Genomic DNA, 230,686 nt, shown 5'->3' on the forward strand with positions numbered 1-230,686 from the left:
GGGGACGTGAGGCCGTCGGGCGGGTGCGGCCTGGTGGGGGTTGAGCGCGCAGTTCCCCGCGCCCCTGAGGGGTGGGGGCTTGAGGCCGCCGACCAGGTGCGGCCCGGTGGGGGCTGGCCGCGCCGTTCCCCGCGCCCCTAAAAACAGGCCGACGGCCAGCTGGCCCGCCCCTTAAGGGGCGCGGGGAACGGCGCGGGTCACCCCCACGCACCCGCAACCAAATCCCGACCGTACCCCCCACCCCCTCCAGGGGCGCGGGGAACTGCGCGGCCAACCCCCACCCACCCGCACGTACCAACTACGCCCCCCCACCCCCCCGAGCGGAAGCTCACCCGCACAGCAATCTCTCCGCCCGAACCGGATCGTTCGGAAAACGGAACGACGTCCGGTCCCACGACCCCGCCGCATTCCGCAGGAACCGCCCCACCGTCAACCGCCCCCGCACAGCCCCCTCCAGCTCAGCCAGCCCCCCGCACCGCAACGCCCGCCGCGCAGCGGCCACCTCGACGGCCGAGACGCCGACGGCCGAGACGCCGACAGGCGGGACGCCGACGGCCGAGGCCCCCGCGGGCGGCGGCACCCCCACCCCCCGGTCGGCCACCAGCCAAGCCGCCGGCAGATGCTTGTCGTGCCCCACCCGCCCCGCCACGGCCCGCTCGGAGTGCGCCGCCAGGGGATACGCGAGCCCGATCGGATCCAGCGCGGCCCCGTCCAGCGGAACGACCGAGCCGTTGAACCCCAGGACCACGTAACTGGCCGTCACCCCGCCGGAGGAGCCCCGAACCCACCCGTCCTTGCCCAGCACCACCGCAGGCACTCCGGAGCGCCCGGCCGCCGCCACCGCACGCGCGTACCGCAGATGGTGCGGCGCCCCCGCGAAGGTGTGCCGCACGGGATGCGGATCGGCGTTGTGCCGCACGTACACGCCCCGCTCGTCCGCGATCCCCGCCGCCCCGATCTGCCCGCCGTACGGCATCCGCAGCCAGCCCGCGCAGACCACCGCCCACAGGCCGACACCGACCGCCGCCAGCGTGCCCACCCGCGTCGCCGGGACGGCGAAGACGGGCAGCAGCATCAACAGCAGTCCGGGCAGCAGCATGCGCCCGTGCATGAAGTCGCCGCCGACCTTCACCACGTACAGCCAGCACAGCGCCCCGGCGACGACGGGCGCGAGCGCGGGTACGAGCCGCGTCATGCCGCCGGATCCGCCCGACCCGGCCGGCCCGCGGAACCCGCCGCCCGTGGACAGCACGGCCACCACCACGAACACCGCCGGTACCCACAGCAGATACGGCTGCGCGAAGTCCCCCAGATAGATCAGCCCCCGCCCCCACAGACTCTGCGAGGCCTCCTTCGTCACGGCGGGCAGCGGCACCAGATGCCCGTAGTACCCGGCCCGGAACACCTCGTACGCGACCGGCAGCGCCCCCGCCGCTCCCGCCCCCGCGAACACCCCCCGCCACGACGGCCGTACGAGCAGCCACTGCGCTCCCAGGAACACCACGGTCACCAGCCCCAGATCGGGCCGCACCAGTGGCCCGAGCCCGATGACGAGTGATGTGACCACCCACGCGGGCCTCGCCGTCAGCGCCAGCCACGCCCCCGCGATCCAGCACGTGGCGAGCCCCGTCTCCAGCCCCGAGGTCGCGAAGTCCCAGACGGGAGGCAGCCCGAGCAGGACGAGCGAACCCAGCGGCACGGCCACCCGCACCCCGCCGTACGTCCGCAGCGCCCCGATCCCCGCCAGCGCGAACCCGGCGGCGGTCAGCAGCAGCCCCCCGTACACCGCCGCCGTCGCCGGATCGACCCCCGCCGCCCCGGCCGCGACGAGCAGCCACTGCCACAGCGTGCCGGTCGACGACTCGACCCGCTCACCCGCGTTGAACACGGGCCCGTTCCCCGCGAGCACCTGCCGCACGGTCCGTACGTAGATGTAGGCGTCGTCGGACATCCACCGCCGCCGGAACCCCGCGTACGCGATCAGGAGCGCGGGCGCGGCCCACACCGCCATCCGCAGTCGGTTCGCCCACGCGGCAGCGGGTCCGGACCCGGGCGGCGGCGCGAGGGCGGACGACGAGGGCGGACGGCTCCTGCCGTGGAAGAAGTGCGAGGGGCGGGCGGGGGAGTGCGTCGACGTCATGATCCGTTCATCGGCCCCCGTCCGGCCGAGCTTGACGCGCCTGTTGAAAATCCCCTACGCATGAGTAAGTTTACTCTGAAGTAAGTAAGCGTCACCGCGACGAGTCAGCGACACCGCACCGCGAGCCGCCACCGGGAGCCGCCATGGGCGTACGCAGGGAACTGAAACAGGCGAAGAAGCGCACCGATCCGAGGGGCCGTGTCCAGGTCGACCTCACGATGGACGGGAGCGGTGCCGTCCGTGAGGCGCGCATGCCCGCCCTCGCACCGGCGACCACCACCGGCAGCATCGCCGACCTGCCCTTCACCAACGCGGCCGAGGCCCCCGACGCCGTGGTCCTGCGCCGCCGGGAACGCGGCACCTGGCGGCCGGTGACCGCCGCCGCCTTCGCCCGTGAAGTCACCGCCGTGGCCAAGGGGTTGATCGCGGCGGGCCTGGAACCGGGCGGCCGCGTCGCGGTGATGTCCCGTACGCGCTACGAGTGGACGCTGCTCGACTTCGCGATCTGGGCGGCGGGCGGCCTGTCCGTCCCCGTGTATCCCACCTCCTCGCCCCAGCAGATCGAGTGGATCGTCCGGGACTCCGCCGCCCGTCTCGTCGTCGTCGAGACACCGGAGAACGCGGCGGCGGTCACCACCGGCACGGCCGACCACCCGGCACCCCCGCGCATCTGGCAGCTCGACGCCGAAGCCGACGAGGCCGCCGAGGTCGACCGCGAGGGAACCGTTCGCGGTGGCGCCGTCGCCGAACTGACCGCCCTGGGACGCGACCTGTCCGACGAGGAGGTCACCAAGCGCCGCGCCGCCCTCGCCCCCGACACCGTCGCGACGATCTGCTACACCTCCGGCACCACCGGCCGGCCCAAGGGCTGCGTCCTCACCCACGCCAACCTGTACGCCGAGGCCGCCAACACCGTCGAACTCCTCCACCCCGTCTTCAAGGAGGTCACCGGCCAGCAGGCCTCGACCCTCCTCTTCCTGCCGCTCGCCCACATCCTGGGCCGCACCCTCCAGATCTCCTGTCTGATGGCACGGATCGAGCTGGGCCACTTCCCGAGCATCAAGCCCGACGAACTGCGCCCGGCGCTCCGCGAGTTCCGGCCCACGTTCCTGGTCGGCGTGCCCTATCTCTTCGAGAAGATCCACGGCACCGGCCGCGCCACCGCCGAACGCATCGGCCGCGGCGCCTCCTTCGACCGCGCCCACCGCATCGCCGTCCGCTTCGGCGAGCAGCACCTGGACAAGTTCCTCGGGCGGGGGAAGGGGCCCGGACCCGGTCTCTACGCGGCCTGGGCGCTGTACGACCTGCTGGTCTACCGCCGTATCCGCAAGGAGATCGGCGGCCGTACGCGCTATGCCATCAGCGGCGGCTCCCCGCTCGACCGCGAGCTCAGCCTCTTCTTCTACGCCGCCGGGATCCTCGTCTACGAGGGCTACGGGCTGACGGAGACCACCGCCGCCGCGACGATCGTGCCGCCCCTGCGGCCCCGCCCCGGCACGGTCGGGCTCCCCGTACCGGGTACGGCCGTGCGGATCGCCGACGACGGAGAGGTGCTCATCAAGGGCGGCATCGTCTTCGGCGCCTACTGGAACGACCCGGCCGCCACCGACGCCGTCCTGACCGACGAATGGTTCGCCACCGGCGACCTCGGCTCGCTCGACGAGGACGGCTACCTCACCATCACCGGCCGCAAGAAGGACATCCTCGTCACCTCGGGCGGCAAGAACGTCTCCCCGGCGGTTCTGGAGGACAGGCTGCGCAGCCGGCCCCCCGTCGGCCAGTGCGTGGTCGTCGGCGACAACCGCTCCTACGTCGCCGCCCTGATCACCCTGGACCGCGAGGACCTCACCCACTGGCTGTACGTCCGCGGGATGCCGGCCGACACCCCGCTGTCCGAGCTGGTCGGCGACCCGCGGCTGCGCGCCGACGTCCAGAAGGTCGTGGACCACGCGAACCAGGCCGTCTCCCGGGCCGAGTCGATCCGCGACTTCACCCTCGTGGAGGGCGAGTTCACCGAGGACAACGGCCTGCTCACCCCGTCCCTGAAGATCAAGCGCCACGCGGTGACGGAGGCGTACGCCCGGCACATCGACGCGCTCTACGACAACCCGTCGCACACACGGGGACAGCACGCAAGGGAAGGCGACGCACGGGAACAGCGGGCCACCCCGAGGGGTGACCCGCTGTTCGCGGAGCTGGGTGGAGCTGGGAAGGTCAGCTTCCGGCAGCGCCGTTGCCCGAGAGCACCGGGATGTTGTCCAGGATGTGCGACAGGGGCTCGTCGCCCTTCGCCTGGGTGGAGTTCTCGGTGCACTGCTGGTTCTGCGGGGCCGACAGGATCGGCACGTCCTGCAGGACGGTGACGGGCACCAGGCCGACGAGGGAGGCCAGGTTGGCCTTGACCGGCAGACCGACACACGGCTTGTTGAGCGAGCCCTGCACGAGGGAGAGCTGGGGGCTCATCTTGCCGTGCGTGGCCTGGTTGCCGTACTTCTGGACGGAACCGTTGCCGTTGGCGGTGGTGACGCCGTCGTCGTTGCCGATGGCCAGCGCCTGGGGCGCGGCGACGGCCGACAGACCGGCGACAGAGGCGGCAAGTGCCGCGGTCGCCATCAGCTTCTTCATTTTCGTTCCCTTTCGGAGAGTGGCCCCCGTAACGGAGCCGCATATTCATCAACAGTGCGGTGGACGGTGCGGTTGCGGGGTTTGCCCCGATTGGCCCACAGGCTTTCCTCGGGACCGGAGCTACGCGCCGCCGTTGACGTGGCAGGGGGAGCGGGCCGCCGGGAAGGCCGGCGGCCCACTGGGTGATACGGCAGATCAGCTGCCGGAGGCGCCGTTGCCCGAGAGCACCGGGATGTTGCTGAGGATGTGCGACAGGGGCTCGTCGCCCTTCGCCTGCGTGGAGTTCTCGGTGCACTGCTGGTTCTGCGGGGCCGACAGGATCGGCACGTCCTGGGCGACCGTGACCGGCACCAGGCCGACGAGCGAGGCCAGGTTGGCCTTGGCGGGCAGGCCGATGCAGGGCTTGTTGAGCGAGCCCTGGATGAGCGCCATCTGCGGGCTCATGTCGCCGTACGTCGCCTGGTTGCCGTAGATCTGCGCGGCGTGGTTGCCGTTGGCGGTGGTGACGCCGTTGTCGTTGCCGATCGCCATCGCCGAGGGGGCGGCGGCAGCCGTAACACCGGCGACGGAAGCGGCGACCGCCGCGGCAGCCATAACCTTCTTGATCACTTGCTGGTCCCTTCTGGAGTAACCCCGTCCACCGGAGCGACCTGGACAACTGCCCCCGGCCCGCATAGTTGCTCCGGTTCACTCCGATGGCCCATTTGGGAATGCCGTTTGTACTACGCATGCGCGCGGAGCTTTCCGTGAATTGCGGACCGCGGAACGGGCCAACCGGGTGACACCTCGAAACCAATCGACCCGCCTCCGGTTGATGCGGGAGCAGGAACATGCGTCTCTGCACATGAAAGGACCGGAGAAATGCTCAAGAAGGCAATGGCCACGGCGGCGGTCGCCGCTTCTGTCGTCGGGATCTCGGCGGCGGGTGCCCCGCAGGCGCTTGCCATCGGCAACGACAGCGGCGTCACCACCGCCAACGGCAACAACGCCGAGCAGGTGTACGGCAACGCCAAGGCCGAGGGCGACATGAGCCCCCAGGGTCAGCTCGTGCAGGGCTCGCTCAACAAGCTCTGCCTCGGGGTGCCCGTCAAGGCCAACCTGGCCTCGCTCGTGGGCGTCCTGGTGCCGGTCACCGTTCTTCAGGACGTGCCGGTCCTGTCGGCGCCGCAGAACCAGCAGTGCGCCGAGAACTCCACCCAGGCGAAGGGCGACGAGCCGATCTCGCACGTCCTGGACAACATCCCGGTGCTCTCGGGCAACGGGGCCTCGAACAGCTGATCCACCGTCACGAGGACTGCCCGGGTCGCCCCGCCGCTCTGCGCGGCGGGGCCGCCCTGGTTCTTCGGCACTATTTTCCGCTTTCCTTTTCTGTCTTTGTGAAGTGACGTTTCGCCACTCATTTCGCTCCGGGCGTTCGGGTGAAATACCGGAGAGTCGCACTTTCTGTAGTTTCTTCGTCCCCCGTCCCCTCGTTCAACAGCCCGCAGGTCATGGTGCGAGCCGTTCAGGCTGGGCTCGTCCGGTTTCGGCCGTCATTGGGCATGACCGCAGAGAAAGGGAAGTACGTGAAGCACAAGAAGAGTGCCGTCGTCATCGCCGGCGCGATCATGGCCATGGGCATGGCCGCCCCGGCCTTCGCCGACTCCGAGGCCGAGGGTGCGGCCGTCGGCTCGCCCGGCGTCCTCTCCGGCAACGTTCTCCAGGTGCCCGTGCACATTCCTGTCAACGTGTGCGGCAACTCGATCAACGTGATCGGCCTGCTGAACCCGGCGTTCGGCAACGAGTGCGTCAACGACTGACGTCGTAACGCACCAGCCGAACGGCTGAGTCACGCCGGCCTTGGACCGCATTCCGGTGCCAAGGCCGGCTTTTCCCACTTCTACCAGCAGAGAAGACAACGAAGTTGCGACAGACCCTGAGCAAGGGAATGGTCGCGGCCGCCGCCGCGACGAGCATCCTGTCCCTGTACGCCTCCCAGGCGTTCGCGGACTCGGACGGGCACGCCGTCGCGGCGGACTCGCCCGGAGTGCTGTCCGGCAACAACGTGCAGGCGCCGGTGGGCGTGCCCGTGAACGCGTGCGGCAACTCCGCGAACGCGGCCGCCGGCCTCAACCCGTCGTTCGGCAACTCCTGCGCCACCCCCACGGGCAAGCACCGCAAGCCGGACAGCCCCCGCCACGGAGCCCCGGCCGGCCACGGCTCGGACCACGGCCACGGCTCCCACCAGGGATACGGCTCGGACCACGGCGGCGGCTCCGGCCACCACGGATCGGGCCACCACGGCGGTGACCACCACGGCGGCGGTTCCGCCACGCACGGCGGTACGCACGACGCGCCCGGTGTCGGTACGGGCAACGTCGACGAGGCCCCGGTGCACGCTCCGGCGAACGCGTGCGGCGACACCGCGGACGCGGGCGGACTGCTGAACCCGGCGTTCGGCGACAGGTGCGGGCACGAAGGACCGGGGGGCTACGGCGACGACGACACCCCGCCGTCCGGGCCGCCGTCAGGACCCCCGTCCGGCCCGCCGCACACCACGCCTCCGCACACCACCCCGCCCACGACCACGCCCCCCGAGACCGGGCCGCCCGGGACGGTGCCGCCCACCACGGGACCCCCGTCGTCGGTCCCGCCCGGCACGGGCCCGGGTGCGCCGCATCCGTCCCCGCCCTCCTCGGGCCGGGGCCCCTGGCCGGAGCTGGCGGCCACCGGCGTCGACGGGATGCTCGCGGCCTCGGCCGCCGGCGCGGGTCTGCTGCTCGGCGGAGCGGTCCTGTACCGCCGCAACCGGGCCGCCGCCGCCCGTCGGTGACGACGCGCCGGATGCCGGACGCCACCCGCCCGGCATCCGGCATCCGGCACATTGCATCCGGCATCCGCGCGGTCAGCGCCCCGCGACCCCCAGCACCCCGCGCCGCTCCCGCGCGCCGGGCACGGGCAGGAGGGCCGGCCCCGTACGGAGCCGGCGCCGCACTCCCCGTACGAGGGTCCGGGCCGTGAACGAGGCGCCGTGCACGAACCGCATGGCCGGGCCGAAGCCGGCCGCCGTGACCAGGCCCGCCATGAAGAGCCCCGGCCAGGTCGACTCGAACTCCCGCCCCACATAGGGGGATCCGTCGGGGCACGCGCCCAGCCCGTCGTGCACGTCCGCCGTCAGGATCCCCAGGCGCTCGCGCGTCGGCTTGAAGCCCGTGGCGGCGATGACGTGTCCGGTGTCCAGTGACGTCAGCCCCCCGTCCGGGCCGAGCATGTCGAGGCGTACGCCGTCCGCCGACCCGTGGGCCGCCGCGATCTCGTGGCCCAGCAGCAGCTCGACGGACGGCTCGACCCGGTCGCGGATCCACCAGGCGCCCGCGGGGCCGAGGGCCGTGGTGGCGATCCGGGCGCGGGTGGGCTCGGGGAGGCGGCGGAACGCGCCGGGGCGTTCGGCGTAGAACCAGTTGCGCCAGCCGGGCCCCAGGCCGCTGTGCGGGGCGCGCGCCGACTGCCACCACGGGCGCTCCCAGGGCGGCGGGACGTCGTTCCAGGAGAGGCCGGGGGCCCGCGCCACCACCCTGACGCGGGTGCCCTGTTCGGCGAGCAGGGCCGCCGTCTCCAGCGCGGCCTGGCCGCCGCCGACCACGGTGACGTCCTTGCCCGTGAACCGGTCCAGATCGCTGTGGTGGCTGCTGTGCGACACGTGCTCGGGTGTCAGCCCGCGCAGGGTCGCCGGGACTTCGGTGAAGGGGAGCACACCGACCGCCAGCGCGACCGTCCGCGCGCGCACGCTCGCGCCGTCCTCGGTGACCGCCTCGAAACCGCCCGGGCAGGGGTGGATGTGCGCGATCGTGCGCTCGTCCACCTCCGGGACCGAGTGCCGCGCGAACCACAACCCGTACGCGGCGAACACCTCGACCGGGATGGGCGCCCCGTGCCGGGCCTCCATCCCCTGTTCCGCGCAGTACGCGGCCAGGCTCAGCCGGCCCCCGGGGTCCGAGAGGTTGGAGGCCCACGGTTCGGACTTGAGGAACATGCCGCGGGGCATGTGGTCGCGCCAGGAGGCCATGGGCCGGCCGAACACCCGCAGGCTCAGACCGGCCGCCGCGGCATGGGAGGCGATGGACAGGCCGTAGGGACCGGCTCCCACCACCAGCAGGTCGTACATCAGTGACTGCTCGCTTTCTCGTCGTCGGACAGGGGGTTCAGCGCAGGAGGAGGCGTCGTCGGTCGTACGTGCCGGCGGATCGCGCGTCTGCCCAGGTGCCGGGACCACAGCGTCCACAGGGCGGCGCCGGGCGCGAGGTCGTCCCGGGCGTGCCAGGCCAGTTCGGCCCCGCGGCGGAACGCGGCCGACAGCGGCGCGTAGTTCTCCACCACGAAGGTGCGGCCCGGCAGGGGGACGGGCGACGGCAGTGGACGGTGGGTCAGGTCCAGGTGGAGCGCCCGCACCACGTCGAGCCCCGCCCCGTCGGCGAACAGCCGGAACTGCGCGCCGGGCCGCGGATTGAAGTCGAGCAGGTGGTACGCGCCGGTCGAGCCGTCGCGGCGGAAGTCCAGGTCGAAGATGCCGCGGTAGCCGAGCCGCGCGACGAGCCGTTCGGACAGGGTGCGCACGGCCGGGTTCGGCGTCCAGCGGCCCACCGCGGTCAGCCCCGCGCCGCGCGGCCAGGCCAGCTGTTTGCGGCCCGCGCCGCCCCCGCGCACCGCCCCGGACCGGTCCACGTACCCGTGGAAGAACCAGTCCCGGTCCCGGTCGGGACCCGGTGGCAGGAATGCCTGGAGCAGCAGCCGGCTGCCCGCCTCCCCGGCCCGCAGGCACAGGGTCCGCGCCTCCTCGGCGGAGGTCAGGACCGTCGTGCTGCGCAGGTCGGAGCCGGCGGGCAGCAGCCAGGGGCGGCTCCACTTCGCCACCACCGGCAGCCCCAGCCGCGAGGCCGCGGAGGCCGCCTGCGCGGGACTGTCCGGGACCAGCGTCACCGGGTGCGGGATGCCCGCGGACTCGCACACGGCGGCGAGTTCCGCCTTGTCCGCGACCCGCTCGGCGAGACCCGCGGGAGCGAGCGGCAGCAGAAAGCGGGGGGACAGCTCGGCCCGCAGCCGGTCGACGGCCACGGCGCTCGCGTCATCCATCGGGATCAGTACGGCGGGCCGGCCCACCCGCGCCGCCACTCGGCGCAACGTCGCGGCGATCTCGGACGGCGGGGCCCCGGGGGCGGGCGGCGGATGCATCCGGCACACGAAACGGGAACCGCGCACCGGACTTCCGGTGGAATCCGCGACGAGGTGTACGTCGATACCGGCCCGGCCGAGCGAGCGTACGGCTCCCAGCGTGCCGTGGTGAAAGGGATTCCGGTCGGTGCGCAGCAGTACGGCCGGCACGCGGGTGTCGAAGGACGGCATGGTCTGTTTCCTTGGGATCGCTTCTGATTCATCGCTTCTGATTTCTCACCCGTGCGAGTGAGTGGGTATTTCTTCGGCGCCCAAGCTCGGTTGGCGCAATTCACATTCATATGACTGAGTGTCAGTGGACGGTGGAAATGAAGCGCGAGGAGTGGACATGGCCCCACTGCAAAGGACCCGAACCAGACGGCCGGCGTACGTCGCCGCCGTACTCACCGCCGGACTCTTCGCCTCGGCCGCCCTCGCGTCCGGGACGGGACACGCGGCGGCCGTGCGGGCGGGGGAGCCGCCCGCCCCGCCGCCGACCGCGCCCACCGGCGTCGTGGCACCGGTCGCCGCACCGGCCGCCCCCGCACCGACGACCCCGCCGCCCGCGCCGCCGAAGGACCCCGCGAACCCGGCCTTCGGCGCCTACCTGGACTACGGGCCCCGCGGGGTGGCCCGGATCGCCGAGCTGAGCCGCTGGCTGGGCGGGGCCGACCTGCGCGTGGCGCACACGTATCTGCCGGGCGACCGCTGGAGCAACATCGAGGGCCTGCCCGGCTTCCTCGACGCCTGGGCGCACTGGCGGCGGGAGGAGGCCGACCGGCTCTTCGTCCTCAACGTGCCCATGCTGGAGCGCAACGAGGAGGGCGTCTCCGACCGGGAGGTCCGCGGTCTGCTGCGGCGCGGCGCGGCCGGGGAGTTCGACCACCACTTCCGCAAGCTGGCCGAACGGCTCGTCGAGCTGGAGGTGCCCGACACCGTCATCGTGCTCGGCTGGGAAATGAACGGCATCACGTACACCCATCGCTGCGGGCCGGACCCGGAGGCCTGGAAGACGTACTGGGACAGGATCGTCACCGCCATGAGAGCGGTGCCGGGGCAGAAGTTCCGCTTCGACTTCACTCCGAACCGCGGCCGGGACGCCATTCCCTGGACCCAGTGCTATCCGGGCGACGAGACGGTCGACATCATCGGCATGGATTCGTACGACCAGCCGCGCGGACAGTCATTCGACGAGGCCGTTTCGGAGCCCTACGGGCTTCAGGCGCACGTCGACTTCGCGAAAGCGCACGGAAAGCCGATCTCCTATCCTGAATGGGGGCTGTTCCGAAACGGCGACAACGCGACCTACATGAAGCGGATGCTCGCCTGGCTGGACGAGCACAAGCCGCTGTACAACACGCTCACCGACTACTGCCCGCACGGTGTGTGGCAGTGCGACGACAACCCGGAGGCCTCGGAGATCTACCGGTCGGTGCTCTTCGGCCGCACCGATCCGACCCCGAAGCCCACGGACCCGGGGCCCAGGCCGACCGATCCGCCGAAGCCGACCGAACCGCCCAAGCCCACCGACCCGACGCCCGAGAAGCCGTCGAACTGTTCGCCGGTGGCCCTGGGCGACTGGGTGGAGTACTGGCTGGGCGGGAAGCTGTGCCTGCGCTTCGACTGGTGGTCGCGCAACCGCTGACCCGAAGGCGAAGCACGCGGAGACGGAGGCGGCGGGCCGGTCACGGCCTGCCGCCACCGCGTTCCCGCCAGCCGGCGAACCGGTCGAGCAGCTTCTTGCCCCGGCTGCGGGCGGCCACGTCACAGACGGCGGCGGACATCAGCGGCGACGTCCGCCGCCGGGCCAGCAGGAAACGCTGGTTGACGACGGGCTGCGGGCGCCAGTGGTGCTTGTAGGGCTCGTTGCCGCGCAGCAGGCTCAGCACCCGGCGCCCGCCCGCCGCACCGCCCGTTCCGGTGTGCTGGGCGCAGGCGTGCAGCAGCATCGTCGCCACGTCCGCCTTGCGCTCCCGCAACTGCGGATGCGCGCCGTACAGATAGCCGCCCGCCAGCCGGTCCGACAGGAGCGTCAGGTCGACCGCCACCACGGTCCCGTCCACCAGGAACTCGGTCACCACCGCGTCCCCGGCGCGGACCATCGGCCCCACCGAACGGATCAGGTGTTCGGCGAAGCGATCCTGCAGATGCTCGGTGGTCACCTTGCGGCCCTGCCACTGCAGCCGGTGCAGTTCCAGAAGCCTGCGCAGTGCCGTGTCGACCTCGTCGGGGCGTACGGCCCGCCGTTCGACGCCCAGTGTGGACAGTTTGCGCAGCTTGGCGCGGACCCGCTGCTGGGCCTTGGCCGTCGCGAGCCGTCCGATCAGGTCGTCCATCGGCACGGCGGGCAGCTCCAGGCAGAGCGAGTCCGGCACCTGCCGCCGGGGCCCGCGCCAGCTCGCGTACACCCGCTCCACCGCGCCGCCGGGCCGTACCTCACGGAAGTCGATCAGCGCGGTGCGCGCGGCGGTGGCCAGCCCGTCGGCCAGCGCGGCGGCGGCCCGGTCGGCGCGTTCGCCGTCCTCGATCAGTACGTCCCCGAAGTCGGAGATCGACCCGCCCAGCGGCACGAGGGCGGGCCACGGCTGCCGTACGAGCATCAGCGGGGCGGCGGCCACCAGGTCGCCGCCGTCGCGGACGAGGACGAGCCGGAGCCGGCCGGGCGTGCCGTACGAGAGCCACCACGAGTGCAGCCACGCGTGGCTCTGGAAGGGGGTCGCCGTGCCGCAGTGCCGGTACAGCCTCCCCCACTCCTCGGCCAGCCTCCCGAACTCCCGCTCGTCCGTGCACAGTTCCGTACGCAGTTCGGTCTGCGGCCGCTTGCGCAGCGCGGCGGCTCTCACAGCTGTCCGTGGACGTCGGCGGCGGTGGCCGGGCCCGGCACCGAGGCCGTGGGCGCGGCTCCCGGGGCGCGGCGCGGGCGGACCAGCAGCGCGAGTCCGCCGAGCAGCCCGCCGGCGCTCGCGCCGACGAGACCGGTCGTCGTCGCGGACGCCGAGGATGCCTCCGTGGGTTTGATCGCCCGCGAGAACTGCAGCAGCTCCACATGCGTGCTGTCCTCGGTGTCGTTCGCGTGCCGGGTCAGCGAGCGGGAGACGGCGTTGGCGATGTCCGCGGCGAGGTCGGGGCGCTCGGAGGTGGCGGTCACGGCGACCATCGGCGCGTCCGGCGAGGTCGCCGTCCGTACGCTCTCCCGCAGGGTCGACACCGGTACGCCCGCCCACACCTGGGCGTCCCCGAGCACCGCGAGCTGGGTGGCGACCCGCCCGTACGCCTGCGCGAAGCCGAGCGCCGCCGCCGGGTCCGACTGCTCGGTGGGGACGGCGATGACGTAACTCGTGGCGGTGTACTGCGGTGTCTTCAGGACGCCGTACGAGCCGCCGAGCACTCCGCCGACGAGGGCGCCCGCGGCGAGCAGGGACCACGGCGGCAGTGCCCTGGCCCGCGCGAGTGCCGTTCCCGGCCGCCCGGTGACACGGATGGGGTTGTCGGTCATGTGGAACTCACTCCCAGAGTTGCGGCCGTGTAGATGTCCATGAGCCGGTCGGCACTGCGGGCGATGCTGTAGTGGTGGGCGGCCTCCGGCGCGGAGCGCGGCCCGGGTCCCTGCGCACGCGCCTGCCGCACGGCCCGTACGAAGGAGTCGGCGCCGCCCTGCACCCGCCGGGCGAACGGCGCCGCGTCGCGCGGGAGGTCGTCGACGGCCGGACAGGAGACGTAGAGCACGGGCAGACCGGCCGCCAGGGCCTCCACGACGGCGAGCCCGAAGGCCTCCTCCGCGGACGGCGAGGCGAGGAGGTCCATGGCTCCGGTCAGCGACGGCAGGTCGAGGCCGTCCGCACCGTCGGTCGGTGCGGGCCCGTTCGGGCGTTCGCCGGTGAACAGCACCCGGTCGGTGACCCCCATGTGCTGCGCCGCCCGCCGCAGCACGTTCTCCTCCGGGCCCCCGCCGACCAGCAGCAGCCAGACGTCGTCCGGGAGTTCGGCCAGCGCCCGGACGAGCACCTCGAACCGCTTGCCGGCCGTCAGCCGTCCGACACCTCCGACGACGTACGCCCCCTGCGGCAGCCCCAGCCGCCGCCGGGTGCTCTCGCGGCGGGCCGCGTCGAAACGGAAGCGGTCCACGTCGATGCCGTTCGGTACGACCTCGATGCGCGGGCCCGGCACGCCCCAGCGGCGCAGCCGTTCGGCGACCGTGGGCGAGACCGCGACCGTCGAACGGCCGAGGCGCTCGCTGGCCAGATAGAGCGCCCGGACACCCGGGGTGAGGCGGCGGCCCTCCATCTGCGAGTCGCCGAGCGAGTGCTCGGTGGCCACGACGGCCCGCACCCCGGCGAGGCGCGCGGCGGTCCTGCCGTACACGCAGGCCCGGTAGAGGTGCGTGTGGACGAGGTCGTAACGGCCGCGGCGGATCAGCCGGGCCAGGCGCGGGAGCGCCGCCAGGTCACGGTTGCCCTGTATGCCGAGGTGGGTGACGCGCACACCGTCCGCGACGAGGCCCTCGGCGACCGCGCCCGGGTTGGTGAGGGTCACCACGTCGCACTCGACGGGCAGGTTGCGCACCAGCAGCCGCAGTTGCTGCTCGGCCCCGCCGACCCCGAGCCCGGTGATGACGTGCAGGGCCTTCACCGGGCCGCCTCGGTCACGGGGTCGGCCGCCAGGGGCACCGGGCGGCGGCGCAGCCGGGCCAGCCGGTACTTCAGCTGCAGCCGCCAGGAGGTGTCGTTCTCCCCGATGTGCACCCGGGGCAGGGCGAAGAGGCCGGTGAGCGGGCCGGGGTCGATCGCGCAGGCGTAGCCGTAACCGGCGGCCCGGACGGCGTCGGCGACCCGCTGGTCGACCGTCCCGTACGGGTAGCACAGGCCCTTGACCTCACGGCCCGTCAGCTCGGAGAGCAGGGCCCGGCTGCCGCCGAGCTCGGCGCCGAGCAGCGCGTCGTCGGCCAGGGTGAGGTCGACATGGGTGAGGCCGTGCGAGGCGATCTCCAGGCCCTCGGTGTCCGCGAGCCGGCGGATGCCGTCGGCGGTCAGGAGGGGTTTGCGGGGGCCGAGCGGGTCCCACTCGTTCGTGCCGCCGAGCCGGCCCGGCAGGACGAACACGGTGGCGCCGAAGCCGTGGCGCCGCAGGACGGGCAGGGCGTTGTCGGCGAAGTCCGCGTAGCCGTCGTCGAAGGTGAGGCCCACCAGGCCGCGGCCCTCGCCCCGGGCGCGGGCCGCGAGGAGGTCCGCCATGCCCACCCCGCGCAGGCCCCGGCGGCGCAGCCAGCCCAGCTGCCGGTCGAGGCGGTCGGGCGAGACCGTGATGCGGTACGGGTCGTCGGAGCAGTCGCCCACCGAGTGGTACATCGCCACCCACAGGGGTGCCGAGACCGGCCGGGTGCGGCTTCCGGTGCGGGGGGCGTCGGTCGCGCCGATCGGGTCGGTCGAGTCGGTCGGGACGGTCGGGTCAGCGGGAACGGGCATGCGGCAGCCTTCGGGTGACGGAGCGGAGGGCGGTTCGGAAGGCGGGTGCGACGGCCTGGACGCCGAGCAACCGGAGCAGCAGTACGTAGACGACGGTGACGGTCAGACCGCCGGTGAGCAGGGCGAGAGCGGGCGGCTCGAAACGGCTCGCGCACAGGGCGCCCGCCACGGCCGCGCACCCGGCCGCGCGCAGCGGCTTGCTGAGCTCGTGGACGACCCGGCGGGTGTGGATCGGCACGCTGCGCCGCTCGTTCATGCCGGACAGCAGCAGTGCCGCGGTGAGCGTGATGCCGACCGCGTTGGCCGCGGCGATCCCGGACACCCCCCAGGCGTCGACGGTCGCGGCGCCGATCCACGAGGTGGCGACGATGCCCGCGGTCATCGCGGCGAGCGGGTACCAGGTGGGGCGGCCCGCCGAGAAGTACGTCCGTACGAGCGCGCCCACGAGGGTGTGGCCGAGCAGCCCCACCGAGTAGACCCGCATGACGGTCGCCGTCGCCGCCGTGTCCTGGGCGGTGAACGCACCGCGCTGGAAGAGGAGTTCGATGATCTGCGGCGCGCACGCGAAGACCGCGGCGGCGCCCAGCAGGACTATGCACGCGGCGACCGAGACGTCGTGCTCGACGCGGTTGCGGGCCCGCTCGGTGTCGCCCTCGGCGAGCGCCTGCGCCAGTACCGGGAAGGTGACCGTGCACAGCATCAGCGAGAGGGTCATCGGGATCTGGGCCACCTTCTGCGCGTAGTTCAGGTGCGAGATGGCTCCGGAGGGGAGGTTGGAGGCGAGGTAGCGCTCGATGAGGACCTGGGACTGCCGGCAGAGGGCGAAGAGCAGGACCGGGGTGACGAGGGCGAGATTCACCGAGTGCGTCACCGACTGCTTCGGCGGCTGCTCCGCGAGCTGCTGTGCGGGTCGCTGCGCGAACTGCTGCGCGGGCTGTTCCGCTGCCGGCCCTTCGGTGTCCGACGCCTTCCGGGTCCCGGCCGCGGCTTCCGCCGGGGCCATCTCCGGGACCGCGGTGGCCGTCGCGGACCGGCGGCGGCCGAACAACTGCCGCACGAGGGACGGAGCCTGGGCCGCCACCATCAGGCAGCCGCCCAGCGCGACGCCGATGGCCGCAGAGCGCACGCCCCAGTGGCCGCCGAGGACGAACATCGCCGTGATGATGCCGGTGTTGTAGGCGACGTAGATGGCGGCCGGGGCCAGGAAACGGCGGTGGGCGCGCAGTGCCGCGCTGCAGTAGCCGGCGAGGCCGAAGCTCAGGACGCAGGTCGCTGTCAACCGCGTGCAGTCGACGGCGAGCGCGGGGTCGGGCAGTCCCGGCGCGAGCCCCGCGACCAGGTAGGGCGCCCCGGCGATCAGCAGTGCGGAGACCCCCACGAGGGCCAGCGCGATACGGGGCAGCGTGGAGGCGACGAGTGCGCGGACGGGGTCCCCGCCGCCGGTTCCGCGGGCCCGCCGGGCCACGGCCAGGCTGAACGCCGGGACCAGCACGAAGGCCATCCCGTCCTCGATCAGCAGCGTCGCCGCGACCTCCGGCACGGTCCACGCGACCAGGAAGGCGTCCGTCTCGGTCCCGGCCCCGAAGAGATGCGCGAGCGCCTGGTCCCGGCCCAGCCCGAGCAGCGCACCCGCGATGGACAGCACGGCGGTGACGAGCGTGGCCTTGGCGAGGAACCCGCGGGTGGGCGGGGGGACTTCGGCGGGGCGGTGCTTCTCGGCGTCGGCTTCGGTGGCGGCGGGGTGCGTGGTCTCGGCCGATGCCGCGCGGGCACCGGGCAGCAGGACCTCGTCCTCGGTCCCGACGGCCGCGCCGTGGTCCTGGGCGGAGGGGTCGCCGTCGGTGCCCGTCCGCCGGCGGCCCCGTCGTGCCGTCGTTCCCTCGTCCTCCGCCCGGGGAGGCGTCACCGTCATCGGTTCCCGGCCCCCTCGCGGGTGTCCCCGTGGGCGTTTGCGCCGGCGCCCTCGTCGGTCAGCGCCCACCACGCGGCGAAGCCGAGCACCAGTGCCGTCAGTACGGTCGAGGGGCCGCCGATGTCGGCGTACACGAAGTCGACCAGCTGCCAGACCAGCAGCCCGCAGGCGACGAGCGCGCAGTCGAGGCCGCTCCCGGAACGCCGGGCGCGCAAGAGCTTGCGAAGGCCGAGGACCAGCAGCGCCAGCCAGCTCCCGGCCAGTGCGAGCAGCCCCAGCAGGCCCTGCTCGCTGAGGATCAGCAGATACATGTTGTGCGGTGACAGCAGCGGCTGGCGCTGGAAACCGGCGCCCGCCCCGTCCGTGTCACTGCCCGACGACAGCGCGAGCGAGGCGTGCCCGTCGCGATGGTCGGGGAAGCCCTTCAGCCCCACCCCGGTCAGCGGCCGGCCGCTCCACATGTCGACGGCGGCCGTCCACATCGTGTACCGGTCGGTCACCGACTGGTCCGGCGCGTCCGCGACCTGCGTGATGCTGCTGATCCGCTCCTGGAGCATCGCGGAGCCCACACCGAGCCCGCCCACCAGGACCACCGCGGCGGCCGCCACCGCAGCGAACACCTGTACGGCCCGCCGCAGTCCGGCGAGTACGAGCTGCGCCGCGCACGTCACGGCCGTCGCGATCCACGCGCCCCGGCTGAACGACAGCGCGAGCGGCAGCAGCAGCGCCAGCGCGCACACCGCCGCCACGGTCCGCTGCCGCGCGGGCCCGGACCCGAGCGCCAGCCCGAGCGCGCACACCAGCCCGAACGCCACCACGGCCGCCATGCCCATGATGTCCGTGGCCCCGAACGTGCCCACCGCCCGGATCATCTCGCCCTGGTACGAGGCCCCGGTGCCGGTCACGAACTGGTGGACCCCGAGCCCTCCCTGCCACAGCGCGAGCCCGACGAGCGACCAGGCGACCAGGCGCGCGTCACGGCGGTCGCGCACCAGCAGCATCACCGCCGCCGGCACCAGCACGAAGATCTGCAGATAGCGCACGAGCCCCTCGGCCCCCACCCCGGCCGAGGCCGCGCCGGCCGTCGCGACCGCGACCCCGACGACGGGCAGCCCGAGCACGACGGCCGCGGTACGGGACAGGGGGCGCCGCCGGCCGCGTACGAGACGCAGTGCGCAGCAGACCACGACCAGCCCGGACACGGCGTCGGCCAGGGTGCCGCCGCCGTCCCCGGAGACCGGCAGCGCGAGCGTCACGATCAGCGTGATCACGGGCAGCACGGGAAGGAAGCGGCGGGGCGCCGCGGTCACGACGGCGACCAGCGGCGGGGCGGGCAGGACCTGGGTCACCGGTTCAGCTCCCCGTCGGACGCACGAGCGAGACCGCGGTGCGCGCCAGGATGCAGACGTCCTGCCAGAGCGACCAGTCGTCGATGTAGGCGTTGTCGAACCGGCAGCGGTCCTCGATCGAGGTGTCGCCGCGCAGCCCGTGGATCTGCGCGAGCCCGGTGATGCCGGTACGCATCCGGTGGCGGGCCGCGTAACCGGGGTAGGTCTGGCTGAACTGGCCGACGAAGAAAGGCCGTTCGGGGCGTGGTCCGACCAGGCTCATGTCGCCCCGGAGGACGTTCCACAGCTGGAGCAGCTCGTCGAGCGACGTCCGCCGCAGGAAGCGGCAGAACCAGACCATCTCGTGCTCGTTCGCCACGCTCCAGCGGGTCGCCGCCTCGTGCGCGTCGACCGGCCGGTGCGTACGGAACTTCAGCAGGGTGAACGGCCGCCCGTCCTTGCCGATGCGTTCCTGCCGGAACACCACACCGGGCCCGTCGACGGCCCGCAGCACGACCGCGCACAGCAGCAGCACCGGGCTGACCAGCAGGAGCAGGGCCCCCGAGACCAGCACGTCGAGCAGCCGCTTCCCGGCGCTCCCGTACCGGCGGCCCAGGGGCAGCCGGCGGCAGGCGAACCCGGCGAGCCGGTCGGCGCGCCCGTACGCCGACGTGTCCGGCCGCACCTCCCAGACGGCGCAGCCCGACTCGCCCAGCACCCGCAGCAGCGAGGCCTGTTCGGGCCACCCGGAGCCGCCCACGGCGAGCACGTCCTGCACGCCGTTCTGGATGAGGGCCCGCTGGACCTCCTCGCCGGTGGTCAGCACCGGCAGCCCCTCGCCGTCGCTCGACTCGTCGGCGACGACACCCACCGGCCGTACCCCGCACCCCGGATGACGCAGGAAGGCGGCGGCCACGCGCTGCGCGTCCACGGTGCGGCCGACCACCAGGGCCGCGCGCGGGCGCCGCAGGAGCGTCCGGCGCCGGTGCCCGTGCACGACGCCACGGCCCGCGCAGCTCACCAGGGACTGCACCGCGCAGCCGAGGACCAGGGCGCGGGCGTCCAGCGCGTGCTCCGGGGAGTACGCCGCCAGCAGGGCCGCGAGCGCGCACCAGCTCACCGCGATCCGGGCGCAGACGGCGGGCAGTTCGTCCAGCAAGGCCGGCACGGCGGGTGTGGACGCGGTGCGGTACAGCGACGCGTGCGCGTTCAGCCGGAGCACCGCGAGCACCAGCAGGGCGAGCGGAAGCGGATGCGGCCACGGCAGTGCCAGGGCACCGCCGGCCAGTGCCGCGCCGATGTCCACGGCGGGCAGGGGCAGCCGCGAGGGCCGCCGCACGTGCCGTACCCGGTGCACGGCCCGTACGCGGTGCACGAAGGGCCGTCTGCCGCTGGGGAACGCGAAGCCGCCGACGGCCTCGCGCGGCGGCATGACCGAGACGGGCGAGCCCGACGAGACGGGTGGGACGGTGGTGAATCCGTGGTCCGCCGCCCGCGGCCGGCCGCCGGGGGAGGGAACGGTACTTTCCGCAGTCACGTGTGGATGGACTCCCTGTACTCGGTGTGGTCCACGCCCGTGTCCCGCCCGGTCGGCCAGCCGCCGATCAGATCGCGGTACACGTCGGCGACGGCCGCGGCCGTGCGCCGCACGTCGTGCGTGGTCGTTACGTACCGGCGTCCCTGGTGACCGAGCGACTCGCGAAGCAGCGGGTCGAGCAGCAGCTCGGCGACGGCCCCGGCCAGCGCGTCGGGCCGCTCGGACGGCACCAGGCAGCGCGGCCCCTGGCCCGGCGGCAGGCTCTCGCGCGCCCCGTCCACATCGGTGATCACGACGGGCCGCCCACAGGCCATGGCCTCCAGCGGCGCCAGCGCCATGCCCTCCCACCGCGACGGCAGGACGACCAGATCGGCGGCCTGGTACCAGGGCGTGGCGTCGCTGACGGCCCCGGCGAACAGCACGGACGGGGGAGCCGCGGCTCGCAGCGCCCGCGCGTCGGGCCCGTCGCCGACCAGCACGAGCCGCGCGGCGGGCACCCGCCGGGTCACCTCGTGCCACGCCTCCAGCAGGACGTCCTGCCCCTTCTGCCGGCACAGCCGCCCGACACACACCACCAGGGGTGCCGCCGCGTCGACTCCTTCGAGCAGCGGAATCCCGGCCCGTACGGTCTCCACGGGCGCCGGGTGGAAGCCCCGGGTGTCGATGCCGTTCGGGATGACGCTCCACCGGCCCCTGATCCCCGACCGCTGCCCGGTGCGCCGCTCGGCCTCGCTGACGCACACCACCCGCGAGGCCCAACGGGCGCCCAGCCGCTCCCAGTTGAGGGCGAAGAGGCCGGTGGCCCCGCCGACCGCCTCGAAGGACCAGGCGTGCGGCTGGAACACGGTCGGCACCCGCCCGCGTACGGCGAGCCGGGCCGCGAGCCCGGCCTTGGCGCTGTGCGCGTGCACGACGTCGGGCCGCACCTCCCGTACGAGCCGGCGCAGACTCCGTACCTCCTGGGCGAGCCACGGTCCCGGCGAGCGGGTCGCGTGCCAGGTCCTCACGCCCGCGCCCAGGAGTTCGGCCGCCGTCGCGAGGCCGCCGTCCGGCGGACAGGCGACGGTGACGTCGGCGCCGGTGGCCAGCTGCGCCCGCACCAGGTCGGTGACCACGCGGCCCACCCCGCCGTCCACGGGCTGCGAGACGTGCAGGACCCGTGGCCTGGGTCCTGGGCCGGTCGGTGACAGTCGCATGCGGGCTTTCCTCGTTCATGGGCGGCACTCGCGGGGAGCGCGGGTGGGACTCGGTCGGGGTCGGGGTCGTGAGAAGAGGGGATGGGCATCAGCGCTTCGCGTCGACGGCGACGAACAGCGCGCCGGCCCAGGCCGCGTCCCGCCGCGACGCCAGCCGGAAGTCCAGCCGGTCGCCGCCGCGCCGCAGGCCCTCGCGGAGATCGAGGACGTCGGAGTCGTACCCGAGCGTGTTCGGATACGAAGGCGTCCGCGGGGAAGCCGCCCCGTCGTACTCGGCGATCGTCGAATTCAGTACGTCGTCCCGGGGGTTGGCGCTGTTGCCGAGGGCGACGGCCCTGCCCCGGCCGTCCGACACGGTGAGCGAGTCGCCGGTGCGCCCGCGGTCGCCGTTGTAGGCGACGAGCCCCACGCGGCCGGTGGCCCCCGTGGGGAACGGCAGGTCGCCCACCCGGAGCGCCTGGTCGTCATCCGGCCCCAGCGGGCCGAAGCCGTCCCAGATCGCCAGATGCCGCAGCGGCTCCGACTCCTTCTCGTACGCCACCATCAACGTCCAGCCGCCCCACGCGCCGGCCGCCGAGTGCCCCATCGCCACATTCACCTGCGCCACGGTGTACGCGCCCGCGCCGCTCGACCGCACCAGCCGCGTGACGTCCGCCGAAGCCTGGAAGGCGTCCGCGCCACGGGCCACCCGGTGCCCGACGAGGGTGTCCGCGAGTACTTCCTTGTACTGGCCGCCGGCCTCGGCGATCAGCACCCGTCCGTTGTCCTTGGGCGGCTTCTGCTCACCGACCCGCAGGTTGCCGCCCCAGTACAGCCGCGCGTACGAGACGCGGGCGCCCGACGGCAGCCGGACCTCGGCGCTGCTGGAGTTGTAGGTGTTCGGGTCCTTGTCGATGTCCGTGTAGAACATGTCGAAGCCGTCGTTCGCGACCGCCAGACCCGCGCGGGCGGCGGGGCACGACACCGTCGTCGGCGCGACGGGTGTGCGGCAGGTGATCGACGAGTTGGCGGCCCGGACGATCCCGCCGTGCCCGAGCGCGCGGTACCGCTGGGTGAAGGCCAGGCTCTGCGCCTCGGCGGCGGGCGGTGCGGCCGTGGCGTCCGGCGGGGCGGGAGCGGCCACCGCCGGTCCGCCCGGCACCCACAGCGAGGCGAGGGAAAAAGCACCCAGCATCCCACGGCGCAGCAGAAGACCCAGGGAATTGCGCATGACCGGCGTTGCCCTTTCGGGGGGAATTTCGGCGGCGGAGGTTCTGGCCCTCGCGGGCCTGCGAGACGGGGACATCGGCGGACGGGACGCGGCCGTCACACGGGTGCCGACATGACTCCCCGTCTGTTTCGAGTGATACGAGGTGATCCGGGGCGTTCTGTGACGATCCGAGGAAGAACGCAACTGTAGCCGCTATCCGTATTTATCGGTGAAACCTGCCAAGTGTGTCGGAATCGTGTGCATGCCTCGGAATAACCCCCTGGCTCGCTTCTGGTAACGGCTCGGAGCGTCACTCTTTTGGAGGCACAACCCGCGCCGGTGCCACGCGTTGATTCCAGAGCCGGGCATCCCGCCCGGTTGTTGTTTCAATCCCAAGGAGCACCTCTCCATGTCGCGTATCGCGAAGGGCCTGGTCTTTACCTCCGTTGCCGCCGCCGCCATGGCGGGCACCGCCGGCATCGCCGCCGCCGACAGTGACGCGCACGGCGCCGCCGCCAACTCCCCGGGTGTCCTGTCGGGCAACCTGGTGCAGGTCCCCGTCCACGTGCCGATCAACCTGTGCGGCAACACCGTGAACGTCATCGCGCTGCTGAACCCGGCGTTCGGCAACGAGTGCGCCAACGACTGACGTCGAAGCCCGGCCCCTGATCGGCCGCCCTCCCCCCGGGGAGGGCGGCCGATCCGCGTTGCCCCGAATGGGGGGAGGGGCGGCAAGTGCGTTCGACGGGGCCGGGCATGGCGGCTCATCAGGGACAACGGCCGGAGCGGTGGGTGCGGGCCGCCGCGGTGCGCGGGCGATCGGTTGCAGGCGGCGGTCACCGATTCCACGGTGGGCACAGGACCCGACGCACCATCGAAAGGACCCTCCATGCGTGCTCTGCCCGCGCGGCGTATCGCGACCTCCGCACTCTGCGCCACGTTCCTGCTGGGGATCGCCGGACCCGTCGCCGTGGCCGCCGACCACGACGCGACGCGCGACGCCCGCGCCACGGCGGCGGTCCTGGCGCCGGTGCCCGAGGCGGACGCCCTGCTGGCACAGGCCACCAGTCTGGGCGACGTCGCCGGAGTGCTGAAGCCGGTCACCGACCTGCTCACGACCGCGCTCAAGGCCGACGGCGGGAAGCTGCCCGCCGCCGACGCCACGAAGCTCGGCGACGCGGTGAAGGAGGCCATCGCCAAGGCCACCGCGTCGGCCCCGGCCGCTCCGCAGACCCCGCCGGCGAAGACACCGGCCGTGCCGCAGACACCGGCCGAGCCGAAGGCGCCGACTGTTCCGCAAACACCGGCCGAGCCGAAAAAGCCGGAGGTGAACTCGCCGGCCGATCCCGAGATCCCGGCCGCTCCGCCGGCGATCCTGCCGGCGCTTCCCGGTGCTCCCGCGCTGCCCGCGCCGGGCGTGGCCGGCCGGGTGGCCGCGCCCGACCTCAGGGCCGACGCGCTCAAGGCCCTGCAGAGCTCGGTCGACACCCTGGTCCAGGCGGCGGTCGCCGGTGACGCCACCGCTCTGGGCGCGGCCGCGAAGAAGACCGTGAGCGGCCTGGTGAACTTCGTCGCCGCGGTGGCGGTGGGCGGCGCCCTGCCCGCCCCGAACCTGCCGGGGCTGCCCAAGCCGCCCACGAACGTGGCCGCACAGTCGGGGAGCGGTGGCTGAGGCGAAGCAGCCACCGCCCCGGCCGTCGGGCCGGCCCGTCACCCGGGCCGGCCCGACGGCTGTTTCACCCTCTGTCTGCACAATCTTTCAGGGTTCTCATATGAGGGATCCCATTTGGTGATGAAACACAGCCTTCAATCGGGTGGGTTCCAGGACTTTTTCCGTGTTCGGGGTTTCCGCCCGGACGAGGGGTCGTTGGGCAGGAAGCAGTGCGAGAGCAGGCATGCACGGTGCCTGAACACTGAGAATTCCCCCTGGTGACGCGAGTCACCGATGAAAGGAACACGATGAAGTCCCTGAAGGCCGCCGCTGTCGTAGCCGGGTCCATGGTCATCGCCGGTGTGGCCGCGCCCGCCCTTGCCGCCGACCTCACGCCCCCCACGAGCCTCAACGGCGGTCTCGACTCGGCTCTCACCCAGCTCACCACCGAGCCGGTGGACGCCATGCCCCTGCAGTCGCAGTCGAGGGCGCTCGACACGGAGAACCAGGACTCCGCGCTCAGCACCCTCAGCGACGCGACGGACGCCCTGAACTCGGCGGGCGGGCCCACGGGTCTCCTGGGCGGTCTGCCCCTCCAGAAGTGACGCGGGGCCGAACGGGGCCGTAGGTGACGCGGGGCCGGTTGCGCATCAGCGCGGACCGGCCCTTCGCGTCGGATGAGCCCCACCCCGCCTCACCTCATCCCAGCCCCACCCATTCGCCGCGTTCCGGCTGTTCCTTTTATGTGTCGTCCGGGCTGTTTCTCTCTTCCCGGCCGTTCGACCCGTCCCTCGTTCGTGTGGAGACCTTCAAGGAAATCCCCCGGGCGGGTGAGAAAGGGAGCGGACGCATTCCGACACGTCGATACGGTTCCGCGGTGACCTCAATCTCCAGTGAAACGCGCCCTTTCCCCGCCGCGGACCTCGGCACCCTCGTCGTCATGGCGTGGAGCGGTGAACAGCCCGACGGCGACATGCCCTATCTCCTCGCCTACTCCCTCGGCGACGGCGCGAACGGCCCCGAAGGCTCCGCCGCCGCCGTCGAGCAGTTGCTGAAGGCCAACGGCCTGCCCCTCGGCGACGAGGTCGTCGACGCGACCCGGCAGCCGAGCTTCCCGGTCCGCCTCCTCGTCGAGTCGGGGCAGGCCGTGGTCAGCATGACCCAACTCAACGCCCAGTGCCCCGTACCGCCGGAGTGGCTCGCCGCGGTCGGCGAACGCGGCTACGCCTACTTCCTGTTCACCACCCGCCCGTGGCCCGAGGCCGAGCCGGGCAAGCCCGTCGAGCCGGAGGCCCTGGCCGCCTTCGCCGGTGACGCGGAGACCCTGAACAGTGCGGCGCACGCCCTCGTCCCGGCGCGCAGCCTGCGCGCCTGACCCCACGCACCGCAACCGACGGCGCGACCCGGGGCCGCCGGGGCCCCCGGGCCTCGGGAGGCTCGCGTCGGCGCCGCGGTGGGACTTATGGACGAGCTGAAGATTGCACCGACCGGGGGAATTTTGACCGGATCCCGTGCGCCGGGTCGTTACCCGTTTCGGACGCACCCTCCCGAATCCCGAAAGGCCCGTGCCTGAGATGAAGTCGACCACCCGAGGAACTCTTGCCGCCGTCGTCACCTGTGTGGCGGCCGCCGTCGCGACGCCCGCCGTCGCGGCCGACGGGGTTCCGGTCGCCGTGCCCCTGGAAGGTGTGGAGCACTCCCTGAACATGGAGATGCCCAGGATCAGCGGCACCGTGCCGCTGATCACGCCGGGCAGCCCCGACGGGCCGCGGTACGTCGAGGGCCGGCTGCTGCCGGAACGCGCCCTCCCACAGCTGCCGGTCACCAGCGACCTGCCCTCGCTCGACCTGCGTACGCCGCTGCCGCGTGTGCTCGGGGACACCTTCGACCACCTCGCCGCCAGCACGCCCACCTCCGGTCTGCGCGCCCTGACGCCCGGCGCCTCGCTGGACGCCCCGCTGACCGCGCCGCGTGCGGACATGCTCGGCCTCCCGGCCGCGAAGCTGCCCCAGGTGGCCGTGCTGACCCCGGTCCTGCAGGCGGCGCCGGGCGCGACCCTGGGCCTCGCACCGGGCCTGTAGGCACCGACAGCAAGGACAGGACGTATCCAAGGGGGCGGGGAATGCGGATGAGAGTGGGGAACGGCACGCGGCGTGACGTCCTGAGAGGGGTGCTCGCCGCGGCCGTGGCGGCTGCCGTGGCGCCGTTCGTCGCGGCGTCGAGACCGACGCGCGGGGAGCCGTACGCGCCGGGTGGCCCTGCCGGTGGGCCGTCCCGCGAACTGGCCGACTTCGAGGCGCGGTTCGCCGCCGGATTCGACGAGATGTACGGCGGATGCCGGATCCGCGGGTGCAGGGCCGAGGCGGCGGGCGGCGTACGTCCGGCCGGGAACGCGCGGACGGCTCCTGCCGGGGCCTGGCAGGTCACGGTGGACGACCGCCCGCTGCACCTCATGCGGCGGGCCGACGGCGGCTATCTGACGATGGTCGACCACTACCAGGCGTACCCGACACCGCTGGCCGCCGCCCGCGCCGTCGTGGACGAGCTGGGCGGCACCATGCGGCTGCGCGCGGCCGGCACGGGCGCGGAGCCGGGGGAGGGACACGGGCATGGCGTACACGCGTAAGAACGTGAGCGCGCTGACAGGTTCGGAGAAGCGCAGGCTCGTCGGCGCGTTCCTGGAGATCAAACGCACCGGCGAGTACGACGAATTCGTCCGTATGCACATCGACCACTATGTGTCGGACGGTGAGGACGGGCTGCGTGCGGCCCATATGACCCCCTCCTTCCTGCCCTGGCACCGGCGGTTCCTGCTGGACCTGGAGCGGGCGCTGCGCAAGGTGGACTCCGGGGTGTCCGTGCCGTACTGGGACTGGACGAAGGACCGCACCCCCGCCGCCTCGCTGTGGGGGGAGGACCTCCTCGGCGGCAACGGACGCCGGTCCGACCGTCAGGTGACGACCGGCCCGTTCGCGCGCCGGCACAAGAAGTGGGTCGTCAAGGAGTCGATGACCGACGGCGACTACCTCACGCGCGACTTCGGCAGGCCCCGCGATCCGCTGTCCCTGCCCACCGCGGGCGAGCTGGCGAGCGCCCTCGACGATCCCGTGTACGACACGAGCCCCTGGGACTCCACCTCCGGCCGCGGTTTCCGCAACAAGCTGGAGGGGTGGGGGACCGGGCGGGGCAACGACGCGTGGCGCAACCACAACCGCGTCCACCGCTGGGTCGGCGGGCACATGCTGGGCGGGGGCTCCGTCAACGACCCCGTCTTCTGGCTGCACCACTCCTTCGTGGACCTGCTCTGGACGCGCTGGCAGAAGCGCCATCAGGGTGCGCGGTATCTGCCCGAGTCGCCACCGCAACTCGGGGAGCGGGCGTACGGGCGGGTCGTCGCGCGGCACGAGGAGATGCCGCCGTGGGGCGTGACGCCGGACCAGCTGGAGGACCACAGCCGGATCTACCGGTACGTGTGAGGCGCTTGCGCGGGCGGTGAGACGCCCGGCGGGCGTGGGGTACGAGGAGGCCCCCGGCGGTTCGTACCGCCGGGGGCCTTCGCTTCGTTGGTGGGGCGACTCAGTGGCCGTAACCCTCGTGGGTGTCGTCGATGTTGGCGCACTGGTTGCCGAACGCCGGGTTCAGCAGGGCGATGACGTTCACGGTGTTGCCGCAGAGGTTGACCGGGATGTGGACCGGAACCTGGACGACGTTGCCCGACGCCACGCCGGGCGAGCCGACGGCCGAGCCCGCGGCGTCCGCGTCCGCCATGGCCAGACCGGCACCACTGAGCACAACGGCACCCGTGCCGAGAGCGACAACCGCTGCCTTCGCGATGCGAGACATCACGTTTCTCCTTCGAATCGGTGAGCGCGGACGCATGAACGCGACCGCACTGCACCTTCAACGCGAGGACTCACAGCGGGTAACGGCAGCCAACGTGACATCATTCGCCAAGATGTGTCATACCGGTCCATAGGTCATATGAGCTGACCGGTTGGGTGGGGTCCACGCGCGCGTGCCGCGGTGCGCGGGCGGGTGCCGTTCACGGGCGCGTGCAGTAACCCGTCGGGTCGGCGGCCGGCGGGCGGCACTGGAGCTTGTAGTCGTCCGCGTTCGTGCTCGCGTACCGGCCGACGCACTCGGTCGGCGTGGTCCTGCCGTGTTCCGCGCAGAAGGCCAGCGCGTCGCGGCCGTCGGTGAAGGGGCCCGGCGCGTAGACGACCCAGTAGCCCGGGCGGAGGGACGCGTAGTCGTCGCTGCGGAGGTAGACGGCGTCGGGGACGGACTTCCGTACGGCGGCCAGGCGCCGGTCCCGGGTGGCGGTTCCGGAGCCGACCGGTTCGGAGAACAGCTGCGCGATCCACCGGCCTCCGGAGGCCGGTGAGGAATCGGGGGCCGATGGCTCGGGAGTCGGCGTCGGCGTCGACGACCGCTTCGAGGACGGCGAGGGCGTGGAGTCCGACGAGGACGAGGTGCCGGCGGGGTTGCCGCCGTTCTTGGCGCCGTCCTTCTTGTCGTCGCCGCCCTGGTCGCCCAGGGTGAGCACCAGCGCGGCCGTGGCCGTCGCGAGGGCGACCACGACGACGGCGACGGTGGCGACGAGCGCCGCACGCCCTCCGCGCGCGGACGGGCGGTCGTCGTCTCCGACGCGCGTCGGCTCTTCACCCGGTGCGGCTGGTGTGGCTGCTGCGGCCGGTGCGGCCGGTGTTTCGGGGGTGGCTCCGGAGTGCGGGGGGCCGCCGGGGCCGGCCTGCGCGGACGGGACGCCCAGGACGTGCGTCGGGGTCGTCGTGGGGCCGGGCGGCAGCGGGGCGGTCGTCGTCGGCAGCGCCCAGTCCGGTGTCGTACCCGACTCGACCTGCGCCAGCATCGCGTCCAGCCGTGCCGCGTCGGGACGCGCCGCCGGATCCCGTACGAGCAGCATCTGGAGTACGGGGGCCAGCGGGCCGGAGCGCACCGGCGGGGGCACGGCCTCGTCGAGCACGGCGGCCAGGGTGGCCAGGGTCGTCCCGCGGCGCAGCGGACTGACGCCCTCGACGCACACGTACAGGACGAGCCCCAGGGACCAGAGGTCGGACGCCGGGTCGTCGTCGTTGCCGCGGATCCGCTCGGGGGCGATGTACTCGGGTGAGCCGATGAGTTCGCCGGTCGCCGTCAGGGCGGTGGAGCCCTGGAGCGCGGCGATGCCGAAGTCGGTGAGGACCGCGGAGCCGTCGGTGCGCAGCAGGATGTTGGCGGGTTTGACGTCCCGGTGCTGGACCCCGGCCGCGTCGGCGGCGCGCAGGGCGCCGAGCACCTGGCGGCCGAGCCGGGCGGCCTCCGTGGGCCGCAACGGGCCGTCGGCGAGCCGTTCCTGGAGCGAGACGCCCTCGACCAGTTCCATCACGAGCCAGGGGTGCGGGTCGTCGTCCACGATGTGGTGGATCATCACCACGTTCGGGTGGCTGACCCGGGCCAGCGCCCGCGCCTCCCGCAGCACCCGTTCGCGGACGGCTTCGGAGGCCGCCGCGTCATGCCGTACGGCTTTGAGGGCGACCTCCCGGTGCAGGACGCTGTCCCGCGCCCGCCACACCGTGCCCATACCCCCGCTGCCGAGCCGCGCGAGCAGCTCGAACCGACCGTCGATCATGTCCCCCGGTGCGTTCATGGCGGACAGATTAATGGGGTCCCGGAGCGGGAGAACGAGCCAGATGCGTCTTGGGGCCCTGACAGTCGTTGGTGCGTCCCCTAAAATTCCGACCACTGTGCGCCACAGTAGGGGGACATGGGGGGCTTTCGTGCTCGATGCGAAGCAGCATCAGGGCAAGTTCGGCGAAGACTACGTCCGTGTGCTGGCCTCCGCGGCAGGGCTGATCGTCGTGGAAGGCGATCTGGACGTGGACGGCGTCGATCTCGGGTTCCGCGCCACCGGCCGCTACGGGCGGACGATGTCACCCACGGTCGAGGCTCAGATCAAGACATGGTCGAAGCCGTCCGTGTCGTCCGGCCACCTGAACTTCCGCGGGCTCAACGAACGGCAGTTCAACAAGCTCGCCGGTCCCGACTTCACCGTGCCGCGGTTCCTGTTCGTCATCTGCGTCCCCGCCGACAACCAGGCGTACGCGGCCATGAGCACCGACGGCGTGATGCTCCGTCACCTCGGCTACTTCGTCTCGCTCCGCGCCGAGGAGCCGATCAAGGACCCCGACCGAGACCGAAGGCGTCCGGTCAGAGTTCCGACAGCGAACGTGCTCACCGCCGCCTCACTGCGCCGGCTCACCGAGACGCAGTCCGACTGGTAGGGGAAGCGATGACGATTCCGCTGAAGGTCGACGACATCGCCAGCTATCTGGCGGACACGGGCTGGGAGCGGGATCCGCAGGGCTGGCGCGGAGCGAGTGTGTGGCAACACCCGGGCGACTACGAGGTGCTGGTACCCGCTCGCGACGGGATGGGCGACAGCGACCGCCGATTACGGGAGATCCTGCACTGTCTGTGCGCGCTGGAGGACCGGCCGGCGGGCGACATCGCCCTGGAGATCGCCAGACCGCAGCTGGACAAGCAGTCCTTCCGCACGTTTCCCACCGGCCACGACCCCGGCTACACCTCGCTGCTCCTCGGCACGCAGACGGTACTGGGTGTCCGCAACGTCCTGACGGCGGTGGCGCGCACCGTCGTGCAGGGGCCGCACTTCGCCTTCCCTGGCCGGCAACCGGGCGTGGTGGGCGACCTCTTGCGCGCAGCCGAACTCGGCCCCTCCCGCGCCGGGAGCTACGTCGTCGAGATCCGGGTGGCCGCGGACGCGACGGCCCGCACCCCGAGCGGGGAGCAGGTCACCGGCCGGGCCGTGCTGGTCCAGATGCTTGAGGCGGTGAGCGTGGCCCAGGCAGCCGTGGCGGCGGACGCGCCCGCGGCCTTCGACGAGACCGTCACGGCCGGTGTCTCCGCGGATCTGTGCAAGGCGCTCAGTGAGCTCTCCGGCCACGACCGGAGCGAGCCCTTCGAGATCGGCTTCCGATGGGCGCGCTCGCGGCCACTCGATGTGCCGTCACACGTCGTCGCGTTCCCGGAGACCTCGGGATCGCTTCTGCACGCCGCGTACCTGCGGCTCCGCGACCTCAAAGCCACCGGTGCCGCGACGGTCTCCGGCGTGGTCGAGGGGCTGCATGACGACTCCTCCGGCAACGACCGGTGGCGGATCAAGGTCCGCGGTGAGTTGAGCACCGAGCACACCGAACTGGTCCGGCGGGCCGTCTGGGTGCGGCTCCCGGACCAGGCCTCGTACGACCGTGCGATCGCCGCGCATCGGGAACGGCGGGTGATCACCGTCATGGGCGAGTTGTCCAGCGTGACCGGCCGGGTGGAACTGGTGCCCAGGCGGGAGTTCGACATCTGACCGGATCTCGGCTCATCGAGGAGGGGTACTGTGCCGACGGAGTTGACTGTACGGGATCATGCATCGCTGTTCGCCCTGATGGTGGTCGCACGGCCGGTGACCAACCGTGAACTGCGCGAACTCGCCGGCCTGGAGATCACCGCGGCGGTGCGACGGCGAGTGAACCAGGACGCCGAGCGGATCGTGACCAGGAAGGCCGGTGCGGTCAACACGCACCAGCTCACGTCCGCCGGCCGGACCTGGTGCGAGTCCGCTCTGGTGGCCGGACGCCCGGACGGAGCGAAGTTTCCGGCCGGGGTGCTCTACGCGGTGCTGGACAACGTCGGACAGTACCTGGCCCGCTCCGGCACCAAGTTCGGCGAGTTCTTCCAGCCCGACGTCGAGGGCTGGATCCGCGCGGTCTACACGGAACTCACCGTCCGCCGGAAACCGGGCAGCTGGGTCAGACTGTCGGCGCTGCGCCCATGGCTCGGGGACCTGCCGCGAGGGGCCGTCGACGCCGAACTCGACCGGATGATCGCGCAGAACGACGTACAGCTGATGGGTGAGCTCAATCGGCGCACGCTCAGCGACGAGGACCGCAGGGCCGCCGTCGACATCGGCGGGGAACCCCGCCACCTGCTGCGGATCGGACCGGCGTGAACGGGGAACTCGCCGCCCTGGAGAAGCTGTACATCAGCACCGCGCTGGCCCAGGAGGAGATCTGGACACCGGTGACCTCCTACCACGTCGACGGCCTGCATCCCGAGGTGTTCCGGCGGCTGGGGAGGGCGATCGACGCCGTCGAGCGCGCGCACTCGCCGGTCGCGACCGTGGTGCGTGGCGAGACCGGTTCGGGCAAGACGCATCTGCTCGGCTGGACCCGCCACGAGATCCAGGAACGCGGCGGCTCCTTCTTCTACATCAGGCTCGTCTCCGGCCGGAACTTCTGGGAGAGCGTCGCCGGCGGTCTCGTCGACAGTCTCTACCGGAAGGACGAGGGCGACCGGGAACAACTGACCCGCCTGCTCGACGAGCTGTCGCGCCGGGCTCGCCTCGACACGGACACCCATACCGCCGTCACCGGCGGGAGCGAGTTGACGCGCGCCCATGTCGACGCGTTCGTCCGGGGGATCCGGACCATCGACCGACAGGTGGGCAACGAGGCCGCGGACACGGCCCGCGCGCTGGCGCTCATCGCCTCCACCGGCGATCCCGTGGAGATCGGCACGGCCTACTTCGCGCTCAACGACGACGACGGGGACAAGCGCGCCGCCTGGGGGATGGCGCCGGGCGGGCGACCGGCCCAACTCGTACTCCGCGATCTGACGCGTCTGTTCGCCCTGGTCGGACCGCTGGTGTTCGCCTTCGACCAGCTCGACACCCTGGTGTCCACCGCGCAGACGTCGTCGCTGACGTCGCCCGCTTCCGGCGAGGGCCGGGCCGCGAAGCGGCTGAGCAGCGAGATCGCCACCGGCCTGATGGAACTGCGGGAGGAAGCCCGCCGGACCCTGATGGTCGTGGCGTGCCACGAGGACACCTGGGAGCAGATCTCCCGGGAGGCGGTCCGGTCCGCCCTGGACCGGTTCGAGGTGCTGCCGACGCTCGGTGCGATTCCCGACGAGGCCACCGCCGCCGCCATCGTCAGCAGCCGCTTCCGGCCCTACTACGAGTCGGCGGGGTTCACCCCGCCGCGCCCCACCTGGCCGGTCACCCCGGCGGCGCTGGCCGAAGCCCCGCACCGTTACACCGCACGGCGGCTGCTCGTCCGGGTCCAGAAGCACATCGAGGCGTGTCTGCAGACCGGCACGGTGACCGAACTGATCTCCCTGGCGGACGCGGAGCCCACGGCAGTCGCACCGCCCGCACCGGCGAGGGCCCTCAATCTGAGCACCCTGACGGAGTCCTTCGGCAAGCTCCGTGCCGAGGCGGACGACCTCGGGCCGCTCGACCCCACGGCCGAGGACGAGTTGATGCCCGCTCTGCTGCGCGCGGGGCTGCGGAGTCTGGTCAGAGAGCTGGGTGCCGACGAGACGCGGTTCTCCATCGAGACCGACTTCGGCCGCAAGGCGGCGCTGCACGCCCGGTTGCGCTATGTCGTGGACGAGGCCAGCGAGAACGAATTCCACTGGTCCTTCCGGGCGATCGCCGCGAACAACGCCATCGCCGCCCAGAACCGGATCCGTAACGCGGCCGTGGAGGCCGGCCTGACGGCCGACCTGGCGAGCCGCCGGCTGGTCCTGCTGCGGAACATGCCGTACCCGACCGGCCCCAGGACCAAGGACATCAAGGACGACTTCGAGGCGCGGGGCGGGGTGTCGTTCCCGATCGGCGCCGCCGACCTCCGCACCCTGGCCGCCCTCCGGGCCATGCTCGACGACCGTATGCCAGGCCTGGACGAATGGCTGCGACAGGAGCGCCCCGCTTCCCGCATCGAGGTCTTCGCGCCGGTGCTGGGAGACTTACGGCAGCATCTCGGCATCGTCGGCGTCGCGACCACGGAAGTCGGCGCCGGGGTGGCGGGGGACGCGGCGGCCGTACCGGAGGATGCCGAGCCCGCCCGTACCGAACCCGCCCAACCCGGGCACGCCCAAACCGAGCCCGCCCGTACCGAGATCGTCGTCGGGACCACGGTCCGGGGCGGCCGTTCGTTCGCGGTACCCATGGAACGGCTCCGGATGCACACCGCGGTGGTGGGCGCGGCGGGATCGGGCAAGACGGTCCTGATCAAGCGACTTGTGGAGCAGTGCGCTCTGCGCGGCGTCTCGGCGATCGTGCTGGATCCGAACGACGACCTCGCACGGCTCGGCGACCCCTGGTCGCACCCGCCGCAGGGTTGGACGGACGGCCATGAGCGCGAGGCCCGGCGCTATTTCGCGGAGGTCGAAGTGGTGGTGTGGACACCGGGTCTGAACCGGGGACGTCCGATCTCCTTCCACCCGCTTCCCGACTTCGGTCCCGTCCTCGACGACGAGGACGACTTCCCCCGTCTGGTCAGGTCGACCGTGACCTCACTCGCGCCACACGCCGGTGTACGCGGCAGCAGTGCGCGCGCGACCCAGCAGCTGGGGGTCCTCAAACGTGCCCTCGAACGGTACGCGCGCGAAGGCGGCAAGACCCTGGCCGGCTTGGTCGAGCTGCTCGCGGAGGCCCCGACCGACATCGTGAACAGCAGGACCAGCCGCTTCGCGGTCCAGATGGCGGACACGCTGGAAGCCGCGATGGAGACCGACCCGCTGTTCGGGGAGTCCGGAGCCCCCGCCGATCCCGGCATGCTCCTGATCCCGTCACCGGGAAAGGCCGCCCGTGTCTCGTTGATCAGCTTCATCGGCCTGTCCGGCGACGGACCGGCCCAGTTCGTCAGCCGCCTCCAGGCGACCTTGTTCTCCTGGTTCAGGGCGCACCCGGTCGGCGACCGGGCGCTGGGCGGGCTGCTGGTGATGGACGAGGCGCAGAACTTCGTGCCCTCCGGCGCGTCGAACCCGAGTACGGACAGCACGGTCGAACTCATCCGCCAGATACGCAAGTACGGACTCGGGATAGTCCTCGCGTCACAGCTGCCCAAGGGGATCCACAACCAGGCGCTGGGCAACACCGTGAACCAGTTCATCGGCCGGCTCACCCAACCCGTCCACATCGAGGCGGCCAGGACCATGGCTCAGGCGCGGAACGCGGTCCTCGACAACCTCGCCGGTCTCAGGGCCGGCCAGTTCAACGCCGCAGGCGAGGGGACCGGATTCAGCAAGATCGAGGTGCCGATCTGTCTCAGTCACCACGATGTGCCGCTCAAGGAGGACGAGATCGTCGAGCGGGCCCGCCGGGGTACCTGAGCGGTCGGGAGGTGGTGAGCGCGTCCAGGCCCGTGCCGGGATCCTGGCGTGTCGCTCGATATGGGCTACCTGGCCTGCGAGAACGCAGTGCGTGGCGGTGCGCCCCCGGCAGGACTCGAACCTGCGGCCAAGCGCTTAGAAGGCGCCTGCTCTATCCACTGAGCTACGGGGGCCGGGTGTGGTGGCCTGTGGTGCTGGTGCCCGGGTATGGGCGGGGCTGTGACCTTGCCGGGGACAAGGATAGAGCTCCTGGGTCCCTGCGCTTCGCGCTTCCCCTCCGTGGCTCGATGTGGAGGTTCAGTGAAGCGGTCCTGATAATCGCAGGCAGGTACGAATCGTGCATCGCTTTTGGCGCCTCACGCCCCGGGTGTTGTGCACTCGTTATGCCTGCGCCCCAGTCGTCCCTTAGGCCCCGTGTGTCCAATCGGCGCGCAGACATGCCCATATGCTTTAGAAAGCCTGCAAAATTGGGCATTCTTCGCATGTGGTGACCTTGGACGTACGGCCCCAGCTGCTCGACGCACTCTCCGCCCTGCGCGACCGTGTCGCCGCCGCACGCTTCCCGCTGCCCCTGGCGGGGGCTCCACGCGCGCGTGCCAACCGCGACGAACTGCTCGCACAGCTCGACGACTATCTCGTGCCCCGGTTGAGAGAACCCGAAGCACCCCTGCTCGCCGTGATCGGAGGATCGACCGGGGCGGGCAAGTCGACGCTGGTCAACTCCCTTGTGGGGCGGCGGGTCAGCGAGGCCGGGGTGCTCCGGCCCACGACGCGTACTCCGGTGCTCGTGTGCCATCCCGAGGACCATCACTGGTTCAGCGGGATGCGCGTACTGCCCGACCTCACGCGCGTGTGGATGCCGCAACAGGACGTCGACGACGATCCGCTGCTGCCCGGCGAGGAGGACATGCGCGTCCTGCGCATCGAGACCGCCGACACCCTCCCCCGCGGGCTCGCGCTTCTCGACGCGCCCGACATCGACTCCCTGGTGGCCGGCAACCGGGTGCTCGCCGCCGAACTCATGTGCGCGGCCGACATCTGGGTGATGGTCACCACGGCGGCACGGTACGCCGACGCGGTGCCGTGGCATCTGCTGCGTACCGCCAAGGACCATGACGCCACCCTCGTCACCGTGCTCGACCGGGTGCCCCACCAGGTGGTGTCCGAGGTCTCGCGGCAGTTCGGCGCGCTCCTCGCCAAGGCGGGACTGGGCGACGTGCCCCGCTTCACCGTGCCCGAGCTGCCCGAGTCGGCCTGGGGCGGGGGACTGCTTCCGGCCACCGCCGTGGCACCCCTGCGCGCCTGGCTGGCCCAGCAGGCCCAGGACCCGGGCGCCCGGCACCAGGTCATGGCGCGCACCGCGTACGGGGCACTCGACTCGCTCAAGTCCCGGATGCCCGAGCTGGCCTCCGCCGCCGCGGCCCAGTACGCCGCCGCGCTGCGGCTCACCGCGGCCGTCGACGGGGCGTACGACAGCGAGTACACCCGTCTGCGGGGCCGGCTGCAGGCCGGGGCCGTCCTCGCCGGGGGCGCGCTCAAACGGTGGCGCAGCTACCCGCTGGACTCCAGCGCCGGTGAACTGCTGGACGCGCTCGTCGAGAGCCTGGCCGCCCTCCTGCTGTGCGCCGTCACCGCGGCCGACGAGCGCGTAGACGAGGCGTGGCGGCGCGAACCCGCCGCGGGCGCCCCGGGGCTGACGGACCGCGATCCGACGCTGGAGAGCGCCGAGCACCGCATCGGGATGGCGGTACGGCGCTGGCGCCGCGTCCTGGAGGAGTACGCCGAGGACGAGGTACGTGCCCTGGAGAAGAGCGTCGCGCCGGATCCCGAGGCTGTGGCCGCGCTGGTGGCCACCGCGCTCCTCGGCGGCCGGCGGGCGCGTTCCGCGGGCGAGGGGCTCGCCGAGCGGATCGGCGCGCACGGGGCGCTGCGGCTGCGCGACAAGGGCGGCCGGCTGCTCACCGACTACCTCGACAAGGCGCTGCACGACGAACGGGAGCGGCGGCTCGCCCCGCTCGACGCACTCGACGTACACCCCGAACCCCAGGCCGAACTCATCGCCGCGCTGTCGGTACTGCAGAAGGAGAGGTGACCGCGGTGACCGCCGTCACGGACCACACGGATCACGCCGACCAGCCGGGGGACGACGACGCCCGCAAGAAGGACCCCGGCGGGGAAATCGTGCGCAAGGAGAGGTCCGGCAGGGAAGCCGGGCACAAGGAGAAGGGTGATTCCGGGAGGGGAGCTCGGGAGGCCACGGAGGCGGGCTCCGGGGGCGGCACCGGCTCCGGCTCCGGAAGTGCGGACTCCGTGGGCTCCGCGGACGCCGTGGGCTCCGCGGACGCGCCGGGTGGCTGGGACGACGGGCTGATCGCGCGGCGCGTGTCCGCCACGGCCGAGGGCCAGGCCAGGCCCGTACAGGAGACCGTCATGGACAACAGGCCGCCCGCGGTGGCCCCTCTGGCGTACGACGGACCGCTGCGGTCCCGACTAGACGCGCTGCGCGAACTGGTGGGGCTCTCCAGGACGCGGCTGGACAGCCGGACCCTCGCCGAGGCGGGACAGGTCCTGGACGAGGCCGCGGCGCGGCGCAGGCTCTCCGGGCAGCACACCGTGGTCGCCATCGCGGGCGCCACCGGGAGCGGCAAGTCGCAGCTCTTCAACGCACTCGCCGGAGTGGCCATCTCGGAGACCGGGGTACGCAGGCCGACCACCGCCGCCCCCATCGCGTGCAGCTGGAGCGACGGCGCGGCCGGACTCATCGACCGGCTCGGCATCCCGGGGCGGCTGCGCCGCAGGCCGCTGCAGAGCGCCGAGGCGGAGGCACAGTTGCGCGGACTCGTCCTGGTGGACCTGCCCGACCACGACTCGGCGGCCGTCCAGCACCGGGAGCACGTCGACCGGATCCTCGCGCTCGTGGACGCGGTCATCTGGGTCGTCGACCCGGAGAAGTACGCCGACGCAGTACTTCATGAGCGCTATCTGCGGCCCATGGCAGGCCACGCGGAAGTCACCTTCGTGGTCCTCAACCAGGTCGACCGGCTGCCCCGGGACGCCGCCGACCAGGTCCTCGACGACCTGCGGCGGCTGCTCGACGAGGACGGGATCGCACTGGGCGAGTACGGCGAGCCGGGCGCGACCGTTCTCGCGCTGTCCGCGCTCACCGGGGACGGCATCGGGGAGCTGCGCGAGGTGCTCGGGCACTTCGTGGCCGAGCGGGGCGCCGCGGCCCGCCGGATCTCGGCCGACGTGGACGCGGCGGCGGTACGCCTGTGGCCCGTCTACGCCAACCGGCGGCAGGCCGGGCTCAGCGAGGAGGCACGCGACGAGTTCGCCGACCGGCTCGCCGACGCGGTCGGCGCCACGGCGGCGGGCGAGGCCGCCGAGCGCGCCTGGCGCCGCAACGCCAACCGCGCGTGCGGCACGCCGTGGCTGCGGCTGTGGCGCTGGTACCAGGACCGGCGCGAGCCCGCGACGGGACGGCTGTCCGTACGGGCCTACGACGACGAGGAGGCCACGGCGCGCCAGCGCGTCGAGCAGGCGGTGCGCACGGTGGCCGAGCAGGCGAGCGACGGGCTGCCCGCGCCCTGGGCGCAGGCGGTCCGTGAGGCGGCCGTACGGGGGTCGCAGGGGCTGTGCGAGGCCCTGGACGAACTGGCGGTACGGGCCGGGACACCGGTCGGCCGGCCACCGCGGCCGGGCTGGTGGCCGGCCGCCGTACTCGCGCAGGCGGCCATGACCGTCCTTCAGGTCGTGGGCGGGCTGTGGCTGCTGGCCCAGATCATCGGCCTCATGTCGCCGAACCTCGGGGTGCCCGTGCTGCTGATGGTCATCGGCATCGTGGGCGGCCCGGGTGTCGAGTGGGCCTGCAGACTCGCGGCGAACGGGCCCGCGCGGCGGTACGGCGCCGAGGCGGAACGCAGACTGCGGGAGGCTGCGTCGGGATGCGGGCGTGCCCGGGTTCTCGATCCGGTGGCGGGGGAGTTGCTGCGGTACCGGGAGGTACGGGAGCAGTTTCTGCGGGTTTCGGGGGTCACGGGAGGCACGGGCGTCACGGGCGTCACGGGCGTCACAGGGGTTACGGGGGTCGGCGCCTCGGCGGGGTGAGGTGGGAAGGCGGTGGGTGCGGGCGGAGGTGCTCGTTCGGGTGGCGGAGTTGTCCACAACCTGGGGGTGGCCCACAGCGCTCGGCGGGATCGGGCGGACGGAGGCAGTCTGAGGTCTCGGCGGACACGACGTGACGGACATGTCGCGACGGTCACGACGCGACGCGACGGACATGTCGCGTCCGCCGGAACAGACAGACGCAGCCGTACGGGACGAGCCCGTGCGCGTGGGCAGGGAGGGCTTCCGCGATGAACGAGACGATGGTGTGCGTGGTGGGGAACGTGGCGACACAGCCCGTGTTCCGGGAGACGGCGGCAGGCCCGTCGGCGAGGTTCCGGCTGGCGGTCACGCAGCGGTTCTGGGATCGCGAGAAGAGCGCCTGGCGTGACGGGCACACCAACTTCTTCACGGTGTGGGCCAACCGGGCGCTGGCGGCGAACGTGCAGGCGTCCGTGTCGCTGGGGGAGCCGCTGATGGTGCGGGGCAGGCTGAAGGTCCGCTCCGAACAGCGCGAAGGGCAGTCGTGGACGGGCGCGGACATCGAGGCCTCGGCGATCGGGCACGATCTGGCGCGCGGCACCGCGGCGTTCCGGCGGACGCTCAGGGGTGACGGGGCGTCGGATCAGGTGTCCGGCCAGTCGTCGGACGCGTCGGCCCGCCCGGAGCCGAGCTGGGAGACGGAGCCGGCTGATCCGGCCAATCCGGCCCATCCGGTCGATGGGTCTGAGCGGGCTGAGCGGGCTGCGGCGGCCGCTGGGGCGGCTCCGAGGCGGCAGGAACCGGCCCTGACTGGATGACTGACTGCGGTGACTGTGCGTACTGAGACCCCCGCCTGACCGAAGTGCGGCTTATCGGTGAATGCGTTACGAACGGTCCCAGTGGATTTATCGATAAGCGCGGTCCGCAACCGGCCCTGGCGATAACGATTCCGATTCGGATCACTGATCGGATGACATGACCGGGGAGGGAGCTGCGCCCCGTCCTTAGGATGCCGGGCATAGCTCTCGGGACTGCTGATTCCGCTGGTGGGACCGTAACCCTCCAGTTCAACGGGTCCCGCTCGAAAGGGAATTCTGTGCTTTCTTCGTTCTCTGCGCCGTCCGTGCACGGGCGAGGTGCCGCTGCCGCCCGCCTGGCCGCGGTGGCGCTCGTGTCCGGCCTCGTCGCCGTGAGCGCCGTGACTACCGCAGGTGCGGCCGTCGCGGACGAAGTCCCTCTGAGCCAGGGCGGGGCGACGGCCACGATAGGCGGCCTGAAGACGTCCGGGCCCGCGGTCATCCACGAGGAGGGCGGGGACAAGCAGGTCTCCGCGGGGCTCTTCGAGATGTCCGTGGACAACGGCGGCACCCTGCAGACCTACTGCGTCGACATCTACAGCCCCACGCAGAAGGACGCCAAGTACCAGGAGACCCCCTGGAGCGGCACGTCGCTGAACGGGAACCCCGACGCGGGCCGGATCCGCTGGATCCTGCAGAACTCCTACCCGCAGGTCAACGACCTCGCCGCGCTGGCCGCGAAGGCGGGTGCGAAGGGCCTCACGCAGCAGGACGCGGCGGTCGGCACGCAGGTGGCGATCTGGCGGTACTCGGACGGCGCCGACGTGGACGCCGTGGACCCGCAGGCGGAGAAGCTCGCCGACTACCTGCAGCGCAGCGCACGCGACCTGGCGGAGCCCGCCGCGTCCCTGGAGCTGGATCCGCCGGCGGTCTCCGGTCGCCCGGGTGAACTGCTCGGCCCGGTCACCGTGCGCACCAACGCGGCCGGGGTGACGGTGACACCGCTCGCCGACGCCACGAGCGGGGTGAAGGTCGTCGGCCGGGACGGCAAGGAGGTCACGGCGGCGACCGACGGCAGCGAGCTGTTCTTCGACGTGGCCGAGGACGCCGCCGACGGTTCGGCCGCGCTGACGGTGCAGGCCTCGACCACCGTGCCGGTCGGGCGGGCCTTCGCCGCCGAGACGAGGAGCCAGACCCAGATCCTGGCCGGTTCCAGCGAGTCGACCGTCTCCGCGGCGGCGACCGCGAACTGGGCCGGCGCCGGTGCGATACCCGCGCTGTCGGCCGAGAAGAACTGCGCGGAGGGCGGCCTCGACGTCACAGCGGTGAACGAGGGCGACGAGGCGTTCACCTTCGAGCTGCTGGGCACGGAGCACACCGTCGAGGCGGGCTCGTCACAGACCGTCACGGTCCCGCTGCAGGAGGACCAGGCGTACGACTTCACGGTCGAGGGGCCGGGTGGCTACGAGAAGCGGTTCCAGGGCGTGCTCGACTGCAGGACGCAGAGCGGCGCCGCCGCCGAGGAGACCGTCCAGACACTGAACGAGCCGAGCCCCGCCACGGTCGGCGGCACGGCCGCCACGACCACGGACCTCGCCGAGACGGGCGCGTCGAGCGCCACCCCGGTGATAGCCGGCATCGCGATAGGCCTGGTCGTGATCGGCGGCGCGGCGATCCTCTTCATCCACAAGAAGAAGACACCTTCGCAGGACTGAAGGCCGGGGCGGGGGTTGAACCAGGGTGCTCGGGACCAGGGCGCTCGGGACCGGGGCGCTCGGATTCCAGCTGTGTGAGCGCCGCGAAAACAGCCCCCGGAACGAGAAGTCGCACCTTGACAAGTCAACAGTGAGTCACCGGACATGAACTCATTGTTGCGCCGACCGCTCAAGGTCGACCGCGGTGTCCCAGCTCGGCGGCCTACGCCATACGCGTTTCCCCCGAGGGGTGGCGGTACGGCAAGATGGGGTGTATCTGCCCACTGCCGATTTCAAGCGTCCGGACGGTTTCTCTTGGCTGAGTTCATTTACACCATGCGCAAGACGCGCAAAGCGCACGGCGACAAGGTGATTCTTGATGACGTCACCCTGAACTTCCTGCCGGGGGCGAAGATCGGCGTCGTCGGGCCGAACGGTGCCGGCAAGTCGACCGTGCTCAAGATCATGGCGGGCCTTGAGCAGCCGTCCAACGGTGACGCCTTCCTGTCGCCCGGGTACAGCGTCGGCATCCTCATGCAGGAGCCGCAGCTGGACGAGACCAAGACGGTGCTGGAGAACGTCCAGGACGGCGCCGCCGAGCTGATGGGCAAGCTCAGCCGGTTCAACGAGGTCGCCGAGCTAATGGCGACCGACTACTCGGACGCGCTCATGGAGGAGATGGGGAAGCTCCAGGACGACCTGGACCACTCCAACGCCTGGGACCTCGACGCGCAGCTTGAGCAGGCCATGGACGCGCTGGGCTGCCCGCCCGGCGACTGGCCCGTCACCACCCTCTCCGGTGGTGAGAAGCGCCGCGTCGCGCTCTGCAAGCTCCTCATCGAGGCGCCCGACCTGCTGCTCCTCGACGAGCCCACCAACCACCTGGACGCCGAGTCGGTGAACTGGCTGGAGCAGCACCTCTCGAAGTACGCGGGCGCCGTCGTCGCCGTCACGCACGACCGGTACTTCCTGAACAACGTCGCCGAGTGGATCCTCGAACTCGACCGCGGCCGCGCCCTGCCCTACGAGGGCAACTACTCCACGTACCTCGACAAGAAGGCCACCCGCCTCAAGGTCGAGGGGCGCAAGGACGAGAAGCGCGCCAAGCGGCTCAAGGAAGAGCTGGAGTGGGTCCGGTCCAACGCCAAGGGGCGGCAGACCAAGTCCAAGGCCCGCCTCGCCCGTTACGAGGAGATGGCGGCCGAGGCCGACAAGATGCGGAAGCTGGACTTCGAGGAGATCCAGATCCCGCCGGGCCCGCGGCTCGGTTCCATCGTCGTCGAGGTCGAGAACCTGTCCAAGGCCTTCGGCGACAAGGTTCTGATCGACGACTTGAGCTTCACCCTGCCGCGTAACGGGATCGTCGGGGTCATCGGTCCCAACGGCGCCGGCAAGACCACGCTGTTCAAGATGATCCAGGGTCTGGAGACCCCGGACTCCGGCGCCATCAAGGTCGGCGACACCGTCAAGATCAGCTACGTCGACCAGAGCCGCGCCAACATCGACCCCAAGAAGACGCTGTGGGCCGTCGTCTCCGACGAGCTGGACTACATCAACGTCGGCCAGGTCGAGATGCCGTCGCGGGCGTACGTCTCCGCGTTCGGCTTCAAGGGCCCGGACCAGCAGAAGCCGGCCGGTGTCCTCTCCGGTGGTGAGCGCAACCGCCTGAACCTGGCGCTGACCCTCAAGGAGGGCGGCAACCTGCTGCTCCTCGACGAGCCCACCAACGACCTCGACGTCGAGACGCTCAGCTCGCTGGAGAACGCGCTGCTTGAGTTCCCCGGCGCGGCCGTGGTCATCTCCCACGACCGCTGGTTCCTGGACCGGGTCGCGACGCACATCCTCGCGTACGAGGGTGAGTCGAAGTGGTACTGGTTCGAGGGCAACTTCGAGTCGTACGAGAAGAACAAGGTCGAGCGGCTCGGCGCGGACGCCGCCCGTCCGCACCGCGCCACCTACAAGAAGCTGACCCGGGGCTGATCTCCTTGCGGCACATCTACCGCTGCCCGCTGCGCTGGGCGGACATGGACGCGTACGGCCACATCAACAACGTGGTCTTCCTCCGCTATCTGGAGGAGGCGCGTATCGACTTCCTGTTCCGCCCGGACAAGGATTTCCAGCAGGGGTCCGTGGTGGCGCGCCATGAGATCGACTACAAGCAGCAGTTGGTGCACCGGCACACCCCGGTGGACATCGAGCTGTGGGTCACGCAGATCAGAGCGGCCTCGTTCACCATCTCCTACGAGGTCAAGGACCCGGACCAGGTGTACGTACGGGCCCAGACGGTGATAGTGCCGTTCGACTTCGAGGCGCAGCGGCCGCGTCGTATCACCGCGGAGGAACGCGAGTTCCTCCAGGAGTACGCGGACGACGCGGCCGGTTCCGCGGGGGCCGTCGCCGCATGACGGCCCTGCACCTCGTCGACGAGGGGGAGGCGGCGGATCTCGCCGCCTTCCTGGCCCGGCTGATCCACTACGACCGGGCCGCCGCGGTACGGCTGCAGGCGTCGGGGACGACACTCGCGGTGTTCGGCCGGCCGCCGTCGTTCGAGGTGCTCGCGATCCGTACGGCACGGCTCGCGAAGCCGTACGAGAACGGTCTCGACCTCACCCTGGACGTGACCGTCTCCGCCGGCGAACTCCTGGAGTCCCTCGACGAGGCTGCGGCCACGGCGATCGTGCCCGCCGCCGTCACCGGGCCGCCGTGGGCCGGAGTGCTGCCGCCGCGCGGCGGCTGGCGGCCGGAGCCGGGGCTGCCTGGCCTCGACGCGGTGCGCACGATCGTGGCCGCGGTGGTCGCCGAATTCCGTACGCGGATCGACGAGTTGGCGCCCGAGGGGCGTACGCGGGCCGCGCTCGACGGGATCGGGCGGGAGATCTGGTCCCGGCCGGTCGGGGACACCGAACTCCCGGTACGGGCCGCACACGCGGCCCAGTCGCTGGGGTTCCTGAGGCCCGCGCGCACCGCCTATGCCTCCCCCGCCTCCCCTTCCGCCGCCACCGCGCCCGATGAGGCCCCGCTGCGGCTGCTCTCCTCAGGCGCGTGGCTGAGGCTGCGGACGCCGTACGGGACGATCGCCGTGCGCAAGGCCGGGCTCGGGGCGCTGGACGTCAGCGTTCGCTGAGAGTTCCTCCTTCGGATACCGCCCCCTCCGGAGACCGCCCCCTTCAGCCTCCCTTTTCACCGCCCCCTCCGTCCGCGTGTCAGCGGTGTTCGCTGTCGTCCGGCCAGATGCCGATGTGGTCCGGTTCGAGTTCCAGGGCGACGCGGTCGCGCATACCGAGGGCCTCGGTGTACTCGGCGGGCAGTTGCAGCCGCCCGGCCCGGTCGAGCATCGCGTACTCCCGGGCCACCACCGTCTCGTGGCCGGTCGTGGCGTCCACCTCGGTGCGGCGCAGGACCTCCGTGGACGTACGGCCGTCCCGGATGGCGACCGTCCGGCGGACCTCGGTGGCGACCGCCTGGTCGTGCGTGACGATCACGATGGTCGTGCCCAGCCGCTCGTTCGCGGTGCGGAACGCGGCGAAGATCTGCTCGGCGGTGTGCGAGTCGAGTTCACCGGTGGGTTCGTCGGCGAGCAGGACCGAGGGGTCGTTGGCCAGTGCCACGGCGATGGCGACGCGCTGCTGCTGACCGCCGGACATCTGGAACGGGCGCCGGTCCCGGCACTCCGCGACCTCCAGCAACTCCAGCAGTTCCAGAGCGCGTCGGGCCTGCGCGCGACGGCCCTTGCGGGAGACGCCGAGCTGCATCGGCAGGGCGACGTTCTGAGCGGCCGTCAGATAGGGCAGGAGATTGCGGGCCGTCTGTTGCCAGACGAAGCCGACGGTCTCGCGCCGGTAGCCGAGCCGGTCCTTCGCCCCCATGGTCAGCAGGTCGTGCCCCGCGACCCGGGCGGCGCCCGCGGTGGGGGTGTCCAGACCCGCCAGGATGTTCATCAGGGTCGACTTGCCGCTGCCGGACGCGCCGACCAGCGCCATCAACTCGCCCTCGCGGACCAGGAGATCGAGGCCCTGGAGCGCCTGGACCTCCACACCGTCCGTGGAGAAGATCCGGACCAGCCGGTCGCAGGTGATCAGGGCGTCGTGGCCGTAGGCGGGGCGGTCGCGGCGGTCGGCGGCACGCTGGGCGAGGTCCGCGAAGGAGGGACTGGCGGAACCGGCGGAATCGGCGGAACCGGCGGCGGAACCGGTGGGACCGACGGAGTCTGTGGTCGTCATCGGGCGTCTCCGGTCGTGGTCGTCATCCGGTGGCTCCGGCTGGTCGTGGCTTCGGGAAGGGCCGTCGGGTGGCTTCGCGTGACTTCTGGAAGCGCCGTCGGGCGGCGGCGCGTGGCTTCGGCGGTGGTCATCGGGCGTCCCCCGCCCGCAGTTCCCTGACCGAACCCCGTCGGCCCGTCCACCACGCCTGGGCCGCGGCGATGCCCGTGGCGACGAGGAGCACGGCGAGCGCGGGCAGGAACAGGGACGCCGGGTCGGTGTGCAGCGCGGCGGTGCCGGGGGGAGGGCTGCCGCCCGGGGTGGCGAGGGCCACGGCGGTCAGGTCGACGCCGGGCGCCAGGAGGCGGACCGCCGCCCAGCCCGTCAGGGCCCCGCCCACCGCGGCGAGCAGGGCCTGCGGCAGCGCTTCGAGTACGAGCAGCCGGCGGCCCTGGCCGCGGGTGAGGCCCATGGTGCGCAGCCGGGCCAGCAGAGCCGTGCGTTCGGGGGCGGCGCGTACGAGGGCGAGCAGCAGCGCGAGTACGGCGTACGCGGAGGCGGCGGCGACCGCCACCGCGTAGACGCGTTCGGCGCCCGACTGGAGAGGGGAGTCGACGTACTGGGCGCGTTCGTCGGCCCGCAGGCGTACGTCCGCCGCGGTGCCCGCCGCCTTGCGCAGGGCGCCCGCCTCCATCCGGTCCCCGGTCAGCAGGAGGGCCGTCGGACGTGCGGGGACGGCACCGAGGCCGGCGCGGTCCACGACGAGGAACTCGGTGCCCGACACGGCCGGGGTCAGCTCGCGCACCACGGTGATGCGGACGGTGATCTCGCTGCCGTCCTCCAGACGCACCGGGAAGGGCTGCGTGCCGAATCGCTCGGCGACGGCGGGGGAGGCGAGGGCAGGCAGCGGGGACTCGCTCGACGCACCCTTCTTCGAGGATCCCGAGGATCCCGAGGACTTCGTGGGCCTCGCGTCCGCCGGTGCCGTCAACTCGTCCGCCGGGAAGGCCCCGAGGTGGGTGCTCCGCGCCAGCCGGGCGTACCCCTCGGGATCCACGCCGGCCAGGGGTACCGTCTCCGTGCCGGTCCCGGGCCTGGCCTGGTAGCCGATGCTCAGCGGGGTGACCTCGCGTACGCCGGGTGCCGAGCGGAGCTGGTCCGGCAGGCCGGCGGGCAGCGCGCCCATCACCTCGACGCGGGCGTCGGCCCCCAGGCTCAGCAGGGCCGCCCGGTCCCGTGCGTCCGCGACGCCCGCGAGGACGGAACCGCCGAACGCGGCCGTGGTGAGGGCCGTCAGCAGGGCGAGCAGGGGCAGCACCGTGGAGACGGAGGTGCGGCCCGCGCGGGCCAGGGAGAGATGTCCGACCGCACCGCGCAGCCGGCCTGCGGGTCGCGCCAGCCAGCGCAGGGGCAGCGGGTAGAGCCGGACCAGCAGGAGCGCGGCGATCACACCGATCAGCACCGGTGCCAGCGCCACGAGTTGGTCACCGGAGGCGGAGGCGTCCAGGTCCGCGGGGTCGCCCGAGCCCGCCGAGCCGCCGGAACCGCCCGAGGTCCCCCGGCTCCGCAGTGCGAACACCGCCGCCGACGCCAGGACCAGCAGGGTGAGTTCGGCGACCGTACGGCGGCGTGAGGGGCGTGCGGACGCGAGGTCCTCCCGGGCGCCGTGGACGCGTACGGCACGGTGGGTGATCCAGGCGCGTACGGGCAGCATGGCGCAGGCGAGGAGCGCGACCGCGGCGGCGGTCCAGACGGCGTACGGCAGGCGGCCGTACGGGACGGCGAGCAGGGCGCCCGCGAGGCCGAGCGCGGCGGCCGGTACCGCGACCACCGCCGTCTCGGCGGACAGCCGGACCGTCAGGCCGCGCAGGGAGACGCCCCGGGCACGCAGCAGGGCGAGTTCGCCGCGGCGGCGGTCGGCGGCGAGGCCGCCGGCCATGAGCAGGACGACGGCCGCGACCGTGGCGCTGCCGAACGCGGCGACGGCGACCAGGGGGCGGATACCGGAGCGGAGTCTGGCGTACGAGGCGAGGACGTCGTCGAGGTCGGTGCTCGCGTCGGCCTCCGGATCCGTGAGCGCGCGTACCTTCAGCAGCCCGGGGCCGGACTCCAGGGCGGCGATCGCGCTCGCCAGCCGGGGCAGTTCGCTCGCGGTCAGGGCGGCGGGGGACGGGGCCAGGTGCCAGTAGCGGGCGGGAGCGCCGGGGGTGCCGAGGAGGGCCGGTGCCGCGTCCGGGGCCAGGAGGAGCGCGCCGAGCCAGTAGATGCTCGGTTCGGCGCCCTGGGCGGGCAGACGCACGAGGGACGGGGTACGCAGGATGGGCTGGGTCGCCCAGTAGGCGCCCTCCGGGTCGCGCGGGGCGACGACGCCGGTGACGCGTACGGCGAGCGGGGCGCGTTCGACGGCGGGCACGTGGATCACCGAACCGACCTTGATGTGGAGGCTGTCGGCGGTCTCCTTGGTGACCGCGGCCTCCAGCTCCGGTGTCGAGGCGGTCACCGTGCCGTCGGCGCGCGGCAGGCGGCCCGCGCGCAGCCGGGAGTGGTCGGCTAGGCCGTTCTGCGTGGCGAGGGTCATCTGCGCGGGCAGTCCGGTCGGCCGTGGCAGCCACTTCTCCGGCGCTTCGAGGGACTTCGTGGTGCGCACGCCGTACGCGGACTGCCCGGGGTCGGCGACCAGCGGGCGCTCGATCACCTTCAGGATGCTCCGGTACTGCTCGCGCACCGAGTCCGGGCGCAGGACCGATTCGCGTTCCTTCTGCGTGGCGCCGAGGGAGGGCGGCGGGGCCGACATCTGTACGGAGGTTCTGAGGGCCGTGGCGTCGGCGACCGCCCGGCGCAGGCCCGCGTCCTCGTAGCGGTCGACGGCACGCGGGAAGGACGCGGCCAGGCAGACGGTCGCCAGCACCAGCAGGGCGAGGGCGACGGCGGCACCGGGGGCGGCGCGCAGCCGGGTACGGATCCAGGGGGCGACGGGGGGTTCGGCACCCCGACGCGTGAAGATCCGGCGGCGGTCCGTCTCCCTCACCTGTCCGCCCGTCCCACTCGCTTCCCTGCCCGTCCCACTCGCTTCTCTGCCAGTCCCACTCACCTCCCTGCCCAACTCACTCACCTCCCTGTTCGTGCAGCACACGCAATGACCGCAGCGACGAGGCCGAGTCGCCCCGCCGCAGCACCAGCACGGCGGTCACGATCAGCGGCGCGACCACCAGGCCCGCCAGCAGGAACGCGACGCGGGCGAGGGGCAGTTCCACCAGTACCTCCGGGACCGGCCGGGTGGCCCGGGACGTCAACACGATCAGCGGCACGACCGCCCGGGTCAGGACCGCCCCCAGCGCCACCCCCACCACCAGGGCCAGCGCCACCAGGACGCCCTGCTCGGCCGCGACCAGCCGGGCCAGCTGACGGCGGGGCGCCCCCAGCGCGCGCAGCAGCGCGAACTCGGCGCTCCGCTCCCGCAGCGAGCCCGCCGTGCTCACCGCGAAGCCGACGGCGGCCAGCGCGGCGGCGACCACGGAGGCCGCGGCGAACGCCGCCTCGGGCCCCGCCCCGAACGGGTCGTCCCGCAGCCGCTCCGCGATCTCGTCGCGCACGACGACCTGCGAGGGCTCCACATCGGGCCGTTCGCGCAACTGGGCCGCCACCCGCGCCTCGGCGCCCGGTTCGGTGCGCAGCCACCACTCCGTGGGCGCGACGCTCTCCCCGTACCGCTCCTCCAGCACCCGGTTCACGGAACGGAGATCGACGAGCAGAGCCCCGCCGGAGCTCCGCGCGGCGGAGCCCTCCGCGCCCTCCGTGCCCTCCGCGCCTTCCGTGGTCGGCAGCGCGCGGACGCTCCCCACGATCCGGACCGGTACGGCCGAGCCGCCGAAGGGGATGTCGAGCCGTTCTCCCTTGCGCGCGCCCGCGGCCTTCAGGAAGTCGTCGGTCGCGACGGCCTCGACCTCGGGCGCTGCGGGCCGTTCCGCCTGCAGCCGGATCGTCACCGACGAGGTCTCCCAGGGGGTCTCCCGGGGGATGTAGCCGGTTCCGTAGGTCACGGCCAGCGGGCGCTCGGACGTGATGTCCGGGGCCGTCGGGGTGTTGCCCGCCTTGGGGTCCGCCGTGGTCTGGTTGTTCTGCGACGTCACCTGCCAGGACGGGGGCGCCGACAGCGGGCGCCGCGTCCCGTCGGACGTCGTGGCCGTGAACTCCTGCACGGACAGCCGGTGTTCCTCCGCGCGCCCGGTCGGCTGGGACATGTCCAGCTGTGCCCCGGTCAGCGAGAGCGGTTCGGCGGCCCGGTCGGACGGCGCCCGCTCGTCCTGGGCCAGCTGCACGGTGAGGCGGTGTGCCTTGCCGTCGGCGGGGAGGTCGCCCGCGGACATGCGGTACGGGGTGCCGTAGCGGTCCTCCAGCGTCACGGTCACCTCCGCCGACATCTTGGAGCGGTACGCCGCCGAGTCCGGGGCCGAGTCCGTGTCCGGGGGCGAGTCCGAGTCCGGAGCCGAGTCCGTGTCCGGGGCCGCGGGCTGGGCGCTCGCCCGGATGCGCAGTTCCAGTTCCAGCCGCGTGCTGTCCTTCGGCAGACTCACGCCCCCCGTCCCGGCCCGGCCGGGGCCGAGCCCCGCCAGCAGCCGCCCGGCGGGCTTGTCCGCGAGATCCCCGCGCAGCAGCATCGCGGCGGTGGCCCCGCTTCCGGAGCCGCCGTCGGTGCCTCCCTCGGAACCGCCGCCGGATCCACCCTCGGAGCCGCCACCGGAACCGCCGCCGGAAGCACTCTCGGAACCGCCACCGGAAGCACTCTTGGAACCGCCGCCGGATCCCCCCTCGGAGCCGTCGCCGGAGCCGTCGTCGGAGCGGGCACCGGAGCCGCCGTCGGAGCCGTCGCCGGCATCCGTCCCGGCACCCTCCGTGTCCAGCGCCAGCACCGCGGCCGTCCGGTCGCCGGACAGCGGCAGCGTCGTACGCATGGCGGGGGCCGCCCCGAGCACGCCGTCGAGGTCCGCGTAGAGCCCGGCCCGGGACAGGCCGTCCTCGCCGCCCGCCAGGACCCGTACGGACGTGCCGGCCAGGAAGTCCGCCTGGTCGTCCTGCGAGCGGTTCCACGACGCGCCCTGGCCGATCGCGAGCATGCCCATGGCGACGGCGAGGACGAGCAGCAGGACCGGTCCGGCACCGCGCATCGGGCGACGGCTGAACTGCCAGCCCGCGAGCGCCGTCGGCAGCCCGCGGCCACCGGCCGCGCGCCGCTCGGCGAGGCGGGCCACGGGCGGCATGAGGCGCAGGGTGAGGACCGTTCCGGCGAGCAGGGCCAGCGCGGGGGCGGCGACCAGCAGGGGGTCGATGCCGAGCGTGTCCGTGGGTGTCGCCGCCGACCGGCCGGGGCCGGTGGAGCCGACGGCACCGGAGGTCTGCCGGCTCAACTGCCAGTACGCGACGGCCGCGACGACCAGCAGACCGATGTCGGCGCCCGCCCGTACCGGCGCGGGGAGCGAGCGGGCCCGGCCGCCTTCCGCCGTCTCCTCCCGGGCGGTCAGCGCGGGTACGGTCACCGCCAGCGCGCATCCCAGGGCGACCGCGGCGGCCGCCGCCCAGACCGCGCCGGCCGCCACCGAGGTGTCCAGGCGCAGCCCGATCCGCGACAGTGCCCCCTGCCCGGCCAGCAGCCGGGTCAACGGCCCGGCGAGCAGCGGCGCGCAGACGGCGGCAGGCACGGCGAGGAGGGAGGCCTCCAGCGCGGCGAGCGCGGCCACCCGCCCGCGCGAGGCGCCACGCGCCCGCAACAGCCGTGTCTCACCGGCCCGTTCGACGCTCAGCAGCCGGGCCACGAGCAACAGCGCGTAGCCGGCGAGCAGGGCGAGCTGGAGCGCGACGATCAGCAGCGTCGAACGGGAGACCAGCAACGACCGCTCGACCCGCTCCAGTTCCTCGGGCAACGATGTCGTGACGGCCGTGGTGCCGTGCAGCGCGGGCGACTTGAGCAGGGCGCGGGGTCCGGCGGTGGCGGCCTCCCGGAGGGCGCCGATCCGCCCGGTCGTCAGCGCCGAGAAGTCGGCGGACGCCAGCCAGGCGGTCGGCCCGGAGCTGACCGGCCGCCCGCTTCCGGTGGCCGCGAGCACCGACGGGTCCGCCAGCAGCGGCCCGTACGTCGTGAAGTCGACCTTGCTGACGCCGCGTCCGTGCAGGTCGTCCAACTGCCAGTAGGGCGAGGTGACCCGCGCGGGCCGGTAGAGACCGGTCACCAGGACCCGTACCTTCGGGCCGTCGAAACGGTCGACGAGAGTCAGCCGGGTGCCCGGTTCGACCGACAGCCTGCGGGCGGCGGTCTCGGGAAGGGCCACCTCGATCTCATGGCTTCCGGAGAGGTCGCCGGGGGCGCGGGGAGCGCGTCCCTCGACCGTCCGCACCTGGGAGGGGTCGAGCGCCGCGAAGTGGGTGAGGTCCGGGTCCGCGGAGCGGGCGGCGGGTTCCTGCAGGGACCTGGGCAGGGCGTAGGGCCCCGACCGGGTCAGCGTCCGCAGGGTCACGGGCAGCCCGTCGAAGGTGCGCTCGGCCCCCTCATGTACGGCCCGGTCGGCGGCCTCGCGCTCCGCCGCGGGGACATCGGCCTTGACGACCAGGGTCGTGGCCGCGGCACTCTGCGTATCCGCCTGGGACGCCTTGCCCGCCCGGTCGGCCCGGTCAGCTTGGTCGGCTTCGCCCGCCTGGTCGGCCTGGTCGGCCTGGTCGGCCTGGTCGGCCTGGTCGGCCTGGTCGGCCTGGCCCGTCGTGGTGGCCGAGGTGTCGAGCAGCGAGTGCCGCAGTGCCGCGTCGCCGATCGCACCCGAGTACGCGGTCAGGGTCGCCAGCACGGCCGTCGTGAGCACCACGGTGAGCAGCGCGGCGGCCAGCAGCAAACGATGCGCTCGCACACGCAGTAGGACGAACCCCGTCACCCGGCCCCCCGCCGTATCGCCGGACTTCCCGGATCTTCGACGATGTTGTCAGAGGTGAGGGGGCCCGGGTAAGCGCTTGAGGACCGGGTTTGACCGGATCGTGACCGGAATCCGGCGACGCGCGACCGGAATCCGCGCGTCAGTCGCTTCTGTTCACTTCTCGGGGAGTGCGGTTGTCCGGTCTGCGGCGGCCGTTGCCGGTCAGCCTTCGGTGTTCACCATCGAAGCGGCCGCGTACGTCAGGTAGTTCCACAGCGTGTGCTCGTGCTCCTCGGAGAGGCCGAGCTCGTCGACGGCCACCCGCATGTGCTTCAGCCAGGCGTCGTGCGCCGCCCGGTCGACCGCGAAGGGGGCGTGCCGCATCCGCAGCCGGGGATGCCCGCGGTTCTCGCTGTACGTGGTCGGACCGCCCCAGTACTGGATCAGGAACAGCGTGAAGCGCTCCTCGGCCGGGCCCAGGTCCTCCTCGGGATACATGGGCCGCAGCAGCGGGTCCCCGGCGACACCCTCGTAGAACCGGTGCACCAGGCGCCGGAAGGTCTCCTCGCCGCCGACCTGCTCGTAGAAGGTCTGCTCCTGAAGCGTGCCGCGCCGAATCTCTTTCACACCGTCCATGGTCTCAGACGGGCCGACCGAGGACTCAAGACTTAGGACCACCGGGAAATCAGCTCGACCGAAGGGGCCGGTTCCTGAATGGAAGGGGTCCGTTCCGGATCGGGCCGCGCCGGCGCTCGCCTCCCGGCCCGTCCCGCAGCACAGTGGAGGTATGAGCGCGTACGCGGTCGACCCCGGGCTCGACGACCTCGCCGCCACGGCGCGGGCGGCGCTGGTGCGCGAGATCGACGCGAGCGGGGCCTGGGACGCCGACCCGGTCTGGCGGGCGGCCTTCGGGGCCGTTCCACGCCACCTCTTCGTGCCGTACTACTACGTGGGCGCGCAGGGCCCGCAGGGCGGTTACGAGCGCAGATGGGGCGAGGACCCCAGCGCGCGCCGACGCGAGGAGTGGCTGCGCGGCGCGTACGCGGACACCCCGCTGGCCACGCGCCTGCGCGACGGCGAGCTGCTGTCGTCCAGCAGCCAGCCGTCCCTGATGGCGAAGATGCTGGCCGAGCTGGCGGTACGGGACGGGGACGCGGTCCTGGAGATCGGCGCGGGCACCGGCTACAACGCGGCGCTGCTCTCGTACCGGCTGGGCGACGAACTGGTCACCACGGTCGACCTGGATCCGGAGATCACGGAGTCCGCCCGGCGGCATCTGGTCACCGCGGGGCACCGGCCCGCCGTCGTCACCGGCGACGGGGCGCGCGGCTGTCCCGAGCGGGCACCCTTCGACCGGGTCGTCGCCACCTGCGCGCTGAATTCGGTCCCGCGCCCCTGGCTCGCCCAGTGCCGCCCCGGCGCCCGGATCCTCGCCCCGTTCGCCACCGGTCTGATCGCCCTGCGGGTACGGGATGCCGGGCACGCCGAAGGCCGCTTCCTGCACACGTCCGCCTACTTCGTGCCGCTGCGCGGCGGCATCCGGACCGAGCGCGAGGCCCCTGACGTGCGCCTTTCCGGTCTGCCGCGCCGGGCCAGGGGGCACGAGCTGCTCCGCTTCCTGCTGACCCTGACGGCGGGCGGCCTCACCTCGGAGGAGGCGCACGCGCTGTGGGAGGGCGAGGCCTGGCCGGCCCGCGAGCGGTACGGGATCACGGTTGCCGGCGACCGCGCGTGGGCGTGGCTGGACGACCCCGGGGGGCCGCACACCTGGCCGCTGCCGTGACCGCTCCCCGCGTCAGGGGCGCCGGGAACTGCGCGGCCGGCCCCCACCTGCCCGCGGGCTGATGACCGGCCCGCGGGTCACGACCGTGCTCCCGCCCGAGTGCCTAGCCGCGCCTGATCGTGATCGTCGTCCAGGCGCCCACGTGTACGCGGTCGCCGTCCTGGAGCGGGACGGGGACGAACGGCTGGATGGGGTCCTCGGCGCCGTTGACCGTCGTGCCGTTGGTGGAGTTCTGGTCGACGACCGCCCAGCTGCTGTCCGGCTGCTGCACGAGCACCGCGTGCTGGTGCGAGACGCCCGGGTCCTCCGGCGGCACCGACAGATCGATGTCCGGGGTGTCGCCCGTGGAGTGGCGGCGACGGCCGATCGTGATCTGGTTGCCGCTGAGCGGACGCTGCTGCTCCGGCGAGTACGCGGGCAGGTTCAGCCCCGCGGCCTCCGGTCCGGAGCGCTGCATCATCGCCATGAAGTACTCACGGTCGGGTCCGATCGTGATGCTCCACGACAACGGCTGCTGTGCCTGTTGCGGCTGCTGCTGGTACCCGGCGGGCGCCTGCGTCGAGCCGGACTGCGGGTAGCCGTAGCCCCCACCGGGTCCGGGCGGGCCACCAGGGCCACCGGGGCCACCGGGTGCGGGCGGGCCGCCGGGGCTGCCGGGCGACGGCGGTGAGATCACCCAGTCGTCCGCGCCGCCCCCGAAGGACGGACCGCCCGGCGCCTGCGGACGCCCGGTCTCCGGCGGATACGCGGTCTCCTGCTGGTACGAGGGAGGACCGGGCTGCCCGGACTGACCGGGAGGACCGGGCTGGCCGGGCTGCTGGAACCCCTGGGGCGCACCAGGACCACCGGGGCCCCCGGGGCCGCCGGGACCGTTCGGGCCACCGAGTCCGTTCGGACCGCCGGGGCCGCCAGGACCGCCGTACCCGACCTGCCCGCCGGGGCCGAGCCCGCCGTACCCGCCAGGACCCCCGGGGCTGGTGCCCCCGGGACCCGGCGGCGGTGGCACCGGTCGTGAAGGATCACCGGGGAAGCCCGCGGGGTCCTCGCCGAAGGGCGGGATCGGCTCCGCGGGCCGGTTCATCTGCGAGGGCCGGGAGCCCTGGTAGTCGAAGCCGCCGTGGGTCGGTCCCGACTGCCCGGGAGGCGGCTGCTGCTGGAAGCGGAGCGCCGGGTTCTGCCCGCCGGGACCCGCACCCGGGCCGCCGGGCCCGCCGGGTCCCGGGCCGCCAGGACCCGGCCCCGGGGGACGCGGCGCGGCCGGGGTGTACGAGGTCGCGGTGTTCGTCAGGAAGTTCCACCGGCACTCCTCGCAGAACGGCGCCCCGCCCTCGCGCGGAGTACGGCACTGCGGGCACAGCTCCGCCTCGGGCGCCGGGTCGGGCACCGCGGAGAGGTGCGGCCTGCCGCCCTGACCGGGCGGCGGATAGCCGTAACCGGCCGCCGGGGGCGGCGGCGGAGGTGGCGGGGGCACGGCACCGGCCATGCGGTGACCGCAGACCTCGCACCAGTCGTCGGAACCCGACTGGTGTCCGTTCGGGCAGGTCGGCATGTCGGCGCTTCCCCCTCTCATGTCCGGCCCACCGGGGACCGTAAATCGTGCAGAACGGCGTGCGTGATGCTCGCGTAGTGCTACGTACCGTGTGCGTAGTGCGTGTGCACTGCGCTACTTCTTTACACGAACAGTCTTTGTGGACCGTGTTTCGAGAGTCATCTCGTCGGCCTCCGCGACCTTCGCCTTCAATCGCACAGTACCCGCCGCGGCATCGACCACGTCCACCACCTTCGCAAGCAGTTTCGCCGTATCAGCGTTTCCGGAGGCACTCGCGAGCTGAACCGCGCGGCCCAGTTTGGCCGTTGCCCCGTCGGCATCTCCCGCTTTACGGGCATCCAGGCCCTGTTGGATGACTTGCGCCAGTTCCGCCTGACCCGTGTAGTGCGCGACCTGCGGATTGATCGACGTGGACGCCGTCATGTCGTCGGTCCACACGGCCCGTACGAGCCCCTGCGCGCCCAGGGTCTGGGCGGTGCCGTCGCCGTGCGGGATCACCAGGGATACCCGGGCGGCGAGCATCTCCTGCCCGAGGCCGGCCTCGGGCACCTCCACGCACACGTGGTAGTCGCGGGACTCGTCGCCCCAGGACCCGGTGGGGTAGTCCCCGGCGCGCGGGCCCGCCTCGGTGCGGCGGTCGGTCAGCGGCTCGACCGTCGGCGCGACCTGCTTGACGAACTTGATGGAGGTGCCGACCGGGGTCCACAGGCGCAGCGCCACGTCCGCGACCTCCTTGCCCATGGCCGTCTCCATCATCTGTGTGAAGTCGGCGGACAGGCCCGCCGGATCGGCCACGATGTCGGCGGTGCCGAGCAGCGCGGACGCGATGGCGGTGACTTCTTTCACTTCCCAGTCCGTGCCGACGCCCCGGGCGTCGGCGGTGAAGCGACCGGCGGAGGCGTCCAGGGCGGCCTTGAGGTCCTCGGGCGACTCGTGTTCGTTGCGGCCGTCGGTGAGCACGATGCCGTGCCGGATGGTGACGTCCGCCGAGGACAGCAGCCGGTCGGCCAGCTTCAGCCAGGTGCCGATCGCGGTGCCGCCGCCCGCGCTGAGCTTGCGCAGCGACTGCTTCGCCTGCTCGCGGGTCTGTGCGTCGGCGACGGCCAGTTCGCCGTTGCCCGGGTAGACCTCCTTGGCCACGTGCGTCCCGCCGATCACCGCGAAGTGCACGCCGTCGCGCAGGGCGTCGATCGCGGCGGCGGTCGCGTCCCTGGCGCCGCGCATCTTGGTCGGCGGGTAGTCCATGGACCCGGAACAGTCGACCATGATCGCCACGGCCGCGTCCGGGCTCTGGCCCGGTGTGTACAGGTGGGGTGCCGCGACGGCACTCCCGACCGTGCCGCCGCCGGTGGAGGTGACCGTCACGATCGCGTTGACCTCGCGGCCGCCCTCCGGCAGGTACTCGTTCTGGTAGACCTCCACCGAGAACTGCGGCACGTTCGACTTCGAGAAATTGGCCATGCGTTCTCTGCTCCCCCTCAGGACTCCCACAGGTCGTGGGTGATGTCGGCGGGCGGACCGGTCCCCTCCGGCCCCGACCGGGCCGAGGCCCGCGCCGTCCCAGTCGTCCCCACCGTCACTGCCGTCTCTACGGTCTCTGCCGTTTCGTACCGCTTGGGCCTCTTAGGCCGATCCTGCCCCTTGTTGTGGCGCAGGGAACGGAAGGACGGCCACTGTTACGTTGTCGTGGCCCCCACCGTCCAGGGCGTGGCCCACCAGGACCTGGGCACTGTGCAGCGGCCGGTCGGCGGCGTCGGGCGGGATGACCTCGGCCATCTCCTCGGCGCCCTCCGCGTAGTTCCACAGTCCGTCGGTGCAGACCACGACCACACCGGGCCGGTCCGGTTTGAAGGAAGCGGTGTGCGGCTCCAGTTCGTACGCGTCCGCGCCGAGCCAGCCCGTGATGGCGTGGGCGCGCTCGTCCGCGTACGCCTCGGTCTCGCTCATCAGGCCCGCGGCGACCATCTGGGCCGCCCAGGAGTCGTCCTCGGTGAGCCGGGCCGGGGGTGCCGACCGGTCAACGGGCACCCAGTAGACGCGGCTGTCGCCGACCCAGCCGACGATCAGCAGGGTGGGGGTGACGACGGCGCCGACGAGCGTGCAGGCCGGGGCGTTCACATGCGGCTGGTGCTCGTGGGACGAGGTGGCGGGGTCCGCGAGGGAGTTGACCGCCTCGGCGGCGGCGAGGATCGCGTCGTGCATGGCCTGCTGCGGGTGCGTACCGCAGGGCAGGGCCGTGAGCAGCGACTCGTTCGCGGCGCGGGAGGCGGCCAGGGAGGCCTCGTCGGGGCGGGTCGCCGAGGAGACGCCGTCGCAGACGATCGCGACGACCGCGGGCGAACCGTCGGGCAGCGCGGTCGCGGACACCGTGAACGCGTCCTCGTTGCGGTGGTGGCGCAGCCCGCGGTCGCTGACCGCGGCGACCGCGTCCAGCTCCTGCTCCATGTGGTCGCGCTCGCGTGGCTGCGCGTGGCCGCAGTTCTCGCAGTAGCCGTCCCGGTCGACCTGGCCCGCGCGGCACGCCACGCAGACCTTGAGACCGGCGGCGGGCGTCGCGAGGTCGGCCGTCCGCGGGTCGGCGGGTGACGCCTCGATCGTGGGCACCTCGACGGTCGGCAGCTCGTCCGCGGGGATCTCGGGCGGCAGCGGCGCGGCGAGCGGGTACTCGTCCGGTTCCACCGCGGCACGGGCCGGCGCGTGGGCCGGTGGCTGGGCATGCCCCTGCCCCGGGGCCTGCGGCTGCGGTCGTGCATGCGGCCCGGCGGGCGCGGGGGCCTGCGGTCGCTCCGGTGGCAGGGGGGACGACTGCGGGTGCGGCGGGACGGGCGAGCCGGCGGGGCGGTCGAACCGTACGCCGGGGCTGTCCGAGCCGCCCGACTCCCGGCCCTCGATGTCCGCGGGCAGCACCACCGCCGCCGGTGTGCCCGAGCTGTCGGCCTCGGGCGCGAGGGGCCAGTCCACGGCGGTCACCGGGGCCCCGGGCGCCACGGGGGCCGCCCCGGCCGCGGCCGAAGGAGGCCGTGGCGCCGAGCCGTTCATGGTGATCGTGGGGTGGTCGTCCGGCGGCGCCGGTACGGCCGACAGGTCGTAGCCGCACGCACCGCAGAAGCGGTCTCCCGACTCCAGCGGTTCCTCACAGCTGGGGCAGGCGGCCAGTTGGGGCATCTGCGACATGAATTACACCCACGTCCGGGGGCGGTAGCGGTTGGCGCGCTCCACCAGATCGATCCTCTCCTCGCCACCCTGGGCGAGCCGGGCCAGTGTCCGGTACGAACGCTCCAGTCCGAAGCGCAGGCCCCGCTCGTCCAGGTCACTGCCGAGCAGTACGGTCCGCGCACCGGTGTTCGACGGGGCGGAACCCTGGATACCGGAGAGTACCCAGTCCAGGGCGCAGCCAAGGACCTCTGTGGACAACTGCTCGCGGCGCACCGCGTCCAGGCCGTACCCGTCCAGTGCCTCGACCTGGGCCGCGGCCGAGGTCAGGTCGTCCAGGAACGGCGCCACAGGGCCCTCGGGAGCCCCAGGAGCCGCAGCGGCCCCCGGACTCCCGGGCGGAGCCCCCAGCGCTCCCGGCGGGCGCGGAGCGGCCTCGGCCAGGCGCTGCCTCAGCCGCGCCCGGACCGCGGCGACCCGCGCCGCCGTGTAGTGGATCGAGGACTCGGGCACCGACTCCAGCGTCCGTACGGAGCCGGTGCGGTCGCCCGCCGCGAGCTGGACGCGGGCCAGGCCGAACGCGGCGCTGACATAGCTCGGGTCGGTCGTCCACACCAGCCGGTAGTACTCGGCGGCGTTGTCCAGCTGACCGAGGACCTCCGCGCACAGGCCGAGGGCCAGCTTGGGCGCGGGCTCACCCGGGAACGCGTCGTAGATCGCGTCGAAGGACACCGCCGCCACCTCGTGGTCGCCGGCCGCGAGCGCGGCGACGCCCCGGTACCAGACGACCCGCCAGTCGTCGGGGTGGTCACTCTCCAGCGTTTCGAGCGCCCTGGTCGCCTGGTCGAGCTCGCCCAGTTCCAGGCGGGCGCGCAGCTCGCGCAGCCGCAGCTCGGGGGAGCCGGCGGGCGCCGACTGCAGGGCGCTGATCAGCTCCCCGGGCGCGGACGTCATGAGGCCGGCCAGGAAGCCGGCGTTCGGATCGCCGGGGTCGACATGGGGGACCGGGAGCGCGAGCGAGGCGGCGGAGGTGTTCAGCGGTTTGACGAGGTGAGCGGTCGCCAGGACGGCCGAACCGTTCGCCCCCGCACCGGCCGCCCTCTCCGGCACACCGTTCACCCCGGCGGCCGGCTGCGGTGATCCGTACGTCCCGGCCGTCAGCTGCGGGGAACCGTTCACTCCGGCCGCCACGGCCGGCGCGCCCTTCTTCTGCCTCCTGCCGCGCTTCTCGCGTACCGGCTCCACCCGTACGCCCAGCCGCGACACGTCGCCGTTCAGCTTGCCGAACAACTCCGTGTCCGTGACCTTCAGTTCGGGTCCGAACAGGGTGGACAGCGAGGGCCGCGGCCGGCCCGTCTGCACGGCGACGACCTCGCGCAGCACCCCCGTGAGCTGCTCGGCCATCTCCTGCGCGGAGGCGAACCGGCGGGCCGGGTCGGGGTCGGTGGCCCGTACGAGCAGCCGGTAGAACGACTCGTAGGTGCGGAAGACCGCGATGTTGTCGGGGTCGGGCAGGGAGTCCACGAACACGTTCGTGTAGCCCTGGAAGTCGAAGGTCATCACCGCCAGGGTGCGGGCGACCGTGTACAGGTCGGAGGCGACGGAGGGGCCCACGTCGGCGACCTCCGGGGCCTGGTAGCCGACCGTGCCGTAGATGGCAGACTCGTCGTCGTCCATCCTGCGCACCGCGCCCATGTCGATCAGCTTGAGCTGGTCCTCGGTCTGTATCGCGTTGTCGACCTTGAAGTCGCAGTACAGCAGGTTGCGGCTGTGCAGATGGCCGAGCGCCTCCAGCGCCTCGATGCCGTACGCGCAGGCCTGCTCCACCGGCAGCGGGTCGCGCTTGCCGGCCGCGGTGCGGCGGTCGTTGGCGATCTCCTTGAGGGACTTGCCGCCGACGTACTCCATGACGATGTAGCCGTCGAGGGAGCCGGTGCGCTGGTCGAGGTGCTCCACGAAGTTGTAGATCCGCACGATGTTCGAGTGCTCGATCTCGGCGAGGAAGCGGCGCTCGGAGATCGCGGCGGCCATGGCGTCCTGGTCGCCCGTGTCGAGGAGGCCCTTGAGGACCACCCAGCGGTCGGACACCGCCCGGTCGACGGCCAGATACACCCAGCCGAGCCCGCCGTGCGCCAGACAGCCCATGACCTCGTACTGACCGTGCACGATGTCGCCGGTCCGCAGCTTCGGCACGAACGAGTACGGGTGGCCGCACTTGGTGCAGAACCCCTCCGTGCGCCCGGACCGCTCCCCGCGCGAACGCCCCACCGGCGCACCGCAGTCGGACCGCGAGCAGAATCGCTTCCGCTCCGGAACCTCGGGGTTCTCCTGCACCATCGCGTGCGGATCGGGCCGCGGCACGTCCGGCACCTGTACGAGGCCGACGCCGAGCCGGCCGCGACTGGAGGAACCGGCCGCCGAACCGGAGCTGCGCACCGACACCGAACGACCCGTCGACCGCCCCGAGACGGCCCGCGAGAGGCGGCCCGACACCGAACGCCGGGACTGCGCGGAGCGCGACGTGGAACGGGCGGACGCACGGGAGCCGGAGCGTGAACTCCCGCTGCCCGAACCGCGGGAGCCCTTGCCGCCCGCCGTGATCCCGGTCGGCGGCGAACCCACCATGCCCGTCGACGAGACGACCGGCGCCAGACCGCAGGTGTCGCAGTACAGCTCACCGCCGCCCATGTCCTCGTACGACCCGGGGCAGCCGGGCCGCTGGCACTGCTTCTGCTGACTCTCCTGACTCGGCCGGCTCTCGTTCGGCTGACTCATGACTCCCCCCTCCGGTCCTGTGGCCCGCCGTCCCCGGGGACCCTCGGCACCAGTACTTCGGCGGCCGCCTGCTGATAGCGCAGCACCGCCTGTTCCGCCACGCGCAGGTCGCAGGGCGCGCTCCACAGCATGCGGCGCGCCGCGTCGTACCGCTCCACCAGCAGCGGATCCTCGGCGAAGCCGAGCCGTGCGACCTTCGCCTTGTACGCGTCGAGACGGCCGCGCAGCTCCGCGCGGACCGCGAGCGGCGCGGTGACCGCGGTCAACGACTCGCGGGCGCGCAGCAGTTCGTCCTCGGCCTTCTCCTCCAGGGACTCCAGCAGGGGCGACAGACGGTGCCACTGCGCGTGCCTGCGGTACTCGGAGGCCATGGCCAGCTGTTCCTGCAGCGCGGTCGGCGGGCCGCTCACCGCGGGCACCTCGGAGGCGGCGATCTTCGCCAGCACCTCGCCGCGCGCGCTCCTCGCCTCGGCCAGCGTGCGGTCCGCGCGGCTCAGCACGTCCCGCAGCCGCACCAGCCGCGCCTCCGCGTCCTGCCGCACGGTGAGCACGGCGTCGATCTCGCGGCGCACCTCTTCCAGTGCGCGCGCCTCGCGGTCGTAGCGCGTCGTGTCGGGACGGCCGCCGCCCGGCGCCGAACTCCCCTGCGCGGGCGCCCAGAAGGCCAGCGGGTCGGACACCACCTGCTCGCGCAACGACGTCAGTGTGCGGGTGATGCGCTCCAGGTCGTCGCCCGAGGGGTGCTCACCGGGCCGTACGCCCACGGAGTGCGCGAGCCTGCGGGTGCGCTGCAGCTCGGCGGCCAGTAAATCTATCCGGGCGGGCAGCGCCGACCAGACGGCGTCGGCCGTGACGACCATGTCCAGCGAGGTCGCGTACAACTCGTTCATCCGCTCGACGAGTTCGGCGAGGGTGAAGCGCTCGCTCAGTCTGCCCGTGCCCGCCATCGTGGGCGCGGCGGCCGTGGCGGAGGCGCTGCCGGCCACCGTGACGCTCTCGCCGCGCAGCAGTTCCGTCAGTTCCACGAGGTCGTCGCGGCTGGACCAGCGTCTGCGGGAGCGGATCTCGCGGGCGGAGCGCAGCGCGTCGGCGTACGCGTCGAAGTAGGACCAGAGCAGGGTGATCGACGCCTCGGCGGTGCCCCAGCGCTCCTTGGTGGTGCCCGTCAGCTCGGCACCTTCGAGGAGTCTGCGGCCCGCGTGGTCCTGGAGGGCGAGGAGCGAGGTCTCGATGGCCTCGTGCTCCGCGCCGAGCCGCGCCAGCGCACGGTCCACCTCGTCCCGGTCCAGTACCGGCCCGGATGGTCCCGCGACGCCCATCGATCACCCCTCGTTTCCTGTTGCCCGCGCTGGTCGGTCCTGTACCGCTCGTCCCGCGCCGCTCGTCTCGTCGTCCCGGTGCGCAGTCATCCGCGTCCTCCGCGGAACTACGGGAGTGTCATGGTCATTTGTACTGGACCGGGGGCGGCCCGGACGACTCACCGAGGCTCTCGGCGAGCCACTTGTCGTACGACGTCCGCCAGCCGTCCTTGCGGTAGTCCACCAGGATCTGGTTGACCCGGCGCACCAGGTCGTCGGCGCCCTTCTTCATCGCCACGCCGTAGAACTCGTCGGTGAACGGCTCGCCCTTGAGCCCGACCGTCGGGTCCTGTGCGGCCTGGCTCGCGGCGAGCGCCCCGTCGGTCACCACGGCGTCCGCCTCGCCGAGCTGCAGCCGTACCAGGCAGTCGAGTTGGTTCGGCACGGTGCGGTCCCTGAAGTCGGCGGACGCCGGGAGGGCGCCGTCCTTCTCGGCCGCGTCCAGCGAGTCCCAGGCGGTCGAGCCCTTCGCCGTGCAGATCCGCTTCTTCGCCAGGGACTTGTCGAGCCCGGTGATGCCCGACTTCTTCGGGGCAAGCACCTGCTGGCCGGTCTCGAAGTACGGCGACGAGAAGGCGACCTGCTTCAGCCGGTCGCAGTTGATCGTCATGGTGCGCACCACCATGTCGACCTTCTCGTCCTGGATCGCCGGGATGCGCTGATCGGTGGGGATGGCCCGGAAGCGGACGTTGTTCGGCTTCGCTCCGACGATCTTGTCCGCGATCTCGTGCGCCAGGTCGATGTCGAAGCCCTCCAGCTCGGCGTCGTCCGACTCGCTGTTCGGGTCGCGGTAGCCGAATCGGTAGCTGTTCTGGTCGACCCCGATGATCAGGTAGCCGCGTTTCTTGATCTTCTGGACCGTCTTGCCGTCCTGGTCGCCCGAGGACGGCGACAGGCTCTGCTTCTCGGGGTCCGTGCACTTCGGAGCCCTGATCTGGTCGCCCGTGGCCGTGCCCTGCCCGGCGAGGTCCTCGGCGTCGTTCCCACGTGACTGGGTCACCGGCAGGAGCAGTGCGAAGACCGCCGCCAGGGCACAGACGACCGCCATGGCCCCCACTCCGCCCCAGCCCCTCAGGCTGGCTCGCAGACGTCGCGCGTTCATCGTCATGCCCCCTCTCACCGGTACTCCGACAGCCTGCGCCCGATGCCCAGCACCGCGCCGGCCGCGGCCAGCACGGCGAGCACCGCGGCGCCCACCACGAGGCCGTTCATCGCGCCCCGGCCGTCTCCGGCCGCCTGCTCGAACTCGGCGCGCTCGTGCGTGAGCGCGGCCTTCAGGTTCGTCTCCACGTTGTCGAAGCACTCGCCCGTCGGTTTGTCGGCCTTCGAGCCGATGACCCGGGCCAGCGCGCCCTGGTAGTTGCCCAGCTGGTCCTGCTCGCGGGCTTCCGCGTGCCGCTGCTTCCAGACCTTCATGTTGCCCGTCGCGGCCTCGACGGGTTTCACGCCCGTGCTGTCGTCGGCGAGGTCCGCGGCGGCGGCCAGCTTCTTGGTGAGGTCCTTCATCTGCACTTCGAAGTCGTAGTCGAACGTGTCGACGGTCTGCTTCCCGGCTTCCGTGACCACGTCCTTGGTCTCCGCGCCGCGGGAGACCAGCGTCAGGTTCTCGTTGCTGCGGGCCTTGAGCGAGGCGAGCCGGGCGTCGTTCAGCGTGTTCATCGAGCGCACACCGTGGTCGTACGAGTCGTTCAGCCCGGCGCGGGCGACGGTGTGGCCGACGACCAGCCAGAGCAGGACGACCGTGGTGGCGGCGGTGGCGGCGACCATGCCGTGGTTCAGTACACGGTTGGTCCGGCGGTAGTTGCGCCGCTGGGCCCACACGAGGCCGCCGATGGCCACGGCACCGGCGCCGATGGCGATCCACGGATAGGGCGTCGCGTCGTCGTAGTCGGAGCGCAGCCGCTGGTTCTCCACCGTGTAGAGCCGCTCGGCGTCTTCGAGCATGATCTGCATCTTCGCGTTCGCGTACCGCAGGTAGGCGCCGCCCAGGGGGTAGCCCTGCCGGTTGTTGGCGCGGGCCCGCTCGACCAGGCCCTTGTACTCGGGAAGCATCTTGTTGAGGTCGGTGATGGTCTTCGCCGAGGTGGACCCCGGTTCGGAGTTGGCCGCCGCGGTCACCAGTTTGTCCGCGGCCAGACTGATGTCGTCCTCGTACCGCTGGCGGGTCTTGGCCGGTTCCTGGCCGCCCGCGAGGAAGCCGCTGGACGCCGCCGTGTTGGCGTCGGCGAGGGATCGGTAGATGTCGGCCGCGTCGGCGCTCAGCGGCTGGCTGCTGTGCAGCACGTCGTCCGCGGCGGCCGAACGTTCCGTCATCTCCCAGGCGGTGACCGCGCCGAACGCGACCACCAGGACGGCGAGGACCGCGCCGATGATGCGCAGCCGTCCGGGCTCGGTGGTCGCCCCGGCCCGCAGCCGGTCGACGCCCTCCGCCCACGCCGTGCGCCGCGGGGGTCCGCCGTCGGGCCCGCCCGCGCGGCCCTGCGGCCCCGGTGGCGGTGCCTGCGGCGGGATCGCAGGCGACGCGCCCGCCTGCCCCTGCGGTGGCGCCGCGGTGCTCTGCTGCTGGTATGTCACCTGACCTCCCCCATGGTCGTCGCCGGTCATCTCCGCCCGGCGCCGAGGCACACGGGAAGAGACGCTCGGCCGCAAGTATCGCCGCCGGGACCGACATCCGAACAGGCCTTGACGCGATCTTGGTCGGATTGCGGCCCGGCGAAGATCCCGCACCCCCCTGCCCATGAATACGCCAACCCGAACAGTTCGGTTCCCGGCGTGCTCAGACCCTCTCGTAAAACTCCCGTACGCGGGCGTGCGCCCGAGCCGGGGCGCCCTGGTGGTCGAGGCCGAGGAGCGCGGCCCCGAGGACCGGGCGGGCGGTGACTACCCGGGGTACGGCCTTGGGGGCGCGCTCGGCCAGCAGCTCCCGTACGCGGTCGTCGAGTTGGGGGTGGCGGGCGGCCAGCACACCGCCGCCGAGCAGCACCGGCACCTCCTCGCCCAGCAGGTCGAGGCGGGTCAGGGCGACGACCGCCATGGCCACCACCTCGTCCGCCAGCCGGTCGACGAGCGCGCGGGCCACCGGGTCGCCGTCCGCGGCCGTGGCGAACAGGACCGGCGTCAGCTCATGGCGCCGCACGTCCTCGACGCGGCCCAGGTGCAGGGCCTCGATCAGCTCGTACATCGTGCTCAGGCCGAAGTGCGCGGGCACGGTGCGGGCCAGTTCGGTCGGGGCGCCCCGGCCGTCCTCGGCGCGCGCCGCGTGCCACAGCGCCTCCTCGGAGAGGCCCCAGCCGCCGCCCCAGTCGCCGGAGATCCGGCCGAGGGCGGGGAAGCGGGCGACCCGGCCGTCGGGCCGCATGCCCACGCAGTTGATGCCCGCGCCGCACACCACGGCGACGCCCCGCGGCTCCTCGACACCGGCGCGCAGTATCGCGAAGGTGTCGTTGCGGACGTCCACGGTCGTCCCCCACGCGCGCGCGTGCAGCGCGGCGGCCAGCCGCTCCTCCTCCACGGGCAGATCGGCGTTGGCGAGACACGCGGAGACATGGCCGACGGCGGTGACGCCCGCCGCGGCGAAGGCCCGGCCGACGGCGTCGGCGAGCGTGTCCACCGCCTGCCGGACACCGACGACGGGGGGCCGGAATCCGCCGCCGCGCGCCGTGCCGAGCACGCTTCCGTCGCCCGCCACCACCGCGACGTCGGTCTTGCTGTTCCCCGCGTCCACGGCGAGGACGGTGTGTTCGGCCCCCATGTGGGCGGCCGGGTGGGTGTATTCGGCCTCCATGTGGGCTGCGGGGCGCGTGTGTTCGGCCTCCGTGCGGGCGGCGGGATCGGTGTGTTCGGGACCCGTGTGGGACGCGCTCATGCCCACGCGAGGTGCTCCCGGTTGTGCGCGATCAGCCGGTCGGTGAGGCCGTCGGCGAGGGCGTACTGGCCGACCAGGGGATGCGCGAGCAGTGCCCGGAACACCCGCTCGCGGCCCCCGCGCAGGGCGGCCTCCAGGGCCAGGTCCTCGTACGCGGTGACGTTCGCCATCAGCCCGGCGAACAACGGGTCCACCGGTGCCACGGGCAGCGGGGCGGCCCCCGAGTGCCCGACCGCCGCCTGCACCTCGATCACGGCGTCGTCGGGCAGGAACGGCAGTGTGCCCCGGTTGTAGGTGTTCACCACCTGGTACGGGCTGCCGCCCCCGCCCAGCAGGGACGCGGCGAGGTCGACGGCCGCCTCCGAGTAGTAGGCCCCGCCCCGCTTGCCCAGCAGCGCCGGCTTCTCGTCGAGCGCCGGGTCGCCGTACATCGTCAGCAACTCACGTTCCATCTCGGCCACTTCCGCGGCCCGTGACGGCTTCGTGCCCAGCTCCCGTACGACCTCGTCGTGCGCGTAGAAGTAGCGCAGGTAGTAGGACGGGACGACTCCCAGGCGGTCGAGGACGCCGCTCGGCAGCCGCAGGTCCCCGGCGATGGCCTCACCGTGCTCGGCGAGCAGCTTCGGCAGGACGTTCTCGCCCTCGGGACCGCCGAGGCGCACATGGGTTTCCCAGGTGAGGTGGTTGAGGCCCACATGGTCCAAATGCACATCGGTGGGGGAGACCCCCAGCATGCCGGCGAACTTCCGCTGGAATCCGATCGCCACATTGCACAGTCCGACCGCTTTGTGACCGGCCTGGAGGAGAGCGCGGGTCACGATGCCGACCGGGTTCGTGAAGTCGATGATCCAGGCGTCCGGGTTGGCGCGCCGGACGCGCTCGGCGATGTCGAGGACCACCGGGACCGTACGCAGCGCCTTGGCGAGGCCGCCCGCGCCGGTGGTCTCCTGGCCGACGCAGCCGCACTCCAGCGGCCAGGTCTCGTCCTCGTTGCGGGCGGCCTGGCCGCCCACGCGGAGCTGGAGCAGCACGGCGTCGGCGCCCTCGACGCCCGCGTCGAGATCGTCGGTCGTGGTGATCCGCCCGGGGTGCCCCTGCTTGGCGAAGATGCGCCGGGCCAGCCCGCCGACCAGTTCGAGCCGGTCGAGCGCCGGGTCGACGAGGACCAGCTCCTCGACGGGCAGGGTGTCGCGCAACCGCGCGAAGCCGTCGATGAGTTCGGGGGTGTAGGTGGACCCCCCGCCCACTACTGCGAGTTTCATTCTCAGCCCTTCACTCCGGTGAGCGTGACGCCTTCGACGAACGCCTTCTGTGCGAAGAAGAACACAACGATCACGGGTGCCATGACCAGGACGGTCGCGGCCATCGTCAGATTCCAGTCGGTGTGGTGCGCGCCCTTGAAGGACTCCAGGCCGTAGCTCAGGGTCCAGGCGCCGGGGTTCTCGGACGCGTAGATCTGCGGCCCGAAGTAGTCGTTCCAGGCGTAGAAGAACTGGAAGAGCGCGACGGCCGCGATACCCGGCTTCGCCATCGGCAGCACCACCTTCAGCAGGGTCCTCAGGTCCCCGCACCCGTCGACCTTCGCCGCGTCGATGTACTCGTTCGGGATCGTCATCAGGAACTGCCGCAGCAGGAAGATGGAGAACGCGTCGCCGAACGCCATCGGGATGATCAGCGGCCACAGCGTGCCCGACAGGTCCAGCTGCTTCGCCCAGAACAGATACATCGGGATGATGATGACCTGCGGCGGCAGCATCATCATCGAGATGACCAGCATCAGCGACAGGTTCCGGCCACGGAAGCGGAACTTGGCGAGCGCGTACGCCACCGGGATCGAGGACGCGACCGTCAGCGCGGTGCCGGCGCCCGCGTACAGGAGGGTGTTCTTCCACCAGGTGAGGAAGCCGGGGGTGTCGAAGACCTTCGTGTAGTTGCCCCACTCCCAGGTGTCCGGGACCAGGTCCCTGGTGAGCGTCTGGTCGTCGCTCATCAGCGAGGTCAGGACGACGAACACGAAGGGCAGCACGAAGAACAGCGCGGCGGCGACCCCGAGCGCGTGCACGGCGATCCACTCCAGGAGCGCCTTGCGCCGGGCGGTGCGCTCGGCGGCCGAGACGGGCGGCTTCGGGGACTCGGGCCCCGACTCCGCCTTCGTGAGCGGTACTTGGGCTTCAGTCGTCTGGGTCATGGTCAGTCACCTGCCTGGATGAGACCGCCGCGGCGCCGCATCAGGAACGCGGTGAACGCCATGGACAGCGCGAACAGCACCAGCGCGACCACGCACGCGGAGCCGTAGTCGAACCGCTGGAAGCCGAGGTTGTAGACGAGCTGGGGCAGGGTGAGCGTCGACTTGTCGGGGTACCCCGGTTCGAACTGCTGGCCCGAGCCGCCGATGATCCCGGAGGCGACCTTCCCGGCGACCAGCGGCTGCGTGTAGTACTGCATCGTCTGGATGACCCCGGTGACCACGGCGAACATCACGATCGGCGAGATGTTCGGCAGCGTCACGAACCGGAACCGCTGCCAGGCCGACGCCCCGTCCAGCTCGGCGGCCTCGTACTGCTCCTTCGGTACGTCGAGCAGCGCGGCCATGAAGATGACCATCAGGTCGCCGACGCCCCACAGGGCCAGCATGGTCAGTGCGGGCTTGGACCAGGTGGCGTCCGTGAACCAGCCGGGCGTCGGCAGACCGAGGTCGCCGAGCACCGAGTTGACCGGCCCCGTACCCGGGTTGAGCAGGAACACGAAGGCCAGCGTGGCGGCGACCGGCGGCGCGAGGTAGGGCAGGTAGAACAGCGTGCGGAAGACACCCGTACCGGTCTTGATCTTCGTGATCAGCAGGCCGATCCCCAGGCCGAAGACGACCCGGAAGGTGACCATGACGAGCACCAGCCACAGGGTGTTGCGCAGCGCCGGCCAGAACATGGGGTAGTCGTTGAAGACGTAACTCCAGTTCTCCAGCCCCCGGAACTCCGGGACGCCGAAGCCGTCGTACCTCATGAAGGAGAAGTACACGGTCGAGATCAGCGGGTACGCGAAGAAGACGCTGAAGCCGATCAGCCACGGCGACATGAAGGCGGCCGTGCGCAGGGCCTGTTTCCTGCGTTTCGTCCGCAGGGTGTTCGTGCGCAGGGTGGGTGAGGTCGCGGAGGCGGGGAGCGTGGACATCGGGCGCTACTTCGCCTGCTCGATGTCACGGTCGATCTGGTCGGCGGTCTTCTTCAGACCGGCCTTCAGATCCTTCACCTTGCCGGACTCGTACTGGTAGCCGAAGTCCTGGAGGGTCGTCTGGTACGTGGAGCCGTTGACGGAGGCCGGCGGGGTGTTCGACTGCGGGTGCTGGGCGATGTCCACGAAGGTCTTGAAGCCGTCCTCGACCTTCAGGTCCGGCGACTTGAGCGCGTCGAACGTGGACGGCACGTTGTGGATGGCGTTGGCGAACGACACGACGGCCTCGGTATCGGTCGTCATGTACTTCATCAGTTCCCAGGCCGCGTTCTGCTTCTTGCTCTGCGGCGCGATGCCCATGATCGTGCCGGAGAGGAACCCCTTGCCGTACTCGTCCACCTCGTCGTCGGCCACGGGCATCGGAGCGGTCCCGATCTCGAACTTCACCCCCGCGTCCTGCGCCATCCCCAGCCGCCACTCGCCGTCGAGCTGCATCGCCACCTGGCCGGTCTGGAAGGGGTGCTTGGCGCCCCACTCGTCACCGAACGTGTTGCGGTACCTCTCCAGCTTCTGGAACCCGCCGAGATCGTCCACGAGCTTCTTCTGGTAGGTGAACATCTCCGCGAAGGCCGGGTCGTCGGCGATGTTCGACTTGGCGCTGTCGTCGAAGTAGGAGTGGTCCCACTGCGACATGTAGTGGTCCACCACGGTCTCGTAGCCGTGGAAGTTCGGCATGAAGCCGAGCTGCTCGTACGAGTCGCCCTTCGCCTTTGTGAGCTTCTTCGCGTCCTTCGCGAACTCGGTCCAGGTCTTCGGGGGTGTCTTGATGCCGGCCGCCGCGAAGGCGTCCTTGTTGTAGTAGAGGCCGTACGCGTCGCCGAGCAACGGGAGTGCACACCGGGTGCCCTCGAACTGGGTGTACTCCAGCATCGGCTTCGGGATGATCGCGTCGAGATCGAGCTTCGACTTCTCGATGAACGGCTTGAGGTCGGCGAAGGCGCCGGACGAGCAGAACTTGCCGACGTTGGACGTGGTGAACGAGGAGACGACGTCGGGCCCGTTCGAACCGCCCGCGCGCAGCGCCTGGTTGAGCTTGTCGTCGTTGATGTTGCCGACGACCTTCACCTTGATGTTGGGGTGCGCCTTCTCGAAGCGGGCGATGTTCTCCTGGATCGCCTTCACCTCGGCGGGCGCGCTCCACCCGTGCCAGAAGGTGATGGTGGTCTTCGCGTTCGGGTCGTCCGTGGCACCGGAGCCGGACGAGCCGGTACAGCCGGTACCGCCGGTGACGAGAAGGGCTATCGACGCGGCGGCGAGCACCGCTTTACGGGGCATTCCGGGCATGACGGGGTCTCCCTATGAGCAGGGCGGGCTGGACGGGGAAGGGAAGCGGAAGAAGAGGTGCGGGGCTGGTCAGTGCGCCGAGGTGTCGAAGACCTCGTCGCGGGTGGCGGCGAGCGCGCTCTCCAGCGCGCCGCGCAGCACGGGCTGTTCATGGACGTCGCCGACGACGAGGCGCGGCCGGGACGCGGCCAGCTCCTCCAGCTCGGCCTGCACCAGCGCGCGCAGGGGTTCGCCGCCCCTGCTGAGCGAGGCGCCGCTGAGGACGACGAGTTCGGGGTCGAGGACGGACACGAGCGAGGCGAGACCGGTGGCGAGACCGGTCGCGTACGTCTTCAGCAGCTCCCGGTGCGGGCCCGCGTCGATGTCCGCGGCCTGCTCGACGAGAGCGGCGGCGACCTCGGTGTACGGGCCCGAGGGGATGGGCTTGATGCCCAGTTCGCGGGCGAGTTTCGGGATGGCCTGGGAACCGGCCAGCTCCTGATAACCACCGCTGTTGGCCTTGGTGACGTGCCGGACGAGGGGCGCGCCGGGGACGGGCAGGAAGCCGACCTCGCCCGCGCCGCCGGTCCAGCCGCGGTGCAGCCGTCCGCCGAGCACGAGGGCGGCGCCCAGGCCGCCCTCGTTCCACAGCAGGACGAAGTCCTCGTGACCCCGGGCCGCCCCGAGCCGCTGTTCGGCGACGGCGGCGAGGTTGACGTCGTTCTCGTACTCGACGGGCATCGGCAGCGCCGCCGCGAGCTCGTCGAGCAGGGCGGGGGAGTGCCAGCCGGGCAGATGGGAGGCGTAGCGCAGCCGGCCCGTGTTCGGGTCGAAGGCGCCGGGGGTGCCGATGACGAGCCGCTGGACGTCGGCCCGCGCCAGCCCTGCCGCCTTCACCGCGCCGTCGAGGGCGTCGGTGACCTGCCGTACGACGGTGTGGCCGGCGCGTCGGCCGGGGGTGGGCAGTTCGAACTCGCCCACCGTCCGCCCGGTCACATCGGCGACGGCGGCGAGGATCCGCTCGGGCGTCACGTCGAGTCCCGCGGCGTAGGCGGCGGCCGGATTGACCGCGTACAGCTGTGCGTTGGGTCCGGGCCGTCCCTCGCTGGTCCCGGTGACGACGACGAGTCCTGCCGCCTCCAGCCGGGCGAGCAGCTGGGAGGCGGTCGGCTTCGAGAGCCCGGTCAGCTTGCCGATCCGGGTCCGGGAGAGCGGGCCGTGCTCCAGCAGGAGGTCGAGCGCGGCGCGGTCGTTCATGGCGCGCAGCACGCGCGGGGTGCCCGGGGTACCGGATGTTCCTGCCATGACTGTCGACACCTGCCTCTCGGCTGCCCAGCTTCCCAGTGTGATTACCGGAAAGTCCACCGAGCGATCACCGTTGCGATCACTGTTAGGAAACTTTCCTATCGGTGGGAGGAAGGTAGGCCGGGGGCGGGGGAGGCGTCAACAGGTTGCCCCCGCGGCAACAGAGTTGTTACCTGCGGGGGCGGGGTGGTGCGAGGGCGTCCGTGGAGGCTCACTCGAAGAACTTGAGGCTGAACCCGGTGTTGGTGGGGGAGCCGGGGACGTTGGCACGGCTATACGTGGTGTTGCCCCACCAGACGGCCGTGCCGGTGTACCAGTAGCGGTTGGACCACGAGTACGGCGTGCCCTTCGCGACCGCGTGGAACATGGTCGGGAAGCGATTGCCGGAGGGCGGCCCCGCGGTGGCGTCGCCGCGCGGCAGGACGAACGTGTGGTGGCCGGGGCCGTCGACGTTCAGCGTCGGGTCCCAGCCGGACATCATGGTCGCGCGGTGGGACCCGAACAGGCAGCCGTTGGACTTGTACCAGTCCCACACGTACGTCGGATCGCCGCCGGACCGCAGCCGCAGGTCGGCGATGCAGTACTGGTCGCTCCAGCTGCCGTTCGCGGAGTACGCGATGTGCAGCTGCCCGTTGGGGTCGACGATCGGCTGGGGCGCCTCGTTGATGTACGGGTTGCCGACGACCCGCTCCCACGACTCGCGGGGCTGCGAGATGACGTACCGGTCGCCGGTGGACGCGGTGGGGCTGCCCATCCGGGCGACGTACAGGTTCTGCTCGACGTTGGTGTCACCGGCCCAGCCGGACCAGACGAACCAGCGCTGGCCGTTGAAGGTGAACGGCGACCCGTCGATGGCCCACTTGTCGCCGGGCAGGGCGACCTTGGTGGCGGCGGAGTAGCCGGTGGCCGGGCTGGCCGAGCTGATGTGGTACATCCGGTGAGCGGCGCCGGTGCCGGCGGCGAAGTAGATGCGGTAGGCGCCGTCGTGGTGGACGATCTCGGGCGCCCAGACCTCACCGAGCCCGCCGGTGTCCCGCCACACCTGCTGCTTGGGCGCGGCGGCGATGCCCTCCAGGGTGGCCGCGGTCCGCACGGCGATCCCGCCGTCCACGGACTTGGCGGCGACGTAGAGGTCGCCGACCTTGATGACACTGGGGTCGGCGCCACCGAGGGTGGTACGGCCGAGGGCGCCCGCGGTGACGGCCTCGGCGGGCGCGGCGGTGGTGGCGGTCTGCCCGAGGGCGAGGAGGAGGGTGGCGGCGAGCCCGAACGGAATCAGGCGGGCGAGCCGGCTGCGGGTGGGAGACATCCGGTGGGACCTCCTGATCGTGTCCACGTCAGAGAGCGCTCTCGGATCATCGCCGGGCGGGGGGTGGGCGTCAATATGGCGAACGGGGCCACGTGCTGCGTCGCGCGGGCGGTAGGTTGCCCGCCATGACCGAACCCGTGTCCGCCGCCTGGCCATCCGCCCCGGTCAAGACCGAGCGGCTGGTGCTCCGCGGGTCCGAGGCCCGGGACCGTGCGGCGTTCGTCGAACTGCTCGCCTCACCGGAGGCGCACAGCTACCTTGTTCGACGGTGTCCGTCCCGGCGAGCCGGTGGTGCTCGCCACCCAGACCGCCAACGCCGGCTCGATGCGCCTCGCGGCGAAGCTGGGATTCACCGAGGTGGAGCGGTTCCATGCCTAAGGCGCCGAGCAGTGGCTCGGCCGGCGCCGGTGAACCCCGTAAGTCGCGGGTGGCTGACTGGCAGTGGGAACTGTTCCAGGACGACCTGCTGGACGGTTGCCGACGACGGCATCACCGATGTGCGGGGCTCGCGGATCGTGCTGGTGCAGGTGAACTGGTTCGGCTGAAAGCCTGCCTGAGCGTGACGGGCGGCACTTCGTGCACTGCGTGGAGTTGCGCGTCGGGCGCCGCCTTCGCCGACCGGCTCCACTACTCCGTCGGCTCCAGGAAAGGGGCCGTCTCCAGCGTCGGGTACGGGGCCGGAAGCGGGAGTGCGCGGCCCAGTTCGACCTTCACCTCGGTGGCGTAGTACGCCTCTGTGGGGTCGTCGCCGGGGGTGATCGGGTCGGAGTGGCAGTGGGCCGTCTTCCGGTGACGATTGATCAGGATGTACAAGGGGACGTCGGCGGCGGCGTAGGTGCGCAGTTTGGGGCCGGTGTCCGTCTCGTGGTTCGTGGAGGTCACCTCGCCGACCAGGGCGATCATGTCGATCGGGTACCAGCCCTTGTGGGCCCTGCGATACGACTCGTCCAGTTCCGTCGCCTTGCGGCGGCGTACATAGAAGTCGGGGATGAGCAGGGCCATGGTGCGGCCGTCCTTGTGGGCTGCCCGGTAGCCGTTGCCCATGCCCACCAGGCGTAGTCCGGCGGCGCGGAACTGGAAGGACAGCTCGAAAGCGCCGTCATTGTGGTTGTCGTTCGGTGCCGGCGGCACGATGACCGTCCCTTCGACGTACTCGGGTCGGATCGGCGTCTCGGACGCTTCCTCGAACGCGATCAGCAGATCGATGGGGTCCTGCTGCGTCATGACCGGCTCCATGCTGAGTTCGGCACTCATTGATGCTTCTCCTCGCCACGCTGTTGCCAGGCTACGCCCGTTCCGGGTGCCCCGGGCAGAACCATGAGGCATCCGCACCCCCTATGACCTGCGGATGCTGTGGACGTTCACTCGAACGAGCGTGCCGAACCGTTACGGCGGTCGCGCCGGGCCGCAGACGTGTGCGGGGCGGCTCCGGAGTGCTCCCGGAACCGCCCCGCGCGCGCATCAGCCCGTATGAGAAACCTCTCGCCCCTACTTCGCCCCACTCGACGGAACGACCGCCGGAGGGGCCAGGGGGGACGCCGCCTGTGACTGGGCCGAGCCCGTGTTGGAGTAGGCCGACGGGGCCGCCATGCCCGCCGTCGGGTCCGCGGGGGCTTCCTCCGTCGGGGCGGGGAGGCCGCCGACGATGCGGATGTCCGCGCGGTCGAAGGCCTGCTTGATGCGCCAGCGCAGTTCGCGTTCGACGGAGAGGGCCTTGCCCGGCATGGTCTTCGCGCTGACGCGTACGACCATCGAGTCCAGGATGACGCTGTCGAGGCCCAGGACCTCTATCGGGCCCCACAGGCGCTCGTTCCACGGCTCGTCCTTGCTCATCGCCTCGCCGACCTCCGCGAGGACCGAGCGGACGCGGTCGAGGTCCTCGTCCGAGCGGACCGTGACGTCGACGCCGGCCGTGGCCCAGCCCTGGGAGAGGTTGCCGATGCGCTTGACCTCGCCGTTGCGGACGTACCAGATCTCGCCGTTGTCGCCGCGCAGCTTGGTGACCCGCAGGCCCACCTCGATGACCTCGCCGGACGCCACCCCCGCGTCGACCGTGTCCCCTACGCCGTACTGATCCTCAAGGATCATGAAAACGCCGGAGAGGAAATCCGTCACGAGGTTGCGGGCGCCGAAACCGATCGCCACGCCCGCCACACCGGCGGAGGCCAGCAGCGGTGCCAGGTTGATCTGGAACGTGCCCAGGATCATCAGCGCCGCCGTGCCCACTATCAGGAAGGACGCGACCGAACGGAGGACGGAACCGATCGCCTGGGAGCGCTGGCGGCGGCGTTCGACGTTGACCAGGAGGCCGCCGAGCGCCGTGCCGTCGACCGCCTGGGCCGTTCGGTTCATCCGGTCGATGAACTTCGTGATGGTCCGCCGTACGGCCACTCTCAGCACCACCGCGATGATCACGATGAGCAGGACGCGCAGTCCGATGCTGAGCCAGGTGGACCAGTTCTGCTCCACCCAGCTGGCGGCGTTGGTGGCGCTTTCCTGGGCGTCCTCAAGCGTCGGTGACGTCGGTTCCTCGGTGGGATCGGCGGCCGACAGGACGGACAAGAACACGGCAGGCACCTCCAGGCGTAGCGGCCCGCCCGTGGCAGGGGACAAGGGGACATTTGGTGGAATGCCTACGGGCGGAAACACCACACTAACGGGGCACCGTGTGCGGATCGTTGCAATGTTCGAGGGAGAGACTGTGCTCACGTGGGGATGAAGGACATGTGGTCGAAAACACTCCCAGCCCGTTACCGGGACATGGTGGCGCTTCCACCAGGCATGAGGGGAGACTGACTGCAGATCGTCCCGGCGCGAGCCACGCGCCGCCGGCGTACAAGGAGGCCGTCCGTGCCGCATGTCCTGGTCCTCAACGCGTCGTACGAGCCCCTCGGCGTCGTACCGCTCCGCCGCGCGCTCGTCCTGGTCCTTGAGAACAAGGCTGTCTCTCTTGAGGAATCCGGCGCCTTCATGCACAGCGCCACCGTCACCGTCCCCGCGCCCAGCGTGGTCCGGCTGAAAAGGTTCGTGCGGGTCCCTTACCGGGGGCCCGTTCCGCTGACCCGCCGGGCGCTGTTCGCCCGGGACGGCGGCCGGTGCATGTACTGCGGTGGCGTCGCAACCAGCGTCGACCACGTCATCCCGCGCAGCCGCGGGGGTCAGCACGTCTGGGACAACGTGGTGGCGTCCTGCCGCCGCTGCAACCACACCAAGGCCGACCGCCACCTGGTCGAGATCGGCTGGCGCCTGCGCCACAAACCGGCCCCGCCGTCGGGGCTCGCGTGGCGCATCATCGGCACCGGGCACCGGGATCCGCGCTGGCTGCCCTACCTGCAGCCGTACGGCGCGGAGGACGCGATGGCCCGGATCGACGGCATCTCCGCCTGACGATCCGGGCCTTTGGTTTGCCCCGGGGGCCGGGTCCCTGGCCCCGGAACCGCGGCCGGCCCCGGGTATGCCTGGCCCCGAGCCCGGCAAGCCCCTGGGTCGGCAGGACCCTGGCCGCGTGCTGCCCGCAGGGCCGGGCCGCCCGAGGGCACCCCCGATGGATGGCGTACGGAGTCAGCTCGGGGATCAGCCGCGAGCGCATGGTCCTTGCCGGGCTTCCCGGGGGTAGCGCAGTGTGTTCGCCCAGAGGCTCTTGGTGATCGCGGTGATCCGGGACAGAATGTGAAGAGGCGCACGATGTCCTGGGTCTCACGTCTGCGGGCCCGCCCGCTGGGTAGGGGCAGCCCTGACCCGCCCGCACGACGACCAAGGAGGCCCCCGTGGCCGCATCGGCACAGCTTCTGCTCTCGGCCCTCTCCAAACGCCCGGCGGACGTGACCGCCGACCCCGCATCCGACCCCCACCCGCTCTACTGCATCTTCAACGCCGGCGCCGAGGGCTCCTGCGCCGAGGCACCGCTCACCAGCGAACCGCCGCTGGCCGCTGCCGCGCCCCTCACCAGTGAACCTCCGCTCGCCGACGCCGCGCCCCTGACGAGTGAGCCGACTCCCCTGGGTGCCGCCGCCGGCCTGGACCCGTCGGGGGTCTGATGCCGCTCTCCCGGCTCGCCGCGCTGTACGGCGTCGCCACGTCCTACAGTCCGTCCCCGGACCGCACGGTCGCGGCCTCGGACGCAGCCGTCGTCGCCGCGCTCACCGCGCTGGGAGTCGCCGCCGGGACGCCGGCCGCCGTCCGCGGCTCCCTCGCGGCCCGCGAGACGCAACTGCGGGAACGGCTGCTGCCGCCGACGGTGGTGTGCTGGACCGGGACCACGCCGATCACGCCGACCGCGCCCCCGGCTCCGCCGGTGACGGACGGCCCGGGAGCGCCTGCCGCCAGGGCCGACAACACCCCAGCCGCCGTGGCCGAGGCCGACAACACCCCGGCCGCCGTGGCCGAGGCCGACAACACCCCGGCCGCCGTGGCCGAGGCCGACAACACCCCAGCCGCCGCGGCCGACACCGGCCAGGGAGCGGCGGCCGGTGGTGGTGCGGCGCCCCCGAGCGATACGGGCCCCGCCGCGCCGACCGGCGCACCCGGTGGCTCCTCCCTCGAAGTCGTCCTCGCCGCCCTGCCCGGCGGGACCCGGTTGCGTGTGCGGACCGAGCAGGGGGAGGCCCGGGAATCCGTCGAAGGGCTGCCGGCCGGGGTGCACGAGCTGACCGCCACCGCCCCCGACGGGCGCACCGCGCGCGCCCACCTCGTCGTCGCCCCGGCGAGGCTGCCCACGCCCACCGGACGTACGTACGGGCTGCTCGTGCAGGTCTACTCGCTGCTGTCCCGGCGTTCCTGGGGCATGGGCGACCTCGGGGACCTCGCCGAACTGACGGCCTGGGCCGGGCGGGCGCTCGGGGCCGGATTCGTGCAGGTCAATCCGATGCACGCGGCCGTGCCCGGCGCACCCACCGACCCCTCCCCGTACCGGCCGTCCTCGCGCCGCTACCCCGACCCCGTCTATCTGCGCGTCGAGGACATCCCCGAGTTCGCGTACGTCGACGAGGGGGACAGGGAGCGGCTGCTCGCACTGCTGGCGCGGGCCCGCAGGCTGCGCGAATCCGTGCTCGACAAGGGCGCGTTGATCGACCGCGACGCCGTGTGGGAGCTGAAGCGCGAAGCCCTTGAGCTGGTGCGCGAGGTGCCGCTCGGGCCCGGCCGCCGCGCCGCCTACTGCGACTTCCTCGCAGAGGAGGGCGAGGCCCTTGAGGACCACGCCACCTGGTACGCACTCGCGGAGGTGTACGGCTCCGACTGGACGCGGTGGCCGCAGGGCCTGCGCGACCCCCGCTCGGCCGAGACCGCCCGCGCCCGCGCCGAGTTGATGGACCGCGTCGACTTCCACAGCAGGCTCGCCTGGCTGACGGACGCCCAGCTCGCCACCGCCCAGCGCAGCGCCCGCGACGCGGGCATGGACGTGGGGCTCGTGCACGACCTCGCTGTCGGGGTCCACCCCGGTGGTGCCGACGCCTGGGCGCAGCAGGAGGTCTTCGCGGCCGGCATGTCCGTCGGCGCGCCCCCGGACGCGTTCAGCGTCCAGGGCCAGGACTGGGGGCTGCCGCCCTGGCGCCCCGACCGCCTCGCCGAGTCCGGCTACGCCCCGTACCGCCGCCTCCTGCGCGCCCTCTTCCGGTACGCGGGCGCCTTGCGCATCGACCACGTCATGGGCCTCTTCCGCCTCTGGTGGATCCCGCAGGGCCGCCCCGCCACCGAGGGCACGTACGTCCGCTACGACGCCGAGGCCATGCTTGCGATCCTCGCCCTGGAGGCCTCCCGCGCCGGGGCCCTGGTGATCGGCGAGGACCTCGGCACGGTGGAACCGGGTGTGCGCGAGACCCTCCAGGAGCACGGCGTGCTCGGCACCTCCGTGCTCTGGTTCGAACGCGACTGGGACGGGACGGGTCTGCCGCTGCCCCCCGAGAGCTGGCGCGCCGACTGTCTGGCCACCGCCACCACCCACGACCTGCCGCCCACCGCGTCCCGCCTCACCGGCGACCATGTCGAACTCCGCGACCGGCTGGGCCTGTTGACCCGCCCGGTGGGTCAGGAGCGGGCCGAGGCGGCGGCGGACGTGGGGGAGTGGCTGGCGCTGCTCGCCCGGCTCGGACTGCTGCAAGGCGCCGCCGGGGGCGTCTCGGAGCAGTCGGAGGAGGCGGAGATCCAGGCCGTGCACCGCTTCCTGCTGCGCACCCCCGCCCGCCTCGTCGGCGTCTGGCTCCCGGACGCGGTCGGCGACCGCCGCCCGCAGAACCTGCCGGGCACCTGGGACCAGTACCCGAACTGGCGCCTGCCCGTCGCCGACGCCGAGGGCCGGCCCGTCACCCTGGAGGAACTGGCGGCCTCGCCCCGGCTGCACGCCCTCATGGAGGTGCTGCGCGAAGGCGGGGCCACCGGCGGCCGGGAGCCCGCCGCTTGAGGCCCCGGGACGCGTACGGGAATCCGTCCGCGGAACCGCGTCGCACCCCGTACGGCACCCCCGGGCGCGCGGCCGCAACAGGAGTTCGCTACGTTTGCACCGTGGACAAGAAGAACGCCCTGCGCGCCGGCGCCCTGGCTGCCGGTACGACGCTGATGATGCTCATGATGTCGTCCCCCGCGCTCGCGCTGACGCGCGACGACGGCGACGACCCCGCGCAGAAGCTGAGCGTCATCGAGACGCTGGGCCTCTACGTCGCGGCGCCGATCGGGCTGTTCGCGCTGATCGCCGGCCTGGTCTGGGTGCTCGACGGTTCGACGGACCGCCAGCCGAGGCGCAAGCCGGGAGGCAAGGGCCAGGGCAAGATGCAGGGCCCGGACCAGGTACACGCTTCCTGAATCCCGGTCCCCACCGGCTTCCGGAGTCTCTTCGAGGGCACCGCCCTCGCACCCGTACGCGGCTCATGCCGCCCGGGGGCGGGAGCGGTGCCCTCGGCGTGTTCCGCCCGGCGCCCTATCGTTGCGGACAGACGCCGGCCGACGCGCGCGGGCAACCAGCCGTCGGCCGGCACCCCGTCCGGAACCGCCGGCACCAGGAGGCCGCCATGAACGGCACTGTCAGCAACGTCATCGTCGTCGGCGCGGGGCCCACCGGGCTGCTGCTCGCCGGTGATCTCGCCGCCGCCGGTGTCCCCGTCACCCTGGCCGAGCGACGGCCGCGCGGCATCAGCAACCTCTCCCGTGCCTTCGTCCTGCACGCCCGCACCCTGGAGCAGCTCGACGCGCGGGGCCTCGCCGACGGGCTGGAGGCCAAGGGGCAGACCCTCGACCGGCTGCGGCTCTTCGGCCGGCTGACCGTCGACCTCACCACCCTCCCCTCCCGCTTCAACCACCTGCTCGTCCTGCCGCAGTACGAGGTGGAGAAGGCCCTGGAGCGGCGGGCCGTGGCGGCCGGGGTGCGGTTCGCTTACGAGACCGAGGCGACCGGACTCGTACAGGACGCGGACGGGGTGACCCTCAGGGTGCGCGGGTCCGACGGGGAGGCCGACGAGCTGCGGGCCGCGTACGTCGTCGGGACGGACGGGATGCGCAGTGCCGTGCGGGAGGCGGTGGGGCTGCCCTTCCCCGGGCGGTCGGCGATCCGGTCCGTGGTCCTCGCCGACGTCAGGCTCGCCGAGCAGCCCGAGACGCTGCTGACGGTGAACGCGGTCGGGGACGCGTTCGCGTTCCTCGCGCCGTTCGGCGACGGCTACCACCGGGTGATCGGCTGGCACCGGGGCCGCGACGTCGCCGACAGCGAGCCCCTCGGTCTCGACGAGGTCAGGGAGATCACCCGGCTCGCGCTCGGCCGTGACTTCGGTATGCACGACGCCCGGTGGATGTCCCGCTTCCACAGCGACGAACGGCAGGCCCCGGCGTACCGGGTGGGCCGGGTGTTCCTCGCCGGGGACGCCGCGCACGTGCACACCCCGGCGGGCGGCCAGGGCATGAACACCGGCCTCCAGGACGCCGCCAACCTCAGCTGGAAACTGGCGGCGGCGATCCACGGGTACGCCGGCGCCGGCCTGCTGGACACCTACCAGTCCGAACGGCACCCCGTCGGCAGGTCCGTGCTGCGCAGCAGCGGCGGGATCGTACGGCTCGCGATGGCCAAGCGCCCCGGCACACTGGCGGCCCGCGCCCTGCTCACCACGTTCCTCGACCACGCCCGCCCGGCCCGCACGCGCATGGTCGGCCAGGTCACCGGCATCGGCTACGCGTACCCGGCGCCGCGCGGCGCCCACCCCTGGGTCGGCAGGCGCGTCCCGGACGTGGCCCTGCTCGACGGCCGCCTGTACGAGGCCCTGCGGGACGGCGGGTTCGTCCTCGTCACCCCCGCCGGCCGGACCGGCACCCCCACCCGCAAGGACCGGCTCCACGTGGTCAGTTGGGCGAGCGGCCGGCGGACGAGCCTGCTGGTCCGGCCCGACGGGTACGCGGCCTGGGCGGCGGAGTCGGCGACCGCCGAGGAGACCGAGGCGGCGCTGGCCGAGGCCCTCGGGCGGGACTGACCGACCGGCCCACCGTCGCATTACGTTGTTCGCAGGGTCGTACGAAAGGGGAAAGCGGCCGGGTTTACCGAGGTGATTGAATCTCTGACTTCCTTTCGGAAACGGAACCGTGGGAGGAAGTCAACCGAAAGGCAAGGAAGTTGGCGCTTCGAAGCCTTGTTCTGGCTTTTCGGATGAGAGTATGAGGCCCGGGCGACCTGTGTGCGGTCGATGTGGGGGGCCATGATAAAGATTCTGATCGCCGAGGACATGGCGATGCTGCGCCGGGCGCTGGCCGAACTCCTGTCGCTGGAAGCCGACTTCGAGGTGGTGGCCGAAGTCGACCGGGGGGACGAGATCGTGCCGAAGGCACGGGCCCTGCAACCGGACGTGGCGGTGCTCGACATCGGCCTGCCCGGCATGGACGGCATCTCCGCCGCCGCCGCGCTGGGCGCCGCCGTGCCCGACTGCCGGATCCTGATGCTCACCGGCCTCGGCAACCCCAGCACGCTGCGGCGGGCGCTGGCCACCCGGGCCACGGGTTTTCTGCGCAAGGACGCCGACCCCACGCAACTCGTGGGCGCCATCCGCGCGGTGGCGGCCGGCAAGCGGGCCGTCGACCCCCAGCTGGCGGTCGCGGCGCTCGAAGACGTGACACAGCCGCTGGCCCCCCGTGAGCTGGAGGTTCTGCGGCTCGCCGCCGCCGGCGAGGGCACCGCGGCGATCGCCCGCCGGCTGTTCCTGTCGCCCGGCACCGTGCGCAACTACCTGAGCAGTGCCGTGGTCAAACTGAGCGCCCGCAACCGCATGGACGCCGTACGCATCGCCCGCGAGGGCGGCTGGATCTGACCCCCCGGACCGCTCGGAGGCTCAGGCCACCGTCGCCGAGTCGCGCAGCTCGCTCTCCGGAGGGTGCGCCGGGGGGCGGGCGGGACCGTCGGCGGTGCGCAGGAAGGGCCGCTTGGACTCGGGTGTTCCGGCCGGAAGCGGAACGACCGCCGTCAGCGAGAACCACTTGTCGTCCATGATCTTGATGCTGAGTCTGCCGTCGACCGCTTCGATGCGTTCGCGAAGGTTGGTGAGTCCGCTTCCCGGCCGCGTCCCCACACCGGGGCCGGACGGCTGCGCCGGAATGCCGTCGTTGGTCACGATCAGTCCGACGGCGCCCGGCTCGCGGCTGAGCTGGACGACGCAGGTGCCGACCCTGCTGTGCCGGAGCATGTTGGTGATCCCCTCGCGCAGGACCGTCGCCAGGGTGGTCTCTATGTGGGGCGGCAGGGGCCCCGCGCCGCCGCGGAAGACGGCGTGGATGCCCATGTCCTTGAGTGTCGCGAAGACGGTGTCGACCTCCGCGGTCAGTGACATGGCGCGGTAGGTCTGCGAGACGGCCCGCACGTCGGCGAAGGCCCGCTGGGTGGTGTCCAGGATCTCCGTCAGCTCCTGGTGGAGCCGGGCGTGCTTGGAGGGCGGCAGCCGTCGGGCCAGCTCGCACTTGAAGGCGATGGTGGTCAGGCTGATGCCCAGCAGGTCGTGCAGATCGCGGGAGAACCGCAGCCGCTCCGCCTCCAGCGCCATCCGGGTCAGTTCGCCGCGGGAGCGGTGGGCCTCCTGGACGAGCCGGGTCAGTTCGGAGAGCCCGTAGACCACCAGGCCGGTCAGCGCGGTCGCCACCGTGCCGTACCAGACCGAACCGCGGCCCATGCCCGTCTCCAGCACCAGCAGTCCGGCGGACGCCACGGCCGCCGCGTACGCGGGCCACTTCCAGCGGGAGGGGAGGATGAGCAGCGCCGAGCCGGCGAGGAAGCCGGGAGCGGCGAGCCAGGCCTCGGCGTAGAAGAGAAACGGAAGGTACGTCAGGAGCGTCTGGAACCCGAGGGTCCAGTACTGCCGGCGGGCCAGCCGGGGCGACAGATGGGGAAAGGAATGCGCCAGTTGGAGCCCGTAGACCAGGAGCAGGGTGGTGATGCCCGTGCCCAGCCCGAGAGGTGAGGGGTGGCCCTCCACCAGGTAGGTCACACCGATGCCGAAGAAGGCCACGAGCACTGCGACGGTGATGGCGATGGAGGTGCCGCGGGCGAGGTGCCTGCTTCGCGCGTCCTCCTGTTCGACGCGCGCACCGTCATGCAGGGCAGAACCTTGCATCTCTTCCCCCCGGACGAACCGAACGAATTAGTGAGTCAGGTTGTGCCGTGCCCACCCTCTCACGGCATACCGGGAGGATGAGAAGTCGCCATCGATAGTAATCGATCGAAACCGCTCGGAAGCGAAACTCGGTGGGGTGGAGTGTGCTTCGGACTCCCTAATGGAAGAAGACCGCCGACGAAGTGAAAAGGTTCGCTCCGGTGCGTGAAAACAAGTGGAGGATTTCGTTCCGTAAAGAGGAATACTTCATTCCGTCACAGGTGCAGGGGAAAGGGATTCAGTTCGGTGAAGTCCGTCGGCCGGGTCAGCCGGCCGAGCGCGACCGGTACGTCGAACAGCCGGCCGGGACCGAATCCCGCCCAGTGCGGGCGCAGTCCGGGGATCAGCACCTTGGCGACGGGCAGCTCCACATCGGGACGGGTCTGGTCGAGGACGAGGACGTCGAGGCCGTGCCGGCGCAGCAGCTCGACCAGGGCCCCGGCCTGGGCCGCGGCGTCGGCGGGCGGGCGCAGCGCGGCGGGCGGCCGGGCCGAGCGGCGGGCGGCGGGCAGCAAATAGGGCTGATTGGCGGTCGTGGCGTGCCGGAACCAGGCGAGGGCCTCCGGGTCGTCGCCGGTGTAGGCGGTTCCCCCGCCGGCCGGCCCGCCCGTCAACGGCGGCAGCATCTGGTTGAGTTCGGTCAGGGCCCGGCGCAGCGCGATCCGCGCGTCGAAGTGGGCGCCGAAGCCCAGCACGACGTCCTCGGCCGGCTCGCCGATCCGCGCCGAGACGGCCGCGACCACGGGGATGCCGAGATCGGACGTGAGGTCGAGGGCCCACACCGACCTGCCCATGTCCCGCAGCGAGGCCCGGGTCCCGGCGGTCCACTCGTCCCGCCGGTCGAGGACCACGCCGGGCTGCCGCGTGCGGTTGTACCACCACAGGGCGACCGCGTCCCGCTCCACCAGCTCCAGGCAGCCGTGTACGACGGCGTCCTCCAGACTGGTCCCGGCGGCGGCCCCGTTGGAGGTGGCCCGGCAGTAACGGGTCTCCGCGTCCGGGGCGTTGTAGTAGAGCAGGCTCGTCGGCGCGAGGCGCTGCCGCTCCTCGGTCAGTGACCAGACGGGCGTCCAGTCGAGCGGGGCGTCCTCGTCGAAGGGCTCGGTCACCTGCTGGAAGGGGCCGTGCGCACGGTTCCAGGCCGCCCGGTCCGCGAACTGCCGCCGGTCGAAGAGCTGGACGGTGTCCGGGTGGACGGCCCGGTCCGCCAGCTCGCGGTAACTGCCCCGCAGGCGCGGCTCGTCGCCCTGGAAGTACCCGCTGTACCGCTCAAGCGCCTCGGCCAGGGCGCTCACCTTCGCGTGCGTCTCGGTGACGCCCTTGCCCGACCCCGGGCTGCGCAGCGGTGTGTGCAGCGCGGGCGGCGGCTCCGCCGGGTCCCAGGGCGGCTGGGCGCCCGCGTGGAAGCAGTTGAGGAACTCCGGCCCCCGCGGATCCCGGCGGATCTCGCCGACCAGACCGGTGACGGGGTCCACGAGATGCCCGTACCGGTCGAGGACCTCCTGCGGGCCGGCCGTCCGATGGCCCCCTCCGCTGGTGTCGCGCACCGGCCGAGGGGACAGCACGACGGGGGCCGACACCCGGTCGCGTACGAGCAGGGGGTCGCCGCAGCGGGCGCACTGCGGGCGGCGCCGTACGGGATGGCGGCTGCTCTCCAGGGTGCGGGTGTCCAGCCGCCACAGCGTGCCCTGCTGGGGATCTCGGTGTCCGGCCAGCCACTTCGCCGCCTCAAGGAGCGCCAGGTGCAGGGCCGCCGCCCGGCCCGTCGGCAGATACGACGGCCGGTGCCCGGCGGGCCCGCCGCGGCCGAGCCGGTGCTGGACGTACGCCTCGCCGCGGCGCCGCAGCCGCAGCCGGTCCGCGAGACAGCTCCAGCAGGGGCCCTCGCCCGGGGAGAAGAACGGGCCCACCCACAGATGGGTGCCGCTCGCCCGCACGGGCAGCCAACTGCGGCCCGCGGCACGGTGTTCCGCGTCCAGGGCGCTCAGCCGCGGATCGAGGTAGTCGTGGCACAGCGCCAGCGTCAGATCGGCGGGCCCGCCCGCGGCGGCGGTCCGCAGTCCGGCCGCCGTCACGGCCTCGCACAGGGTGCCGCCGGAGTCCTCGGTGAGGTCGACCGGGGCCAGCAGAGCGCCCCGGCCGGCATCGGGCCCGGCCGCGAGACCCGTGAGGGCCCAGTACGCGCGCTCGGGCCCGGCGGGCACGTCCGGCGGACAGGCGGACAGCAGACCCGCGTCCAGCAGTCTTGCCACGAGCCGTTCGGTGCGCTCGGGCGACAGCGCGGGTGCCGCGTCGGCGACGATCCGGGGCAGGTCGCGGCTGCCGTCCAGCAACGGGGCGAGCAGCGCGACCTGTTCCCCGCCGAGCGTGGTCACCCGCTCCTCGGTCATCAGGAACACGGGCTCCCCGGGCGCCGATTCGACCCGCAGATGCGGTGCGAACCCCAGCCGGGGGAGCCCGTCGTCCGGGGCGGGCCGGTTCATCGGGTCTGACGGCCGCCGTCCGCGGAGGAAGCGGGGCCGGCCCCGGGCATCCAGCAGATACAGATCCGGCCGTCGGTGGTGTCACCGGATTCGGGGCCGAATTCAGTGATCACGAGATCGTCGGCGCCTCTCGCGGTCGCCGCGTCGCCGTCGAGCAGAGGCGTGATCCGTGACATGGGTGCTCCTTGTTCGCTGTCGACTTCGGTCGCGCGCCCGACCCCTGTCCGGGGCCCTGCGCGTTGCCGCCATCCTTACGGTCGTCACTGGCCGATACCAGTGCGTCACGCACAGGGCCCATATGAGAAATCCACATCTTGCGCATAGGTTCCTCATATGCCTGGCCGGGCCCCTGGCACTGGTTGATACCGGAAGTAGCCAGCGAGACTCCCTGAGCGAGGAGCTCCTCGCGGCGCTCCGTGGACCACATGGGGGAGAAAAAGATGGACATATGGCTTCTCGGACCGCTGACGGCCGAGGTGCGGGGCCGGTCGATCGTGCCGACAGCGGCGAAACCACGCCAGATTCTGGCCCTGCTGGCGATTCACGCCAACCGCGTCCTGCCCGTCGGGACGCTCATGGAGGAGATCTGGGGCAGCGAGCCGCCGCAGAGCGCGCTGGCGACCCTGCACACGTACATCCTCCAGCTGCGCCGGCAGCTCACCGCGGCCTACGGCGCCGACGCGGGCGTGTCCGCCAAGGACGTCCTCGTCACCCAGTACGGCGGCTACTGCTGGCAGGCGCCCACGGACGCCGTCGACGTACCGCGCTACGAGCGGCTGGTCGCCGCGGGCCGGGTCGCCACGGGCGAGGACCGGCAGGAGAGGGCGTCGGCGTACTTCCGTGAGGCGCTCGCCCTGTGGCGCGGGTCCGCGCTCGTCGACGTACGCATCGGACCCGTGCTGAGCATCGAGGTGGCCCGGCTGGAGGAGAGCAGGCTCGGCGTGCTGGAGCGCTGTCTGGAGGCGGACCTGAGGCTGGGCCGCCACGCGGAGCTGCTGACCGAGCTGATCGAGCTGACCGGACGCCATCCGCTGCACGAGGGGCTGCACGCCCAGTGCATGACGGCGCTGTACCGGGCGGGCCGCTCCTGGCAGGCGCTCGACGTCTACCAGCGGCTGCGCCGCCGCCTGGCGGAGGAACTGGGGCTCTCGCCCTCCCCGCGTCTGCAGCGGCTGCAGCAGGCGGTGCTCTCGGCGGAGCCGTGGCTGGACGTGCCCGGGTGCGGGGAGGACGCGCTGCTCGACCGCATGATCGGCTGACCACCGCCCCCGGGCCGCTCAGCCGTTCTTGGTGACGAACTCGACGATCGACTCCAGCATGTAGTCGGTCATCTCCTCGGTGATGCCCGGGTACACCCCGATCCAGAAGCTCTGCTCGGTGATGACGTCGGAGTTGCGCAGGTCCCCCGACACCCGGTGCGGGGTGCCGAGATACGCCGGGTGCCGGGTGAGGTTGCCGCCGAACAGCCGTCGCGTGCCGATGCGCCGCTCCTCCAGGAAGGCGATCAGGTCGCGGCGGGTGTAGGTGGCGTCGGGCAGCACGGTCAGGACGAAGCCGAACCAGCTCGGGTCACTGCCGGGGGTCGCGGTGGGCAGCAGCAGACCGGGGACGTCCGCGAGACCGTCGCGCAGCCGCTGCCAGTTGCGCCGCCGCGCCACGCCGAACTCCGGGAGCTTCTTCAACTGGCTGAGCGCCAGGGCCCCTTGGAGGTCGGTCGCCTTCAGGTTGTAGCCGATGTGCGAGAAGATGTACTTGTGGTCGTACCCCTTGGGGAGGTCGCCCAGCTGGTAGTCGAACCGCTTGAGGCAGGTGTTGTCCTCGCCCGGCTCGCACCAGCAGTCCCGCCCCCAGTCGCGGAACGACTCGACGATCCGCGCCAGTTCGAGGTTCCGGGTCAGGACGCAGCCGCCCTCGCCCGTCGTGATGTGGTGGGCGGGGTAGAAGCTGACGGTGGCGAGATCCCCGAAGGTGCCCGTCATCCGGCCCTGGTACGTCGAGCCCACCGCGTCGCAGTTGTCCTCGATCAGGAACAGCTCGTGATCGGTGGCCAGTTGCTGGATCTCCGCGACCTCGTAGGGGTTGCCCAGGGTGTGCGCGATCATGATGGCCCGGGTCCGGTCCGATATCGCGGCCCGCACGCGTTCCGCCGTCGTGTTGTACGTGCCGAGTTCGAGGTCCACGAACACGGGCGTGAGGCCGTTCTGGAAGATCGGGTTCACCGTCGTGGGAAAGCCGCCGGCCACCGTGATCACCTCGTCGCCCGGCAGCAGCCGCTTCTCACCGAGCCGCGGGGACGTCAGCGCCGACAGGGCCAGCAGGTTCGCCGAGGAACCCGAGTTCACCAGATGCGCCTTGCGTACGCCGATGTGGCGGGCGAACCTGCTCTCGAAACGCCGGGAAGCCGCCCCGGCCGCGATCCGCAGATCCAGGGCCGCCTCCACCAGGGAGACCCGGTCCTCCTCGTCCAGGACCGCGCCCGAGGAGAGGATCGGTGTCACTCCCGGTACGAAGTTCCCGGGCTGCTGCTGCCGGTGGTACTCGCGAACCTGCTCCAGGACCAGGGCCTTGGTGTCCGACGTCATAGCCGTCCCTCCTGTAAGGATTGCCTCGGGGCCATGCTTGCGCCGCCCGGTAGAGGAGCCATGGAGTCCCCGCGGAAAGGGCCTGCTCCAGCGGGCTTCCAGGGCCTTTCGACCTGCTCCGGCTAGCTTGTTCGGCGACGTATCCGACAGGTGAGGTGGCAGATGCCCGAGGACACTCCACGACCCGGACTCCGCATGGGGGTGCTGGGCTGTGCCGACATCGCGGTGCGCCGGATCCTGCCTGCGATCGTGGAGCACCCGTCGGTGCGGCTGGTGGCCGTGGCGAGCCGCGACGGGGCCAGGAGCGCACGGCTCGCGGCCCGGTTCGGCTGCGCGGCGGTGACCGGCTACCGGGCGCTGCTCGACCGGGACGACATCGACGCCGTCTATGTGCCGCTGCCCCCGGGCATGCACCACGAATGGGTCGCCGAGGCCCTCACCGCGGGCAAGCACGTCCTGGTGGAGAAGCCGCTCAGCACCACGTACGAGCAGAGCGCCGAACTGGTGGCGACGGCCGGCCGGCTCGGTCTGGCGCTCACCGAGAACTTCATGTTCCTGCACCACTCGCAGCACGCGGCGGTACGGGACCTGGCCCGCGAGGAGATCGGCGAACTGCGGGTCTTCTCCAGCTCCTTCGGCGTACCGCCGCCCGACCCGTCGTCCTTCCGGCACGACGCGCGGCTCGGCGGCGGCGCCCTGCTGGACGTCGGGGTCTATCCGCTGCGCGCCGCCCAGCTCCAGCTCGACGGGGAACTCGACGTCCTCGGCGCCTGTCTGCGCGTCGACGAGGCCACCGGTGTCGACGTCGCCGGCAGCGCGCTGCTCTCCACGGCGACCGGGGTGACCGCCCAGCTCGACTTCGGCTTCCAGCACTCCTACCGCTCCGCGTACGCCCTGTGGGGCAGCCGGGGCCGGATCAGCGTGCCGCGGGCCTTCACCCCGCCCCGGGAGCACCGCCCGGTGGTCCGCCTCGAACAGCAGGACAGGACCACCGAGTTGACGCTCGCGGCCGACCACCAGGTGGGCAACGCGCTCGACGCGTTCGCGGCGGCGGCCCTGTCGGACACCGGGCGGACGGCCCTGGGAGAGGCGCTGCTGCGGCAGGCGCTGCTGGTCGAGCAGGTGCGCAAGGCGGCGCGGATCGTCAGCCTCTGAGGTGCGCGTGATGCGCGACGGGAAGGGCCGGCCCCAGCGGGCCGGCCCTTCCCGTCGCGTGTCGTGGCCGGGGCGGGTCAGACCCGCTCGGCCGTCGCGGGCAGCCGCGTCAGCCGGTCGCGGTACCAGTCGACGACCTCACGCAGTCCGTCGTCGAGCGACCGCAGCGGCCGGTAGCCGAGTTCGTCGCGGATCTTCGAGTCGTTGACCGCGTACCGCAGGTCGTGGCCCTTGCGGTCGGGCACCTGCCGGACCCGGGACCAGTCCGCGCCGCACAACTCCAGCAGCTTGGACGTCATCTCACGGTTCGTCAGATGCGTACCGCCGCCGATGTTGTAGATCTCGCCCGCCCGGCCGCCGGTCAGCACCGCGTGGACGGCCCGGCAGTGGTCGTCGACGTGCAGCCATTCGCGGACGTTGCCGCCGTCCCCGTACAGCGGCACGGTCCGGCCGGCCAGCAGCTCGGTGACGAACAGCGGGATGAGCTTCTCCGGATGCTGGCGCGGGCCGTAGTTGTTGGCGCACCGGGTGGTGCGCACGTCGAGTCCGTGGGTGCGCCAGTAGGAGCGGGCGACGAGGTCGCTGCCCGCCTTCGACGCCGCGTAGGGCGAGTTGGGCAGCAGCGGCTCCTCCTCCGTCCAGGTGCCCTCGGCGATGGACCCGTAGACCTCATCCGTCGAGACGTGCACGAAGGTGTCGACCCCGCAGCGCAGGCTCGCCTCCAGCAGCGTCTGCGTGCCCAGCACATTGGTGGTCACGAACTCCGCGGGCCCGGTCAGGGAGCGGTCGACATGGGTCTCGGCCGCGAAGTGCACCACCGCGTCGTGCCCGGGGAACACCTTCAGGACCGCGTCCAGGTCCCGGATGTCCACCCGGTGGAAGTCGAGGCGCGGGTCCGCGAGCGGCAGGTTGTCCGTGCTTCCGGCGTACGTCAGCAGGTCGACGACGGTCACCCGGCTCGGCCGGGGTCCGGGCAGGCCGCCGGCCAGCAGGGAGCGCACATAGTGGGATCCGATGAAACCGGCACCGCCGGTGATCAGGACACGCATGATGCGGACGTACCTCCGAGACGTCGACGCCCGTGGGCGCGGTGCTGCGCGGTCAGCCGCTCCAGTACGGGGACGACCTCCGCCGGGGTCGGATCGGACTCCGCCTCGGTGCGCAGGCGGGCGGCGGCCTCCGTGAACGAGGGCTCCTCCAGGAGCCGTACGAGCCTGCTCCGCAGCCCTTCCACCGTCACCTCGTGGGACGGGAGATGCAGGCCCGCGCCCAGTTCCTGCTGGCGGCGGGCCCGCTCGATCGCGTCCCAGATCCAGCCCATGGCTATCTGCGGGACCCCTTCCACGAGCGCCGTCGACCAGGTCCCGGCACCGCCGTGGTGCACGACGGCCGTACAGGTCGGCAGCAGCGCGTGCAGCGGCACGTGGTCCACGAGGCGCACATTGTCCGGGACATGGGTGAGCAGCGCCCGCTCCTCGGCGCCGAGCGTGGCCACCACCTCGATGTCGAGCCCCTCGATCGCCTTGAGGACCAGGTCGACGGGGACCGCGTTCGGGAACTCGGAGGTCCGGGCCGTCAGTCCCAGGGTGACGCAGACCCGGGGACGGGTCGGGGGGACGCGGAGCCAGTCGGGTACGACGGCGGGCACCGGGCCGTTGTACGGGACGTAGCGCATCGGGACGGCCGGGACGTTCGACGGCGGGCGGAAGCTGCGGGGCACCTGGTCCACCGACCACTGCCCCGTCACCGCCTCCTCGTCGAAGGGCAGGCCGTGGCGGCCGAGCGTCCACTGGAGCCACTGGCCGAGGGCGTCCTCGGGGTGCGCCGACTCCGAGCCCGCGTCCGCGGGGTCCGGGCCGAGCTGGGCGAGGAACGCCTGCCGCATGGGCATGAACATGTCCGGGAACGACAGCACGCGCGCATGGGCCGCGCCGGTCACCTTCGCGGCCACCGCCCCCGCGAACGTGAACGGCTCCCACAGGACGAGGTCGGGCTGCCAGTCGCGGGCGAACGCGACGAGGTCGTCGACCATCGGATCGTCGTTGACCAGGGCGAAGAACGTCGCGGTCATCATCGCGTCCCAGCCCTTGAGGAAGGCGGGGGTGAGCTGGCCGGGGGCGTCGGGGTCCAGCGACTGGTCGGCGTGGTGGGACAGCACGGAGTCACCCACCCCCTTCACCATCGCGTCGAGACCGGGATCGGCCCCCACCGGGACGGCGGTCAGCCCTGCCGCCGTGATGCTCCCCGTCAGCGCGGGCTGGCTCGCCACCCGTACCTCGTGCCCGGCGGCCCGCAGCGCCCAGGCGAGCGGCACGGACCCGTTGAAGTGCGCGTCCAACGCGAAGGACGTCAGCAGAACCCGCATGGCCGGTCCTTTCTCTGCGGCGGTGTCACGACGGCCGCCGTCACGCGGCGGCGGTCGGGGAGGTGGTCAGGGTGTAACGGAGCACTCCGCCCAGGACGGGGGAGCGCATCCGGCGCCGGACACCGTCGGCCGGGGCCAGCTGCGGGTGACGCTCCCGCAGCGTGCGTACCGCGGTCTCCGCCTGGAGCCGGGCGAACGCCCCGAAGAGAGAGGTGTGCGGGCCGGACAGCGCCAACTGCCCCTGTCCCACGGGCCGGGTGAGGTCGAAGTGGTCCGGGGCCAGGAACACCGCGGGGTCCCGGCCCGCCGCGCCGACATGGACGACGACCTGGGCACCGGCCGGGATGTCCTGCCCGGCCAGCGTGAGGTCCTCGGCGGCGATCCGGCTCTCCAGACGCACCGGCGGCGCGTGACGCAGCGTCTCCTCCACCGCCCCGGCCGCGAGTTCCGGGTTCTCGCCGAGCAGCGCCCACTGCCTGGGGTGCGCGAGCAGCGCCTCCACGGCGTTGTTGATCAGCCCGGCGGCGAACTCGACGCCCACCGCGGCGGTCAGCACCCCGACCGCGAGGGCGTCCTCTGCGGCGGAGGCGCCTGAGCTGCCGGAGGCGTCGGCGCGCAGCACCGTGCTGAACAGGTCGTCGCCCGGCTCGGACTGCCGTGCCGCGACGAGGTCGGCGACGAGGGCGCGTACGTCCTCCACCGCCTCGGTGAGCCGGCGGGTGACCGCGAGCGGCTGCGGGCAGAGCGCCGCGTCGAGCGCGACACCGAGGGCCGCACAGGTGTGGGCGAATCGGTCGCGCTGCGCGTCCGGGACGCCGAGCAGCGCGGCGGCGGCCTCGGTGGCCGCCGGGCGGGAGTAGTCCGCCATGAGGTCGAAGGTGGCGCCGAGCCGGTCGGCGGTCTCCTGATGGACGCGTTCGGCGTGCTTGCGGTGGCCGTCCGCCGCGCCCGCTCCGAGCACCGGGGCCGCCGACCGCTCCCAGCGCGCGTGGTCGGCGCCCGAGGCGTGCAGGAAGGCCCGGTCCAGCGGGATGATGTGGCACAGCAGCGGATTGCTCCACGCGTCGGAGAAGACGTGCCGCTGGAGGCCGGGCAGATCGGCGTGCCGCAGGCTCAGCCGCGGGTCGGCCAGCACCTCGGCGGCCACCGCGTGCCGGCCGGTGACCCAGGCCCCGGCCGCGCTCTGCCACAGCGGGGTCTCCGCCTCCCGTATGCGGCGGGCCAGCACCACCGGGTCGTCGCTCTCCGCGCGCAGGGTGAGGGCGTACGGGTCGCCGCTGGTCCCGTAGATCCAGTGGAAGCCGCGGGCGGTCAGCAGATGGCGGCCGAGCTCGCTGTCGGACTGCTGGGTCTGCCGGTCCTGCTCGGGTGCGGCGGGGGTCGTCTCGTCGGTTTCCGTGTCGGTCACGGCAGTCTCCTTCGGGGCGGGGTGTGGCACAGCTGTGGCAGCGGGGCTTGGTGCGGGTCTCAGGTGAGGGACAGGCCGCCGTCGACCGCGAGCACCGCGCCGGTCGCGTAGGCGGCGCGCGGGTCGGTGAGCTGGACCGCCCACCAGGCGATGTCCTCCGGGCGGCCGACCCGGCCGGCCGGCACGACGGTGGCCATGTGCTGGAGGAAGCCCGCGTAGGCCTCCGGCGTCATGCCGGACCGTTCACCGATCCCGGTGTCGATCACGCCCGGGGCGAGGCCCAGGACCCGGATGCCGCGGGGCGCCAGTTCCACGGCCCAGGTCCGGGTGAGGAAGTCGAGCCCGGCCTTGGCGGCGCCGTAGATCCCGTTCTCCGGCCAGGCACGGCGGTACAGCGCGCCGGCCGAGCCGATGTTCAGCACGGTCCCGCCGCCGTGTGCCGCGAGGGCGTCCAGGGTCTGCCGGGTGAGCAGCAGCGGGGCCAGCAGGTTGGTGTCGAGCTGGTCGCGGGCCGCCTCCCGCTTGGTCTCCGCGAGGGCGGCGAAACCGCCGGAGGCCGCGTTGTTGACCAGCACGTCGATACGGCCGAACGCGTCCAGCGCCGCGTCCGTGACGGCCCGCGGGGTGTCGGGGTCGGTGAGGTCGGCGGTGAGGACGTCGATGCCGGGATGTCCCTCGGCGGTCCGGGCGAGGGTCGCGGGCGTGCGGCCCACCACGAGCACACGGTCGCCGCGGTCGGCGAAGGCACGGGCCACGGCCCGCCCGATCCCGGTCCCGCCACCGGTGACGATCACGCCCCGGGGCGCGGGTGCGGTGGGGTCCTGTGCCGCGCCCGCGCCCGGGGTCGCTCCGGTGTTCTGCGCCCCGTTCGTGCCCCGTGCGGCGTCCGTGTCCTGCGCCGCGTTCGTGCCCTGTGCGGCGTCCGTGTCGGGTGTCGCGCTCATGTCCGGGACCGTAGGCCGGGGCGCTCGATTCGCGGTCGACTCCCGCTACGGCCGGTCGTCACGGGTCACCACCCTGTCCCTGACCAGCAGTTGGCCCGCCTCGCGCACGAGGACGTCACGGCAGACGCACACCAGGTGCAGCCGGGCGGGGCCGCCGCGCGGGACGGCGACGATCGACACCAGGCTCTCGGCGGTCAGTGAGCCGTCGTCCGCCGGGGTGACGGTGAGCATGCCGACGTAGTGGCGGTGGGTCTCCCCGGCGGCGGCGAGACCCGCGGCGGCCTGCCGGGCGCCCTCGGTCAGGGCCGGACGGCCGCGTACGGGCTCCGGGAGCGAGGGCGGCTTGAAGGCGCCGTCCTCGGTGAAGGTGCCGGCCCAGGTCTCGGCCTCGCCCGAGTCCAGGTCCCGCATCTGCCGTGCGTAGAAGTGCTGTACCTCGGCGTAGACGTCCGCCGGGGCCGTCGGGGCCTGTACCGCCATGCCGTGTTCCTTCCGCCGTTTCCGTTGACCGGGCGGGTGCGCTCCCGGCTTCCGAGGCTGAGGTCACGACGGTGGCAGTGCGCCCTCCAGGATCGGTCGAGCGCGGAGTGTGCGGGCGGGCCGGTGGCCGTACAGCCGGGCTCCAACGCTTCTCTAGCCGCGCTGGTGAGCATGGGCTGGCCGGCCGCAGGAACGCCGGCGGAACGCTTGCGGAAACCCATCGCCGGGAGGCTCGTGTGCGCATCATCGACCTGTCCTCGCCCGTGGACGCGGCGGGTTTTGAACCCGATCCCGTGGTGCACGACGTGCTCGGCCCGAAGGAGGCCGCCACGCACATGAGCGAGGAGATGCGCGACCACTTCGGGATCGACTTCGATCCGGCGGTCCTGCCGGAGGGCGAGTTCCTCTCGCTCGACCGGCTCCAGCTGACGACCCACACCGGGACGCACATCGACGCGCCCTCGCACTACGGCACGCGCGCCTCCTACCGGGACGGGCCGCCCCGGCACATCGACGAGATGCCGCTCGACTGGTTCTTCCGGCCCGCGGTGGTCTTCGACCTGAGCGACCAGGGCACCGGCGCGGTCGGCGCCGACGTGCTCCAGCGGGAGCTGGACCGGATCGGCCACACCCTGTCGCCCATGGACATCGTGCTGCTGCGGACCGGCGCCGACGCGTGGTCGGGGACGCAGAAGTACTTCACGGACTTCACCGGTCTCGACGGCTCGGCCGTGCACCTGCTGCTCGACCAGGGCGTACGGGTGATCGGCACGGACGCCTTCAGCCTGGACGCGCCGTTCGGCGACATCATCGGCCGCTACCGGGAGACCGGGGACCGCTCGGTGCTCTGGCCCGCCCACATGATCGGCCGGGACCGGGAGTACTGCCAGATCGAACGGCTCGCGGGACTGGACCAGTTGCCCGTCTCCCGCGGCTTCCGGCTCGCGTGCTTCCCCGTGCGGATCGCCGGCGCCGGAGCGGGCTGGGCGAGGGCGGTGGCACTGCTCGACGAGGACGAGTGAGAGGACGGCCGCCGCAGCACCGCGGCCGGGCGGACCACGTTCCACGCCCAGCAGGGCGACAACGGGAGGAGACACACATGTACGGCCGGGAACTCGCGGACGTGTACGAGGCCATCTACCGCAGCCGGGGCAAGGACTGGGGGGAGGAGGCCGCGGACGTCTCGCGGCTCATCGCCGAACGCCGTCCGGGTGCCGACTCGCTGCTCGACGTGGCCTGCGGCACGGGCGCCCATCTCAGCGTGTTCGGCGAGCGGTTCGAGGTCGCCGAGGGGCTGGAGATCGCGGAGCCGATGCGGCGGCTCGCCGAACAGCGGCTGCCCGGCACCACGGTCCACGCGGGCGACATGCGCGACTTCTCGCTGGGCCGCACCTACACCGCGGTGAGCTGCATGTTCTGCGCCATCGGGTATCTGGAGACATTGGACGACATGCGGTCCGCCGTGCGGTCGATGGCCGCGCACCTGGAGCCCGGCGGCGTCCTGGTCGTCGAACCCTGGTGGTTCCCCGAGAACTTCATCGAGGGCTATGTCGCGGGTGACCTGGCCCGTGAGGAGCACCGCACGATCGCGCGGATCTCGCACACCACCCGCAAGGGCCGGGCCACCCGTATGGAGGTCCGCTTCACCGTGGGGGACGCCACCGGTATCCAGCAGTTCACCGAGATCGACGTACTGCACCTGTTCACCAAGGAGGAGTACGTCTCCGCGTTCACCGACGCGGGCTGCTCGGTGGAATTCCTGGAGGACGGTCCCACCGGCCGCGGCCTTTTCGTCGGTGTACGCGAGAAGACCGGTGTACGCGGGAAGAACTGAGAGAAGCCGGGCGGAAAGAGACCGGTCGGGAAGCGGCCCGGATGCTCAGGGTGCCATTTCGCGGGCCACCGACATCACGTACTGGCCGTATCCCGACTGGGACATCTGCTCGCCGAGCCGGTGGCATTGGTCCGCGTCGATGAATCCCATCCGGAGGGCGACCTCCTCGACGCAGGCGATCCGTACGCCCTGCCGTTCTTCGAGGGTCCGCACATATTGGGCGGCCTGGAGCAGGGATTCCGGAGTTCCGGCGTCGAGCCAGGCGAAACCGCGGCCGAGGTCGACCAGACGGGCTCGGCCGCGGGCCAGGTAATTCCGGTTGACGTCGGTGATCTCCAGTTCTCCGCGCGCCGAGGGGCGGAGATTCTTGGCGATGTCCACCACTTCGTTGTCGTAGAGGTAGAGCCCGGTGATGGCGAGGTCGGAGCGCGGCCGGGCCGGCTTCTCCTCCAGGGAGACCAGACGCCCCGACGCGTCGGTCTCGCCCACCCCGTAGCGCTCGGGGTCCTCCACGGGATAACCGAACAGCACACAGCCCTGTACGTCTTTGACGTTGCTCTGGAGCAGGTCGTAGAAGTGGTAGCCGTGGAAGATGTTGTCGCCGAGCACCAGGGCCACGTCGTCGTCGCCCACATGGTCGGCGCCGATGACGAAGGCCTCGGCCAGCCCGGCGGGACGGTTCTGCACCGCGTAGTCGATGTGGACGCCGAGCTGCGAGCCGTCGCCCAGGAGCCGGCGGAACTGGTCCAGGTCGCGCTCGGTGCAGATGAGCAGGATTTCCTTGATGTCCGCGAGCATCAGTACCGAGAGCGGATAGTAGATCATCGGTTTGTCGCCGACCGGGAGAAGCTGTTTCGACACGGAAACAGTTATCGGATGGAGCCTTGTTCCCGTACCGCCGGCGAGAATAATCCCCTTCATGGGTATGCCCCTGTCCTCGATTTCTGTCCATGCTAACGACCGAATTAGTTCGGCAGCAAGCAGGAAATCCGCTGGTCCAGGGAAATTCGAGCGGTAATAGAGGGAGAAGTAGGGTTGTGGGCCGGCCCGGCCATGTGATGTGCTGCGAGGGGATGGTGACGCCCTGCGGCAAGGAAATGATGTCAGCAATGGGAGGGAAGCGAATTCGATGACGACTCTCGTATGGGACTACCGGCAGGAATACGAGAACGAACGCGCCGATATTCTGGACGCCGTGGAAACGGTCTTCAACTCGGGTCAGCTCGTCCTCGGTGACAGTGTCCGCGGCTTCGAGCAGGAGTTCGCCGGCTACCACGGCGCGAGCCACTGCGTCGGCGTCGACAACGGCACCAACGCGATCAAGCTGGCGCTCCAGTCGCTCGGCGTCGGCCCCGGCGACGAGGTCGTCACGGTGTCCAACACCGCGGCCCCCACCGTGATCGCGATCGACTCGGTGGGCGCCACCCCGGTGTTCGTCGACGTCCACCCGGACAGCTACCTCATGGACACCGAGCAGGTGGCCGCCGCCCTCACCCCCCGGACCCGGTGCCTGCTCCCCGTCCACCTCTACGGGCAGTGCGTCGACCTGGCGCCCCTGGAGGCGCTCGCCGCCGAGCACGGCCTGGTCCTCGTCGAGGACTGCGCCCAGGCCCACGGCGCCCGCCGCGACGGACGGCTGGCCGGCACCACCGGGGACGCCGCCGCCTTCTCCTTCTACCCGACGAAGGTGCTCGGCGCCTACGGCGACGGCGGGGCCGTGGTGACCTCCCGGGACGACGCCCACCGTGCCCTGCGCCGGCTGCGCTACTACGGCATGGAGGAGCGGTACTACGTCGTCGGCACCCCGGGCCACAACTCCCGCCTCGACGAGGTGCAGGCCGAGATCCTGCGGCGCAAACTGCGCCGCCTCGACACCTACGTACAAGGGCGGCGGGCCGTCGCCCGCCGCTACGAGGAGGGGCTCGGCGACACCGGCCTGGTGCTGCCGCACACCGTCCCCGGCAACGAGCACGTGTACTACGTCTACACGGTGCGCCACCCCCGGCGCGACGACATCATCAAGGCCCTCAAGACGTACGACATCGAGCTGAACATCAGCTACCCCTGGCCGGTGCACACGATGTCCGGGTTCGCCCACCTCGGCTACGGGGCGGGCTCGCTGCCCGTCACGGAGGAACTGGCGGGCCAGATCTTCTCGCTGCCCATGTATCCGGCCCTCGCGCCGGACATCCAGGACAAGGTGATCAGCGCGGTGCGTGACGTGCTGGACAGCCTCTGAACCCGTGCGGCGGGCCCGCCCCGGCCCGCCCCGCGCACACCGAAGGCCCGGCGGAGGGATCCCGCCGGGCCTTCGGCGTGCCGATGGGCACGCGCAAGGTGGCACGCGCAAAGGGGCACCTTCAGGAAGTCACCAGGTGGAGTCGGCCGCCCGCAGGGCGCGCCAGCACGCCACCAGGCTCCGGGCCTGCACGTTGAGGTAGTGGCTGTGCCGGAGCAGCTGCGTCAGCTGGTCCATCGTCAGCCAGCGGTAGTCGGGGTGGCCGGGATCCTCGGGGACGTCGCTGTCCACGATCAGATAGCGGTTGCGGGCGTGGAAGAAACGGCCGCCCTCCTCGGAGAGCACGGCCTCGTAGCGGATGCGTTCGGGCCCGGCGGCCAGCACCTCGTCGAGGTGGCGGGGCCGGGCGGCGGGCGGCAGCCAGCGGTAACTGTCCGGCACGCACTGCACGGTCGGCGCCAGTTCCACCACGTCCGCGTAGCCCGGCTCGGTGCGGGCGTGCAGCAGGACGTGCGGCTCCCCGCTGATCTCCCGGGTCAGGAAGGCGATGACGCCCGTGCCGCGCGGCTCGATCATCGGCTGGCGCCAGGTGCCGACCTCGCGTCCCGCGGCCGTCACGGAGACCCCGATGACGTCGAAGAAGCCGCCGCTCTCGTGCGCGTAGCCCATTTCGCCGTGCCGCCACTCGTCGAGCGCGTTGAGGGCGATCCGCTCGGTGTGCACCGAGGCCAGCGACCGCGCGCCGGCGATCCAGCTCAGCACGTCGGTCATCCGGTGCAGGGCGCCGTCCGGCCGCGCGGCGTGCGGCAGGCACGCCAGTACGGTGCGGGCGTCCATGTTGATGATGTCGTCGCGCGACAGCAGCCGGTACAGCTGCCCGAGCGTGAACCAGCGGAAGCCCTCCAGGACCTCCACCTCGGTGGTCGTCTCCACCACCATGTTGCGGTTGCGCTTGCGGTAGAACCAGGCGCCCTGTTCCGACTGCCGGACGTCCGCGAGCACCCGGTGCCGTGAGGTGTCCCGGAAGTAGTCCACGTACGGCACGGGCTTGCCCTTGTGGACGCCGGTGTAGTTGCTGCGGGTCGCCTGCACGGTGGGGGACAGCTGCAGCCCGCCGGGGTTGCCCGGTTCCGCCTTGGCCTGCATCAGGAAGTGCGGGACGCCGTCGAATTCCTTGATCAGGATGCCGAGGATGCCGACCTCGGGCTGGTCGATGATGGGCTGGTCCCACCAGGGCACCGCGTTGGCGGGATCGTGCACCCGAAGGCCGTGGACCGTGAAGAACTTGCCGCTGCGGTGCCGCAGATCACCGGTGACCGGGGTCTGGTACCACTGGTCGAGGGCCGCCAGCGGTATCCGTTCGGCCGTCGTGTAGATCTGCTGCCCGTACTCGGCGAACCAGTCGTCGAATCCGGCGAGATCGGTCCGCGGGCTCTCCACCGCCGCGGCCGACCTGGCGATACGGGCCGTCACATCGGCCATCTGAACTCCTCGTCGTGGATTCGTCGTGGATGGAAGCGTGGAGGGGTGTACGCGGCTCGCCCGGTGGGGCGGTTCAGTCGGCGGGGGTCTGCCAGGTCGCCCGCATCGCCTCGGCCAGCGTGATCCGCGGCTTCCAGCCGAGCAGTTCGCCGGCCAGCCGGATGTCGGCCAGGGTCCAGCCGCCGCCCTTGCTGGCGATGGGCCCGTCCTCGACCCGTATCGCCTGCGGCGGCAGGCCCGAGGCGGCGACCAGCAGGTCCACCAGTTCGCGCATGGCGGTGGCCTCGCCGCGGCCGATGTTGACGACCTGTCCGGTGGCCGGTGACGTCACGGTGAGGACCACGGCCTCCGCCAGGTCGCGCACGTCGATGAAGTCCCGCCGCGCGTCCGCGACCCGCAGCGTCACCGGGTCGCTCGCGTCCGCGGCCCGCAGCCGGTCGACGACCGCCCCGAGGAAGCTGGCCCGGGTGGTGCGGGGCCCGCACACGTTCACCGCGCGCAGCACCAGCCCGTCCACCCGGCCCGCCCTGGTGGCGTCGAGCACCAGCTCGGAGCCGGCCAGCTTGGTCCGCGCGTACATGGTGGCCGGCCGGGGCTCCAGGTCCTCGCCGATGGCGAGCGGCTCGGCCACCGGACCGTACTCGTGGATGGAGCCGACATGGATGAGCCGCGGGCGGTCGTCCATCAGGGTCACGGCCTTCACCAGCCGCTCGACCAGGGTGATGTGGGCGTACCGCATCTCCTCCTCGGTCGTGCCCCAGCCGCCCGTCACATTGACCACGGTGGTCACCCGGTGCCGGGTGAGCAGCCGGGCGAGTTCGGCGGGCGGGACCGCCGCCACGTCGAGGCCGGCGAAGACGTGCCCCGCCGCCGCGGGCCCGCCGCGCCGGGCGACGGCGAGCACCTCGTGCCCCTCGCGGGCCAGCGCGGCGCTCACACAGCGGCCGACGCAGCCGGTGGCCCCGAGCACCGCGACCCGGGACCCCTCGGCCGGCGGCCGGCCGCTCAGGGCCGCCACAGTGCGGCCTCGATCCGGCGGCACTTGTCGTACTCCGGCAGGCCGCCCTCCGCCCGCACCTGGGCGAGCAGGGGAGCTGCCGTGTCCCGCGCGGACAGCAGCGGCGCCACGTCCGTCGGGATCGGCAGGCCGAGCGCCGGGTCCAGCGGGGACAGGGACAGCTCGTGCTGGGCCTCGTAACTGCCGGAGAGCATGTACGACATCACCGTGTCGTCCTCCAGGGCGATGAAGGCGTGCCCGACGCCGACCGGGAAGTACATCGCGCTGAACGTCTCCTGGTCGAGCACGGAGGAGTCCCAGCGGCCGAAGGTGGGCGAGCCGACGCGGATGTCCACCACGATGTCGATGGCACGGCCGCGGGCGCAGTACACGTACTTGGCGACGCCCGGCGGGGTGACCGTGTAGTGGATGCCCCGGACCGTGCCGCGCTTCGACCTGCTGTGGTTGGACTGAGCGACGGGGAAGAGGGGATGGCCCAGGGCCTCCACGAACGCCGGCTCCTGGTACGGCGAGGTGAACAGGCCGCGGTCGTCCTCGAAGACGGGCGGGTTGAAGGCGTACGCGCCGGACACGGCGAGTTCGCGGAACTTCACGGCGGTGGTCATCTACAGCTCCCCCCGGACGGTGTCGCCGGCGGTGGCGGTGGCGGTGGCGGTGGCGGTGGCGGTGGCGGTCGTGCCTCGTGCCGCGCGGTGTTCCGCCACGAGTTTCTCCAGCACCGGGACGATGTCGTTGGGGCTCGGCGTGCCCACCATCTCCCGGCGGATCCGCGCGCAGTTCTGTGCGAACGACGGCTCGTCCAGCAGCCGCAGCACGTGGTCGCGCAGGTCCTGCGCGGTGTAGTGGTCGACGTCGTGCAGGTACAGACCCGCGCCGGTCTTCTCCAGCTGCTTCGCCTTGTGGATGGTGTCCCAGACCATGTCGGGCACGATCAGCTGCGGGACCCCGTGCGCGAGCGCCGTCTGGAAGGTGCCGCTGCCGCCGTGGTGGATGACCGCGGAGCAGGTCGGCAGCAGCGCGTTGAGCGGGACGAAGTCGACGGCCCGTACGTTGTCGGGGAGTTCGAGACCGGCGAGCTGCTTCTCGTTGAGGGTCGCGACCACCTCGACGTCCAGCTCCGCCAGCGCCGAGACGAGCTCGCCGATCGAGGCACGGTCGCCGTCCAGGACCTCGCGGTGGGCCACGCCGAGGGTCAGGCAGATCCGGCGCTTCTTCGGCGGCTCGTGCAGCCAGTCAGGGATGACGGCCTGCCCGTTGTAGGGGATGTACCGCAGCGGGACGAACGGCTGCTTCACCGGGAACCGCATCGACGGCGGCACCGGGTCGACCGTCCACTGCCCGACCGCCACGTCCTCCTCGAACTCGGCGCCGTAGCGGCCGAGCGTCCAGGTCAGCCACTCGCGCAGCGGATCGTCCCGCTGCTCGGGCAGCCGCTCCGCCTGCAGGTCGAGGAAGGTCTCGCGCATCCGCCCCAGCAGGTCGAGGCCGAACAGCAGCCGGGCGTGGGCGGCGCCGGTGACCTGCGCGGCCACCGGCCCGGCGAAGGACAGCGTGTCCCAGACGACCAGGTCGGGCTGCCACTCGCGGCTGAACGCGACCAGATCGTCGATCATGCGTTCCGGGCAGGAGTTCTGGAAGGCCATCGCCGTCATCGAGGTGAACACCCCGAGGACGTGGTCCCAGGTGAGCATCTCGGGACGGGTCTCCGTCATGTCCATCCCGGCTTCCGCCTGGCTCTCCATGATCTCGGCGTCGTCGCCCAGGCCCTCGTTGACCCGCTGCATCTGCTCCTCCAGGAGCAGCGGCTCACCGACGCACACGGCGGTCAGCCCGGTACGGGTGATGTCCTCCGCCAGGTCCGGCTGGCTGGCGACACGGACCTCGTGGCCGGCGGTCTGGAGGGCCCAGGCCAGCGGGACCTGGGCATGCATATGGGACTTCGCGGCGAACGTGGTGAACAGGACCTTCATCGATCTCCCTCTTCGCAGAGCAGATGGTGGCGTGCGGCGGTTCTCACTGCCCGTCGTGGCCGACGTACCGGTGCTTCACCAGCCAGCCGGCGCTGTCTCCGTTGCCGTCTCCGTTGCCGCCCTCGCCCCCGTCGGCGACGAGGACGTCCTGGCACGACGTGCTCAGCCGGATCTGTGGTGCGTCGCCCGCCGCGGTCGACAGGACCAGGGCGTCGTAGCCGGTGCGCACCGAACCGTCCGGGAACCGCCAGGCGGCCGGCAGGCCCAGCCAGTGCCGGCGGACCGTGCCCGCGGGCGCCGCGGGCCGGCCGCGCACCGCCGCCGCGATCGCCGCCCGGCCGCGCACCGGCTCGGCGAACGAGCTCTGGTCGAAGACCCCGTCCTCGGTGAAGGTGGCCGCCCAGGCGTCCCCCTCGCCCTCGTCGAGGAGCCGCATCTGCCGGGCGTAGAACCGCTGGATCGAGGCGTACTCGGCGGGCGGCACCGGTCCGGACTTCGCCCGCCCCTCCGCGTACTCCTTGGCGTGCCGCATGGTGATCGTGCTGTTGCCGCCGAGCGCGTCCCGGATGAAGGTGCGGGCGTCGGCGCTGGTGGCGCCGGCGCCGAGGACCTTGGTGACGGCCGCGGCGTTGACGACCACGGTGTGCCGGGAGACGGCCACGCAGCCGGACGGGATCTCCCGCACCGTCCACTCACCGGTGTGCACCGACATCAGGGCCGGCGTCTGCAGCTGCTTGTACGAGATCCGCCCGTCGGGCAGGCAGATCCGCACCGAGGCCGTGGTGTGCGTCGAGCCGTCGGGTGTGCGGGTGTCCATCTCCAGGTGCTGGACGTCGGGCGTGTCCTCCTTCAGCAGCACCCGGGCCACGTGCGGCAGCCGCTCCTGCCACCGGCCCGCGTCGTGCAGGAAGTCCCGTACCTCCTGGGCCGGGGCGTCGATGCGCACCGAGTCCTCGAAGGTGTACGGGGCCTCGTCGGTGCCGGTGCGCAGCGCGGCGGACTCCAGCGCGGCCAGCTCGGCGCCGCTGTTGCGCTCGATCGCCTCCAGGATCCAGGCGACGTTGCGCTCCAGGCCGTCGACCGCCTGGAAGTCGTGCAGCAGCCGCACCCGGCTGCCGCCGTCGGGCAGCGCCTCGACGATCCACTCGCCGCCCATCGCGGCGACGGGATCCTGGGAGACCTCCTGGCGGAAGCGGATCCGCAGCCCGTCGCGGTCCAGGGTCCGCCGCGAGGTCCAGGACTTGACCTCGCCGTTGGCGGTGGCCCAGATCCGCAGCCGCTCCTCGTCGTCCGAGCGCTCCAGATACTCCACGTGCAGGCTCGGCGGGAAGACGAACGGCCAGTCCTGCGCCCGCTCCACCAGGCCGAAGACGGCCTCCGGGGCGGCGGCCACCGTGATGGTGTGCTCGGTCGTGTGCACCTCGTGCTGCGTCGCGTGCTGCGCCTTGCGCTGCGTCTCGTGCTGCGTCTCCTGCGCCATGCTGATCCCCTCTGTCCGCCCGGTCCGCCCGGTCCCCGGGCTGTCCGCCCGCGGCCGCGCACGGCCGGGCCCGCTGTCAGTAGTTGCCGAGCCCGCCGCAGACGTTCATCGCCTGGGCGGTGATCGACGCGGCCGTCGGGGAGAGCAGATGGCCGACGAGCCCGGCGACCTCGTCGGGCGTGGAGTAGCGGCCGAGGGGGATCTTCGCCTCGAACTTCTCCAGCACCTCGTCCTCGGTGATGTCCCAGGCGCCCGCGTAGCCCTGGCGTACCCGCTCGGCCATCGGTGTCTCGACATAGCCGGGGCAGACGGCGTTGACGGTGATGCCCGTCTTCGCCAGCTCCAGGCCCAGCGCCTTGGTGAAGCCGATTACGCCGTGCTTCGACGCCGAGTAGGGCGCTCCCAGGGCCACGCCCTGCTTGCCGCCGGTCGAGGCGATGTTGACGATCCGTCCGGTGCTCAGCTCCAGCATTCCGCCGGTCGTCAGGACCTCCCGGGTCATCCGGAAGACGCTGTTCAGGTTGGTGTCGATCACGTCGAGCCACAGCTCGTCGGGGATCTGCGCGGTGTGGCCGCCACCGCTGCGGCCGGCGTTGTTCACCAGGACGCCGACGGGGCCGAACCGGTCCCGCGCCTCCTGGACGAAGGCCCGTACCCGCGCGGTGTCGCGTACGTCGCATGAGGCGCCGTCGACCTCGTGGCCGGCCTCGCGCAGCTCCTTGACGGTGTGGGCGACCCGGTCGCCGTCGCGGGCGCAGATGAAGACCCGCGCCCCGCTCTCGGCCAGGCTCCGGGCCACGGCGAGACCGATCCCGCTGGTGGCACCGGTGACGATGGCGACGCTTTCTGCTGCTGGCGGCATGACGGCTCCTCAGCGGTCCCTGCGGGGTGTCTGCGACGGGTGTCGGTGACGGATGTCTGCGACGGGTGTCTGCCACGGACGTCCCTGGAGGAGGTCCGTGGTGGGTGCCCGTGATGGGTGTCCGCTCCGGATGCCGGACGACAGCGAGGGTTTCAGCGGCCGCTCGAATCGCGCTCGACCCACGGCCCGGCCCGGGCTCCAGCGGCCTTCCACCCGCCTGCGAGACCAGGCACGCAGCGTGGAACGACACGAACGACCGCACGATGTCAAGCGCTGCCGGGTCACACGAACGGGTCAAAAACAGACCTGGCGACACCGGGCAATTCCGGGCAACACCGTTGAACGAGGAGGCCATTGATGACGGATCACGAGCCAGACGCCAGGGAGGCCGGCGCCGTGACCTTCGTGAACACCTTCACCGTGCACGCCGAACCCGAGGTGTTCGAGGAGGAGTTCGCGCGGACGTCCGCGTTCATGGCGCGGCAGCCGGGCCTGATCCGGCACACGCTCTCCCGGCACGCGGAGCGGCCCGGCCAGTACGTCAACGTCGCCGAGTGGCGCGACGTCGCCTCGTTCCGCGCGGCCGTCTCGCACGCCGACTTCCAGCCGCACGCGGGCGCGCTGCGGGCCCTCGCCGAAAGTCGGCCGGAACTGTATCTGGCCCGGCTGCGCCGCGACGGCGGGGCGGCGCCCGAGGACCCGGCGCCCGAGAGCCCGGCGCTCGGCGGGGCGGCCGGCGCGGGGGACGGGATATGACCGCCCGCCGAGTGGTGATCACCGGCCTCGGAGTGATCGCCCCGGGCGGTGTCGGCACGAAGGCGTTCTGGGAACGCATCGTCTCCGGCGTCTCCGCGACCAGGACCATCACGGCCTTCGACGCGACACCGTTCCGCTCCCGGATGGCAGCCGAGGTCGACTTCGACGGGGCCCGTCACGGACTGTCGGCCCGGGACACCGCCCGCCTCGACCGCGCCTCCCAGTTCGCCCTGGTCGCCGCCCGCGAGGCGATCGCCGACAGCGGCGTGGAGATCGACGGGAGCAACGCGCACCGGACCGGCGTCAGCCTCGGCTCCGCCGTCGGCTGCACGCTGAAACTGGAGGAGGAGTACGTCGCGCGCAGCGACGGCGGCAAGCAGTGGCTGGTCGACCACGCGGCGGGCACCCCGTACCTGTACGACTACTTCGTGCCCAGCTCGATGGCGGCGGAGGTCGCCTGGGAGGCCGGCGCCGAGGGCCCGGCCGCGCTCGTGTCGGCGGGCTGCACCTCCGGCCTCGACTCCCTGGGCCACGCCGTCGAACTCATCCGTGAGGGCAGCGCCGACATCATGATCGCCGGGGGCAGCGACGCCCCCATCGCGCCGATCACCGTGGCCTGCTTCGACGCCATCAAGGCGACCTCGCCGCGCAACGACACCCCGGACCACGCCTCACGGCCCTTCGACCGGACCCGCAGCGGCTTCGTCCTGGGCGAGGGCGCCGCCGTCCTCGTACTGGAGGAGCGGGAGTCGGCGCTGCGGCGCGGGGCGCAGGTGTACGCGGAGATCGCCGGGTTCGCCGCGCGCGCCAACGCCCACCACATGACCGGGCTGCGTCCCGACGGCCTGGAGATGGCCGCCGCGATCATCGGCGCGCTCGACGACGCCCGTATCGACCGCGAGGCCGTCGGCTACGTCAACGCGCACGGCACCGCCACCCGGCAGAACGACATCCACGAGACGGCCGCCATCAAGCACAGCCTGGGCGAGCACGCCCACCGCGTCCCGGTCAGCTCCATCAAGGCGGTCATCGGCCACTCGCTCGGCGCCGTCGGCTCCATCGAGGCCGCCGCCTCCGCCCTGGTGATCCGGCACGGCGTGATTCCCCCCACGGCGGGCCTGCACGAACCGGACCCCCAACTCGACCTCGACTACGTGCCGTTGACCGCCCGCGACCAGCCCGTCGACACCGTGCTGACGGTCGGCAGCGGCTTCGGCGGCTTCCAGAGCGCGATGGTGCTCACCGCGTCCGAAGGGAGGCGCCCATGACCACCGCGCCCACGACCGCTGGGCCGACGACGACCGTGTCCGGGACCGCCAGAGCCGTGGTCACCGGGGTCGGCGTGCTCGCGCCCAACGGCATCGGGGCCGAGGAGTACTGGGCGGCGACCCTGCGCGGGGAGAGCGGCATCGCCCGCATCACCCGCTTCGACCCGTCCTCGTACCCCTCCCGGCTGGCCGGCGAGGTCACCGGGTTCTCGGTGCGCGACCACATCCCCAGCCGGCTCGTCCCGCAGACCGACCGCACCACGCAGTTCGCCCTCGCGGGCGCCGACTGGGCGCTCGCGGACGCCGGTCTGAGCGCCGACAGCCTGCCCGCCGACGAGCGCGGGGTGGTCACCGCCAGCGCCTCCGGCGGCTTCGAGTTCGGCCAGCGCGAACTGGGCCACCTGTGGGGCAAGGACCCCAAGCACGTCAGCGCGTACATGTCCTTCGCCTGGTTCTACGCGGTCAACTCGGGCCAGGTCTCCATCCGGCACGATCTGCGTGGGCCCACCGGGGTCCTCGTCACCGACCAGGCGGGCGGCCTCGACGCGGTCGCCCAGGCCAGACGCCGCATCCGCAGGGGCACCCCGCTGATGCTGACGGGCGGCATGGACGCCTCGCTGTGCCCGTACGGGCTCGCCGCGCAGATCTCCGCGGGCATCCTCAGCGGAAGCGAGGACCCGACCCGCGCCTATCTGCCCTTCGACGCCGCCGCCGACGGCCATGTGCCCGGCGAGGGCGGAGCGATCCTCACCCTGGAGGACGCGGACCGGGCCCGGCAGCGCGGGGCGCGGGTGCACGGGGAGATCAGCGGGTACGCCGCCACCTTCGACCCCCGCCCGGGGTCGGGCCGTCCGGCCAACCTGGAGCGGGCCGTGCGCGGGGCGCTGGACGACGCCGGACTGCGCCCCGGGGACATCGCGTTCGTCCTCGCGGACGGCGCCGGCGAACCGGAACCCGACCGCGTCGAGGCCCAGGCCCTGGCCGCGGTCTTCGGGCCCGGCGGTGTACCGGTCTCGGTCCCCAAGACCATGACGGGACGCCTCTACTCGGGCGCCGCGCCGCTCGACCTCGTCACCGCCCTGTTCGGCCTGCGGGACGGTGTCGTCCCGCCGACGGTCCACGTCGAGGAGACCACGGGCCACGACATCGACCTGGTGACCGGCGCCCCGCGGCCCGTCACGGGAGACGCCGCGCTGGTACTGGCGCGGGGCCGCGGGGGCTTCAACAGCGCCATGGTCGTACGCGGTCCCTCGGCGGCCTGAATCCGTCGACCACCACCCCACTCACCATCCCCCCCCTCACGACCACCCCACTCACCATCGCCCGTAGAAGGAGAACGTCATGTCCGCTTTCACCACCGAGGACCTGTTCAAGATCATGCGTGAGTGCGCAGGCGAGGAGGAGGCCGTCGACCTGTCCAGCGCCGCCGCGGACCAGGAGTTCGCGCTGCTCGGCTACGACTCGCTGGCCCTCATGGAGGCGATCAGCAGGGTCGAACGCGGCTACGGCATCACGCTGCCCGAGGAGACGCTCGGCGACGCGCTGACCCCCGCGGCGTTCGTCGCCGCCGTGAACACCGCCATCGCCGACCGCGTGCCCGCGGCGGGGGCCGCCTGATGACCGAGGCGGGCGCCGGCGCCGGGGGAGCTCCCGCCGTGGAGAGCCCGGCGCCGGACATCCGGATCGCGGGGTGCGCGGTGTGGCTGCCGCCCCGCACGCCGGTCGCGGACGCCGTCGCGGCCGGACTGTGCGACGAGGCCCTGGCCACGACCACCGGCATGCTGTCGGTGGCCGTGGCGCAGGACGAACCGGCCCCCGAGATGGCGGCCCGCGCGGCCCGGACCGCCCTTGAGCGGTCCGGCCTCCGGCACGAGGGCACCAACTCCGGTTCCGGCACCGGCTCCGACCGCGAGTCCCGCTCCGGTGGCGTGCCCGGCTCCGGTGATGCGTCGGGCTCCGGTGACGTGTCGCTGATCCTGCACGCCAGCTTCTTCTACCAGGGCCACGACCTGTGGGCGCCCGCCTCGTACGTCCAGCGCACGGCCGTCGGCAACCAGTGCCCCGCGATCGAGGTGGGCCAGGTCTCCAACGGGGGCATGGCCGGACTCGGGCTCGCGGTGGACCACCTCCGGGCGGGCCCGGCGGCCGGAGAGCCGGACCGCCGGGTCCTGCTGACGACCGGCGACGCCTTCCGCCCGCCCGGCTTCGACCGCTGGCGCAGCGACTCCGGCACCTTCTACGGGGACGGGGGCACCGCCCTCGTGCTGTCCTCGCGGGAGGGCTTCGCCCGGATCCGGGGCCTGGCCACCGTCTCCGTACCGGAGCTGCAGGGCATGCACCGCGGTGACGACCCGTTCGGCCACGCGCCGTTCAGCCACCGGCCGGTGGTCGACCTGGACGCCTGCAAGAAGGACTTCCTGGCCACCCACCGGGTGCCCCGGGTGATCGCGGCGAGCGGGGCCGCGCAGGACCTGGCCGTCGAGCGGGCCCTCGCCGCCGCCGGGGTCACGCTCGCCGACGTCGACCGGTTCGTCCTGCCCCACCTGGGCCGCAAACGGCTGCGGGCGGGACATCTCGCCCGCTTCGGCATCGCCGAGGAGCGCACCACCTGGGAGTGGAGCCGGGGCATCGGGCACCTCGGCGCCGGTGACCAGATCGCCGGGTTCGACCACCTGGTCGCCTCCGGGAGCCTCGGCGCCGGGGACCTCGTCGTGTGGATGAGCGTGGGCGCCGGGTTCACCTACTCCTGCGCGGTCGTCGAAATGCTGGAACGGCCCGCCTGGGCGGCGACGCCGACCACGGGGGCCACGGCCCCCACGACACTGCCAGGAGAGGCCGCATGACCGCCGAACGTCCGCTGCCCGTCGCCCTGTTGCTCCCGGGCCAGGGCTCCCAGCATCCGCTGATGGCCACGGGCCTGTACGGGTACGAGCCGGTGTTCACCGAGGCGATGGACGAGTTCTTCGACGCGGCGGGCCCCGAGGGCGGTCCGCTGCGCGAGGACTGGCTCGCCGAACGCCCCGCCACGGAACTGGACCACGTCACCCGCTCGCAGCCGCTGCTCTTCGCGGTGGACCTCGCGCTGGGCCGGCTCGTGCTGAGCTGGGGCGTGCGCCCGGCCGCCCTGCTCGGGCACAGCATTGGGGAGCTGGCCTCGTCGGTACTGGCCGGGGTGTTCAGTACGCGGGACGCGGTGGGTCTGGTGCTCGACCGGGTCGCGCGGCTGGCGAAGGCCCCGCCGGGCGGCATGCTCGCGGTGGCCGCGTCCACGGCGGAGGTGGAGCCGTATCTGAGCGGGGACGTGGTCGTGGGCGCGGTCAACGCCCCGCGCCAGACCATCCTGGCCGGCCCCGACGGACCACTGGACAAGGCCGGCCGGGCGCTGGGGGAGGCCGGGTTCGTCTGCCGCCGGGTCCCGTCGCTCAGCGCCTTCCACAGCCCCCTGCTGGAACCGGCCTGCCGGGGCGCGGCGGAACGCTTCGCAGCGGTGCCCAAGGCTGCGCCGTCGGTGCCGGTCCACTCGGCGTATACGGCTGCCCCGTTGACCCGGGCCGACATCGACGACCCGTCCTTCTGGGCACGGCAGCCCGTCGCGCCGGTGCTCTTCTGGCCCGCACTGGAGGGGCTGCTGGCGACGGGCGACCACCTGCTGGTGGAGGTGGGACCCGGCCAGGGCCTGTCCCAGGTGGCCCGCCGCCACCCGGCCGTCCGGCGGGGCACCAGCACGGTGGTGTCACTGCTGCCGCCCCGGCCCGGTCCACCGGAAGCGGACCGGGCCGCAGTGGAGGCCGCCGCGGCGCGCATCGCGGGGGCGGGCTCCCCGACCGCCCGCGCCGCCACGCCCCGCGCCGCCACGCCCCGGGGCACCCCGTCCTCGGCCCCGGCTGTCTGACGGCACGCCCCCGCACGACACGCCCCGTGCGGAGCGCTGCGCACCCCGCACGGAGCCAAGTACAACGGACGCCCCGCCCCCGGTCATCGCACGGGGGCGGGGCGTCGGCTCGTCACCTGCGGGCCGGTGGGGGCTGGTCGCGCAGTTCCCCGCGCCCCTGGGGGGCGGGGCGTCGGTTCGTCACCTGCGGGCCGGTGGGGGCTGGTCGCGCCGTTCCTCGCGCCCCTGGGGGGTGGGCGTGGGCTTGGTCTTCTGCGGGGTGGTGGGGGCTGGTCGCGCCGTTCCTCGTGCCCCTGAGGGGCACGAGGGCGTGATCAGGTGCGGACGGTTGCCGTGACGTACCGCACGGGTGTGTCGATCGTGAGCGGTCCGTCCCCGTCCCGCATCGCGTCGAGCGACGTGATCAGCCGGTCCCGCAACTGCTGCCGCTTGTCGTCCGCGAGGTGGTTCCAGAGCAGGCGCATGCCCTGCGTGTGCGACCAGTCCACCCAGGCCGTCCCGGACTCGGCCACCAGCTGGACGGACTCGTCGACGACCGACACGTCCTGGAAGCCCGCCTTCTCCAGGGTGCGGGCGAGGTCGGCCGGGTCCGCGAGCCAGCTGTTGAAACGCTGCGACAGACGCTCGGGCTGCCACTGCGGCGGCAGGTCGAGCAGCAGCTCGCGCGGGATGAGCTCGGTGAACACCGGTGGCAGGAAGGGGAAGGTGTCCTCGCTGAACACCGGGCTGGTGAAGGCGAGCCGCCCGCCGGGGGAGAGCAGCGGCGCGTACCGGGCCAGCGCCGCGGGCGCGTCGGGCAGGAAGATGACGCTGTAGCTGCCCAGGACGACGTCGAAGGAGCCAGGTTCGAAGTCGGGGTGCTCCCCGTCCATCACCCGCAGCTCGACCGTGCCGGCATCGCGCAGCGCGGCCTCCTTCGCGGCCTCCTCGACCATCGCCTCCGCGACGTCGATGCCCACGACACGGCCCGTCGGCCCGACCCGCTCGGCCGCGGGGAAGACACAGGCCCCCCGGCCGCAGCAGACGTCGAGGACGCGTGCGCCCTCGCCGGGGGCCGCGCGCTCCACCAGGCGCCGGCCCATCGGAGTGAAGAACTCCACGCCGAGCCGGTCGTAGGACGCCGCGGCACTGTTGAAGGCCGCCGCCACTTCGGATTTGTACGTGGACGTGTCCACTGAATCTCCCGCTCTCTCGGTGGACACACCACTTTTCCCCGCCGGTCTCGGGCACGGATGGAGAGGCCTTGGAGCGCCACTGGACCGCCGCTGGACACAAAGCAAAGAAGTCCCCGGGAGGCCGATCCGCTCTTGTTCCGGAGGATCGCGTCTCCTAAGAATTGATTCCGGAACGTACCGCCGCACCGGTTCCGCATCGGCAGTGCCCGATTCAGGGTCGGCAGCCGATGATTCGGGACCGGTTTCGTACCGATTCAGGAGGAGAAAACGTGAGCGACCAGATAGCGAGCGTCCGGCGCCTGGTGGAGGCGTACAACACCGGGAAAACGGACGATGTGGCCGACTACATCCATCCGGAATACATGAATCCGGGAACTCTGGAATTCACCTCGCTGCGTGGCCCGGAGCTTTTCGCGATCAATGTCGCGTGGGTCAAGAGGACGTTCTCGGAGGACGCGCGCCTGGAGGAGGTGGCCATCGAGGAGAACGGCGACTGGGTGCGCGCCCGGCTGGTGCTCTACGGGCGGCACGTCGGTGAGATGGTCGGCATGGCCCCCACCGGACGGCTGTTCTCCGGCGAGCAGATCCACCTCCTCCACTTCGTCGACGGCAAGATCCACCACCACCGTGACTGGCCCGACTACCAGGGCACCTACCGCCAGCTCGGTGAGCCGTGGCCGGAGAAGGAGCACCGCCGTCCGTGACGGCGGATTCCTCGAAGGCCGGAGATCAGGGGTAGGGGGAAGCGCGATGGAATTCGGTGTGCTGGGACCGCTGTACGTCCAGGTGGACGGGGAGACGACCGCCCCGAGCGCCCCGAAGCTGCGGAACGTACTGGCGATGCTGCTGGTCCACACGGGACAGGTGGTGCCCGTGCCGTCGCTGGTGCGGGATCTGTGGGACGACGATCCGCCCGTGAGCGGTCTGACCACGCTGCAGACGTACATCCTGAACCTGCGCAAGATGTTCTCCGCGGTCACCGGGCTGACCACCGACGAGGTGGCCCGCGACATCCTGGTGACCCGGGCGGGCGGATACGTGCTGGCCGCCGAGGCGGGCACACTCGACCTGCACCGCTACCGGCGTCTGGTGACCGCCGGCCGGGAGGCGCTGGTGCGCGGCGACGACGCGGCCGGGGTACGGGACCTGAACGAGGCGCTGCTGATGTGGCGGGGCCCCGCGCTGGTCGACGTACCGGCCGGGCGGGTGCTGGAGAGCAGGCGCCGGCAGCTGGAGGAGTCCCGGCTCGCCGCCTTCGAGTACCTGGTCGACGTGGAGCTGCGGCTCGGCATGTACCGCGAGGTGCTGGCCGAGCTGGCGGCCCTCACGGTGGAGAACCCGCTGCACGAGGGCCTGCACGGCCAGTACATGTGGGCCCTGCACCTCAGTGGCCGCCGGGCCCAGGCGCTCCAGGTCTTCCACCGGCTGCGGGGCGCCCTGGTCGCGGGCCTCGGTCTGGAACCGGGGCCCCAGGTGCAGCGGCTGCACCGGGCGGTGCTGAACGCGGACACCGACTTCGAGCCCCGTTTCGCGGTGGGCCGGGCCCCGGTCGCGGTCCCGGCCAGCGCGTTCGGCGGGGCGCGCCCCTACTGACGCCTCACGGGCTACCAGTACTCAAATTTGATTGCGTCGCCGGGTCCAGCGTGACTAGGGTGCATCTAGACAAATTTGATTAGTTCGGAGGGGTCATGCCGGAGGAGCAGGAACAACCGGAGCAGCAGGAGCGGTCGGAGCGGTCGGAACAGCCGGACGAGGCGCCCGTCGACAGTCCGACGGGCTGGGTCGCGGCGCACATCCGCCGCTACGACCGCAGCGGTGGCAAGGAGGGGGCGAAGTGGTACGGGCTCGACACCCTGCTCCTCACCACCCGCGGCCGGAAATCGGGAAAGCTGCGCCGCACCGCGGTGATCTACGGCCGGGACGGCGACAACGTCGTCGTGGTCGGTTCGAACGGCGGAAAGCCCGAGCATCCGCTCTGGTATCTCAATCTCGTCGCCTCGCCCGAGGCGCATGTCCAGATCGGTGAGGAACACCTCGACGTGCGCGCCCGTACGGCGACCGCCGAGGAGAAGCCGGATCTCTGGAAGCTCATGACGGGCCTTTTCCCGCAGTACAAGAGTTACCAGAAGAAGACCACCAGGGAAATTCCCGTGGTGATTCTGGAGCCCGTCGAGCAGTAAGCGTCGGCGGTGCACGTCAGAAATTACATGCACGGAAAGGAAAGGTGTCTGTGTTGAACGAATTCACGCGCCGTGGATTCCTCGGCAGCGCGGCGGCGGTCGGCGGGGCCACGGTGGTCACCACGGCCGTTTCCGGTGCCCAGGCCGCCGAGGCCGCCGTCCCGGAAGCGGCACAGGGCGGCGCGTGCGGCGCCAGGACCGGGCTCGTCCAGGTGGACCGGACGGACCGGCGCTACCAGGACCTGGTCAGCCGGGGATTCAACGGACGGTTCCGCGGCAAGCCCGACGCCGTGTACGTCGTGCACACCGCGGACCAGGTCGTCGACGCGGTGAACCGGGCCCTGGACGCGGGGCAGCGGATCGCCGTACGCAGTGGCGGCCACTGCTTCGAGGGCTTCGTGGACGACCCCGCCGTGCGGGCCGTCATCGACATGTCCGAGATGCGGCAGGTCTTCTACGACTCCGCCAAGCGGGCGTTCGCCGTGGAACCCGGGGCCACCCTCGGGGAGGCGTACCGCACCCTGTACCTCGACTGGGGCGTGACCATCCCGGCGGGCGTCTGCCCGCAGGTGGGCGTCGGCGGGCATGTGCTCGGCGGCGGGTACGGCCCGCTGTCCCGCCGCGACGGAGTGGTGGCCGACCACCTCTACGCCGTCGAGGTCGTTGTCGTGGACGCCTCCGGCCGGGCCCGCAAGGTCGTGGCCACCAGCGCGGCCGGCGACCCCAACCGCGAGCTGTGGTGGGCCCACACCGGGGGCGGCGGCGGCAACTTCGGCATCGTCACCAAGTACTGGTTCCGTACGCCCGGGGCCACCGGCAACGATCCGTCCGGGCTGCTGCCCAAGGCGCCGAAGTCGACCCTGCGGCACATCGTGACCTGGGAGTGGTCCGCCCTCACCGAGAAGGCGTTCACCCGGATCATCGACAACCACGGGGCCTGGCACCAGCGCAACAGCGCCGCCGACACCCCGTACGCCAGTCTGCACAGCGTCTTCTACCTCAACAGCAAGGCGGCCGGGCAGATCCTGCTGGACATCCAGATCGACGGCGGACTGGACGGCGCCGAGGGGCTGCTGAACGACTTCGTGGCCGCGATCAACGAGGGCACGGGGGTGGAGCCCGCCGTCCAGCGGAGCACGGAGCCGTGGCTGCGCGCCACGCTGGCCAACAAGTTCGACACCGGCGGGTTCGACCGGACCAAGTCCAAGGGCGCGTATCTGCGCAAGCCGTGGACCGACGCCCAGGCCGCCACCCTCTACAAGTATCTGAGCGCCGACACCCAGGTGTGGGGCGAGGTCTCGCTCTACTCGTACGGGGCGAAGGTCAACTCCGTTCCGGAGACGGCCACCGCCACCGCCCAGCGCGACTCCATCATCAAGGTGTGGATGTCGGCCACATGGATGGATCCCACACAGGACGACGCCAACCTCGCCTGGATCCGGGAGATCTACCGCGACGTCTTCGCCACCACCGGCGGCGTCCCGGTGCCCGACGACCGGACCGAGGGCACCTTCATCAACTACCCCGACATCGACTTGGCCGACCCGGAGTGGAACACCTCCGGAGTGCCCTGGCACACCCTCTACTACAAGGGGAACTACCCGCGCCTGCAGAAGGTCAAGGCCCGCTGGGACCCCAGGAATGTCTTCCGGCACGCGCTGTCGGTGCGGCTGCCCGACTGACGGCGACGGGAACGACAGAATGCCCGGAGGGGCGGTGGCCGCAGTCCGCGGCCACCGCCCCTCCGGCGCACTCGAAGACAGTCAGCCGCGGTCCGCGAGGAACAGGCCGCGGCCCGACTGGATCCCCTCCACGTAGGCGACGTTCAACCCGGCCCGGGTGAACGCCTCCTCGTACTCGGCGCGGGTGAACAGCGTCAGCGAGTGGCTCTCCGCGAAGTGCTGCACACCACTGTCGGGATCGGCCACCATGTAGTGCACGACCATGTGTGAGGTGTGCCCCCGGCGCTCCGTGTGGGAGATCCGGGTCAGCGTCCCTCGGCCCACGGTCACGGTGTCCCCGCTCACATGGCGGTCCAGAGCCGTCTCCAGGAACCACCAGGGGTCCACCGCCACGACACCGTGCGGGGTCAGGTGCTCGGCGAACGACCGCAGGGTCGCGGTGAGTTCGGCCGTGTCCTGCAGATAGGCGATCGAGCCGAACATGCAGGTGATCGCGTCGTAGGAGCGCCCCAGGGACAGGTCGCGCATGTCGCCACGGTGCAGGACGGCGGCGGGTACCGCGGTGCGGGCCATCGACAGCATCGCGTCGGACAGTTCGAGCCCTTCGACCTTGTCGAAGAGCTGGGCGAAGTGCCGCAGGTGCGCGCCGGTGCCGCAGGCGACGTCCAGGAGCGAGGCCGCCGCGGGGTTGCGGGCCCGTACGAGCCCCGCGACGGTGGCGGCCTCCACCCGGTAGTCCTTGCCGCGCGACTCGTGCAGCAGCTCGTAGATCTCGGCCATCCCGGGTCCGTACATGACGAACTCCCCTCCTCAGCTGGAACTGCTCGAACGGCCGGCACTGCTGGAGCGGCCTGAACCGCCCGAACCGCCTGAACCGGCACCGGAGACACCGCCGGCACCGGAGGCATCCCCGGCAGCGGCCTCGCCGCCGAATCCTTCGGCGTGCTCCGCCGCCCAGCTCGCGAACGTGCGTGCCTGACGGCCGGTGACCCGGCGCACGGCATCGGTCACCGGGCCGGGGGTGACGGCCGACTCGGCGAGGTAGTCGAGCAGCATCTCGACGACCGGCGGCGGCATGACGGCGCTCATCGCCGCCCGTCCGGCCTCCCGGCTCAGCTCCTCGAAGCGGATGTCCCGGCCGGTCGCCTCCGCGATCGCGGCCACCTGCTCGACCTGGGTCAGCGCCTGCGGCCCCGTCACCAGGTACTGGGCGCCCGCGTGGCCGTCCTCCAGCAGCGCGGTCGCCACGACCGCCGCGATGTCGGCCTCGTCGACGATCGCGCGGGCGGCCTTGCCGTAGGGGGCGCGCACGACGCCCTCCGTACGGATGGAGTCGCCCCACTTCCAGAGGGTGTTGCCGGCGAACTCGTCGGGGCGTACGAAGGTCCAGTCCGCCCCGCTGTCCTCGACGGCCCGTTCCACCGCGCGGTGGTGCTGGTGGCTGGGGTTGCTCTCGTCTTCGAGCACCGAACTGGACGACAGGACGACGATGTGCCGGACCCCCGCCTTGCGGGCGAGCGCCGCGACCTCGTGGGCGGTCTCGGGCACCGGGAAGAGGTACATCCGGTCGATGCCCTCCAGGGCGGCGGGCAGGCTCTGCGGCTGCTCCAGGTCGCCCTCGACGACCTCGACGCCGGCCGGCAGCGCGGCGGTCGCGGGTGTGCGGGTGAGCGCCCGCACGTGGTGCCCGGAGCCCGCCAGGCTCCGGGCGACATGGCGTCCCACCTTGCCCGTGGCACCGGTCAACAGGATGTTCAAGGCCCCTCCTCGGCGTACGAAACGGTGCTCCCCGGCGCGCTGTCCTGTGCAGGGGAGGCGGTTCCAGGGGCCCAGGCTGTCGCGCCGGGCTAGAGGACTCCGTGAGCGCCGATGGACTTCGGCGGACCGCCGCGGACCCCGGTGGGGCGGCGGGTGGCGTCCGGCCCCGCTCCAGCGGGACTTGAGCGGTCCTGCAGCCGTTCTCAGGCGGGTCGGGGGCAGTCTGGCGTGACATCGTCCGCGAGACTGTGAGGAATCGCCATGTCAATGGCCGAGCGCAAGGCCCTGTGTCTGGAAATGGTCGCCGCCTGGAACCGGTGGGACCTGAGCGGGATCATCAAGCACTGGTCGCCGGACATCGTGCACTACTCCGAGGACACCGAGGTGAGTTCCGCCGACATGATCAAACTCATGGAGGGCGGGCTGCAGGCGTTCCCCGATCTCCAGCTCGAAGTGAAGAGCATCATGGCCGAGGAGGACCGGGTCACCCTGCGCATCACCGTGACGGCGACCCACTCGCACGAGTTCATGGGCGTGCCGCCGACCGGCGAGCGCGTCAGCTGGCACCTGGTGGAGGAACTGCGCTTCGAGGACGCCAAGGTCGTCGAACACTGGGACGTCATCAACATGCGCCCGCTCCTGGTCAAACTGGGCAAGCTGCCGGACGTCCCGAAGGTGGAACTGGAAACGAGCGCCTGACCGGCACGGTCGTTCAGCCGTCGGCCCGTCGGCCCGTCGGCCCGTGGGTCTGTGGGTCTGTGGGTCTGTGGGTCCGGGGGTCCGGCGGGCGTGGCCCGGGGGCGCGGGCGTGTCCCGTGCCCCCGGGCGCGCGGAGCCCCAGGACGCGCGTCCTGGTCGTCCTCCGTCGTGTCCGGGGCGGCTAACTAAGCTGGCGCCCAGGCGCGCGGCGGACAGGAATACGCCGCACCAGACGGAACGGGGTGACGATGTCGGCGACGCGGTTGCTGGTCCTCGGGGTGGTACGCGGGTTCGGCAGGACGCATGGTTACCGGGTGCGGGCCGAGTTGCTGTCCTGGGGGATCGACGACTGGGCCAACGTCAAACCCGGTTCGATCTACCACGCGCTGCGGCAGCTCGCGAAGATCGGCCTGCTGGAGGCCAGCGAGATCGTCCACTGGCCGGGGCGGGTGGACTACAGCGTGACCGCCGAGGGGGACGCGGAGTTCTTCCGGCTGCTGGTCGACGCCCTGGAGCGGCCCGAGCACCGCGCCGACATGCTCAGCGCCGGCCTCGCCCTGATGCCCGCCCTCTCGCGCGAGCGCGCCGTGGCGGCCCTCTCCACCCGCCTGGCCGTCCTGGAAGCCCAACGGGCCGTGCTGCGCAAGGAATCGGCCCCGGTCCACGCCGAGGGCCTGCCCGCGCATCTGGGCGAGCTGTGGACCATGCGGACGCGCTACGCCGACCTCGGCGTCGCATGGACCCAGGACCTGCTGGCACGGGTCAGGTCCGGCGAGTACGAGATGGCCGGCGAACACGGGCCCTCCTTCGGGACGCCGGGATCGTGGCGCGCCCTCATCGGCCCCGGGACGACGGGCCGTTGACGGGCGGCCGTCTTCGCACGACCTACTAATCAAACTTGCATAGTTGGTTGCCCGTGCTCTAGCTTGGAGCAGTAATCAAATTTGATTACTGCTCTGCGTGTCGTTCGTTCCCTGCCATGGCGCACAGCCTCTCGTGGCGCATCAGGACCAAGGAGTCACAGATTGAGTTCGCAATCCACACTTGCCATCGAGACGTCGGGACTCGTCAAGACCTTCGGTGAGACCCGGGCCGTCGACGGCGTCGACCTGGCCATCCCGCAGGGTGTCGTCTACGGCGTGCTGGGTCCCAACGGCGCGGGCAAGACGACGACGATCCGGATGCTGTCCACCCTGCTCACCCCCGACGGCGGCACCGCCCGGGTCCTCGGGCACGACGTGGTCAAGGAGGCCGGGGCGGTACGCAGCCGGGTCAGCCTCACCGGCCAGTTCGCCTCGATCGACGAGGACCTCACCGCCACCGAGAACCTCACCCTGCTCGCCCGGCTGCTGGGCTTCTCCCGGTCCCAGGCCGCCGCCCGCGCCGAGGAACTGCTCGCGGCCTTCGACCTCACGGACGCCGCCGGACGCCAGTCCAAGACCTTCTCCGGAGGCATGCGGCGCCGCCTCGACATCGCCGCCAGCCTCGTCATCACCCCCGACCTGCTCTTCCTCGACGAGCCGACCACCGGACTCGACCCGCGCAGCCGCAACCAGGTGTGGGACAGCGTGCGGGCCATGGTGGCGCTCGGCACCACGATCCTGCTGACCACGCAGTACCTCGACGAGGCCGACCAGCTCGCCGACCGCATCGCCGTCATCGACCACGGCCGGGTCATCGCCGAGGGCACCACCGGCGAACTCAAGGCGTCCGTCGGCACCGGAGCCCTGCACGTACGGCTCGTCAACGCCGAGACCCGCCCCGAGGCCGCCCAACTGCTCACCCGGGCCCTCGCCTCACCGGTCTTCCAGGAGTCCGACCCCTTCGCGCTCTCGGTACGGACCGACGACCACGAACGGGTCGCGGGAGCCCTCGCCGAACTCGCCCGCTCCGAGATCGCCGTCTCGGACTTCGCGTTCGGCAGGCCCAGCCTCGACGAGGTCTTCCTCGCCCTCACCGGGCGCCCCGCGGAAGACGCACAGACCGACCAGGAGGACGCGGCATGACCCTCACATCCGAGACGACGGCCACTCCGGGCGTGCCCGCCGACGCCCTGCGCAAGGCCCTCACCAGTCAGATCCGCCCCTCCCGCCCCAACCCGCTGACCGCCGTACGGGTGTCCGCGTGGCGCACGATGCGGAAGATGAAGCACTACGGCGTGGCCGTGCTGTTCGACGTCACGCTGATGCCGATCGTCTTCCTGCTGACCTTCACCTACCTCTTCGGCGGCGCGTTCGCCGGCTCGACCAAGGAGTACCTCCAGTACTTCCTGCCGGGCGTCCTCGTGCAGACCGTCATCATGCCGACCGTCTACACCGGTACCGCGCTCAACATGGACATCACCCGGGGCATCTACGACCGGTTCCGCACCCTGCCGTTCTGGCAGCCGGCCACCATCGTGGGCAGCCTCCTCGGCGACATCGTCCGCTACGTGCTGGCGCTGACCACCACGATGGGGGTCGGGCTGGCGCTCGGCTTCCGGCCCGACGGGGGAATGGGCGGCGTGCTGGCCGCGATGCTGCTCCTGCTGCTCTTCGCGGTGAGCGTCAGCTGGATCTTCGCGGCGCTGGGTGTGGTCGCCAAGGCGCCGGAGACGGTGTCCGGGTCCAGCATGCTGGTGATGTTTCCGCTGGTCTTCACCAGCAACATCTTCGTGGAGCCGGAGACCATGCCGGGGTGGATGGAGGCGATCGTCAACGCGAATCCGGTCAGTAACGCGGCCACGGCTGTTCGTGGGCTTGTCCACGGGGACGCCAGCGGGGCTGACATCGGGTGGGTGTTGCTGGCCAGCGGGGTCATTACGTTGATCTTCGCGCCGCTGACGATGCATCTGTATCGGGCGAAGAGTCGGCAGTAGTGGTGTGGGGGCGTGGGGTTGTCGGTCGTCTGCGGGTGCGTCGTGGCTGGTCGCGCAGTTCCCCGCGCCCCTGAAGGGCAAAGCCAAAAGACTGCGCCGTTCCCCGCGCCCCTGAAGGGCAAAGCCAAAAGACTGCGCCGTTCCCCGCGCCCCTTGGGGGCTGCGCCCCCTGAAAGGCGAAAGACTGCGCCGTTCCCCGCGCCCCTAAGAAAAGGGGGCCCTGAACGAGTCACGGCAGCCGGGCTGGTTGTCTCCCCCGTCGGCTGGGTCGTGCTGCCGTGACTCCCCCTCCGCCCCCACACGGAAGCGGCGCCCCCGAAGGCCTTCGGCCTGGGGGCGCCGCTTCCGTGTGCGGCTACTCGCCGGTCGGGGTCGCCGCCGAGGCCGCCGTGTCCGCCGCCTGGGCCTTCAGGGCGCGTTCGACGCCCGAGCGGGACTCCGAGATCAGGCGGCGCAGGGCCGCGCTCGGCTCTGCCGAGGCCAGCCACTCGTCCGTCTTCGCCAGGGTGTCCGCGGAGATCTGGACGGACGGGTAGAGGCCGACCGCGATCTGCTGGGCCATCTCGTGCGAACGCGAGTCCCAGACGCCCTTGACCGCCTCGAAGTACTTGTCCGTGTACGGGGCGAGCAGTTCACGCTGGCCGAACTGCACGAAGCCGCCGATCACGGCCTCCTGCAGGGCGTTCGGCAGTTTGTCGGACTCGACGACCGACGCCCAGGCCTCCGCCTTGGCCTCGTCGGTCGGACGGGCGGCGCGGGCGGACGCCGCGTGCCGCTCACCGGCGGCCGTCTTGTCCCGCTCGTACTCGCTGGTGATCTCGGCGTCGTCGAAGCGGCCGACCGACGCGAGGCGCTGGACGAACGACCAGCGCAGCTCGGTGTCGACGGCCAGGCCCTCGATGCTCTCCCGGCCGTCCAGCAGGCCCTCCAGGAGGTCGAGCTGTTCCGGCGTGCGGGCCGTCGAGGCGAACGCGCGTGCCCAGGCCAGCTGGTGGTCGCCGCCGGCCGCGGAGGACCGCAGGTGGGCCAGCGTGGCGTCCGTCCAGCGGGTCAGCAGGGCCTCGCGGGCGTTCGGGTCGGCGTACAGCTCGACGGCCGTCAGCACCTGGCGGTGCAGCGACTGGACGACGCCGATGTCCGACTCCTTGCCGATGCCGGAGAGCACCAGCGAGAGGTAGTCGCGGGTGGCCAGTTCGGCGTCGCGGGTCATGTCCCAGGCCGAGGCCCAGCACAGGGCGCGGGGCAGGGACGCCTCGAAGTCGCCGAGGTGCTCGGTGACGAACGCGAGGGACTGCTCGTCGAGACGGACCTTCGCGTACGACAGGTCGTCGTCGTTGAGGAGGATCACGGCGGCGCGGGGCTTGCCCACCAGCTGGGGCACGTCGGTCAGTTCGCCGTCGACGTCCAGCTCGATGCGCTCACCGCGCACCAGCTTGCCGCTGTCGTCGTCCAGGTCGTACAGGCCGACCGCGATGCGGTGCGGGCGCAGCGTCGGCTCGCCCTTCGCGCCGGCGGGCAGCGCGGGGGCCTCCTGGCGGATCGCGAAGGAGGTGATGATCCCGTGTCCGTCGGTCTCGATCTGCGGGCGCAGGATGTTGATGCCGGCCGTCTGCAGCCACTTCTGCGACCAGGTGCCCAGGTCGCGCCCGCTGGTCTCCTCCAGCGCGCCGAGCAGGTCGGACAGCTGCGTGTTCCCGTACGCGTGCGCCTTGAAGTAGGCCTGCACGCCCCGGAAGAACTCGTCCTGGCCGACGTACGCCACGAGCTGCTTGAGGACGCTGGCGCCCTTGGCGTACGTGATGCCGTCGAAGTTGACGAGCACGTCGTCGAGGTCGTTGATCTGCGCCATGATCGGGTGTGTGGAGGGCAGCTGGTCCTGCCGGTACGCCCACGTCTTCATGGAGTTGGCGAACGTGGTCCACGAGTGCGGCCAGCGGGAGTCCGGCGCGTACGCCTGGCAGGCGATCGAGGTGTAGGTGGCGAAGGACTCATTCAGCCACAGGTCGTTCCACCACTCCATGGTCACGAGGTCGCCGAACCACATGTGGGCCAGCTCGTGCAGGATGGTCTCGGCCCGCACCTCGTACGCGGCGTCCGTCACCTTCGACCGGAACACGTACTGGTCGCGGATGGTCACCGCGCCCGCGTTCTCCATCGCGCCCGCGTTGAACTCCGGTACGAAGAGCTGGTCGTACTTCTTGAACGGGTACGCGTAGTCGAACTTCTCCTGGAACCACTCGAAGCCCTGCCGCGTGACCTCGAAGATCGCGTCCGAGTCGAGGAACTGGGCGAGCGAGGGCCGGCAGTAGATGCCCAGCGGCACACTCTGCCCGTCCTTCTCGTACACGCTGTGCACCGAGTGGTACGGGCCCAGGATCAGCGCCGTGATGTACGTCGAGATGCGCGGCGTCGGCTCGAACTCCCAGACGTCGTCCTTCGGCTCCGGCGTCGGCGAGTTGGAGATGACGGTCCAGCCCGACGGCGCCTTCACGGTGAACTGGAAGGTGGCCTTCAGGTCCGGCTGCTCGAAGCTCGCGAAGACCCGGCGGGCGTCCGGCACCTCGAACTGGGTGTAGAGGTAGGCCTGCTGGTCGACCGGGTCGACGAACCGGTGCAGCCCCTCACCGGTGTTCGTGTACGCGCAGTCGGCCACGACCCGCAGGACGTTGCGGCCCTCCAGGATGCCCGCCAGCGCGATCCGCGAGTCCTTGAAGACCTCGGCCGGATCGAGGGAGTCACCGTTGAGGACGACCTCCTGGACGGCCGGGGCCACCAGATCGATGAAGGACCCGACGCCGGTCTCGGCCGCGTCGAAGCGCACCGTGGTCACGGACCGGTAGGTGCCGCCCTCCACCGCGCCGGAGAGATCCAGATCGATCTCGTACGAGTCAACGGTGAGCAGCTTCGCCCGCTGCTGTGCCTCTTCGCGGGTCAGGTTTGTGCCAGGCACGCGGTCATCTCCTCGTGATGGGTCAGTTGCGTCATCCTTCCACGGCGGCTGCGGGAGTGCGATGTCCGTTTCCCGCCGGTGTGCGCGGGGGACGCGGGGCCACCCTGGAGCCATGACCAGCCATCACGCACGTCCCATCGAACCCCAGGCGTTGAAGGAACTCCGCGCGACGGACGACGCCGGGCTTCCGTGCGTTCCCGTCACCGACCCGGACGGCGGGGCTCCGCTCCGTTGCTGTCTGCGGCGCGGCGAACCGGGGGAGCGCATCGCCCTCGTCTCGTACGCGCCCCTGCGCCGCTGGGCCGCGCGGACGGGCGCGCGACCCGGCGCGTACGACGAACAGGGCCCCGTCTTCGTCCACGCCCAGGAGTGCCAGGGGCCTGACCTCGACAGGTCCGGGTATCCCTTCGCCGGGCCGGGCGTCCTGCGCACCCTGCGCCGCTACTCCGCCCAGGGCCACATCCTCGGCGGCCGGCTCCTGGAGATCCCGGAACCGGCCGGCCGGGACTCGCCCGACGCCGCCCTCGACGCGGCACTCACGGAGGCCTTCGCCGACAGCGAGGTGGCCCTCGTCCACGTCAGGGCCGTCGAGTACGGCTGTTTTCTCTACGAGGTGCGCCGCCCCTGACACCGGATGTGTGCAAGGAGGAGTGGCACGTAAAGGACTGGGAACCCGGTTCGAGTCAAGTGGCCCGACTTTGACCCGAGTTGAGGGGGAACGTTCTCATGGCAGGAAAGCACGTCCTAGGAATCGCGACCGTACTGGTGCTCACCGCAGGACTGTCCGCCTGCTCCAGCGGGGACGACGGTGCGGACGGGAAAAAGGACGGGGCGAAGGGGGCGTCCTCCACCAAGGGCGCGTCCGAGTCCCAGGTGGTACGGGCGGCCCACCAGAAGACGACCGCGGCGGACTCGGCGAAAATGAGCCTCGTCTCCGAGGCGGCCGCCGCCGGCGAGACGGTGACCGTCCGCGGCACCGGTGTGATGGACCTCGAAGAGGGCGCCAGCACCATGACGATGACGTCCAAGGGGCAGAAGATCGAGCAGCGCGTCCTCGACGGCGTCGTCTACCAGAAGGCCCCGGCCGAGCAGCGCGCCCAGCTCCAGCTGCCCAAGGGCAAGACCTGGATGAAGATAGACCCGGCCAAACTGGGCGGCGCGGGCGGGCAGGTCAACGACCCGGCGGAATCCTTCGCGTACACCGAAGGCGTGAACGACGCCGACGTCACCAAGGTCGGCACGGAGACGATCGACGGGACCCGCACCACGCACTACCGCGTCAAGATCGCGGTGAAGGACCTCGCCAAGGGCGACCGGGCGAAGGCCGACCAGCTGGAGAAGCAGCTCGGCACGTCGACGCTGCCGCTGGAGATGTGGGTCGACGACGAGGGCCGGCTGCGGCAGCAGACCATCGAGCTCACGTTGCGCCCCCAGGCGGGTGGTGGGCAGAAGGACCAGACGGTCAAGAGCACCACGACGCTCAAGTTCACGGACTTCGGCACGGAGGCGGACGTGGAGGCGCCGCCGGCGGCGGACACGGTGGACGTCACGAAGAAACTCGCAGACGCCTCCAAGGCCGAGGCCACGGCCTAAAAGCCTGCGCAGTTCCCCGCGCCCCCAAAAAAGCGGGCCTGCGCCCCGGGCTCGTCGGCTGTCCGCGACCCGGTGGGGGCCGTTCGCGCAGTTCCCCGCGCCCCTCAAGGGGCGCGGGGAACTGCGCGGCTCACCCCCACCGTCCCGCACCCGGCACTCCGCCCAGGACTGGGCCTTTCAGGGGCGCGGGGAACTGCGCGATCAGCCCCCACCGGGCCGCAGCCGGACACTCCGCCCCACGCCGGCGGTCAGCTCAGCTCCGCTGCCACCAGCTCCGCGATCTGGACCGCGTTCAGCGCAGCGCCCTTGCGGAGGTTGTCGTTCGAGACGAACAGCGCGATCCCGTGCTCGACCGTCTCGTCCGCACGGATGCGCCCCACGAACGACGGATCCTGCCCAGCAGCCTGCAGCGGAGTGGGAATGTCCGAGAGGGCGACACCGGGCGCCCCCGCCAGCAGTTCCGTGGCCCGCTCCACACGCAACGGCCGCGCGAACCGGGCGTTGACCTGAAGCGAGTGCCCCGAGAACACCGGCACCCGGACACATGTCCCGGACACCTTGAGTCCCGGAATCTCCAGGATCTTGCGGGACTCGTGCCGCAGCTTCTGCTCCTCGTCGGTCTCGTTCAGTCCGTCGTCCACGATGGACCCGGCCAGCGGAAGGACGTTGAAGGCGATGGGCCGCTGGTAGACCTGCGGCTCGGGGAAGTCGACCGCCGAACCGTCGTGGGTCAGCTTGTCCGCGTCGGCGACGACCTTCTGCGCCTGCCCGTGCAGTTCGGCGACACCGGCGACACCGGACCCGGACACGGCCTGGTAGGTGGCGACGACGAGGGCTTCGAGCCCCGCTTCCGCGTGCAGCGGCTTCAGTACGGGCATCGCGGCCATGGTCGTGCAGTTCGGGTTGGCGATGATCCCCTTGGGCCGGTCCGCCACCGCGTGCGGGTTGACCTCGGAGACCACCAGCGGAACCTCGGGGTCCTTGCGCCACGCGGAGGAGTTGTCGATCACGACGGCACCCTGCGAGGCGACCTTCTCGGCCAGGGCCCTGGACGTGGCGCCGCCGGCGGAGAAGAGCACGATGTCGAGGCCGGAGTAGTCGGCGGTGGAGGCGTCCTCCACCGTCACGGACTTGTCCTTGTAGGTGATCGTCGAACCGGCCGAACGGGCCGAGGCGAACAGACGCAGCGTCTCCACCGGGAACTCGCGCTCGGCGAGGATCCTCAGCATGACGGTGCCGACCTGACCGGTGGCTCCGACGATTCCTACCTTCACAGCGACTCCTTCTGCCTGCTCTTCTGCCTGCACTTACGCCTGCTCATTGTCCGGCCGGGACATGGCCGAGTTTCCATCATGTGTCTCACCCGGGCCCATGTGTCCAATCCTTTGCCCGCGCACTGAGACGGTGTGACATACGCCTCCGTCCCCTGGAGCAGGCCCGCCGAAGTCGGGCGGCGCCGGCCGAACGTTTCTTACGCCTCGCGCGTCCTAGAGGAAACGCGGTGAGGGGAGGGGTGCTGTGCTGCGCAGAAAAACCCGCCGTGTCCAGGGGGCCGAGGAGTCGGCCGGGGGAGCCTTCGACGACCCCCTGGACGCGGCACAGGAGCGTCGGGTGCGTGCCGTGCTCGCGCTCGGCGGGGTGCCGCAGACGGACCTGCCGGACGGGGTGCAGCAGGTCCGGCTGCGGCTCCTGGAGCGGGCGGCGAGCGGGGCCGAGGCGCCGCGTGACGTGTCGGCGTGGGCGGCGGTCGTCGCCTCGAACCTGGCCATGGACTGGCACCGGGCCAGGCGCCGGCAGGAGCGGATCGGTGAACGGCTGGCCTCGCTGCGGCCCGCCGAGCACACCGGGGGCGATTCCGGTGAGGAGACGAAGGTGCTGTCGCTGGCCGTGGCCCAGGGCCTGGACGAGCTGCCGGACGCCCAGCGGCAGATCCTCGTGCTGCGCTTCTACGCCGACCTGCCCGTCCGGGGGATCGCCGAGGAGCTCGGCATCCCGGAGGGCACGGTCAAGAGCAGGCTGCACTCGGCGGTCCGCGCGCTGCGCACCCGCCTGCACGAGGACGAGGTGGTGTGACATGCCCGAGTACGGAGGAGCCGAGTACGAAGAAGTCGCGTACGACGGGATCGACGCGCTGCTCGCCGCGATCACGGACGAACCCGTGCCCGACGGAGCTCGGGAGGACGCGCGGTTCATGGCGGAGCACCGGTCGGCGGTCGCGGACGTGGCCCTGCTGAGGGAACAGCTGAGGATCATGGGCGACACGCTGGCCGACGGGACACCGGCCGCGGGGCCACCGGACGCGGAGGCGACGGACCTCGGGCGGCCGGGGGAGGGCCGGAAGACGAGGCCGTCCCGGGCGTCCGCGCCGCTGAGGCCGCCGGGAGCGCCGAAGAAGGAGACCGGGCCCCGGCAGCCGCGCCGCTACCGGCGCTACGCGGGAGCGGCCGTGGGCGCCCTCGTGATCGCGGCGGGCACGGCCCTGCTCGGCGGACTGGTGTGGCTCGGCGTGCAGGGAGGCAGCAGCGACACGGGCGCCCAGAACGACTCGTCGGCCGCGAAGAGCGAGAGCAGCGAGGACGGCGGGGGCAGCGGGGACGACACGTCGTCGTACCCGCCCGAGATGCGTCTCGCGTGCTCCAGGATCCTCGCCGAGGGGACCGTACGGAGCATCACGTCCACGGGTGACGGGAACGTACGCGTCGTGCTGGAGGTGAAGCGCTGGTACCGGCCCGAGCAGCCGGCGGCGGACCGGCCGACGGTCACCGTCACGCTGCCCGAGGAGGCGCGGGAGGACCTGAGGGCCGGCACGTACACCCTGGTGCGGGTGCCGCTGTATCCGCGGGACCGGCTGGACTACGAGACCGGTCCGGGGGTCGCCGACGCCCGCAAGGAGATCGTCGAGGCCCTGCCGGGGGCGCGCGGCATGGAGTGCGCGGGACCGGAGGCCGGCCGGGGCTGAGCGGACCGGCGAGGGGGAACGCGAAGGGCGGGCGCCCGGTCGAACCGGACGCCCGCCCTTCGTGTCAGTGCCGGCCGGAGGCTACGGCGTGACCTTCTCGATCAGGACGCTGCCCGTACCGGCCGCGGTGCCCCGCGCGTTCACGAGCTGCACCCGCCCGAAGAACGTACGGCCGGCCGGCGGTGCCGCGTTTGCGACGACCTGCGCGGTGACCGACGTCGAAGCGCCGGTGGCGAGCTTCACGGGCGTCGCGGCGACCTCCACCTGTCCGAGCGAGGGCGCGAAGTACACGTCCAGGTAGTCGTACGCGGTGGTGCCCGCCGGGACCGAGTAGCCGGCGACCAGCACGGTGTACGTACCGGCGGCGGGCGACGGCACGGAGACGGCCTCCTCCGAGTCGCCGTCCGCGGACGAACCGACCTCGTTGCCCTGCGCGTCGTAGACGGACAGGTCGAGGTCGGCGGCGGCGTCGGAGACGTTGCCGATGCTCACGTCGAGCGACTCGGCGCCCGCGGGCACGTCCACCGTGACGGTGTCCGTGGCGCCCTGGGCGATGGTCGGCCGCGTGCTCTTGGAGGAGCCGAGCGGACCGCCCTTGAGGGAACCGTCGACCGCGGCGAGCTTGTTCGTCACCTTCCACGAGGCCGGGGTCGGCGTACCGACCTTGGCGTCGGGGACGGTCACGACGGCCGGGTCGAACTCGGCGCCCAGCACCTCGACGTTCAGCTTGTACGGGTTGTCGAGCAGCGGCGACGTACGGCGCGACTCGACCTCGATCTCCCAGACGCCCGGCTGCGGGTCGCTGTAGGACCGCAGGTCGGGGCGGCAGCCGTTGCCGTCGAGGTAGTTGTTGTAGCAGTACGGCGTCGACGTGTTGTCGACCGGGACGCCGTACGGGTGGATGGCGATGAACCGGGTCTGGCTCCCGGTCTTCAGCCCGCCGATCGCGACCTCAAGGTTCTTGGCGCCCTCGGGGACGGTCACGAAGTACGACGTGGTGGAGTTGCGCTGGACCGTGCCGGACGCCGAGTAGGCGTACTTCTGCGCGGCGGCCAGCGGGGCGGAGACGACCACCGTGGTGAGGACCTGCTTGTCGACGCCCTCGGTGCGCGGGTCGTCGACCTCCAGGATCGCGCTGCTGAGCCCGGCGCTCGTGGGCTTGGCCTCGACCTTCACCGTCACCGGCTTGAACAGCGGGAGCAGGACCTTGGCACCGCCGACGATCCGGAACGTGCCGCCCTGGTTGTTCTTCAGGTGCAGCTCGTGCTTGACGGCACGGTTCGCGCCGGTCGTACGGGTCACGGTGACGTCGTACGTCTTCTTCTGGCCGGCCTTGAGGCCGCCCTCACGGTCGTAGAGGCCGGTGCCGAAGCCCGGGGTCTTCAGCGCGAAGTCGATCGCGGTGTCGACCGGGGCCTTGACCAGGTAGTCGTGGGCGGTGGCGCCGTCCCGGATCGAGTCCCAGGCGTCCTCGATGTCGATGAGGCCCGCGCCCTCCGCGTACGCCTGCGTGCCGCTGATGTGGTCGGCGGTCGAGGTCAGCGCGGTGCGCAGCTTGGCCGGCGTCAGGTCGATGTGCTTCTGCTTCGCGGCGCTCAGCAGCAGCGCGGACGCGCCCGCGGCCTGCGGGGACGCCATCGAGGTGCCCTGCAGCATCGAGTAGCCGGGCGGCAGGGAGTAGCCCGCCTCGGCGACCGGGCCGCCGGGGAACCAGGTCTGCGTGGTGTTGATGGCCGCGCCGGGCGCGGTCAGCGTCGGCGTGAAGCCGCCGTCCTCACGCGGGCCGCGCGAGGAGAAGGGCAGCATCGCGTACTTCTTCGACACCTGCGAGCCGTAGTTGGACGCCCAGGTCTCCTTGGAGATGGACGCGCCGACGGAGATGACCTTGTCGGCCAGGCCGGGGTCGCCGATCGTGTTGGCGCCGGGGCCCGAGTTGCCGGCCGAGATGACCAGCTGGACGCCGTAGGTGTCGATGAGGCGGGTGTAGAGCTCGGCGCGCGCGTTGTTGCCGTCGTTCAGCGCGGGCAGACCGCCGATCGACATGTTCACGATGTCGACGCCGCGGTCGGCGACGAGGTCGATCATGCCCTCGGTGAGCGCGACGTTCGTGCAGCCGCCGCTCCAGGTGCAGGCGCGCGAGGAGACGAGCTTGGCGCCGGGCGCCGCGCCGTTCATCTTGCCGCCGAACAGCTTGTTGGCGGCGGTGATGCCGGCGACGTGCGTGCCGTGCTCGGACTCGATGATGCCGATGTTGACGAAGTCGGACTTCTTGCCGACCCAGTCACCGCCCAGCGGGTCCATCGGGACGTCCTTGCGGATCTCCACGACGAACGGCACGCGCTCGGCGATCTCGGTGGCCGGGTCGTCGGTACCGAAGTAGCCGATCTGGTAGCCGTCCTTGTACGGCTTCATCGGCGCGTCGTCCGTGAAGTCGTTGTTGTCGTTCAGGTCGACGCGGACCGTCCCCGCTGCGGCGTCGTAGAGCACGCCCCAGCTGTCGGTCGTGTCGCCGTCGCGGTTCAGGTCGCCGTTCGCGTCGCCGCCGGTGGACGCGGACTCACGGAAGCGGCTGACCGCGTAGTCGCCGGCCGGGGCCTTCCAGCTCTCGCCGTCGAAGGTGAAGGCCGGGCCCGAGCGGGCGTTGACCATCGCGCGCCAGGTCGCGTCGCCGTCGACCAGCGGGTCGGTCGCCGTCACCCAGTCGACGATCTTGCGCTCGCCGGTCGTCGTCTTCTGCAGCGCGGGGTGCGCCACGTCGACACCGGAGTCGAGGATGCCGATGGTGACACCGCGGCCGTCCGCCTTCGGGTTCTTCTTCACGAAGTCGACGGCACCCGTCTCGAAGGACGGGTTGTACGGGTTCACGGCGGGGGTGTTCTTGCCCGGCGCCGGGTACGCGGCTGCCGTGGCGCTTTTCTTGGCGCCCTTGGCCGTGTCGGCGGACGGGGTCGGGTCGTCCAGCACGATCTCCTGGCGCAGGTCGATGCCGTGCACGGAGGAGAGCTTGGAGGCCGCCGCGATGGCCGCCTCGGCCCTGGCGGTCGGGACGGTCGCGCGGACGTAGCCGAGCTTGTCGTAGGTGCGGCCGACCGAGCCGCCCTTCACCGCGTCGAGCTGCCCTGCGACCTGTTCGGTCTGCCCCGGCGCGGTGGCGATCATCATCGTGACGTTCTTGTCGCCGGACGCCTGCGCCTCGGCGAGGAGGTCGGCGTCGGCCGAACCGAGCTTGCCGCTCGCGGACTTGACCGGCGTGTCGGCGGGGGTGGTACCCGGGCCGTCCGCGGCGAAGGCCATGGGTATCGGCCCGGCCGCGGAGAGCGCGGCCACGAGTCCGGCGGCGACGGCTATGCGTGCCGCGCGTCTCGCCCCGCTGATCGGAGCGCGCTGAGAGTGGAGGGTCATCAGCATCCTTGTGAGTAAAGGAAAAGTCCGTTCACGATCGGATCGACGTCGGACCGATCGCGTCAGTCCGGAATGTGAACCCGGATGACCGCTCAGCTTTACGTAAGAAACGGAAGTTTGGGGAGAGCTGACCGTGACGTGAACTGTTCATGGCGTAATTCCGCCATACGTCATGCGGTCGATCTCCGGCCAAACCGGGACGCGCGGGGGTCCCTGTCGTAACGTCTGCCCATGCGCAAGGAGTTGAGGGTGGCGGCCTACGCCGTGTGTGTGCGAGACGGGCGGATGCTCCTCGCCCGCTGGGTGGCACGGGACGGCAGCAGGCGCTGGACCCTGCCCGGCGGCGGCATGGACCACGGCGAGGACCCGTACGACACCGTGATCCGCGAGGCCGAGGAGGAGACCGGGTACACCGTCGAACCGGTCACCCTGCTCGGCGTCGACTCGATCCTGCGCACCTATCCGCGCCGCGTCGGCGCCGCCGACTTCCAGGGCCTGCGGATCGTCTACGAGGCCCGGATCACCGGCGGTGAACTGCGCCACGAGTCCGACGGCTCGACCGACATGGCGGCCTGGCACCCCCTCGACGAGGTACCCGCCCTGGAGCGTGTGGGCCTGGTCGACGTGGGACTCGCCCTGTGGCGCGAGCGCCCCGCGGCCGGGCGGGTCCTACCCCGCCAGATGAACGTGGAGTGACCGGCCCGCCTCCGTTCGAGGAGGGCCCGGTGGACGCGGAGGGTAGTCCAAGATCGACGTACGGTGATCGGCGCTGCCCGTTGCCGTCCAGTTAACGCGCAGGTCACCCCAGGTGCCAACCATCAAGTACGAGCGGGAAGTTCGCGTCAGTGGACCACCCGCGACCACTGCTGACGCGCCGCACCAGGGGAGACCGCGCCATGTCGCGCATACGCTCTGTCGCCACCGCCGCTCGTGACCGCCGCGCCTTCCTGGCCGCCACCGGGGCGGTGTCCCTCTCCGCGGGCATCGGCTTCGCGCTGCGCCCGGGAACGAGCGAGGCCGCCACCCACACCGCCGCCCCCCAGGGCCGGCCCATCGCCGTCTCCCGCAGGGCGCCGGCCGCACCCCTGGCCCCGTACACCCGGGGCACCACCCTCTCGACCCTCGCCACCGCACGCCCCGGCTCCGGGTACCGGCGGCTCGGAGACGGACCCGCCTGGCCCCGCGTCGTCCGCGGTGACCTGGCCGCCGCCAAGTCCGGCCGGGCCGGGCGGCGCACCGCCCTCGCCGCGTTCGTGCAGTTCACCGACCTCCACCTGGTCGACGTACAGCACCCGCTGCGGTACGAGTACCTGCGCGCGCAGACCGCCAGCGCCTGGCGCCCCCAGGAGTCACTGTCGGTGCCCGGCGCGATCTCGCTCGTCGAGCGGGTCAACGCGCTGCGCGGCGCCCCCGTGACCGGCTCCCCGCTGCACTTCGTGATGACCACGGGCGACAACACCGACAACAACGCCAAGACGGAACTGGACTGGTTCCTCAAGGTGATGAGCGGCGGCCGCATCACCCCCAACTCGGGTGATCCGGACCGCTACGAGGGCGTCCAGAACAGCGACCTCAAGCTGTACTGGCAGCCCGACGCGGCCCTGCGCGACGCCGACAAGCAGCTCGGCTTCCCGCGTATCGAGGGCTTCCTCGCCGCCGCGATCCGCGAGGTGCGCAGCCCCGGCCTCAACCTGCCCTGGTACTCCACGGTCGGCAACCACGACTCGCTGCCCGGCGGCTGCTACGCGCCCGGCGACTCCTTCTTCGCCGAGTTCGCGGTCGGCGGCAGGAAGCTGCTGACGCTCGACGAGTCGGAGGGTGTCGCCGTCTGGAAGAACGTCAAGAAGGGCGGCGACCCCAAGGGTGCCGGCTTCAAGGCGATGCTCAAGTCCCAGGCACGCAGGATGCGTTCGGTCACCCCGGACGAGGGCCGTGCCCCCTTCACCCCCACCGAGTACCTCCAGGCGCACCTCGACCCGGCCCACGCGGGCGTCGGCCCCGTCGGACACGGCTACTCGCAGGCCAACCTCGCCGCGAAGACCCAGTACTACACGTTCCGGATCGCGGACGAGGTGCTCGGCGTCAGCCTCGACACCACCGACCCGGGCGGCCACTACGAGGGCTCGGTCGGCACGACCCAGCTGCGGTGGCTGGAGCGCACGCTGAAGGCGGCCGAGAAGAACAAGGAACACGTCATCGTCTTCAGCCACCACACCAGCAAATCCATGCGCAACCTCCGCGAGGACCCGGCGCACCCGGGGGAGCGGCGGCACGGCGGCGACGAGGTGCTCGCCGTGCTCGGCGCCCACCGCCCGGTACTGGCCTGGGTGAACGGTCACAGCCACAAGAACAACATCACCCCGCACCCGGCCTCCGACGGCCGCTCCTTCTGGGAGGTGTCCACCGCCTCCCACGTCGACTTCCCGCAGCTCGCCCGAGTGATCGAGATCGCCGACAACCACGACGGCACGATCTCCCTGTTCACCACGCTGATCGAGTCCGCGGCCCCCCACGACACGGACTTCACGGACCTCTCCCAGACAGGCCTGGCAGCCCTGTACCGCGAACTCTCCTTCAACGCCCCCGGCGCCCGAACGGACCTGAGCGGCGACCCGGAAGACCGCAACACGGAACTGGTACTGAGGAAGAGCTGACGCGCAGCCCCAAGGGGCGCGGGGAACGGCGCAGTCCTTTGCCTTTCGGGGGCGCAGCCCCCAAGGGGCGCGGGGAACTGCGCGACCAGCCCCCACGCACCCGCACCCGACACACAACCCCCGACTCCCACAGAATCCGGCCGAAACACACTCAACCACCCCGGCCGAAGGCAACCCACCCAGCACCCACCAGGTCCCTCCCGTCGGCATCACGACGAAAGGGACCACATGTCACCCCGCACCGCACGCGCCGCCCTCACCGCCGCAGCCACACTCGCCGCAGCCGCGCTGGCGGCCCCGGCAGCCCTGGCCCACTCCCCGACCCCGACGACACCGGCGAGAGATCACCACGCGACCCAACGCGCGATGAACGAAGCCGTCAAGGACGGAGTCCCCGGCGTAGCGGCCCAGGCCGTCAAGAACCGCACCACCTGGAAGGCCACCGCGGGAGTGGGCGACCTCAGGACGAAGAAGCCCCGCTCGGCAGCGGACCGCTACCGCGTGGGCAGCATCACGAAGACCTTCACCTCGACGGTCGTACTCCAGCTGGAAGCAGAGCACCGGCTCTCCCTGGACGACACCGTCGACACGTGGCTGCCCGGCGTCGTCCGCGGCAACGGCCACGACGGCCGCCACATCACCCTGCGTCAACTCCTCAACCACACGAGCGGCATCTACGACTACACCGTGGACGACGACTTCGCCCGCACCTACTTCCTGAAGGACGGCTTCTTCGAGCACCGCTTCGACGAGCTGTCGCCCCGGGACCTCGTGAAGATCGCGACGTCCCACGCGCCGGACTTCACGCCGGGCGCCTCATGGAACTACTCCAACACCAACTACGTCCTGGCCGGCATGGTGATCGAGAAGGTCACGGGCCACACGTACGGCGACGAGGTCCGACGGCGCATCATCCGGCCGCTCGGACTGCACGCCACCCTCGTCCCGGGCACGTACCCGAAGGTGCCGGGCCCCAGCAGCCGGGCGTACGGAAAACTCGCCGAGACGGCCACCGGCCCGACCTACGACGTCACTGAGCTCAATCCGGCTCTCGCCTTCGCGGAGGGCGACATGATCTCCGACTCGGGCGACCTCGGCCGTTTCTACTCGGCGCTCCTGCGGGGCAGGCTGCTGCCGAGGAAGCAGCTCGCCGAGATGAAGACCACGGTCGAGATGCGAGGGATTCCGAACGCCCGCTACGGCCTGGGCCTCGCCGAGCGCGAGCTGAGCTGCGGTGTCGTCGTCTGGGGCCACCACGGAGGCATCCACGGGTCCGTCTCGGAGGCGGTGACGACGGCGGACGGCCGCCACTCGCTCGCCTTCAACTTCAACGGCGACTGGTCGGGCGACAGCGACGCGGTGATCGAGGCGGAGTTCTGCCCGAAGCCGAAGTAGCCGTACAGACAGCCGAAGTAGCCGTACAGACAGAAGGAGGGGCCGCCGACCACCAGGCAGCCCCTCCGGTCCCTGTCCCGCTCTCCCCCTACCGGGGCAGCACCACCACGTACGCCGCCGGATCACGATCCCCGGACGCCATCAGAGCCGTACGCACGACGGTCGCCTGCTGCTCCATCGAGTCCCGCAGCTTCCTCGGTGTGACGTGGACGACCGTGATGCCGAGACGCTCCAGGTGCTCGCGCTTGCGGGCGTACTCGGACCACATCGCGTCGTCGTCCTGGCGCGGGGCCCGGGTGTCGAGTTCGAGGGCGACGGCGTGGTCGGGCCAGTACGCGTCGAGGCCGCCGAGGAGCGGGCCGCCGGGCAGCCGCAGTTCCACGTTCCAGACCGGGTCGGGCAGACCGTGTTCCGTGACCAGGCGGTAGAGCCGGTCCTCGGCGATGGCCCGGCCCTCGGCGAGGAGGGAGTCGACGGCGTCCACCACATGCGGCCGGCTCAGCAGCCGCGCATGGGTCAACTCCCTCACGACGGCGGCCGGTTCGCAGTGCCCGCCGCGTACCGCCTCGGTGAGCAGCCGGCGTACGACTCCCGCGTCCGTGATGTCGGCGACCGCGTCGGCCAGCGCGCGCGGCACGGGCGCCACGGGGATGCCGCCGAGCTGCACGGGCTCCGGCATGCCCGGTGTACGGACGATACGGACGCAGCCCGTCGAACGAAGGCGCCGCAGCCGTGGGACGAGGACGTCGAGGCGGTCCAGGGACAGCAGCGGGGGAGCGGCCGCGAAGCGGTGCAGGGCGAGGGCCGCGAGACCGGTGATCATCGCGTCGGTGTACCCCTGCGGGGCGTGCGGTTCGGCGGCGCCGGGCTGCGCGGGGACGGCCGGTTCCGCGACGGGGCAGCGGGCCGCGTACATGAGGACCGCGTGCAGCCGCTCCTCGGTGGTGGCGGGTCCGGGCCGGAGCAGATAGACCCCTGGCAGGAGCTGCTGCCAGGAACCACCGGGCCTGCACTGCGTGTTGATGTCGGCGGTGCTCACGCCCCGCGACCGGAGGTGCGCGGTGGTCATGACGCGCTGCTGGACGTCGGACAGGTGGCGCAGGGGCCGCGGGGAGAGCGGGGTGTTGTGGTTCATGACCTCGAATCTGCCGCGTCCGATCCGCTGCCTAACCGCTGTTACAAGCCCGTCGTCAAAGCCGGACAACATCGCCCTAAAGTCCGTCCGGCGAACTGCCGAAACTCCCTGGTCCGTAAGGGGGTCACGGCACCGATTACCCACATTCCGTAACTGTTATGGACGCCTCCGAGGTCAACACGCGAAGCGCCGTCCCCCTTTGGGGGAGCCGTCTTTCCGGCGGACGGCTAGGTATTCGAACGGGTGAGAGGGCGAAAGCCCGCTCGACGACTGCGGCCGCCCCTGAAGGGACGGCCGCAGCTCCGTTGCGCATGACGCGTCACGTAGATGTCACGTCGTGGAGTGGAAAAGCACCGCCTGGCGTGCCTGTTCCACGGGAGAGACACGGAGGGACCAGGCACTCCAATGGGAGTGCTTGATCCGGCTCTTGTGCCTTCCGGTGTCGACGGTCTTCAGTTCGTTGTGGCTGATTCCCGCTTTGTACTGGACCTCGTGCTTCGCGACGCCGGCGATACCGGATGCCTCGGAGACGACTCCGTCGTTGTACGACGACACGGTGGTCCAGTCGGTGGTCCAGCCGCTTCGCCTGTTGTGCTTCGGCATGGTCGTTCCGAGGCTCTTGAGGAACGCGCTCCTCGGCTTCATTTCCTTGCACTGCGCGAAGAGCCTGCTGCAGGCGTAGCCCGCCTTGGTTCCGCCGTGCGGGGTGCCGAGCGTGACGACGTCCTCGATGTAGAGCTTCTTCGGGAAGCCCGGGGTGCCCTTGCTGCTGTGGTAGAGGGCGGCGCGGACGATGAGGCCGCCCATGGAGTGGGCGACGACGTCGACCTTGTCGCCCTTCTTGGAGTAGTTGTCGGAGACGTAGTTCGCGAACACCTTGGCCACGGTGTTGAGGGACTTGTTGCGGGTGCCGTTCTTGTACGTGTACGAGCAGTTCTTGTCGCCCTTGTAGTAACCGAAGGTGAGCAGGTTGCCCCTCCAGTTCTTGTTCTTGAAATGCGTCCGGGCGTCCGAGAAGTACTTGGCGCAGTCGTGCTTTCCGGTCGGAGCGAACCCGTGAACGAAGATGACCCGGTTGCTCGATCCGTCCGAGTGGCCCGGCGCCGCGCTGGCCGGCGTGACCGTGAGCGTGGTGACGGCGAGTGCCAGCACCGCGGAAAGAAACAGCGTGAGCCGTCTCAATGACCTCTGCATGTGAATTCCCCGTGTTCTGTCGTGAGTTGCTTCTGCTGAACGCTTGGTCCGAAATTAGGGGACCGGCCGGAGAAATACATGTCACGCGAACGCGTGACAGCGCCGCCGTCCCCGCCGCCTTCCCCGCGCCCGCCCCTGCCCCGCCAGGCCTCTTCGCCTCCACGCCTCTGTCCTGCGCGGTCGCGTTCGTCTACGCTGACGGACAGATCTCATCCGTATGCGGGGGAAAAACTGTGAGGACCGGGGTGAATCCCCTTGCCTTTCTCGGCGGAAGCGGGAATTCCTCCGGTGAAGGCGGCGCCCCGGCGCAAGGACCCGCCCAGCTCCAACTCCGGCGCCGGTTCGCGCGCCTGGCCGCTGTCCTGCGTGCCGCCGGTGCCCTCGGCGCGGCCGTGGTCGCCGTGGTCGGCTTCGCACCGCCCGCCCGGTCGGAGTGGGTGGCCGTCGCGGTCGTCGGACTGCTGGTGTGGAGCGGTCTGTTCACCGTCCTGACGCTGAGGCCGCATCCTCGTACCTGGCTCTACGCCGGTGACACCGTCATCGTCGTGGCGCTCTGCCTGGCGCAGGGCGGCCTGGTCCCGGCCGAGGTCCTGGAAGCCAGTGCGGGCTCCGGATGGATCGACATGGTCGCCCGCACCGGAGTGCTCATCGCCCAGTTCACCCTGCGCCTGCCGCTGGCGGCGGCCTCGACGATCGCCATCGCGGCGGCCCACGCGGTGGGCGCCGGTGTACGGGACGCCTCCGTGGTGCTGGTGCTCCAGGGGCTGCTCGCCGCCGCCGTCGTGGCCCTGCTGGAACGCGGAGCGCGCAGGGCGGACCTCGCGCTGGCCGAGGAGGCGTCCGCCCGCGCGGCGGAACGCGCCCGGTCCGCCGCCCGCACCGACGAGTTGGACCAGCAGCGGCTGCTGCACGACACCGTGCTCGCCACGCTCACCATGGTGGGCACCGGCAGCATCACCCGTGACTCCGCCGCGCTGCCGCGACGGGCCGCGGCCGACCTGGCCGTCATCGAGGGCCTGCGGGCACACCCCCACACGGCACGCGCTGTGGCGAACGGCCCGGCGCCACTGGATGTCGCCCTGCGTACCGTCGTACTGACGCGGCACATCGGCCTGCCCGCGCTGGACATCGAGTTCGACGTGCCGCCGCTGGACCTGCCCCACGAAGTCGTGGAAGCCCTCGCGCACGGCACCGCCGAGGCCCTGGCCAACGTGGCCCGGCACGCCGGCACCCGCGCCGCCCGGGTCGAGGCCCGACGCGCCGGGGAAGGGGGCGTCGCCGTCGAGATACGCGACAGCGGACGCGGGTTCGACCCCGGGGCCGTTCCCGCCCACCGGCGCGGTCTGCGCGAATCGGTGCTGGGCCGGATGACCGCGGTGGGCGGCAGCGCCCGTGCGACCTCGTCCCCCGGCTCCGGCACACGAGTCCTGCTGAGGTGGGAACCATGACTGCCGACGCGGCCGAGAACAGCACCGAGAACAGCACCGAGAACAGCACCGAGAACAGCACCGAGGACGTCACCGAGGACGTCGCCGAGGGCGTGGTCGCCACCCGCTTCGGGAAGGTCGTCGACCTCGGGCTGGTGGCGATCGTCGGCGTCTGGCACCTGGGCCTGGACTCCATGCGGGTGCTCAAGAGCTGGCCGGTGTACGAGCCGCCGGCCGTCGCCGCGGGCGCCTGGCTGGCCCTCACCCTCATCCAGACGGTCGGGTCCGTCCTGCTGCTGCGTTCCGCGCTCGGCGCGCGCACCGCGCGGATCCTCGCGGGGGCGGCGCTGGTCACCGGCGTCGTCGCCGCCACCGCCTACCCGCCGGGCGGGGCGATCAGCGACGCGAGCTGGGCGTGGAACACCGTGGGCTGGTTCGGCATGCTGCTCCTGATGCGGCGCCCGCTGTGGGAACTGATCACCCTGCTCGGCGCCAACACGGCCGTCACGGTGGGTTTCCTGGCTGCCGACGGCGCACTCGACCACGTCACCCTGTCCCGTCTGCTGGCCTCGGTGTACGTCACCGCCGGGATCCAGCTGACCTTCGCGTATCTGGTGAGGCAGCTCGACGACGGTGCGCGGGAGGCCACCGAGATCGCCGCCGCGCAGGCGGAGCACCTCGCACGGGCCACCGCCGACGAGACCGTGCACACCGAGCGCCGGCGCCGCTACGCGTATCTGCGCATCAGGGTGGAACCGTTGCTGCGGGGTCTCGCCGAAAGCCGCCTGGACCCGTCAGACACCGTCGTACGCCGTCGCGCGGCCGTCGAGGCGGCCCGCCTGCGCAGGCTGTTCGTGGAGACGGACGACACCCCGCACCCGCTCCTGCACGAGCTGCGGGCCTGCGCCGACGTCGCCGAGCGGCGGGGCGTACGCGTCACCCTGCTGAGCTACGGCGAACTGCCCGACCTGCCCCCGGCCGTCCGCCGCGAACTGGCGGAAGGGACCCTGCTGGTCCTGGCGACCGCCGTCACCCGGGCACGGCTGACCGTGGTGACCACACCCGAGGAGGTCGCGGTGAGCGTGGTGGCCGACGCGGCCGCCGGGACGCGTGGGGAACCGACGGGCCTTCTCACCACATCCTCCACGTACGACCAGGAGGAGGAACAGCTGTGGTGGGAAACCCGATGGCCGCTCAGCCCGGCTCCCTGAGCGTTGCCGTCGTCGACGACCACCCCGTCGTCATCGAAGGCATCCAGGCCTGGCTGTCCCAGGAGCCGCGGATCTCGGTACGGCACACCGGCGAAGCCGTGGAGGTGCAGCCCGGTGCCGTGGACGTCCTCATTCTCGATCTGAACCTGCACGGCCGCCTCGTCGTCGACGACATCGGCACGCTGGCCGCGGCGGGTCAACGGGTCATCGCCTTCTCGCAGTTCACCGAGCAGCGGGTGGTCCTCGAATCGCTGGAGGCCGGCGCGTGCGAGTTCGTCGCGAAGAACGAGGGCCGGGCGCACCTCGTGAACGCGGTGCTGGCGGCGGCGGGCGACAGGCCCTACGTCACCCCGACCGCCGCCGGGGTCCTCGTCGGTGACCGCGGCGCGAGCCGGCCCCGCCTCTCCTCCCAGGAACGTACCGCTCTCTTATGGTGGTTCCAGTCCATGTCGAAGGCGTCGGTGGCCCGGCGCATGGGCGTCTCGGTCCACACGGTGGACATCTACATACGCCGGGCGAGAGTCAAGTACGCCCAGGTCGGCAGAACCGCCCCGACCAAGGCCGACATGCTGGCCCGAGCCATCGAGGACGGCCTGGTGACCCCCGACGACATCACGGGCTACGAATCAGCGGCCTTCACCGGGAACTGAACCGGCGGCAGCCCCGTCACACGCCTGCCCCCGCAACGCACGCCCCAGATCGTCCCGAGCCTCAAGCACCAGCCGCCGAAGCGCGGGCGCGGCCTCCCCATGGGAGGCAAGCCACGCGTCGGCGGCCGCCACCGTGCCGGCGGAGTCCTGCAGCGAGGGGAACAACCCCCGCACCACATCCATCCCGATCTGAATGGACCGCTCGGCCCACACCCGCTCGATCACATCGAAGTACTTCGCCGCGTACGAAGCGGTCAGCTCCCGGTGGGAGGCCTGCGCGAACCCCCCGATCGTCGCCTCCACCAGCGCGTTGGACAGCGAGTCCGACTCCACCACGGCGGCCCACGCCTGCGCCTTGACCGCCGCGGACGGCCGCGCCGCCAGACACCGCACCTGATGCCGCTTCCCGGACGCGGTGTCGTCGCGGGCCAGCTCCGCGGCGAGCACGGACTCGTCCGCGAGACCGTGCGCGGCGAGCGGTTCCAGGAACGCCCACCGCAGCTCCTGGTCCACTTCGAGCCCGTCGACCTTCTCCGTCCCCGCCAGCAGCTCCCGCAGCAACCGCAGGTCGTCCTCGCCGGAGGCGACCGCGGCGAAGAACCGCGCCCACGTCAGCTGGTGCTGGCTGCCGGGCCCGGCGGACCGCAGCTCGCGCAGCGCGCCCTCGGCGAGCAGCCGCCCGCCGGTGGCCCGCCACTCGGGCGCGACATAGAAGGTGAGCGCGGAGTTCGCCCACGCGTGGAGCGTCTGGAGCACGCCGATGTCCGACTCGCGGCCCGCGAAACGCAGCACCAGGTCGACGAAGTCCCGCGCGGGCATGAGCGCGTCGCGGGTCAGGTTCCACAGTGCCGACCAGCACAGGGCGCGGGCGAGCGGGTCGGTGAGGTCTCCGAGATGGGCCCGCAGGGTGTCCAGTGATCCCTCGTCGAAGCGGATCTTGCAGTACGTGAGGTCGTCGTCGTTGACGAGGACCAGCTCGGGGGCGTCGGCCCCGGCCAGCTCACCGACGACCGTGCGCGGCCCGTCGACGTCGACCTCGGCGCGCGCGTACCGTACGAGCGCACCGTCCGCGCCCTCCCGCCGGTACAGCCCCACCGCGACCCGGTGCGGCCGCAGCTCGGGGTGCGACTCGGCGGCCTCCTGGAGAACCGTCAGCTCACCGACCCGGCCCTGCGCGTCGAGGAGCACCTGCGGGGTGAGGGAGTTGACGCCGGCGGTCTGCAGCCAGGACCGCGACCAGGCCGCCATGTCCCGCCCGCTCGTCTCCTCCAGGACCGACAGCAGGTCACCGAGGCGCGTGTTCCCGTACGCGTGCCGCTTGAAGTAGCGGCGGGCGCCCTCCAGGAACGCGTCCCGTCCCGCGTACGCCACCAACTGCTTCAGGACCGCCGCTCCCTTGGCGTACGTGATCCCGTCGAAGTTGAGCTTGGCGTCCTCCAGGTCGCGGATGTCGGCCGTGACCGGATGCGTGGAGGGCAGCTGGTCGGCGCGGTACGCCCACGCCTTGCGGTTGTTGGCGAAGGTGACCCAGCCGTTCTCGAAGCGGGTCGCCTCGACCAGCGAGAACGCGCCCATGAAGTCCGCGAAGGACTCCTTGAGCCACAGGTCGTCCCACCACACCATGGTCACCAGGTCGCCGAACCACATGTGGGCCATCTCGTGCAGGATCACGTTCGCCCGGCGCTCGTACGACGCCTGGGTCACGTTGCCGCGGAAGATGAACTCCTCGCGGAAGGTCACACAGCCCGGGTTCTCCATCGCGCCGAGGTTGTACTCCGGCACGAACGCCTGGTCGTACTTCCCGAAGGGGTACGGGTAGTCGAAGTGGTCGTGGAAGAAGTCGAGGCCCTGCTTGGTGACCAGGAAGACGTCATCGGCGTCGAAGTGCCTGGCCAGCCCCTTGCGGCAGAGCGCGCCGAGCGGGATCTCCAGCCGCGTGCCGTCGTCGAGGACCCGCTCGTACGAGTCGGTCACATAGTGGTACGGACCGGCGACGACGGCCGTGATGTACGTCGAGATGGGCTTGGTGCCCGCGAACTTCCACACCCCGTCGGTCAGTTCACCGACGCCGTTGCTCCACACCACCCAGTCCTCGGGGGCCCGTACCTCGAAGCGGAACGGCGCCTTGAGGTCGGGCTGCTCGAAGTTGGCGAAGACCCGGCGCGAGTCGGCCGGTTCGTACTGCGTGTAGAGATAGACCTCGCCGTCCTCGGGATCGACGAAGCGGTGCATGCCCTCGCCGGTGCGGCTGTACGCGCACTGGGCGTCGACCACCAGCTCGTTGTCCTCGGCCAGGTCCTCCAGGAGGATGCGGGAGCCGTCGAAGACCGCACCCGGGTCGAGATCCCTGCCGTTCAGCGAGACGGCCGTGACGCCCGGCGCGATCAGGTCCGCGAAGCTCGTGGCGCCCGGCTCCGCGCTGCGGAACCGGATGGTCGTCACCGACCGGAACGTACGCGGCTCGGTGTCGGTCCCGCCCACCGCGGAGCGCAGGTCCAGGGACACCTCGTACTCCTCGACGGACAGCAGTGCTGCCCGCTCGCGGGCCTCGTCGCGGGACAGATTCTCACCGGGCACGGGCGGCACTCCCTCGTGGCGTCATGGATACGTGATGGGTACGTGTGAACAGGACCGATCCTGTCATGTGCCCCTGACGCCGGGCACCCGGGAATGGCACGAGCGACCGATCGCGTTGAACATGAGCCTGGTGGCCCCAAGGTGCCGGGCACCGGCGTCCCCCCAACGAGGAGAACCATGTCTGAGCAGACTTCCGCCAAGACTCCGGTCGACTTCTGGTTCGACCCGCTGTGCCCGTGGGCGTGGATGACCTCACGCTGGGTCCTGGAGGTGGAGAAGGTCCGGGACATCGAGGTCCGCTGGCACATCATGAGCCTGGCGGTGCTGAACGAGCCGAAGCTCGACGAGCTGAACGACCACTACCGCGAGATGATGTCCACCTCGGCGTGGGAGCCCGTCCGCGTGGTGACCGCCGCCTGGCAGAAGCACGGCGCCGACATCCTCGGCCCGCTCTACACCGCGCTCGGCAACCGCATCCACAACGACGGCCAGGGCCCGACGCGGGAGGCGATCGCCGGAGCGCTCGACGAGGTCGGCCTCCCCGCGGACCTGATCGACTACGCGGACCAGAAGGACTTCGAGTTCGACACCGAGCTGCGCGCCTCCCACAAGGAGGGCATCGACAAGGTCGGCCAGGACGTCGGCACGCCCGTCATCGCGGTCCCCGGCGCCGACGGCGAGCAGATCGCCTTCTTCGGCCCTGTCGTCACCCCGGCCCCCAAGGGCGAGGACGCCGCCAAGCTGTGGGACGGCACGCTGCTCGTCGCCTCGGTGGAGGGCTTCTACGAGCTGAAGCGCTCCCGCACGAAGGGCCCGGACTTCAGCAACCTGTAGTCCGGCGCCGGCCGATGGACGTCACTCCGGCTCGGGCAGGCGCAGGGGCTCCCTGAAAGGCCTCTCGACGAAGTACTTACGCACGTTGCGGCACTGTTTGGCCCCGTCGTCCAGCGGGGCCAGGCACACCATGAACCCGTCGACGTTCTTCAGGTCCAGGTGCTTCTTGAGCCAGGCCGCTTCCTTGGGCTCCAGGAAGCGGTGCTCCTCCTCGGGGCTCTTGCAGGTGATGCAACTCCTCATCGGCATCCCGCAAGAATCACCCGGAGCCCCCCCATACCGGAAGGCCCCCGCGAGTCACGTCCTCGCGGGGGCCTTCCGTCCATCCACCCGCCCGCGTGAAGGTGAGAAGACGATCACGAGGCAGGGCGCTCCGGGGTTCTTCGAGAGCCTTATTGCAAGTCTCTTGCAAATGCAGGCTAGCAGCAAGAGGGTGGAGGCGCGTGGTCGAGCACGCGGAAGGGCCCCCGCACGAACCGTTCTCCGTGCGAGGGCCCTTCAACGCTTGCCGACCGGTGGGCCGAAGGCCCCGTCAGCCCGCGGCGCGCGCCCTCAGCCGCCGCTGCCGGGCATGGCCGACCGCCGCCAGGAACAGCGTCATCCCGCCCGTCGCGTACAGCTGCACCCGCGTGTCCGGCTCCCGTGCCATCAGGACGAAGATCGCCAGCATGCCCGCCAGCGCCACCCACGTCAGCACCGGGAACGCCCACATCCGTACGGCGAGCCGCTCCGGGGACTCCCGTTCCAGCTGCCGCCGCAACCGCAGCTGGGAGACCGCGATGAAGATCCAGACGACCAGGATCACCGCGCCGATCATGTTCAGCAGCCAGGGGAAGACGTCCTCGGGCCGCCAGTAGCTGAGCAGCACGCAGCCGAAGCCGAACACCGAGGAGGCGAGCACGGCGACGCGCGGCACCCCGCCGGAGACCCGGCCGAGGGCTCGCGGCCCCTGGCCCCGCTCCACCAGCGAGTACGCGATGCGCGAGGCCCCGTACACATTGGCGTTCATCGCGCTCAGCAGGGCGACGAGGACGACGACGTTCATGAGCGGCCCGGCGCCCGGGATGCCCAGCTGGTCGAGGGTGGCGACGTACGGGCCCTTCTCGACGACGGCCGCGGAGTTCCAGGGGACGAGCGTCACGATGACGGCCATCGAGCCGATGTAGAAGAGCGCGATGCGCCACATCGCGGTGCGTACGGCGCTCGCGACGCCCCGGACCGGGTCCCGCGACTCGGCCGCGGCGATCGTCACCGTCTCCAGGCCGCCGTACGCGAAGACCGAGGCGAGCAGGCCGACGACGAGCCCCTCGCCGCCGTTCGGCAGGAAGCCGCCCTCGCCGGTGAGACGGGTCATGCCGGGCGAGTCAGTGCCGGGCAGTGTCCCGGTGATCGCCAGGACGCCGAGGACCAGGAACAGGGCGATCGCGCCCACCTTCAGCGCGGCGAACCAGAACTCGAACTCGCCGAAATTCCTGACGGCGGCGAGGTTCGCGGCGCAGAAGACGACCATGAACAGGGCCACCCACGCCCACTCCGGCGTACCCGGCAGCCAGCCCGTCATGATCTTCGCCGCGGCGATGCCTTCCAGCCCGACGGCCGTGCACAGCAGCACCCAGAACGCCCAGCCCGCGGTGAACCCCGCCCACGGCCCGACGGCCCGCTCGGCGTGCGCGGAGAAGGAGCCCGACGACGGATACGCGGCCGACATCTCGCCCAGCATCCGCATCACCAGCATGACGAGGAGACCGGAGACGGCGTACGCGACGACGATCGACGGGCCCGCCGCGGCGATGCCCGCACCGGAGCCGACGAACAGACCCGCGCCGATCACCCCGCCGAGGGCGATCATCGACAGATGGCGCTGCTTGAGGCCGTGGGTGAGGGAGGACGAGGGCGGGACGCCGGCGCCGGGCGGACCGGGCGCGACCTCCTCGGTGGTACGGGACATGAGTGGGGGTGGTCCCTTGCGTGCGACTGAGACGGGGCAAAAACGCCCACAGTCTGGGCGGCCCCTCCGCTCGCACGAAGGGGCCGTCCACTATCCGGACACGCCCGCCACCAGGGGTGATACCCCGACTACGCGGCGACCGGGGTGTAGTGCGAGGCGTCGCCCGCGATCGAGTGGCTCTCCTTGCCCTCGATGCCGACCGGCACGTCACCGGCGACCGTCACCCGGTTCAGGCGGCGCGGCAGACCGTCGTAGTTGTCGATGGCGTAGTGCTGGGTGATCCGGTTGTCGAACAGGACCAGCTGGTTCGGCGACCAGCGGTGGCGCAGGATGTTCTCGGGCCGTACGACATAGGCCTGGAGCAGATCGAGGATCTTGCGGGACTCGCCCGCCGAAAGCCCCACGATCCGCTGCGCGAAGCCGCCGATGAACAGCCCGCGCTCACCGGTCAGCGGATGGACCCGGACCACGGGGTGGGCGGTGCGGTACGTGATGGACGTGAACTGGGCGCGCTGGGCGGCGTGCGCCGCGTCGATCTCCTCGTCCGGCACCGCGTAGTCGTAGTCGTTGGTGTGCTCGGCCCACAGCGTGTCCGCGAGCCGGCGCAGCGGCTCCGGCAGATCGCGGTAGGCGGCGGCCGAACTGGCGATCAGCGTCTCGCCCCCGTACGGCGGGAGCGTGATGCTGCGCAGGGTGCTGGCCTGCGGCGGATTGAGGACGAACGTGACGTCGGTGTGCCAGTGGTTGGCGGCCCGGCCGCGCTCGCTGTCGACGGGCAGCACGTTCGGGGCGCCCTCGACGGCGGGCACGGTCGGATGGGCGGTGGTGAGGTCGCCGAAGTGCCGGGCGAAGGCCTGCTGGCCCTCGTCGTCCAGGTCGACGTCGTCGAAGACCAGCGCCTTGTGCTCGTCGAGGGCGCCGCGCAAGGCGGTGACGGTCGCCTCGTCGAGGGGCTTGGCGATGTCGACGCCGGATATCCGCGCGCCGATCCGCGCGGTGACCTTCTGGATCTCGATGTCGGTCATGAAGATTCCTCTCGGGTGTCAGACGCGGGCGAGCGCCGGGGAGCCGGCTGCCGGGGAGACGTGCTGGTTGGCGGGTCGGGGGAGGCCGTATCTCGCGCGCAGGGTCTGGCGCGGGCCGTACTCCTCGCGCAGCAGACCGCGGGCGCGCAGGAGCGGGACGACGTGGTCGACGAACGTTTCGAGGCCGGACGGCAGGACCGCGGGCATGATGTTGAAGCCGTCGGCGGCGCCGAGCGTGAACCACTCCTCGACGGCGTCGGCGACCTGCTCGGGTGTGCCGGTGAAGGTCAGGTGTCCGCGCCCGCCGCCGAGCCGCCCGATCAGCTGCCGCACGGTGAGGCGTTCGCGCCGGGCGAGTTCCACGACGAGCGTGTAGCGGCTCTTGGCACCCTCGATGGAACTCTCGGGCGGCAGGTCGGCGGGGAGCTGCCCGTCCAACTCCAGTGTCCCCGACGGTAGTTGCAGCAGCCCCTCCAGGCGGTCCACGCCGTGCGTGTACACGATGTGGTCCTCCAGCACCTGCTCGTTCGCACGTGCCTCGGCCTCCGTGGAGCCGATCACCGGGACGATGCCGGGCAGCACCTTGATGTGGTCGGGGTTCCGGCCGGCCGCCACCGTCCGTGCCTTGAGGTCGGCGTAGAAGTCCTGCGCGTCCTCCAGGGTCTGCTGGGCGGTGAACACCGCCTCGGCGTACCGGGCCGCGAACGACTTGCCGTCCTTCGACGAGCCTGCCTGCACCAGCAGCGGGTAACCCTGCGGCGAGCGCGGCACGTTGAGGGCACCCTCGACACCGAAGTACTTCCCCCGGTGCCGGGGCGGGTGGATCTTCGTGTCGTCGCCCCAGACGCCAGCCGCCTTGTCGGCGACGATCGCGTCGTCCTCCCAGCTGTCCCAGAGCTTGAGCGCCACATCGAGGAATTCGGCGGCACGGGCGTACCGCTCGGCGTGCGCGGGCTCCGCGTCCAGGCCGAAGTTGCGGGCGGCCTCGGCACCGGCCGTGGTGACGATGTTCCAGCCCGCCCGGCCCCCGCTGATGATGTCCAGGGAGGCGAACTTGCGGGCCAGGTTGTAGGGCGAGTTGTACGACGTGGAGGCGGTGGCGATCAGACCGATGTGCTCGGTGGCCGTCGCCAGCGCGGTCAGCAGGGTCAGCGGCTCCAGGGCGCTGGCCGGCCGCTGCGCGAGATTGCTCCACAGCTGCGGTCCGTCGGCGAGGAAGAGCGAGTCGAAGGTGCCGCGCTCGGCGGTACGCGCCAGCCGGACGTAGTGGTCCAGCTCCACATGGGCGTACGGATCGCTCTCCGGGAGCCGCCAGGAGGCCTCGTGGTGGCCGGTGTTCATGAGGAAGGCGTTGAGGTGCAGCCGGCGTCGGGTCACTGGTCGTTCTCCTGGTTCTGCCGGCCCGCGTGGTCCTCTTTCACGCCGAGCGCGGCGAGCAGCCGCTCGCGGTACTCGCCGAGCAGCGGATCGCGGTACGAGCGCGGATGCGCGCGGTCGATGGTCAGGTCGAGGCCGATGCGGCCCTGGTCGAGGACGAGCACCCGGTCGGCCAGCACGATCGCCTCGTCCACGTCGTGCGTGACGAGGAGCACGGAGGGCCGGTGGCGCTCCCACAGCTCGCGCAGCAGACCGTGCATCTTGATCCGGGTCAGCGCGTCCAGGGCGCCGAACGGTTCGTCGGCCAGCAGGAGTTCGGGCTCCCGCACGAGGGACCGGGCCAGGGCGGCACGCTGCGCCTCGCCGCCGGACAGCTCGTTGGGCCAGGCCCGTTCGCGCCCCGCGAGACCCACCTCGGCGAGCGCGGCACGGCCCCGCTCCGCCGCCTTCTTGCCGTCGGTGCCGAGCAGCACGTTGTCGAGGACGCGGCGCCAGGGCAGCAGCCGGGAGTCCTGGAAGACCACGGACACCCGGTCCGGGGCGCTCAGTTCACCACTGCCGGCGACCTCGTGGTCGAGTCCCGCGATGGCGCGCAGCAGGGTGCTCTTGCCGGAGCCGCTGTGCCCGAGCAGGGCCGTGAGCTGCCCGGCCGGCAGGTCCAGGTCCACGTCGTCGAGGACGGTCCGCCCGTCGAAGGACCGGGTGAGACCCCTGAGCCGGACGGCCGGAGCGGCCTGAGCCGCCGGGGCCGTCGGGTCGGCCAGGCCGGGCCGGGACGTCAGCTGTTCAGTGTGCGTCGCCATGACAGCACCCTCCGTTCGATGAGGCGGACCGCGCTGTCGGAGACCAGGCCGAAGATCCCGTAGATGAGCAGGCCGACGAGGATCACATCCGTCTGGCCGTAGTTCTGGGCCTGGAACATCATGTAACCGAGGCCGCTGGTGGCGTTGATCTGCTCCAGCACCACCAGACCGAGCCAGGAGCCGGTGACGCCGAGCCGGAGTCCCACGAAGAACCCGGGCAGCGCGCCGGGAATGACGATCTCCCGGATGAACCGGAGCCTGGACAGCCCCTGCACCTCGGCGAGTTCGACGAACCGGTGGTCGATGCCGGACAGCGCGGAGTACAGGTTCAGATAGATCGGGATGTAGACGACGATGGCGATGATCGCGATCTTGAAGGTCTCGCCGATGCCCAGCCAGAGGATGAACAGCGGGATCAGACCGAGGGTCGGGATCGCCCGGTTGAGCTGGACCGTCCCGTCGATCAGCGCCTCGCCGACCCGGCTGAGCCCGGCCGTCAGCGCGAGGACCACCCCGGCGGTCAGGCCGAGGGAGAACCCGGTGCCGGCGCGCTGCAGCGAGGTGAGGATGTCGGTGGAGAGCGTGCCGTCGCTCCACAGCTGACCCGCGGTCCTCAGGACCGTCCAGGGCGCGGGGATCGCGTTCGTGTCCAGCTGCCCGGCGGCGGAGGCGGCGGCCCAGAGCGCGAAGAACAGGACGGGTCCGATGAGGCGGGAGGCGGGCAGCCGCTTGCCGGGGGAGAGGCCGCGGCGGCGCCGCTTGATCCGCCGTACCGGGGGAGCGGCCTTGGTGGTCCCGGTGGTCCCGGTGGTCCCGGCGGTCTCGCCACCCGCGGACCCGGCGGGTGCGGTCGCATCGGTGGTCGCGCCGGTGGTGCTCGCGGTGGTGGTGGTCATCGCGCTCACTTCCGGTACTCGGCGGAGACGGCTTTCGCCGCGATGCCCTCGAAGCGGCGGTCGAAGAGCGAGCCGACCTCGAACCCCTTCACGAAGCCGCCCTCGGCCAGCAGGTCCGCGGTCTCCTGCTCCCACTTCACGGCCTCGTCCCAGCTCGGCGGGAACAGCGGCTTGTTGGCCAGCTCGGTGATCGCCTCCGCCTGGGCGAGGCTGAGGTTCTGCGTCCTGACGTAGAACTCCCTGTTCCAGTCGTCGGGGTGCTCGTACGCCCACACCTGGCCCTTGGCCCACCGCGGGATGTACGCGGCGACCGCGGCGGCCTTCGCCTTGTCGGCCAGCACGGAGGTGGGCGCCCACAGCAGGCTGAGGAGGTCCACGACGTCGGTGGGGATGGTGTGGGCGCCCTTGGACCCGTACTGCTTGAGGTAAGCGGGCGACTGGCTGTTGGCGAGCGGGGCGATGTCCACCTGGCCCGCCTGGAGCGCGGTGAGGAACTGGTTGCTGGTCAGCGGCACCAGGTCCACGTCGTCGTACGCCAGCCCGGCCTGCTTCAGCGCCCGCAGCAGGACGACGCCCTGGGCCTGCCCCTGCGAGAACGCCAGCTTTTTGCCCTTGAAGTCGTCGACCGACCGGATGTCGCTGCCGGGCTTGGTGGCGAACAGGTAGTTGGGCTTGCGGGTGAGGTTGATCGCGACGATCTTCGCGTCGTACCCCTGGTAGTGCGCCTGGATGGGCGGGATGCCCGCGTTGTTGGCGACGTCCAGGGACTTGGAGCGGAAGGCGTTGATGACGTCGGGACCGGCGCCGATGTTCGCCCAGGACGACACCTTGAACGGCAGGTCGGTCAGCCCCGCGAGCTTGAACTGCAGCTGCTGGACGCCCTGGTAGGAGGAGATCTTGAGGCTCGTACCAGGGGGGACCTTGTCGGCCAGCGGGGCGGTCGCCGCCGCCTTGGACCCGGTGTCGGCGGCGCTGCTGCCCGCGCAACCGCTGAGCCCGGCAGCGGCGGCCGCGCCGAGCAGGGAGGAGAGGAAGAGCCGCCGGTCGACTCCGGACGCGGACAGAGGTGGCATGGGAGGACTCCCTGAATTCATGGGGCGGTGCACGGGGCCGTGCTGCGGCGGACGGCAGGAGGGTGCGCGAAGAACCCGGCGGGGTGCGGCCGGGGAGGGCGGGACACGCGGAGGAGAGGTGCGCGGGAGCGGGACGGCACACACGCGCGGTACGCGGCGGGAGGCGGCGAACGGACGCGGACGGACGCGAACGGCGCGGACGGAACGGATCGTCAGCGCGTCGACGTGTCAACGCTTCGGTGTGTCCACGCTCGGGCGGGTCAACAACAGAAGGTGCGGCAGCTCATGGACACGATGCTCCTGGCCTGGTGCGATGCCTGTCAACATTCGGATTTTCTGAATTAAATAGGTCCCGGTGAAGAGACCGAAGAGACCGAAGAGACCGAGGAGACCAGGGACGCCGAGGAGACCGAAGAGGCCCGGAGCCTGCCCGGGGACGCGGCGAGCGGATCCCGGTAGAGCACGTCCAGAGCCACCGAGCCGCCCGCGACGGCCAGCACCGAGTCCGGGAAGCTCGTCGGCGCGACGGCCGCCGCCCGGTCGGGCCTGACCTCCTCGCGCAGCGCGGCGAGGCAGTCCTCCCGGTGGATGGCGCCCACCTCGGTGACGACGACCGTGTCCGGGTTGAGCACGTCGAGCAGCAACCCCACGGCCCGCCCGGTCATCCGGGAGCGGTGCAGCAGCAGCCGTACGGCGTCCGCGTCCCCGCCCGCCGCGGCGGCCAGCACATGCATGGGGTTCGCGCTGCGGATGACGCCCGCCTCCCGGGCCCGCCGGCACAGCGTCCGCTCGCTCAACTCCGCCTGCAGGCAGCCGGTCCGGCCGCAGTCGCAAGCCTCCGTACCGCCCGCGAGCGGCAGATGGGCGATCGACCCCGCCTGGGAACGGGGGCCGTGATGGACCTCGTCATGGGTGGCGAACGCGGCGTCCACGACGTTGCCCGCGAACAGGTGCAGCAGGCTCAGCCCCTCACGGGCCACCGCCCCGAACAGCCGCTCCCCGTTGACCAGCGCCCGCGCGTGACCGTCCACATGGACCGGCAGGCCGGTGTACGCGCCGATCACCTCCCGCACAGGGATGTCCCGCCAGCCGAGCAGCGGATGCTCCACGACGGTCCCGGAGTCCCGGTCCACCCAGCCGCCGGCCGCGAAGCCCACGGCGAGGGGGGTACGGCCCCGGGCGTCCGTCAGCAGGGCCCGCAGCCCGGCGGCGGCGTCCGCGAGCACTCGGGCCGGTTCGGCGGCGGCCCCGTCATGACTCAGCCGGCGCTCGGCGACGACCCGGCCGCGCAGGTCCAGCAGGGCGACCGTGGTGTACGGCACGGCCACGTGGACGCCGCCCACGACGAACCGGGAGGCGTCCAGGTCGACCGGTACGTGGGGGCGGCCCACGCCGTTCGACCGGCGCGGGCCCGGTGCCTCCCGGATCAGCCCGAGTGAGGTGAGACGGGCGCAGTGGTCGGTGACCGAGGCCGGGGAGAGGCCGGTCAGCCGGGCGACGGTGCTGCGGGCCACCGGGCCGTGGTCCAGGACCGACCGCAGGACCGCGCTGGCGCTGGTCCTGCGGCGGTCGCTGTCGACGGCGCCGGGGCGTGCGGGGCGTACAGGGCGTGGTGGTGCGAGGGAGGAACTGGGCATGGAGAACTTCCTCGGGGAGGGTCCGACACTGCGCCGACGTCTGACGTCTGTCTCGTCCAGGCGAGCGGGTGCCTCCGCGCTCGCCTCAGTGGTGGCGACAGGTGGCCGTGCCCTGGCGGCGCAGGTCGACGTATCGACGCGACGCGAAGTTCTCGGCTTGGGGGACCATGCGACGAGGGTAGGCGCTACGCCCCCGCCGGGCCAGGGCGTCACCGCCTCCGGGGCGGGCCCAAAAGATTGCGCACTTCCCCGCGCCCCTAGACACCTAGGGGCGCGGGGAACTGCGCAAAGGGGGGCGAGGGGGCGCAGCCCCCATGCAGTGACGGGAAGGGTAGGGGCGGCGGGGGCGAGGAAAACCCCCGCCGGATCACACCCCCTTCGTGACCAGCGTCACGCCCCCACGGGTGTACGGCGCACCCTTTGTCGAAGGTGCACCAACCCCCGCCGACCCCCTTGTCGACCACTGACGGAGATCGACGCGACCCCCCTGGGATAGCGTCACGAACGACCCCCGTCCTCACCCCCCGCCGGAGCCCCGATGACCACCGCCGTCGCCCAGACAACCCCGCGCCAGGTCCTCGCCGACCTCCTCCCCGCCTCCCGCGTCAGGGACATCGCACTCGTGGCCGGCGGCGCCGCACTCACCGGCCTCGCCGCCCAGCTCGCGGTCCCGGTCCCCGGCTCCCCGGTCCCGGTCACCGGCCAGACCTTCGCCGCGCTCCTCGTCGGCACGGCGCTCGGCGCGGGCCGCGGCCTCGCCTCGCTCGCCCTGTACGCGCTGCTCGGTCTCGCCGGTCTGCCGTGGTTCGCGGAGGGCTCCTCCGGCGCCACCGCCTCCTTCGGCTACATCCTCGGCATGCTGCTCGCCGCGACCGCCGTGGGCGCCCTGGCCCGCCGTGGCGCCGACCGCTCGGTGGTCCGGATGGCGGGCGCGATGCTGCTGGGTGAGGCGATCATCTACGCGATCGGTGTCCCGTACCTGGCCGTCGTCGCCGACCTGACGACCGCCCAGGCCGTGGCGGCGGGCCTGACCCCGTTCCTCATCGGTGACGCGCTCAAGGCCGCCCTGGCGATGGGCGTGCTCCCGGCCGTCTGGAAGCTCGTCAGGCGCGAGAGCTGACCGCCGCCACGCCGTAGTTCCTGCGGAAGAGGTTCGCCGGGTCGTACTGCGACTTCAGCCCGGCGAGCCTCTCGCGCGTCCGGGGGTCGTACAGCCCCCGCGCCCCAAGGGTGTCCGCCCCACCTGTCCCGCCCGCTCCGTACGCGAAGTTCAGCGCCCGCCCGATCGTCCACGGCTCCACCGTCGCGAGGGCCCGGTGCAGCAGTTCCCGGGCCGGGCCGTCGACGCCCCCGAGGACCCGTACGAGGAAGCGGCCCTCGCGATGGGGTACGGCGTTCGGCCGCGGCCGGGCCAGCGCGCCGCCCAGGTGGTTGACCTGGACGACGTACATCGAGGGCGCGTCCGGGCCGGTCAGGGCGAGGAGTTCACCCATGGCGTCCACGACGTGCACGGCGTCCATCGGGTCCACGGCGTCCGGGTCCAGCGTGCCGAGCACCGCGCTGTCCCCGTAGTACGCGTGCGGGAAGTCCGGGTCGGAGTGGATCGTGCTGCTCTCCGCGTACGGCATCTCGCGCAGCGAGTCGGCGAGCACCGGGCCGATCCCGCGCAGCGGGGCGACGAGCCGCTCGCCGTCGGCGGCGGTGCCGGTGTACGCGACGCGCACGGAGACCACGTACCGCCCGCGCAGCTGCGGCGGCAGCGCGGGCACGTCCGGGTAGGGTACGGCCGCGAACGACGAGGTCAGCGCGTCCGGGACGGTCTCCGTCCAGCGTTCGTACGCACGCAGCGCGGCCACCGGGTCCACCGCGCGGCCGTCGAAGGCGAGCGCCCCGCCGTACAGCCGGGACACCGGTGCGAGGCCGATCTCCAGCTCCGTCACCACCCCGAGGTTCGCCCCGCCGCCGAGCAGCCCCCAGAAGAGCCCGCCGTCGTCGGAGGGTTCAGAGCTTTCGGCGGTCACGTGCCGGAGGCGTCCGTCCGCCGTGACGACGTCCAGGGAGCGGACGTGGTCGGCCGCGTACCCGAACTCCCTTGCCAGGAGGCCGAGTCCGCCGCCCAGCGTGTACGCGACGGCGCCGACGCCGGGCGCGGAGCCGTTCAGCGGCGCGAGGCCGTACGGTCCGGCCGCCTCGACCACCTGCCGCCAGGTGACTCCCGCCTGCACCCGGACCGTGCGCGCCCGCGCGTCGACCGTCACCGCGTCCATCCGGCGTGTGGTGATCAGCACCCCGCCCTCGGCGTCGCCGGGCAGCCCGTGCCCGGTGGCCTGGACCCCCACAGGCAGCCCCTCCGCCGCCGCGTACGTCACCGCGGCGGCCACGTCCTCGGCGGACCGGGCGGCGAACACGGCGTCGGGCCGCTGGGCGAACCCGGTCTGGAAACCGCCCACTTCGTCCTCGTACCCGGGGTCACCGGGCACGAGGACGGTACGGCCGGGGCTGATGAAGTCCTGCAGACTCACGGGGACGTCCTTCGCGGTCGAAGCGCGCTCGAAAGCGCTGCCGGTTCGCTGACGGACGTCATGCTGACGGCATTACCTGACACCCACCGTCAGCATTTCCCGCGCCCCCGCGCCCCCGCGCCCCCGCGCCTCCGCGACCCCGCGACTGCGTCAGGCCTCGCGACTACGTCAGGCCGCGCTCCGCCCGTCGCGCCGCTGTGTCCACCACAGGCCCGCCACTCCCGCGGAGATGAGCGCGGCGCCCGCCGCGCCGAGCGGCAGCATCTGCTCGGCCGGACCGGTCCTCGGCAGTTCCTGACCACCGGACTTGTCGCCCGACGTGTCGCCCGAGGAGCCACCGGCCTCGTCGCCACCCGGGGTGACGGGGCTGTTGTCGGTGCCGAGCAGCAGAGGCGTCGCGGGCGCGTTCGGCGAGGGGTTGTTGGCGCCGAACGGGACCGGGCCCTGCTGCCAGAACGTCTTCGTGCCGTCGGCGTCCTGGACGGGCAGGCAGATCTTGCCCTCCTTCTTCAGATCGAACGTCGCGTCCACGGCGTACGACTTCGACTTGCCGGCGGCCAGGCTGTCGATGGCGCAGGCGAAACCGCTGTTCGATCCCTCGGGGAGATCTTTCTCGGCGATTTCCGAACATCCCTTGACGCTCTTGACCGAGAGGCCGTCAAAACCGACCACGAGCAGTCGAACGGCACCGCTCTCCTTTGTCCCTCCATTCTTCACCGTGGCAGTGATCGCCGTCTCCTGCGAACCGTTGTCGACGCTGATCTTCTCGGGCAGCGAGGTCGTCAGCTTGACACCCGCGGGCGCTTCGTCAACGGCCTTTCCCCCTTTGTCGCTCATCGGTCCCGGATCGTCCGCCCCGGCGGAGAAGGAAAAGATCATCACCGCCGAGAAAGATGCGGTGAGCAGCGATCCCGTGGCGATCGTCCTTCGACGAGAACTCATGTTCGTCCCCCTTGTAACCCCGTGACTGCGCCTGAATTCGCAGTACTTGAAGAGGTACCACAAGATTTCTCCGCACTATGCTGGTGCGGCACAAAGTTGTGGCCATTGTGCTTCTTTGCGGTTCTTCTGTGGCAGGTGTTGAAGGGGGGAACGGGGGTGCCGGAAATAACGAGGGGCGGTATTCCGGGATTGCTGGTAACAGGTCGATACCGGTTGGCCGAGAGTATTGGACAAGGAGGAATGGGACGCGTGTGGCGGGCCGTCGACGAAACGCTCGACCGGCAGGTCGCCGTCAAGGAGATGCGCATAGACGGCATGGACCAGGAGGACGCCAGGACCCGCCGCGAACGGACCCTGCGTGAGGCCAGGGCCACCGCCCGGATCGACCATCCCAATGTGGTGCGCGTGTACGACGTCGTGGACGAGGGCGAGCGCCTGTGGATCGTGATGGAGCTGGTCGACGGCCGCTCCCTCGAACGGGTCGTGGCGGAGGACGGGCCGCTGAGCCCGCGCGCCACGGCCCGGATCGGCCTCGAACTGGTGGCGGCGCTCGACCAGGTGCACGCGGGCGGTGTCCTGCACCGGGACATCAAACCGGGCAACGTCCTGATCGAACGGCGGGCGGGCCGGGTCGTCCTCACCGACTTCGGCATCGCCGCCATCCAGAACGCGGAAGCCCTCACGATGGCCGGCATGCTGGTCGGTTCCCCCGACTACATGGCGCCCGAGCGCGTCTCCGGGCGCCCGCAGGGCCCGCCGTCCGACCTGTGGTCCCTGGGCGCCACGCTCTGCGCGGCCCTGGGCGGCCGCTCCCCGTTCTCCCGCGCGACGACCCTCGCGACCCTGCACGCGGTGCTGTACGAGGAGCCCGAGATCCCCTCCGCGGCGGGGGAGGGGGAGTTGCGGGACGTGCTCACGGCCCTGCTCCGCAAGGACCCCGCGGACCGCCCCGAGCTGGAGGAGCTGGCCGCACTTCTCGGCCCGGCCGCGGACGGCACGACGGGGACGGCGGCACTGACGGTGACGGTGGCGGTCCCCGGCGCCGGGGAGGCAGCCCCGGAGCCCACCCCGGCCGCGCCCCAGGAGCCGCCACCGGACCCCGGGTCGGAACCCCTCCAACAGCCGCAGCCGCAGCCGGTGCCCGAGCCGCAACCTCAACCCCAAGAAGAGTTGCAGCCGGAGCCGGAGCCGGAGCCGGAGCCGGAGCCGGAGGCCGGGCAACCAGCGGCCACCGGCCCTGCGGCGGAGGCCCCCGAGCCCGCACGGGTCGAGCCCCCACCGGCCGAGCGCCCGACCCCCTTGTACGTACGCATCCCGCCCCCGGAGCCGGTGGAGGACGCCGTACCCGCCGGGCACACGCCGACTCCGGAGGCACCCACCCCCGAACCACCCCCCGACGTGGAGAACACGTCCTCGGAAGCCCCTCCCGAGGGCACCCCCGAGCTGCCGTCCGAGGGAGCGACACCCGGGCAGGCGTTCCGCGCGCCCGGCGTCCGGCTTGAGCGGCAGGAGTCGCCGACGCCGACGCCGACGCCGCATGCGGAGCCGCAGCCGCAGCCGTGGGTGTCGGAGCCGTCGGAACCCCTGGAACCCCCGGAGCCGGACGGGAACGCCGAGCTGCCCACGAGGCCCCGCGCCGCCCCGACCCCGTCCGCACCACCGCGCACCGGTGACCGGACCCGCGGCCTCCGCGGCCGGAAGGGCCTGATCGCCGCCGCAGCCGTGGTCGTCGCCGGAGCACTGGCCGCCCTGCTCATCCCGATGCTCGGCGGCTCACCCGACGGCAAGGACAAGGCGTCCCCCTCCTCGTCGTCGTCCCCCACGGTCGCGGGCACCGCCCGCCCGCCGAGCCTCCCGGCGGGCTCCCGCACGGAAGCGGGCATGTACGCCTGGGTGCCGCCCGACGGCTGGGACCGGGTCGTGCAGAGCGGCGCCGAGGTCCACTACACGTCACCGGACCGCAAGCAGGAGATCCTCGCCAACGCCTCCCCGGCCCGCGGCGATCTCATGGACCAGTGGGAGAAGACGGAGGAGACCACGAGCAAGGGCCTCGACTACCAGCGGATCCGGCTGGAGGAGACCACGTTCCGGGGGGCGCCCGCCGTCGTCTGGGAGTACACGGTCACGGCCAAGGGACTGCCCTGGCACGCCCGGCTGCTGGGCTTCGACGTCGACGGGAAGTCGTACGAGCTCACCACCTGGTACCACCCGGACGTGGAGGAACGGGCCCTGAGCGTCTACGAGAACATCAAGAAGAGCTTCACGCCCCTGTGACAGCACCCCGGCGCATCCCGCACACGACGAAGCCTCCGCGGCGGGGGACCACGGAGGCGTCGTACGAGACAGCGGTTGTCGCGCGAGCAGGGCAGCCGCTAGACCTGCCCGGCGTCGGACGACTCCCGCGAGCGGGAGTCCTTCCCGCGCCGCAGCTTCTCCATCACCAGCGAGATGCCCACGACCACGGCGGCCACCAGCAGGGACAGCAGGACGGTCTGGCGGCCGTCGTGCTCGGTGTCGGTGAGCATGTAGCCGAGGACGAAGACGATCAGCGCGATCGTCGCCCACGTCAGATACGGGTACAGCCACATCCGTACGACCAGCTTCTCCGGCGTCTCGCGCTCGATGATCTTCCGCATGCGCAGCTGCGAGAGGCAGATGACGAGCCAGACGAACAGGGCGACCGCGCCGGAGGAGTTGACGAGGAAGAGGAAGACCGAGTCGGGGAACTCGTAGTTGAAGAACACGGCGACGAAGCCGAAGGCGACCGAAGCGAGGATCGCCGGCATCGGGACGCCACGGGCCGTGGTGCGGGCGAAGGCCTTGGGCGCGTCACCGCGCCGGCCGAGCGAGAACGCCATGCGGGAGGCCGTGTAGAGGCCGGAGTTGAGACAGGACAGGACGGACGTCAGCACGATGAACTTCATGATCTCGCCGGCGTTGGCGATACCGAGGGAGTTCAGGGCGGCGACGTACGAACCGTCCTTCTGGATGGACTCGGAGTCCCACGGCAGCAGCGTGACGACGACGAAGATCGAGCCGAGGTAGAAGACGCCGATCCGCCAGATGACGCTGTTGGTGGACTTGGTGACGGCGCGCTGCGGGTTCTCGGACTCGCCGGCCGCGAGGGTGGCGATCTCGCTGCCCATGAAGGAGAAGACGACGAGCAGGATGCCGGTGAGGATCGAGCCGGGTCCGTGCGGCAGGAAGCCGCCGTGCTCCGTGAGGTTCCCGAGCCCGGCGCTGTCGGTGTCGGCACCCGGCAGTACGCCGAAGACCGCGAGTCCGCCGATGACGATGAAGGCGCCGATGGCGACGACCTTGATCCCGGCGAACCAGAACTCGAACTCGCCGTACGAGCCGACGGAGCCGAGGTTCGTCGCGGTCAGCACGAGCATGACGATGAGCGCCCAGCCCCACTGCGGTACGGCCGGGACCCAGCTCTCCAGGATCACCGCGCCCGCGGTGGCCTCGATCGCGAGCACGACGACCCAGAAGAACCAGTAGAGCCAGCCGATCGAGAAGCCCGCCCAGCGGCCGAGCGCCCGGTCGGCGTGCGCGGAGAACGAGCCCGAGGTCGGATTCGCGGCGGACATCTCGCCGAGCATCCGCATCACGAGGACGACCATGGTCCCGACGAGGGCGTACGAGAGCAGGATGCCGGGGCCCGCGGTGGCGATACCGGAGCTGGAACCGACGAAGAGGCCGGCGCCGATGACCCCGCCGATCGCGATCATCGACAGATGCCGGTTCTTGAGCCCGGCCTGGAGTCCGCCGTCGGGTTCTGCGGGGCCTCCTGGACCCTCGGGGCCGTTACCGGCCTTAGACAGAGTCGGCTGCGAGGTCATGGGGGGAATTCCTTTGCGCCGGGGACTGTGGGGAGTCTGGGGAGTGAGGGGGTGGGGCTCGGCGAGCCGGTCCAGTGAATCCCAGGTGAATAGATTCGTGAACCTTTGAATCCAGATCGTTACTTGAGGTTTCTCTGAGGTTCTATAGTGTTGCCCGCGCTTTTCCGACACTCGCCCCGGAGCGTTTCCTGCGCCTGCCCCGACGGGGCCGATATGAAACAGCCGTGTCACACTCGGACCATGCGCGTGTACCTCGGCTCCGACCATGCCGGTTTCGAACTCAAGAACCACCTCGTCGAGTGGCTCAAGTCCGCCGGGCACGAGCCCGTCGACTGCGGGCCCCTCATCTATGACGCCCAGGACGACTACCCGCCGTTCTGCCTGCGTGCCGCCGAGCGTGCCGCGGCCGACCCCGAGGGTCTGGGCATCGTGATCGGCGGGTCCGGGAACGGTGAGCAGATCGCCGCGAACAAGGTCGCGGGGGTGCGGGCGGCTCTCGCGTGGAGCGCCGAGACCGCGGCGCTCGGGCGGCAGCACAACGACGCCAACGTCGTCGCCGTCGGGGCGCGGATGCACTCCGAGGAGGAGGCGACGAAGTTCGTCGAGACCTTCCTGAACACGCCGTTCTCGGGCGATGAGCGGCACATCCGCCGGATCGACATGCTGTCGGCGTACGAGTCGACCGGGGACCTCCCCGCGATCCCGGCCCACCACCCGCAGGGCTAGGCCCCGCCCGTCACCGCATGGGGGCTGCGCCCCCTCGCCCCCTTTGCGCAGTTCCCCGCGCCCCTAGGTACCTAGGGGCGCGGGGAACTGCGCGATCAGCCCCCACCGAACCCGCAGGTATCTGGGGGCGCGGGGAACTGCGCGACAGGCCCCCACCGAACCCGCAGACGAACGCAGGGGGCTTGGGGGCGCAGCCCCCAGTTTCGGAACCCGTTAGGAGGACCCGTGCCGGAGGGGCACACCATCCACCGGCTGGCCGAGGACTACCTCGGCGGATTCGGCGGCCGCAAGACCCACGTGACCAGCCCCCAGGGCAAGTTCACGGACGCCGCAGCCCTCCTGGACGGCACGGCCCTCACCACGGCCGAGGCTCACGGAAAGCACCTCTTCCTCCGCTTCGAGACGGACGACTGGATCCACATCCACCTCGGCCTCTTCGGCAAGGTGAACTTCGGCGGAGCCCCCGCGCTCCCGCCCACCGACACGGTCCGTCTGAGGCTCCGGAACGACACCGCGTACGTGGACCTCCGCGGCCCCACCACCTGCACGCTCATCACGGACACGGAGAAGCAGGCGGTGCACGACCGCCTGGGCCCCGACCCGCTGCGTGAGGACGCCGAGCCGGAACGGGCGTACGAGCGTGTCTCCCGCAGCCGTACGACGATCGCCGCCCTGCTCATGGACCAGAAGGTCATCGCGGGCGTCGGGAACGTCTACCGCGCGGAGGTCCTCTTCCGGCACGGCATCGACCCGTACCGGCCGGGCCGGGACATCACGCGCGCGGAGTGGGACGCGATGTGGGCGGACCTGGTGGCGCTGATGCGCGAGGGGGTCCGCAACAACCGGATCGACACCGTCCGGCCGGAGCACGAGCCGGAGGCGATGGGCCGCCCGCCGCGCAAGGACGATCACGGCGGCGAGGTCTACGTCTACCGCAGGGCGACCATGCCCTGCCTCATCTGTGGCGGCGAGATCCGCACCGCCGGTCTCGCCGCCCGCAACCTCTTCTGGTGCCCGGTCTGTCAGAAGAGCTGAAGAACTGACAGACCGGGCACCGGGTCAGCTCAGCCGAACGGGTCGAGCGAGATGGTCGCGTCCTTCGGGTCGCCGTCGTGCACCAGCGACTCGTGGTTGCCGACGTCGTCGAACGCGAAGGCGTACGCCTGCCCGTTCTGCATCTGGTCGTGCACCAGCCGGGCGTAGTGGTTGCTGACGCCGTCCTGGTAGAAGCCGGACGCGTCGGCGTCGGGCTGCTCGGAGTTGGTGAGCAGCGTCGAGCGGTTGTACGCGGCGCACAGGGTCCGTGAAATGGGGCCGCGCACCTGGTCGTTGGGGGCGTCCAGCTTGTTGTAGCAGCCGAACACGGAGTCGGAGTCGGGCTTCTGGAAGGACGTCACGACGGCGCCCGTGCCGTCGGTGAAGTCCATGGTGTCGCCGTTGACCTTGCCGAAGTACTTCGTGTCGGGCCGGTCCTTGAACGGCGTCACCGTGAGCGTGTCGCCGGCGTACTTCGTCCAGACCCGGTCGATGTAGTCGTCCAGGACGCCGGCCGGGATGGCGCCCGAGCCGATGGCGTGGCCGGGGGCGAGCACCCGCAGCGGGGTGCCGTCACCGCGGGTCTCGACCAGTTTCTCCCAGCCGCCGCCCTGTTCCTTGAGCCCGTTCACGACGGCCTGGTAGCCGCCCGCCTTGAGCTTGCCGGTCTCCTTGGTGGAGCCGTCACCGGCGGTGAGGCCCACCGAGTAGGGCGCGGAGAACATGTCGACCTGGGTGGAGTTGAGCCACAGACCGGAGTCGTTGAGCGTGTACTCGGTCCAGTTGAACAGGATGTCGTGGTTGGGGTCGGAGGCGTTCTGCACGGCGGGCTGCACGAGTCCGCCGTCGGCGAGCCGGAAGTCCAGCTTCTCGCCGTACGAGAAGTAGACCCGGCCGGAGAACTTCGGGAGCTGGACGGTCTTGGACGCGCCGTCGGCGGGGCCGGCGAACGAGGCGTCCGGCGCCGGGACGGGCGGGGCGCCGCCGGCCGGCCAGGCGTGGAAGACGCCGGACTCGTCGGCGTACCCCTGCTTGCCCGAGGCGAGTTCGGTGCCGATGACGTACACGTACACCTGCTCGCCGCTGCCCGAGGTGTTCTTCAGGGTGAGCGGGATGGTGTCCGGGACGGCCGAGGCGCGGTCGGCGGGGCCTACGACGACGGCGACGGCGCCGAGCGCGGCCGCGACGGCCAGGGAAGCCGTCAGCTTGCGGGGGGAGAACAGGTGCATGAGGTCCTCGTCGGTGGGGGATTGACACAGGTTCTGAGGGCGGGCGGGCGCCGCTCGGTCCGGGTGGGGCCGGAGCCGAGCGGCGGTGTGCTCGGGCCCGGGATCAGCAGCTGAGGTTGCCGCCGGGCTCGACACCGAGCAGCTGGGTGAAGCGCTGGTAGTTGTCGATACGGCTCTGGACCTGGCCCGGGTTGCCCCCGTTGCACTCCAGGCTGCCGTTGATGGAGCGGATGGTCTCGCCGAACCCGGCGCTGTTGACCATGGCGTCGTGCGGCGTCATCGTGCCCGGACCGGTCTGCGTGTTCCAGTACCAGAGGCCGGTCTTCCAGGCGACGGCCGCGTCGTTCTGCACGAGGTCGGGGTTGTTGAGCAGGTCGATGCCGAGCGCGTCGCCCGCGGCCTTGTAGTTGAAGTTCCAGCTGAGCTGGACGGGCCCGCGGCCGTAGTACTTGTCGTTGCCGGCCGGGCAGCCGTAGGGCTGGCTCGTGTCGCAGTAGTGCGGGTAGTTGGCGGTGTTCTGCTCCACCACGTACTGCAGGCCGCCGGTCTCGTGGCTGACGTTGGCGAGGAAGGCCGCGGCCTCCTGCTTCTTGACCGTGTCGCTGCCCGTGTTGCTGAAGCCGGGGTAGGCGTCGAGCGCGGCGGTCAGACCGCTGTACGTGTAGAACGAGTTCCGGCCCGGGAACATGTCGTTGAACTGGGCCTCGCTGACGACGAACGCGGCGGCGGAGGTGTCCGCGCCGGCCTTCTGGGCGGAGGCCGTCGGGGCGAGCGTGAGCGTGCAGAGGGTGGCGGCCACGCCGGTGGCGGTCAGCAGTCCGAGTATGCGTCGGTGCACGGTGTCGACTCCTGGGGATGGGGTGTGGGGGGACGGCGCGCAGGGGGCGGGCGGAAGAAGGTGGGGGACTTCCGCCAGGCGTGTGCGCCGGGTGAGGCGGTGCGTGCGCGGGGTGGGGTGGTGCGGGCTCCGGGCGGGGCGGTGCGGGCCGGTCCCCGACGGACCGGCCCCGCCCCGGCTGTCAGCCGCCGACGTTGACGTCGATGCAGGCGTAGAAGGCGTTGTCCGTGTCCGCCACGTTCCAGACGGCCAGGACCTTCTGCTGTCCGCTGAGGCCACCGAAGTCGACCTGGTGGTTCACCACGGCGCCCGGCTGCGCGCCGCCGTCGTCGAACACGGCGATCCGCTGGCCGCCGGCGTAGTACTCCCAGGTGCTGGTCGAGTGCCGCGCGCTGAGCTTCCAGGAGAACGTCGTGTTCTTCTGCACCGGCGTGACGGTCCAGCCCCTGCTGTCGTCGTCCAGTTCGGAGAAGCGGCTGTTGCCGCCGCTGCAGCTGGTCAGGCCCTTGGGGCCCTCGACGCTCTGCGGCTCGTACGTGATGTCTCCGCAGGACACCGTGCCCGCGGCGCACTGCGCCTGGCGGCTGGGCGGGTCGGAGATGTAGCCGTGGGCGCTCGCCGACCCGGCGGGGAGGCTCATGGCGACGACGGGGGCGAGTACGGCGCCTATGAGGGCAGCCGTCTTCCTGCTGGCGTGCATGGGGACTCCTTCACATCAGGCCTTCCCTGGCACGCACGGCTGTGTGGGGGACCGTACGCGACGGGACCGGCCTCTCGTGGGTGGGGCCAAGAGGCGCGAAGGTGACGCGCTCCGGCCGGTCCGTCCAGGGCGGATTGCTCCCGCGAAGGGCCAACTCACCGAACGGAACGGCGCGTTCTGTTGGCCTAGACCATACAAGTGGCTCGTCGCGACGTGTCAAGGGCATGACGGAGCCCCGCCCGGGGGTGGCCGCCCGCCCGCACCCCGGAACGACGGCACCCCCGCGGCGGCGTGGCGCGGGGGTGCGGTGGGGCTACAGGGGAAAGGTTTCCGCAGGTGGCGAAGGAGAAGCGCCGACCGTCACGAGGCGGCGAGCGCAGGGCCGTCCATGGCGGCCCGGGGCGGCGCGGGGACCGCCGAAAAATTCCCGCGACCGCCGACCCGCCCCGACCCGCCCCGATCCGGCCCGCATACGTCGGGCCCGACCGGGTAGGCGGAGCGGCACCGGACCGTACGCGGCCGATCTCCGCCTGTTCCCACCGGAGGTTCACGACGGCACAGCGAAGCGATTCAGAAACCGTGCGGCAGCCAGGGCGCCACGACGGAGGCGAAGCCGAGCGAGGCCTCCGCGAGAGCGCCCCGGCGCAGTTCCCGTACGCGTCCCGCCGCGGCCAGCGAGGCGAGGGACACCCCGCCGAGGTAGGCCGCACCCAAGTCCCTTACGGACACGGCGAGATCGGCCGTGTCGGTGGTCCGTGCGCAGGACGCGCCCTTCGCGTCGCCGGAGAGCCGCCAACGCCCCTCGTTCCAGGCGCAGAAGGAGTCCTCGACCTCGAACACCACGTCCACCGGCGCCTGGTACGTCCGCGCCTCCAGCGCCGCGCCGACCTCGACGAGCCGCACATGGAGCGAGTCACGGGGCGCGAGGTCGCACCGGCGGCTGTCGGAGACGAGGTGCTGCCAGGCGTCGTCCAGAGGCCTGTTCCACACCTTCACCTTCGACGTCAGGTCGATGTCGAAGAGGTGCCGCCACAGCGCCGCGTACGCGGCCGGGTCCAGCGCCTCCAGATCGCGCAGCTCGATCGTGCCCTTGGGCCCGGCCGCGTCCCAGTCCGGCTTGTTGAAGTAGCGCGCGTAGCCCACGACTTCGTCGCCCCGCTGTGCCAGCACGCACTGCAGTGGCGACGAGCCCTTGCGGTCGCTCTCCGGGTCGAGCAGCGGCAGCCGCTCCCAGCCGGGCCGCCGCGCCAGCATCCCGGGCCGCACGGCCACGTGCTGCGCGTACACCGCCTCGCAGGCCTCGGGCACACCCTCGGCGTCCGGCTTCACGAGCCGCAGCCGTACGTCGTCCGTGCCGTCCGGCACCGACAAGCGCACCCGGTCCGTGTCGATCTCGGCACGCAGTTGCTGGGTCGCGATGCCGTAGCCGAAGCGGCCGTAGATGGCCGGTTCCGACGCCGTCAGGGCGGCGAGGGGCTCACCCCAGGACCGTACGTCGTCCAGCTGGCGCCGCATCATCGAGGTGAGCACCCCGCGCCTGCGGTGCGTCGAGGCGACGCTCACCATCGTGACGCCGGCCGTCGGTACGGACGCGCCGCCCGGCACCGTGAGCCGGAAGGTGAAGGCACCGGCCGTGCCCACGCACTCGTCACCGTCCCAGACGCCGAGGGAGCGGTCGTGCTCCGTGAGATCGCTCCACAGAGCGCGCTCCTCGGCCGATTCCGCGACCCCGCCGAACGCGAGCTCCAGTTTCCCGTACCACGCGTCCCAGTCGGCGGGCGTCAGCGCGCGCAAGTCTGTCGTCATGTCCCCATGCCTACCAGGGCAATCCGGGATGAGCGACCGGATTTCTCCCGGGCGGGCGGTGCCGGGTCCCCATCCGGCCGTACGCTCTGCGGTGACCGGGCTTCCCTGTGACTTCCGTCCCCGGACGGGGGACAAGTGGGACCTCCCGTGCCAAGCACCTGGTCCGATGGATAGGGTCCCGAACTAATGGCAGCAGGACGAGAGCGGCGCGCAGAAGCCGATACGTTCACGGCCCGGTTGAAGAAGCAGGTACACCGGGTCCGCACAGGGCTGCGCAGATCCGCCGTCGACTACTTCCGCGGTGACGGTTCGGACTGGGTCGCGCTCGCCGGCCTCCTGCTGACCATTCCCGTGATCGCCTGCGTCACACTCGTGAACTCCGTCTGGTGCTCCCCGGCGATGCTCGTCCTGCCGATCGTCGCGGGCGGCCTGCTCCTGCGCCCCTCCAGCCTCCTCAGCCTGTACGCCGCTGCCGCCACCGCGCTCATCGTCGAGTCCGTGAAACTCGGCCCGTACACCGAAGGCCCTTCCCGGGTCACACCGGGCATCGTGCTGGTGGTCGCCGCCTGCGGCTTCTTCGGCCTGCTCATCGCCCAGTTCCGCAGCCGGGTCGGGGTGCCGTGGCGGCGCGGCGGCACGATGCTGTTCGACCTGCGCGAACGGATCCGGGTGCAGAGCAAACTGCCCAAGCTGCCGATGGGCTGGCACCGGGAGATGGCGCTGCGGCCGGCCGGCGGCCAGTCGTTCTCCGGCGACTTCGTCGTCGCGGCCCGCACCAACGGCGGGCGCACCCTGGAGGTCGTCCTCACCGACGTCTCCGGCAAGGGCATGGACGCCGGGTCGCGTGCGCTGCTCCTGTCCGGTGCGTTCGGCGGCCTGCTGGGGTCCCTGCCGCCGCACGCCTTCCTGCCCGCGGCGAACGGCTACCTCCTCCGCCAGGACTGGGACGAGGGCTTCGCCACCTCCATCCACCTGGTCCTCGACCTGGACTCGGGCGACTACGAACTCTTCTCCGCGGGACACCCGCCGGGCCTGCAGCTCAGCGCGGGCAACGGCCGCTGGGAGGAGAAGGTCGCGGAAGGCCCGCTGCTCGGGGTGTACGGCGGAGCGCAGTTCGACTCCGTCAAAGGCTCTCTGCGCCCCGGCGACGTCCTCATGCTGTTCACGGACGGCCTGGTGGAGACGTCCGAACGGGACATCGTCGAGGGCATCGACCGCCTCACCGGGGAAGCCGACCGGTATGTGGCGGGCGGCTTCCACGGGGCGGCCTGGCATCTGATCGAAGCGGTGGCGAAGGACGTGAACGACGACCGGGCGCTGCTGCTGATCTGCCGAGAGGGCGCGACGACGGGCCCGGCAACACTCTGAGCGTTCTCGCCTGCCGCTCGGCGAGGGCGGACCCAAACGATTGCGCAGTTCCCCGGCCCCTGAGCCCCTCAGGGGCGCGGGGAACTGCGCAATGGGGGAGAGGGGCGCAGCCCCATGCAGTGACGGGAAGGGTAGGGGCGGCGGGGGCGAGAAAAAGGCCCCCTCAGCCCACCGGTGTGGACTCCCGCGGCTCCGCGGCCCGTTCGGCGGCCCGCCCTCCGGGCAGAATCCGAGCCAACCACCCCGACCGCCCCGCGGCCAACGGCCCCAGCACGGCCAGCACGAGCACATACCCGGCGATGAACGGCGACAACCGCTCATCAAGCCCCGCCACCGCGGCCATGGTCGCGAGAATGAGCGCGAACTCCCCCCGAGCAAGCAGGGTGGTGGAGATGTTCGCAGCGGGCCCGGGCCCGAACCCGTAGATCCGCGCAGCCCCCAACCCCGCCAGCACATTCATCACCAGCGTCACGGCGACAGCCGCCAGCACCGGCCACAGCACGGTGGGCAGATCCCCCGGGTCGATGGACAGCCCGAACGCGAAGAAGAACATCGCCCCGAAGGCGTCCCGCAGCGGATGCACCAGCTTGAGGATCCGCGGCCCCGACGTCGTACTGCCGAGCATCAGACCGACCATGAACGCCCCGATCGCGTCCGCCACCCCGAACCACTCCGAGACCCCGGCCATGAACACGGCCGCACCGAGGAAGGAGATGACGAGCAACTCGTCGTCCCTGGTGTCGAAGAGGCGGCTCACGATCCGCGTGCCGAAGCGCGCGGCGAGCGCCAGCAGCAGCAGGAAGGCGAAGGCCTTGCCGCCGTCCAGGACGGCCGAGCCGAGCGAGTCGGCGCCGGACAGGATGGGCTGGAGGGCCGCCAGGTAGAGGGCGAGGAAGATGTCCTCGACGACGATGATGCCGAGGATCGGCTTGGTCTCGGCGTTGCCGAGCCGCCCCGTGTCGACCAGCACCTTCGTGACGATCGCCGACGAGGAGATGCCGAGCACACCGGCGAGCACCAGGGCCTCGGACGTACCCCAGCCGAGGGCGAAGCCGAAGCCCAGACCCGCGCCGACGTTCAGGGCGAGATAGGTCCCTCCGGAGAGCGCCATCCGGCGCCCGCCCGCCTTGAGGTCGTCCATGTGGAATTCGAGGCCGAGGTAGAAGAGGAGCAGGACCAGGCCGAGCGCGGAGAGCATCTCCATCTCGTGCGGGTCGGAGACGAGCACGAAGCCGGGTGTGTGAGGGCCGAGGAGTATTCCGGCCAGGATGAAGAGGGGGATGGTGGGGAGCCCGATCCGGGCACCTACGCGGGCGAGAACGGCGGCGGCCAGAAAGGCGCCGCCCATGGCGATCAGAAGCTCTGCGTGTCCGATGGGCCCGTTCCTCCTTGGTCGAGGGGGTGGTCGGCTGAGTAAGAACAAGTGGGTCAAGAGAACGTCAAGAAAGCGTCAGTACTTAGTTTACCAAACGATTAAGGAGTGACGGCGAACCGACAGGGGTGGGCTTCTCCCCACCACTGACGGTTGGGACAACTGGTTGCGGCGCCACGGGGCACACTCGACGCATGACCGACAACGAGCCCCGCCCGCTGCTGACTCTCACCGAGGTCGAGGCCCTGGCGCGTAACGCGCACGCCGCCCATACGGACAAGGCGGGCCGCCCGTACGCCGAGCATCTGCGGGCGGTGGCCGAGGGGGTCCGCGCCCGCGGGGGCGACGAGGACCAGATCGCCGCGGCCTGGCTGCACGACTCCGTGGAGGACGACGCGCTCTCCGAAGGCTGGCTGCGCGAGGCCGCGCTCTCCGCCCGTACGAAGGCCATCGTGCTGGCCGTCACCAAACGCCCGGACGAGCCCCCGCAGGCCTACGCCACCCGCATCCTGGCCACCCCGGGAGCGCTCCTGGTGAAGCAATCGGACCTGGCCCACAACGCAGACCCGCAGCGACTGTCGGCGCTGGCCCCCGAGACCCGCAAGCGCCTGACAGAGAAGTACAAGAACATGCACGAACTCCTGGGCCTACAAAACCCGAAGCGCCCCTGAGACGCCCCCGCAGGGGCACCCAAGGGGCGCGAGGAACTGCGCGCCGAGCCACGACGGACCCGCAGAATGCTTCTCAGGGGCGCGGGGAACTGCGCGCCCAGCCACGACGGACCCGCAGAATGCCTTTCAGGGGCGCGGGGAACTGCGCGCCCGGCCACGACGGACCCGCAGAATGCTTCTCAGGGGCGCGGGGAACTGCGCGGCCAGCCACAACGGCCCCGCAGACACCCCACTACCGCGAGCGCACAAGCGCACACGCCCGGAGGGTCAAGCCGTCAGGACTTGGCCCGCTCACGAGCGAGCTCCGTCGCATCCCGCCGAAACGCCCACTCCATCTTCGGCTCCATCGCGAAGCGGAACACCCGCTGCACCACAGGCGTGCACAACGCGGTGATGACCGCCGCGGCGAAGACGGACACGAACACCTCGCCGACCGGATGGCTCAGCCAGGCGTAGTCGTCGTACCAGCCCCAGAAGCGGGACCCCTTGGCGAGGAAGCCGTGCAGCAGATAGCCGTACAGTGTGCCCGCGCCGAGCACCGTGAACCACATCTTGCGCCGCGGCACCCACGCGAAGAAGCACGACGTGAGCACCATGGAGCAGCCGAACATCGCAAGTGTCATCACGACACCGGCCCACCAGGGCGCACCCAGCTCCTGGGCACTGTCACGGTGGTAGAACCACGCCGAGTTCATCCGCGGCCCCGCCCAGTACGCGAAGGCCAGCGTGAGCGCGAGCACCGGCACGGACAGGATCCGGACCTCGCGGCGCCGCATGATCTGGAAGTGCTCGGGCTTCATGAACAGGCCCACGACGAAGAACGGCAGGAACTGCAGGACCCGTTGCAGGTCCAGGTCGTCGCCGATGTCGGGGGAGACGGAGGCGAGGACGGCGATGGCGAGAGCCAGCGGCACGGGCCAGCGCACGACCTTCCACAGCGGGACGGTCATCCGCCACACGAACAGCGCGACCAGGAACCAGGTGAGATACCAGGGGTCCAGCAGACTGATCGGATGGCTCGGATCGTCGTCGGCCCACCTCTTGAAGAGGGAGTACGCCACCTCGAAGAGGACGTACGGCACGACGACACCCGTGATCAGCCGGCGCAGCCGGTCCGGGCGCATGTCGAAACTGCGGGAGAAGTAGCCGGAGATGATGATGAACGCCGGCATGTGGAAGGTGTAGACGACCATGTAGAGCGCCTCGGCGGCGCGGCTGTGGTCGGTCAGCGGTTCCCAGGCGTGGCCCATCGCGACGAAGACGATCGCGAGGTACTTGGCGTTGTCGAAGAACGCGTCACGCTGTTTGGCGGGTCTGACCTCCGGCGCGGCGGCGGCGCCCGCGTGCGGTGTTCCTGATGGTCGCGGACTCGGTACTCCGGGGGCCGGTGACTGCGCCGGTGGGAGTGGAGCCCTCTGTTGGCCGTGCGGACGGAGCGAGTTCGTCACAGACCCTCCCACCAGGAGCCGGGGGAGACGATCCGCGACCTCGCCGCACATGCGGGGGACGAGGCGGCGTAGGACATCTGAAGCACCCTAGCGTTGTCCGTGGGATTCCGTAAAACCCCTGAGTCGAATCCTGCTTATCGTCCCTCGGGTACCCCGGATTTGGTGAAGTTGACATGCCAATCACTATGGCGGTCGCCACATTCGGCATGGGTGTTACGTCATGATTCATCATGACTAAACATCGCATACCACCCGCGGGCGACTCTGGTGGAATGTCCGATCGAGTCGGCTTTAGTGCCCTGTTAGTGACCCGCCCGGCAGGGGGCGCGTGTGCCCGTGCCAACAATTCGAATTACCTGCGAACAGGTTGTGTGCACAGGTGTGTGGACATGGAAACGATCTTTCTGAATTTCACGTGTGAGGGATACCTCGAATTGCCGTGCGGGGCCTGGCCGTTCACGTCGGTGACCGATGGATGCCTCACCCGCCGCATACGGCGGCCCTGTTGGTGGCACGATGGTTCTGGCGGGGGTGTGCGGGGTTGCACCTCCGGGCCGGGAGAGCGGACCGACCGTAGGGTGTGATCAGTTGTGGCCATTTCGCTGTCAGTGGTGCTGCTGTTGGCGATCGTCCTGGTGGTGTTGATACGGGGCGGATCGATCAAGGCGGGGCCGGCGGTAGTCGCCGTGCTCTTCGGCTTCTTCCTTGCCTCCACGGGCATGGCGGACGACATCCAGCGCTTCCTCAACTCGATAGCGGAGACCATCAACTCGATCCAGTTCTGAGCGGGTGCACGGGCCCGGCGATCCATGGGCGCGCGGTGCGGGAGCGGACGGGACGGGAACGCCCGGACCCGTTGCCCGGCGGAGTCCGCGCACGGCCGGCCCGCCGACGACCCCGGAATCGGCACTTCGTCTTCGCTACTGCCACCGCTGCTGCCATCGCTTCCGCCGCCGCTTCTGTCGCCGCGACGGCAGCGGTCGTGCTCGCGCCCCGCATCGGAGGGCCCGGCGCCCGGCATGCGAACACCCGCCCCTCGTAAGCCCCTTACGCCCCCCTGCGGGGTCATGGGGCGCGCGGTGAGGGCGCGAGCGAACCCAGCCAGAGCGAAGGAGCGCGCCGACGTGGACGACCTGGACGGGACGGACGAGCTGCGCGGGACGGACTGGACGGGCGTTCCGGACGGCCCGAACGAGCTGGGCGGGGCGGCCGCCTGGCGGTTGCGTGAGAGCTGGCAGAGCCCGATCGGGACCCTCCGATGGGACCGCCTCGGGCCGCGGAACGGCCCACCGGTGGTGCTGCTGCACGGCACCCCGTTCTCGTCGTACGTATGGCACGAGATCGCCCCGGCGCTGGCCGCCGAGGGACACCGCGTCCATGTCTGGGACATGCCGGGCTACGGCGCCTCCGCGAAGAGCGAAGGGCAGGACGTCTCACTGAAGGCGCAGGGAGAGGTGTTCGCCGGACTCCTCGACCTCTGGGGGCTCACGAGCCCCTCGGTGATCGCGCACGACTTCGGAGGCTGCGTCTCCCTGCGCGCGCATCTGCTCCACGGGGCCGGCTACCGGCGTCTCGCCCTGGTCGACCCGGTCGCGCTGGCGCCCTGGGGCTCACCCTTCTTCCGCCTGGTCGCCGCGCACGCCGACGTCTTCGGACAACTCCCGCCCGCGTTGCACGAGGCCCTGGTCCGTGAGTACGTCGGCTCCGCGAGCCACCGCGGGCTGCGGCCCGACATCCTGGCCGCACTGGTCTCCCCCTGGACGGGTGAGACAGGGCAGGCGGCCTTCTACCGCCAGATCGCCCAGGCCGACCAGGCCCACACCGACGAGATCCAGGCCCTGTACGCCTCGATGGATCTGCCCGTCACCGTCTGCTGGGGCGAGCAGGACACCTGGATCCCACCCGCCAAGGGAGAGGAACTGGCCACTCTGATCCCCGGCGCACGCCTGCGCACGATCCCGGCCGCCGGCCATCTCGTACCCCTGGACGCCCCGGCCCGGCTCCTCGCGGCGCTGTTCACGTTCCTCACCGACTGACCGGCGCCCGACCGCGCCCGGAAACACGTAAGGGCCAGGCAGAGGATGTGATCTCTGACCTGGCCCTACGTCATCTGGAGCGGGCGACGGGAATCGAACCCGCGTAGCTAGTTTGGAAGACTAGTGCTCTACCATTGAGCTACGCCCGCACAGCATGCACCGCAGGTCAGTGACCCGCGGCACTGAAGCATCGTAGCGGGTCGCACCCCTTCGCCGCACACCCCGTTCCGGTGGGCGGCGACGCCCCCGGAAATGCGGGCGTGGCACGGTCCGCGGGCATGTACCCTACGTGTCGCACCAGACGGGGTGTGGCGCAGCTTGGTAGCGCGTCCGCTTTGGGAGCGGAAGGCCGTGGGTTCAAATCCCGCCACCCCGACCACCGTGCCGGACCACCGGCGAGATCACCTTTTTTGGGGCGTGTACCGGCTGCGGCTAGTATGCAAACTGCGCGCCCGTGTGTCTGCATTTTTACGTCCCTCAAGGGCCGCCAGTCCGCTGAGGCTCCGCCGTATCCGGCGGTGACCGTCAGTAGAACCCAAAGAAGTCAGCCCCCAAGGAGACCGAACCGTGAAGAGCGCCGTGGAGACCCTGAACCCGACCCGGGTTCGGCTCAGCATCGAGGTGCCCTTCGAGGAGCTCAAGGACAGCCTCGACGCGGCGTACAAGAAGATCAACCAGCAGGTCACGGTGAAGGGGTTCCGGAAGGGCAAGATTCCGGCTCGTGTCATCGACCAGCGGTTCGGCCGCGGTGCGGTTCTTGAGGAAGCGGTCAACGACGCGCTTCCGAAGTTCTACACCGAAGCGGTCAACGAAGCCGAGCTGAACGTCCTCGGCCAGCCCGAGGTCGACATCACGGAGCTGAAGGACGGCGAGACGCTGAACTTCACCGCCGAGGTCGACGTGCGCCCGACGATCGAGATCCCGGACTACTCCGGCATCGAGGTCGAGGTCGACGCCGTCGAGGTCGGCGAGGAGGACATCGACAAGGCCGTCGAGGAGCTGCGTGAGCGCTTCGCCTCGACCGCTCCCGTCGAGCGTGCCGCCGAGGACGGTGACGTCGTCACCCTCGACCTGGAGGCCAAGGTCGACGGCGAGGTCCTGGAGGACGGCGTCGCGAGCGGCGTCTCCTACACCATCGGCTCCGGTGAGCTGCTGGACGGCATCGACGACGCCGTGAAGGGCCTGGAGGCCGGTGGCGAGGCCACCTTCGCCTCCGAGCTCAAGGGCGGCTCGGCGGCCGGCAAGGAGTCCGAGGTCACCGTCAAGGTCAGCCAGGTCGCCAAGCGCGAGCTGCCCGAGCTGGACGACGACTTCGCGCAGCTCGCGTCGGAGTTCGACACCCTCGAAGAGCTGCGCGCCGACAGCCGCAAGCGCCTTGAGAACATGAAGCAGTACGACCAGGCCACGCAGGCCCAGGAGCGAGTCCTGGAGAAGCTGCTCGAACTGGTCGAGGTGCCCGTCCCCGAGAAGCTTCTTGAGGACGAGATCAACACCCGCAAGCACAACCTGGAGCACCACCAGCTCGGCCAGATGGGCCTCGACCTCGAAAAGTACCTGGAGATCCAGGGCAAGACGGCCGAGGAGTTCGACGCCGAGACCAAGGAAGCGGCGGTCAAGGGCATCAAGACGCAGTTCGTCCTGGACGAGCTCGTCAACAAGGAGAAGCTGAACGTCAACCAGGAGGAGCTCACCGAGCACCTCATGCGGCGCGCGGCCTCTTCGAATATGTCTCCTGACCAGTTCGCCCAGGCGGTCGTCGAAGGTGGCCAGGTCCCGATGCTGGTCGGCGAGGTCGCCCGCGGCAAGGCTCTTGCCGTGGTCGTCGAGGCCGCCACCGTCAAGGACACGAACGGCGAGGTCGTCGACCTCGACGACGACGAGGACGAGGACGAGACCTCCACGGAGGCCTCTGCCGAGTCCTCTGCTGAGGGCTCGACCGAGGAGTCCCCCGAGGCCGCCCCGGCCCCGGAGAAGACCGAGGCCTGACCGCCTCGCAGTACGCGGCCACGGGCCCCCAGGACGATTCCTGGGGGCCCGCAGCCCTCTCCTGAGGCCCGCAGCCGCCCCTGGGGCCCGCAGGGCCTTCCAGGGGCGCGGGGAACGGCGCGGCTCGCCCCCACCGGGGCCGCAGTCGCGTGTGCCTCCTGGGGGACGTTGGCGGGTGCGGTGTGTGGTGGGTTGCTCGCGCAGTTCCTCGCGCCCCGGAAGGGCCCCTGCGGGCCCGGCCCCCTCGGGGGCGCGGGGAACGGCGCGGCTCGCCCCCACCGGGGCCGCAGTCGCGTGTGCCTCCTGGGGGACGTTGGCGGGTGCGGTGTGTGGTGGGTTGCTCGCGCCGTTCCCCGCGCCCCTGGAAGGGCCCTGCGGGCCCGGCCCCTTCAGGGGCGCGGGGAACTGCGCGGCCCGCCCCCGCCGGCCCGCAGTCGCGTCTGCCCCCTGGGGGCATTGGCGGGTGCGGCCAGCGGCGGGGTGCCCGCGCCCCCGAGGCGGGAGGGGGCTCAGCCCGGTGTAATCCCTGCTGAACCCAGCGGAGCGCATGCGCTCACAGCGAACAGTTCCTTCTGCGGGATTCCCCGGAGGGACCCGCGCGTTAGGGTCCATGAGTACGAGGGCAGGGGAGTCCCCGGAGCCGTCCGACACGGCACGCACACGGGGTCCCACGCCCCCAGCAGAAGACGTGTAGACGGCCCGGCGCCGTCGTAAGACGAGCAGGTGGATACGTGACGAATCTGATGCCCACAGCCGCCGGCGACCCCATCGGTGGTGGCCTCGGCGACCAGGTCTACAACCGGCTGCTCGGCGAGCGGATCATCTTCCTCGGCCAGGCGGTCGACGACGACATCGCCAACAAGATCACCGCACAGTTGCTGCTCCTTGCCTCCGACCCGGAGAAGGACATCTACCTCTACATCAACAGCCCCGGCGGCTCGATCACCGCCGGCATGGCGATCTACGACACCATGCAGTACATCAAGAACGATGTGGTGACGATCGCGATGGGCATGGCGGCCTCCATGGGCCAGTTCCTGCTGAGCGCGGGCACTCCGGGCAAGCGCTTCGCGCTGCCGAACGCGGAGATCCTGATCCACCAGCCCTCGGCCGGTCTCGCCGGTTCCGCGTCGGACATCAAGATCCACGCCGAGCGGCTGCTGCACACCAAGAAGCGGATGGCGGAGCTGACCTCGTTCCACACCGGCCAGACGGTGGAGCAGGTCACCCGCGACTCGGACCGGGACCGCTGGTTCGACCCGATCGAGGCCAAGGAGTACGGCCTCATCGACGACATCATGCCCACCGCTGCCGGAATGCCGGGCGGCGGCGGTACCGGAGCGGCATAGGGCGCCCAGCGCCGACCGGGCGCCGGCGCAAGCCGGCGCCGCGCCGCTCCGAGAGACCCCAGCCGACCGCCTCAGCCCTTATCAGGCTCTTCAGGAGACACAGTGAACGACTTCCCCGGCAGCGGACTGTACGACCGCGCGCAGGCCGAGTACACGGGTCCTCGCGCGGAGTCCCGCTACGTCATCCCGCGCTTCGTCGAGCGCACCTCGCAGGGCGTGCGTGAGTACGACCCGTACGCGAAGCTGTTCGAGGAGCGCGTCATCTTCCTCGGCGTGCAGATCGACGACGCCTCCGCCAACGACGTCATGGCGCAGCTGCTGTGCCTGGAGTCGATGGACCCCGACCGTGACATCTCGGTCTACATCAACAGCCCCGGTGGCTCCTTCACGGCGCTCACCGCGATCTACGACACGATGCAGTTCGTGAAGCCGGACGTCCAGACTGTTTGCATGGGTCAGGCCGCCTCCGCCGCCGCGATCCTCCTGGCGGCCGGTACGCCGGGCAAGCGCATGGCACTTCCGAACGCGCGCGTGCTGATCCACCAGCCCTACAGCGAGACCGGCCGCGGTCAGGTCTCGGACCTTGAGATCGCCGCCAACGAGATCCTCCGGATGCGCGGTCAGCTGGAAGACATGCTGGCCAAGCACTCGACGACGCCGATCGAGAAGATCCGCGAGGACATCGAGCGCGACAAGATCCTCACGGCCGAGGACGCCCTCGCGTACGGCCTGATCGACCAGATCATCTCGACCCGGAAGATGAACAACGCCGCGGTCGCGTGACGTATCGCTGTATCGTCTGCCGCTCCTTGACGCGGTTCACGACAAAGTGAACCGCGCCAAGGGGGGCCCGAACGGGGGGCTCGGCAAGGTACCGTCGGACATAAGGCAGCACCAGGAGCCGCTGGACCTAGGCGTCTCCCAGGCGAAGGGGAAGCACACCGTGGCACGCATCGGTGACGGCGGCGATCTGCTCAAGTGCTCGTTCTGTGGCAAGAGCCAGAAGCAGGTCAAGAAGCTCATCGCAGGCCCTGGTGTGTACATCTGCGACGAGTGCATCGATCTCTGCAACGAGATCATCGAGGAAGAGCTCGCGGAGACGAGCGAGGTGCGCTGGGAGGAACTTCCCAAACCTCGCGAGATCTACGAGTTCCTTGAGGGTTACGTCGTAGGCCAGGAGTCCGCCAAGAAGGCCCTCTCGGTCGCGGTGTACAACCACTACAAGCGGGTCCAGGCCGGCGAGAACAGCACCGGTCAGAACCGCGAGGACGCCATCGAGTTGGCGAAGTCCAACATCCTCCTGCTCGGTCCCACGGGCTCGGGCAAGACGCTGCTCGCCCAGACGCTGGCCCGCATGCTGAACGTCCCGTTCGCCATCGCGGACGCGACGGCGCTCACGGAGGCGGGGTACGTCGGCGAGGACGTCGAGAACATCCTGCTGAAGCTGATCCAGGCCGCGGACTACGACGTCAAGAAGGCCGAGACCGGCATCATCTACATCGACGAGATCGACAAGGTCGCCCGTAAGAGCGAGAACCCGTCGATCACGCGCGATGTGTCGGGCGAGGGCGTCCAGCAGGCACTGCTCAAGATCCTGGAGGGCACCACGGCCTCCGTTCCTCCGCAGGGCGGACGCAAGCACCCCCACCAGGAGTTCATCCAGATCGACACGACGAACGTGCTGTTCATCGTGGGCGGTGCCTTCGCGGGTCTGGAGAAGCTCGTCGAGTCCCGTGCGGGTGCCAAGGGCATCGGCTTCGGCGCGACGATCCGCTCCAAGAAGGAACTTGAGGCGAAGGACCGCTTCGAGGACGTCATGCCCGAGGACCTGGTGAAGTTCGGGATGATCCCCGAGTTCATCGGCCGTCTCCCGGTCATCACCTCGGTCCACAACCTCGACCGCGAGGCCCTCCTCCAGATCCTGGTGGAGCCGCGCAACGCCCTCGTGAAGCAGTACCAGCGCCTGTTCGAACTGGACGGCGTGGAGCTGGACTTCGAGCGCGAGGCCCTCGAAGCCATCGCGGACCAGGCCATCCTCCGCCAGACCGGCGCGCGCGGCCTGCGCGCCATCATGGAAGAGGTCCTCCAGGCAGTGATGTACGAGGTCCCGTCCCGCAAGGACGTGGCCCGCGTGGTCATCACCTCGGAGGTCGTCCGCTCGAACGTGAACCCGACCCTGATCCCACGCGACGCGCGGGGCCGGGGACCGGGCGAGCAGAAGACGGCGTAAGCGGGCCCGCACGGACGCGAGTTACGGAGAAGGGCCCCGGTCACCGACCGGGGCCCTTCTCCGTTGCGCGTGTCGTGTCGTCCCGCGTCGCTCAGAGCTTGACGCGGACCTCCTTGCGGAACTTGGCCGTCAGTTCCGCGGCCGCCTGGAGGTCGGCGCCCTTGCCCGCCATGGCGTTGGCCATGTCGATGTTGATGATGACGCCGAGCGTGCTGTGGTCGCCCCAGATACACACCGGCATGCTGATCGAGGACGGGCCGGAGGCCGCGTCACCCGTGGCGTCCTCGTTCGTGATCTTGGTTTCCTGGCACTTCAGGACCGCGCCGTCGAGGCCGCTGGGCGAGTAGCTCTTGGGGCTGCCGACGACCTCGCCCTCGTCCGCGCCGTCCTTCTCGGAGCCTTCCTTCATGTCGACGAACATGGCGTCGACGACCTTCTCCGGGTCGTCGATCTCGCCGTACACGCCCATGAACTGGATCATCTGCAGGGCGAGCGGGTTGTTCTCGTCCCCGGCCTGGTACCCCGCGTTGACGTCCTTGGCGCCCTGGACGCCGTGCTTCTCGGCCTTCTTGATGTCGCTCTCGTCGAAGCCGCCGCTGTCGGCCTCTTTGCTCTTCTTGTACTCGGTGAGCACCGTCGCCGGAGTTGTCAGCTTGTGGGGGCCGTCGTCCGTGACGTCCGCCGAGGCGCCGCCGCTGCCGCCGATGATGAAGTACGCGCCCACCGCGATCGCGGCCACGACCGCCACCGCGCCGACGATCAGGCCCGTCTTCTTCTTGCCGCCGCCGGGGGGCGGGGGCACCGGGGCGCCGTACGGCGGCTGCTGGCCGTAGCCGGGCTGCTGCGGCGGGACGCCGGGAGGGGCCTGCTGGGGGTACCCGTAGCCAGGCTGCTGCGGGGGAGCCTGCTGCGGGTAGCCGTAGCCGGGCTGGGGGGCCTGCGGCTGCTGGCCGTAAGGACCCGGCTGACCGTACGGTCCGGGCTGCTGCGGCTGCCCGCCGTACGGGCCCGGCTGGTTGTAGCTCATTCTGGGTTCCCCTCCAGATGCTTATGTGTTCCGAACATCCTCACTCAAGGCGGGGACGGCCGAAGCGCCGGGGGCCGCACCGTTACCAATTAATCGAGTTTCGGAGCAAGCCTGTGACACCTCTAAACTGATGGCGTGACCGACAACGCTCAGCAGCAGCAGCCGCCAGCCAACACCCCCGAACTGCCGACCCAGTACGCGCCGGCCGAGGTAGAGGGGAAGCTGTACGAGCGCTGGGTCGAACGGGGTTACTTCGCCGCCGACGCGAACAGCGACAAGCCGCCGTACACCATCGTCATTCCGCCGCCGAACGTCACCGGGTCCCTGCACCTGGGGCATGCCTTCCAGCACACGCTGATGGACGCGCTGACCAGGCGCAAGCGCATGCAGGGGTACGAGGCGCTGTGGCTGCCCGGTATGGACCACGCCGGTATCGCCACGCAGAACAAGGTCGAGCAGCAGCTCGCCGAGGAGGGCAAGTCGCGGCAGGACCTCGGGCGCGAGGAGTTCGTCGAGCGCGTCTGGCAGTGGAAAGAGGAGTACGGCGGCAAGATCCTGGGCCAGATGCGCCGGCTCGGGGACGGTGTCGACTGGGACCGTGAGCGGTTCACCATGGACGAAGGGCTGTCCAAGGCCGTCCAGACCATCTTCAAGAAGCTGTACGACGACGAGCTGATCTACCGCGCCGAGCGCATCATCAACTGGTGTCCCCGCTGTCTGACGGCCATCTCCGACATCGAGGTGAGCTACCAGGAGGACGACGGCGAGCTCGTCTCCATCACGTACGGCGAGGGCGACGAGACCCTCGTCGTCGCCACCACGCGCGCCGAGACCATGCTCGGTGACACCGCTGTCGCCGTCCACCCCGACGACGAGCGCTACCGCCACCTCGTCGGCAAGCGCATCAAGCTCCCGCTGACCGACCGCACCATCCCGGTCGTCGCGGACAGCCACGTCGACCCCGAGTTCGGCACGGGTGCCGTCAAGGTCACCCCCGCCCACGACCCGAACGACTTCGCCATCGGGCAGCGTCACGGCCTGGAGTCGCTCACGATCATGGACGAGCGGGCGGTCATCACCGTCCACGGCCCCTTCGAGGGACTCGACCGCTACGAGGCCCGTTCCGCCGTCGTCGGCGCGCTGCGCTCGCAGGGCCGGATCGTCGCCGAGAAGCGTCCCTACGTCCACAGCGTCGGGCACTGCTCGCGCTGCAGCACCACCATCGAGCCGCGGCAGTCCCTGCAGTGGTGGGTCAAGGTCGGCCCGCTCGCGCAGGCCGCCGGTGACGCGGTCCGCGACGGCCGGGTGAAGATCCACCCCGAGGACATGTCGAAGCGGTACTTCGACTGGGTCGACAACCTCAACGACTGGAACATCTCGCGCCAGCTGTGGTGGGGCCACCGCATCCCCATCTGGTACGGCCCGAACGGCGAGACGGTCTGCGTCGGCCCCGACGAGCAGCCGCCCGGCACGGAGGCCGAGGGGTGGAGGCAGGACACCGACGTCCTCGACACCTGGTTCTCGTCCGGCCTGTGGCCGTTCTCCACGCTCGGCTGGCCCGAACAGACCCCGGACCTCAAGAAGTTCTATCCGACCGACGTCCTGCTCACCGGCCACGACATCATCTTCTTCTGGGTCGCCCGGATGATGATGTTCGGTCTGTACGCGATGGACGGCGAGGTCCCCTTCAAGACCATCGCGCTGACCGGTCTGGTCCGTGACGAGCGCGGCAAGAAGATGTCGAAGTCGTTCGGCAACGTCGTCGACCCGCTCGACTGGATGGACAAGTACGGCTCGGACGCCGTCCGCTTCACGCTGGCGAAGGGCGCCAACCCCGGTACGGACGTGCCGATCGGTGAGGACTGGGTCCAGGCGGCCCGTAACTTCGCCAACAAGATCTGGAACGCGACGCGGTTCGCGCTGATGAACGGCGCGACGGTCGAAGGGCCGCTGCCCGACGCGTCCGCGATGTCGGCGACGGACCGGTGGATCCTGTCCCGCCTCAACGAGACCGTCGCCGAAGTCGACGCGTACTACGAGGACTTCCAGTTCGCGAAGCTCTCCGACGCGCTGTACCACTTCGCGTGGGACGAGGTCTTCGACTGGTACGTCGAGCTGTCGAAGACGACGTTCATGGCGGGCGGGCCCGCGGCCGACGTCAGCAAGCGGGTCCTCGGTGAGGTCCTGGACGTCACGCTGAGGCTGCTGCACCCGGTCGTGCCGTTCGTCACGGAGACGCTGTGGACGACCCTCACGGGCGGTGAGTCCGTCGTGATCGCCGACTGGCCCGCGGACAGCGGCTTCCGGGACGCGGGTGCGGAGCGGGAGATCGAGGCGCTGCAGCAGGTCATCACGGAGGTCCGCCGCTTCCGTGCCGACCAGGGGCTGCAGCCGGGGCAGCGGGTGCCGGCGCGGCTGAGCCTCGACGGGACCGCGTTCGCTCCGCACGAGGCCGCGATCCGGCAGCTGCTCCGGCTGCAGCCGGAGGGTGATGCCTTCGCGGCCACCGCGACGCTGCCGGTCGCCGGCGCCACGGTCGCGCTCGATCTGTCCGGGACGATCGATGTGGCTGCTGAGCGGAAGCGGCTTGCCAAGGATCTGGCCGCGGCGGAGAAGGAGAAGGCCGCGGCTCACGGCAAGCTCGGCAATGAGGCGTTTCTTGCCAAGGCGCCGGATCAGGTCGTGGACAAGATTCGGGGGCGGCTTGCGAAGGCCGAGGAGGACATCTTGCGGCTTTCGGCTCAGCTGGACGCGTTGCCGCAGACGTAGGTGTTTTTGAGGGCCCCGGGACCTTGATGGTTCCGGGGCCCTCGTGCGTTCGTCTTCGGCTGCGGGCCGGTGGGGGCCGGTCGCGCAGTTCCCCGCGCCCCTGAGAAGGGCTGCGCCCTTCCCGAGAGCGAGGTGCGTTCGTCGGCTGCGGGCCGGTGAGGGCTCGTCGCGCAGTTCCCCGCGCCCCTGAAAGGCCGGGGCGCGGGCTCCGTAGACTGGGGGTGTGAGTGAGATTTCGCAGGACAGCAGTGGGTCCGATCCGTTCGATGCCATCGTCGAGGCCGAGACGGAGCGTGATCCCGATCTCGCCGTGATCGAGGCCGGCAGTCGCACCCTGCGTACGCAGGGCCCGGCGCCGCAGTCCGACATTCCCGCGCGCCCGGACGACCCGGAGGCCGACAAGGCGCTGCGCCAGGTCGAGACCGAGCTGGCCACGCGATGGGGCGAGACCAAGCTGGAGCCGTCCGTGGCCCGGATCTCCGCGCTCATGGACGTGCTGGGCGAGCCGCAGCGCGCGTACCCCTCGATCCACATCACGGGGACCAACGGCAAGACGTCCACCGCCCGCATGATCGAGGCCCTGCTCGGCGCCTTCGAACTGCGCACCGGTCGGTACACCTCGCCGCACGTCCAGTCGATCACCGAGCGGATCAGCCTGGACGGGGCGGCGATCCCGGCCGAGCGGTTCGTGGAGACGTACGAAGACATCAAGCCGTACGTCGAGATGGTCGACGCGGCCCAGGAGTACCGACTCTCCTTCTTCGAGGTGCTCACGGGCATGGCGTACGCGGCCTTCGCGGACGCGCCCGTCGACGTGGCCGTCGTGGAGGTCGGGATGGGCGGCAGCTGGGACGCCACCAACGTCATCGACGGGGATGTCGCCGTGGTGACCCCCATCGACCTCGACCACACCGACCGGCTCGGGAACACCCCGGGGGAGATCGCCAAGGAGAAGGCCGGGATCGTCAAGCAGGGCGCGACGGTCATCCTGGCCCAGCAGCCCGTCGACGCGGCGCAGGTCCTGCTCAAGAAGGCCGTCGAGGTCGACGCCACCGTGGCCCGTGAAGGGCTTGAGTTCGGTGTGATCAGCCGGCAGGTCGCGGTCGGCGGGCAGCTGCTGACGCTGCGCGGTCTCGGCGGGGAGTACGAGGCGGTGTACATCCCGCTGCACGGGGCGTACCAGGCGCACAACGCGGCCGTGGCGCTCGCCGCCGTGGAGGCGTTCTTCGGCGTCGGGTCCCAGCGGCCCGAGGCGCTCGACATCGACACCGTCCGCAAGGCCTTCGCGTCGGTCACCTCGCCCGGACGGCTTGAGGTCGTACGCAAGTCGCCGACCGTCGTACTGGACGCCGCGCACAACCCGGCGGGCGCCCGCGCCACCGCCGAGGCGGTCCAGGAGGTCTTCGACTTCAGCCGGCTGATCGGTGTCGTCGGGGCGAGCGGCGACAAGAACGTACGGGGGCTGCTCGAAGCGTTCGAGCCGATCTTCACGGAGGTCGTCGTGACGCAGAACTCCAGCCATCGCGCGATGGACGCGGACGAGCTGGCTGGTATCGCCGTCGAGGTGTTCGGGGACGACCGCGTGCAGGTCGAGCCCCGGCTGGACGACGCGCTGGAGGCCGCGATCACGCTGGCCGAGGAAGAAGCCGAGTACGCGGGCGGCGGCGTCCTCGTGACCGGTTCCGTCATCACGGTCGGCGAGGCCCGGCTGCTGCTGGGAAGGGGCTGAGCTCGCTGTGCGGACGCTCTGTGCTTCGACGCTGATCGGTGAGTTCTTCGTGATCGGGTTCGCCGGGCTCGTGGCGATGAAGGATCCCGATCTGTCCATGGCCACGGTCTGGACGGTGTGCGGGGTCGCGATGGTGCTGTGCCTGCTGTTGTGCGGGGTCATCACGCGGCCGGGGGGTGTGCAGCTGGGCTGGGGGCTGCAGGTGCTGCTGATCGCGAGTGGGTTCGTGGTGCCGGTGATGTTCTTCCTGGGGGCGGTCTTCGCTGCGCTGTGGTGGGCTTCTGTGCACTACGGGCGGAAGGTGGAGGAGGCGAAGGCGCGGTTTGCTGCGCAGGCGGGGGTTGGGGGGTAGTTCGGGGTTCCGTCCTTTCCTCGGGGTTTCCCCGGGCCCCTTTGTCCTCAGGCGCCGGACGGGCTTGATCGCTTCGGGTGCGGGTGCGGGTCCGGTGGGGGCGGGTCGCGCAGTTCCCCGCGCCCCTGGAAGGCGGGGCTGCGCCCCTGCCTTCCGGTGGGTGGGCTGGGGGTTTCGGGTGCGGGTCCGGTGGGGGTTGTTCGCGCCGTTCCCCGCGCCCCTGAGGGCCAACAGCTGGGGCGCAGCCCCGCTTTTGAGGGGCGCGGGGAACTGCGCGGGTCACCCTCACCGGGCCGCGGCGAAGGTGTCTCCCCCGCGTCCCCGAACGGCCCCTTCGGGGACGCAGTCGCGTCTGCCGAGGGTGGTGTGTCGGCGGGTGCGGGCCGTCGTGGCTTGCTCGCGCAGTTCCCCGCGCCCCCGAAAGGCGGGGCGGAGCCCCCCCCAGGACCGGGGGCGGGGGCGGAGCCCCCAGGGACATGCCCTGTAGCCTCGGCATCCGCATGTTCGTGACCCCTAAGGAGCCATCACCGTGAGCCAGCGCACCCTCGTCCTTCTCAAGCCCGACGCGGTCCGTCGTGGCCTGACCGGCGAGATCATCAGCCGTATCGAGCGCAAGGCCGGCTGGCAGATCACCGCGCTGGAGCTGCGCACCCTGGACCAGGAGACGCTGGAGCAGCACTACGGCGAGCACAAGGGCAAGCCCTTCTACGAGCCGCTGGTCACCTTCATGGCGTCCGGCCCGGTCGTGGCCCTGGTCGTCGAGGGCGAGCGCGTCATCGAGGGCGTACGGGCGCTCGCGGGTCCGACCGACCCGATCGCCGCCGCGCCCGGCTCCATCCGTGGTGACTTCGGTGTGATCGTCCGCGAGAACCTGATCCACGCCTCGGACTCCGAGGAGTCCTCCGAGCGCGAGCTGAAGATCTTCTTCCCCGGTCTGGCGTAACCGTCCCACCGGCAGGGGCCGCCTCGCCCGGAGGCGGCCCGGGCCGCGGTGAAAATCTTGTGAAGCGAAAATCCCCTGAAGCTTTGTCAGGCAGGTAGCGTCTGACCTGCGGCCCGCCCACAATGGGACGCACAATGAGGGCCGTCTGCGGGCATATGCGTGCCGATCGGGGGAACGCGTTCCCCCGATGGCCCGTCTCCACAAGCGAGGCGGCGCGTCATCTGCTGACAATGGCGAAGACCCTCGCGCAGTGTCCGTGCAGGCGAGACTACGATGGAAGTCTTCACGTCACAGCGCTCACCCTCGCCATCCTGAAAAGCCATCAAAAGCTCCACTTGGGAAGGCCAGACGAATCCTGATGGGGAACTCAATGTCGTTCATCGGCCGTGACATGGCTGTCGACCTCGGGACCGCCAACACGCTGGTGTACGTCAGGGGTCGCGGGATCGTACTCAACGAGCCGTCCGTCGTCGCGATCAACACCAACACCGGTGGCATCCTCGCGGTCGGCGCGGAAGCGAAGAAGATGATCGGGCGGACGCCGGGCAACATCGTTGCCGTGCGCCCGCTGAAGGACGGTGTCATCGCCGACTTCGAGATCACCGAGCGCATGCTCCGCTACTTCATCCTGAAGATCCACAAGCGGCGCTACCTGGCCCGTCCTCGCGTCGTCGTCTGCGTGCCCTCGGGCATCACGGGCGTCGAGCGCCGTGCCGTCATCGAGGCGTCGTCCCAGGCCGGCGCCCGCCAGGTGCACATCATCGAGGAGCCCATGGCCGCGGCCATCGGCTCCGGCCTGCCGGTCCACGAGGCCACGGGCAACATGGTGGTGGACATCGGCGGCGGCACCACCGAGGTCGCGGTCATCTCGCTCGGCGGAATCGTCACGGCACAGTCCATCCGGGTGGCCGGCGACGAGCTGGACAACGCGATCATCCAGCACATCAAGAAGGAGTACTCGCTCCTCCTCGGTGAGCGGACGGCAGAGCAGATCAAGATCACGATCGGTTCCGCGTACGACCTCGACAATGACGAACACACCGAAATCCGCGGCCGGGACCTGGTCTCCGGCCTTCCGAAGACCGTCGTGATCTCGGCGGCCGAAGTCCGCAAGGCGATCGAGGAGCCGGTCAACTCGATCGTCGACGCCGTCAAGACCACCCTGGACAAGTGCCCGCCGGAGCTGTCCGGCGACGTCATGGACCGCGGGATCGTGCTCACCGGCGGCGGCGCCCTGCTGCGCGGCCTCGACGAGCGGCTGCGGCGCGAGACGGGCATGCCGATCCACATCGCCGAGGACCCGCTGGACAGCGTGGCGCTCGGGGCCGGCAAGTGCGTGGAGGAATTCGAGGCGCTCCAGCAGGTGCTGGACGCCCAGCCGCGCAGATGACGTAACTCTTCGATTCCGCCGTACGAGATGATCCCTTCTCGTACGGCGGATCGTTGATATTGAGGCATAAGCTCCCCCATAACACCGCGGGTTCCGCCCGATCGGGCGCCGATCGGGTGCCCGACCGGCTGCTCCGGGGTTCTTCAGGGTTCCCGGAGTTCGTCAGGACCCTCGGGAACCTGTTGAGTGAGCCATACATGAATTCCGACGAGGAAGGCACGGCCGTCGCACGTGAGGGACACACGAGAGAGCCGGCTGCTCCTGGTGCTGCTGATCGCCATCGCGTTCGCCTTGATCACGGTGGACATCCGCGGGGGTGAGGACTCCCCGGTCGACGGTGCCCGCCGTGGCGCCGCCACGGTCTTCGGCCCGATCGAGGACGGGGTGTCGACCGCGGTCGACCCCGTCGGCAACGCGATCCAGGCCGTGAAGGACTCCGGTGACCGCCACGACCGCGTCACGCAACTGGAGCGCGACAACGCCGAGTTGAAGGCGAAACTGGGCAGCGACGACCGCAACCGCAGCCGCGGCGCGCAACTCGACAAGATGCTCAAGACGGCGGGCGCCGGACAGTACGGCATCAAGGGCGCCGAGGTCATCGCGATAGGAGCGGCCCAGGGCTTCTCCTGGACCGTCACCATCGACGCCGGCGCGAACGACGGCATCAAGCGCGACATGACCGTCCTGAACGGCGACGGACTGGTCGGACGCGTCACCACGGTCGGCCCCGGCACCGCCACGGTGCTGCTCGCCAACGACCCCGACTTCACGGTCGGCACACGCATGGAGTCCACCGACGAACTCGGCTTCGCGTCCGGCCAGGGCGACCGCCCGCTGCGCGTGGAACTGCTCAACGGCAAGGCCAAGATCAAGAAGGGCGACCGGCTGGTCACCTTCGGCTCCCAGGCCGACAAGCCGTTCGTGCCCGGCGTGCCCGTCGGCCTGGTCTCCCGCGTCGACCCGTCCGGCGGCGACCTGACCCGCACGATCTACGTCACGCCGTTCGTCTCCTTCTCCAAGCTCGACATCGTCGGTGTCGTCGTCCAGGCCCCGCGCAAGGACCCGCGCGACGAGGTGCTGCCCGCCAAACCCAAGCCAACGCCCACGCCGACCGTGACCGTGACGGTCACGCCCTCTGCGAACGCGCCCGCCGACGGCCTGCAGCAAGAGCAGTAGGAGCTGACTTCCCCATGCGCTTCAACCGAATGCTGCTCTCCGTCACGCTGGTGATCGTCGCCCTGGTCATCCAGGTCAGCGTCCTGGCCCGGCTGCACCTGCCGGGCGCCGTACCGGACCTCCTGCTCCTCACGGTCCTCGGCCTCGCCCTGGTCTACGGCCACGTCGGCGGCGCCCTCGTCGGCTTCGGCGCGGGCCTGCTCGCCGACCTGGCCCCGCCCGCCGACCACGCCGCCGGCCGCTACGCCCTCGTGCTGTGCGTCATCGGCTACCTCGCCGGACTCGCCAAGCCCGACAACGGCCAGCTCAAGTCCGCCACCGGCCCCATGGCCGTCGTGGTGGCCGCCTCGGTCGGCTCCACCCTCCTGTACGCGGGAGTGGGCGCCCTCGTCGGCGACACCGCCGCCCGCCATGTGGGCCTCGGCGGTCTGCTGTTCACGGCCGCCCTGTACGACCTGCTGCTCGCACCGTTCGTGGTCCCCGGCATCATGGCCCTGGCCCGCCGCGCCGAGAACGATCCGCTCGCCGACACCGGCGGCTCCGGCAAGTCGACGGACGTCGCCGCGGGCTGGATCAGCTCCGGCACCGGCCTGCGCATCGGCAGCCAGCGCGGCGGACTGAGAGTGAAGGCCGCCAAGGCACGGATGGCCAGGGCGGGACGCATCAAGGGGGTCAAGCGCCTGTGACCAACATTCCCGAGACCGGCCGGACCCCGCGGGTCCAGATCCGGCTCATCGTCATCCAGATCCTCGTTCTGTCCCTCCTCGGCACCCTCGGCGGGCGCCTGTGGTACCTCCAGATCCGCAACGGCGACGAGTACGCCAAGGAGGCGTCCGGCAACCACGTCCAGCAGGTCGTCAGCCCCGCCGTGCGCGGCTCGATCCTGGACGCCCGCGGAGTGCCGATCGCCGACAACGAGACCCGGCTCGTGGTCTCCGCGTCCCGTACCGACCTGCTGAAGATGAAGGACGACGGAGACGCCGTCCTCGCCAAGCTCGCGGACGTCCTGGGACTGAAGGCCGCGGACGTCCGGGACAAGGTCCGGCTGTGCGACGCGAAGACGCCCCAGCCGTGCTGGAACGGCTCGCCCTACCAGCCGATCCCCATCACCGACGAGGCCACGCCCAAGCAGGCCCTGCAGATCCGCGAGCGCGCCGAGGACTTCCCCGGCATCACCGCGGAGCCGCAGGCCGTGCGCCGCTACGCAGCCCCCGGCAAGGCCAACACCGCCCAGGTCCTCGGTTATCTCTCGCCCGTCACCGACGAGGAGATCACCAAGGCCGAGAACACCGACTCGCCGTATCTGCGCTCCGACCAGGTCGGCCGCTCCGGCCTGGAGCGTCAGTACGACAAGCAGCTGCGCGGCAAGGCCGGCGTCACCCGCTACGAGGTCGACAACCTCGGCCGGGTCATCGGCCAGGCCGAGAGCGACGAGGCCCAGCCCGGCGCGAACGTCGTCACCAGCATCGACTCCCGCGTCCAGCGGGTCGCCGAGTACGAGCTGAACGAGGCCATGAAGGCCGCCCGTGACGTCTTCGACAAGAACACCGGTGAGAAGTACAAGGCCGACTCCGGCGCCGTGGTCGTCATGGAGAACAAGACCGGCCGCGTCGTGTCGATGGCGTCCAACCCGTCGTACGACCCGAACGCCTGGGTCGGCGGCATCTCCGGCAAGGACTACACCCGGCTCACCGGCAAGGAGTCCAACTACCCCCTGCTGAACCGCGCCATCCAGGGCCAGTCGGCCCCCGGCTCGGTCTTCAAGGTCATCTCGACGGCCGCCGCCATAAAGGCCGGCTACTCCTTCAACGGCCCCTACCAGTGCGGTGCCTCGTACTCCATCGGTGGCCAGGTCTTCAAGAACTTCGAGTCCAAGGGGTACGGCCCGATCAGCCTCGGCCGCGCCCTGGAGGTCTCCTGCGACACCGTCTTCTACGGCCTCTCCCACGAGCAGTGGAAGAAGGACGGCGGCATCAAGCCGAAGAAGAACGCCAAGGACTGGTTCTACCGGACCGCCCACCAGTTCGGCCTCGGCAAGGAGACCGGCATCGACCTGCCGAACGAGGTCACCGGCCGCGTCCCCGACCGCAAGTGGAAGTCGGACTACTGGAAGGCCAACAAGGACGCCTGGTGCAAGTACGGCAAGAAGGGCGGCTCGTACGCCCAGCAGATCGCGTACGAGAACTGTCTCGAAGGCAACCGGATGCGCGCCGGTGACTCCGTCAACTACTCGATCGGCCAGGGCGACACCCTCGTCACGCCGATCCAGATGGCGACGATCTACGGAGCCATCGCCAACGGCGGCACGCTCTACGACCCGACCGTCGGCAAGGCGATCGTCAGCGCGGACGGCAAGAACGTCCAGGAGATCAAGCCGAAGTCGCACGGCAAGCTGCCGATGACGAAGAAGACCCGCGACGAGATAGACGGTGCTCTCGAAGGAGTCGCGACCCGGGGATCGGCCGCCTGGCGGTTCACCGGCTGGCCGCAGGACGAGATCCCGATGCACGCCAAGACGGGAACGGCCGAGGTCTACGGCAAGCAGACGACCTCCTGGTTCACCACGTACACCGAGGACTACACGGTCGTCATGACCATCTCCCAGGGCGGTACCGGTTCCGGCGCCTCGGCCCCGGCCGTGCGCAAGATCTACAACGCGCTGTACGGAGTCTCCGAGGACGGCAAGATCGACAAGAAGAAGGCGCTGCTCCCCACGCCGCAGAAGAGCCTGCCGAAGATCCAGAAGGACGGGTCGATCGACGCCCCGAAGAACGAGCTCTACCCGCCGAAGGCCGAGGAGAAGGCCGTCGAGGAGGGGCAGCAGCAGGTGGCGTACGAGGGTCCGGCCGCGACCGTGGCGAACACCGGAAGCAGCACCAACCGGGACGCCCGAAGGCGCTCGGCCCGCCCGAGGAAGAGGCGGAGGTCGCTCGTATGACCGGCGGCAACGGCTTCTCCGTCTCCGGCTACGGGCCGGAGCGGGCCAGTTGGACGCGGGTCTTCGCCCGTGACTCGCTGGCCCGCAGGCTCGACTGGCCGATACTGTTCGCGGCCATCGCGCTCTCCCTCATCGGCGCGGCCCTCGTCTACTCGGCGACCCGCAACCGCACCGAGCTGAACCAGGGCGACCCGTACTACTTCCTGTTCCGGCACCTGCTCAACACGGGCATCGGCTTCGCCCTGATGATCGGCACGGTCTGGCTCGGCCACCGCACCCTGCGCACGGCCGTACCGGTCCTCTACGGGCTCTCGCTCCTCCTGGTCCTGCTGGTGCTGACCCCGCTCGGCGCGACCATCAACGGCGCCCACGCGTGGATCGTCATCGGCGGCGGCTTCTCGCTCCAGCCCTCCGAGTTCGTGAAGATCACGATCATCCTGGGCATGGCGATGCTGCTCGCGGCCCGGGTCGACGCGGGCGACAAACCGCACCCCGACCACCGCACGGTCGTGCAGGCGCTCGGCCTGGCCGTCGTACCGATACTGATCGTCCTGCTCATGCCCGACCTCGGGTCGGTCATGGTCATGGTCATAATCGTGCTCGGTGTGCTGCTCGCCTCCGGCGCCTCCAACCGCTGGATCTTCGGTCTCATCGGGGCCGGGGCGGTCGGGGCGATCGCGGTCTGGCAGCTCAAGATCCTCGACGACTACCAGATCGCCCGCTTCGCCGCGTTCGCCAACCCCGCGCTCGACCCGGCGGGCGTCGGCTACAACACCAACCAGGCCCGCATCGCGATCGGCTCCGGCGGGCTGTTCGGCACCGGCCTCGGCAAGGGCTCCCAGACCACCGGGCAGTTCGTGCCCGAGCAGCAGACCGACTTCGTCTTCACGGTCGCGGGCGAGGAACTCGGCTTCGTCGGGGCCGGCCTCATCCTGGTCCTGCTGGGCGTCGTCCTGTGGCGGGCCTGCCGGATCGCCCGCGAGACGACGGAGCTGTACGGGACGATCGTCGCCGCGGGGATCATCGCGTGGTTCGCGTTCCAGGCGTTCGAGAACGTCGGGATGACGCTCGGGATCATGCCGGTGGCGGGGCTGCCGTTGCCCTTCGTCTCGTACGGGGGGTCGTCGATGTTCGCCGTGTGGGTGGCGGTGGGGTTGTTGCAGTCGATCAGGGTGCAGCGGCCCATGTCGGCGTGAGCGTTCCACGGGTGCGTTCCACTGGGTTTGGCGTTGCCCGGAAGGGTGCGGTTGTTCTTCGGGTGCCGGTTCGTCGTGGCTGGCCGCGCAGTTCCCCGCGCCCCTTGCGGGGCTCGGGTGCCCCGCGTCTTACGGGGCACCCGCCCCTTACGGGGAATGGGGTGCTGCATCTAAATTCAGGTCATGGCGGACACCAAGCGTGAGATCGAGCGTAAGTACGAAGCCGATGAGGATGCAGGACTGTCGGATCTGCCGGATCTGACGCGGGTGCCGGGCGTCTCGGCCGTCATCGACAAGGGCGTCGCCGAACTCGACGCCGTCTACTACGACACGGCCGACCAGCGCCTCGCCGCCGCGTCCCTCACCCTGCGCCGCCGCACCGGCGGCGACGACGCGGGCTGGCATCTGAAACTCCCCGTCTCCGACGGCGTACGGGACGAGATCCACGCCCCGCTGTCCGACACCGTGCCCCGCGCCCTCGCCGGACTGGTCCGCTCCCGGGTGCGCGACGCCGAACTGGTCCCCGTCGTACGGCTGCTGTCCGCCCGGGACGTCCGCCACCTCGTCGACGAGTCCGGGGGCCTGCTCGCCGAGGTCAGCGTCGACCGCGTACGGGCCGAACGGCTCAGCGGCGGCGACGGCACCGCCCAGTGGACCGAGATCGAGGTCGAGCTGGCGGACGACGGCGACCCCGCCTTCCTGGACAAGGTCGAGAAGAAACTGCGCAAGGCCGGCGTCTCCCGCTCCGCCTCGGCGTCCAAGCTGGTCAGGGCGCTGGGGGAGACGGGCCGCAAGGCGCGCAAGGAACCCGTCGTGGCCGCGGCCCCCGTCACCGCGGGCGACCACGTCCTCGCCTACGTCCGTGCCCAGCGCGACGCCATCGTCGAGTTGGACCCCGCCGTTCGCCGGGACGTCTTCGACGCCGTGCACAGCATGCGGGTCGCCACCCGCAGGCTCCGCAGCACCTTCCGCTCGTACGGCAACGTCCTGGACCGGGGCGTCACCGACCCGATCCGCGACGAACTGAAATGGCTGGCGGGAGAGCTGGGCGTCGACCGCGACCAGGAGGTCCTGACCGAGCGGCTGACGGCGGCCCTCGCTGAACTGCCGCGCCCCCTGCTCGCAGGACCCGTCCGCGGCCGGCTGCGGACCTGGGCGCACGCCCGCCGGTCCGGGTCCCGGCGCCGCCTGATCGCGGTCCTCGACGGCGGCCGCTATCTGAACCTCCTCGTCTCCCTCGACGCGCTGCTCGCCACCCCGCCGCTGCGGGGGGCCGCCGCGGACACCACGGGGAAGGCGGTCACGAAGGCCGTGCGCAAGGACTTCGACAAGCTGTCCGGCCTGGTCGGGCAGGCCGTCGACCTGCCGTCGGGGGAGGGCCGCGACCTCGCGATCCACGAGGCCCGCAAGAAGACCAAGCGCACGCGGTACGCGGCCGAACTCGCCGCCCCCGTCCTCGGGAAGCCCGCGAAGAGCCTGGTGAGCGACATGAAGTCCCTCCAGGGCCTGCTCGGCGAACACCAGGACAGCGTGATGGCGAGGCTCGCCCTACGGGACCTGGCGACCCAGGCCCACGCGGCGGCCGAGAACGCCTTCACGTACGGAGTCCTGTACGGCCACGAGGAACGCGCGGCGGCAACGGTGGAGACCGACCTGCCGATGGCATGGGAAACGATCAGAAACGGGACGACCGTCTAGGCGGCGCCCCTCCAGGGCGCCGCCGAAGGGGCGCGGGGAACTGCGCGACCGGCCACAACGGGCCGGCAGCCGCCCGACGGCCCGCTGCGGCACGTCCGGGGGCGTGGCTCGGGCCACCGGGCTGCCGACGGCCGGACGGGGTGCACCCACAGGCACGTTAGGCTGGAAAGTCATCCCCTGTCGGCTCGCAAAGGTTCGTGAGATGTCTGCCGAAACCGCTGTGTCGGTCTTTCCACAGCTCGAAGCTCTGCTCCCGCATGTGCAGAAGCCGATCCAGTACGTCGGCGGAGAGCTCAACTCCACGGTGAAGCCCTGGGAGGACTGCGACGTCCGCTGGGCGCTCATGTACCCGGACGCGTACGAGGTCGGACTGCCCAATCAGGGCGTCATGATCCTGTACGAGGTCCTGAACGAGCGCGAGGGCGTCCTGGCCGAGCGCACGTACAGCGTCTGGCCGGACATGGAGGAGCTGATGCGCAAGCACGGCGTCCCGCAGTTCACGGTGGACGGTCACCGGCCCGTGAATGCCTTCGACGTGTTCGGCCTCTCCTTCTCCACGGAGCTGGGCTACACGAACATGCTGACCGCGCTCGACCTCGCGGGCATCCCGCTGGAGTCGAAGGACCGCGGTCTCGACGACCCGATCGTGCTGGCCGGCGGCCACGCCGCGTTCAACCCCGAGCCGATCGCCGACTTCATCGACGCGGCGATCATCGGCGACGGCGAGCAGGCCGTGCTCGACATGACCGAGATCATCCGCGCCTGGAAGGCGGAGGGCCGCCCCGGTGGCCGCGAGGAGGTCCTGTTCCGCCTCGCGAAGACGGGCGGGGTGTACATCCCGGCGTTCTACGACGTCGAGTACCTCCCCGACGGCCGTATCGGCCGGATGGTCCCCAACAAGTCGGGCGTCCCGTGGCGCGTGTCCAAGCACACGGTCATGGACCTGGACGAGTGGCCCTACCCGAAGCAGCCCCTCGTGCCGCTCGCCGAGACCGTCCACGAGCGCATGTCGGTGGAGATCTTCCGCGGCTGCACCCGCGGCTGCCGCTTCTGCCAGGCGGGCATGATCACCCGCCCGGTCCGTGAGCGTTCCATCACGGGCATCGGCGAGATGGTCGACAAGGGCCTCAAGGCGACAGGCTTCGAGGAGGTGGGCCTGCTCTCCCTGTCCTCGGCGGACCACTCCGAGATCGGCGACATCGCCAAGGGCCTCGCGGACCGGTACGAGGAGGACAAGGTCGGGCTCTCCCTGCCCTCCACCCGCGTCGACGCGTTCAACGTCGACCTGGCGAACGAGCTGACCCGCAACGGCCGCCGCTCCGGGCTGACCTTCGCCCCCGAGGGCGGCTCCGAGCGCATGCGCAAGGTCATCAACAAGATGGTCTCGGAGGAGGACCTGATCCGGACCGTCTCGACGGCGTACGGCAACGGCTGGCGCCAGGTCAAGCTGTACTTCATGTGCGGTCTGCCCACCGAGACCGACGAGGACGTCCTGCAGATCGCGGACATGGCGATGAACGTGATCGCCGAGGGCCGCAAGGTCTCCGGCCAGAACGACATCCGCTGCACGGTGTCCATCGGCGGCTTCGTCCCCAAGCCCCACACGCCGTTCCAGTGGGCCCCGCAGCTGTCGGCCGAGGAGACGGACGCACGTCTCGGCAAGCTCCGCGACCGGATCCGCGGCGACAAGAAGTACGGCCGCTCCATCGGTTTCCGCTACCACGACGGCAAGCCCGGCATCGTCGAGGGCCTGCTCTCCCGCGGCGACCGCCGCATCGGCTCCGTCATCCGCGCCGTGTACGAGGACGGCGGCCGCTTCGACGGCTGGCGCGAGTACTTCTCGTACGACCGCTGGATGCGGTGCGCCGACAAGACGCTCCCCGCCTTCGGTCTGGACGTCGACTGGTACACCACCCGCGAGCGCACCTACGAGGAGGTCCTGCCCTGGGACCACCTCGACTCGGGCCTCGACAAGGAATGGCTCTGGCAGGACTGGCAGGACGCGCTCGACGAGACCGAGGTCGACGACTGCCGCTGGACGCCCTGCTTCGACTGCGGGGTGTGCCCGCAGCTGGACTTGGACATTCAGGTCGGCCCCACCGGCAAGAAGCTGCTGCCGCTGACGGTCAAGAACGCCGCGACCGCGTCGGCCGGCGGGCACAGCCACTGAGGCGGGTACGGACACGGGCGTGATCCGGGGCGGGCGCGGAGGAAAGTGCCGTTCCCGGACCGTTCGTGCATCCATACGGGCAGTTGACGCGTCCGTGTGGGTATGGACCTGGAGAAGTCGCCGCAGCCCGCGCCGCCGCCCGTGACGCCCGCGCGGCAGCGGGACGCGGCTCCTGAGGGATGTCTCGCCGTCGCCATCCGCATCCCGGTGCGGATCTTGGTGTTCGTGCTGATCGTGCCCGTGCGGATGGTCTGGGACGCGCTCGTCGTGTGCGGCCGGCTTCTCAACGACACGCTGCTGCGGCCGCTCGGCCGGGCCCTCATGTGGGTGCTCGCGCCGGTCGGCCGGGCCCTCAGGTGGCTGCTCGACGGCTTCGCGACCGTCCTCGCGTGGGTGTTCACCGGCCTCGGGTACGCGCTGAAGTGGCTGTGCCTGCTGGTGTTCGTCTGGCCGTGGGTGGGCCTGTGGCGTTACGTGGCCGTGCCGGTGGGCCGGGCACTGGCCTGGCTCGGGCAGGTGTTGCTGGTCGTCCCCGCCCGGTGGCTGTACGAGCGGCTGCTGACGCCGCTCGGCCACGGCATCGTGTGGGCGCTGCGGGGCTTCGGGGCCGGCTGCGCCTGGCTGTGGCGGACGGCGGTGCTCACTCCCGCGGGCCGGCTGTACCGGGCCCTGCTCGCGCCGACCGGGCGCGGTGTCGCGTGGGTCGCCGCGGGACTGTGGTCCGGCGTGGTGTGGGTCTCGCGTGGACTGTGGGCGGGAGTTGTGTGGGTCTCCCGGGGGGTGTGGGCCGGCATCACATGGGTCGGCAGGGGACTGTGGGCCGCCGTGACATGGGTCGGCAGGGGACTGTGGGTCGGCATGACATGGGTCGGCCGAGGGCTGTGGGCCGTGGTGGCATGGCTCGGCATGGCCGTCGGGACACTCCTGCGGTGGATCCTCGTCGTACCCGCCGTCGCCCTGTGGCGCTGGGTCCTCGTACCGGTCGGACGGGCCGTCGCCGTCATCGCGCGGGAGACCGGTGAGGCCCTGGGACACGCGTGGCGCGTCGCCGGATACGTGTCCCTCGCCGTCGGCCGCTTCCTCGGGCGACTCTTCCGGTGGATCTTCGTGGAGCCGGTGCGGTGGGCGTACCGGAGCGTGTTCACTCCGATGGGGCACTTCGTGCGGGACGTCTTCTGGAAGCCCGCGGCCGAGGCCGCGCGGAGCGTGGGCCGCGTCACCCGGCAGGCCCTGGCGAGCGCCCGGGAGACGGCACGGCAGACCAGGGCCGACATCCGGCGCGCCCTGTTCGGCGCACCGCGCGAACCCGAGCCCGTACCCCTGCCCGTACCCCTGCCCGTACCCCTGCCCGTAGCCCTGCCCGTACCCGGCGCCGAGCCGGAGCCGGTACGCCTGGTCAAGCCCGGCGGGCCCCTGTAGAGCGCGCCCGGACCCTCCCGAGGGGAACGCTCGGGCGTCGGCACACGTACTCTAGGTAGTAGTACGACCGCACTCACGAAGGACTGAACGACACTGGGCAAGCGACAGCCCGAAGGCCCGCCGCCCGCACCCGCGGTGCAGCGCATCCGACTGCGCTACACCAAGCGCGGCCGCCTCCGGTTCACCAGCCACCGTGACTTCCAGCGTGCCTTCGAGCGCGCGTTGCGCCGAGCCGAGGTGCCCATGGCGTACTCGGCGGGGTTCACGCCGCACCCGAAGGTGTCGTACGCCAATGCCGCACCCACCGGCACGGGCAGTGAGGCGGAGTACCTGGAGATCGCACTCACCGACGCGCGCGATCCAGAGAAGCTGCGCGTACTCCTCGACGAGTCGATGCCCGCGGGGCTCGACATCATCGACGCCGTGGAGGCCCGTACGTCGGGTCTCGCCGACCGGCTCACCGCGTCCGTGTGGGAGATGCGCCTCGACGGCGTGTCCCCCGAGGACGCGCGGCGCGCGGTCGACGCCTTCACGGCGGCCGAGACCGTCGAGGTGCAGCGCAAGGCGAAGAACGGCATGCGCACCTTCGACGCCCGCGGCGCCGTCGCGAGCCTGGAGGCGCACAGCGCACAGCCGACGGCACACGGTCCACAGGCTGATAGGCCGACGGACCAGGCCTGTGCGATACTGCGGCTGGTTGTTCGGCACGTGACGCCTGCCGTTCGACCTGACGACGTCCTGTCCGGTCTCCGAGCTGTGGCCGACCTGGCGCCGCCGGTCCCCGCAGCGGTGACCAGGCTGGCGCAGGGGCTTTTCGATGAAGAGACCGGCACGGTGACCGACCCGCTCGCGCCCGACCGCGAGGCAGCAGCAGCTTCTCCGGGAATCTCCGGGGACACCGCAGCTGCCGCCGCGAAGGCGCTGGCGTAAGGAAGGTCCCGCGCAGGGACGTACGTCGAAGCGCCGCCCTCGTATCCGGGAGCCACCTGGTTCGGGCAGCGCACCGACCAGAAGACTTTCGCCAGGCCGTACGCACTCATGGCATACGGAACCGGCGAGACAGGACACAGAGAGCTCCCGTGCGGCGCCCGCGCCCCGGACGGCGGCACCGCGCAACGCGCGAGCCGCGGACGTCACCGGATCCGCGGCGCCCGGGAGCCTGACGGGAGATCCACCCGCATGCTTGAGCCGACCGACCCCACCGAGCCTTCCACCGGCTCCGACAACAGCACCCCGAGCGACACGCTGCCGCCACGCCGGCGCCGTCGTGCCGCTTCGCGTCCCGCCGGCCCGCCGTCGGCGAACGCCGAGGGCACGGCCGTGGCGGAGACCACGGCGCCGGCCATACCGGCCGGGACCTCCGACGACCTCGTGACGGACGAGGCGCAGGAGAACGAAGCGGCGCCCGCGACCGCCGCTCCCAGGAAGAGGGCCGCGGCGAAGGCGTCCGCTGCCGCCGCGGACGAATCGGCGGAGGTACCGGCCGACGAGGCCGCTCCCGCCCCGCGTGCGCGCCGTCGTGCCACGCGCCGGGCGTCCGCCCCGGCGGGAGCCCCGCAGGCCACCGACGCCACCGAGGCCACCGAGGCCACAAGCGTAGAGACCGCCGCGCCTGCCGTGACGGCGGAGCCCGAGGTGCCCGCCGACGTCGAGGTCGAAGCCGAGGCGGCGCCCGCCCCGCGTGCGCGCCGTCGTGCGACCCGCCGCGCCACCGCGCCCACGGGTGCGCCGCAGGCTGCTGAGGCCGCTGAGGCGCCCGTATCCGCCGAGGCTGCCGGGACCGCCGAGGCTCCTGCTGCCGCCCCGGTCGCCGACGAGACGCCGGCCGTCGAGGACACACCGGCTGTTGAGGCGGAGACACCGGCTGTCGAGGCCGAGTCCGAGGCGGCGCCCGCTCCGCGTGCGCGCCGTCGTGCCACGCGCCGCGCCACCGCGCCCTCCGGTGCACCGCAGACCGCCGAGGCCGCTCCGGCGACCGCTGAGGCTTCCGTGACCACTGAGGCCGTCGAGGTCCCGGCTGCCGCCCCGGTCGCCGAGGAGACTCCGGCTGCCGAGGAGCCGTCGGCCGGCGACACCGCCGAGGCGGCGCCCGCCCCGCGTGCGCGCCGTCGTGCGACCCGCCGCGCCACCGCGCCCGCCGGTGCGCCGCAGGCCGAGGCGGAGAGCGGGACGCCCGAGCAGGCGCCCGCTGAGGCCCCCGCCGAGCCCACTCGTCGCGTCGCCCGCCAGAAGGCGGAGCGCGCCGAGACCCCCACCGCGACCGAGCCCGCCGAGGCCGTTGCTCGCGACGAGCGCAGGGAGGCCCCCGTGGCCGCTGCCAGGAACGACCGGTCCGCCGAGACCGAGACCCCCGCCGACGCCGAGGACGCCACCCCGCGCCGCGCCCGTCGCCGGGCCACCCGCAAGGCCGCCGGAGGCTTCTCCGCGCCCGCGCCCCGCAAGACCGCCGAGGAGGGTTCGGCCCGGCGCCCCGCGCGCCCCGCCGTCGCCGTCTTCCAGGCGCCGGTCTTCACCGAGCCGATGTTCCAGACCCCGGAGCGTGCGGCTGCCGCCGCCGCGGCCGAGGCCGCCGAAGAGGCGGAGGAGGTCGTGGAGCCGGTCCAGCAGCAGGCCGCCCCCGTGGCCGCCGCCGAGGAGGAGACGGGCGGTTCGCGCCGTCGCCGCCGCCGCGGCAAGGCCGAGGAGCCCGCCGCCCCCGCCGAGCGTGTCCCCGTGGAGCGTGCCCCCGAGGCCGAGGAGCCGGCCGACGAGGAGCCCGCCGAGGAGGAGTCCGCCGAGGACGCCGCCGACGGTGACGACGGCGAGGAGACCGGTTCGCGTCGCCGCCGCCGCCGCGGTGGCCGTCGCCGCCGCCGGGGCGAGTCCGCCGACGCGGACGACGACTTCGCGGGAGAGCAGAGCGAGCAGAACGAGCGCGGCGAGCAGGCCGCCAGGGCCTCCGACGACGCCGAGGACACCACCGAGCGGGCCGAGGAGGACTCCGCCGACGCGGACGACGACCACGACGACGCGGGCGGCTCCAGCAGCAGCAGCCGTCGCCGCCGTCGCCGCCGCCGTCGCGCCGGGGACTCCTCCGGCGAGGCCGAGGCAGGCGACAGCGACCCCGAGCGCACGGTCGTCAAGGTCCGCGAGCCCCGCAAGAAGGACGAGCACCCCAGCGACGAGGTCCAGTCCATCAAGGGCTCGACCCGCCTGGAGGCCAAGAAGCAGCGCCGCCGTGAAGGGCGCGAGCAGGGCCGCCGCCGCGTCCCGATCATCACCGAGGCCGAGTTCCTGGCCCGCCGTGAGGCCGTCGAGCGCGTGATGGTCGTCCGCCAGAGCGGCGAGCGCACGCAGATCGGTGTCCTTGAGGACGACGTGCTCGTGGAGCACTACGTCAACAAGGAGCAGTCGACGTCGTACGTCGGCAACGTCTACCTGGGCAAGGTCCAGAACGTGCTGCCGTCGATGGAGGCCGCCTTCATCGACATCGGCAAGGGCCGCAACGCGGTCCTGTACGCCGGCGAGGTCAACTTCGAGGCGCTGGGCATGGCCAACGGCCCCCGCCGCATCGAGAGCGCCCTGAAGTCCGGCCAGTCGGTCCTCGTGCAGGTCACCAAGGACCCGATCGGCCACAAGGGCGCCCGCCTCACCAGTCAGGTCTCGCTGCCCGGCCGCTACCTGGTCTACGTGCCCGAGGGCTCCATGACCGGCATCAGCCGCAAGCTGCCCGACACCGAGCGCGCCCGGCTGAAGACCATCCTCAAGAAGATCGTCCCCGAGGACGCGGGCGTCATCGTGCGCACCGCCGCCGAGGGCGCGAGCGAGGACGAGCTGCGCCGTGACGTCGAGCGGCTGCAGGCGCAGTGGGAGGACATCGAGAAGAAGGCGAAGAGCGGCAACGCCCCGACCCTGCTGTACGGCGAGCCGGACATGACCGTCCGGGTCGTCCGCGACATCTTCAACGAGGACTTCTCCAAGGTCATCGTCAGCGGCGACGAGGCATGGGACACCATCCACGGTTACGTCGCCCATGTGGCGCCCGACCTGGCGAACCGCCTGTCGCGGTGGACCTCCGAGGTCGACGTCTTCGCGACGTACCGGATCGACGAGCAGCTCGCCAAGGCGCTGGACCGCAAGGTCTGGCTGCCCAGCGGTGGTTCGCTGGTCATCGACAAGACCGAAGCGATGATCGTCATCGACGTCAACACCGGCAAGTTCACCGGTCAGGGCGGCAACCTCGAAGAGACGGTCACCAGGAACAACCTGGAGGCGGCCGAGGAGATCGTGCGCCAGCTGCGGCTGCGCGACCTCGGTGGCATCGTCGTCATCGACTTCATCGACATGGTCCTTGAGTCCAACCGGGACCTGGTGCTCAGGCGCCTCCTGGAGTGCCTGGGACGGGACCGTACGAAGCACCAGGTGGCCGAGGTCACCTCGCTGGGCCTCGTGCAGATGACCCGCAAGCGGGTCGGCCAGGGCCTCCTTGAGTCGTTCTCGGAGACCTGCGTCCACTGCAACGGCCGCGGCGTGATCGTGCACATGGAGCAGCCGACCTCCGCCGGTGGCGGCGGCAAGCGCAAGAAGCGCGGTCGCGGCGGTGCCGAGCAGACCCACGAGCACGAGCACACGTACGAGACGGACACGGCCGAGGCCGTCGAGCCGGACGAGACGGTGGCCGAGGTCGCCGCGGAGGCCGCCGCGCCCGTCGCGCTTCCCGAGCCCGAGTTCGTACCGGACGAGGACCTGTACAGCAGCGCCGCCGAGGCGGAGGCCGCGGCGACCCGTGGTGGGCGTTCGCGCCGCCGGTCGGGCCGGCGCGCGTCGGCCCCGGCGGGTGCGCCGAGGTCCGAGTCCCGCAGGTCCGAGCGGGCCGAGCGCGCGGAGCGGGCCGAACAGGCCGAGCGCCGGGACGAGGTTCCGACCGCGCAGTCCGTGACGCCGGAGGAGGAGATCGCGCGTCCGGTCCAGCAGGAGCCGGCCGAGGTCGCGCAGACGGCGCCCGTCGCCGCCGAGGACCCGGTGGTCGAGGCCGCGGCCGTCGCCGAGGCCCCGGCCGTCGACGACGCGGCTCCCAAGGGCCGTACGCGCCGTCGGGCGACCCGCAAGGTGTCCGCGCCCGCCGGTTCGCCCACGGCGGCCGAGGAGACCGTGGTGACGGTCTCCGAGCCGGTCGCCGCGCCTGCCGCGCCCGTGGAGCAGGCCGCCCCCGCGGAGGAGCAGCCCGTCGCCGAGAGCGCCGCCCCGGCCCGTCCGAGGCGTCGTGCGGTCCGTAAGGCCGCCGCGCCGGCCTCGTCCGCCGAGACCGCTGTCACGGTCGTCCCGGCGGCGCAGCCGGAAGCCCCGGCGCAGGCCGCCGAGGTGCCGGCCGAGGCCCCCGCGGACTCGTCCGTCGAGAGTGCCGAGGACGGCGGGGCGCCGGCCAAGAAGACGGCCCGCAAGGCGGCCAAGAAGGCGCCCGCGAAGAAGGCCGCCGCGAAGAAGACGACGACGGCGGCCAAGAAGACGGCCGCCAAGAAGACCACGGCCAAGAAGGCGACGAAGACCGCCAAGACGGCCGCGAAGTCGACGTCCAAGAAGACCGCGGCGGCGGAGCAGCAGGCGCCGTCCACCGTCACGGCCTCCACCGACGAGGACTGACGGAGCGGGACAACGGCCGGGGCGCGAGCCTCGGTACGACGCCCCCCGACCGGCGCTCACCGCGTCGGCCGGGGGGCGTCGTCGTCACCCGTACGACCCGCTCGGTTACCCGAACTGTCGTCCTGGGCGCCCGGTTTGACGTACCGTGACGCGTTTTGGGAAGCATCACGGACATCACATTCACCCCCCGCCCCTTGGAACGTGATCCGGTACCTGTAAAACTCGGGCGGTCATTGATTACACATACACGGGTGTGCGTCGGGGAGGACGCTCACACGTGTCACGGGAGGGGATCTCATGGCGCGCGTGCGCCTGCAGGGCACGGGGCGGCACCGCGCTGTGAAACCGGTCAAGGGAAGCCGTCAGGCCGTCGCACTGGCGACCGTGCTGTCCGCGGCGGGTATCCAGGCCGGTACGACGGCGGGGACGGCGCAGGCCGTCGACAACCCGACGTGGACCGAGGGGCCGATCTTCAACGACCCGCTCGGCACCACCGACCAGCAGTACGCGATCCGCGCACGGCTGATCGAGCTGACGAACTCCGCGCTGCCCGGCTCCACGATCAAGGTCGCGGTCTACCACGTCTGGGAGGCCGGCATCGTCGACGCGCTCGTCGCCGCCAAGAACCGCGGTGTGCACGTACAGGTGCTGCTCGACGAGTCCAGCGTCAGCGACCGGCCGACGAACACCGCCTACGGGACGCTCGCCTCGGGTCTCGGCACGGACCGCACACAGGGCTCGTACGTCTCGACGTGTCCGGAGAACAAGTCGTGCCTCGGCGACCCGAAGTTCGGGCAGTCGATCATGCACAACAAGTTCTGGCTGTTCTCGGCGGTCAAGGGCGCCACGAACGTGGTCGTCGAGACCACCTCGAACTCCACGCCGTCCGCGCACACGCGCTTCTTCAACGACGCGCTGCTGCTGCCGAACAACCCGACGATGTACGACGCCTACGCGGACTACTTCGACACGATGGTCGCGCAGGACTGGGAGTCCTGGAACTACCGCACGGTGAGCAACGGCCTCTACAAGGCGTACTTCTTCCCGCGGGCGGGCAACACGCGGGCCACCGACTCGGTGTACTCGATCCTCAACAACGTCACCTGCAAGTACAAGGACACCGCGGGCGTCACCCAGTCGACCAAGGTCCGGGTGGCGATCTTCAAGATCACGCGGCTGGCCATCGCGGAGAAGCTGGTCGACCTGAAGAAGGCGGGCTGCTCCGTGAGCATCGTCTACGCGGAGTCGGACAGCGCCAAGAGCAGCGGCGGCACCAAGGGCACCTGGGAGAAGCTGCACACCACCGGGGGCCCGACCGTACGCTGCTACAACGACGACCGGGATCCGCTGAACCCCGGCAAGAAGCTGGTCACGCCGTACATCATCCACTCCAAGTACATCCTGGTGGACGGCATGTACGACGGCGTGAAGAACAAGGTCAGCTTCACCGGCTCCGGCAACTACACGGGCCCCGCGCTGCGCGAGAACGACGAGTCGATCGTGAAGGTCGACGACGACGCCGTGCACGACATGTATCGGGTCCACTTCGACCGGGTGACCAAGGTCGCCTACCCGGGCACCGCGGACACCACGGATCTGTGCAAGGGCGTGAAGCCGCTGCCCGCGGACGGTGAGCCCACGTAGGTTGCCTGGTCAGGGGGTGGTCGGGGCCCGGTTTGACCCCCAGGTCGGGGCCCCGTAACCTTGACCCTCGGTGTGTTTCTTGATGCACCGCATTCCCGTAAACCTCTTCCTCCTGGTGGCTCGCGCCCCGGGAGAGGCTGCCTCCTTCGCTCTTCTGGTGGCTGGACTGCGGGGATTCCGATTTCGAGTGAGAGAGAGATCCGCGTGTACGCCATCGTGCGCAGCGGTGGTCGCCAGCACAAGGTTGCTGTCGGCGACATCGTTGAGGTTGACAAGATTTCCACTGCCAAGGTTGGCGACACGGTCGAGCTCTCGACCCTGCTCGTTGTCGACGGCGACGCCGTCACCAGCGACCCGTGGGTCCTGGCCGGCATCAAGGTCCAGGCCGAGATCGTGGATCACCACAAGGGTGTCAAGATCGACATCCTTCGCTACAAGAACAAGACCGGCTACCGCCGTCGTCAGGGCCACCGCCAGCAGTACACGGCGATCAAGGTCACTGAGATCCCCGCGGCTGCGAAGTAAGGGACTGAGGAGAGATGGCACACAAGAAGGGCGCATCGTCCACCCGGAACGGTCGCGACTCAAACGCTCAGCGGCTCGGTGTGAAGCGCTTCGGCGGTCAGACCGTCAACGCCGGTGAGATCCTGGTCCGCCAGCGTGGCACCCACTTCCACCCCGGCGTGAAGGTCGGCCGTGGCAAGGACGACACGCTGTTCGCGCTGGCCGCCGGTGCGGTCGAGTTCGGCACGCACCGCGGCCGCAAGGTCGTGAACATCGTTCCGGTCGCCTGACCGGATCTTTCGCGAGGCGGACCTCACTTCCCGTACGGGAAGCGGGTCCGCCTTTCGCGTGTTTTAACTGGTGGAGAGACGTCTGGCAGAGACGTCTGCCGGACATCGGCAGACAGACGTCCGCACCGAGTAGTGATCATCGGGCGGTGACAGCCGCGCGGTGCTCATCGATGAGAGATTTCCGTACGTAACTGGAGGCACATCCCATGACCACCTTCGTGGACCGCGTCGAGCTGCACGTCGCCGCGGGTAGCGGAGGCCACGGCTGTGCCTCCGTCCACCGGGAGAAGTTCAAGCCCCTCGGTGGCCCGGACGGCGGCAACGGCGGCCGTGGCGGTGACGTGATCCTGGTCGTCGACCAGTCCGTCACCACGCTCCTCGACTACCACCACTCCCCGCACCGCAAGGCCACCAGCGGCCGGCCCGGTGAGGGCGGCAACCGCTCCGGCAAGGACGGCCAGGACCTGATCCTGCCGGTGCCGGACGGCACTGTCATCCAGGACAAGGACGGCAACGTCCTCGCGGACCTGGTGGGCCAGGGCACGACCTACGTGGCCGCCGAGGGCGGCAGGGGCGGCCTCGGCAACGCGGCACTGTCCTCGGCGCGCCGCAAAGCGCCCGGCTTCGCCCTGCTGGGTGTTCCCGGCGGCCTCCAGGACATCGTCCTGGAGCTGAAGACGGTCGCGGACGTGGCACTCGTCGGCTACCCGAGCGCGGGCAAGTCCTCGCTGATCTCGGTCCTGTCGGCGGCCAAGCCCAAGATCGCCGACTACCCCTTCACGACCCTCGTCCCCAACCTCGGTGTGGTGACGGCCGGCTCGACGGTCTACACGATCGCCGACGTACCGGGACTCATCCCGGGAGCCAGCCAGGGCAAGGGCCTGGGGCTCGAATTCCTGCGGCACGTGGAGCGCTGCGAGGTGCTCGTCCACGTCCTGGACACGGCGACCCTGGAGTCGGACCGTGACCCCGTCTCCGACCTCGACATGATCGAGGAGGAGCTGAAGCAGTACGGCGGCGGGCTCGACCGCCGGCCGCGCATGGTCGTCCTGAACAAGATCGACGTGCCCGACGGCAAGGACCTGGCCGAGATGGTACGGCCCGACCTGGAGGCGCGCGGCTACCAGGTCTTCGCGATCTCCGCGGTCGCCCACATGGGCCTCAAGGAGCTTTCCTTCGCGCTGGCCGAGCTGGTCGGGCAGGCGCGTGCGGCTAAGCCGAAGGAAGAGGCGACGCGGATCGTCATCCGGCCGAAGGCCGTCGACGACGCGGGCTTCACCGTGGTGCGCGAGGACGACGGGCTGTACCGCGTGCGCGGCGAGAAGCCGGAGCGGTGGGTGCGGCAGACCGACTTCAGCAACGACGAGGCCGTCGGGTACCTGGCCGACCGGCTCGCCCGCCTCGGCATCGAGGCCTCGCTGATGAAGGCGGGTGCCCGTACGGGTGACGGCGTGGCCATCGGACCCGAGGAGAACGCGGTCGTCTTCGACTGGGAGCCGACGGTGATGGCGGGGGCGGAGATGCTCGGGCGCCGTGGTGAGGACCACCGCTTCGACGCGCCTCGGCCGGCTTCGCAGCGGCGTCGGGACAAGCAGGCGGAGCGGGACGAGTCGGACCAGGAGTTCGACGACTTCAACCCGTTCTGACCGGGCTGCCCTCCGGGCCGGTTCGGGGGTGGGTTACGGGTGGCTGGGCAGACGCTTTCACCGCGGGCCGGTGGGGGGCCTTGCGCCGTTCCCCGCGCCCCTTGAGATTCGACCGCGGGCCCGGTGGGGGCTGGTCGCGCAGTTCCCCGCGCCCCTTGGGTGGGTGGGGCTGCGGTGGTGTTTTGGCCGTGGGTCCGGTGGGGGTTGGCCGCGCAGTTCCCCGCGCCCCTTGAGGGCGCCCCTACGGGGCAAAAGCTGGGGCGCAGCCCCGCTTTTGAGGGGCGCGGGGAACTGCGCGGGTCACCCCCGCCGGGCCGCAGTGAAGGCAACTGCCTGGGGCCCCGTAGGGGCGCGGGGAACGGCGCGGCCAACCCCCACCGGCCCGCAGTCGAAGACGTAGTCGAAGCCGTAGCCGTAGCCGTACTGACAAAGGCGTGGGGCCCGGAGAGAACTCCGGGCCCCACGCCTTTGTGTTGAGTCTGGCGCGCGCAGCGGCTACGCGTTGACCGAGTCGTCCGCCTCGCTCGCGTCCTGCGCGGCCTCCTCGGTCGCGTCCTCCGACGCGGACCGCGGCGAAGGGATCTCGGCCGCGAGTCGCGACTCCATCCGCACCCGCCGCTCGTCGGCCTTCGTGCACAGGTCGTCGATGGCTCCGTTGAAGCGGGCCATCGACGGCGGGTCGGACGGACCGAGCAGGTGCTCCTTCAGTGCGGCGCGCGCCGCCGTGAACTGGTCCTTCTCGGGACGGCGTACCGACTCCAGGAGCGCAGGCACACCCTCCGCGCCGGGGGAGAGGACGACACCCGCCGACACCGTCGGGAAACCCGTGCGGAACGCCGCCTCGGTCATCCCCGACGTGTTCGCCACCGCGTACGGCTTCTCGCTCGACAGCCAGTCGGAGACGACCGACGAGACGTCGCTGACCAGCAGGTCCGCCTGGTTGAAGCAGGCGAAGATGCCCGGCCGCGCGTCCGTGATGATCTGGTGCTCCCACTCCGGGAAGGACGCCCAGTACGCCTTCTCCCAGGCCAGTGTGGCCTCGGCGATGGCGGCCTCGCGGTCACCCCGGGGCGCGCCCTGGAGCAGCATGCGCTCCATCTCGTCGGCGCTGTCGCGGAAGTCGGTGGACGTCAGTTTGTCCAACTCGGCCGTACGCCGCGCCAGTTCGGCCGCGGCTCCGGCGTCGGGACGGGCGCCCGAGCGCTGCGCGGCGGCCTCGCGGATCATCGCCTTGATGCGCTCGTTCGCGGCGCCCGCGCGCAGGTCGACGGAACCGGTCATCGGGTGCGGCTTGTAGAGGAGCCGTACACCGTCGTCGGCCAGGAGCTGCCGGACGATGTTCTCGCCGGCCAGGACCACGGACGTGTTGCCGGGGTTGCCGTCCCAGCCCTCCCACGTGGGGGCGTACAGCACGGTCGTGAACGCGCCCGTCGGCGCCCCCGAGTAGGGGCGGATCGGCGCGAGCTGCGGGCGGCCGACCTCCACGATGTCCTTGTCCTCGACGCCGACCTCGGCCAGCGCGTACCGCTCGCGGGCCGCGGGACCGGCCACCCACACCTCGTCGTACGCCTTCGCGTACGGGTTGCAGGAGGAGAGCTTGTCGCTCTCGCCGTGGTTGATGAAGGCGTGCTTGACCGTGGGGATGCGCAGGACCTGCGAGGTCTTCGCGGCGTTCGCCGGGTGCAGCATCATCTTCAGCGTCGAGTTCTCCAGCGAGAACATCGTCGAGACCTTCGGGAAGCAGATGACCGGCACGTCGGTGGCGTCGATCTTCTGCACCATGAACCGCTCGCGCAGCACGATCAGCGGCTTCGCGTCGACCGCGGAGACCGTGGAGAGCCACATGTTCGCCTGGTACGCGGAGGTCGTGCCGCCGGAGAAGTACATGGCGACCGTCGGCCGGTAGTCGGCCAGCCACGCGTCGAGCCACTCCATGACCTTCTGCTCGCTCAGGGAGCGCTTCTTCGGCAGCAGCCAGGTGGCGAGCCACGCCGTGCCGCCGCCGATCAGCACGAGGGCGACGCCGAGGCCGATGGCGCCCCACAGGGCGTCCTCGGTGGCCGCGGTGACCATCAGGCCGATCGTGGTCGGGACGGAGAAGGCGAGCAGCCGGTGCCCGGGGCGGCGGGCCAGGATGCGCGGCGGCGCGGCGGTGAGGCGCAGCGCGGACGCGTCGATGTTGCGGGTGACGATCGGCAGCGTACGGGTGCGGCGGACCATGACGGCGGCGGCCTGGCAGGCGAAGTGCAGGGCGTAGAAGACGCACAGCCCGACCATCAGCGGCGCCTGCTCGCGCGTCGGGCTGATGCCGTCGATCCGCAGGAGCCCCACCATGATGATCATGTCGCGCAGCAGTTGCCGGACCGTGGCGTCGAAGCGGACCTTGCCGAGCAGCGAGAGCAGTCCGGGGTCCCGGTACTGCAGGAACACGTCGAGGGCGAGGCCCGCGGCGCTCGCGGCGATGAACACCGGGACGTTCGGCAGCAGAGCGGAGACGATCTGAGCCGTGAAGAGCGCGAACATCGAGAGCAGCGCGAAGAGCTGCACGATGCGGCGGGTGGCGAGTCCGGCGGAGGGCACGGAATGGGCTCCTGCGAGGGGTGCGGCGGATGGGGGGAGGCGTGGAGGTCGGGCCTCGCCGTACCTCCCTGAAGCTCGTACGGGAGAGGCCGATCCCTGACCGTATGACCTCTGCGGGTCGCCTAGCAATCTTGCGTGAGAACTATCACCGGATTTGGGTTTAAAACGACGAGAAGCTGTGACGCTCCCTTCCCGCCCTCCGCGCGCGCCCCCGCCGGCCCGCCTGTCGGCGTCCGCCCCTCGAAACACGCGGGCGTCCGCCGCCCTCCGTCCCGTAGATTGCACGAACCGGACACGAACCGGGCACGTACCGGGCAGGGCGCAGGCCGGGCCGTGGGGAACGCGGGGAACATTGGGGTACAGCGTGTCAGCGGCTAGGCGGGCGGCAAGCAGACAGGGCGTCGTGGACGCCCGCAGGATCGTCGTCAAGGTGGGTTCCTCGTCCTTGACCACCGCGGCCGGAGGCCTCGACGCCGACCGTGTGGACGCCCTCGTCGACGTACTAGCCAAGAGCCGCGGAGGCGGCGAGCACGAGGTCGTCCTCGTCTCGTCCGGCGCCATCGCGGCCGGCCTCGCCCCGCTGGGCCTGCGCCGCCGCCCCAAGGACCTGGCCCGCCAGCAGGCCGCCGCCAGCGTCGGGCAGGGCCTCCTGGTCGCCCGCTACACCGCCTCCTTCGCCCGGTACGGCGTCCGGGTCGGCCAGGTGCTGCTCACCTCCGACGACATGAGCCGCCGTGCCCACCACCGCAACGCCTCCCGCACCCTCGACAAGCTCCTCGCGATGGGTGCCCTGCCGGTCGTCAACGAGAACGACACCGTCGCCACCGACGAGATCCGCTTCGGCGACAACGACCGCCTCGCGGCCCTCGTCGCCCATCTCGTCCGCGCGGACCTGCTCGTCCTGCTCTCCGACGTGGACGGCGTGTACGACGGCGACCCCAGCAGACCCGGTACGTCGCGGATAGCGGAAGTACGCACTCCGGCCGATCTCGCCCACGTCGACATCGGCAGTACGGGCAAGGCGGGCGTCGGTACGGGAGGCATGGTCACCAAGGTCGAGGCGGCCCGGATCGCCGCCGCGGCCGGCATCCCGGTGGTGCTCACGAGCGCCGTGCACGCGGCCGACGCCCTCGCCGGACGGGACACCGGCACGTACTTCCACGCCACCGGCCGCCGCTCCGCCGACCGCCTGCTGTGGCTCCAGCACGCGTCGACCCCGCAGGGCGCCCTCGTCCTGGACGACGGCGCCGTGCGCGCGGTCGTCGAGCGGCGCACGTCCCTGCTGCCCGCGGGCATCGCCGCCGTCGAGGGCGACTTCACCGCCGGTGACCCCGTCGAGCTGCGGGACGGCACGGGCCGGGCGGTCGCCCGGGGGCTGGTCAACTTCGACGCCAAGGAGATCCCGCAGCTGATCGGGCGCTCCACGCACGACCTGGCCCGCGAACTGGGCCCCGCGTACGAACGCGAGGTCGTGCACCGGGACGACCTGGTGCTGCTGAATCCGTGAACCGGACGGCCCGCAGGGGGCCGGTGGACGTCCGGTGGACGGGCCGGTGGACGTCCACCGGACATCCGGAGCGGTTTTCACCGAACGTTCACCGGCGTACGCCCGGCGCCGCGCCCGTCAACAGGGCCCCGGCCGAAAAGAGTGGGGAACGCCGGACAAAGCCCCTGCCCGGAGGTGGACCTTCGGTAAAAGTGCCACGCGGCGCCCTCCCACCTGCTCAACTTTGTCTCAGGGACAACCCCTCAGTCCGATCAGTCGACAGTCCGAGCGGACCCACTGCGTGAAGGAGGCCGTCGTGAGACGAGTGCGCCCTGGGGCGGCGGCGTCCCGCAGTCTTGGCGGCTCGCGCGCGGCCGGCGAGGAGCGTGCGCTCACCAGCGTCGCCGCCGGTGAGATGTACGAGGCGGAGGAGCCGCAGGACCTGCCGCGCCTGTGGCACGTCACGCTGAGCGTCTCGGGCGGCGAGGCCCCCCTGAAAGAGGTCAGGCGCGGCCTGGAACAGCTCGCCCACGACCACCCCTTTCTGCTGACCAGCCGGTACGCCAACGACCACGCGGAGATCCGCTACTGGGAGGAGGCCCGCGACCTGCACGACGCGGCCGCGGTCGCGCTGCGGCTGTGGGGCGAGCACCGCCAGACCGCGAAGCTGCCGCCGTGGGAGATCGTCGGCCTGGAGGTCATCGACCGCGAGACCTACCACCAGCGGATCGCGGAGGGTTACGGGCCGCTGCCGGCGACTCCGGTGGGCGTACACCCGTTCTGACCGCTGAGGCCCCCTCCGTGGCCCCTGCCTCTTGGCCCCCACCCCCGGTGGCCTCCGGGGTACACGCTTTCTACGGCCATTTCAGGACCTGTCTCGCGGTGTGGGACAACGGCTGAACAGCTCTCGCGGGCGCACTACCCTGCGGGTTATGACCACGCTCTCGCCGTACGACTCGATGTCCCCGGTCACCCAGGCCGCCTACCGGGCCAAGAACGCCGCCGCCGACCTCGCCCCGCTGCCGCGCGCCGAGAAGGACGACGCGCTGCTCGCGATCGCGGACGCCCTTGAGGTCCGTACGAGCGAGATCGTCGAGGCCAACGCCAAGGACGTCGAGCGCGCCCGCGAGGCCGGCACCAGCGAGACCGTCATCGACCGGCTCACGCTCACCCCCGAGCGGATCCGCGCGATCGCCTCCGACGTACGCGACGTGGTGGCGCTGCCCGACCCGGTCGGCGAGGTCGTCCGCGGCTCGACCCTGCCCAACGGCATCGACCTGCGCCAGGTCCGCGTCCCGCTCGGCGTCGTCGGCATCATCTACGAGGCCCGCCCGAACGTGACGGTCGACGCCGCCGCCCTGTGCCTGAAGTCCGGCAACGCGGTGCTGCTGCGCGGCTCGTCCTCGGCGTACGAGTCCAACAGCGCCCTCGTCCGCGTCCTGCGCGACGCCGTCGGCGGCTCGGGCCTGCCCGCCGACGCCGTCCAGCTCGTACCGGGCGACAACCGCGAGTCCGTACGGGAGTTGATGCGCGCCCGGGGCCTCGTCGACGTGCTCATCCCGCGCGGCGGCGCCTCGTTGATCCGCACGGTCGTCCAGGAGTCCACCGTCCCGGTCATCGAGACCGGCACCGGCAACTGCCATGTCTACGTCGACGCGCACGCCGACCTCGACATGGCGATCGACATCCTGATCAACTCCAAGGCGCAGCGGCCCAGCGTCTGCAACGCCGCCGAGACGCTCCTCGTCCACCAGGACATCGCGCCCCGCTTCCTGCCGCTCGCGCTCGACGCCCTCGCGGAGGCCGGGGTCACCGTGCACGGCGACGAGCGCGTCCTCACGTACGGGAAGGACTCCAAGGCCACCGTCGTCGAGGCGACGATCGAGGACTGGGAGACCGAGTACCTGTCGTACGACATCGCGGCGGCCGTCGTCGACTCGCTGGACCGGGCCGTCGACCACATCCGGCTGTGGACCTCCGGGCACACCGAGGCGATCGTCACCACCTCGCAGCAGGCGGCCCGCCGTTTCACCCAGTTGGTCGATTCGACGACGGTGGCCGTGAACGCGTCCACGCGCTTCACGGACGGCGGTCAGTTCGGCTTCGGCGCCGAGATCGGCATCTCCACGCAGAAGCTGCACGCGCGGGGGCCCATGGGGCTGCCGGAGCTGACGAGCACCAAGTACATCGTCACGGGCGACGGGCACATCCGGCGCTGACCGCGTCCGGCGCCGGGCACCTCGGGCCGCACCGGCGCCGGCCGTCTCGCCAGGCGGGAGAATTTCCTTACCGTCTGCCCAAATTGACCACCCCGGTCTACTCTGGATCCGTGCCGGAGGACGTGGGGGGCACGCCGTTCCCTGACGGCTGGGAGCCCGACGACGACCGCGACCGCGGGGGTGCGGACGAAGAGTTCGCCTCCGTGGTCTTCGACGAGTCCTTCGTACGGGCGGCGACGGTGCACGAGCCGACCGCCGTGGAGCGTCTCCTGGCCGCCGCGCAGGCGAGAGCGGAGGCCTCCGAGGCCGAGGCCCGCCGAGCGCGCACCCGGGGCCTGCGCGGGGACGACGAGCTCTTCGAGGACGGGTTCGGCCCCGACGGGCCGGGCGATTTCGGCCACGACCCCGAGCTGGACGACCGGGACGTCCTCCACGGCCGCTACGGCCACCCCGGCACCTACGGCAAGCAGGCCCGCTGGCACCGCCCGGTGGCCTGGATGCTCGCCCTCGTGATGGGCGTCGGCATGGTCGCGCTGGCCTTCGCGGCGGTCTACCGGGGCGCCTCGTCGAGCAGCGGGGACCAGGTCCCGCCGCCCGCCTCCACCGGACTCGAACAGGGCGGTGGTGTGGGCCCCTCGGCCTCCGCCGACTACTCCCCGCCGGCCGCCTCGGCGGTGCCTCGCACGCCGTGACGGTTCTGGTCGGGACAAGGGCCGGAACAGGTTTGAAACGGCTCTCCCGCAGCGTGCCGGGCTGCTCCGGGAGTTGATGGGAAATCTGGTGAGAACCTGTCAGAACTTGTCGTGTAGCAGGGCGTTTACCTGAGGTCCAGGAGACCTACTCTGAAAGTATGGGCAGTCCTGGAGACCCACCGGAGGGGACATCCGAGGGTGTACCCGGCGGGGGCGAGGAGGAGTACCGGTCCGTCGTCTTCGACGAATCGTTCGTCCGTGCTGCCCGCCTCCAGGAGTTCTCCGCGCAGGAGCGGATCGGCGACCACACCCCGGCCGTCCGCCGCCGCCCCCCGATGCGCCGGGGTCTCTCCCGGCAGGCCCTGGTCCTCGTCGTCCTGATCGCCGTCGCGTTCGGCACGGCGATCTACATGGGCGTACGTCATCCGTACCAGACCCCCGTCGCGAAGCATCCCGAACCCCTGCGCATGACGGTGATACCGCTCGCGCCCCAGAGCCGCGTGCCCGGTTCGGCCGATGTGGAGGCCCTGTACGCGCACAGTCCCGCCGACCAGTTCCGCATAGGCGCCGACGGGATCACGCTGCCCGCCTCGCGGCGCACCGCGCACTTCTCCGACAGCCAGATCGTCACCGCGCTGACCACGGCGAAGGACTACCTCGTCGAGTCGGCGCTCGACCCGGACGTCCTCACCGGCGGTGCCAGCCGGTCGGTGCGGATCCTGCTCGACCCGCAGCAGCTCGACCAGTTCGACCAGAGCTTCCGGAGCCCCACGGCGGACGGGCGGCACGCGCCCACCGGGTGGCTGGTGCGCTTCGACCCGGCGCAGACCGAGCTGGCCGACACGAAGGTCAGGGTGCAGGGCACGCTGACCGCCGCCGAGACGGACTCCGACACGCTTGAGGTCAGCGCCGACCACACCTTCGTGTACGCGCTGCGGCCGAGCGGCTCCGACGAGAAGGCCGAGGCCTCGCTGTTCACCGTCCGGCGCGAGCTGCACTTCCGGTTCGACCGGGACGATCTGCGGATGCACCAGGCCGAACTGCTCGTCTCCTACGTCCAGGCCGGGCCGCTGGCCTGTGCGGAGGACGCGACGAACCAGTTGCGGCCGCTGCTCGCGGGGGAGACGGCGCGGGCGGGTGGGCCGGCCGGGACGGATCCGTTCGCCACGGGTAGTGCCACGGCGCTGTGCGGGTCTTTGGCGGCCAGCGCGCAGCCGAAGCTTTGAGCCGAGCCCAGCGTTGTGCGGGCCGTAGGCCGGGAGCACGGTGGTGATCTGCGGGTTCGGTGGGGGCCGGTCGCGCAGTTCCCCGCGCCCCTGGGGTGGCGCCCCGACCGGGGCGCCACCCCAGGGGCGCCGGTTCGTCAGGGGGTGCCGGGCGGGGGTGTGTCCTCCGGGGTGTCCTTGGGCGGGGCGTCCTTCGTGGTGCTGCTCGTGCTGCTGCCGGTGGCGAAGCCGCCGAAGCCTCGGCGTACTCGGCCGCCCAGGTCGCCCGCGCCGCCCGCGATGTCGCTGACCAGCTTCATCAGCGGGTCCTTGGAGTTCTTCACGTCGGTGGCGTAGCTCGCCGCCGACTGGCGGAAGGAGTCCGTGACCGAGGTGTCGCCGTCCTCGTCGCGCCGCGGGTAGTGGCCGTCCATGATGCGCTGGTAGTCGCGGGACTCCGCCCACTTCTTCAGCTCGGCCGCCCGGACCGTGGTGAAGGGGTGGGAGCGGGGCATCACGTTCAGGATCTTGAGGACGGAGTCGCGGAGGTCGCCGCCGGCCTCGTACTCCTCGGCCTGGGCGAGGAACGCGTCCACGTTCATCTCGTGCAGGTGGTTGCCGCCCGCGATCTTCATCAGGCCGCGCATCGAGGCCCGCAGGTCCTGGCCGACCAGCAGTCCCGCACGGTCCGCCGACAGCTCGGACTTGCGGAACCACTCGCGCAGGGCGGTCACGATCGCCATGATCGCGAGGTTGCCGAGGGGGATCCACGCCACGCGCAGGGCGAGACTCGTGAGGAACAGCAGGATCGTGCGGTAGACGGAGTGGCCGGACAGCGCGTGGCCCACCTCGTGGCCGATGACCGCCCGCATCTCCTCCTCGTCGAGCAGCTCGACGAGCCCCGTGGTGACGACGATGATCGGCTCGTCCAGGCCGATGCACATCGCGTTCGGCTTAGGGTCCTGGGTCACGTACATCGGCGGGACCTTGTCGAGGTCCAGGATGTAGCAGGCGTCGCGCAGCATCACGTTCAAATGGGCGAACTGGGCGTCCGAGACACGCACCGAGTCCGACAGGAACAGCAGCCTCAGGCTGCGCTCCGGGAGCAGGCCGCTGAGCGCCTTGAAGACCGTGTCGAAGCCGGTGAGCTTGCGCAGGGCGACCAGGGCCGAGCGGTCCGCGGGGTGCTCGTACGCCCGGGAGGAGATCCCCTCGAAGCGCCTGCGCTGCCTGCTCGGTACGTTCTCGTGGCTTTCTTCTGGCATGTGGTCCCCCATGCGTTTGGTTGCCTTCTGTGCCCCCAAGGCGGGGACCAGCCTAGGCGGAGATACCTTGGACGGGCAGTACAGCGAAGGAGCAGTACGTCGAGGAGTAGTACGTCAATGGAGCATTCCCCCGGATCGTGGCTGGTCGAGGCCGCGAATGCCGCCCAGGAGCAAGGGGCGGGCAATCTCCTCCGCATCGTGCTGATCGTGATGGTCGTCGGATGTGGGCTGGCCGCCTGGTTCCTTCTGCGCGGCTACAAACGGGACGACTGAGACCCCGCGGAAGGTTCCCGGCCCGGTGGAGCCGAACTCCCCAACGGCGGAGTCGGAGTGATGCGGGAGAGGGCACCCGCTTACGATGTGCGGAGTCTTTACCCCGCCCACATCGCCCCCATCGGATAGGTCCTGCTGAAGATGAGCTTCCACAGCACCGCTGCCCAGTTGGTCACACTTGCCGCCGAGGGCGAGGAGCACGGTGGCAACCACGAGAGCCTGAACCCCCTGTTCGTCGGCGGTGGAGCCTTTCTCGCCCTCCTGCTGCTGCTGTGGATCACCACCCGCTTCAACCGGGACCGCTGACGGCCGCGCGACAGAGCCCGCCGTCCGGGCCGGTAGGGTCTGCACGCATGGGAGAGCAGGACATGCCTACCGGTCCGGCGGGCGTCGTGACACACGACGTACGGCGTGGCACGGGTAACGGACCGTCGAACCCGGGCAAGCGCCGCCTCGGTGTCATGGGCGGAACGTTCGACCCGATCCATCACGGACACCTCGTGGCCGCCAGTGAGGTCGCCGCGCGGTTCCACCTCGACGAGGTGGTGTTCGTACCGACCGGGCAGCCGTGGCAGAAGACCGACCGCAAGGTCTCGCCGGCCGAGGACCGCTACCTGATGACGGTCATCTCGACCGCCGAGAACCCGCAGTTCTCCGTGAGCCGCATCGACATCGACCGCGGCGGTCCGACCTACACCACGGACACGCTGCGCGACCTGCGCATGCTCAACCCCGACACGGACCTCTTCTTCATCACCGGCGCCGACGCGCTCGGCCAGATCCTCACCTGGCGCGACCACGACGAGCTGTTCTCCCTCGCGCACTTCATCGGGGTCACCCGGCCCGGCCACATACTGACCGACACCGGTCTGCCCGAGGGCGGTGTCTCGCTCGTCGAGGTCCCCGCGCTCGCCATCTCGTCCACGGACTGCCGGGTCCGGGTCGCGAAGGGCGACCCGGTCTGGTACCTGGTGCCGGACGGTGTGGTGCGCTACATCGACAAGCGTGAGCTGTACCGCGGCGAGTGAGCCGAGAGGGGCACCGGTGAACGACCGATACGACGCTGGGTACGGAGGCGACCAGTACGAACTCGTCGGCTACGACGAGTTCGGGCAGCCCGTGTACCGGCAGGTACCGCAGCCGGGGCAGTCTCCGCAGCACCCTCAGTACTCTCCGCAACAGGACGAGTACGGCTCGTACGACCCCTACGGCGGACAGGGACAGGCGCAGGCGCAGGGACAGGCGCAGGGACAGGTTCCGGGGCAGGCGCCCGCGCAGGATTACGGGCAGCAGGGCTACAGCCAGGACTACGGCCAGGACTACGGGCAGCAGGGGTACGGGCAGGGCTACGGCTACGACCCGTACGCGTCGGGTCAGCAGGCGGGGCAGCAGACAGGACATCAGGCGGGTCAGCACACGGGCGGGCAGCAGACGGCGCCCGTGGTGTCCTATGACACCGGTCAGCAGCAACCTGTGGCGCCCCATGACACCGGACGACAGCAGCCCCAGGTCCCCGAGCAGACCGCCTACATCCCCCAGCAGGCGGGCCCCGCGAAGGACCCGGCTGCCGCTCCCGCACCCGCCCCCGCACCGCCGGAGGGCGACGAGCGGGCGGGTGAACCCGACTACCGCACCGAGCAGTTCGCGTTCGTCGAGGAGCAGCCCGAGCAGTCCGAGGACGTCATCGACTGGCTCAAGTTCACCGAGAACCGCACCGAGCGGCGCGAGGAGGCCAAGCGCCGCGCGCGCGGCCGGGTGGTCGCCCTCGTCGTCGTGCTGGCGCTGGTCGTGGTGGGCGGGGCGGGCTATCTCTGGTTCGCCGGGAAGCTGCCCGGGTCCTCGTCGGAGGCGAAGGGCGGCACGACCACCGCGGCGGGCGCCCAGAAACGCGACGTGATCGTCGTCCACCTGCACAACACCAAGGGCAGCGGCACCTCGACGGCCCTGCTCGTCAACAACACCACCACGAAGCAGGGCACCACGGTCCTGCTGCCCAACTCCCTGGCCCTGACGGACGACGACGGCGGCGCGACCACCCTCTCCAAGTCGGTCGACGACGACGGTTCCTCGGGGACGCGCGACGAACTCGACACCGTCCTCGGCACGGACATCGAGGGCACCTGGCGCCTCGACACCCCGTACCTGAACAACCTGGTCGAACTCGTCGGCAACATCGACATCGACACCGACGCGGACGTGCCGGACCCCGAGGCGAAGAAGAAGGGCGAGGCGGCCCTCGTCAAGAAGGGCGAGCAGCAGACGCTCAGCGGCAAGATGGCCGTCGCGTACGCCACGTACCGCGCCTCCGGGGAGTCGCAGAACGCGCAGCTGCAGCGGTTCGGACAGGTCATGCAGGCCGTGCTGCGCAAGCTGTCGTCCGACGAGCAGGCCGCCACGACCACCGTGCAGACGCTCGCGCAGATCCTCGACCCCTCGCTCACCGACAAGGATCTGGGCGCGTTCCTCGCCAAGCTCGCGGACCGCGCCAAGGAAGGCGACTTCAAGACCGCCCTGCTGCCCGTCCAGAGCGACGGCAGGCTCAGCGCGCAGGCGAGCGACAGCGTGGTCAAGGACGTGCTCGGCGGTGCCGCCAGGAGCCCGGAGAAGGGCGCCGCCGTCCAGGTCGGCATCCGCAACGCCACGGCCGACGAGGACGCCACGGAGAAGGCCAGGGTCGTGCTGCTCAACGGCGGCTACACCTTCGTCGACGGCGGTACGGCCGACACCGCGCAGGCGGTGTCCGAGATCACATACGCCGACGCCGCCAAGAAGGAGGACGCGGCGGAGGTGGCCAAGACACTCGGCCTGCCTACGACCTCCGTGAAGAAGGGCAAGGTCACCTCGAACGCGGACGTGTCGGTGGTGCTGGGCCAGGACTACAAGGTGGGCGAATAGTCCCCGGACGCATCACCCCACGGGCCCACGGGCTGATGCGTCCCGGGCCCGCCGGGTGATCCGTTCAACGCGTGGGGCGCCGTCGGCGGTCCGTGAGACCCTTGGGGTATGACCCCCCGGGGTTCCTGACCGCCTACGGAAAGCCTTGTAGTGACCGCCACTGACCGTTCTGTCGAGCTCATCACCACCGCCGCGCAGGCGGCCGCCGACAAGCTCGCGCACGACATCATCGCGTACGACGTCAGCGACGTGCTGTCGATCACGGACGCCTTCCTGCTGGCCTCCGCGCCCAACGACCGCCAGGTCAAGTCGATCGTCGACGAGATCGAGGAGCGCCTGAACAAGGAGCTCGGCACGAAGCCGGTGCGCCGTGAGGGCGACCGCGACGCCCGCTGGATCCTGCTGGACTACGTCGACATCGTCGTGCACGTCCAGCACAGCGAGGAGCGCGTGTTCTACGCGCTGGAGCGGCTCTGGAAGGACTGCCCCGAGCTGGACCTGCCCGCCGACGCCAAGGCCACCCGCGGCAAGGCCGCCGAGCACGCCGAGCTCCAGGACGCGGAGGACGACGCGGAGCTGCGCGGAGAACTTCGATGACCGCCGGCTCGGAGCGTCCGGCGGCGGACGACAAGCCGCTGTCGGACGCCGGACGGAGGGCCGGCCGCGGGCGGCGCGTCATTCTGTGGCGCCACGGCCAGACGCTGTGGAACGTGGAGCGCCGCTTCCAGGGCACCACGGACGTCGAGCTGACCGAGACCGGCGTGGGCCAGGCCCGCCGCGCCGCCCGGCTGCTCGCGTCCCTGAAGCCCGACGCGATCGTCGCCTCGGACCTGAAGCGGGCGGCGAACACCGCGGCCGAGCTGTCCGCGCTCACCGGCCTCGACGTGACGCACGACGAGGGCCTGCGCGAGACCTACGCGGGCCTCTGGCAGGGCCTGACGCACGAGGAGATCATCGCGCGGTACGGCGACCAGTACGCGGGCTGGAAGCGCGGCGAGCCGGTCCGCCGGGGCGGCGGCGAACTGGAGACCGAGGTCGCCGACCGGGCGGCCCCCGTGGTGCTCCGGCACGCCGAGAAGCTGCCCGACGACGGCACCCTCGTGGTCGTCAGCCACGGCGGCACCATCCGCACCACCATCGGCCGCCTCCTCGGTCTGGAGTCGCAGCACTGGGAAAGCCTCGGCGGCCTGTCCAACTGCTGCTGGTCCGTCCTCGGCGAGGGCGCGCGCGGCTGGCGCCTCCTGGAGCACAACGCGGGAACCCTGCCGGAGCCGGTACTGGGCGACGACGACTAGGACCTCCGGCCGGCACGCGTGGGTCCGCCCGCGCAGGCCGGAGGATCTTGTCCCGGTACCCCTCCGCACCGGATTTCACTTTCCGGCTGGTCGCAGGCTAAAGTTTCTCTTGTTCCGCCGCCGGGAAAGCGGCAGGGACACCGCAAGGGGCTATAGCTCAGTTGGTAGAGCGCCTGCATGGCATGCAGGAGGTCAGGAGTTCAATTCTCCTTAGCTCCACAGGTAGATGATCCCGTCCCCGTCAGGGGGCGGGATCTTTCGTTTGACCTGTCTTCGCGGCGTGTTGAGTCACTTGGGCCTCTCCGGGCGTATACCTCTTCGGACGCACTACTCGTCGTTTGCGCTGGCCGCGCCCACTGCGGCAGGTGCCGTGTCCGGACTGGTACGAAGGCGTCGCTGACCGTATTGCTCCGGCCGTGGCAGAATCAAACGGCCGGAAGGGGGCGCGACCCGACGGGAGGGAGTGGCGATGCCAGCGAGCATCCTCGGGAAGGTCGACGACCTTTCCGAATCCGAGGTGGTACGGGACCCGATCACGCGCCTCGACCGCCCTTCCCGCGCTTCGGCCCACGTTGCCCAAGTCCTCGGCGACAACGGAGGAGTTCCCTACGTGTGCACGGCCTGCGGCCACAGCTGGAGCTGATCGATGGGTGCGCACAGGCGAAAGTGCGATTGGTGCGGCAGTGGTACGCCGATCGTCCGCGACATGGAACCGGTCAACCACGACTACCAGTACTGGTGCGAGGAATGCGCGCGGGCGCTGATCATAAAAGGCGATCCCATCGAGACGTACCGCGAGCTGGAGGGCGAGCCGATCTACGGCCGGCTGCTCGACGAGCACTGCACGCTCAAGCGCTTCTACTCGTTCGCCACGGCCTGATCCGGCCGGGGCGGCCTGGGCCGGAGCGGTGACCGGGAAACGATTTGGTGGTGCGCGGAGGGACCGGTAATGTTGGCGTCGCCGCCGGGGAGACCCGGTGGGACACCGCAAGGGGCTATAGCTCAGTTGGTAGAGCGCCTGCATGGCATGCAGGAGGTCAGGAGTTCAATTCTCCTTAGCTCCACAGCAGATGAAGCGGGCCATCCGATCAGGATGGCCCGCTTCTTCGTGTCCTGAGGTCGCCGTGCACCGGCGTACACAGGTGTACGGGTGCGGCGGCCCGGGTTGCCGGGCCGCCGGTGGGTCAGGTGGTCGTCAGGTCGTCAGCGACCGCGGCCCAGCGCGCGACGGCCGCCTCCGCCGCCCTCGCGCACGGCGGGCAGGTTCTGCCGGGGGGCCGCTCCGCGGGTGTCCTCCTCCAGGCGCAGGGCGAGCGCCGGGCAGCGTCGTACGGCCCGCAGCGCCTTCGCCTCCGCGTAGCGGGGCACGCCCGCCTGCGCGACCGTCGGGAAGCCGTCGGCGCCCAGCTGGAAGACCTCCGGGAGGATGTCCGCGCACAGACCGTGCCCGCGGCAGAGCGTCCAGTCGACGTAGATCTTCTGACGGCTGGGACCCTGCTCCTCCTCGGGCTGGCCGCCCGGGATGCCGGTGGGCTGCTGGCCGCCCTCGAAGAGCGGCAGAACGCCCTCCACGGGCCGTCCGCAGCCGTTGCCGAGGACATGGGCGGCCAGGTCGTCCGTGAAGGCCTTGATGGTCGACTCCAGGAACATCGCGGAGCCGTCCGGGTGCGAGCACGCGCCGCGCCGCTTCACGGCGTTGGCGACCTGCTTGAGCGCCTCCAGGGCGGCCGGACCACCGCCGTTGAGGATGTCCTCCATGCCGCGGGCCGCGGCCGGCAGTCCTAGGTAGCAGGGGCCGCACTGGCCGGCGCTCTCCTCGGCCAGCCACTGGGCCACACGCAGCGACTCGCCCAGCGGGCAGGTCGACTGGCTGATCGGGAGGATCGCGCCGGCGCCGAGGGCGCCGCCCACCGCGTCCAGGGAGTTGCGCGAGACGATCGCCTCGTTGACCGTCGCGGAGTCCAGCCACTTGCCGTGGTAGCCGCCGGTCAGCACGCCCTGCGGGACGGGCGGGGCACCGGCCAGCTGCAGGATGTAGCGCAGCGGCACACCGGTCGGGGCCTCGATCACCATGGGCCGGGCGACCGCCCCGGAGACGGTGAGCATGACGGTGCCGGGCTCGTCGTACAGACCGGTGTTCCCGTAGCGCTCGGCGCCGATGCGGGCGGCGATCGCCAGCTGGGCGAAGGTCTCGGCGTTCGACAGCAGGGTGGGGGCGCCGCCGACGCCGTTCTGTGAGGCGCTGGTCTTGCGGCCCGGCGGGATCGCGGGGCCGCCGTCGATGGAGCGGACCAGGGAGGCGGCCGCTCCGGTCACCATCCGCACCGGGTTGCGCTGCACCCGCGCGCGGATGGTCGCGTTGCGCCGGTTGGTCAGACCGCGCTCGGAGAGCGCCGCCTCCATCGACCGCTGGGTGGATTCACGTGTCACTCCGACGACCAGGGTGCGGGCGCCCAGGGCCTCCGCGACCAGCAGGGCGCCGTCCAGGATCAGATGCGGGGCACGGTTGATCATCACCGTGTCCTTGCGGCAGGCGGGCTCGTCCTCGCTGCCGTTGACGACGACCACGGGCCGTACGCCCCGGCGGATCGCCGCCTCGGCGACCGACCGGAGCTTCTTGTGGAACGGGAAGCCCGCGCCGCCGCGGCCCTTCAGGTTGATCCGTTCGGAGAGCTGCGCGAGCTGCTCTCCGCCCATGGGCTCAAGCGGCCCGTGCACCTTCAGGTGCATGGGCAGGTCGAGTCTCTCGACGAGATCGAAACCGGAGGTGAGCTGGGGAAGGCCCACCACTCGGACTTCGGGGACGTCGGGAAGGGCCTCGTTCACTAAAAGCCTCCGGAAGGCGCGTTCCAGGGTTCGCCGTTGCTCGGTGCCTCGTAGGAACCGGGCAGCGTTTCAGTGGCGGGACCGCTGTTGTACGTGTCATTCGGGTTGTACGTACCGAGGGGGTCGTTCGTCTCACCGGTGTTGTACAAGTCACTTCCGCCGTACGAGGCGCCCGGCGGGGGAGTGTCGTACGAGACGGGAGTGAACGTGCCCGTGTCGTAGTTGGGACCGTCGGTGCGCGGCGGGGCCTCGTAGAGCGGCGGCGAGGGGGCCGGCCAGCGGGGACCGCTGCCGTCGTCGGTGCGGGGCATCGCCTGCGTGGGCTGCATGTCCAACGGGACCTGCATGGGCCGGGTCGGGTCGACGGCCAGCGGGTCCTGCGCGCGCGGGCTGGACGTGGCCCGGTAGGCGGCCGCGAAACCGCCGGTGTCGGTGAGCGACCCGGTGTCGGTGAAGGACGCGGTGTCCGGGAAGCCGGCGCGCTGGGGAGAGGCGCCGCGCTGCTGGGGGACCGGCTGGTCGGGGAAGCCGGGCCGGCCGCCGCCGCGCGGAGCCTCGCGCGTGGCCTCCGGGGCACGCCGTGCCGGGGGCTCCTCGCGGAAGCCCCGGTTGTTGCCGTTGTCGAGCAGGGCCAGGACCCGCTTGGCGAACTTGCGCTTGAACGACAGGGGGGCCGCGCGAAGCCCGAGTGCTCCCATGACCGCGACCAGGGCGAGGCTGTAGAGGATCACGAAGACCGGCTTCGCCTCGCGGCCCGCGAAGAGGCCGTGGACCAGGGCCGCGCACCAGGCGGGGTAGGCCAGCATGTGCACCGCGCGCCAGCGGGCGGCGACCTCGGCGGGGGACGCGAACCTGCTGCGCAGGGCGCCGGTGAGGGCGGTGAAGATCATCAGGAGGCCGGCCAGGGAGCCGAATCCGATGAGCTGGCCGGTGCCGGTGACACCCAGGCCGAAGGGGACGAAGACCGCGATCGCGGAGACGTGGTCGAGGAACAGCTTGACCGTGACGTGCAGCACCAGGAAGCCGACCGAACTGACCGCGGTCGTCCGGTGCACGGCCTGGGCTATCAGGCGCTGGCGGGTGTTGAGGAAGACCCGGTCGGTGGCGACCAGCCCCCACAGGACCGAGCAGGTCAGGGCGACGAGGGACAGCACGCCCGCGCCGAAGTTGATGAAGTCGCGGAACGCGTCACCTCCGACCACGACGCTGACGGGTATGAGCAGCAGAACGGCAGCCATCACTCCACCCTGAACCGAGCGACTCGGCTGGGAGAGCGTGCTGTTGTTGCGGCGAGAGTTCATGGGGCAACTCCGAACAGTTCGGGAAAGCGGTCCCGCTGCCGCACTCTAGGTCGATGCATACCGAGGAGTACGAGGTTTGAGTTATATCGCTGTTATCAAAGGGTGGCGAGGGAGTTGTGATGTCCCTTAGCGGCCCTTACGCGAAGTAACCTTTGACCTTTGTCCGGCGTGTGCCGGTGCGGCGCGGGGAGCGACACTCAGTGCCGGAGCGTAGCCGAAAGCGCGTCGCGGCCCGCTCGGCCGCTGCGGTACCCTGACGCCATGCGTGCCGTACGCCTTCTGCTTAGTGAGCCGCGCTGATCAATTCCGGTCGTCGGAAAACCGCGACCGGCATCGGCGCGGCGCCCCCTCCTGTGCGAGGGGTTTTTTCATTTCCTGAGCCGCTGGCAGAGACGATCGATGGAGCTTTGAGGATCATGAGCGAGACGAACACCGCTGCTTCCGAGGTGGCAGCGCCGCACCGCTACACGGCCGCGCTGGCCGCTGACATCGAGGCACGCTGGCAGGACTTCTGGGACGCCGAGGGCACGTACGAGGCTCCCAACCCGAGCGGTGACCTGGCGGGGGATCCCCAGCAGGTCGCCAAGCCCAAGAAGTTCATCATGGACATGTTCCCGTACCCCTCCGGTACGGGCCTGCACGTCGGTCACCCCCTGGGATACATCGCCACCGACGTGACCGCCCGGTACCAGCGCATGACGGGCCACAACGTCCTGCACACCCTGGGCTTCGACGCGTTCGGCCTGCCCGCCGAACAGCACGCCGTGTCGACGGGCGAGCATCCCCGGATCACCACCGAGGCGGCCATCGCCAACATGAAGTCCCAGCTGCGCGCGCTGGGCCTGGGTCACGACAAGCGCCGGTCCTTCGCGACGATCGACCCGGACTACTACAAGTGGACCCAGTGGATCTTCCTGCAGATCTTCAACTCCTGGTACGACACCGAGGCCGGCCGGGCCCGTCCGATCGCCGAACTGGTGGCGAAGTTCGAGAGCGGTGAACGCGCGCTGCCCGGCGGACGTATCTGGAGTGAGCTGTCTCACGCGGAGCGCGCCGACGTCCTGGGTGAGTACCGCCTGGCGTACGCCTCCGAGGCGCCCGTCAACTGGTGTCCCGGCCTGGGCACCGTCCTGGCGAACGAGGAGGTGACCGCGGACGGCCGCTCCGAGCGCGGCAACTTCCCCGTGTTCAAGGCCAAGCTGCGCCAGTGGAACATGCGCATCACCGCGTACGCCGACCGGCTGCTGGACGACCTGGACGCGCTGGACTGGCCCGAGGCCATCAAGCTGCAGCAGCGCAACTGGATCGGCCGCTCCGAGGGCGCCCGCGTCGACTTCCCCGTCGACGGCGACGCGATCTCCGTCTTCACCACCCGCCCGGACACCCTGTTCGGCGCGACCTACATGGTGCTGGCGCCCGAGCACCCGCTGGTCGAGAAGCTGACCCCGG

Annotated in this window: 185 protein-coding genes, 5 tRNA genes and 2 pseudogenes (1 of these 192 only partly in view); 107 read left to right on the forward strand and 85 right to left on the reverse strand. The window is 71.4% G+C overall.

Features of this window, described 5'->3' with window-relative positions:
- Nucleotides 1–328 precede the first annotated feature (328 nt).
- Nucleotides 329–2,140: a hypothetical protein gene (locus C6Y14_RS09780; protein WP_107016146.1), complete on the reverse strand. Its 1,812-nt coding sequence runs from the start codon at nt 2,138–2,140 to the stop codon at nt 329–331.
- Nucleotides 2,141–2,283: 143 nt separating this feature from the next.
- Here C6Y14_RS09780 and C6Y14_RS09785 point away from each other — a divergent pair.
- Nucleotides 2,284–4,242, forward strand: a pseudogene (locus C6Y14_RS09785) (AMP-dependent synthetase/ligase); the annotation flags it as partial.
- 112 nt (nt 4,243–4,354) lie between these two features.
- Here the strand turns inward: C6Y14_RS09785 and C6Y14_RS09790 are convergent.
- Together C6Y14_RS09790 and C6Y14_RS09795 are read right to left on the reverse strand one after the other, a co-directional pair.
- On the reverse strand, nt 4,355–4,765 hold the full coding sequence (locus C6Y14_RS09790) for a rodlin (RefSeq protein WP_107016147.1): 411 nt from the start codon (nt 4,763–4,765) through the stop codon (nt 4,355–4,357).
- A 195-nt stretch (nt 4,766–4,960) separates the two neighbouring features.
- Nucleotides 4,961–5,374, reverse strand: a complete 414-nt coding sequence (locus C6Y14_RS09795) for a rodlin (protein WP_107016148.1) — start codon at nt 5,372–5,374, stop codon at nt 4,961–4,963.
- Nucleotides 5,375–5,626: 252 nt separating this feature from the next.
- Between C6Y14_RS09795 and C6Y14_RS09800 the strand changes: the two genes are divergently transcribed.
- From C6Y14_RS09800 to C6Y14_RS09810, 3 genes are all read left to right on the forward strand, one after another.
- On the forward strand, nt 5,627–6,043 hold the full coding sequence (locus C6Y14_RS09800) for a rodlin (protein ID WP_107016149.1): 417 nt from the start codon (nt 5,627–5,629) through the stop codon (nt 6,041–6,043).
- A 263-nt stretch (nt 6,044–6,306) separates the two neighbouring features.
- Nucleotides 6,307–6,564 carry a chaplin gene (locus tag C6Y14_RS09805; RefSeq protein WP_107016150.1) on the forward strand — a complete coding sequence of 86 codons (258 nt, stop codon included), beginning with the start codon at nt 6,307–6,309 and terminating at the stop codon, nt 6,562–6,564.
- A 104-nt stretch (nt 6,565–6,668) separates the two neighbouring features.
- On the forward strand, nt 6,669–7,577 hold the full coding sequence (locus C6Y14_RS09810) for a chaplin (RefSeq protein ID WP_107016151.1): 909 nt from the start codon (nt 6,669–6,671) through the stop codon (nt 7,575–7,577).
- Between the two features lie 72 nt (nt 7,578–7,649).
- On the opposite strand, the gene C6Y14_RS09815 is transcribed toward C6Y14_RS09810, so the two are convergent.
- On the reverse strand, nt 7,650–8,909 hold the full coding sequence (locus C6Y14_RS09815) for an NAD(P)-binding domain-containing protein (RefSeq protein WP_107016152.1): 1,260 nt from the start codon (nt 8,907–8,909) through the stop codon (nt 7,650–7,652).
- Nucleotides 8,909–10,144, reverse strand: a complete 1,236-nt coding sequence (locus C6Y14_RS09820; protein WP_107016153.1) for a carboxylate--amine ligase — start codon at nt 10,142–10,144, stop codon at nt 8,909–8,911. The genes C6Y14_RS09815 and C6Y14_RS09820 overlap by 1 nt, the downstream gene beginning before the upstream one ends.
- A gap of 157 nt (nt 10,145–10,301) precedes the next feature.
- Here C6Y14_RS09820 and C6Y14_RS09825 point away from each other — a divergent pair, with 157 nt between their 5' ends.
- On the forward strand, nt 10,302–11,597 hold the full coding sequence (locus C6Y14_RS09825) for a glycoside hydrolase family 26 protein (RefSeq protein WP_107016437.1): 1,296 nt from the start codon (nt 10,302–10,304) through the stop codon (nt 11,595–11,597).
- Nucleotides 11,598–11,637: 40 nt separating this feature from the next.
- On the opposite strand, the gene C6Y14_RS09830 is transcribed toward C6Y14_RS09825, so the two are convergent.
- From C6Y14_RS09830 to C6Y14_RS09870, 9 genes are all read right to left on the reverse strand, one after another.
- Nucleotides 11,638–12,795 carry a GNAT family N-acetyltransferase gene (locus C6Y14_RS09830; RefSeq protein WP_225890986.1) on the reverse strand — a complete coding sequence of 386 codons (1,158 nt, stop codon included), beginning with the start codon at nt 12,793–12,795 and terminating at the stop codon, nt 11,638–11,640.
- The gene (locus tag C6Y14_RS09835) at nt 12,792–13,448 is read right to left on the reverse strand and encodes a YveK family protein (protein ID WP_107016154.1); all 657 of its coding nucleotides are present in this window, start codon (nt 13,446–13,448) and stop codon (nt 12,792–12,794) included. Before C6Y14_RS09835 ends, C6Y14_RS09830 begins: the two co-directional genes overlap by 4 nt.
- The gene (locus C6Y14_RS09840; protein ID WP_107016155.1) at nt 13,445–14,581 is read right to left on the reverse strand and encodes a glycosyltransferase; all 1,137 of its coding nucleotides are present in this window, start codon (nt 14,579–14,581) and stop codon (nt 13,445–13,447) included. Before C6Y14_RS09840 ends, C6Y14_RS09835 begins: the two co-directional genes overlap by 4 nt.
- A complete protein-coding gene (locus tag C6Y14_RS09845) occupies nt 14,578–15,297 on the reverse strand; it encodes a polysaccharide deacetylase family protein (protein ID WP_107016439.1) in 720 nt (239 codons plus the stop codon). The genes C6Y14_RS09840 and C6Y14_RS09845 overlap by 4 nt, the downstream gene beginning before the upstream one ends.
- Nucleotides 15,298–15,397: 100 nt before the next feature.
- On the reverse strand, nt 15,398–17,326 hold the full coding sequence (gene murJ / locus C6Y14_RS09850; protein WP_225890987.1) for a murein biosynthesis integral membrane protein MurJ: 1,929 nt from the start codon (nt 17,324–17,326) through the stop codon (nt 15,398–15,400).
- Nucleotides 17,323–18,675, reverse strand: a complete 1,353-nt coding sequence (locus tag C6Y14_RS09855; protein ID WP_404828747.1) for an O-antigen ligase family protein — start codon at nt 18,673–18,675, stop codon at nt 17,323–17,325. The genes murJ and C6Y14_RS09855 overlap by 4 nt, the downstream gene beginning before the upstream one ends.
- 4 nt (nt 18,676–18,679) lie before the next feature.
- Nucleotides 18,680–20,191 carry an exopolysaccharide biosynthesis polyprenyl glycosylphosphotransferase gene (locus C6Y14_RS09860; RefSeq protein ID WP_107016156.1) on the reverse strand — a complete coding sequence of 504 codons (1,512 nt, stop codon included), beginning with the start codon at nt 20,189–20,191 and terminating at the stop codon, nt 18,680–18,682.
- Entirely contained in the window at nt 20,188–21,387 is a 1,200-nt protein-coding gene (locus tag C6Y14_RS09865) for a glycosyltransferase (RefSeq protein WP_107016157.1), read from the reverse strand. The genes C6Y14_RS09860 and C6Y14_RS09865 overlap by 4 nt, the downstream gene beginning before the upstream one ends.
- A gap of 88 nt (nt 21,388–21,475) precedes the next feature.
- Complete coding sequence (locus C6Y14_RS09870; RefSeq protein ID WP_199854687.1) at nt 21,476–22,597, reverse strand: DUF3344 domain-containing protein; 1,122 nt, start codon at nt 22,595–22,597, stop codon at nt 21,476–21,478.
- 388 nt (nt 22,598–22,985) lie between these two features.
- On the opposite strand from C6Y14_RS09870, the gene C6Y14_RS09875 reads away from it, so the two are divergent.
- The 7 genes from C6Y14_RS09875 to C6Y14_RS09905 all read left to right on the forward strand — a co-directional run bounded on the left by C6Y14_RS09875 (nt 22,986) and on the right by C6Y14_RS09905 (nt 27,703).
- Nucleotides 22,986–23,225: a chaplin gene (locus C6Y14_RS09875; RefSeq protein WP_107016158.1), complete on the forward strand. Its 240-nt coding sequence runs from the start codon at nt 22,986–22,988 to the stop codon at nt 23,223–23,225.
- Between the two features lie 240 nt (nt 23,226–23,465).
- Nucleotides 23,466–24,248 carry a hypothetical protein gene (locus C6Y14_RS09880; protein WP_107016159.1) on the forward strand — a complete coding sequence of 261 codons (783 nt, stop codon included), beginning with the start codon at nt 23,466–23,468 and terminating at the stop codon, nt 24,246–24,248.
- 287 nt (nt 24,249–24,535) lie between these two features.
- Entirely contained in the window at nt 24,536–24,832 is a 297-nt protein-coding gene (locus C6Y14_RS09885; RefSeq protein ID WP_107016160.1) for a hypothetical protein, read from the forward strand.
- A 272-nt stretch (nt 24,833–25,104) separates the two neighbouring features.
- A complete protein-coding gene (locus tag C6Y14_RS09890) occupies nt 25,105–25,602 on the forward strand; it encodes a DUF5949 family protein (RefSeq protein ID WP_107016161.1) in 498 nt (165 codons plus the stop codon).
- Between the two features lie 199 nt (nt 25,603–25,801).
- Complete coding sequence (locus tag C6Y14_RS09895; protein ID WP_107016162.1) at nt 25,802–26,308, forward strand: hypothetical protein; 507 nt, start codon at nt 25,802–25,804, stop codon at nt 26,306–26,308.
- A 41-nt stretch (nt 26,309–26,349) separates the two neighbouring features.
- Nucleotides 26,350–26,853 carry a tyrosinase family oxidase copper chaperone gene (locus tag C6Y14_RS09900; RefSeq protein ID WP_107016163.1) on the forward strand — a complete coding sequence of 168 codons (504 nt, stop codon included), beginning with the start codon at nt 26,350–26,352 and terminating at the stop codon, nt 26,851–26,853.
- On the forward strand, nt 26,837–27,703 hold the full coding sequence (locus C6Y14_RS09905; RefSeq protein ID WP_107016164.1) for a tyrosinase family protein: 867 nt from the start codon (nt 26,837–26,839) through the stop codon (nt 27,701–27,703). The genes C6Y14_RS09900 and C6Y14_RS09905 overlap by 17 nt, the downstream gene beginning before the upstream one ends.
- Before the next feature lie 100 nt (nt 27,704–27,803).
- Here C6Y14_RS09905 and C6Y14_RS09910 read toward each other — a convergent pair whose 3' ends face one another.
- Together C6Y14_RS09910 and C6Y14_RS09915 are read right to left on the reverse strand one after the other, a co-directional pair.
- A complete protein-coding gene (locus C6Y14_RS09910; protein WP_107016165.1) occupies nt 27,804–28,070 on the reverse strand; it encodes a chaplin in 267 nt (88 codons plus the stop codon).
- 199 nt (nt 28,071–28,269) lie between these two features.
- Nucleotides 28,270–29,874 (reverse strand): serine/threonine-protein kinase, encoded by a 1,605-nt coding sequence (locus C6Y14_RS09915; RefSeq protein ID WP_107016166.1) that lies wholly within the window; start codon nt 29,872–29,874, stop codon nt 28,270–28,272.
- Nucleotides 29,875–30,004: 130 nt separating this feature from the next.
- Here C6Y14_RS09915 and C6Y14_RS09920 point away from each other — a divergent pair, with 130 nt between their 5' ends.
- Genes C6Y14_RS09920 through C6Y14_RS09935 form a run of 4 tightly spaced genes read left to right on the forward strand, consistent with a single transcriptional unit; the run spans nt 30,005 to nt 35,411 of the window.
- On the forward strand, nt 30,005–30,508 hold the full coding sequence (locus C6Y14_RS09920) for a DUF4365 domain-containing protein (RefSeq protein ID WP_107016167.1): 504 nt from the start codon (nt 30,005–30,007) through the stop codon (nt 30,506–30,508).
- Between the two features lie 8 nt (nt 30,509–30,516).
- Nucleotides 30,517–31,602 carry a hypothetical protein gene (locus C6Y14_RS09925; RefSeq protein WP_107016168.1) on the forward strand — a complete coding sequence of 362 codons (1,086 nt, stop codon included), beginning with the start codon at nt 30,517–30,519 and terminating at the stop codon, nt 31,600–31,602.
- Between the two features lie 30 nt (nt 31,603–31,632).
- Nucleotides 31,633–32,244, forward strand: a complete 612-nt coding sequence (locus C6Y14_RS09930) for a hypothetical protein (RefSeq protein WP_107016169.1) — start codon at nt 31,633–31,635, stop codon at nt 32,242–32,244.
- Nucleotides 32,241–35,411 (forward strand): ATP-binding protein, encoded by a 3,171-nt coding sequence (locus tag C6Y14_RS09935; RefSeq protein WP_107016170.1) that lies wholly within the window; start codon nt 32,241–32,243, stop codon nt 35,409–35,411. The genes C6Y14_RS09930 and C6Y14_RS09935 overlap by 4 nt, the downstream gene beginning before the upstream one ends.
- 100 nt (nt 35,412–35,511) lie before the next feature.
- Here C6Y14_RS09935 and C6Y14_RS09940 read toward each other — a convergent pair.
- Nucleotides 35,512–35,584: transfer RNA gene (locus C6Y14_RS09940), tRNA-Arg, on the reverse strand.
- Between the two features lie 311 nt (nt 35,585–35,895).
- Here C6Y14_RS09940 and C6Y14_RS09945 point away from each other — a divergent pair.
- The 7 genes from C6Y14_RS09945 (at nt 35,896) to C6Y14_RS09975 (ending at nt 45,112) form a co-directional block, all read left to right on the forward strand.
- Nucleotides 35,896–37,503: a dynamin family protein gene (locus tag C6Y14_RS09945; protein ID WP_107016171.1), complete on the forward strand. Its 1,608-nt coding sequence runs from the start codon at nt 35,896–35,898 to the stop codon at nt 37,501–37,503.
- A 5-nt stretch (nt 37,504–37,508) separates the two neighbouring features.
- Entirely contained in the window at nt 37,509–39,518 is a 2,010-nt protein-coding gene (locus C6Y14_RS09950) for a YfjP family GTPase (RefSeq protein ID WP_107016443.1), read from the forward strand.
- 248 nt (nt 39,519–39,766) lie between these two features.
- Nucleotides 39,767–40,315, forward strand: a complete 549-nt coding sequence (locus C6Y14_RS09955; protein ID WP_107016172.1) for a single-stranded DNA-binding protein — start codon at nt 39,767–39,769, stop codon at nt 40,313–40,315.
- A gap of 278 nt (nt 40,316–40,593) precedes the next feature.
- A complete protein-coding gene (locus C6Y14_RS09960; protein WP_225890988.1) occupies nt 40,594–42,009 on the forward strand; it encodes a TQXA domain-containing protein in 1,416 nt (471 codons plus the stop codon).
- Between the two features lie 294 nt (nt 42,010–42,303).
- Nucleotides 42,304–43,968: an energy-dependent translational throttle protein EttA gene (gene ettA / locus C6Y14_RS09965; RefSeq protein WP_107016173.1), complete on the forward strand. Its 1,665-nt coding sequence runs from the start codon at nt 42,304–42,306 to the stop codon at nt 43,966–43,968.
- Nucleotides 43,969–43,973: 5 nt separating this feature from the next.
- The gene (locus C6Y14_RS09970; protein WP_107016174.1) at nt 43,974–44,393 is read left to right on the forward strand and encodes an acyl-CoA thioesterase; all 420 of its coding nucleotides are present in this window, start codon (nt 43,974–43,976) and stop codon (nt 44,391–44,393) included.
- Complete coding sequence (locus C6Y14_RS09975; protein WP_107016175.1) at nt 44,390–45,112, forward strand: hypothetical protein; 723 nt, start codon at nt 44,390–44,392, stop codon at nt 45,110–45,112. The genes C6Y14_RS09970 and C6Y14_RS09975 overlap by 4 nt, the downstream gene beginning before the upstream one ends.
- A gap of 79 nt (nt 45,113–45,191) precedes the next feature.
- On the opposite strand, the gene C6Y14_RS09980 is transcribed toward C6Y14_RS09975, so the two are convergent.
- The 4 genes from C6Y14_RS09980 to C6Y14_RS09995 all read right to left on the reverse strand — a co-directional run bounded on the left by C6Y14_RS09980 (nt 45,192) and on the right by C6Y14_RS09995 (nt 53,719).
- Complete coding sequence (locus C6Y14_RS09980) at nt 45,192–46,208, reverse strand: ABC transporter ATP-binding protein (protein WP_107016176.1); 1,017 nt, start codon at nt 46,206–46,208, stop codon at nt 45,192–45,194.
- A 127-nt stretch (nt 46,209–46,335) separates the two neighbouring features.
- Complete coding sequence (locus C6Y14_RS09985) at nt 46,336–49,215, reverse strand: ABC transporter permease (RefSeq protein ID WP_225890989.1); 2,880 nt, start codon at nt 49,213–49,215, stop codon at nt 46,336–46,338.
- Between the two features lie 76 nt (nt 49,216–49,291).
- Nucleotides 49,292–53,080, reverse strand: coding sequence for an FtsX-like permease family protein (locus C6Y14_RS09990; protein ID WP_225890990.1), 3,789 nt, complete (start codon nt 53,078–53,080; stop codon nt 49,292–49,294).
- A gap of 225 nt (nt 53,081–53,305) precedes the next feature.
- Nucleotides 53,306–53,719 carry a globin gene (locus C6Y14_RS09995; RefSeq protein WP_107016178.1) on the reverse strand — a complete coding sequence of 138 codons (414 nt, stop codon included), beginning with the start codon at nt 53,717–53,719 and terminating at the stop codon, nt 53,306–53,308.
- 151 nt (nt 53,720–53,870) lie between these two features.
- Between C6Y14_RS09995 and C6Y14_RS10000 the strand changes: the two genes are divergently transcribed.
- The gene (locus C6Y14_RS10000; protein WP_107016179.1) at nt 53,871–54,866 is read left to right on the forward strand and encodes a methyltransferase domain-containing protein; all 996 of its coding nucleotides are present in this window, start codon (nt 53,871–53,873) and stop codon (nt 54,864–54,866) included.
- Nucleotides 54,867–54,969: 103 nt separating this feature from the next.
- Here C6Y14_RS10000 and C6Y14_RS10005 read toward each other — a convergent pair whose 3' ends face one another.
- The 14 genes from C6Y14_RS10005 to C6Y14_RS10070 all read right to left on the reverse strand — a co-directional run bounded on the left by C6Y14_RS10005 (nt 54,970) and on the right by C6Y14_RS10070 (nt 74,671).
- Entirely contained in the window at nt 54,970–56,415 is a 1,446-nt protein-coding gene (locus C6Y14_RS10005; RefSeq protein ID WP_107016180.1) for an FHA domain-containing protein, read from the reverse strand.
- Between the two features lie 114 nt (nt 56,416–56,529).
- Nucleotides 56,530–57,876 carry a vWA domain-containing protein gene (locus C6Y14_RS10010; protein ID WP_107016181.1) on the reverse strand — a complete coding sequence of 449 codons (1,347 nt, stop codon included), beginning with the start codon at nt 57,874–57,876 and terminating at the stop codon, nt 56,530–56,532.
- A 162-nt stretch (nt 57,877–58,038) separates the two neighbouring features.
- Entirely contained in the window at nt 58,039–59,589 is a 1,551-nt protein-coding gene (locus C6Y14_RS10015) for a PP2C family serine/threonine-protein phosphatase (RefSeq protein WP_107016182.1), read from the reverse strand.
- Nucleotides 59,590–59,592: 3 nt separating this feature from the next.
- The gene (locus C6Y14_RS10020; RefSeq protein WP_107016183.1) at nt 59,593–62,343 is read right to left on the reverse strand and encodes a serine/threonine-protein kinase; all 2,751 of its coding nucleotides are present in this window, start codon (nt 62,341–62,343) and stop codon (nt 59,593–59,595) included.
- Nucleotides 62,340–63,662, reverse strand: a complete 1,323-nt coding sequence (locus C6Y14_RS10025; protein ID WP_107016184.1) for a coiled-coil domain-containing protein — start codon at nt 63,660–63,662, stop codon at nt 62,340–62,342. Before C6Y14_RS10025 ends, C6Y14_RS10020 begins: the two co-directional genes overlap by 4 nt.
- Before the next feature lie 124 nt (nt 63,663–63,786).
- On the reverse strand, nt 63,787–64,803 hold the full coding sequence (locus tag C6Y14_RS10030; RefSeq protein WP_107016446.1) for a glutamate ABC transporter substrate-binding protein: 1,017 nt from the start codon (nt 64,801–64,803) through the stop codon (nt 63,787–63,789).
- A gap of 14 nt (nt 64,804–64,817) precedes the next feature.
- Nucleotides 64,818–66,305, reverse strand: coding sequence for a hypothetical protein (locus C6Y14_RS10035; protein ID WP_404828748.1), 1,488 nt, complete (start codon nt 66,303–66,305; stop codon nt 64,818–64,820).
- A 172-nt stretch (nt 66,306–66,477) separates the two neighbouring features.
- Nucleotides 66,478–67,452, reverse strand: coding sequence for an N-acetylglucosamine kinase (locus C6Y14_RS10040; RefSeq protein WP_107016447.1), 975 nt, complete (start codon nt 67,450–67,452; stop codon nt 66,478–66,480).
- A 110-nt stretch (nt 67,453–67,562) separates the two neighbouring features.
- A complete protein-coding gene (locus C6Y14_RS10045; protein ID WP_107016186.1) occupies nt 67,563–68,828 on the reverse strand; it encodes a 6-phospho-beta-glucosidase in 1,266 nt (421 codons plus the stop codon).
- A 2-nt stretch (nt 68,829–68,830) separates the two neighbouring features.
- Nucleotides 68,831–69,754 carry a carbohydrate ABC transporter permease gene (locus C6Y14_RS10050; RefSeq protein ID WP_107016187.1) on the reverse strand — a complete coding sequence of 308 codons (924 nt, stop codon included), beginning with the start codon at nt 69,752–69,754 and terminating at the stop codon, nt 68,831–68,833.
- Nucleotides 69,755–69,756: 2 nt separating this feature from the next.
- Nucleotides 69,757–70,698 carry a carbohydrate ABC transporter permease gene (locus tag C6Y14_RS10055; protein WP_107016448.1) on the reverse strand — a complete coding sequence of 314 codons (942 nt, stop codon included), beginning with the start codon at nt 70,696–70,698 and terminating at the stop codon, nt 69,757–69,759.
- Nucleotides 70,699–70,740: 42 nt separating this feature from the next.
- Nucleotides 70,741–72,078 (reverse strand): ABC transporter substrate-binding protein, encoded by a 1,338-nt coding sequence (locus C6Y14_RS10060; protein ID WP_107016188.1) that lies wholly within the window; start codon nt 72,076–72,078, stop codon nt 70,741–70,743.
- A gap of 69 nt (nt 72,079–72,147) precedes the next feature.
- The gene (locus C6Y14_RS10065) at nt 72,148–73,362 is read right to left on the reverse strand and encodes an ROK family transcriptional regulator (RefSeq protein ID WP_107016189.1); all 1,215 of its coding nucleotides are present in this window, start codon (nt 73,360–73,362) and stop codon (nt 72,148–72,150) included.
- Between the two features lie 211 nt (nt 73,363–73,573).
- Nucleotides 73,574–74,671, reverse strand: coding sequence for a glycoside hydrolase family 43 protein (locus C6Y14_RS10070; protein WP_107016190.1), 1,098 nt, complete (start codon nt 74,669–74,671; stop codon nt 73,574–73,576).
- A gap of 125 nt (nt 74,672–74,796) precedes the next feature.
- Here C6Y14_RS10070 and C6Y14_RS10075 point away from each other — a divergent pair.
- Nucleotides 74,797–75,049: pseudogene (locus C6Y14_RS10075) on the forward strand (hypothetical protein).
- A gap of 249 nt (nt 75,050–75,298) precedes the next feature.
- Here C6Y14_RS10075 and C6Y14_RS10080 read toward each other — a convergent pair.
- Both C6Y14_RS10080 and C6Y14_RS10085 read right to left on the reverse strand, forming a co-directional pair.
- Nucleotides 75,299–75,925: a Uma2 family endonuclease gene (locus tag C6Y14_RS10080; RefSeq protein WP_107016191.1), complete on the reverse strand. Its 627-nt coding sequence runs from the start codon at nt 75,923–75,925 to the stop codon at nt 75,299–75,301.
- 234 nt (nt 75,926–76,159) lie between these two features.
- On the reverse strand, nt 76,160–77,254 hold the full coding sequence (locus tag C6Y14_RS10085) for a mechanosensitive ion channel family protein (RefSeq protein ID WP_404828763.1): 1,095 nt from the start codon (nt 77,252–77,254) through the stop codon (nt 76,160–76,162).
- Nucleotides 77,255–77,521: 267 nt separating this feature from the next.
- Here C6Y14_RS10085 and C6Y14_RS10090 point away from each other — a divergent pair, with 267 nt between their 5' ends.
- The 6 genes from C6Y14_RS10090 to C6Y14_RS10115 all read left to right on the forward strand — a co-directional run bounded on the left by C6Y14_RS10090 (nt 77,522) and on the right by C6Y14_RS10115 (nt 83,946).
- Nucleotides 77,522–78,058, forward strand: a complete 537-nt coding sequence (locus C6Y14_RS10090) for an HNH endonuclease (protein ID WP_107016193.1) — start codon at nt 77,522–77,524, stop codon at nt 78,056–78,058.
- A gap of 380 nt (nt 78,059–78,438) precedes the next feature.
- A complete protein-coding gene (locus tag C6Y14_RS10095; protein ID WP_107016194.1) occupies nt 78,439–78,708 on the forward strand; it encodes a hypothetical protein in 270 nt (89 codons plus the stop codon).
- Nucleotides 78,708–81,068, forward strand: coding sequence for a 4-alpha-glucanotransferase (malQ, locus tag C6Y14_RS10100; protein WP_107016195.1), 2,361 nt, complete (start codon nt 78,708–78,710; stop codon nt 81,066–81,068). The genes C6Y14_RS10095 and malQ overlap by 1 nt, the downstream gene beginning before the upstream one ends.
- Nucleotides 81,069–81,169: 101 nt before the next feature.
- Nucleotides 81,170–81,466, forward strand: a complete 297-nt coding sequence (locus tag C6Y14_RS10105; protein ID WP_107016196.1) for a hypothetical protein — start codon at nt 81,170–81,172, stop codon at nt 81,464–81,466.
- Nucleotides 81,467–81,672: 206 nt separating this feature from the next.
- Entirely contained in the window at nt 81,673–83,118 is a 1,446-nt protein-coding gene (locus tag C6Y14_RS10110; RefSeq protein WP_107016197.1) for an FAD-dependent monooxygenase, read from the forward strand.
- Nucleotides 83,119–83,340: 222 nt separating this feature from the next.
- Nucleotides 83,341–83,946 carry a response regulator gene (locus tag C6Y14_RS10115; RefSeq protein WP_107016198.1) on the forward strand — a complete coding sequence of 202 codons (606 nt, stop codon included), beginning with the start codon at nt 83,341–83,343 and terminating at the stop codon, nt 83,944–83,946.
- A gap of 21 nt (nt 83,947–83,967) precedes the next feature.
- Here C6Y14_RS10115 and C6Y14_RS10120 read toward each other — a convergent pair whose 3' ends face one another.
- From C6Y14_RS10120 to C6Y14_RS10130, 3 genes are all read right to left on the reverse strand, one after another.
- Nucleotides 83,968–85,239 (reverse strand): sensor histidine kinase, encoded by a 1,272-nt coding sequence (locus C6Y14_RS10120; protein WP_107016199.1) that lies wholly within the window; start codon nt 85,237–85,239, stop codon nt 83,968–83,970.
- A gap of 254 nt (nt 85,240–85,493) precedes the next feature.
- The gene (locus C6Y14_RS10125) at nt 85,494–87,761 is read right to left on the reverse strand and encodes a TOMM precursor leader peptide-binding protein (RefSeq protein WP_107016200.1); all 2,268 of its coding nucleotides are present in this window, start codon (nt 87,759–87,761) and stop codon (nt 85,494–85,496) included.
- Nucleotides 87,758–87,937: a hypothetical protein gene (locus tag C6Y14_RS10130; RefSeq protein ID WP_107016201.1), complete on the reverse strand. Its 180-nt coding sequence runs from the start codon at nt 87,935–87,937 to the stop codon at nt 87,758–87,760. The genes C6Y14_RS10125 and C6Y14_RS10130 overlap by 4 nt, the downstream gene beginning before the upstream one ends.
- A gap of 264 nt (nt 87,938–88,201) precedes the next feature.
- Between C6Y14_RS10130 and C6Y14_RS10135 the strand changes: the two genes are divergently transcribed.
- The gene (locus C6Y14_RS10135; protein ID WP_107016449.1) at nt 88,202–89,020 is read left to right on the forward strand and encodes an AfsR/SARP family transcriptional regulator; all 819 of its coding nucleotides are present in this window, start codon (nt 88,202–88,204) and stop codon (nt 89,018–89,020) included.
- Nucleotides 89,021–89,038: 18 nt separating this feature from the next.
- Here C6Y14_RS10135 and rfbH read toward each other — a convergent pair whose 3' ends face one another.
- A complete protein-coding gene (gene rfbH, locus C6Y14_RS10140; RefSeq protein WP_107016202.1) occupies nt 89,039–90,343 on the reverse strand; it encodes a lipopolysaccharide biosynthesis protein RfbH in 1,305 nt (434 codons plus the stop codon).
- 162 nt (nt 90,344–90,505) lie between these two features.
- On the opposite strand from rfbH, the gene C6Y14_RS10145 reads away from it, so the two are divergent.
- Nucleotides 90,506–91,498 (forward strand): Gfo/Idh/MocA family protein, encoded by a 993-nt coding sequence (locus tag C6Y14_RS10145; RefSeq protein ID WP_225890991.1) that lies wholly within the window; start codon nt 90,506–90,508, stop codon nt 91,496–91,498.
- 77 nt (nt 91,499–91,575) lie between these two features.
- Here C6Y14_RS10145 and rfbB read toward each other — a convergent pair whose 3' ends face one another.
- The 5 genes from rfbB to C6Y14_RS10170 are packed head-to-tail and all read right to left on the reverse strand — an operon-like array spanning nt 91,576 to nt 96,695.
- Nucleotides 91,576–92,547 (reverse strand): dTDP-glucose 4,6-dehydratase, encoded by a 972-nt coding sequence (gene rfbB, locus C6Y14_RS10150; protein WP_107016204.1) that lies wholly within the window; start codon nt 92,545–92,547, stop codon nt 91,576–91,578.
- Entirely contained in the window at nt 92,535–93,863 is a 1,329-nt protein-coding gene (locus C6Y14_RS10155; RefSeq protein ID WP_107016205.1) for an activator-dependent family glycosyltransferase, read from the reverse strand. The genes rfbB and C6Y14_RS10155 overlap by 13 nt, the downstream gene beginning before the upstream one ends.
- Nucleotides 93,864–93,903: 40 nt before the next feature.
- Nucleotides 93,904–95,271 carry a cytochrome P450 family protein gene (locus C6Y14_RS10160; RefSeq protein ID WP_159074206.1) on the reverse strand — a complete coding sequence of 456 codons (1,368 nt, stop codon included), beginning with the start codon at nt 95,269–95,271 and terminating at the stop codon, nt 93,904–93,906.
- 59 nt (nt 95,272–95,330) lie between these two features.
- Nucleotides 95,331–96,215, reverse strand: a complete 885-nt coding sequence (locus C6Y14_RS10165; RefSeq protein WP_107016207.1) for an SDR family NAD(P)-dependent oxidoreductase — start codon at nt 96,213–96,215, stop codon at nt 95,331–95,333.
- Nucleotides 96,216–96,260: 45 nt separating this feature from the next.
- Nucleotides 96,261–96,695: a nuclear transport factor 2 family protein gene (locus tag C6Y14_RS10170; RefSeq protein ID WP_107016208.1), complete on the reverse strand. Its 435-nt coding sequence runs from the start codon at nt 96,693–96,695 to the stop codon at nt 96,261–96,263.
- A gap of 236 nt (nt 96,696–96,931) precedes the next feature.
- On the opposite strand from C6Y14_RS10170, the gene C6Y14_RS10175 reads away from it, so the two are divergent.
- The gene (locus C6Y14_RS10175) at nt 96,932–97,717 is read left to right on the forward strand and encodes a cyclase family protein (RefSeq protein WP_107016209.1); all 786 of its coding nucleotides are present in this window, start codon (nt 96,932–96,934) and stop codon (nt 97,715–97,717) included.
- A gap of 77 nt (nt 97,718–97,794) precedes the next feature.
- Complete coding sequence (locus C6Y14_RS10180) at nt 97,795–98,529, forward strand: class I SAM-dependent methyltransferase (RefSeq protein ID WP_107016210.1); 735 nt, start codon at nt 97,795–97,797, stop codon at nt 98,527–98,529.
- A gap of 45 nt (nt 98,530–98,574) precedes the next feature.
- On the opposite strand, the gene rfbA is transcribed toward C6Y14_RS10180, so the two are convergent.
- Nucleotides 98,575–99,450 carry a glucose-1-phosphate thymidylyltransferase RfbA gene (rfbA, locus tag C6Y14_RS10185; protein WP_107016211.1) on the reverse strand — a complete coding sequence of 292 codons (876 nt, stop codon included), beginning with the start codon at nt 99,448–99,450 and terminating at the stop codon, nt 98,575–98,577.
- Between the two features lie 208 nt (nt 99,451–99,658).
- Here rfbA and C6Y14_RS10190 point away from each other — a divergent pair, with 208 nt between their 5' ends.
- Nucleotides 99,659–100,768, forward strand: a complete 1,110-nt coding sequence (locus C6Y14_RS10190; RefSeq protein ID WP_107016212.1) for a DegT/DnrJ/EryC1/StrS family aminotransferase — start codon at nt 99,659–99,661, stop codon at nt 100,766–100,768.
- Nucleotides 100,769–100,897: 129 nt separating this feature from the next.
- Here the strand turns inward: C6Y14_RS10190 and C6Y14_RS10195 are convergent, their stop codons facing one another.
- The 6 genes from C6Y14_RS10195 to C6Y14_RS10225 form a co-directional block, all read right to left on the reverse strand.
- Entirely contained in the window at nt 100,898–102,250 is a 1,353-nt protein-coding gene (locus C6Y14_RS10195; protein WP_107016213.1) for an NDP-hexose 2,3-dehydratase family protein, read from the reverse strand.
- Between the two features lie 73 nt (nt 102,251–102,323).
- Nucleotides 102,324–103,268: an NAD-dependent epimerase/dehydratase family protein gene (locus tag C6Y14_RS10200; protein ID WP_225890992.1), complete on the reverse strand. Its 945-nt coding sequence runs from the start codon at nt 103,266–103,268 to the stop codon at nt 102,324–102,326.
- Nucleotides 103,256–103,873, reverse strand: coding sequence for a dTDP-4-dehydrorhamnose 3,5-epimerase family protein (locus tag C6Y14_RS10205; protein ID WP_107016214.1), 618 nt, complete (start codon nt 103,871–103,873; stop codon nt 103,256–103,258). Before C6Y14_RS10205 ends, C6Y14_RS10200 begins: the two co-directional genes overlap by 13 nt.
- On the reverse strand, nt 103,874–105,238 hold the full coding sequence (locus C6Y14_RS10215) for an activator-dependent family glycosyltransferase (protein WP_225890993.1): 1,365 nt from the start codon (nt 105,236–105,238) through the stop codon (nt 103,874–103,876).
- Nucleotides 105,239–105,281: 43 nt separating this feature from the next.
- Entirely contained in the window at nt 105,282–106,718 is a 1,437-nt protein-coding gene (locus C6Y14_RS45685; RefSeq protein WP_107016215.1) for an SRPBCC family protein, read from the reverse strand.
- Nucleotides 106,719–106,794: 76 nt separating this feature from the next.
- A complete protein-coding gene (locus tag C6Y14_RS10225; RefSeq protein ID WP_107016216.1) occupies nt 106,795–107,580 on the reverse strand; it encodes an SDR family NAD(P)-dependent oxidoreductase in 786 nt (261 codons plus the stop codon).
- A 357-nt stretch (nt 107,581–107,937) separates the two neighbouring features.
- Here C6Y14_RS10225 and C6Y14_RS10230 point away from each other — a divergent pair, with 357 nt between their 5' ends.
- From C6Y14_RS10230 to C6Y14_RS10255, 6 genes are all read left to right on the forward strand, one after another.
- On the forward strand, nt 107,938–108,336 hold the full coding sequence (locus C6Y14_RS10230; RefSeq protein WP_107016217.1) for an antibiotic biosynthesis monooxygenase family protein: 399 nt from the start codon (nt 107,938–107,940) through the stop codon (nt 108,334–108,336).
- Nucleotides 108,333–109,604 (forward strand): beta-ketoacyl-[acyl-carrier-protein] synthase family protein, encoded by a 1,272-nt coding sequence (locus C6Y14_RS10235; RefSeq protein ID WP_107016218.1) that lies wholly within the window; start codon nt 108,333–108,335, stop codon nt 109,602–109,604. Before C6Y14_RS10230 ends, C6Y14_RS10235 begins: the two co-directional genes overlap by 4 nt.
- Nucleotides 109,601–110,866 (forward strand): ketosynthase chain-length factor, encoded by a 1,266-nt coding sequence (locus C6Y14_RS10240; RefSeq protein WP_107016219.1) that lies wholly within the window; start codon nt 109,601–109,603, stop codon nt 110,864–110,866. The genes C6Y14_RS10235 and C6Y14_RS10240 overlap by 4 nt, the downstream gene beginning before the upstream one ends.
- Nucleotides 110,867–110,945: 79 nt before the next feature.
- Nucleotides 110,946–111,221, forward strand: a complete 276-nt coding sequence (locus C6Y14_RS10245) for an acyl carrier protein (protein ID WP_107016220.1) — start codon at nt 110,946–110,948, stop codon at nt 111,219–111,221.
- Entirely contained in the window at nt 111,221–112,447 is a 1,227-nt protein-coding gene (locus C6Y14_RS10250) for a ketoacyl-ACP synthase III family protein (RefSeq protein ID WP_107016221.1), read from the forward strand. The genes C6Y14_RS10245 and C6Y14_RS10250 overlap by 1 nt, the downstream gene beginning before the upstream one ends.
- Nucleotides 112,444–113,496: an acyltransferase domain-containing protein gene (locus C6Y14_RS10255; RefSeq protein ID WP_107016222.1), complete on the forward strand. Its 1,053-nt coding sequence runs from the start codon at nt 112,444–112,446 to the stop codon at nt 113,494–113,496. The genes C6Y14_RS10250 and C6Y14_RS10255 overlap by 4 nt, the downstream gene beginning before the upstream one ends.
- Nucleotides 113,497–113,810: 314 nt before the next feature.
- On the opposite strand, the gene C6Y14_RS10260 is transcribed toward C6Y14_RS10255, so the two are convergent.
- Nucleotides 113,811–114,671, reverse strand: coding sequence for a class I SAM-dependent methyltransferase (locus C6Y14_RS10260; RefSeq protein WP_107016223.1), 861 nt, complete (start codon nt 114,669–114,671; stop codon nt 113,811–113,813).
- A 269-nt stretch (nt 114,672–114,940) separates the two neighbouring features.
- Between C6Y14_RS10260 and C6Y14_RS10265 the strand changes: the two genes are divergently transcribed.
- From C6Y14_RS10265 to C6Y14_RS10280, 4 genes are all read left to right on the forward strand, one after another.
- Complete coding sequence (locus C6Y14_RS10265; RefSeq protein ID WP_107016224.1) at nt 114,941–115,375, forward strand: ester cyclase; 435 nt, start codon at nt 114,941–114,943, stop codon at nt 115,373–115,375.
- 46 nt (nt 115,376–115,421) lie between these two features.
- Entirely contained in the window at nt 115,422–116,264 is an 843-nt protein-coding gene (locus C6Y14_RS10270) for an AfsR/SARP family transcriptional regulator (protein ID WP_107016225.1), read from the forward strand.
- Nucleotides 116,265–116,359: 95 nt separating this feature from the next.
- On the forward strand, nt 116,360–116,851 hold the full coding sequence (locus C6Y14_RS10275; RefSeq protein ID WP_107016226.1) for a nitroreductase family deazaflavin-dependent oxidoreductase: 492 nt from the start codon (nt 116,360–116,362) through the stop codon (nt 116,849–116,851).
- A 53-nt stretch (nt 116,852–116,904) separates the two neighbouring features.
- Entirely contained in the window at nt 116,905–118,533 is a 1,629-nt protein-coding gene (locus C6Y14_RS10280; protein ID WP_107016227.1) for an FAD-binding oxidoreductase, read from the forward strand.
- An 81-nt stretch (nt 118,534–118,614) separates the two neighbouring features.
- Here C6Y14_RS10280 and C6Y14_RS10285 read toward each other — a convergent pair whose 3' ends face one another.
- A complete protein-coding gene (locus C6Y14_RS10285) occupies nt 118,615–119,328 on the reverse strand; it encodes a class I SAM-dependent DNA methyltransferase (RefSeq protein WP_107016228.1) in 714 nt (237 codons plus the stop codon).
- Between the two features lie 15 nt (nt 119,329–119,343).
- Nucleotides 119,344–120,291, reverse strand: coding sequence for an NAD(P)H-binding protein (locus tag C6Y14_RS10290; RefSeq protein ID WP_107016229.1), 948 nt, complete (start codon nt 120,289–120,291; stop codon nt 119,344–119,346).
- Between the two features lie 267 nt (nt 120,292–120,558).
- On the opposite strand from C6Y14_RS10290, the gene C6Y14_RS10295 reads away from it, so the two are divergent.
- From C6Y14_RS10295 to C6Y14_RS10310, 4 genes are all read left to right on the forward strand, one after another.
- Nucleotides 120,559–120,990: an ester cyclase gene (locus C6Y14_RS10295; protein ID WP_199854689.1), complete on the forward strand. Its 432-nt coding sequence runs from the start codon at nt 120,559–120,561 to the stop codon at nt 120,988–120,990.
- A gap of 248 nt (nt 120,991–121,238) precedes the next feature.
- Entirely contained in the window at nt 121,239–121,853 is a 615-nt protein-coding gene (locus tag C6Y14_RS10300) for a PadR family transcriptional regulator (RefSeq protein ID WP_107016451.1), read from the forward strand.
- A gap of 162 nt (nt 121,854–122,015) precedes the next feature.
- On the forward strand, nt 122,016–122,996 hold the full coding sequence (locus C6Y14_RS10305; protein WP_107016231.1) for an ATP-binding cassette domain-containing protein: 981 nt from the start codon (nt 122,016–122,018) through the stop codon (nt 122,994–122,996).
- Nucleotides 122,993–123,847, forward strand: coding sequence for an ABC transporter permease (locus tag C6Y14_RS10310; protein WP_107016232.1), 855 nt, complete (start codon nt 122,993–122,995; stop codon nt 123,845–123,847). Before C6Y14_RS10305 ends, C6Y14_RS10310 begins: the two co-directional genes overlap by 4 nt.
- 355 nt (nt 123,848–124,202) lie before the next feature.
- Here the strand turns inward: C6Y14_RS10310 and pepN (C6Y14_RS10315) are convergent, their stop codons facing one another.
- Nucleotides 124,203–126,797 (reverse strand): aminopeptidase N, encoded by a 2,595-nt coding sequence (pepN, locus tag C6Y14_RS10315; RefSeq protein WP_107016233.1) that lies wholly within the window; start codon nt 126,795–126,797, stop codon nt 124,203–124,205.
- 112 nt (nt 126,798–126,909) lie between these two features.
- Between pepN (C6Y14_RS10315) and C6Y14_RS10320 the strand changes: the two genes are divergently transcribed.
- The gene (locus C6Y14_RS10320) at nt 126,910–127,425 is read left to right on the forward strand and encodes a DUF1203 domain-containing protein (protein WP_107016234.1); all 516 of its coding nucleotides are present in this window, start codon (nt 126,910–126,912) and stop codon (nt 127,423–127,425) included.
- Between the two features lie 98 nt (nt 127,426–127,523).
- Nucleotides 127,524–128,390, forward strand: coding sequence for a DUF7537 family lipoprotein (locus C6Y14_RS10325; protein ID WP_107016235.1), 867 nt, complete (start codon nt 127,524–127,526; stop codon nt 128,388–128,390).
- Nucleotides 128,391–128,638: 248 nt separating this feature from the next.
- Here C6Y14_RS10325 and C6Y14_RS10330 read toward each other — a convergent pair whose 3' ends face one another.
- Complete coding sequence (locus C6Y14_RS10330; protein ID WP_107016236.1) at nt 128,639–129,664, reverse strand: aspartate-semialdehyde dehydrogenase; 1,026 nt, start codon at nt 129,662–129,664, stop codon at nt 128,639–128,641.
- A 244-nt stretch (nt 129,665–129,908) separates the two neighbouring features.
- Here C6Y14_RS10330 and C6Y14_RS10335 point away from each other — a divergent pair, with 244 nt between their 5' ends.
- Together C6Y14_RS10335 and C6Y14_RS10340 are read left to right on the forward strand one after the other, a co-directional pair.
- Complete coding sequence (locus C6Y14_RS10335; protein ID WP_107016237.1) at nt 129,909–130,463, forward strand: RNA polymerase sigma factor; 555 nt, start codon at nt 129,909–129,911, stop codon at nt 130,461–130,463.
- A gap of 1 nt (nt 130,464) precedes the next feature.
- Nucleotides 130,465–131,349 carry a hypothetical protein gene (locus C6Y14_RS10340; RefSeq protein ID WP_107016238.1) on the forward strand — a complete coding sequence of 295 codons (885 nt, stop codon included), beginning with the start codon at nt 130,465–130,467 and terminating at the stop codon, nt 131,347–131,349.
- An 81-nt stretch (nt 131,350–131,430) separates the two neighbouring features.
- Here the strand turns inward: C6Y14_RS10340 and C6Y14_RS10345 are convergent, their stop codons facing one another.
- Nucleotides 131,431–134,751: a S8 family serine peptidase gene (locus C6Y14_RS10345; RefSeq protein ID WP_107016239.1), complete on the reverse strand. Its 3,321-nt coding sequence runs from the start codon at nt 134,749–134,751 to the stop codon at nt 131,431–131,433.
- 231 nt (nt 134,752–134,982) lie between these two features.
- Here C6Y14_RS10345 and C6Y14_RS10350 point away from each other — a divergent pair, with 231 nt between their 5' ends.
- The 3 genes from C6Y14_RS10350 to C6Y14_RS10360 all read left to right on the forward strand — a co-directional run bounded on the left by C6Y14_RS10350 (nt 134,983) and on the right by C6Y14_RS10360 (nt 138,800).
- Nucleotides 134,983–135,447, forward strand: a complete 465-nt coding sequence (locus C6Y14_RS10350; protein WP_107016240.1) for an NUDIX hydrolase — start codon at nt 134,983–134,985, stop codon at nt 135,445–135,447.
- A gap of 200 nt (nt 135,448–135,647) precedes the next feature.
- Nucleotides 135,648–137,405, forward strand: a complete 1,758-nt coding sequence (locus C6Y14_RS10355) for a TIGR03767 family metallophosphoesterase (RefSeq protein WP_107016241.1) — start codon at nt 135,648–135,650, stop codon at nt 137,403–137,405.
- Nucleotides 137,406–137,633: 228 nt separating this feature from the next.
- Nucleotides 137,634–138,800 carry a serine hydrolase domain-containing protein gene (locus C6Y14_RS10360; protein WP_107016242.1) on the forward strand — a complete coding sequence of 389 codons (1,167 nt, stop codon included), beginning with the start codon at nt 137,634–137,636 and terminating at the stop codon, nt 138,798–138,800.
- Between the two features lie 88 nt (nt 138,801–138,888).
- On the opposite strand, the gene C6Y14_RS10365 is transcribed toward C6Y14_RS10360, so the two are convergent.
- Nucleotides 138,889–139,935, reverse strand: a complete 1,047-nt coding sequence (locus tag C6Y14_RS10365) for a hypothetical protein (RefSeq protein WP_107016243.1) — start codon at nt 139,933–139,935, stop codon at nt 138,889–138,891.
- A gap of 330 nt (nt 139,936–140,265) precedes the next feature.
- A complete protein-coding gene (locus C6Y14_RS10370) occupies nt 140,266–141,129 on the reverse strand; it encodes an esterase/lipase family protein (RefSeq protein ID WP_107016244.1) in 864 nt (287 codons plus the stop codon).
- A gap of 245 nt (nt 141,130–141,374) precedes the next feature.
- Between C6Y14_RS10370 and C6Y14_RS10375 the strand changes: the two genes are divergently transcribed.
- The 3 genes from C6Y14_RS10375 to C6Y14_RS10385 are packed head-to-tail and all read left to right on the forward strand — an operon-like array spanning nt 141,375 to nt 144,417.
- Nucleotides 141,375–142,577, forward strand: coding sequence for a sensor histidine kinase (locus C6Y14_RS10375; RefSeq protein ID WP_107016245.1), 1,203 nt, complete (start codon nt 141,375–141,377; stop codon nt 142,575–142,577).
- Nucleotides 142,574–143,767: a hypothetical protein gene (locus C6Y14_RS10380; RefSeq protein ID WP_107016246.1), complete on the forward strand. Its 1,194-nt coding sequence runs from the start codon at nt 142,574–142,576 to the stop codon at nt 143,765–143,767. Before C6Y14_RS10375 ends, C6Y14_RS10380 begins: the two co-directional genes overlap by 4 nt.
- On the forward strand, nt 143,743–144,417 hold the full coding sequence (locus C6Y14_RS10385; protein ID WP_199854690.1) for a response regulator transcription factor: 675 nt from the start codon (nt 143,743–143,745) through the stop codon (nt 144,415–144,417). The genes C6Y14_RS10380 and C6Y14_RS10385 overlap by 25 nt, the downstream gene beginning before the upstream one ends.
- Here C6Y14_RS10385 and pepN (C6Y14_RS10390) read toward each other — a convergent pair.
- Complete coding sequence (pepN, locus tag C6Y14_RS10390) at nt 144,394–146,994, reverse strand: aminopeptidase N (protein WP_107016248.1); 2,601 nt, start codon at nt 146,992–146,994, stop codon at nt 144,394–144,396. The genes C6Y14_RS10385 and pepN (C6Y14_RS10390) overlap by 24 nt on opposite strands.
- Before the next feature lie 177 nt (nt 146,995–147,171).
- Between pepN (C6Y14_RS10390) and C6Y14_RS10395 the strand changes: the two genes are divergently transcribed.
- Nucleotides 147,172–147,828, forward strand: coding sequence for a mycothiol-dependent nitroreductase Rv2466c family protein (locus C6Y14_RS10395; RefSeq protein ID WP_107016249.1), 657 nt, complete (start codon nt 147,172–147,174; stop codon nt 147,826–147,828).
- A gap of 21 nt (nt 147,829–147,849) precedes the next feature.
- Here the strand turns inward: C6Y14_RS10395 and C6Y14_RS10400 are convergent, their stop codons facing one another.
- The 8 genes from C6Y14_RS10400 to C6Y14_RS10435 all read right to left on the reverse strand — a co-directional run bounded on the left by C6Y14_RS10400 (nt 147,850) and on the right by C6Y14_RS10435 (nt 156,587).
- Nucleotides 147,850–148,077, reverse strand: coding sequence for a hypothetical protein (locus tag C6Y14_RS10400; RefSeq protein ID WP_159074207.1), 228 nt, complete (start codon nt 148,075–148,077; stop codon nt 147,850–147,852).
- A gap of 283 nt (nt 148,078–148,360) precedes the next feature.
- A complete protein-coding gene (locus C6Y14_RS10405; RefSeq protein WP_107016251.1) occupies nt 148,361–149,776 on the reverse strand; it encodes an amino acid permease in 1,416 nt (471 codons plus the stop codon).
- Between the two features lie 128 nt (nt 149,777–149,904).
- Complete coding sequence (locus C6Y14_RS10410) at nt 149,905–150,801, reverse strand: TauD/TfdA dioxygenase family protein (protein ID WP_107016252.1); 897 nt, start codon at nt 150,799–150,801, stop codon at nt 149,905–149,907.
- An 18-nt stretch (nt 150,802–150,819) separates the two neighbouring features.
- Nucleotides 150,820–152,178 (reverse strand): LLM class flavin-dependent oxidoreductase, encoded by a 1,359-nt coding sequence (locus tag C6Y14_RS10415; protein WP_107016253.1) that lies wholly within the window; start codon nt 152,176–152,178, stop codon nt 150,820–150,822.
- Nucleotides 152,175–152,981 carry an ABC transporter ATP-binding protein gene (locus tag C6Y14_RS10420; RefSeq protein ID WP_225890994.1) on the reverse strand — a complete coding sequence of 269 codons (807 nt, stop codon included), beginning with the start codon at nt 152,979–152,981 and terminating at the stop codon, nt 152,175–152,177. The genes C6Y14_RS10415 and C6Y14_RS10420 overlap by 4 nt, the downstream gene beginning before the upstream one ends.
- Nucleotides 152,957–153,877, reverse strand: coding sequence for an ABC transporter permease (locus C6Y14_RS10425; RefSeq protein WP_107016254.1), 921 nt, complete (start codon nt 153,875–153,877; stop codon nt 152,957–152,959). The genes C6Y14_RS10420 and C6Y14_RS10425 overlap by 25 nt, the downstream gene beginning before the upstream one ends.
- Before the next feature lie 5 nt (nt 153,878–153,882).
- On the reverse strand, nt 153,883–154,950 hold the full coding sequence (locus C6Y14_RS10430) for an ABC transporter substrate-binding protein (RefSeq protein ID WP_107016255.1): 1,068 nt from the start codon (nt 154,948–154,950) through the stop codon (nt 153,883–153,885).
- A 341-nt stretch (nt 154,951–155,291) separates the two neighbouring features.
- Nucleotides 155,292–156,587, reverse strand: coding sequence for an ROK family transcriptional regulator (locus C6Y14_RS10435; RefSeq protein WP_107016256.1), 1,296 nt, complete (start codon nt 156,585–156,587; stop codon nt 155,292–155,294).
- 538 nt (nt 156,588–157,125) lie between these two features.
- On the opposite strand from C6Y14_RS10435, the gene C6Y14_RS10440 reads away from it, so the two are divergent.
- On the forward strand, nt 157,126–157,707 hold the full coding sequence (locus tag C6Y14_RS10440; protein ID WP_107016257.1) for a biotin transporter BioY: 582 nt from the start codon (nt 157,126–157,128) through the stop codon (nt 157,705–157,707).
- Here the strand turns inward: C6Y14_RS10440 and C6Y14_RS10445 are convergent.
- A complete protein-coding gene (locus tag C6Y14_RS10445) occupies nt 157,691–159,103 on the reverse strand; it encodes an FAD-binding oxidoreductase (protein WP_225891013.1) in 1,413 nt (470 codons plus the stop codon). The two genes, C6Y14_RS10440 and C6Y14_RS10445, sit on opposite strands and share 17 nt — an antisense overlap.
- Nucleotides 159,104–159,277: 174 nt before the next feature.
- Nucleotides 159,278–160,051: an LPXTG cell wall anchor domain-containing protein gene (locus C6Y14_RS10450; RefSeq protein WP_107016258.1), complete on the reverse strand. Its 774-nt coding sequence runs from the start codon at nt 160,049–160,051 to the stop codon at nt 159,278–159,280.
- Nucleotides 160,052–160,291: 240 nt separating this feature from the next.
- Here C6Y14_RS10450 and C6Y14_RS10455 point away from each other — a divergent pair, with 240 nt between their 5' ends.
- A complete protein-coding gene (locus C6Y14_RS10455) occupies nt 160,292–162,325 on the forward strand; it encodes a serine/threonine-protein kinase (RefSeq protein WP_263973052.1) in 2,034 nt (677 codons plus the stop codon).
- A 98-nt stretch (nt 162,326–162,423) separates the two neighbouring features.
- Here C6Y14_RS10455 and C6Y14_RS10460 read toward each other — a convergent pair whose 3' ends face one another.
- Nucleotides 162,424–163,896, reverse strand: coding sequence for an amino acid permease (locus C6Y14_RS10460; RefSeq protein WP_107016259.1), 1,473 nt, complete (start codon nt 163,894–163,896; stop codon nt 162,424–162,426).
- Between the two features lie 240 nt (nt 163,897–164,136).
- On the opposite strand from C6Y14_RS10460, the gene C6Y14_RS10465 reads away from it, so the two are divergent.
- Together C6Y14_RS10465 and C6Y14_RS10470 are read left to right on the forward strand one after the other, a co-directional pair.
- Nucleotides 164,137–164,622, forward strand: a complete 486-nt coding sequence (locus tag C6Y14_RS10465; RefSeq protein WP_107016260.1) for a ribose-5-phosphate isomerase — start codon at nt 164,137–164,139, stop codon at nt 164,620–164,622.
- Nucleotides 164,623–164,847: 225 nt separating this feature from the next.
- A complete protein-coding gene (locus C6Y14_RS10470) occupies nt 164,848–165,657 on the forward strand; it encodes an Fpg/Nei family DNA glycosylase (protein ID WP_107016261.1) in 810 nt (269 codons plus the stop codon).
- 29 nt (nt 165,658–165,686) lie between these two features.
- Here C6Y14_RS10470 and C6Y14_RS10475 read toward each other — a convergent pair whose 3' ends face one another.
- From C6Y14_RS10475 to C6Y14_RS10490, 4 genes are all read right to left on the reverse strand, one after another.
- Nucleotides 165,687–166,886: a glycoside hydrolase family 64 protein gene (locus C6Y14_RS10475; protein WP_199854691.1), complete on the reverse strand. Its 1,200-nt coding sequence runs from the start codon at nt 166,884–166,886 to the stop codon at nt 165,687–165,689.
- Between the two features lie 103 nt (nt 166,887–166,989).
- Nucleotides 166,990–167,724: a chitinase gene (locus C6Y14_RS10480; RefSeq protein ID WP_107016262.1), complete on the reverse strand. Its 735-nt coding sequence runs from the start codon at nt 167,722–167,724 to the stop codon at nt 166,990–166,992.
- A gap of 181 nt (nt 167,725–167,905) precedes the next feature.
- Nucleotides 167,906–168,424 (reverse strand): lytic polysaccharide monooxygenase auxiliary activity family 9 protein, encoded by a 519-nt coding sequence (locus tag C6Y14_RS10485; protein WP_107016263.1) that lies wholly within the window; start codon nt 168,422–168,424, stop codon nt 167,906–167,908.
- 570 nt (nt 168,425–168,994) lie between these two features.
- Entirely contained in the window at nt 168,995–170,230 is a 1,236-nt protein-coding gene (locus tag C6Y14_RS10490; RefSeq protein WP_107016264.1) for a GNAT family N-acetyltransferase, read from the reverse strand.
- A 186-nt stretch (nt 170,231–170,416) separates the two neighbouring features.
- Between C6Y14_RS10490 and C6Y14_RS10495 the strand changes: the two genes are divergently transcribed.
- On the forward strand, nt 170,417–171,598 hold the full coding sequence (locus C6Y14_RS10495) for a PP2C family protein-serine/threonine phosphatase (RefSeq protein WP_107016265.1): 1,182 nt from the start codon (nt 170,417–170,419) through the stop codon (nt 171,596–171,598).
- Between the two features lie 163 nt (nt 171,599–171,761).
- On the opposite strand, the gene C6Y14_RS10500 is transcribed toward C6Y14_RS10495, so the two are convergent.
- Nucleotides 171,762–172,946 (reverse strand): cation:proton antiporter, encoded by a 1,185-nt coding sequence (locus C6Y14_RS10500; protein WP_107016266.1) that lies wholly within the window; start codon nt 172,944–172,946, stop codon nt 171,762–171,764.
- Nucleotides 172,947–173,164: 218 nt separating this feature from the next.
- Here C6Y14_RS10500 and C6Y14_RS10505 point away from each other — a divergent pair, with 218 nt between their 5' ends.
- On the forward strand, nt 173,165–173,641 hold the full coding sequence (locus tag C6Y14_RS10505) for an HD domain-containing protein (protein WP_107016267.1): 477 nt from the start codon (nt 173,165–173,167) through the stop codon (nt 173,639–173,641).
- A gap of 275 nt (nt 173,642–173,916) precedes the next feature.
- On the opposite strand, the gene C6Y14_RS10510 is transcribed toward C6Y14_RS10505, so the two are convergent.
- Nucleotides 173,917–175,089: an acyltransferase family protein gene (locus tag C6Y14_RS10510; protein ID WP_107016268.1), complete on the reverse strand. Its 1,173-nt coding sequence runs from the start codon at nt 175,087–175,089 to the stop codon at nt 173,917–173,919.
- Between the two features lie 590 nt (nt 175,090–175,679).
- On the opposite strand from C6Y14_RS10510, the gene C6Y14_RS10515 reads away from it, so the two are divergent.
- Both C6Y14_RS10515 and C6Y14_RS10520 read left to right on the forward strand, forming a co-directional pair.
- A complete protein-coding gene (locus tag C6Y14_RS10515) occupies nt 175,680–175,874 on the forward strand; it encodes a hypothetical protein (protein WP_107016269.1) in 195 nt (64 codons plus the stop codon).
- Between the two features lie 435 nt (nt 175,875–176,309).
- Nucleotides 176,310–177,125, forward strand: a complete 816-nt coding sequence (locus C6Y14_RS10520; RefSeq protein ID WP_225891014.1) for an alpha/beta fold hydrolase — start codon at nt 176,310–176,312, stop codon at nt 177,123–177,125.
- Nucleotides 177,126–177,200: 75 nt separating this feature from the next.
- Here C6Y14_RS10520 and C6Y14_RS10525 read toward each other — a convergent pair.
- Nucleotides 177,201–177,274, reverse strand: a tRNA-Gly gene (locus tag C6Y14_RS10525).
- A 153-nt stretch (nt 177,275–177,427) separates the two neighbouring features.
- Here C6Y14_RS10525 and C6Y14_RS10530 point away from each other — a divergent pair.
- From C6Y14_RS10530 to clpX, 5 genes are all read left to right on the forward strand, one after another.
- A tRNA-Pro gene (locus tag C6Y14_RS10530) sits at nt 177,428–177,504 on the forward strand.
- A gap of 188 nt (nt 177,505–177,692) precedes the next feature.
- Nucleotides 177,693–179,111, forward strand: coding sequence for a trigger factor (tig, locus tag C6Y14_RS10535; protein WP_107016271.1), 1,419 nt, complete (start codon nt 177,693–177,695; stop codon nt 179,109–179,111).
- A 743-nt stretch (nt 179,112–179,854) separates the two neighbouring features.
- A complete protein-coding gene (locus tag C6Y14_RS10540) occupies nt 179,855–180,460 on the forward strand; it encodes an ATP-dependent Clp protease proteolytic subunit (RefSeq protein ID WP_107016456.1) in 606 nt (201 codons plus the stop codon).
- A 102-nt stretch (nt 180,461–180,562) separates the two neighbouring features.
- The gene (locus C6Y14_RS10545; protein WP_107016272.1) at nt 180,563–181,243 is read left to right on the forward strand and encodes an ATP-dependent Clp protease proteolytic subunit; all 681 of its coding nucleotides are present in this window, start codon (nt 180,563–180,565) and stop codon (nt 181,241–181,243) included.
- Nucleotides 181,244–181,403: 160 nt separating this feature from the next.
- On the forward strand, nt 181,404–182,690 hold the full coding sequence (gene clpX / locus C6Y14_RS10550) for an ATP-dependent Clp protease ATP-binding subunit ClpX (protein ID WP_107016457.1): 1,287 nt from the start codon (nt 181,404–181,406) through the stop codon (nt 182,688–182,690).
- A 91-nt stretch (nt 182,691–182,781) separates the two neighbouring features.
- On the opposite strand, the gene C6Y14_RS10555 is transcribed toward clpX, so the two are convergent.
- Entirely contained in the window at nt 182,782–183,717 is a 936-nt protein-coding gene (locus tag C6Y14_RS10555; RefSeq protein WP_107016273.1) for a hypothetical protein, read from the reverse strand.
- A 135-nt stretch (nt 183,718–183,852) separates the two neighbouring features.
- On the opposite strand from C6Y14_RS10555, the gene C6Y14_RS10560 reads away from it, so the two are divergent.
- The 18 genes from C6Y14_RS10560 (at nt 183,853) to obgE (ending at nt 211,200) form a co-directional block, all read left to right on the forward strand.
- Nucleotides 183,853–186,486 carry a valine--tRNA ligase gene (locus C6Y14_RS10560; RefSeq protein WP_107016274.1) on the forward strand — a complete coding sequence of 878 codons (2,634 nt, stop codon included), beginning with the start codon at nt 183,853–183,855 and terminating at the stop codon, nt 186,484–186,486.
- Between the two features lie 223 nt (nt 186,487–186,709).
- Nucleotides 186,710–188,215, forward strand: coding sequence for a bifunctional tetrahydrofolate synthase/dihydrofolate synthase (gene folC, locus C6Y14_RS10565; protein ID WP_199854692.1), 1,506 nt, complete (start codon nt 186,710–186,712; stop codon nt 188,213–188,215).
- Nucleotides 188,216–188,222: 7 nt separating this feature from the next.
- The gene (locus C6Y14_RS10570) at nt 188,223–188,567 is read left to right on the forward strand and encodes a DUF4233 domain-containing protein (protein ID WP_107016275.1); all 345 of its coding nucleotides are present in this window, start codon (nt 188,223–188,225) and stop codon (nt 188,565–188,567) included.
- A 529-nt stretch (nt 188,568–189,096) separates the two neighbouring features.
- Nucleotides 189,097–189,510, forward strand: a complete 414-nt coding sequence (gene ndk / locus C6Y14_RS10575) for a nucleoside-diphosphate kinase (protein WP_107016276.1) — start codon at nt 189,097–189,099, stop codon at nt 189,508–189,510.
- 370 nt (nt 189,511–189,880) lie between these two features.
- Complete coding sequence (locus tag C6Y14_RS10580; protein WP_107016277.1) at nt 189,881–190,900, forward strand: rod shape-determining protein; 1,020 nt, start codon at nt 189,881–189,883, stop codon at nt 190,898–190,900.
- 231 nt (nt 190,901–191,131) lie between these two features.
- Nucleotides 191,132–192,076 carry a rod shape-determining protein MreC gene (gene mreC, locus C6Y14_RS10585; protein WP_107016278.1) on the forward strand — a complete coding sequence of 315 codons (945 nt, stop codon included), beginning with the start codon at nt 191,132–191,134 and terminating at the stop codon, nt 192,074–192,076.
- A gap of 14 nt (nt 192,077–192,090) precedes the next feature.
- The gene (gene mreD, locus C6Y14_RS10590; RefSeq protein ID WP_107016279.1) at nt 192,091–192,762 is read left to right on the forward strand and encodes a rod shape-determining protein MreD; all 672 of its coding nucleotides are present in this window, start codon (nt 192,091–192,093) and stop codon (nt 192,760–192,762) included.
- Nucleotides 192,759–195,014 carry a penicillin-binding protein 2 gene (gene mrdA, locus C6Y14_RS10595; protein ID WP_107016280.1) on the forward strand — a complete coding sequence of 752 codons (2,256 nt, stop codon included), beginning with the start codon at nt 192,759–192,761 and terminating at the stop codon, nt 195,012–195,014. The genes mreD and mrdA overlap by 4 nt, the downstream gene beginning before the upstream one ends.
- On the forward strand, nt 195,011–196,210 hold the full coding sequence (rodA, locus tag C6Y14_RS10600; protein ID WP_107016281.1) for a rod shape-determining protein RodA: 1,200 nt from the start codon (nt 195,011–195,013) through the stop codon (nt 196,208–196,210). Before mrdA ends, rodA begins: the two co-directional genes overlap by 4 nt.
- A gap of 183 nt (nt 196,211–196,393) precedes the next feature.
- On the forward strand, nt 196,394–197,908 hold the full coding sequence (locus tag C6Y14_RS10605; protein ID WP_107016282.1) for a CYTH and CHAD domain-containing protein: 1,515 nt from the start codon (nt 196,394–196,396) through the stop codon (nt 197,906–197,908).
- 202 nt (nt 197,909–198,110) lie between these two features.
- The gene (locus tag C6Y14_RS10610) at nt 198,111–200,078 is read left to right on the forward strand and encodes a TIGR03960 family B12-binding radical SAM protein (protein ID WP_107016283.1); all 1,968 of its coding nucleotides are present in this window, start codon (nt 198,111–198,113) and stop codon (nt 200,076–200,078) included.
- Between the two features lie 102 nt (nt 200,079–200,180).
- Nucleotides 200,181–201,497: a hypothetical protein gene (locus C6Y14_RS10615; protein WP_199854693.1), complete on the forward strand. Its 1,317-nt coding sequence runs from the start codon at nt 200,181–200,183 to the stop codon at nt 201,495–201,497.
- Between the two features lie 135 nt (nt 201,498–201,632).
- The gene (locus tag C6Y14_RS10620; RefSeq protein ID WP_107016284.1) at nt 201,633–202,427 is read left to right on the forward strand and encodes a TIGR03936 family radical SAM-associated protein; all 795 of its coding nucleotides are present in this window, start codon (nt 201,633–201,635) and stop codon (nt 202,425–202,427) included.
- Nucleotides 202,428–202,676: 249 nt separating this feature from the next.
- Nucleotides 202,677–207,116 (forward strand): Rne/Rng family ribonuclease, encoded by a 4,440-nt coding sequence (locus tag C6Y14_RS10625; protein ID WP_107016285.1) that lies wholly within the window; start codon nt 202,677–202,679, stop codon nt 207,114–207,116.
- 297 nt (nt 207,117–207,413) lie between these two features.
- Complete coding sequence (locus C6Y14_RS10630) at nt 207,414–208,760, forward strand: phospholipase D-like domain-containing protein (RefSeq protein ID WP_107016286.1); 1,347 nt, start codon at nt 207,414–207,416, stop codon at nt 208,758–208,760.
- A gap of 204 nt (nt 208,761–208,964) precedes the next feature.
- Nucleotides 208,965–209,285: a 50S ribosomal protein L21 gene (rplU, locus tag C6Y14_RS10635; RefSeq protein ID WP_006374708.1), complete on the forward strand. Its 321-nt coding sequence runs from the start codon at nt 208,965–208,967 to the stop codon at nt 209,283–209,285.
- A gap of 14 nt (nt 209,286–209,299) precedes the next feature.
- Nucleotides 209,300–209,554, forward strand: coding sequence for a 50S ribosomal protein L27 (rpmA, locus tag C6Y14_RS10640; RefSeq protein WP_107016287.1), 255 nt, complete (start codon nt 209,300–209,302; stop codon nt 209,552–209,554).
- Between the two features lie 206 nt (nt 209,555–209,760).
- Nucleotides 209,761–211,200, forward strand: coding sequence for a GTPase ObgE (gene obgE, locus C6Y14_RS10645; RefSeq protein WP_107016288.1), 1,440 nt, complete (start codon nt 209,761–209,763; stop codon nt 211,198–211,200).
- Between the two features lie 495 nt (nt 211,201–211,695).
- Here obgE and C6Y14_RS10650 read toward each other — a convergent pair whose 3' ends face one another.
- The gene (locus tag C6Y14_RS10650; protein WP_107016289.1) at nt 211,696–213,780 is read right to left on the reverse strand and encodes a hypothetical protein; all 2,085 of its coding nucleotides are present in this window, start codon (nt 213,778–213,780) and stop codon (nt 211,696–211,698) included.
- A 403-nt stretch (nt 213,781–214,183) separates the two neighbouring features.
- On the opposite strand from C6Y14_RS10650, the gene proB reads away from it, so the two are divergent.
- From proB to C6Y14_RS10675, 5 genes are all read left to right on the forward strand, one after another.
- Nucleotides 214,184–215,287 (forward strand): glutamate 5-kinase, encoded by a 1,104-nt coding sequence (gene proB / locus C6Y14_RS10655; protein WP_404828752.1) that lies wholly within the window; start codon nt 214,184–214,186, stop codon nt 215,285–215,287.
- A gap of 304 nt (nt 215,288–215,591) precedes the next feature.
- Entirely contained in the window at nt 215,592–216,050 is a 459-nt protein-coding gene (locus C6Y14_RS10660) for a hypothetical protein (protein ID WP_107016291.1), read from the forward strand.
- 148 nt (nt 216,051–216,198) lie between these two features.
- Nucleotides 216,199–217,485: a glutamate-5-semialdehyde dehydrogenase gene (locus C6Y14_RS10665; protein WP_107016292.1), complete on the forward strand. Its 1,287-nt coding sequence runs from the start codon at nt 216,199–216,201 to the stop codon at nt 217,483–217,485.
- Between the two features lie 110 nt (nt 217,486–217,595).
- Entirely contained in the window at nt 217,596–218,177 is a 582-nt protein-coding gene (locus tag C6Y14_RS10670) for an SCO2584 family spore wall biosynthesis protein (protein ID WP_107016293.1), read from the forward strand.
- Between the two features lie 158 nt (nt 218,178–218,335).
- Entirely contained in the window at nt 218,336–219,403 is a 1,068-nt protein-coding gene (locus tag C6Y14_RS10675; protein ID WP_107016294.1) for an SCO2583 family membrane protein, read from the forward strand.
- Nucleotides 219,404–219,540: 137 nt separating this feature from the next.
- Here C6Y14_RS10675 and C6Y14_RS10680 read toward each other — a convergent pair whose 3' ends face one another.
- Nucleotides 219,541–220,647 carry a M48 family metallopeptidase gene (locus C6Y14_RS10680; RefSeq protein ID WP_404828753.1) on the reverse strand — a complete coding sequence of 369 codons (1,107 nt, stop codon included), beginning with the start codon at nt 220,645–220,647 and terminating at the stop codon, nt 219,541–219,543.
- 117 nt (nt 220,648–220,764) lie between these two features.
- Here C6Y14_RS10680 and C6Y14_RS44485 point away from each other — a divergent pair, with 117 nt between their 5' ends.
- From C6Y14_RS44485 to C6Y14_RS10715, 9 genes are all read left to right on the forward strand, one after another.
- Nucleotides 220,765–220,920: a hypothetical protein gene (locus tag C6Y14_RS44485; RefSeq protein ID WP_199854694.1), complete on the forward strand. Its 156-nt coding sequence runs from the start codon at nt 220,765–220,767 to the stop codon at nt 220,918–220,920.
- 141 nt (nt 220,921–221,061) lie between these two features.
- Nucleotides 221,062–221,226 carry a hypothetical protein gene (locus tag C6Y14_RS44490; RefSeq protein ID WP_199854695.1) on the forward strand — a complete coding sequence of 55 codons (165 nt, stop codon included), beginning with the start codon at nt 221,062–221,064 and terminating at the stop codon, nt 221,224–221,226.
- Between the two features lie 47 nt (nt 221,227–221,273).
- Nucleotides 221,274–221,948: a nicotinate-nucleotide adenylyltransferase gene (nadD, locus tag C6Y14_RS10685; protein ID WP_107016296.1), complete on the forward strand. Its 675-nt coding sequence runs from the start codon at nt 221,274–221,276 to the stop codon at nt 221,946–221,948.
- 16 nt (nt 221,949–221,964) lie between these two features.
- Nucleotides 221,965–223,815, forward strand: coding sequence for an LCP family protein (locus tag C6Y14_RS10690; RefSeq protein ID WP_107016297.1), 1,851 nt, complete (start codon nt 221,965–221,967; stop codon nt 223,813–223,815).
- Between the two features lie 150 nt (nt 223,816–223,965).
- Nucleotides 223,966–224,412 (forward strand): ribosome silencing factor, encoded by a 447-nt coding sequence (gene rsfS / locus C6Y14_RS10695; RefSeq protein WP_107016298.1) that lies wholly within the window; start codon nt 223,966–223,968, stop codon nt 224,410–224,412.
- Entirely contained in the window at nt 224,409–225,110 is a 702-nt protein-coding gene (locus C6Y14_RS10700) for a histidine phosphatase family protein (RefSeq protein ID WP_225890995.1), read from the forward strand. Before rsfS ends, C6Y14_RS10700 begins: the two co-directional genes overlap by 4 nt.
- A 146-nt stretch (nt 225,111–225,256) precedes the next feature.
- Nucleotides 225,257–225,329 (forward strand) — tRNA-Ala (locus C6Y14_RS10705).
- A 427-nt stretch (nt 225,330–225,756) separates the two neighbouring features.
- A complete protein-coding gene (locus tag C6Y14_RS10710; protein WP_010986886.1) occupies nt 225,757–225,990 on the forward strand; it encodes a hypothetical protein in 234 nt (77 codons plus the stop codon).
- A gap of 111 nt (nt 225,991–226,101) precedes the next feature.
- Nucleotides 226,102–226,174 (forward strand) — tRNA-Ala (locus C6Y14_RS10715).
- 139 nt (nt 226,175–226,313) lie between these two features.
- On the opposite strand, the gene C6Y14_RS10720 is transcribed toward C6Y14_RS10715, so the two are convergent.
- Together C6Y14_RS10720 and C6Y14_RS10725 are read right to left on the reverse strand one after the other, a co-directional pair.
- A complete protein-coding gene (locus C6Y14_RS10720) occupies nt 226,314–227,936 on the reverse strand; it encodes an NADH-quinone oxidoreductase subunit NuoF family protein (RefSeq protein ID WP_107016299.1) in 1,623 nt (540 codons plus the stop codon).
- Nucleotides 227,936–229,174, reverse strand: a complete 1,239-nt coding sequence (locus C6Y14_RS10725; RefSeq protein ID WP_107016300.1) for a ferric reductase-like transmembrane domain-containing protein — start codon at nt 229,172–229,174, stop codon at nt 227,936–227,938. Before C6Y14_RS10725 ends, C6Y14_RS10720 begins: the two co-directional genes overlap by 1 nt.
- A gap of 479 nt (nt 229,175–229,653) precedes the next feature.
- Between C6Y14_RS10725 and leuS the strand changes: the two genes are divergently transcribed.
- A protein-coding gene (gene leuS / locus C6Y14_RS10730; protein WP_107016301.1) for a leucine--tRNA ligase crosses the window boundary here: on the forward strand, nt 229,654–230,686 show its 5' portion. It continues 1,850 nt past the right edge of the window; 1,033 of the gene's 2,883 nt are visible here — the first part of the coding sequence; the start codon lies at nt 229,654–229,656; the stop codon falls past the right edge of the window.

The organism is Streptomyces dioscori (assembly GCF_003024195.1).
GTDB classification, from domain to species: Bacteria; Actinomycetota; Actinomycetes; order Streptomycetales; family Streptomycetaceae; genus Streptomyces; species Streptomyces dioscori.

Bases quoted from the DNA above. Each gene is read 5' to 3' on its own strand.
- C6Y14_RS09780 (WP_107016146.1), bottom strand. From the start codon at position 2,140: ATGACGTCGACGCACTCCCCCGCCCGCCCCTCGCACTTCTTCCACGGC.
- C6Y14_RS09790 (WP_107016147.1), bottom strand. From the start codon at position 4,765: ATGAAGAAGCTGATGGCGACCGCGGCACTTGCCGCCTCTGTCGCCGGT.
- C6Y14_RS09800 (WP_107016149.1), top strand. From the start codon at position 5,627: ATGCTCAAGAAGGCAATGGCCACGGCGGCGGTCGCCGCTTCTGTCGTC.
- C6Y14_RS09805 (WP_107016150.1), top strand. From the start codon at position 6,307: ATGACCGCAGAGAAAGGGAAGTACGTGAAGCACAAGAAGAGTGCCGTC.
- C6Y14_RS09815 (WP_107016152.1), bottom strand. From the start codon at position 8,909: ATGTACGACCTGCTGGTGGTGGGAGCCGGTCCCTACGGCCTGTCCATC.
- C6Y14_RS09820 (WP_107016153.1), bottom strand. From the start codon at position 10,144: ATGCCGTCCTTCGACACCCGCGTGCCGGCCGTACTGCTGCGCACCGAC.
- C6Y14_RS09825 (WP_107016437.1), top strand. From the start codon at position 10,302: ATGGCCCCACTGCAAAGGACCCGAACCAGACGGCCGGCGTACGTCGCC.
- C6Y14_RS09835 (WP_107016154.1), bottom strand. From the start codon at position 13,448: ATGACCGACAACCCCATCCGTGTCACCGGGCGGCCGGGAACGGCACTC.
- C6Y14_RS09845 (WP_107016439.1), bottom strand. From the start codon at position 15,297: ATGTACCACTCGGTGGGCGACTGCTCCGACGACCCGTACCGCATCACG.
- murJ (WP_225890987.1), bottom strand. From the start codon at position 17,326: ATGACGGTGACGCCTCCCCGGGCGGAGGACGAGGGAACGACGGCACGA.
- C6Y14_RS09865 (WP_107016157.1), bottom strand. From the start codon at position 21,387: ATGCGACTGTCACCGACCGGCCCAGGACCCAGGCCACGGGTCCTGCAC.
- C6Y14_RS09870 (WP_199854687.1), bottom strand. From the start codon at position 22,597: ATGCGCAATTCCCTGGGTCTTCTGCTGCGCCGTGGGATGCTGGGTGCT.
- C6Y14_RS09875 (WP_107016158.1), top strand. From the start codon at position 22,986: ATGTCGCGTATCGCGAAGGGCCTGGTCTTTACCTCCGTTGCCGCCGCC.
- C6Y14_RS09880 (WP_107016159.1), top strand. From the start codon at position 23,466: ATGCGTGCTCTGCCCGCGCGGCGTATCGCGACCTCCGCACTCTGCGCC.
- C6Y14_RS09885 (WP_107016160.1), top strand. From the start codon at position 24,536: ATGAAGTCCCTGAAGGCCGCCGCTGTCGTAGCCGGGTCCATGGTCATC.
- C6Y14_RS09895 (WP_107016162.1), top strand. From the start codon at position 25,802: ATGAAGTCGACCACCCGAGGAACTCTTGCCGCCGTCGTCACCTGTGTG.
- C6Y14_RS09900 (WP_107016163.1), top strand. From the start codon at position 26,350: ATGCGGATGAGAGTGGGGAACGGCACGCGGCGTGACGTCCTGAGAGGG.
- C6Y14_RS09905 (WP_107016164.1), top strand. From the start codon at position 26,837: ATGGCGTACACGCGTAAGAACGTGAGCGCGCTGACAGGTTCGGAGAAG.
- C6Y14_RS09910 (WP_107016165.1), bottom strand. From the start codon at position 28,070: ATGTCTCGCATCGCGAAGGCAGCGGTTGTCGCTCTCGGCACGGGTGCC.
- C6Y14_RS09915 (WP_107016166.1), bottom strand. From the start codon at position 29,874: ATGAACGCACCGGGGGACATGATCGACGGTCGGTTCGAGCTGCTCGCG.
- C6Y14_RS09925 (WP_107016168.1), top strand. From the start codon at position 30,517: ATGACGATTCCGCTGAAGGTCGACGACATCGCCAGCTATCTGGCGGAC.
- C6Y14_RS09955 (WP_107016172.1), top strand. From the start codon at position 39,767: ATGAACGAGACGATGGTGTGCGTGGTGGGGAACGTGGCGACACAGCCC.
- C6Y14_RS09975 (WP_107016175.1), top strand. From the start codon at position 44,390: ATGACGGCCCTGCACCTCGTCGACGAGGGGGAGGCGGCGGATCTCGCC.
- C6Y14_RS09980 (WP_107016176.1), bottom strand. From the start codon at position 46,208: ATGACGACCACAGACTCCGTCGGTCCCACCGGTTCCGCCGCCGGTTCC.
- C6Y14_RS09995 (WP_107016178.1), bottom strand. From the start codon at position 53,719: ATGGACGGTGTGAAAGAGATTCGGCGCGGCACGCTTCAGGAGCAGACC.
- C6Y14_RS10000 (WP_107016179.1), top strand. From the start codon at position 53,871: ATGAGCGCGTACGCGGTCGACCCCGGGCTCGACGACCTCGCCGCCACG.
- C6Y14_RS10005 (WP_107016180.1), bottom strand. From the start codon at position 56,415: ATGCCGACCTGCCCGAACGGACACCAGTCGGGTTCCGACGACTGGTGC.
- C6Y14_RS10010 (WP_107016181.1), bottom strand. From the start codon at position 57,876: ATGGCCAATTTCTCGAAGTCGAACGTGCCGCAGTTCTCGGTGGAGGTC.
- C6Y14_RS10015 (WP_107016182.1), bottom strand. From the start codon at position 59,589: ATGTCGCAGATGCCCCAACTGGCCGCCTGCCCCAGCTGTGAGGAACCG.
- C6Y14_RS10020 (WP_107016183.1), bottom strand. From the start codon at position 62,343: ATGAGTCAGCCGAACGAGAGCCGGCCGAGTCAGGAGAGTCAGCAGAAG.
- C6Y14_RS10025 (WP_107016184.1), bottom strand. From the start codon at position 63,662: ATGGGCGTCGCGGGACCATCCGGGCCGGTACTGGACCGGGACGAGGTG.
- C6Y14_RS10030 (WP_107016446.1), bottom strand. From the start codon at position 64,803: ATGAACGCGCGACGTCTGCGAGCCAGCCTGAGGGGCTGGGGCGGAGTG.
- C6Y14_RS10035 (WP_404828748.1), bottom strand. From the start codon at position 66,305: ATGACCGGCGACGACCATGGGGGAGGTCAGGTGACATACCAGCAGCAG.
- C6Y14_RS10040 (WP_107016447.1), bottom strand. From the start codon at position 67,452: ATGGGGGCCGAACACACCGTCCTCGCCGTGGACGCGGGGAACAGCAAG.
- C6Y14_RS10045 (WP_107016186.1), bottom strand. From the start codon at position 68,828: ATGAAACTCGCAGTAGTGGGCGGGGGGTCCACCTACACCCCCGAACTC.
- C6Y14_RS10050 (WP_107016187.1), bottom strand. From the start codon at position 69,754: ATGACCCAGACGACTGAAGCCCAAGTACCGCTCACGAAGGCGGAGTCG.
- C6Y14_RS10060 (WP_107016188.1), bottom strand. From the start codon at position 72,078: ATGCCCGGAATGCCCCGTAAAGCGGTGCTCGCCGCCGCGTCGATAGCC.
- C6Y14_RS10065 (WP_107016189.1), bottom strand. From the start codon at position 73,362: ATGGCAGGAACATCCGGTACCCCGGGCACCCCGCGCGTGCTGCGCGCC.
- C6Y14_RS10070 (WP_107016190.1), bottom strand. From the start codon at position 74,671: ATGTCTCCCACCCGCAGCCGGCTCGCCCGCCTGATTCCGTTCGGGCTC.
- C6Y14_RS10080 (WP_107016191.1), bottom strand. From the start codon at position 75,925: ATGAGTGCCGAACTCAGCATGGAGCCGGTCATGACGCAGCAGGACCCC.
- malQ (WP_107016195.1), top strand. From the start codon at position 78,708: ATGCCGCTCTCCCGGCTCGCCGCGCTGTACGGCGTCGCCACGTCCTAC.
- C6Y14_RS10110 (WP_107016197.1), top strand. From the start codon at position 81,673: ATGAACGGCACTGTCAGCAACGTCATCGTCGTCGGCGCGGGGCCCACC.
- C6Y14_RS10115 (WP_107016198.1), top strand. From the start codon at position 83,341: ATGATAAAGATTCTGATCGCCGAGGACATGGCGATGCTGCGCCGGGCG.
- C6Y14_RS10120 (WP_107016199.1), bottom strand. From the start codon at position 85,239: ATGCAAGGTTCTGCCCTGCATGACGGTGCGCGCGTCGAACAGGAGGAC.
- C6Y14_RS10125 (WP_107016200.1), bottom strand. From the start codon at position 87,761: ATGAACCGGCCCGCCCCGGACGACGGGCTCCCCCGGCTGGGGTTCGCA.
- C6Y14_RS10130 (WP_107016201.1), bottom strand. From the start codon at position 87,937: ATGTCACGGATCACGCCTCTGCTCGACGGCGACGCGGCGACCGCGAGA.
- C6Y14_RS10135 (WP_107016449.1), top strand. From the start codon at position 88,202: ATGGACATATGGCTTCTCGGACCGCTGACGGCCGAGGTGCGGGGCCGG.
- rfbH (WP_107016202.1), bottom strand. From the start codon at position 90,343: ATGACGTCGGACACCAAGGCCCTGGTCCTGGAGCAGGTTCGCGAGTAC.
- C6Y14_RS10145 (WP_225890991.1), top strand. From the start codon at position 90,506: ATGCCCGAGGACACTCCACGACCCGGACTCCGCATGGGGGTGCTGGGC.
- rfbB (WP_107016204.1), bottom strand. From the start codon at position 92,547: ATGCGTGTCCTGATCACCGGCGGTGCCGGTTTCATCGGATCCCACTAT.
- C6Y14_RS10155 (WP_107016205.1), bottom strand. From the start codon at position 93,863: ATGCGGGTTCTGCTGACGTCCTTCGCGTTGGACGCGCACTTCAACGGG.
- C6Y14_RS10165 (WP_107016207.1), bottom strand. From the start codon at position 96,215: ATGAGCGCGACACCCGACACGGACGCCGCACAGGGCACGAACGCGGCG.
- C6Y14_RS10170 (WP_107016208.1), bottom strand. From the start codon at position 96,695: ATGGCGGTACAGGCCCCGACGGCCCCGGCGGACGTCTACGCCGAGGTA.
- C6Y14_RS10180 (WP_107016210.1), top strand. From the start codon at position 97,795: ATGTACGGCCGGGAACTCGCGGACGTGTACGAGGCCATCTACCGCAGC.
- rfbA (WP_107016211.1), bottom strand. From the start codon at position 99,450: ATGAAGGGGATTATTCTCGCCGGCGGTACGGGAACAAGGCTCCATCCG.
- C6Y14_RS10190 (WP_107016212.1), top strand. From the start codon at position 99,659: ATGACGACTCTCGTATGGGACTACCGGCAGGAATACGAGAACGAACGC.
- C6Y14_RS10195 (WP_107016213.1), bottom strand. From the start codon at position 102,250: ATGGCCGATGTGACGGCCCGTATCGCCAGGTCGGCCGCGGCGGTGGAG.
- C6Y14_RS10205 (WP_107016214.1), bottom strand. From the start codon at position 103,873: ATGACCACCGCCGTGAAGTTCCGCGAACTCGCCGTGTCCGGCGCGTAC.
- C6Y14_RS10215 (WP_225890993.1), bottom strand. From the start codon at position 105,238: ATGAAGGTCCTGTTCACCACGTTCGCCGCGAAGTCCCATATGCATGCC.
- C6Y14_RS45685 (WP_107016215.1), bottom strand. From the start codon at position 106,718: ATGGCGCAGGAGACGCAGCACGAGACGCAGCGCAAGGCGCAGCACGCG.
- C6Y14_RS10225 (WP_107016216.1), bottom strand. From the start codon at position 107,580: ATGCCGCCAGCAGCAGAAAGCGTCGCCATCGTCACCGGTGCCACCAGC.
- C6Y14_RS10230 (WP_107016217.1), top strand. From the start codon at position 107,938: ATGACGGATCACGAGCCAGACGCCAGGGAGGCCGGCGCCGTGACCTTC.
- C6Y14_RS10235 (WP_107016218.1), top strand. From the start codon at position 108,333: ATGACCGCCCGCCGAGTGGTGATCACCGGCCTCGGAGTGATCGCCCCG.
- C6Y14_RS10240 (WP_107016219.1), top strand. From the start codon at position 109,601: ATGACCACCGCGCCCACGACCGCTGGGCCGACGACGACCGTGTCCGGG.
- C6Y14_RS10245 (WP_107016220.1), top strand. From the start codon at position 110,946: ATGTCCGCTTTCACCACCGAGGACCTGTTCAAGATCATGCGTGAGTGC.
- C6Y14_RS10250 (WP_107016221.1), top strand. From the start codon at position 111,221: ATGACCGAGGCGGGCGCCGGCGCCGGGGGAGCTCCCGCCGTGGAGAGC.
- C6Y14_RS10255 (WP_107016222.1), top strand. From the start codon at position 112,444: ATGACCGCCGAACGTCCGCTGCCCGTCGCCCTGTTGCTCCCGGGCCAG.
- C6Y14_RS10270 (WP_107016225.1), top strand. From the start codon at position 115,422: ATGGAATTCGGTGTGCTGGGACCGCTGTACGTCCAGGTGGACGGGGAG.
- C6Y14_RS10275 (WP_107016226.1), top strand. From the start codon at position 116,360: ATGCCGGAGGAGCAGGAACAACCGGAGCAGCAGGAGCGGTCGGAGCGG.
- C6Y14_RS10285 (WP_107016228.1), bottom strand. From the start codon at position 119,328: ATGTACGGACCCGGGATGGCCGAGATCTACGAGCTGCTGCACGAGTCG.
- C6Y14_RS10295 (WP_199854689.1), top strand. From the start codon at position 120,559: ATGGCCGAGCGCAAGGCCCTGTGTCTGGAAATGGTCGCCGCCTGGAAC.
- C6Y14_RS10300 (WP_107016451.1), top strand. From the start codon at position 121,239: ATGTCGGCGACGCGGTTGCTGGTCCTCGGGGTGGTACGCGGGTTCGGC.
- C6Y14_RS10310 (WP_107016232.1), top strand. From the start codon at position 122,993: ATGACCCTCACATCCGAGACGACGGCCACTCCGGGCGTGCCCGCCGAC.
- C6Y14_RS10320 (WP_107016234.1), top strand. From the start codon at position 126,910: ATGACCAGCCATCACGCACGTCCCATCGAACCCCAGGCGTTGAAGGAA.
- C6Y14_RS10325 (WP_107016235.1), top strand. From the start codon at position 127,524: ATGGCAGGAAAGCACGTCCTAGGAATCGCGACCGTACTGGTGCTCACC.
- C6Y14_RS10340 (WP_107016238.1), top strand. From the start codon at position 130,465: ATGCCCGAGTACGGAGGAGCCGAGTACGAAGAAGTCGCGTACGACGGG.
- C6Y14_RS10345 (WP_107016239.1), bottom strand. From the start codon at position 134,751: ATGACCCTCCACTCTCAGCGCGCTCCGATCAGCGGGGCGAGACGCGCG.
- C6Y14_RS10350 (WP_107016240.1), top strand. From the start codon at position 134,983: ATGCGCAAGGAGTTGAGGGTGGCGGCCTACGCCGTGTGTGTGCGAGAC.
- C6Y14_RS10355 (WP_107016241.1), top strand. From the start codon at position 135,648: ATGTCGCGCATACGCTCTGTCGCCACCGCCGCTCGTGACCGCCGCGCC.
- C6Y14_RS10360 (WP_107016242.1), top strand. From the start codon at position 137,634: ATGTCACCCCGCACCGCACGCGCCGCCCTCACCGCCGCAGCCACACTC.
- C6Y14_RS10365 (WP_107016243.1), bottom strand. From the start codon at position 139,935: ATGAACCACAACACCCCGCTCTCCCCGCGGCCCCTGCGCCACCTGTCC.
- C6Y14_RS10370 (WP_107016244.1), bottom strand. From the start codon at position 141,129: ATGCAGAGGTCATTGAGACGGCTCACGCTGTTTCTTTCCGCGGTGCTG.
- C6Y14_RS10380 (WP_107016246.1), top strand. From the start codon at position 142,574: ATGACTGCCGACGCGGCCGAGAACAGCACCGAGAACAGCACCGAGAAC.
- C6Y14_RS10385 (WP_199854690.1), top strand. From the start codon at position 143,743: ATGGCCGCTCAGCCCGGCTCCCTGAGCGTTGCCGTCGTCGACGACCAC.
- C6Y14_RS10395 (WP_107016249.1), top strand. From the start codon at position 147,172: ATGTCTGAGCAGACTTCCGCCAAGACTCCGGTCGACTTCTGGTTCGAC.
- C6Y14_RS10400 (WP_159074207.1), bottom strand. From the start codon at position 148,077: ATGCCGATGAGGAGTTGCATCACCTGCAAGAGCCCCGAGGAGGAGCAC.
- C6Y14_RS10405 (WP_107016251.1), bottom strand. From the start codon at position 149,776: ATGTCCCGTACCACCGAGGAGGTCGCGCCCGGTCCGCCCGGCGCCGGC.
- C6Y14_RS10410 (WP_107016252.1), bottom strand. From the start codon at position 150,801: ATGACCGACATCGAGATCCAGAAGGTCACCGCGCGGATCGGCGCGCGG.
- C6Y14_RS10420 (WP_225890994.1), bottom strand. From the start codon at position 152,981: ATGGCGACGCACACTGAACAGCTGACGTCCCGGCCCGGCCTGGCCGAC.
- C6Y14_RS10425 (WP_107016254.1), bottom strand. From the start codon at position 153,877: ATGACCACCACCACCGCGAGCACCACCGGCGCGACCACCGATGCGACC.
- C6Y14_RS10430 (WP_107016255.1), bottom strand. From the start codon at position 154,950: ATGCCACCTCTGTCCGCGTCCGGAGTCGACCGGCGGCTCTTCCTCTCC.
- C6Y14_RS10435 (WP_107016256.1), bottom strand. From the start codon at position 156,587: ATGCCCAGTTCCTCCCTCGCACCACCACGCCCTGTACGCCCCGCACGC.
- C6Y14_RS10440 (WP_107016257.1), top strand. From the start codon at position 157,126: ATGACCACCGCCGTCGCCCAGACAACCCCGCGCCAGGTCCTCGCCGAC.
- C6Y14_RS10450 (WP_107016258.1), bottom strand. From the start codon at position 160,051: ATGAGTTCTCGTCGAAGGACGATCGCCACGGGATCGCTGCTCACCGCA.
- C6Y14_RS10455 (WP_263973052.1), top strand. From the start codon at position 160,292: ATGGGACGCGTGTGGCGGGCCGTCGACGAAACGCTCGACCGGCAGGTC.
- C6Y14_RS10460 (WP_107016259.1), bottom strand. From the start codon at position 163,896: ATGACCTCGCAGCCGACTCTGTCTAAGGCCGGTAACGGCCCCGAGGGT.
- C6Y14_RS10465 (WP_107016260.1), top strand. From the start codon at position 164,137: ATGCGCGTGTACCTCGGCTCCGACCATGCCGGTTTCGAACTCAAGAAC.
- C6Y14_RS10475 (WP_199854691.1), bottom strand. From the start codon at position 166,886: ATGCACCTGTTCTCCCCCCGCAAGCTGACGGCTTCCCTGGCCGTCGCG.
- C6Y14_RS10485 (WP_107016263.1), bottom strand. From the start codon at position 168,424: ATGCACGCCAGCAGGAAGACGGCTGCCCTCATAGGCGCCGTACTCGCC.
- C6Y14_RS10490 (WP_107016264.1), bottom strand. From the start codon at position 170,230: ATGACGACAGACTTGCGCGCGCTGACGCCCGCCGACTGGGACGCGTGG.
- C6Y14_RS10495 (WP_107016265.1), top strand. From the start codon at position 170,417: ATGGCAGCAGGACGAGAGCGGCGCGCAGAAGCCGATACGTTCACGGCC.
- C6Y14_RS10500 (WP_107016266.1), bottom strand. From the start codon at position 172,946: ATGGGCGGCGCCTTTCTGGCCGCCGCCGTTCTCGCCCGCGTAGGTGCC.
- C6Y14_RS10505 (WP_107016267.1), top strand. From the start codon at position 173,165: ATGACCGACAACGAGCCCCGCCCGCTGCTGACTCTCACCGAGGTCGAG.
- C6Y14_RS10540 (WP_107016456.1), top strand. From the start codon at position 179,855: ATGCCCACAGCCGCCGGCGACCCCATCGGTGGTGGCCTCGGCGACCAG.
- C6Y14_RS10555 (WP_107016273.1), bottom strand. From the start codon at position 183,717: ATGAGCTACAACCAGCCGGGCCCGTACGGCGGGCAGCCGCAGCAGCCC.
- C6Y14_RS10580 (WP_107016277.1), top strand. From the start codon at position 189,881: ATGTCGTTCATCGGCCGTGACATGGCTGTCGACCTCGGGACCGCCAAC.
- mreD (WP_107016279.1), top strand. From the start codon at position 192,091: ATGCGCTTCAACCGAATGCTGCTCTCCGTCACGCTGGTGATCGTCGCC.
- rodA (WP_107016281.1), top strand. From the start codon at position 195,011: ATGACCGGCGGCAACGGCTTCTCCGTCTCCGGCTACGGGCCGGAGCGG.
- C6Y14_RS10605 (WP_107016282.1), top strand. From the start codon at position 196,394: ATGGCGGACACCAAGCGTGAGATCGAGCGTAAGTACGAAGCCGATGAG.
- C6Y14_RS10610 (WP_107016283.1), top strand. From the start codon at position 198,111: ATGTCTGCCGAAACCGCTGTGTCGGTCTTTCCACAGCTCGAAGCTCTG.
- C6Y14_RS10615 (WP_199854693.1), top strand. From the start codon at position 200,181: ATGGACCTGGAGAAGTCGCCGCAGCCCGCGCCGCCGCCCGTGACGCCC.
- C6Y14_RS10625 (WP_107016285.1), top strand. From the start codon at position 202,677: ATGCTTGAGCCGACCGACCCCACCGAGCCTTCCACCGGCTCCGACAAC.
- C6Y14_RS10630 (WP_107016286.1), top strand. From the start codon at position 207,414: ATGGCGCGCGTGCGCCTGCAGGGCACGGGGCGGCACCGCGCTGTGAAA.
- rpmA (WP_107016287.1), top strand. From the start codon at position 209,300: ATGGCACACAAGAAGGGCGCATCGTCCACCCGGAACGGTCGCGACTCA.
- obgE (WP_107016288.1), top strand. From the start codon at position 209,761: ATGACCACCTTCGTGGACCGCGTCGAGCTGCACGTCGCCGCGGGTAGC.
- C6Y14_RS10665 (WP_107016292.1), top strand. From the start codon at position 216,199: ATGACCACGCTCTCGCCGTACGACTCGATGTCCCCGGTCACCCAGGCC.
- C6Y14_RS10675 (WP_107016294.1), top strand. From the start codon at position 218,336: ATGGGCAGTCCTGGAGACCCACCGGAGGGGACATCCGAGGGTGTACCC.
- C6Y14_RS10680 (WP_404828753.1), bottom strand. From the start codon at position 220,647: ATGCCAGAAGAAAGCCACGAGAACGTACCGAGCAGGCAGCGCAGGCGC.
- C6Y14_RS44485 (WP_199854694.1), top strand. From the start codon at position 220,765: ATGGAGCATTCCCCCGGATCGTGGCTGGTCGAGGCCGCGAATGCCGCC.
- C6Y14_RS44490 (WP_199854695.1), top strand. From the start codon at position 221,062: ATGAGCTTCCACAGCACCGCTGCCCAGTTGGTCACACTTGCCGCCGAG.
- nadD (WP_107016296.1), top strand. From the start codon at position 221,274: ATGGGAGAGCAGGACATGCCTACCGGTCCGGCGGGCGTCGTGACACAC.
- C6Y14_RS10700 (WP_225890995.1), top strand. From the start codon at position 224,409: ATGACCGCCGGCTCGGAGCGTCCGGCGGCGGACGACAAGCCGCTGTCG.
- C6Y14_RS10710 (WP_010986886.1), top strand. From the start codon at position 225,757: ATGGGTGCGCACAGGCGAAAGTGCGATTGGTGCGGCAGTGGTACGCCG.
- C6Y14_RS10725 (WP_107016300.1), bottom strand. From the start codon at position 229,174: ATGGCTGCCGTTCTGCTGCTCATACCCGTCAGCGTCGTGGTCGGAGGT.